General features: G+C 72.9%; 190 protein-coding genes, 2 pseudogenes and 6 riboswitches (1 of these 198 cut by a window edge). Of the genes and pseudogenes, 116 read left to right on the top strand and 76 right to left on the bottom strand.

Features of this window, described 5'->3' with window-relative positions; all coding sequences use genetic code 11:
• Window positions 1-277: the 3' portion of a nitroreductase/quinone reductase family protein gene (locus tag K7472_RS12300; protein WP_222977097.1), read on the top strand. Its footprint begins 206 nt before the window's first position; 277 of the gene's 483 nt are visible here — the last part of the coding sequence; the start codon falls outside the window, past its left edge; it ends in the stop codon at window positions 275-277.
• A 111-nt stretch (window positions 278-388) separates the two neighbouring features.
• Here the strand turns inward: K7472_RS12300 and K7472_RS12295 are convergent, their stop codons facing one another.
• A complete protein-coding gene (locus K7472_RS12295) occupies window positions 389-1,615 on the bottom strand; it encodes a geranylgeranyl reductase family protein (RefSeq protein WP_222977095.1) in 1,227 nt (408 codons plus the stop codon).
• 143 nt (window positions 1,616-1,758) lie between these two features.
• Between K7472_RS12295 and K7472_RS12290 the strand changes: the two genes are divergently transcribed.
• Complete coding sequence (locus tag K7472_RS12290; protein ID WP_222977094.1) at window positions 1,759-3,132, top strand: dipeptidase; 1,374 nt, start codon at window positions 1,759-1,761, stop codon at window positions 3,130-3,132.
• Between the two features lie 112 nt (window positions 3,133-3,244).
• Here the strand turns inward: K7472_RS12290 and K7472_RS12285 are convergent, their stop codons facing one another.
• Window positions 3,245-4,297 carry an NUDIX hydrolase gene (locus tag K7472_RS12285; protein ID WP_222977093.1) on the bottom strand — a complete coding sequence of 351 codons (1,053 nt, stop codon included), beginning with the start codon at window positions 4,295-4,297 and terminating at the stop codon, window positions 3,245-3,247.
• Between the two features lie 202 nt (window positions 4,298-4,499).
• Window positions 4,500-5,492, bottom strand: a complete 993-nt coding sequence (locus tag K7472_RS12280) for an ROK family protein (protein ID WP_222977092.1) — start codon at window positions 5,490-5,492, stop codon at window positions 4,500-4,502.
• A 430-nt stretch (window positions 5,493-5,922) separates the two neighbouring features.
• Here K7472_RS12280 and K7472_RS12275 point away from each other — a divergent pair, with 430 nt between their 5' ends.
• On the top strand, window positions 5,923-6,912 hold the full coding sequence (locus K7472_RS12275) for a LacI family DNA-binding transcriptional regulator (protein ID WP_222977091.1): 990 nt from the start codon (window positions 5,923-5,925) through the stop codon (window positions 6,910-6,912).
• Between the two features lie 66 nt (window positions 6,913-6,978).
• Here K7472_RS12275 and K7472_RS12270 read toward each other — a convergent pair whose 3' ends face one another.
• The 5 genes from K7472_RS12270 to K7472_RS12250 form a co-directional block, all read right to left on the bottom strand.
• Window positions 6,979-8,232, bottom strand: coding sequence for a DUF6986 family protein (locus tag K7472_RS12270; protein ID WP_222977090.1), 1,254 nt, complete (start codon window positions 8,230-8,232; stop codon window positions 6,979-6,981).
• Window positions 8,233-8,410: 178 nt separating this feature from the next.
• A complete protein-coding gene (locus tag K7472_RS12265; protein ID WP_222977089.1) occupies window positions 8,411-9,373 on the bottom strand; it encodes an electron transfer flavoprotein subunit alpha/FixB family protein in 963 nt (320 codons plus the stop codon).
• Between the two features lie 42 nt (window positions 9,374-9,415).
• Window positions 9,416-10,201 (bottom strand): electron transfer flavoprotein subunit beta/FixA family protein, encoded by a 786-nt coding sequence (locus K7472_RS12260; RefSeq protein WP_222977087.1) that lies wholly within the window; start codon window positions 10,199-10,201, stop codon window positions 9,416-9,418.
• Between the two features lie 190 nt (window positions 10,202-10,391).
• A complete protein-coding gene (locus K7472_RS12255; RefSeq protein WP_222977085.1) occupies window positions 10,392-10,910 on the bottom strand; it encodes a flavin reductase family protein in 519 nt (172 codons plus the stop codon).
• A 267-nt stretch (window positions 10,911-11,177) separates the two neighbouring features.
• The gene (locus K7472_RS12250; RefSeq protein WP_222977216.1) at window positions 11,178-11,600 is read right to left on the bottom strand and encodes a TlpA family protein disulfide reductase; all 423 of its coding nucleotides are present in this window, start codon (window positions 11,598-11,600) and stop codon (window positions 11,178-11,180) included.
• Window positions 11,601-11,700: 100 nt separating this feature from the next.
• Between K7472_RS12250 and K7472_RS12245 the strand changes: the two genes are divergently transcribed.
• Both K7472_RS12245 and K7472_RS12240 read left to right on the top strand, forming a co-directional pair.
• The gene (locus K7472_RS12245) at window positions 11,701-12,150 is read left to right on the top strand and encodes a DUF4395 domain-containing protein (RefSeq protein WP_222977083.1); all 450 of its coding nucleotides are present in this window, start codon (window positions 11,701-11,703) and stop codon (window positions 12,148-12,150) included.
• Window positions 12,151-12,347: 197 nt separating this feature from the next.
• A complete protein-coding gene (locus K7472_RS12240) occupies window positions 12,348-13,073 on the top strand; it encodes a lysophospholipid acyltransferase family protein (RefSeq protein ID WP_222977082.1) in 726 nt (241 codons plus the stop codon).
• Window positions 13,074-13,151: 78 nt separating this feature from the next.
• Here the strand turns inward: K7472_RS12240 and K7472_RS12235 are convergent, their stop codons facing one another.
• The 3 genes from K7472_RS12235 to K7472_RS12225 are packed head-to-tail and all read right to left on the bottom strand — an operon-like array spanning window position 13,152 to window position 16,404.
• Window positions 13,152-14,246 carry a threonine aldolase family protein gene (locus K7472_RS12235; protein WP_222977081.1) on the bottom strand — a complete coding sequence of 365 codons (1,095 nt, stop codon included), beginning with the start codon at window positions 14,244-14,246 and terminating at the stop codon, window positions 13,152-13,154.
• On the bottom strand, window positions 14,225-14,983 hold the full coding sequence (locus K7472_RS12230) for an SDR family NAD(P)-dependent oxidoreductase (RefSeq protein WP_222977214.1): 759 nt from the start codon (window positions 14,981-14,983) through the stop codon (window positions 14,225-14,227). Before K7472_RS12230 ends, K7472_RS12235 begins: the two co-directional genes overlap by 22 nt.
• Window positions 14,984-15,006: 23 nt before the next feature.
• The gene (locus tag K7472_RS12225) at window positions 15,007-16,404 is read right to left on the bottom strand and encodes a DUF6421 family protein (protein WP_222977080.1); all 1,398 of its coding nucleotides are present in this window, start codon (window positions 16,402-16,404) and stop codon (window positions 15,007-15,009) included.
• Window positions 16,405-16,619: 215 nt separating this feature from the next.
• On the opposite strand from K7472_RS12225, the gene K7472_RS12220 reads away from it, so the two are divergent.
• Complete coding sequence (locus K7472_RS12220; protein ID WP_222977079.1) at window positions 16,620-17,306, top strand: glycerophosphodiester phosphodiesterase; 687 nt, start codon at window positions 16,620-16,622, stop codon at window positions 17,304-17,306.
• A gap of 36 nt (window positions 17,307-17,342) precedes the next feature.
• On the opposite strand, the gene K7472_RS12215 is transcribed toward K7472_RS12220, so the two are convergent.
• Window positions 17,343-17,879, bottom strand: a complete 537-nt coding sequence (locus K7472_RS12215) for a GNAT family N-acetyltransferase (RefSeq protein WP_222977078.1) — start codon at window positions 17,877-17,879, stop codon at window positions 17,343-17,345.
• 212 nt (window positions 17,880-18,091) lie between these two features.
• On the opposite strand from K7472_RS12215, the gene K7472_RS12210 reads away from it, so the two are divergent.
• On the top strand, window positions 18,092-18,517 hold the full coding sequence (locus K7472_RS12210) for a CBS domain-containing protein (RefSeq protein ID WP_222977077.1): 426 nt from the start codon (window positions 18,092-18,094) through the stop codon (window positions 18,515-18,517).
• A 55-nt stretch (window positions 18,518-18,572) separates the two neighbouring features.
• Complete coding sequence (locus K7472_RS12205; RefSeq protein ID WP_222977076.1) at window positions 18,573-18,959, top strand: VOC family protein; 387 nt, start codon at window positions 18,573-18,575, stop codon at window positions 18,957-18,959.
• A gap of 35 nt (window positions 18,960-18,994) precedes the next feature.
• Here K7472_RS12205 and K7472_RS12200 read toward each other — a convergent pair whose 3' ends face one another.
• Window positions 18,995-20,449 (bottom strand): aminotransferase-like domain-containing protein, encoded by a 1,455-nt coding sequence (locus K7472_RS12200; RefSeq protein WP_222977075.1) that lies wholly within the window; start codon window positions 20,447-20,449, stop codon window positions 18,995-18,997.
• On the opposite strand from K7472_RS12200, the gene K7472_RS12195 reads away from it, so the two are divergent.
• The 3 genes from K7472_RS12195 to K7472_RS12185 all read left to right on the top strand — a co-directional run bounded on the left by K7472_RS12195 (window position 20,448) and on the right by K7472_RS12185 (window position 23,269).
• Window positions 20,448-21,335 (top strand): DMT family transporter, encoded by an 888-nt coding sequence (locus K7472_RS12195; protein ID WP_222977074.1) that lies wholly within the window; start codon window positions 20,448-20,450, stop codon window positions 21,333-21,335. The genes K7472_RS12200 and K7472_RS12195 overlap by 2 nt on opposite strands.
• A 176-nt stretch (window positions 21,336-21,511) precedes the next feature.
• Window positions 21,512-22,165 carry a DUF5134 domain-containing protein gene (locus K7472_RS12190; protein WP_222977073.1) on the top strand — a complete coding sequence of 218 codons (654 nt, stop codon included), beginning with the start codon at window positions 21,512-21,514 and terminating at the stop codon, window positions 22,163-22,165.
• Window positions 22,166-22,333: 168 nt separating this feature from the next.
• Window positions 22,334-23,269 (top strand): M56 family metallopeptidase, encoded by a 936-nt coding sequence (locus K7472_RS12185; RefSeq protein WP_222977072.1) that lies wholly within the window; start codon window positions 22,334-22,336, stop codon window positions 23,267-23,269.
• A gap of 270 nt (window positions 23,270-23,539) precedes the next feature.
• Here the strand turns inward: K7472_RS12185 and K7472_RS12180 are convergent, their stop codons facing one another.
• The 3 genes from K7472_RS12180 to K7472_RS12170 form a co-directional block, all read right to left on the bottom strand.
• Window positions 23,540-24,160 carry an MBL fold metallo-hydrolase gene (locus K7472_RS12180; RefSeq protein WP_222977071.1) on the bottom strand — a complete coding sequence of 207 codons (621 nt, stop codon included), beginning with the start codon at window positions 24,158-24,160 and terminating at the stop codon, window positions 23,540-23,542.
• Window positions 24,157-25,242: an S-(hydroxymethyl)mycothiol dehydrogenase gene (locus tag K7472_RS12175; protein WP_222977070.1), complete on the bottom strand. Its 1,086-nt coding sequence runs from the start codon at window positions 25,240-25,242 to the stop codon at window positions 24,157-24,159. The genes K7472_RS12180 and K7472_RS12175 overlap by 4 nt, the downstream gene beginning before the upstream one ends.
• A gap of 137 nt (window positions 25,243-25,379) precedes the next feature.
• A complete protein-coding gene (locus K7472_RS12170) occupies window positions 25,380-26,402 on the bottom strand; it encodes a hypothetical protein (protein ID WP_222977068.1) in 1,023 nt (340 codons plus the stop codon).
• Window positions 26,403-26,823: 421 nt separating this feature from the next.
• On the opposite strand from K7472_RS12170, the gene K7472_RS12165 reads away from it, so the two are divergent.
• The 5 genes from K7472_RS12165 to K7472_RS12145 all read left to right on the top strand — a co-directional run bounded on the left by K7472_RS12165 (window position 26,824) and on the right by K7472_RS12145 (window position 31,273).
• Window positions 26,824-27,438 carry a TetR/AcrR family transcriptional regulator gene (locus K7472_RS12165; protein WP_222977067.1) on the top strand — a complete coding sequence of 205 codons (615 nt, stop codon included), beginning with the start codon at window positions 26,824-26,826 and terminating at the stop codon, window positions 27,436-27,438.
• 90 nt (window positions 27,439-27,528) lie between these two features.
• Entirely contained in the window at window positions 27,529-28,206 is a 678-nt protein-coding gene (locus K7472_RS12160) for a uracil-DNA glycosylase (protein WP_222977065.1), read from the top strand.
• Window positions 28,207-28,233: 27 nt separating this feature from the next.
• A complete protein-coding gene (locus K7472_RS12155; RefSeq protein WP_222977063.1) occupies window positions 28,234-29,241 on the top strand; it encodes an LURP-one-related family protein in 1,008 nt (335 codons plus the stop codon).
• Entirely contained in the window at window positions 29,238-30,233 is a 996-nt protein-coding gene (locus K7472_RS12150) for an N-acetylglucosamine kinase (protein ID WP_222977213.1), read from the top strand. Before K7472_RS12155 ends, K7472_RS12150 begins: the two co-directional genes overlap by 4 nt.
• A 137-nt stretch (window positions 30,234-30,370) precedes the next feature.
• The gene (locus K7472_RS12145) at window positions 30,371-31,273 is read left to right on the top strand and encodes a sirohydrochlorin chelatase (RefSeq protein ID WP_222977061.1); all 903 of its coding nucleotides are present in this window, start codon (window positions 30,371-30,373) and stop codon (window positions 31,271-31,273) included.
• 100 nt (window positions 31,274-31,373) lie between these two features.
• On the opposite strand, the gene K7472_RS12140 is transcribed toward K7472_RS12145, so the two are convergent.
• Both K7472_RS12140 and K7472_RS12135 read right to left on the bottom strand, forming a co-directional pair.
• Window positions 31,374-32,429 carry a lactonase family protein gene (locus K7472_RS12140; RefSeq protein ID WP_222977060.1) on the bottom strand — a complete coding sequence of 352 codons (1,056 nt, stop codon included), beginning with the start codon at window positions 32,427-32,429 and terminating at the stop codon, window positions 31,374-31,376.
• A 117-nt stretch (window positions 32,430-32,546) separates the two neighbouring features.
• On the bottom strand, window positions 32,547-34,043 hold the full coding sequence (locus K7472_RS12135; RefSeq protein ID WP_222977059.1) for an FUSC family protein: 1,497 nt from the start codon (window positions 34,041-34,043) through the stop codon (window positions 32,547-32,549).
• A 280-nt stretch (window positions 34,044-34,323) separates the two neighbouring features.
• Between K7472_RS12135 and K7472_RS12130 the strand changes: the two genes are divergently transcribed.
• The 18 genes from K7472_RS12130 to K7472_RS12050 all read left to right on the top strand — a co-directional run bounded on the left by K7472_RS12130 (window position 34,324) and on the right by K7472_RS12050 (window position 56,647).
• On the top strand, window positions 34,324-34,842 hold the full coding sequence (locus tag K7472_RS12130) for an Lrp/AsnC family transcriptional regulator (protein ID WP_222977058.1): 519 nt from the start codon (window positions 34,324-34,326) through the stop codon (window positions 34,840-34,842).
• A 33-nt stretch (window positions 34,843-34,875) separates the two neighbouring features.
• Window positions 34,876-34,959, top strand: coding sequence for a putative leader peptide (locus K7472_RS33685; protein WP_359642858.1), 84 nt, complete (start codon window positions 34,876-34,878; stop codon window positions 34,957-34,959).
• A gap of 105 nt (window positions 34,960-35,064) precedes the next feature.
• Entirely contained in the window at window positions 35,065-35,946 is an 882-nt protein-coding gene (locus tag K7472_RS12125) for an ABC transporter permease (RefSeq protein WP_222977057.1), read from the top strand.
• Complete coding sequence (locus tag K7472_RS12120) at window positions 35,919-36,713, top strand: ABC transporter ATP-binding protein (protein WP_222977056.1); 795 nt, start codon at window positions 35,919-35,921, stop codon at window positions 36,711-36,713. Before K7472_RS12125 ends, K7472_RS12120 begins: the two co-directional genes overlap by 28 nt.
• Before the next feature lie 93 nt (window positions 36,714-36,806).
• Entirely contained in the window at window positions 36,807-37,844 is a 1,038-nt protein-coding gene (locus tag K7472_RS12115) for an ABC transporter substrate-binding protein (protein WP_222977054.1), read from the top strand.
• A gap of 44 nt (window positions 37,845-37,888) precedes the next feature.
• Window positions 37,889-39,058, top strand: a complete 1,170-nt coding sequence (locus K7472_RS12110; RefSeq protein WP_222977052.1) for an LLM class flavin-dependent oxidoreductase — start codon at window positions 37,889-37,891, stop codon at window positions 39,056-39,058.
• Window positions 39,059-39,127: 69 nt separating this feature from the next.
• Window positions 39,128-40,240, top strand: a complete 1,113-nt coding sequence (locus tag K7472_RS12105) for an NAD(P)-binding domain-containing protein (protein ID WP_308013878.1) — start codon at window positions 39,128-39,130, stop codon at window positions 40,238-40,240.
• A 422-nt stretch (window positions 40,241-40,662) separates the two neighbouring features.
• On the top strand, window positions 40,663-41,964 hold the full coding sequence (locus K7472_RS12100; protein ID WP_222977050.1) for a cytochrome P450 family protein: 1,302 nt from the start codon (window positions 40,663-40,665) through the stop codon (window positions 41,962-41,964).
• A 57-nt stretch (window positions 41,965-42,021) separates the two neighbouring features.
• On the top strand, window positions 42,022-42,801 hold the full coding sequence (locus tag K7472_RS12095; protein ID WP_222977048.1) for a (Fe-S)-binding protein: 780 nt from the start codon (window positions 42,022-42,024) through the stop codon (window positions 42,799-42,801).
• Window positions 42,798-44,285: a lactate utilization protein B gene (locus K7472_RS12090; RefSeq protein WP_222977046.1), complete on the top strand. Its 1,488-nt coding sequence runs from the start codon at window positions 42,798-42,800 to the stop codon at window positions 44,283-44,285. The genes K7472_RS12095 and K7472_RS12090 overlap by 4 nt, the downstream gene beginning before the upstream one ends.
• Window positions 44,282-44,938: a LutC/YkgG family protein gene (locus K7472_RS12085; protein ID WP_222977044.1), complete on the top strand. Its 657-nt coding sequence runs from the start codon at window positions 44,282-44,284 to the stop codon at window positions 44,936-44,938. The genes K7472_RS12090 and K7472_RS12085 overlap by 4 nt, the downstream gene beginning before the upstream one ends.
• A 1,052-nt stretch (window positions 44,939-45,990) precedes the next feature.
• Window positions 45,991-47,868 (top strand): ABC transporter substrate-binding protein, encoded by a 1,878-nt coding sequence (locus K7472_RS12080; RefSeq protein ID WP_222977042.1) that lies wholly within the window; start codon window positions 45,991-45,993, stop codon window positions 47,866-47,868.
• A gap of 93 nt (window positions 47,869-47,961) precedes the next feature.
• Window positions 47,962-48,909, top strand: a complete 948-nt coding sequence (locus tag K7472_RS12075; RefSeq protein WP_222977040.1) for an ABC transporter permease — start codon at window positions 47,962-47,964, stop codon at window positions 48,907-48,909.
• Window positions 48,910-49,042: 133 nt separating this feature from the next.
• Complete coding sequence (locus tag K7472_RS12070; RefSeq protein WP_222977209.1) at window positions 49,043-49,900, top strand: ABC transporter permease; 858 nt, start codon at window positions 49,043-49,045, stop codon at window positions 49,898-49,900.
• A 33-nt stretch (window positions 49,901-49,933) separates the two neighbouring features.
• Window positions 49,934-52,048, top strand: coding sequence for an ABC transporter ATP-binding protein (locus K7472_RS12065; RefSeq protein WP_222977038.1), 2,115 nt, complete (start codon window positions 49,934-49,936; stop codon window positions 52,046-52,048).
• Window positions 52,049-52,355: 307 nt separating this feature from the next.
• Window positions 52,356-54,551, top strand: coding sequence for a discoidin domain-containing protein (locus K7472_RS12060; RefSeq protein WP_222977207.1), 2,196 nt, complete (start codon window positions 52,356-52,358; stop codon window positions 54,549-54,551).
• Window positions 54,552-54,627: 76 nt separating this feature from the next.
• The gene (locus K7472_RS12055) at window positions 54,628-55,683 is read left to right on the top strand and encodes a LacI family DNA-binding transcriptional regulator (RefSeq protein ID WP_222977037.1); all 1,056 of its coding nucleotides are present in this window, start codon (window positions 54,628-54,630) and stop codon (window positions 55,681-55,683) included.
• 121 nt (window positions 55,684-55,804) lie between these two features.
• On the top strand, window positions 55,805-56,647 hold the full coding sequence (locus K7472_RS12050) for an SAM-dependent methyltransferase (RefSeq protein WP_222977036.1): 843 nt from the start codon (window positions 55,805-55,807) through the stop codon (window positions 56,645-56,647).
• Window positions 56,648-56,753: 106 nt separating this feature from the next.
• On the opposite strand, the gene K7472_RS12045 is transcribed toward K7472_RS12050, so the two are convergent.
• Window positions 56,754-57,278, bottom strand: a complete 525-nt coding sequence (locus tag K7472_RS12045) for an ATP-binding protein (RefSeq protein WP_222977035.1) — start codon at window positions 57,276-57,278, stop codon at window positions 56,754-56,756.
• A gap of 251 nt (window positions 57,279-57,529) precedes the next feature.
• On the opposite strand from K7472_RS12045, the gene K7472_RS12040 reads away from it, so the two are divergent.
• The 5 genes from K7472_RS12040 (at window position 57,530) to K7472_RS12020 (ending at window position 62,313) form a co-directional block, all read left to right on the top strand.
• Complete coding sequence (locus tag K7472_RS12040) at window positions 57,530-57,778, top strand: DUF397 domain-containing protein (RefSeq protein WP_222977034.1); 249 nt, start codon at window positions 57,530-57,532, stop codon at window positions 57,776-57,778.
• Between the two features lie 108 nt (window positions 57,779-57,886).
• Window positions 57,887-58,798, top strand: a complete 912-nt coding sequence (locus K7472_RS12035) for a Sco1979 family transcriptional regulator (protein WP_222977033.1) — start codon at window positions 57,887-57,889, stop codon at window positions 58,796-58,798.
• 185 nt (window positions 58,799-58,983) lie between these two features.
• A complete protein-coding gene (locus K7472_RS12030) occupies window positions 58,984-59,739 on the top strand; it encodes a L,D-transpeptidase family protein (protein ID WP_222977032.1) in 756 nt (251 codons plus the stop codon).
• Window positions 59,740-59,895: 156 nt separating this feature from the next.
• A complete protein-coding gene (locus K7472_RS12025; RefSeq protein ID WP_222977029.1) occupies window positions 59,896-60,810 on the top strand; it encodes an MBL fold metallo-hydrolase in 915 nt (304 codons plus the stop codon).
• 207 nt (window positions 60,811-61,017) lie between these two features.
• Window positions 61,018-62,313 (top strand): glycoside hydrolase family 3 N-terminal domain-containing protein, encoded by a 1,296-nt coding sequence (locus K7472_RS12020; RefSeq protein ID WP_308013876.1) that lies wholly within the window; start codon window positions 61,018-61,020, stop codon window positions 62,311-62,313.
• 36 nt (window positions 62,314-62,349) lie between these two features.
• Here K7472_RS12020 and K7472_RS12015 read toward each other — a convergent pair whose 3' ends face one another.
• Window positions 62,350-63,324, bottom strand: coding sequence for a GlxA family transcriptional regulator (locus tag K7472_RS12015; protein ID WP_222977027.1), 975 nt, complete (start codon window positions 63,322-63,324; stop codon window positions 62,350-62,352).
• An 86-nt stretch (window positions 63,325-63,410) separates the two neighbouring features.
• On the opposite strand from K7472_RS12015, the gene K7472_RS12010 reads away from it, so the two are divergent.
• Window positions 63,411-64,100: a universal stress protein gene (locus K7472_RS12010; protein ID WP_222977025.1), complete on the top strand. Its 690-nt coding sequence runs from the start codon at window positions 63,411-63,413 to the stop codon at window positions 64,098-64,100.
• A gap of 39 nt (window positions 64,101-64,139) precedes the next feature.
• Window positions 64,140-64,601, top strand: coding sequence for a nucleoside deaminase (locus tag K7472_RS12005; RefSeq protein ID WP_222977024.1), 462 nt, complete (start codon window positions 64,140-64,142; stop codon window positions 64,599-64,601).
• Window positions 64,602-64,691: 90 nt separating this feature from the next.
• Here the strand turns inward: K7472_RS12005 and lpdA are convergent, their stop codons facing one another.
• Window positions 64,692-66,092, bottom strand: a complete 1,401-nt coding sequence (lpdA, locus tag K7472_RS12000; RefSeq protein ID WP_222977023.1) for a dihydrolipoyl dehydrogenase — start codon at window positions 66,090-66,092, stop codon at window positions 64,692-64,694.
• 117 nt (window positions 66,093-66,209) lie between these two features.
• Here lpdA and K7472_RS11995 point away from each other — a divergent pair, with 117 nt between their 5' ends.
• A complete protein-coding gene (locus tag K7472_RS11995; RefSeq protein WP_222977022.1) occupies window positions 66,210-67,322 on the top strand; it encodes an XdhC family protein in 1,113 nt (370 codons plus the stop codon).
• A 53-nt stretch (window positions 67,323-67,375) separates the two neighbouring features.
• Here K7472_RS11995 and K7472_RS11990 read toward each other — a convergent pair whose 3' ends face one another.
• Window positions 67,376-68,809: an amidase gene (locus tag K7472_RS11990; protein WP_222977021.1), complete on the bottom strand. Its 1,434-nt coding sequence runs from the start codon at window positions 68,807-68,809 to the stop codon at window positions 67,376-67,378.
• A gap of 317 nt (window positions 68,810-69,126) precedes the next feature.
• Here K7472_RS11990 and K7472_RS11985 point away from each other — a divergent pair, with 317 nt between their 5' ends.
• Window positions 69,127-70,281, top strand: a complete 1,155-nt coding sequence (locus K7472_RS11985) for a glycoside hydrolase family 3 N-terminal domain-containing protein (RefSeq protein ID WP_222977020.1) — start codon at window positions 69,127-69,129, stop codon at window positions 70,279-70,281.
• A gap of 59 nt (window positions 70,282-70,340) precedes the next feature.
• Here the strand turns inward: K7472_RS11985 and K7472_RS11980 are convergent, their stop codons facing one another.
• On the bottom strand, window positions 70,341-70,979 hold the full coding sequence (locus K7472_RS11980; RefSeq protein WP_222977019.1) for a cyclase: 639 nt from the start codon (window positions 70,977-70,979) through the stop codon (window positions 70,341-70,343).
• 165 nt (window positions 70,980-71,144) lie between these two features.
• Window positions 71,145-72,743 carry an APC family permease gene (locus tag K7472_RS11975; protein WP_222977018.1) on the bottom strand — a complete coding sequence of 533 codons (1,599 nt, stop codon included), beginning with the start codon at window positions 72,741-72,743 and terminating at the stop codon, window positions 71,145-71,147.
• 437 nt (window positions 72,744-73,180) lie between these two features.
• Between K7472_RS11975 and K7472_RS11970 the strand changes: the two genes are divergently transcribed.
• Both K7472_RS11970 and K7472_RS11965 read left to right on the top strand, forming a co-directional pair.
• Window positions 73,181-73,546, top strand: a complete 366-nt coding sequence (locus tag K7472_RS11970; protein WP_222977017.1) for a bifunctional 3-phenylpropionate/cinnamic acid dioxygenase ferredoxin subunit — start codon at window positions 73,181-73,183, stop codon at window positions 73,544-73,546.
• An 11-nt stretch (window positions 73,547-73,557) separates the two neighbouring features.
• On the top strand, window positions 73,558-74,685 hold the full coding sequence (locus tag K7472_RS11965; RefSeq protein ID WP_222977016.1) for an aromatic ring-hydroxylating oxygenase subunit alpha: 1,128 nt from the start codon (window positions 73,558-73,560) through the stop codon (window positions 74,683-74,685).
• 68 nt (window positions 74,686-74,753) lie between these two features.
• On the opposite strand, the gene K7472_RS11960 is transcribed toward K7472_RS11965, so the two are convergent.
• Window positions 74,754-75,551, bottom strand: a complete 798-nt coding sequence (locus K7472_RS11960) for an IclR family transcriptional regulator (RefSeq protein ID WP_222977015.1) — start codon at window positions 75,549-75,551, stop codon at window positions 74,754-74,756.
• A 119-nt stretch (window positions 75,552-75,670) separates the two neighbouring features.
• Here K7472_RS11960 and betA point away from each other — a divergent pair, with 119 nt between their 5' ends.
• From betA to K7472_RS11935, 5 genes and pseudogenes are all read left to right on the top strand, one after another.
• Entirely contained in the window at window positions 75,671-77,350 is a 1,680-nt protein-coding gene (gene betA, locus K7472_RS11955) for a choline dehydrogenase (protein WP_222977014.1), read from the top strand.
• A gap of 79 nt (window positions 77,351-77,429) precedes the next feature.
• Window positions 77,430-79,910 carry a GcvT family protein gene (locus tag K7472_RS11950; RefSeq protein WP_222977013.1) on the top strand — a complete coding sequence of 827 codons (2,481 nt, stop codon included), beginning with the start codon at window positions 77,430-77,432 and terminating at the stop codon, window positions 79,908-79,910.
• A complete protein-coding gene (locus K7472_RS11945) occupies window positions 79,907-81,145 on the top strand; it encodes a sarcosine oxidase subunit beta family protein (protein ID WP_222977011.1) in 1,239 nt (412 codons plus the stop codon). The genes K7472_RS11950 and K7472_RS11945 overlap by 4 nt, the downstream gene beginning before the upstream one ends.
• Before the next feature lie 14 nt (window positions 81,146-81,159).
• Window positions 81,160-84,305 (top strand): annotated as a pseudogene (locus tag K7472_RS11940) (sarcosine oxidase subunit delta family protein).
• On the top strand, window positions 84,295-84,921 hold the full coding sequence (locus K7472_RS11935) for a sarcosine oxidase subunit gamma (protein WP_222977009.1): 627 nt from the start codon (window positions 84,295-84,297) through the stop codon (window positions 84,919-84,921). The pseudogene K7472_RS11940 and the gene K7472_RS11935 overlap by 11 nt, the downstream one beginning before the upstream one ends.
• Here the strand turns inward: K7472_RS11935 and K7472_RS11930 are convergent.
• On the bottom strand, window positions 84,910-86,268 hold the full coding sequence (locus K7472_RS11930) for a chloride channel protein (RefSeq protein ID WP_222977008.1): 1,359 nt from the start codon (window positions 86,266-86,268) through the stop codon (window positions 84,910-84,912). The genes K7472_RS11935 and K7472_RS11930 overlap by 12 nt on opposite strands.
• A gap of 408 nt (window positions 86,269-86,676) precedes the next feature.
• Here K7472_RS11930 and K7472_RS11925 point away from each other — a divergent pair, with 408 nt between their 5' ends.
• Window positions 86,677-87,405: an ABC transporter ATP-binding protein gene (locus tag K7472_RS11925; RefSeq protein ID WP_222977007.1), complete on the top strand. Its 729-nt coding sequence runs from the start codon at window positions 86,677-86,679 to the stop codon at window positions 87,403-87,405.
• Window positions 87,402-89,102 carry a hypothetical protein gene (locus K7472_RS11920; protein ID WP_252395471.1) on the top strand — a complete coding sequence of 567 codons (1,701 nt, stop codon included), beginning with the start codon at window positions 87,402-87,404 and terminating at the stop codon, window positions 89,100-89,102. The genes K7472_RS11925 and K7472_RS11920 overlap by 4 nt, the downstream gene beginning before the upstream one ends.
• A 63-nt stretch (window positions 89,103-89,165) precedes the next feature.
• On the opposite strand, the gene K7472_RS11915 is transcribed toward K7472_RS11920, so the two are convergent.
• From K7472_RS11915 to K7472_RS11905, 3 genes are all read right to left on the bottom strand, one after another.
• A complete protein-coding gene (locus K7472_RS11915; RefSeq protein ID WP_222977201.1) occupies window positions 89,166-90,617 on the bottom strand; it encodes an amino acid permease in 1,452 nt (483 codons plus the stop codon).
• 206 nt (window positions 90,618-90,823) lie between these two features.
• Entirely contained in the window at window positions 90,824-91,780 is a 957-nt protein-coding gene (locus tag K7472_RS11910; protein WP_222977006.1) for a hypothetical protein, read from the bottom strand.
• Window positions 91,781-92,140: 360 nt separating this feature from the next.
• On the bottom strand, window positions 92,141-94,261 hold the full coding sequence (locus K7472_RS11905) for an N-acetylmuramoyl-L-alanine amidase (protein WP_308013875.1): 2,121 nt from the start codon (window positions 94,259-94,261) through the stop codon (window positions 92,141-92,143).
• 209 nt (window positions 94,262-94,470) lie between these two features.
• Here K7472_RS11905 and K7472_RS11900 point away from each other — a divergent pair, with 209 nt between their 5' ends.
• The 3 genes from K7472_RS11900 to K7472_RS11890 all read left to right on the top strand — a co-directional run bounded on the left by K7472_RS11900 (window position 94,471) and on the right by K7472_RS11890 (window position 99,262).
• Window positions 94,471-95,940 carry an aldehyde dehydrogenase family protein gene (locus tag K7472_RS11900; RefSeq protein ID WP_222977005.1) on the top strand — a complete coding sequence of 490 codons (1,470 nt, stop codon included), beginning with the start codon at window positions 94,471-94,473 and terminating at the stop codon, window positions 95,938-95,940.
• 141 nt (window positions 95,941-96,081) lie between these two features.
• Entirely contained in the window at window positions 96,082-97,656 is a 1,575-nt protein-coding gene (locus K7472_RS11895; RefSeq protein WP_222977004.1) for an APC family permease, read from the top strand.
• Between the two features lie 52 nt (window positions 97,657-97,708).
• Entirely contained in the window at window positions 97,709-99,262 is a 1,554-nt protein-coding gene (locus tag K7472_RS11890) for a GMC family oxidoreductase (protein WP_222977003.1), read from the top strand.
• A 104-nt stretch (window positions 99,263-99,366) separates the two neighbouring features.
• Here K7472_RS11890 and glpK read toward each other — a convergent pair whose 3' ends face one another.
• Together glpK and K7472_RS11880 are read right to left on the bottom strand one after the other, a co-directional pair.
• The gene (glpK, locus tag K7472_RS11885; protein WP_222977002.1) at window positions 99,367-100,884 is read right to left on the bottom strand and encodes a glycerol kinase GlpK; all 1,518 of its coding nucleotides are present in this window, start codon (window positions 100,882-100,884) and stop codon (window positions 99,367-99,369) included.
• A 164-nt stretch (window positions 100,885-101,048) separates the two neighbouring features.
• Window positions 101,049-101,354, bottom strand: coding sequence for a 4a-hydroxytetrahydrobiopterin dehydratase (locus K7472_RS11880; RefSeq protein WP_222977000.1), 306 nt, complete (start codon window positions 101,352-101,354; stop codon window positions 101,049-101,051).
• 161 nt (window positions 101,355-101,515) lie between these two features.
• Between K7472_RS11880 and K7472_RS11875 the strand changes: the two genes are divergently transcribed.
• On the top strand, window positions 101,516-102,103 hold the full coding sequence (locus K7472_RS11875) for a flavodoxin family protein (protein WP_222976998.1): 588 nt from the start codon (window positions 101,516-101,518) through the stop codon (window positions 102,101-102,103).
• Window positions 102,104-102,179: 76 nt separating this feature from the next.
• Here K7472_RS11875 and K7472_RS11870 read toward each other — a convergent pair whose 3' ends face one another.
• Window positions 102,180-102,503, bottom strand: coding sequence for a DUF6479 family protein (locus K7472_RS11870; RefSeq protein WP_222976997.1), 324 nt, complete (start codon window positions 102,501-102,503; stop codon window positions 102,180-102,182).
• A gap of 186 nt (window positions 102,504-102,689) precedes the next feature.
• On the opposite strand from K7472_RS11870, the gene K7472_RS11865 reads away from it, so the two are divergent.
• On the top strand, window positions 102,690-103,277 hold the full coding sequence (locus K7472_RS11865; protein WP_222976995.1) for a hemerythrin domain-containing protein: 588 nt from the start codon (window positions 102,690-102,692) through the stop codon (window positions 103,275-103,277).
• Window positions 103,278-103,376: 99 nt separating this feature from the next.
• Here K7472_RS11865 and K7472_RS11860 read toward each other — a convergent pair whose 3' ends face one another.
• The 5 genes from K7472_RS11860 to K7472_RS11840 all read right to left on the bottom strand — a co-directional run bounded on the left by K7472_RS11860 (window position 103,377) and on the right by K7472_RS11840 (window position 109,803).
• Window positions 103,377-104,171, bottom strand: coding sequence for a hypothetical protein (locus K7472_RS11860; RefSeq protein ID WP_222976993.1), 795 nt, complete (start codon window positions 104,169-104,171; stop codon window positions 103,377-103,379).
• Window positions 104,171-105,448 carry a VWA domain-containing protein gene (locus K7472_RS11855; protein ID WP_222976991.1) on the bottom strand — a complete coding sequence of 426 codons (1,278 nt, stop codon included), beginning with the start codon at window positions 105,446-105,448 and terminating at the stop codon, window positions 104,171-104,173. Before K7472_RS11855 ends, K7472_RS11860 begins: the two co-directional genes overlap by 1 nt.
• Window positions 105,449-105,554: 106 nt before the next feature.
• Window positions 105,555-108,344 (bottom strand): SpoIIE family protein phosphatase, encoded by a 2,790-nt coding sequence (locus tag K7472_RS11850; protein WP_222976989.1) that lies wholly within the window; start codon window positions 108,342-108,344, stop codon window positions 105,555-105,557.
• Window positions 108,345-108,497: 153 nt separating this feature from the next.
• Window positions 108,498-109,286: a GNAT family N-acetyltransferase gene (locus K7472_RS11845; protein ID WP_222976987.1), complete on the bottom strand. Its 789-nt coding sequence runs from the start codon at window positions 109,284-109,286 to the stop codon at window positions 108,498-108,500.
• 130 nt (window positions 109,287-109,416) lie between these two features.
• Entirely contained in the window at window positions 109,417-109,803 is a 387-nt protein-coding gene (locus tag K7472_RS11840) for a RidA family protein (RefSeq protein WP_222976985.1), read from the bottom strand.
• A gap of 87 nt (window positions 109,804-109,890) precedes the next feature.
• Between K7472_RS11840 and K7472_RS11835 the strand changes: the two genes are divergently transcribed.
• Window positions 109,891-110,433, top strand: a complete 543-nt coding sequence (locus K7472_RS11835) for a MarR family winged helix-turn-helix transcriptional regulator (RefSeq protein ID WP_222976983.1) — start codon at window positions 109,891-109,893, stop codon at window positions 110,431-110,433.
• 68 nt (window positions 110,434-110,501) lie between these two features.
• Here K7472_RS11835 and K7472_RS11830 read toward each other — a convergent pair whose 3' ends face one another.
• The 8 genes from K7472_RS11830 to K7472_RS11795 all read right to left on the bottom strand — a co-directional run bounded on the left by K7472_RS11830 (window position 110,502) and on the right by K7472_RS11795 (window position 118,376).
• Window positions 110,502-112,391 (bottom strand): chloride channel protein, encoded by a 1,890-nt coding sequence (locus K7472_RS11830; protein ID WP_252395470.1) that lies wholly within the window; start codon window positions 112,389-112,391, stop codon window positions 110,502-110,504.
• A 157-nt stretch (window positions 112,392-112,548) separates the two neighbouring features.
• Window positions 112,549-112,923, bottom strand: coding sequence for a hypothetical protein (locus tag K7472_RS11825; RefSeq protein WP_222977199.1), 375 nt, complete (start codon window positions 112,921-112,923; stop codon window positions 112,549-112,551).
• A 97-nt stretch (window positions 112,924-113,020) separates the two neighbouring features.
• Entirely contained in the window at window positions 113,021-113,467 is a 447-nt protein-coding gene (locus tag K7472_RS11820) for a roadblock/LC7 domain-containing protein (RefSeq protein ID WP_308013874.1), read from the bottom strand.
• A gap of 5 nt (window positions 113,468-113,472) precedes the next feature.
• The gene (locus K7472_RS11815; RefSeq protein ID WP_222976979.1) at window positions 113,473-113,868 is read right to left on the bottom strand and encodes a hypothetical protein; all 396 of its coding nucleotides are present in this window, start codon (window positions 113,866-113,868) and stop codon (window positions 113,473-113,475) included.
• Window positions 113,869-114,161: 293 nt separating this feature from the next.
• The gene (gene proP, locus K7472_RS11810; RefSeq protein ID WP_222977198.1) at window positions 114,162-115,688 is read right to left on the bottom strand and encodes a glycine betaine/L-proline transporter ProP; all 1,527 of its coding nucleotides are present in this window, start codon (window positions 115,686-115,688) and stop codon (window positions 114,162-114,164) included.
• 185 nt (window positions 115,689-115,873) lie between these two features.
• Complete coding sequence (locus tag K7472_RS11805; RefSeq protein WP_308013873.1) at window positions 115,874-116,278, bottom strand: hypothetical protein; 405 nt, start codon at window positions 116,276-116,278, stop codon at window positions 115,874-115,876.
• A 46-nt stretch (window positions 116,279-116,324) separates the two neighbouring features.
• On the bottom strand, window positions 116,325-116,975 hold the full coding sequence (locus K7472_RS11800; RefSeq protein ID WP_222976977.1) for a TetR/AcrR family transcriptional regulator: 651 nt from the start codon (window positions 116,973-116,975) through the stop codon (window positions 116,325-116,327).
• Window positions 116,976-117,503: 528 nt separating this feature from the next.
• On the bottom strand, window positions 117,504-118,376 hold the full coding sequence (locus tag K7472_RS11795; protein ID WP_222976976.1) for a hypothetical protein: 873 nt from the start codon (window positions 118,374-118,376) through the stop codon (window positions 117,504-117,506).
• Between the two features lie 233 nt (window positions 118,377-118,609).
• Here K7472_RS11795 and K7472_RS11790 point away from each other — a divergent pair, with 233 nt between their 5' ends.
• A complete protein-coding gene (locus tag K7472_RS11790) occupies window positions 118,610-119,590 on the top strand; it encodes a DUF2382 domain-containing protein (protein ID WP_222976975.1) in 981 nt (326 codons plus the stop codon).
• Between the two features lie 318 nt (window positions 119,591-119,908).
• A complete protein-coding gene (locus K7472_RS11785; protein ID WP_222976974.1) occupies window positions 119,909-122,287 on the top strand; it encodes an ATP-binding SpoIIE family protein phosphatase in 2,379 nt (792 codons plus the stop codon).
• Between the two features lie 36 nt (window positions 122,288-122,323).
• Here K7472_RS11785 and K7472_RS11780 read toward each other — a convergent pair whose 3' ends face one another.
• On the bottom strand, window positions 122,324-122,854 hold the full coding sequence (locus K7472_RS11780; protein ID WP_308013872.1) for a MarR family winged helix-turn-helix transcriptional regulator: 531 nt from the start codon (window positions 122,852-122,854) through the stop codon (window positions 122,324-122,326).
• A gap of 93 nt (window positions 122,855-122,947) precedes the next feature.
• Between K7472_RS11780 and K7472_RS11775 the strand changes: the two genes are divergently transcribed.
• Entirely contained in the window at window positions 122,948-124,534 is a 1,587-nt protein-coding gene (locus K7472_RS11775; protein WP_222976973.1) for an FAD-dependent monooxygenase, read from the top strand.
• Here K7472_RS11775 and K7472_RS32615 read toward each other — a convergent pair.
• Entirely contained in the window at window positions 124,512-126,062 is a 1,551-nt protein-coding gene (locus tag K7472_RS32615) for a serine/threonine-protein kinase (RefSeq protein ID WP_252395469.1), read from the bottom strand. The genes K7472_RS11775 and K7472_RS32615 overlap by 23 nt on opposite strands.
• 109 nt (window positions 126,063-126,171) lie before the next feature.
• Entirely contained in the window at window positions 126,172-126,930 is a 759-nt protein-coding gene (locus tag K7472_RS11765; protein ID WP_222976972.1) for a thioesterase II family protein, read from the bottom strand.
• 234 nt (window positions 126,931-127,164) lie between these two features.
• On the opposite strand from K7472_RS11765, the gene K7472_RS32610 reads away from it, so the two are divergent.
• The 3 genes from K7472_RS32610 (at window position 127,165) to K7472_RS11755 (ending at window position 131,081) form a co-directional block, all read left to right on the top strand.
• Window positions 127,165-127,677, top strand: coding sequence for a hypothetical protein (locus K7472_RS32610; protein ID WP_252395468.1), 513 nt, complete (start codon window positions 127,165-127,167; stop codon window positions 127,675-127,677).
• Window positions 127,678-127,719: 42 nt separating this feature from the next.
• Window positions 127,720-129,273 (top strand): tetratricopeptide repeat protein, encoded by a 1,554-nt coding sequence (locus K7472_RS33435; protein ID WP_308013871.1) that lies wholly within the window; start codon window positions 127,720-127,722, stop codon window positions 129,271-129,273.
• Between the two features lie 95 nt (window positions 129,274-129,368).
• Window positions 129,369-131,081, top strand: a complete 1,713-nt coding sequence (locus K7472_RS11755) for a hypothetical protein (RefSeq protein WP_222976971.1) — start codon at window positions 129,369-129,371, stop codon at window positions 131,079-131,081.
• Between the two features lie 119 nt (window positions 131,082-131,200).
• On the opposite strand, the gene K7472_RS11750 is transcribed toward K7472_RS11755, so the two are convergent.
• Window positions 131,201-132,496 (bottom strand): alpha/beta hydrolase, encoded by a 1,296-nt coding sequence (locus K7472_RS11750; RefSeq protein ID WP_252395467.1) that lies wholly within the window; start codon window positions 132,494-132,496, stop codon window positions 131,201-131,203.
• A 376-nt stretch (window positions 132,497-132,872) separates the two neighbouring features.
• On the opposite strand from K7472_RS11750, the gene K7472_RS33430 reads away from it, so the two are divergent.
• The 10 genes from K7472_RS33430 (at window position 132,873) to K7472_RS11700 (ending at window position 144,788) form a co-directional block, all read left to right on the top strand.
• On the top strand, window positions 132,873-134,471 hold the full coding sequence (locus K7472_RS33430) for a MutS-related protein (protein ID WP_222976969.1): 1,599 nt from the start codon (window positions 132,873-132,875) through the stop codon (window positions 134,469-134,471).
• Window positions 134,468-135,973, top strand: coding sequence for a MutS-related protein (locus K7472_RS11740; RefSeq protein WP_222976967.1), 1,506 nt, complete (start codon window positions 134,468-134,470; stop codon window positions 135,971-135,973). The genes K7472_RS33430 and K7472_RS11740 overlap by 4 nt, the downstream gene beginning before the upstream one ends.
• A 93-nt stretch (window positions 135,974-136,066) precedes the next feature.
• A riboswitch (Fluoride riboswitch) is annotated at window positions 136,067-136,132 on the top strand.
• A 142-nt stretch (window positions 136,133-136,274) separates the two neighbouring features.
• The gene (locus tag K7472_RS11735; RefSeq protein ID WP_222977194.1) at window positions 136,275-137,225 is read left to right on the top strand and encodes a respiratory chain complex I subunit 1 family protein; all 951 of its coding nucleotides are present in this window, start codon (window positions 136,275-136,277) and stop codon (window positions 137,223-137,225) included.
• Window positions 137,226-137,233: 8 nt separating this feature from the next.
• On the top strand, window positions 137,234-137,890 hold the full coding sequence (locus K7472_RS11730; protein ID WP_308013870.1) for a hydrogenase: 657 nt from the start codon (window positions 137,234-137,236) through the stop codon (window positions 137,888-137,890).
• 5 nt (window positions 137,891-137,895) lie between these two features.
• Window positions 137,896-139,383 carry a proton-conducting transporter transmembrane domain-containing protein gene (locus tag K7472_RS11725; RefSeq protein WP_222977193.1) on the top strand — a complete coding sequence of 496 codons (1,488 nt, stop codon included), beginning with the start codon at window positions 137,896-137,898 and terminating at the stop codon, window positions 139,381-139,383.
• Window positions 139,380-140,876: a hydrogenase large subunit gene (locus K7472_RS11720; protein WP_222976964.1), complete on the top strand. Its 1,497-nt coding sequence runs from the start codon at window positions 139,380-139,382 to the stop codon at window positions 140,874-140,876. Before K7472_RS11725 ends, K7472_RS11720 begins: the two co-directional genes overlap by 4 nt.
• A gap of 22 nt (window positions 140,877-140,898) precedes the next feature.
• The gene (locus K7472_RS11715; protein ID WP_222976962.1) at window positions 140,899-141,750 is read left to right on the top strand and encodes an NADH-quinone oxidoreductase subunit B family protein; all 852 of its coding nucleotides are present in this window, start codon (window positions 140,899-140,901) and stop codon (window positions 141,748-141,750) included.
• Window positions 141,747-143,822 (top strand): proton-conducting transporter transmembrane domain-containing protein, encoded by a 2,076-nt coding sequence (locus K7472_RS11710; RefSeq protein WP_222976960.1) that lies wholly within the window; start codon window positions 141,747-141,749, stop codon window positions 143,820-143,822. Before K7472_RS11715 ends, K7472_RS11710 begins: the two co-directional genes overlap by 4 nt.
• Window positions 143,823-143,873: 51 nt before the next feature.
• Complete coding sequence (locus K7472_RS11705; RefSeq protein WP_222976958.1) at window positions 143,874-144,461, top strand: phosphatase PAP2 family protein; 588 nt, start codon at window positions 143,874-143,876, stop codon at window positions 144,459-144,461.
• An 81-nt stretch (window positions 144,462-144,542) separates the two neighbouring features.
• Window positions 144,543-144,788 carry a hypothetical protein gene (locus tag K7472_RS11700; RefSeq protein ID WP_222976956.1) on the top strand — a complete coding sequence of 82 codons (246 nt, stop codon included), beginning with the start codon at window positions 144,543-144,545 and terminating at the stop codon, window positions 144,786-144,788.
• A 17-nt stretch (window positions 144,789-144,805) separates the two neighbouring features.
• Here K7472_RS11700 and K7472_RS11695 read toward each other — a convergent pair whose 3' ends face one another.
• Window positions 144,806-145,336, bottom strand: coding sequence for an NUDIX hydrolase (locus tag K7472_RS11695; protein WP_222976954.1), 531 nt, complete (start codon window positions 145,334-145,336; stop codon window positions 144,806-144,808).
• A 48-nt stretch (window positions 145,337-145,384) separates the two neighbouring features.
• Window positions 145,385-145,447: riboswitch (Fluoride riboswitch) on the bottom strand.
• A 101-nt stretch (window positions 145,448-145,548) separates the two neighbouring features.
• Here K7472_RS11695 and K7472_RS11690 point away from each other — a divergent pair.
• Together K7472_RS11690 and K7472_RS11685 are read left to right on the top strand one after the other, a co-directional pair.
• On the top strand, window positions 145,549-145,833 hold the full coding sequence (locus tag K7472_RS11690) for a DUF211 domain-containing protein (protein ID WP_222976952.1): 285 nt from the start codon (window positions 145,549-145,551) through the stop codon (window positions 145,831-145,833).
• Window positions 145,830-146,378: a hypothetical protein gene (locus K7472_RS11685; protein ID WP_252395466.1), complete on the top strand. Its 549-nt coding sequence runs from the start codon at window positions 145,830-145,832 to the stop codon at window positions 146,376-146,378. Before K7472_RS11690 ends, K7472_RS11685 begins: the two co-directional genes overlap by 4 nt.
• A gap of 45 nt (window positions 146,379-146,423) precedes the next feature.
• Here K7472_RS11685 and K7472_RS11680 read toward each other — a convergent pair whose 3' ends face one another.
• Window positions 146,424-146,627 (bottom strand): DUF2180 family protein, encoded by a 204-nt coding sequence (locus tag K7472_RS11680; protein ID WP_222976950.1) that lies wholly within the window; start codon window positions 146,625-146,627, stop codon window positions 146,424-146,426.
• Between the two features lie 172 nt (window positions 146,628-146,799).
• Window positions 146,800-146,875: riboswitch (Fluoride riboswitch) on the bottom strand.
• Between the two features lie 358 nt (window positions 146,876-147,233).
• On the opposite strand from K7472_RS11680, the gene eno reads away from it, so the two are divergent.
• The gene (gene eno / locus K7472_RS11675; RefSeq protein ID WP_222976948.1) at window positions 147,234-148,502 is read left to right on the top strand and encodes a phosphopyruvate hydratase; all 1,269 of its coding nucleotides are present in this window, start codon (window positions 147,234-147,236) and stop codon (window positions 148,500-148,502) included.
• A gap of 188 nt (window positions 148,503-148,690) precedes the next feature.
• Window positions 148,691-149,479: a hypothetical protein gene (locus K7472_RS11670; protein WP_222976946.1), complete on the top strand. Its 789-nt coding sequence runs from the start codon at window positions 148,691-148,693 to the stop codon at window positions 149,477-149,479.
• 51 nt (window positions 149,480-149,530) lie between these two features.
• Here K7472_RS11670 and K7472_RS11665 read toward each other — a convergent pair whose 3' ends face one another.
• The 5 genes from K7472_RS11665 to K7472_RS11645 all read right to left on the bottom strand — a co-directional run bounded on the left by K7472_RS11665 (window position 149,531) and on the right by K7472_RS11645 (window position 155,360).
• The gene (locus K7472_RS11665) at window positions 149,531-149,920 is read right to left on the bottom strand and encodes a hypothetical protein (protein WP_222976944.1); all 390 of its coding nucleotides are present in this window, start codon (window positions 149,918-149,920) and stop codon (window positions 149,531-149,533) included.
• An 18-nt stretch (window positions 149,921-149,938) separates the two neighbouring features.
• Window positions 149,939-151,606 carry an energy-dependent translational throttle protein EttA gene (ettA, locus tag K7472_RS11660; protein ID WP_222976942.1) on the bottom strand — a complete coding sequence of 556 codons (1,668 nt, stop codon included), beginning with the start codon at window positions 151,604-151,606 and terminating at the stop codon, window positions 149,939-149,941.
• A 59-nt stretch (window positions 151,607-151,665) separates the two neighbouring features.
• Window positions 151,666-151,749: riboswitch (Fluoride riboswitch) on the bottom strand.
• Between the two features lie 38 nt (window positions 151,750-151,787).
• Entirely contained in the window at window positions 151,788-152,921 is a 1,134-nt protein-coding gene (locus K7472_RS11655) for a bifunctional 2-methylcitrate synthase/citrate synthase (RefSeq protein ID WP_222976940.1), read from the bottom strand.
• Between the two features lie 19 nt (window positions 152,922-152,940).
• Window positions 152,941-153,846 carry a methylisocitrate lyase gene (prpB, locus tag K7472_RS11650; protein WP_222976939.1) on the bottom strand — a complete coding sequence of 302 codons (906 nt, stop codon included), beginning with the start codon at window positions 153,844-153,846 and terminating at the stop codon, window positions 152,941-152,943.
• Window positions 153,846-155,360 carry an MmgE/PrpD family protein gene (locus K7472_RS11645; protein WP_222976937.1) on the bottom strand — a complete coding sequence of 505 codons (1,515 nt, stop codon included), beginning with the start codon at window positions 155,358-155,360 and terminating at the stop codon, window positions 153,846-153,848. The genes prpB and K7472_RS11645 overlap by 1 nt, the downstream gene beginning before the upstream one ends.
• A 219-nt stretch (window positions 155,361-155,579) precedes the next feature.
• Between K7472_RS11645 and K7472_RS11640 the strand changes: the two genes are divergently transcribed.
• Window positions 155,580-157,031 (top strand): short-chain fatty acyl-CoA regulator family protein, encoded by a 1,452-nt coding sequence (locus tag K7472_RS11640; protein ID WP_222976935.1) that lies wholly within the window; start codon window positions 155,580-155,582, stop codon window positions 157,029-157,031.
• Between the two features lie 47 nt (window positions 157,032-157,078).
• Here the strand turns inward: K7472_RS11640 and mmsB are convergent, their stop codons facing one another.
• The 5 genes from mmsB to K7472_RS11615 form a co-directional block, all read right to left on the bottom strand.
• Window positions 157,079-158,002, bottom strand: a complete 924-nt coding sequence (gene mmsB / locus K7472_RS11635; RefSeq protein ID WP_222977191.1) for a 3-hydroxyisobutyrate dehydrogenase — start codon at window positions 158,000-158,002, stop codon at window positions 157,079-157,081.
• Window positions 158,003-158,106: 104 nt separating this feature from the next.
• Window positions 158,107-159,180 (bottom strand): enoyl-CoA hydratase/isomerase family protein, encoded by a 1,074-nt coding sequence (locus K7472_RS11630; RefSeq protein WP_222976933.1) that lies wholly within the window; start codon window positions 159,178-159,180, stop codon window positions 158,107-158,109.
• Window positions 159,177-160,319, bottom strand: a complete 1,143-nt coding sequence (locus K7472_RS11625; protein WP_222976931.1) for an acyl-CoA dehydrogenase family protein — start codon at window positions 160,317-160,319, stop codon at window positions 159,177-159,179. Before K7472_RS11625 ends, K7472_RS11630 begins: the two co-directional genes overlap by 4 nt.
• 6 nt (window positions 160,320-160,325) lie before the next feature.
• A complete protein-coding gene (locus tag K7472_RS11620; protein WP_222976929.1) occupies window positions 160,326-161,825 on the bottom strand; it encodes a CoA-acylating methylmalonate-semialdehyde dehydrogenase in 1,500 nt (499 codons plus the stop codon).
• A 229-nt stretch (window positions 161,826-162,054) separates the two neighbouring features.
• Window positions 162,055-162,261, bottom strand: a riboswitch (cobalamin riboswitch).
• A gap of 36 nt (window positions 162,262-162,297) precedes the next feature.
• Window positions 162,298-163,716 (bottom strand): short-chain fatty acyl-CoA regulator family protein, encoded by a 1,419-nt coding sequence (locus tag K7472_RS11615; protein WP_222976927.1) that lies wholly within the window; start codon window positions 163,714-163,716, stop codon window positions 162,298-162,300.
• 405 nt (window positions 163,717-164,121) lie between these two features.
• Between K7472_RS11615 and aceA the strand changes: the two genes are divergently transcribed.
• The 4 genes from aceA (at window position 164,122) to metE (ending at window position 170,929) form a co-directional block, all read left to right on the top strand.
• Entirely contained in the window at window positions 164,122-165,405 is a 1,284-nt protein-coding gene (gene aceA, locus K7472_RS11610; protein ID WP_222976926.1) for an isocitrate lyase, read from the top strand.
• Between the two features lie 131 nt (window positions 165,406-165,536).
• The gene (aceB, locus tag K7472_RS11605) at window positions 165,537-167,144 is read left to right on the top strand and encodes a malate synthase A (RefSeq protein WP_222976924.1); all 1,608 of its coding nucleotides are present in this window, start codon (window positions 165,537-165,539) and stop codon (window positions 167,142-167,144) included.
• Window positions 167,141-168,010: a 3-hydroxybutyryl-CoA dehydrogenase gene (locus K7472_RS11600; RefSeq protein ID WP_222976923.1), complete on the top strand. Its 870-nt coding sequence runs from the start codon at window positions 167,141-167,143 to the stop codon at window positions 168,008-168,010. Before aceB ends, K7472_RS11600 begins: the two co-directional genes overlap by 4 nt.
• Window positions 168,011-168,215: 205 nt before the next feature.
• Window positions 168,216-168,442, top strand: a riboswitch (cobalamin riboswitch).
• A gap of 168 nt (window positions 168,443-168,610) precedes the next feature.
• On the top strand, window positions 168,611-170,929 hold the full coding sequence (gene metE, locus K7472_RS11595; RefSeq protein ID WP_222976922.1) for a 5-methyltetrahydropteroyltriglutamate--homocysteine S-methyltransferase: 2,319 nt from the start codon (window positions 168,611-168,613) through the stop codon (window positions 170,927-170,929).
• Window positions 170,930-170,974: 45 nt separating this feature from the next.
• On the opposite strand, the gene K7472_RS11590 is transcribed toward metE, so the two are convergent.
• Window positions 170,975-171,667, bottom strand: a complete 693-nt coding sequence (locus K7472_RS11590) for a hypothetical protein (RefSeq protein WP_222976921.1) — start codon at window positions 171,665-171,667, stop codon at window positions 170,975-170,977.
• A gap of 137 nt (window positions 171,668-171,804) precedes the next feature.
• Here K7472_RS11590 and K7472_RS11585 point away from each other — a divergent pair, with 137 nt between their 5' ends.
• The 22 genes from K7472_RS11585 to K7472_RS11480 all read left to right on the top strand — a co-directional run bounded on the left by K7472_RS11585 (window position 171,805) and on the right by K7472_RS11480 (window position 201,631).
• The gene (locus K7472_RS11585) at window positions 171,805-172,458 is read left to right on the top strand and encodes a DUF3592 domain-containing protein (protein WP_222976920.1); all 654 of its coding nucleotides are present in this window, start codon (window positions 171,805-171,807) and stop codon (window positions 172,456-172,458) included.
• 300 nt (window positions 172,459-172,758) lie between these two features.
• Window positions 172,759-173,643: an alkaline phosphatase family protein gene (locus tag K7472_RS11580; RefSeq protein ID WP_222976919.1), complete on the top strand. Its 885-nt coding sequence runs from the start codon at window positions 172,759-172,761 to the stop codon at window positions 173,641-173,643.
• A gap of 75 nt (window positions 173,644-173,718) precedes the next feature.
• Window positions 173,719-174,948, top strand: a complete 1,230-nt coding sequence (locus tag K7472_RS11575) for an EfeM/EfeO family lipoprotein (RefSeq protein ID WP_222976918.1) — start codon at window positions 173,719-173,721, stop codon at window positions 174,946-174,948.
• On the top strand, window positions 174,945-176,171 hold the full coding sequence (gene efeB, locus K7472_RS11570) for an iron uptake transporter deferrochelatase/peroxidase subunit (protein ID WP_222976916.1): 1,227 nt from the start codon (window positions 174,945-174,947) through the stop codon (window positions 176,169-176,171). The genes K7472_RS11575 and efeB overlap by 4 nt, the downstream gene beginning before the upstream one ends.
• Before the next feature lie 468 nt (window positions 176,172-176,639).
• The gene (locus tag K7472_RS11565; RefSeq protein ID WP_222976914.1) at window positions 176,640-177,857 is read left to right on the top strand and encodes a cytochrome P450; all 1,218 of its coding nucleotides are present in this window, start codon (window positions 176,640-176,642) and stop codon (window positions 177,855-177,857) included.
• 137 nt (window positions 177,858-177,994) lie between these two features.
• Window positions 177,995-179,125: an acyl-CoA dehydrogenase family protein gene (locus tag K7472_RS11560; RefSeq protein WP_222976913.1), complete on the top strand. Its 1,131-nt coding sequence runs from the start codon at window positions 177,995-177,997 to the stop codon at window positions 179,123-179,125.
• A 52-nt stretch (window positions 179,126-179,177) separates the two neighbouring features.
• Window positions 179,178-180,548 carry a GNAT family N-acetyltransferase gene (locus K7472_RS11555; RefSeq protein WP_308013869.1) on the top strand — a complete coding sequence of 457 codons (1,371 nt, stop codon included), beginning with the start codon at window positions 179,178-179,180 and terminating at the stop codon, window positions 180,546-180,548.
• Window positions 180,549-180,552: 4 nt separating this feature from the next.
• A complete protein-coding gene (locus K7472_RS11550; RefSeq protein ID WP_222976912.1) occupies window positions 180,553-181,026 on the top strand; it encodes a type II toxin-antitoxin system RatA family toxin in 474 nt (157 codons plus the stop codon).
• Entirely contained in the window at window positions 181,023-182,387 is a 1,365-nt protein-coding gene (locus K7472_RS11545) for an aspartate aminotransferase family protein (RefSeq protein ID WP_308013868.1), read from the top strand. The genes K7472_RS11550 and K7472_RS11545 overlap by 4 nt, the downstream gene beginning before the upstream one ends.
• A gap of 25 nt (window positions 182,388-182,412) precedes the next feature.
• Window positions 182,413-182,679 (top strand): acyl carrier protein, encoded by a 267-nt coding sequence (locus tag K7472_RS11540; protein WP_222976911.1) that lies wholly within the window; start codon window positions 182,413-182,415, stop codon window positions 182,677-182,679.
• The gene (locus K7472_RS11535) at window positions 182,676-183,923 is read left to right on the top strand and encodes a beta-ketoacyl-[acyl-carrier-protein] synthase family protein (protein ID WP_222976910.1); all 1,248 of its coding nucleotides are present in this window, start codon (window positions 182,676-182,678) and stop codon (window positions 183,921-183,923) included. Before K7472_RS11540 ends, K7472_RS11535 begins: the two co-directional genes overlap by 4 nt.
• A 58-nt stretch (window positions 183,924-183,981) precedes the next feature.
• Window positions 183,982-185,019: an SDR family oxidoreductase gene (locus K7472_RS11530; protein ID WP_222976909.1), complete on the top strand. Its 1,038-nt coding sequence runs from the start codon at window positions 183,982-183,984 to the stop codon at window positions 185,017-185,019.
• A gap of 148 nt (window positions 185,020-185,167) precedes the next feature.
• Window positions 185,168-185,791, top strand: coding sequence for an RraA family protein (locus tag K7472_RS11525; RefSeq protein WP_222976907.1), 624 nt, complete (start codon window positions 185,168-185,170; stop codon window positions 185,789-185,791).
• 695 nt (window positions 185,792-186,486) lie between these two features.
• A complete protein-coding gene (locus tag K7472_RS11520; protein ID WP_222976905.1) occupies window positions 186,487-187,566 on the top strand; it encodes a ParB/RepB/Spo0J family partition protein in 1,080 nt (359 codons plus the stop codon).
• Window positions 187,567-188,150: 584 nt separating this feature from the next.
• Window positions 188,151-189,971: a non-ribosomal peptide synthetase gene (locus tag K7472_RS11515; RefSeq protein ID WP_222976904.1), complete on the top strand. Its 1,821-nt coding sequence runs from the start codon at window positions 188,151-188,153 to the stop codon at window positions 189,969-189,971.
• 54 nt (window positions 189,972-190,025) lie between these two features.
• On the top strand, window positions 190,026-194,675 hold the full coding sequence (locus tag K7472_RS11510) for a non-ribosomal peptide synthetase (protein WP_222976903.1): 4,650 nt from the start codon (window positions 190,026-190,028) through the stop codon (window positions 194,673-194,675).
• A 63-nt stretch (window positions 194,676-194,738) separates the two neighbouring features.
• Window positions 194,739-195,998, top strand: a complete 1,260-nt coding sequence (locus K7472_RS11505; protein WP_222976902.1) for a 3-deoxy-7-phosphoheptulonate synthase — start codon at window positions 194,739-194,741, stop codon at window positions 195,996-195,998.
• A complete protein-coding gene (locus tag K7472_RS11500; protein ID WP_308013867.1) occupies window positions 195,995-196,786 on the top strand; it encodes an SDR family NAD(P)-dependent oxidoreductase in 792 nt (263 codons plus the stop codon). Before K7472_RS11505 ends, K7472_RS11500 begins: the two co-directional genes overlap by 4 nt.
• Window positions 196,783-197,472, top strand: coding sequence for an isochorismatase family protein (locus K7472_RS11495; RefSeq protein WP_222976901.1), 690 nt, complete (start codon window positions 196,783-196,785; stop codon window positions 197,470-197,472). Before K7472_RS11500 ends, K7472_RS11495 begins: the two co-directional genes overlap by 4 nt.
• Window positions 197,469-199,469: an anthranilate synthase family protein gene (locus K7472_RS11490; protein WP_222976900.1), complete on the top strand. Its 2,001-nt coding sequence runs from the start codon at window positions 197,469-197,471 to the stop codon at window positions 199,467-199,469. The genes K7472_RS11495 and K7472_RS11490 overlap by 4 nt, the downstream gene beginning before the upstream one ends.
• Window positions 199,456-200,037 carry a flavin reductase family protein gene (locus K7472_RS11485; protein ID WP_222976899.1) on the top strand — a complete coding sequence of 194 codons (582 nt, stop codon included), beginning with the start codon at window positions 199,456-199,458 and terminating at the stop codon, window positions 200,035-200,037. Before K7472_RS11490 ends, K7472_RS11485 begins: the two co-directional genes overlap by 14 nt.
• 43 nt (window positions 200,038-200,080) lie before the next feature.
• A complete protein-coding gene (locus K7472_RS11480) occupies window positions 200,081-201,631 on the top strand; it encodes a 4-hydroxyphenylacetate 3-hydroxylase family protein (protein WP_222976897.1) in 1,551 nt (516 codons plus the stop codon).
• 92 nt (window positions 201,632-201,723) lie between these two features.
• Here the strand turns inward: K7472_RS11480 and K7472_RS11475 are convergent, their stop codons facing one another.
• A complete protein-coding gene (locus K7472_RS11475) occupies window positions 201,724-202,389 on the bottom strand; it encodes an O-methyltransferase (RefSeq protein ID WP_222976895.1) in 666 nt (221 codons plus the stop codon).
• Between the two features lie 218 nt (window positions 202,390-202,607).
• On the opposite strand from K7472_RS11475, the gene K7472_RS11470 reads away from it, so the two are divergent.
• The 7 genes from K7472_RS11470 to K7472_RS11440 all read left to right on the top strand — a co-directional run bounded on the left by K7472_RS11470 (window position 202,608) and on the right by K7472_RS11440 (window position 211,365).
• A complete protein-coding gene (locus tag K7472_RS11470) occupies window positions 202,608-203,111 on the top strand; it encodes a VOC family protein (protein ID WP_308013866.1) in 504 nt (167 codons plus the stop codon).
• Window positions 203,108-204,052, top strand: coding sequence for a 3-methyl-L-tyrosine peroxygenase-related protein (locus K7472_RS11465; RefSeq protein ID WP_222976894.1), 945 nt, complete (start codon window positions 203,108-203,110; stop codon window positions 204,050-204,052). Before K7472_RS11470 ends, K7472_RS11465 begins: the two co-directional genes overlap by 4 nt.
• A gap of 2 nt (window positions 204,053-204,054) precedes the next feature.
• Window positions 204,055-205,008: an LLM class flavin-dependent oxidoreductase gene (locus tag K7472_RS11460; RefSeq protein WP_222977183.1), complete on the top strand. Its 954-nt coding sequence runs from the start codon at window positions 204,055-204,057 to the stop codon at window positions 205,006-205,008.
• A complete protein-coding gene (locus K7472_RS11455; RefSeq protein WP_222976893.1) occupies window positions 205,001-205,861 on the top strand; it encodes a PhzF family phenazine biosynthesis protein in 861 nt (286 codons plus the stop codon). The genes K7472_RS11460 and K7472_RS11455 overlap by 8 nt, the downstream gene beginning before the upstream one ends.
• 63 nt (window positions 205,862-205,924) lie before the next feature.
• Window positions 205,925-207,715 carry a gamma-glutamyltransferase family protein gene (locus K7472_RS11450; RefSeq protein WP_222976892.1) on the top strand — a complete coding sequence of 597 codons (1,791 nt, stop codon included), beginning with the start codon at window positions 205,925-205,927 and terminating at the stop codon, window positions 207,713-207,715.
• A gap of 86 nt (window positions 207,716-207,801) precedes the next feature.
• Entirely contained in the window at window positions 207,802-210,093 is a 2,292-nt protein-coding gene (locus tag K7472_RS11445) for an ATP-binding cassette domain-containing protein (protein WP_222976891.1), read from the top strand.
• 96 nt (window positions 210,094-210,189) lie between these two features.
• Window positions 210,190-211,365 carry an LLM class flavin-dependent oxidoreductase gene (locus tag K7472_RS11440; RefSeq protein WP_222976890.1) on the top strand — a complete coding sequence of 392 codons (1,176 nt, stop codon included), beginning with the start codon at window positions 210,190-210,192 and terminating at the stop codon, window positions 211,363-211,365.
• Between the two features lie 160 nt (window positions 211,366-211,525).
• Here the strand turns inward: K7472_RS11440 and K7472_RS11435 are convergent, their stop codons facing one another.
• On the bottom strand, window positions 211,526-212,008 hold the full coding sequence (locus K7472_RS11435) for a MarR family winged helix-turn-helix transcriptional regulator (protein ID WP_222976889.1): 483 nt from the start codon (window positions 212,006-212,008) through the stop codon (window positions 211,526-211,528).
• 272 nt (window positions 212,009-212,280) lie between these two features.
• Between K7472_RS11435 and K7472_RS11430 the strand changes: the two genes are divergently transcribed.
• Window positions 212,281-213,723 (top strand): flavin monoamine oxidase family protein, encoded by a 1,443-nt coding sequence (locus K7472_RS11430; RefSeq protein ID WP_222976888.1) that lies wholly within the window; start codon window positions 212,281-212,283, stop codon window positions 213,721-213,723.
• A 113-nt stretch (window positions 213,724-213,836) separates the two neighbouring features.
• On the opposite strand, the gene K7472_RS11425 is transcribed toward K7472_RS11430, so the two are convergent.
• From K7472_RS11425 to K7472_RS11390, 8 genes are all read right to left on the bottom strand, one after another.
• Window positions 213,837-215,144: a cation:proton antiporter gene (locus K7472_RS11425; protein ID WP_222976886.1), complete on the bottom strand. Its 1,308-nt coding sequence runs from the start codon at window positions 215,142-215,144 to the stop codon at window positions 213,837-213,839.
• Entirely contained in the window at window positions 215,141-216,610 is a 1,470-nt protein-coding gene (locus K7472_RS11420) for a cytochrome P450 (RefSeq protein ID WP_222976884.1), read from the bottom strand. Before K7472_RS11420 ends, K7472_RS11425 begins: the two co-directional genes overlap by 4 nt.
• A complete protein-coding gene (locus K7472_RS11415) occupies window positions 216,607-217,692 on the bottom strand; it encodes an alpha-hydroxy acid oxidase (protein WP_222977182.1) in 1,086 nt (361 codons plus the stop codon). The genes K7472_RS11420 and K7472_RS11415 overlap by 4 nt, the downstream gene beginning before the upstream one ends.
• Before the next feature lie 44 nt (window positions 217,693-217,736).
• A complete protein-coding gene (locus tag K7472_RS11410) occupies window positions 217,737-219,341 on the bottom strand; it encodes an NAD(P)-binding domain-containing protein (protein ID WP_222977181.1) in 1,605 nt (534 codons plus the stop codon).
• A 150-nt stretch (window positions 219,342-219,491) separates the two neighbouring features.
• Window positions 219,492-220,799, bottom strand: a complete 1,308-nt coding sequence (locus K7472_RS33425) for a sensor histidine kinase (RefSeq protein ID WP_308013865.1) — start codon at window positions 220,797-220,799, stop codon at window positions 219,492-219,494.
• On the bottom strand, window positions 220,796-221,461 hold the full coding sequence (locus tag K7472_RS11400; protein WP_222976882.1) for a response regulator transcription factor: 666 nt from the start codon (window positions 221,459-221,461) through the stop codon (window positions 220,796-220,798). The genes K7472_RS33425 and K7472_RS11400 overlap by 4 nt, the downstream gene beginning before the upstream one ends.
• Before the next feature lie 77 nt (window positions 221,462-221,538).
• Complete coding sequence (locus K7472_RS11395; RefSeq protein WP_252395465.1) at window positions 221,539-222,183, bottom strand: lytic transglycosylase domain-containing protein; 645 nt, start codon at window positions 222,181-222,183, stop codon at window positions 221,539-221,541.
• A 28-nt stretch (window positions 222,184-222,211) separates the two neighbouring features.
• The gene (locus tag K7472_RS11390; RefSeq protein WP_222976880.1) at window positions 222,212-223,141 is read right to left on the bottom strand and encodes a LysR family transcriptional regulator; all 930 of its coding nucleotides are present in this window, start codon (window positions 223,139-223,141) and stop codon (window positions 222,212-222,214) included.
• A 138-nt stretch (window positions 223,142-223,279) separates the two neighbouring features.
• Here K7472_RS11390 and K7472_RS11385 point away from each other — a divergent pair, with 138 nt between their 5' ends.
• From K7472_RS11385 to K7472_RS11375, 3 genes are all read left to right on the top strand, one after another.
• Window positions 223,280-224,377, top strand: a complete 1,098-nt coding sequence (locus K7472_RS11385) for an FAD-dependent monooxygenase (RefSeq protein WP_222976878.1) — start codon at window positions 223,280-223,282, stop codon at window positions 224,375-224,377.
• Between the two features lie 143 nt (window positions 224,378-224,520).
• Window positions 224,521-224,988: a MarR family winged helix-turn-helix transcriptional regulator gene (locus K7472_RS11380; RefSeq protein WP_222976876.1), complete on the top strand. Its 468-nt coding sequence runs from the start codon at window positions 224,521-224,523 to the stop codon at window positions 224,986-224,988.
• A gap of 181 nt (window positions 224,989-225,169) precedes the next feature.
• Window positions 225,170-226,375 (top strand): MFS transporter, encoded by a 1,206-nt coding sequence (locus K7472_RS11375; RefSeq protein ID WP_222976874.1) that lies wholly within the window; start codon window positions 225,170-225,172, stop codon window positions 226,373-226,375.
• A 33-nt stretch (window positions 226,376-226,408) separates the two neighbouring features.
• Here the strand turns inward: K7472_RS11375 and K7472_RS11370 are convergent, their stop codons facing one another.
• From K7472_RS11370 to K7472_RS11355, 4 genes and pseudogenes are all read right to left on the bottom strand, one after another.
• A complete protein-coding gene (locus K7472_RS11370) occupies window positions 226,409-227,137 on the bottom strand; it encodes a DsbA family oxidoreductase (RefSeq protein ID WP_222976872.1) in 729 nt (242 codons plus the stop codon).
• A gap of 114 nt (window positions 227,138-227,251) precedes the next feature.
• A complete protein-coding gene (locus K7472_RS11365) occupies window positions 227,252-229,180 on the bottom strand; it encodes an ArnT family glycosyltransferase (RefSeq protein ID WP_222976870.1) in 1,929 nt (642 codons plus the stop codon).
• Between the two features lie 62 nt (window positions 229,181-229,242).
• Window positions 229,243-230,292, bottom strand: coding sequence for an NlpC/P60 family protein (locus K7472_RS11360; RefSeq protein WP_222976868.1), 1,050 nt, complete (start codon window positions 230,290-230,292; stop codon window positions 229,243-229,245).
• 44 nt (window positions 230,293-230,336) lie between these two features.
• Window positions 230,337-230,471: pseudogene (locus K7472_RS11355) on the bottom strand (poly-gamma-glutamate biosynthesis protein PgsC/CapC); the annotation flags it as partial.
• Window positions 230,472-230,686: the final 215 nt, after the last annotated feature.

The raw sequence follows: 230,686 nt of genomic DNA, 5'->3' as shown, positions 1-230,686 counted from the left end.
GCGCTACCTCGTCGCGCCCCGGGGCCACGTCCAGTGGACGCACAACATGAGAGCCGCGGGCGGCGGCGAGCTGTGGCTCGGCCGCTCGGCGGAGCGCTTCACGGCGGTCGAGGTCCCCGACGACGACAAGCCCGCGGTGCTGCGTGCCTACCTCAAGCGCTGGAAAGCCGAAGTGGGGATGTTCTTCGACGGCGTCGGCCCGGACTCCACCGACGAACAGCTGCGCGAGATCGCCCCGAAGCACCCCATATTCGAGATCACCCGGGCGGATGGCTGAGACGGCGACGGTTGACGCCCGCGCCCTGATCGGCCGCGAGCCCGCCCGGCCGCCGCGCGAAGCCGCGACCGGGCCGCGAAGCCGGGGCCCCGCCGAACGGGACCCGTTGCGTCAGGAGCTGCTCACCCCGGACAGCGCCCGACCGGCCACCGGGTGGTCGCGCACGAGCTCGCCCAGCGTCGTCGAGCCCCGGGTGATCTTCACGAACGCGTTCCACGCGGGGCGGAACGAGGTCAGCACCGCGTGCAGCAGCCCGGGCCGCCGTTCGAACAGCGCCAGCATCTTGCGCCCGACCGCCATCTCCACGCCCAGGCCCGCCTTGACCGCGAACGCGTAGTTGAGCGCCTGGCGCCGCGCGTCCACCGCGTCCTGCGCCTCGGCGATCCGCACCGCCCACTCCCCCGCCATCCGGCCGGAGCGCAGCGCGTACGAGATGCCCTCCCGGGTCCACGGCTCCAGCAGACCCGCAGCGTCCCCGCAGACCAGGACCCGGCCACGGGACAGGGGCGAGTCCTCGGCACGGCAGCGGGTCAAGTGACCGGAGGAGACACTCGGTTCGAACCCGGCCAGGCCGAGCCGTGCGGTGAAGTCCTCGAAGTAACGCTTGGTCGCGGCGCCCTGGCCGCGTGCCGAGATGACACCGACCGTGAGGGAGTCGCCCTTGGGGAAGACCCACCCGTAACTGCCGGGCAGCGGGCCCCAGTCGATCAGCACCCGCCCCGCCCAGTCCTCGGCGACCGAGGGCGGCACCGGGATCTCCGCCTCGAGACCGAGGTCCACCTGGTCGAGCTTGACGCCGACGTGCGCCCCGATCCTGCTGGCGCTGCCGTCCGCCCCGACGACCGCGCGGGCCAGCACCGTCTCGCCGGACGCCAGCACGACGGCGACCGTGCGCCGGTCGGGGACGGCCGGGCCGTGCTGCTCGACGCGGGAGACGGTGGCGCCGGTGCGCACCTCGGCGCCGGCCAGCTTGGCCGCCTCGACCAGGCCCGCGTCGAACTCCGGGCGGTTGATCAGGCCGAAGAGCATGCGCCGGGAGCGGCGGGTGCGCGACAGCTTGCCGTTGAGGCTGAAGGTCACGGCGTGCACGCGGTCGCGCAGCGGAAGCTCGAACCCCTCGGGCAGGGCGTCCCGGGACGGACCGATGATGCCGCCGCCGCAGGTCTTGTAGCGGGGCAACTCGGCCTTCTCCAGGAGCAGGACGCGTCGGCCGGCGGTGGCCGCCGCGTGCGCGGCACTGGCCCCCGCGGGCCCCGCGCCGACCACGACGACGTCCCAGACCGCCGTGTCCGCGCTCTCCTCAGGCCCGCCGCTGCGCGCCGCGTTGTCGCTGCTCACGTGTGTTTTCGCTCCCGCTCGTCCATGAGGCCTTCACCGCATCCTATGGCGGAGCCCGGCGGTGATTCGCTGTGGGACCATCGGCAGCACGTCCCGCGCGGACGAAACACCCGTACGACCCGTCGCACCCACAAGGAGCGTCCATGTCACAGGAGCCACTTCTCGCGCTCACCGAAGCCGTCGCCGGTCTGATGCCCCGTGCCAGGACCGAGTTGGCGGAGCTGGTCTCGTACCGCTCGGTGGCCGACCCCCGGCAGTTCCCGCGCGAGGAGTGTGAGAAGGCGGCCCGCTGGGTGGCCGACGCGTTGCGGGCCGAGGGCTTCGAGGACGTGGCGCTGCTGGACACCCCGGACGGCACCCAGTCCGTCTACGGCTACCTGCCCGGGCCCGAGGGCGCGCCGACCGTGCTGCTGTACGCGCACTACGACGTGCAGCCGCCGCTGGACGAGGCGGCCTGGGTGTCCGCGCCGTTCGAGCTGACCGAGCGGGAGGGCCGCTGGTACGGCCGGGGTGCTGCGGACTGCAAGGGCGGGGTGCTGATGCACCTGACCGCGCTGCGCGCGCTGCGGGCCAACGGTGGCGTGCCGGTGTCGGTGAAGGTGATCGCCGAGGGCTCGGAGGAGCAGGGCACCAGCGGCCTGGAACAGTACGCGGAGCAGCACCCGCGGCTGCTGGCGGCGGACGCGATCGTGATCGGTGACACCGGCAACTTCCGGGTCGGGTTGCCGACGGTGACGGCGACGCTGCGCGGGATGACGCTGGTCGAGGTGGCCGTGGACACGCTGGAGGGCAATCTGCACTCCGGGCAGTTCGGCGGCGCCGCTCCGGACGCGCTGGCGGCGCTGATCCGGATACTCGACTCGTTGCGCGACGAGTCGGGCGCGACCACGGTGGACGGCCTCGCGGGCGACGCGACGTGGGAGGGGCTCCAGTACGAGGAGGGGCTGTTCCGCGCGGACGCCAAGGTGCTCGACGGGGTCGGTCTGGTGGGCGGCGGGACCGTCGCGGACCGGATCTGGGCGCGGCCCGCGGTGACGGTGCTGGGCATCGACTGCCCGCCGGTGGTCGGCGCCACGCCGTCGGTGCAGGCGGGCGCCAAGGCGCTGGTGAGCCTGCGGGTGCCGCCGGGCGTGGACGCCGAGCAGGCGCAGAAGGCGCTCGCCGCGCACCTGGAGGCGGCGGCGCCGTGGGGTGCGCGGGTGGAGGTGACGCCGCGCGGGAAGGGCCAGCCGTTCCGCGCGGACACCACCAGCCCCGCCTACGCCGCGATGGCGCGTGCGCTGCGGGACGCCTACGACGGCCAGGAGATGCAGATCGCCGGGCAGGGTGGCTCGATCCCGCTGTGCAACACCCTGGCCTCGCTCTACCCGGAGGCGGAGATCCTGCTGATCGGTCTGAGCGAGCCGGAGGCGCAGATCCACGCGGTCAACGAGAGCGTGTCGCCGGAGGAGTTGCGGCGGCTGTCGATCGCGGAGGCGCTGTTCCTGCTCAACTACGCGGCAGACAAGCAGAACTGACGTTAGGTCAGGCGACAGCGCGGCACCCCGGGCTCCGGGGTGCCGCACAGCCGCCGCACACGGCCGCCGCACCCAGCCGCCGCGCGCGGGGGGCACGCGGCGGCGTGGGCGGCTAATCGCGGGCCGGGACCGGTTCGCCCGCCTCCAGGTTGACCGGACAGCCCTCGGTGCGGGCGCGCAGCGCCCAGTGCAGGCGGGCGTAGCGCTCCGGGGGGAGGAGGGTCGCCGCCTCCTGTTCGGTCACGAAGCGGCAGGCGCGCAGTTCGGCGGCGGGCAGCAGGAGGCGGTCGGCCTCGGCCGCGGACAGCCGTCCGCCGTCGAACAGGAGCCGCAGCCCGCCGAAGCGCGGGCGCCGGGGCGGTTCCCAGTCGAGCACGAGCAGCCGCAGGGGGCGGCCCGCGGCGAGGACGATGCCGAGTTCCTCGGCGACCTCGCGCACCGCGGCGCTGCTCGGGGGTTCGCCGGGCTCCACTATGCCGCCGGGGAACTCCCAGCCCGGCTTGTAGGTGGGATCGACCAGAAGGACGCGGTCCCGCTCGTCGAAGAAGAGCACGCCGGCCGCGAGGGTCGCGCCGGTCGGCTCCGGGGTCTGCACGATCCCGCAGGAGCCGGAGCCGTCCCGCAGCGCCGCGGCGACCAGTTCGGCCACCTCGCGCGGTGTGCGGGAGCCGGTGTCGATGACGTGGGCGTCCCGGGTCAGCCAGGAGAGCGCCGAGGCATAGCTGCCGACCGGGTCCGGGCGCCAGTCGCCCACGGGACCGTCGTGGTCGGTGTCCGGCGCGAGGTCCGCGCGGCCTTGCGCGACCCGCGTACGCAGGATCGTTTCATCAGCGTGCAGCAGGACATGCCGCACCGGGATGCCCCGGGCGGCCAGCGCGCCGAAGATCTCGTCGCGGTACTCCTGCCGCAGCAGCGTCAGCGGCACCAGCAGCGGCCCCGGCGTCTCCATCAGCAGCGCGGCGGCGGTGTCCACCACCAAGCGGCGCCAGGACGGCAGGTCCTGCTGGTCGCCGACCTCGGCGAGCCGTTTGTCCGGGAGCATCGACCGCAGCCCCTGGCCGACGATCTCCGGGTCGTACAGGGTGCTTCCGGGTATCAGGTCGAGCAGTTCACGCGCGGCGCTCGTCTTGCCCGCGCCGCACGGGCCGTTCAGCCAGACGATCACGGTGCCCCCTCCTCCGTTGCCCCCGTTCGACCCATTGTCTGTGCCCGGGGCGCATGGGAGCGCAAACGCCCGCGGGACCCGGGAGGGCACGCCTCGGCCAGTCCACTACGCGCCTCTGGCATAGGCCGACGCGCCCCCGCGCGCGCCCCGTCCCGGACTCCGGCGTGCCCTCCACAGGCCGCCGCGCCCCGGCACGCGCCCGTCAGCCCCGCGCCCGCAGCACCCCGCCGAACGCCGCCGCGGCCGCGCCCACCAGGCCCGCGTCCGTGCCGAGTTGGGCGGGCAGCACGCGTACGCCGGAGGCGAAGGAGAGCGTGGCGTACGCGCGCAGATGGTCGCGGAGCGGGGCGAACAGCACCTCGCCCGCGCCCGCCACTCCCCCGCCGATCACCGCGACCTCGATCTCGACCAGAGTCGCCGCCGCCGCGATGCCCGCCGCCAGGGCCTGCGCGGCGCGGGCGAAGGACGCCGCGGCCACCGGGTCACCGGCTCGCGCCGCCGCGGCCACCGCCTCCGCCGTCGGCTCCTGGCCGGCCTGCGGACGCCAGCCGTTCTCCAGGGCGCGGCGGGCGATGTTGGGTCCGCTGGCCAGCCGTTCGACGCAGCCGCGCGCGCCGCACGGGCAGAGCGGGCCGTCCAGGTCCACGCTGATGTGGCCGATGTGGCCCGCGTTGCCGGTCGGCCCGGGGTGCAGGGCGCCGTTCAGCACGAAGCCGCCGCCGACGCCGGTGGAGACCACCATGCACAGCGCGTTGTCGTACCCCCGTGCCGCGCCCTGCCAGTGCTCGGCGGCGGCGATCGCCACGCCATCGCCCGTCAGGGTGACCGGCAGCGGCCCCGTCACCTCGCGCACCCGCTCGACCAACGGGAAGCCGCGCCACCCGGGGACGTTCACCGGGCTGACGGTGCCGTGGGAGGCGTCGACCGGCCCGGCGCTGCCGATCCCGACCGCGGTCACCCGGACCCAGGCGGGGTCGGCGGTCAGCTCGCCCAGCACCTCGGCGACGGCCGCCATCACCGTCGCGCCGTCCTGCGCCGCCGGGGTCGGCCGCAGCGACCTGGCCAGCAGCCGTCCCTCGCCGTCGACCAGCGCTCCGGCGATCTTCGTGCCGCCGATGTCCAGTGCCGCGACCAGCCTGCCGCCCGAGGGGGCCTCGGCGGTCGCCGGTCGCACTGCGGCGCCTTCGCTCTGCATCGGTTCGGTGTCTCCCTCGTGGCGGCGGTCGGTCGGCGGTCCGGCGTGCTCGTCTACAGCGGTGCGGAATGTTCGCTTGCGGCGGTGCGGAGTGCTCGCTTGCGGCGGTGCGGCGTGTTCCCTTGTAGCGATTACGTGAGGCCCTTTGCAGCGGTTCCGTTTACGGCGGTTCCGTGGGGTCTTTCGCAGCGGTTCGGCAGGGTTCGTGCGGGATTCGCGCCAGGGCGCGGGCCTCACTCCTCACCTGTTCGTTGGGCAGCGGAGAGCCGAGAGTAGTGTTCCCCTTTGTTGACAACGTTGTCCAGCCCCTAGGCTCACGTTGTCCTGCGACGACAGGCGCCGCACCCGACGACAGGATCACCCGCCCGTGCCCGATTTTCCCGCCGACTCGCGTCCGACACCGCCCGTACGTTACGGCAGCCGCCCGACGATGAAGGACGTCGCCGCCCGGGCGGGCGTCGGGCTCAAGACCGTCTCCCGCGTCGTCAACGGCGAGCCCGGGGTGACGCTGGAGACCGAGTCGCGGGTGCGCGCCGCCATCGAGGCGCTGGGCTTCCGGCGCAACGACAGCGCGCGGGTGCTGCGCAAGGGCCGCACCGCCAGCATCGGGCTGGTCCTCGAAGACCTCGCCGACCCCTTCTACTCCCCGCTCAGCCGGGCCGTGGAAGAGGTCGCGCGGGCCAACGGCAGTCTGCTGTTCGCCGGTTCGAGCGCCGAGGTTCCCGAACGTGAGCAGGAGCTGGCGCTCGCGCTGTGCGCCCGGCGGGTGGACGGCCTGGTCATCGTTCCGGCCAGTGAGGACCACCGCTACCTGGAGCCGGAGATCGCGGCGGGCGTCGCGACCGTCTTCGTGGACCGCCCGGCCGGCCGGATCGACGTGGACACCGTGCTCACCGACAACGCGGGCGGGGCGCGCGACGCGGTGGCCCACCTGATCGCCCACGGTCATCGCGCCATCGGCTTCATCGGCGACACCGAGGGCATCTACACCGCCGACGAGCGGGTGCGCGGCTACCACGAGGCGATGGCGTCGGCCGGGCTGCCGGTGGACGAGGGCTGGGTGTCGATGGGCCCGACCTCACCGGAGCGGGTGCGCTCCGAGCTGGACCGGATGCTGTCCGGGCCCGCGCCGGTCACCGCGGTCTTCTCCGGCAACAACCGGGTGACCGTCACCGCCGTCCGGGTGCTGGCGGATCGCCCCGACCCGGTCGCGCTGGTCGGGTTCGACGACTTCGAACTGGCCGACCTGCTGCGCCCCGGCGTCACCGTCATAGCCCAGGACCCGGTCCGGCTGGGCCGTACGGCGGCGGAACTGCTCTTCCGCCGCCTGGACGGCATCGCGGAACCGCCGCGCCGGGTGGAACTGCCGGGGCGCCTGGTCGCGCGCGGCTCCGGCGAGATACCCCCGCCGTCGGCCTGACCCACGTACAACCCCCGCCTCGGCGGGCGGCACCCGGACGGCTCCCGTCTGACGGACGCGGACGGGTTACCCGCGTCCGGCCAGCCGTTCCAGCCCCGCGCGGTCCAGTCCGGTCCCCCGTCCGACCTCCGCCGCGTCCAGCGCGCCGCAGTCCAGCCCGCGCAGCAGGTAGCCGCTGAGCGCCTTGGCGGTGGCGGGCTCGTCCATCACGTCGCCGCCCGCGCGGCCCACGTAGGCGGCGAGCCGCGCCGCCGCCGCGTCCAGCCCCTCGCAGTAGAAGGCGTAGACGGCCGCGTACCGGGTGGGCAGGTGGCCGGGGTGCATGTCCCAGCCCTGGTAGTAGGCGCGGGCCAGCGAGCGCCGGACCAGGCCGTGGTGGAGCCGCCAGGCCTCGTGCACCCGCTCGGCCGGGCCGACCGGCAGCACGTTCGTCGAGCCGTCCGACAGCCGCACGCCGGTCCCGGCCGCCGCGACCTGCATGACCGCCTTGGCGTGGTCGGCCGCCGGGTGGTCCATGGACTGGTAGGCGGCGCTCACCCCGCAGGACGCGCTGTAGTCGAACGTGCCGTAGTGCAGTCCGGTGGCGCGGCCCTCGGCGGCGTCGATCAGCCGGGCCACGGTCGCCCGGCCGTCCGCGCCCAGGATGGCCTGGGTGGTCTCGATCTGGATCTCGAACCCGATGCGGCCCGGCGTCAGCCCGAAGGACTTCTCGAACTCCTCCAGCAGCCGCACGTACGCGGTGACCTGCTGCGGGTACGTCACCTTCGGCAGCGTCAGCACCAGCCCGTCGGGCAGTCCGCCGGAGCGGTGCAGCGCGGTGAGGAAGAGGTCCAGGGTGCGGATGCCGCGGTCCCGGACGGCCGCCTCCATGCACTTGGTCCTGATGCCGATGTACGGGGGCGCGCTGCCGTCGGCGACCGCGGCGGCGATCAGCTCGGCGGCGCGCAGCACGGCCTCGTCCTCCTCGGCGTCGGCCCGTACCCCGTAGCCGTCCTCGAAGTCGACGCGCAGGTCCTCCACCGGTTCGCGTTCCAGCTTGGCGCGAACACGGTCGTGCACCGGCCCGGCCAGGTCCTGCGGCAGGCCGAGCAACGCGGCCAGCGCCGCGGCGTCGGGGGCGTGGGCGTCGAGGGCGGCGAGCGCCCGGTCGCCCCAGGAGCGCACCGTGTCGGCGGCGAAGGCGTCGCCGGGGACGTAGACGGTGTGCACGGGCTGCCGGGTGCCGGGGTCGCCGGGGTAGCGGCGGGCGAGTTCCGCGTCGACGTCCGCCAGCGAGGCGCCGACGTCCCCACGTACCGCGTCCGACAGCGATGTACGCATCTGCACTCTCCCCAGCCCGAACGCCGAAGGCGCCGGTGCGACCGGCACCCGCGCGACAACTTCAACAAACCGTTGAAGTGACGCTAGCCGCGGGCCGAGCACCAGGTCAACACCCCGGGTACGCGAACGGCCCCGGTACGCGCGGGGCGTACGGGGCCGTTCGGGTGCGGCGGGGGGATCAGCCCTTGCGGGCCTTGACCTCCTCGGTCAGCTGCGGGACGACCTGGAACAGGTCGCCCACGACGCCGTAGTCGACCAGGTCGAAGATCGGCGCCTCGGGGTCCTTGTTGACGGCCACGATGGTCTTCGAGGTCTGCATGCCGGCCCGGTGCTGGATGGCGCCGGAGATGCCGTTGGCGACGTACAGCTGCGGGGAGACCGACTTGCCGGTCTGGCCCACCTGGTTGCTGTGCGGGTACCAGCCGGCGTCCACCGCGGCGCGCGAGGCTCCGACGGCCGCGCCGAGCGAGTCGGCCAGCTCCTCGATGACGTGGAAGTTCTCCGCGCCGTTGACGCCGCGGCCACCGGAGACCACGATCGCGGCCTCGGTCAGCTCCGGGCGGCCGGAGGACTCGCGCGGGGTGCGCGATACGATCTTGGTGCCCTTGGCGGCGTCGCCGAAGGTCACCGACAGCGCCTCGACCGCACCCGCGGCCGGGGCGGCCTCCACCGGGGCCGAGTTGGGCTTGACGGTGATGACCGGTGTGCCCTTGGAGACCCGCGACTTGGTGGTGAACGCGGCGGCGAACACGGACTGCGTGGCGACCGGGCCGTCGGCGCCGGCCTCGATGTCCACCGCGTCGGTGATGATGCCGGAGCCGATGCGCACCGCGAGGCGGGCGGCGATCTCCTTGCCCTCGGCGGAGGACGGCACGAGCACGGCGGCCGGGGAGACGGCCTCGTACGCGGCCTGCAGCGCGTCCACCTTCGGTACCACCAGGTACTCGGCGAACTCCGGCGCGTCGGCGGTCAGCACCTTGACGGCGCCGTGCTCGGCGAGCGTGGCGGCGGTGTCGGCGGCGCCGTTGCCCAGCGCGACGGCGACCGGCTCGCCGACGCGGCGGGCCAGGGTCAGCAGTTCGAGGGTCGGCTTGCGGACGGCACCGTCCACGTGGTCGACATAGACGAGGACTTCAGCCATGGGAACGTTCTCCTACGGAATGGTGTGCGGGGGGCGGTGCGATCAGATGAACTTCTGGCTGACCAGGAACTCAGCCAGCTGCTTGCCGCCCTCGCCCTCGTCCTTCACGATCGTGCCGGCGGTGCGCTCCGGACGCTTGGCCGCGTCCTCGACCTTGGTCCAGGCGCCGCCGAGGCCGACCTCGTCCGCGTCGATGCCCAGGTCGGACAGGTCCAGCGACTCGACCGGCTTCTTCTTCGCCGCCATGATGCCCTTGAACGACGGGTAGCGGGCCTCGCCCGACTGGTCGGTCACCGAGACCACGGCCGGCAACTGCGCCTGGAGCTGCTCGCTGGCGGCGTCGCCGTCGCGGCGGCCGGTCACGGTGCCGTCCGCCACCGCCACCTCGGACAGCAGTGTCACCTGCGGGACGCCGAGCCGCTCGGCCAGGATGGCGGGCAGGACACCCATCGTGCCGTCGGTGGACGCCATGCCGCACAGCACCAGGTCGTACCCGACGTGCTCGACGGCCTTGGCCAGCACCAGCGAGGTGCCCACGACGTCGGTGCCGTGCAGGTCGTCGTCCTCGACGTGCACGCCCTTGTCGGCGCCCATCGACAGCGCCTTGCGCAGCGCGTCCTTGGCGTCCTCGGGGCCGACGGTGAGCACCGTGATCTCGGCGTCGTCGGCGGCGTCGGCGATCTGCAGGGCCTGCTCGACCGCGTACTCGTCCAGCTCCGACAGCAGGCCGTCCACGGCGTCGCGGTCAGTGGTCAGGTCCTCGGCGAAGTGCCGGTCGCCGGTGGCGTCGGGCACGTACTTCACACAGACAACGATCCTCAAGCTCACGCCTGCTCTCCTACCTACTGCTCGACTCGTCAACTGCCATGTGTAGGCAGCATAGGCGCCTGCACGGTGCCGGATCCGTCCGGAGCGCCACGGCGCCCCGACTGAATGTTACTCGTCAGTACACTCGTCTCGTTCCCGCACCGCAAGCGCGGAAACTGTGACCTTGCCGACGTCCGGCGGGTGGGGCGGGTCAGTGCCGCAGCGCGGTGAAACGGCCCTGGTGGTACAGCAGGGGGCGGCCGGGTCCCGCCGGGTCGCCCGCGACCGCCTGGGCGACGACTATCCGGTGGTCGCCCGCCGGGACCCGGGCGACCACCCGGCACACCAGCCACGCGGACACCCCGTCCAGCAGCGGCACGCCGTGCGGCCCGGAGCGCCAGGAGGTGGCCTCGCCGAACCGGTCGGCGCCGCTGCGCGCGAAGGTGCCCGCCAGGTCCTCCTGGTGCTCGCCGAGCACGTGCACGCCGACGTGTTCCGCCGCGGCCACGACGGGCCAGCTGGAGGAGGAGACGCTGATGCCGAACGACAGCAGCGGCGGCTCGACGGCGACGGAGGTGAGCGAGGTCGCGGTGAAGCCGACCGGCCGGGCGCCCGCCGCGGTGACCACGGCGACGCCCGCGGCGTGGCGGCGGAAGACCGAGCGGAAGACGTCGGGGTCCAGGCCCGTGCCGTCGCCGAGGGCTGCGTCGAGGTCGGGCGAGGCGGTCATGGAATCGCGTGGTCCTTCTGCGGTGGTCGAACCGGGAACGGGGGGCACCGGGGCTGAGCGGTCGTCAGGAGTGGTCAACGGCTCGGACGGCGTGCGCTCGCCGGGCGCCCGGGACCGGCATCGGCCCGACGGCCCGCCGGCGGAGAAGATCCCTCGACATAACGTCAGACTGACGATTCGGGTCGCGCCACGTCAAGGCGGTCCGGCCTTTTGGGACCGGGGTCACGCCCGGCACACCCTGGATCGGGGTCACGCCCCGCACCCCGGTCAGGCGCCGACCGCCGTGCCCAGCGCGGCGATCACGTCGGCCTTGCGCGGCTGGCCCGCGGCGCGCCGCACGACCGCGCCCGACGCGTCGAGCACCAGCACGGTGGGCGTCTTGAGGATCCCCACCCTCCGTACGAGCTCCAACTCCCGCTCGGCGTCGACCTCGACGTGCGTGACGCCGTCCACCATCGCCGCCACCTCGGCCAGCGTCCTGCGAGTCGCCCGGCACGGCGCGCAGAACGCGCTGGAGAACTGCACCAGCGTCGCCCGCTCGCCCAGCGGTCCGCCGACCTCGTCGGCCGTCAGCCGCGCCGCAGCGGTGTCCTTGCCCCGCACCCGCATCCTTCCCTCCCGCCGCCGGTGGACCAGGCCGAACACGCCCGCACCCGCGAGCACCGCCAGGCACACCACCAGTCCGGTCATCCGAGCCTCCGGGTCGATCCGTCCCACGCGTTGCAGCGTTCACGAGACCGCAATGATTCCCCAGGTCCGAACGGCCGCGACGCGAGGAATCATGGGTGCCATGAGTACGCAGGCTACGCAGCGCGCCGCCTCGCGCCGCATCGGGGCCGTGGACGTGCGCGGGCCGAGGTTCGGCGCGGCGGTCACGAGCGTGGTGCTGGCGGTGGTGCTGATCACGGGCAGCGCCTGGCTGCTCGCCGCCCAGACGCTGGTCTTCGCCCTCGGCGCGGCGCTGGGGGTGGCCCGTTCGCCGTACGGGCGGCTCTTCCAGGCCGTGGTGCGGCCCCGGCTCGGTCCGGTGGAGCGCACGGAGGACCCGGCGCCGCCGCGCTTCGCGCAGACGGTGGGGCTGGTCTTCGCCGCGATCGGGCTCGTCGGGTACGTCGCCGGACCGCTGTGGCTGGGGATGGCGGCGACCGGGCTGGCGCTGGCGGCGGCCTTCCTCAACGCGGCGTTCGGGTACTGCCTGGGCTGCGAGACGTACGTGCTGCTGCTGCGCGCGACCCGGTGACGCGGTCACTGCGAGCGGGGGCGGGATGCGGGAACGGGCGCGGCGACGTGACGAGAATCTCGCGCGTGCCCGGGCACCGGAGGTGACAAGCGGCGCGTTGTCAGGGGACCATCTCGCGACGGCCGAGGCTACGGGGACGTAACTTCCGGCCGTGCCCCCGGCTCACGCCGTCCCCGAACCAGAAGGTGTCCCCCGACGTGGCAGAACTCGTGTACCCGCCGGTCATCGGCTTCGCCCGCACCATGTTCCAGGTGCAGGGCCTGCGCTTCGACATCGCGGGCACCGAGCACGTGCCCCGTGAGGGCGGCGCGGTGCTGGTCAGCAATCACATCAGCTACCTGGACTTCGTCTTCGCCGGTCTGGCCGCCCGCCCGGCGAAGCGGCTGGTGCGGTTCATGGCCAAGGAGTCGGTCTTCCGGCACAAGGTCTCCGGTCCGCTGATGCGGGCGATGAAGCACATCCCGGTGGACCGCGCCCAGGGCGTGCACGCGTACGACAACGCGCTGCGGGCGCTGCGCGCCGGCGAGGTCGTCGGGGTCTTCCCCGAGGCGACCATCTCGCGCTCGTTCACGCTCAAGGCCTTCAAGTCCGGCGCGGCGCGGCTGGCGCAGGAGGCGGGCGTGCCACTGCTGCCGATGGCGTTGTGGGGCACGCAGCGGATGTGGACCAAGGGTCACCCGCGCCGCCTGGGCCGCCACCGCTTCCCGGTCACGCTGCGCGTCGGCGCGCCGCTGGCCCCGGAGCCGCAGGAGCAGGTGGAGAGCCTGACCGACCGGCTGCGCTGCCGGGTCCAGGAGTTGCTGGAGGCCGCGCAGAACGCCTATCCGGTGCGTCCGTCGGGCGAGCGGGACACCTGGTGGCTCCCGGCCCACCTCGGCGGCACCGCCCCGACCCCGCAGGAGGCGGCGGCGCTGGACGCCTGACGGCCGACGATCCACGCGGAAGGGCCGGGCGACTGCGAGTCGCCCGGCCCTTCCGCGTGAGTCGTGAATACGGCGTGCTCAGCGCGTCGCCATCTCCTCCGCGACGGCGGCGGCGAAGGCGTCCACGTCGGCCTCGGTGGTGTCGAAGCAGCACATCCACCGCACCTCCCCGGTCGCCTCGTCCCACACGTAGAAGCGGTAGCGCTTCTGGAGCCGTTCGGTCACCTCGCGCGGCAGGACGGCGAAGACCTGGTTGGCCTGGACCGGCCGGACCACGGTGACGCCCTCGATGCCGCGCACCGCCTCGGCGAGCCGCGTCGCCATGGCGTTGGCGTGCCGGGCCGAGCGCAGCCACAGGTCCCCGGCGAGGAGCGCCTCGAACTGCACGCTGACGAAGCGCATCTTCGAGGCCAGCTGCATCGACAGCTTGCGCAGGTGCTTCATCGCGCGGACCCGTTCGGGGTCGAGTACGACCACGCACTCACCGAAGACCAGTCCGTTCTTCGTACCGCCGAAGCTGAGGATGTCCACGCCCGCGTCGGTGGTGAACGCGGAGAGCGGCAGGTCCAGCGTGGCGGCCGCGTTGGCGAGGCGGGCGCCGTCCAGGTGGACGGCCATGCCGTGCTCGTGGGCGCGGTCGGACAGCGCCCGGATCTCCTCGGGCGTGTAGCAGGTGCCCAGTTCCGTGGTCTGGGCGATCGAGACGACCTGCGGCTGGGCGCGGTGCTCGTCGTCGAAGCCCCAGGCCTCGGAGTCCAGCAGCTCGGGGGTGAGCTTGCCGTCCGGCGTCGGCACGGTGAGCAGCTTCAGGCCGCCCACGCGCTCCGGCGCGCCGCACTCGTCCACGTTGATGTGCGCCGACTTCGCGCACACCACCGCGCCCCAGCGCTCGGTGACCGCCTGGAGGGCGACGACGTTGGCGCCGGTGCCGTTGAAGACCGGGAACGCCTCGGCGCGCGGGCCGAGATGGCGGCGGACGACCTCCTGAAGGTGCGCGGTGTAGTCGTCCTCGCCGTACGCGATCTGGTGGCCGCCGTTGGCGACGGCGAGCGCGGCCAGCACCTCGGGGTGCGCGCCGGCGTAGTTGTCGCTGGCGAACCCGCGGTACTCCGGGTCGTGGTGGCGTACGGCGTCGGTGGCGGGGTGCTGGGTCACGGGCGGGGCGTCAGCCACAGGCGGTTTCCGTTCACTTCCTGAGCGGGCCGGTCCCACACGTCCGCGATGGCCTGGGCCAGGTCGGCGACGTCGGTGAATCCGGCGAACTTGGCGTTGGGCTTCTGGGCGCGCATCTCGTCGTGCACCAGGGCCTTGATGACGAGGACGCAGGCCGCGGCGGACGGGCCCTGCTCGCCGCCCGCCTTGCGGAAGGAGTCGGCGAGCGCCAGGGTCCAGGTCTCGGCGGCGGCCTTCGCGGCGGCGTAGGCGGCGTTGCCCGCGGTCGGCTTGGTCGCGCCGGACTGGCTGATCAGCACGTACCGCCCGCGGGGGCTGCGCAGCAGCGCGTCGTGGAAGGCCAGCGAGGTGTGCTGGACGGTGCGGATCAGCAGGTCGTTGAGGAACGTCCAGTCACCCAGGTCGGTGTCGGTGAACGTGGCCGCGCCGCGCCAGCCGCCCACCAGGTGGACCAGGCCGTCGACGTGGCCGAACTGCTTCTCGGTGCGGGCCGCCCATTCGCGGGCCGCCTCCGGGTCCAGCAGGTCGACGATGTCGCCGGTGATGTCGGCGCCGCCGGCCGCGTAACGGGCCGCGTCCACCGATTCGGCCAGCCGCTCGGGCTGCGCGTCGGCGGCCACCACGTGGGCCCCCGCCTCGGCCAGACGGCGCAGGGTCGCCCTGCCCGCCGGGCCGCCCGCTCCGGCCACCGCGATGACCGAGCCCTGGAGCGATCCCGCAGCGCCTGCGTCCGTCATGGCCTTCGCCTCCTCGTCGTGGGTCACGCGGCCTCCTGCCCGGCGCCGGTGGCGGTGATGCCCTTGGTGGAGGCGATCACGTTACGCAGCTTCTTGGCGAGGGCCTCGTAGAACATGCTGAGCGGAAACTCGTCGGCCAGCACGTCGTCGACGAGCTTGCGCGGCGCCAGGGTCAGGTCGAGCGCGTCCGGACCCTTGGCCCAGCGCGAGCCCGGGTGCGGCGAGAGGTAGGTGGAGACCAGGTCGTACGCGGCGAACCAGTGGTTGAGCTTGGGCCGGTCGATGCCGTCCCGGTAGAGCTTCTCGATCTCGGCGCACAGCTGGTTGGTGACCTCGGTGGCCCGGGGCCAGTCGATGCGCAGGGTGTTGTCGGTCCAGCGCACGGCATCGTGCTTGTGCAGGTAGGCGAAGAGCAGCTGCCCGCCCAGGCCGTCGTAGTTGCGGACCCGGTCACCGGTGACGGGGAAGCGGAAGAGGCGGTCGAAGAGGATCGCGTACTGCACGTTGCGGCCCTGCTCGTAGCCGTCGGCCTCCAGCTTGACGGCCTCCTTGAAGGCGGTCAGGTCGCAGCGCAGCTCTTCCAGGCCGTACATCCAGAACGGCGCGCGCTGCTTGATCATGAAGGGGTCGAACGGCAGGTCGCCGTGGCTGTGGGTGCGGTCGTGGATCATGTCCCACAGCACGAAGGTCTGCTGCGCCAGTTCCTGGTCGGCGACGAGCCGGGCGGCGTCCTCGGGCAGGTCGAGGCCGAGGGTGTCGACGGCGGCCTGGGTGACCTTGCGGAAGCGGGCGGCCTCGCGGTCGCAGAAGATGCCACCCCAGGTGAATCGTTCCGGCACCTCGCGGACGGCCACGGTCTCCGGGAAGAGGACGGCGGAGTTGGTGTCGTAGCCGGTGGTGAAGTCCTGGAAGGTGATCGGCACGAACATCGGGTTGTCGTACCGAGTGCGCTCCAGTTCGGACAGCCACTCCGGCCAGACCACGCGCAGCGCGACGGCTTCCAGGTTGCGGTCCGGGTTGCCGTTCTGGGTGTACATCGCGAAGACGACCAGGTGTTCCAGGCCGTCGCGGCGGTCGGAGGCGGGCTGGAAGGCCAGCAGCGAGTCCAGGAAGTCCGGCACGCCGTAGCCGTCCTCGGCCCAGCGGCGCAGGTCGGCGACGAGGGCGCGGTGGTACTCCGCGTCGTGCGGGACCAGCGGGGACAGCTCCTCGACCGAGGCGATGACACGCTCCAGCTCGGCGTCGACGTCCGCCTTGCCGGGCGCGCCTTCGGCGGCGAAGTCGATCGAGCCGTCCTTGGACTGCCACGGGCGGATCGTCTCGACCGCCGCCTTGAGCACGCCCCAGGCCGGGCGGCTCACTATGCCCTCGGGCCCTCCGGCGGCCTCGCCAGTCGCCACGGACAGAAGTTTTTCCCTCATTGCCCCTCCTCCACCGGAGAACCTTGCGTTAAGACACCGTATTCAGGCCACCTTCTCCCGCACAAGAGACGTTACGAACATTTATCCGGCACAGCCGGGCTCGTACCGACGTTTTTCCTGTGCGAGGACCGAGGGGCGAAGGTTTCTTTGACCGTACGGGTCCCCGCAACCGCCCGTTCCATGCCCGTCAACAGACGGCCCACTAGGCTGCTCCGGTGACTTTCTTCACCATCGGCCACCGCGGCGTCATGGCCGCCGAGCCGGAGAACACCCTGCGTTCCTTCCTGCGTGCGGAGCGCGAGGGGCTGGACGGCATCGAGCTCGACCTGCACCTGAGCAAGGACGGCGCGCTCGTCGTCATGCACGACGAGACCGTGGACCGCACCACCGACGGCCGCGGCGCCGTCGCCGACCTCACCCTGGACGAGCTGCGCACGCTCGACGCGGGGCTGGGCGAGCGGGTCCCGGTCTTCGAGGAGGTGCTCGACGCGGTCGGGCCCGGCCTGCCGATCCAGGCCGAGATCAAGGACGTGGCGGCCGCGCGGGTGCTGGCCGGGGTGCTGCGCGAGCGCGACCTGCTGGAGCGGGTGTCGGTGCTCTCCTTCCACGACGAGGCCCTGCGCGAGGTCCACGAGCTGCTGCCGGACGCCACCACCGTGCTCGTCGGTGAGGCGACCGGCCCCGACCTCCCGGACCGCGCGAAGGCGGTCGGCGCGCGGCTGGTCAGCCTGGAGCTGGAGGAACTGAACCTGCGCACCGTCGAGCGCTGCCGACAGGCAGGCATCGACGTGATGGCCTGGACCGTCAACACCGACCAGGACCTGGCACTGGCCCGGGCACTCGGCCTGGTCGGCTGGGTGACGGACGCCCCGGACACCAAGCGGCGGGCGGCGCGGGCCTGAGTGCGCCGCTGAGCGCCCGGGACCGCTCCCGGGCGCTCAGCCCAGCTTCTTGACCAGCAGCTCGAACTCCAGGTCGTCGCGCTGCGGCACCCCGACGCGCTCGTCCCCGTACGGGAACGGCGTCATGTGCCCGGTGCGCCGGTAGCCGCGGCGCTCGTACCAGGCGATGAGGTCCCCGCGGGCCGAGATGACCGTCATCTGCATCTCGCCCGCGCGCCACTCGTCGCGCGCGAAGCGCTCCGCCTCGGCCAGCACCTGCTTGCCCAGGCCGCCGCCCTGCCGCTGCGGGCGCACCGCGAACATCCCGAAGTAGGCGTGGCCCTCGCGCCGTTCCAGCTGGCAGCAGGCGGTCACTTCGCCGCCGCGCTCGACCACGACCATGCGGCTGCCCTCGCGGCGGATGACGGCCAGGACGCCTTCGGGATCGGTGCGCCTGCCTTTCAGCAGGTCCGCCTCCGTCGTCCAGCCGCCCCGGCTGGACTCTCCCCGGTACGCCGACTCGATGAGCGCCACGAGCGCGGGCACGTCGGCCTCGGTGGCCGTACGGAAGACGGGCTGGGCGGTGGCGCTCATGACGGCGGGGTCCTCTCGTGCCTGACCGGGGCGATCCGGCCGGATCATGTCCTGATCCCGTCTTGCCGATCGCGCCCGGTGGTGGTTGCCGGGCATCGAGCGTATGCCTCGCGCGGGCGGCGGCACGAGACCGGTCCGCCGCCGGTAGCGGCCGTACGGTGCCCGGCGGACGATGGGAGGAACGGCACCGGCGAGGGACACGGAGGTGTGCCATGACCACGGCGCGGGACATCATGCATCCGGGCGCGGCCTGGATTCCCGAAGGGGTGATGCTGGACCGGGCGGCGCAGTTGATGCGCGACCTGGGCGTCGGCGCGCTCCCGATCAGCGACGAGAACGAGCGCCTGTGCGGCATCCTCACCGACCGCGACATCGTCGTCGGCTGCGTGGCGACCGGACGCGATCCGTCCAGGGTCACCGCGGGCGAGCTGGCGCAGGGCACACCCCGCTGGATCGACGCGGACGCCGACGTGGACGAGGTGCTGCGGGAGATGGAGAGCCACCGCATCCGCCGGCTCCCGGTGATCGAGAACAAGCGCCTGGTCGGCATGATCAGCGAGGCGGACCTCGCCCAGCACCTGTCGGAGGAGCAGATCGGCGCCTGGGCGGAGCGCATCTACGCGGGTTCACCGGCGTAGATGCGCCGGTCACGCGTGGTCGCGCACCGGTCGCACCCCGCGTATCGTCCGGCGCATGGTCAACGTACTGAGCAGCAGGACGCTTCTGCGGCCCACCGACCTGGAGCGCTCCCGCGCCTTCTACCGGGACGATCTGGGGCTCGCGATCTTCCGGGAGTTCGGCGAGGGACCGCAGCGCGGCACGGTCTTCTTCCTCGGCGGCGGATACCTGGAGGTCTCCGGCCGGTCGGACACGCCGCCCGCGCCAGGGATGTCGCTGTGGCTCCAGGTGCCGGACATCGAGGCGGCGCACGAACAGCTGCGCGGACGCGGGGTGAAGGTGGTCCGCGAACCGCGGCGTGAGCCCTGGGGGTTGATCGAGATGTGGATCGAGGACCCGGACGCGGTGCGCATCTGCGTCGTCGAGGTGCCCGAGGACCACCCGATGCGCTACCGGCCTTGATAACTACCGTTCTGCTAGATCTTCTTGACGTGCCGTCAGCTCTGCCCGACCCCCGCCTCCGCGCAGGCGGCCGCCAACCGTCGTACGCCCTCGGCGAGTTCGTCGGCGCCCGAGGTGTCCGCGAAGCTCACGCGGACGTACGGCGCGGGGGCCTCGGCGGCGAAGTACGGGCGGCCCGGGGCGACGGCGACCCCGGCCCGCAGCGCGGCGGCGGCGAGCGCGGTCTCGTCGGTCCCGTCGGGCAGCCGCAGCCACAACTGGTAGCCACCGTGCGGTACTTGAGCCGGAACGAGGTGCGGCAGGTCGCGGTGGAGTGCGGTGAGCAGCGCGTCCCTTCGTTCCCTCAGGCCTGTGGCCACCGCACGCAGATGACGCGGCCAGGCAGGAGCACCGACGAGTTCGAGGGCGGCCTCCTGGAGCGGGCGGGGCACGAAGAAGCTGTCGACCACCTGGATCGCGCGCAGCCGTTCCAGCACCGGGCCCCTGGCGATCAGCGCGCCCACCCGCAGGCTCGGCGAGGTCGGCTTGGTCAGTGACGTGAGATGGACGACGGTGCCGTCGGGGTCGTCGGCGACCAGCGGGGGCGGAAGCGGACCGCCGTGGCCCAGGCGCCGCGCGAAGTCGTCCTCGACCACGAACGCCCCGGCGGCGCGGGCGATGTCCAGCACCTGACGGCGCCGCTCGGTGGAGAGCACGGCACCGGTGGGGTTCTGGAACAGCGGCTGACAGAAGAACACCCGCGCACCGGTCGCCGCGAAGGCGTCCGCGAGCAGGTCGGGCCGCACGCCGTCCGCGTCGAGCGGCACCGGCACGGGACGCAGTCCGGCCGCGCGGGCGACGGCGAGCGCGCCGGGGTACGTCGGCGACTCCACCAGCAGGGGCGAGCCGGGGGCGGCCAGGGCGCGCAACGCGGTGGTGAGCGCCGCCTGGCCGCCCGCCGTGATCAGGACCTGCGCCGCCGTCACCCCGCCCGCCTCGCGCGCGAACCACGACCGCAGCGCCGTCAGCCCCTCCAGCGGCGGCCGTTCCCACGCCCCGGGCCGCCGGGCGGCACGGGCCAGCGCGGCGGCCAGGGCCTGCTCCGGCTGGAGGGCCGGATGCAGATAGCCCGCGTTGAACGCGATGACGCCGGGCGCGGGGACGGCGAGCGTGGCGGTCACCCCGGAGGCGTCCACCACACGGGGCGCGGCGTCCCCGGCCGGGTCGGCGCTCAGCGCGATCTGCTGCCACGAGGTGTCGGCGGCGCGGGCACCTGCGGGCGGCTCCACGGGGCGGGCGGCGTACGTGCCGGCGCCGGGACGGGTGACGACCAGGCCCTCGGCAGCCAGCGCGGCCAGCGCGCGGGAAACGGTGACCGGGCTGACCCCGAACCGTTCGACGAGCACCCGGCTCGACGGCAGCTTCTCCCCCGGCGAGTAGCGCTTCAGTTGCTCGCGCAGTGCCTCCGCGACGGATGCGGAGCTACTGGCGGCACTGCTACCGTTGTTCATGACAGCACAGAATAGCGCTATCGCCCGACCGTCGATAGCGGTCGGCGGGACCGTGCTCGCCGCGCTGGGCGTGGCGATCTTCTCCCTCACCTTCCCGGCCACCGACTGGTCGCTGACCGGCTTCGGCCCGTGGACCACGGTGACCCTGCGGGCACTGCTCGCCACCGCGCTGGCCGGCGGCTTCCTGCTGGCCGGAAGGGCGCCGGTGCCCGAACGGCGACTGTGGCCCGCGCTGGCCGTGGTCGCGCTGGGAGTGATCATCGGATTTCCGCTGCTGACGACGCTGGCGCTGCGCACCACACAGACCTCGCACGCGGCCGTGGTGGTGGGCGCCCTGCCGCTCGCCACGGCCGCCGTGGGTTCGGCCGTCGCCCGCACCCGGCACTCGGCCGCCTTCTGGGCCACCGCGCTGGCGGGCACCGCCGCCGTGGTCGCGTTCACGCTGGCGCAGAGCCACGGCAGTCCGTCGCGGGGCGACGTGCTGCTGTTCGCCTCGCTCGGGGTGTGCGCGGCCGGGTACGTGGCGGGCGGCAGGCTGGCCGCCTCGATGCCCGGCTGGCAGGTGATCGGCTGGGCGCTGGTCGGCTCGCTGCCGGTCACGCTGCCCGCCGCCGTCGTGGCGTTGACGGTCGAACCCGTGCGGCTCGGCGGACAGGCGCTGGTGGGGCTGGGATATCTGGCGGCGGTCTCGCAGTTCGGCGGGATGGTGGTGTGGTACCGCGGCATGGCCACGATCGGGATCGCCCGCGCCAGCCAGCTCCAACTCGCCCAGCCACTACTGACGTTGGTGTGGTCCGCGCTGCTGCTGGGCGAACACCTCAGCCCCGCGACCGCGTTGACCGCCTTGGCCGTGCTGGTCTGCGTGGCGGTCACACAGAAGGCCTGAACGCAGTTGGCTTGAGCGCAGGAGAGCTGAACGCAGGGGACCTGAACGCAGGGGACCTGAGCGCAGAAGGCCTCAGCACAGAGGGCCTGAACACCTCCCGTACTCCCGTGCACCAGATTGTGCGCCCCCCACGACGGGAAACCTGGGGACGGGGTGGGTTCGACGAGGGAGGGGTCATGGGCGGTCCGCCGCTGGTCGGCTGGCTCGTGGTACTGCTCGGCGCGGCCACCGGGATCTCCTGTCTGCTGCGGTCCCGGCGGGTGTGCGCGTTGACGCCGGGCGAGCGCAGGGTGGCCAGGGCGGAGGGGATCAAGGGGCTCGGCATGGCGCTGATGGCGGTCCCCGCCTCGGCGCTGGACCAGCGGCCGTGGGGGCCGCCGCTGTTCACGGCGGTCTTCGGCGGCATGACGCTGTGGTCGCTGTCGCTGCTGATACGCGAGCACCATCCGGCCCACCACGTCCACCTGGCGGTCGGCTCGGCGGCGATGGTCTACATGGCGGTGGCCATGGGGCTGACGCCCTCCGGGGCGGGGATGACCTCCATGGGAGACATGGGGGGCATGGCCGACGGGTCGATCGGGGTGCCGTTCCTCACGGGCCTGCTGCTGGTCTACTTCGGGCTCTACGCGGTGTGGGCGGCGTTGCGCATGCTGCCCGCCGTGGGGGCGGAACCGGTCGGGTCGGGCGCGGTGGGCGCGGGCGCGTCGGCGGGTGTGGGCGCGGGTGTGGCGAGCGGTGTGCCGGGGGCGGTGCTGCGCGCGCCGGAACTGGCGGCCGCCTGCCGGGTGTCGCTGGGCATCGGCATGTTCGCGATGCTGCTGACGATGTGACCGGCGCGCGACGGATGCGGGCGGCGTGCGCGGGGCGCGAGGGCGCGAGTGGCGGAGGGCGTGCGCGGGGGCGTGGGGTGCGGAATTCGTCGCGGGGGCGTGAGGCGTGCGTCACTTCGGCGGGAGGCCCGGGCCCGCGCGCCGGGTACGCCCCTTAATGTGAGCGCCATGACGGTCCCGTTCGTGCTGCTGATGCTCGGCGCACTGACGGCCGCCCTGGCGCCCCGCCTGCTGGTCCGCGCGCAGTGGCCGGACCGCGAACCGGTGCTGGCGCTGTGGGTGTGGCAGTGCGTGGTCGCCGCCGTGCTGCTGTGCTGCGTGACCGCGCTGGCCCTGTGCGCCTCGGCCGCGTCCAGTGCCGTGCGCTGGCACGTCTTCGCCTTCGCGCCGCGCGGCGTGGTCGCCGCCTACGGGCTGCCCGCCTACGGTCCCTGGGCCGGCGCGCTCGCCGGGCTGCTGGCGTGCGGCGGCGCCTGGACGGCGGCGATGCTCACCCGTGAGGTGCGCGGTGCCCGGGCGCAGCGGCGCAGGCGGCGGGCGGAACTGCTGGCCAGGTCGCCCCGACTGCCCGGTGAGCCGGACCTGTCGTACGAACGGCTGGCCGTGCTGGAGAGCGATCGCGCCGACGCGTGGTGGCTGGCGGGGGCGCGGCCCCGGCTGGTGATCACCACGGCGGCGTTGCGGCGGCTCAAGGGCAGGCAGCTGGACGCCGTGCTCGCGCACGAGTTGGGACACGCCAGGGCCCGGCACGACTGGCTGCTGGCCTGCGCGCACGGGCTGGCGGCGGGCTTCCCGCAGGTGCCGGTGTTCGACGGCTTCCGTCAACAGGTGCACCGGCTGGTCGAGTTGGCGGCCGACGACGTGGCGTCGCGCAGGTTCGGGCGGATGACGACGGCGCTGGCGCTGGTCGGACTCAACGAGGACCGAGGGGTGTTCGGCCCCTGCTCCACGCCCGCCATGGTGCCGGGCCGGGTCGACCGCCTGCTGGCCCCCGGCCCCCGGCTGACCAGGGCACGCCGTCTCCAGCTGACGGCGGTGGCACTGCTCCTGCCGGTGGTCCCCCTGCTGGTCGCCTTCGGCCCGGGCATCGGCGCGCTGTCGTAGGCCGTGACGCCCAGCGGCTGTCCCAGGACGTAGCGAGGCCCTGCGGACGGGGGGATGCCGCAGGGCCTCACCGTGTATGACGTACGGGCCGGACGGTAGGTTCCCGGAATTGCGAAACCGCCTGAACAATTTTCGAATCCCGTCCGGAACCCGGAACCGGAAGCGGAAACCGAAGCCGCCCGGTGCGCCGCGCCGCGTGCGGTCGTCGTACGGGAACGCCCGCCCCGGCATGGTGCCGGGGCGGGCGGACGCCGACGGGTCCGGGCCGCCTCACACTCCCCTGGCGCGCTCGGCGCCGATGGTGGTGTCCTCGCCGTGGCCGGTGTGGACCACGGTCTCGTCGGGCAGCGCGAAGAGCCGCTCGCGGATGGAGGCGACGATCGTGCCGTGGTCGCTGAAGGAGCGACCGGTGGCGCCGGGGCCGCCGTGGAAGAGGGTGTCGCCGGTGAACAGCACGCCCGCCTCCTCGTCGTGGAAGCACACCGCGCCGGGCGTGTGCCCCGGCGTGTGCAGCACCCGCAGCCGGCTCCCGCCCACCTCGACGACGTCGCCGTCCGCCAGGTCCGCGTCCCACGCGACGCCGGGGTGGGTCAGCTCCCACACCGGCCGGTCCGCCGGGTGCAGGTGGATCGGCGCGCCGGTGCGGGACCGCAGCGCGGGCGCGACCCGGACGTGGTCGTCGTGGGCGTGGGTGCACAGGATCGCCTTCAGCCTGCGCTCCCCCACCACGTGGGCGATCGCGTCGGCGTCATGCGGGGCGTCGATCACCACGCACTCGGTGTCGTCGCCGACCACCCAGATGTTGTTGTCGACGTCGAACGTCTCGCCGTCCAGGCTGAACGTGCCGGAGACGACGGCGTGGTCGACGCGGGCGGGTCCGGCCGCGTTCACAGGACCACCACCGAACGCAGCACGTCACCCTCGCGCATCCGGTCGAACGCGGCCTCGATGTCGTCCAGTCCGATGCGCTCGGAGACGAACGCGTCCAGGTCCAGCCGCCCTTGCCGGTACAGGTCGATGAGCATCGGGAAGTCACGCGAGGGCAGGCAGTCGCCGTACCAGCTGGACTTGAGCGCGCCGCCGCGGCCGAAGACGTCGATCAGCGGGATGTCCGGCAGCTTCATGTCCGGCGTGGGCACGCCGACCAGGACGACCGTGCCGGCCAGATCCCGGGCGTAGAAGGCCTGTTGATACGTCTCGGGGCGGCCGACCGCGTCGATCACCACGTCCGCGCCGAAGCCGCCGGTGAGCCGCCGGATCTCCTCGACCGGGTCGGTCTCGCGGCTGTTGACGGTGTGGGTGGCGCCCATCTTCTCGGCCAGCCGCAGCTTGCGGTCGTCCAGGTCGACGGCGATGACCCGGCTCGCCCCGGCCAGCGCCGACCCGGCGATCGCCGCGTTGCCCACGCCGCCGCAGCCGATGACCGCCACGGACTTGCCACGGCCGACCGCGCCGGTGTTGATCGCCGCGCCGATCCCGGCCATCACCCCGCAGCCGAGCAGCCCGGCCGCCGCCGGGGACGCCTGCGGGTCCACCTTGGTGCACTGGCCCGCGTGCACGAGGGTCTTCTCCGCGAACGCGCCGATGCCCAGCGCGGGCGTCAGCTCGGTGCCGTCCTCGAGCGTCATCTTCCGCGCCGCGTTGTGGGTGTCGAAGCAGTACCACGACTCGCCGCGCTCACAGGCACGGCAACGGCCGCAAACCGCACGCCAGTTGAGGATCACGAAGTCGCCGGGCGCCACGGTGTCCACGCCCTCGCCCACCGACTCCACGACGCCCGCGGCCTCGTGGCCGAGCAGGAAGGGGAACTCGTCGTTGATGCCGCCCTCGCGGTAGTGCAGGTCGGTGTGGCAGACGCCGCACGCCTGCACCTTCACCACCGCCTCGCCGGGCCCCGGGTCGGGCACGTTGATCGTCTCGATGGACACGGGCGCGTTCTTCGCCTTGGCCACCACGGCACGCACCTGCTGCATCGCGGCACTCCTGTCGTTCGTCGTGTGGCGGAAGGGCCCTGGCGAGCCGTACCGCCGCTGAGGTGACCGGTGTTCCACGCCGGTCGTCCGCGACTCTCGCACACCCCGGGCCGGCCGGACCCTCGTCCTCGGCCTGTTCAGGTGTCGAATCCGACGTGGACGTGGTCGTGGTGGGTGTTGTCGGAGAAGAACTGGTTGACGGTCGCGCCGCCGCTCAGCTGGATCGGCCCGCCGACGTTGTACGAACCGGCCGTCGCGGCCGCCCGCATGAAGCCCTCGATGAGGGAACGCGGCGTGGCGGGGTCGACCACGGCCCGGCCGTTGATCCGCCACACGTCGAACGCCCGGCCCTTGGGGTGGTCGCTGGGCCGGTCGGTGCCGAAGACGTCGATCGGGTGTCCGGAGCGCACCACGCTGATGTCGATCCGGTACGTGCCGGCCAGCGTGAGCATGCCCTTCAACGCGCTGACGTGGACGTTGCCGCTGAGCACGTCGGCGTGGGCGGCGGGCGGCAGTCGGATGGCGCGGTCCGCCAGGACCCGGTGGGCCTCGTCGGGGAGCGTCGCGGCGGGCGGGCCCGGGTCGGCCGGGTGCAGCGCGGTCACCTTCCACCGGGGGGACGCGGCGCTCAGCCGTACGTCGACGGTCGTGCCGCCCGCGTGCACGGGACCGTTCCCGTCGCGGGTCCACTGGTCGCAGACCACCAGCACGCTGGCCGAATCGGTGAGGATGCCGCCGTACTGGGCGAAGACGACCTGGAGCGCGGCGGAATCCGCGTCCGGCAGCAGCGGCCCGGCCTGCCCGGCCAGTGAACCCGGCACACCCTGCGCGGTGGCCCGGGCGCTCGCCTTCGCCTGGCCCCCGCCGCCGGGCGGCCAGGCGCCGAGCGCCTCGATGAGCTGCGCCGCGCGCAGCTTGACCTGCGGGTCGATGTCGGCGCGGCTGGGCTGCCAGGGAGTGGTGTGCGGGAGGGCGCCCGGGGCGGAACCGGTCGCGGTCGGCACGGTGGACGACGGCGCGCGGCTCGTGGACGAGGCGGCCGTGGGCGAGGCGGAGCCCCCGCCGCCGGAGCATCCGGCCGCGCCCAGCAGGACGCCCGCGGCGCCCAGCAGGACGGCGCGGCGGTCGGGACCGGTGCGGCCATCGGGCGTGCCGGGCATCGTGACGCTCCTCGGTGCGGTACGTTCCGCCGCCGCCCAGTCTGCTCCTCGCCGCCCCACGCGGCACCCGGAGACAGGACCCGCCCCGACCCGGCCGCCCACGACCCGCCCCGGACCGGTCTGCGGTCTGCGGTCTGCGGTCTGCGGAACGATCCGGCGCGCACGACGACGTACCCGATGCGCCCGGACGCCGACGGCCTCATCGCGCTCATCGCGGACGTGATTCCGGCACCGTGAGCACGAGGCGATCCGCCCGCTCACGTCCGGCCGCGTCGCCGTCCTCCCGCCCACGACGGCGGTGCCGGACGATCCCCCGCGTCGCCCGGCACCGTGCCGCGCCCCCTGGGCCCCATGCCGACACGGCCATGGGGTGCTGCGCTGAGTATATTGGCTCAGAGCCAGTCAACGCAGGAGTTACAGCATGTCCCCGCGAAGCGCATCGGTCAATGAAGAATTGCGGCGCCGTTCCCGCGAGCGGCTGCTGCAGGCGACGGTAGAACTGGTCGGCGAGCGCGGCTACGAGGCCACGACCTTGGCGGACATCGCCGACCGGGCCGGTGCGGCGCGTGGGCTGGTGTCGTACTACTTCCCCGGAAAACGTCCTCTCGTGCAGTCGGCGGTGCACCGCCTGATGCACATGACGCTCTCCGAGGCGCTGGAGCGGGAGCCGGTCACCACCGACGGACGCGAGCGGATGGCCCGGGCGATCGACGCGGTCCTCGGGCTGACCCGCAGCCACACCACCCTGATGCGCATGCATATGGCGGGCATCCTCCAGGCCGAGGGCTTCATCCAGTGCCCGGAGCAGCAGCGGCTGGCGTTCCTGCTGGAGGACACCGTCACGCGCTACGGCTCCGAGCAGCCGGAGCACGACTACCGGCTGCTGCGCGCGCTGCTGATGGGCGCGGTCGTCGCCCTGCTGCTGCCGGGCGCGCCGATGCCGCTGGGCAGCCTGCGCGCCGAACTGTTCCAACGGTACGGGCTGGAGTGGGAGTTGGGGACTCCGCCGCAGGACGAGGAGCCCGCGCCGCGCTGAGGCGGGCGGCACCGCACCGGGGGCGCGCGATGTCCGGAAGGAGCGGGACGATTGCCGGGACGGACCGCTGAGCCAGTAGAGTGACCGGCCGTGGCTGCACGACCTTTGAGCGAGATCGTAGAGACCGGCTGGGCGAAGGCGCTGGAACCGGTCGCCGACCGGATCGCCGCGATGGGCGACTTCCTGCGGACCGAGATCGCCGCCGGACGCACCTATCTGCCGTCCGGCGCGAACGTGCTGCGCGCGTTCCAGCAGCCGTTCGACGAGGTGCGGGTGCTGATCGTCGGACAGGACCCGTATCCGACGCCGGGGCACGCGGTGGGGCTCAGCTTCTCGGTCGCCCCCGAGGTGCGCCCGTTGCCCGGCAGTCTGATCAACATCTTCCGCGAGTACGGCACCGACCTCGGCCATCCGGCCCCGTCCAACGGGGATCTGACGCCGTGGACGCGCAACGGCGTGCTGCTGCTCAACAGGGCGCTGACGACCGCCCCTCGCAAGCCCGCCGCGCACCGCGGCAAGGGCTGGGAGGAGGTGACCGAGCAGGCCATCCGCGCGCTGGCCGCCCGGGGCACCCCGCTGGTGTCGGTCCTGTGGGGCCGTGACGCGCGCAATCTGCGGCCGCTGCTCGGCGCGTTGCCCGCGATCGAGTCGGCGCACCCCTCGCCGATGTCCGCGGACCGGGGGTTCTTCGGCTCCCGTCCGTTCAGCCGGGCCAACGAGATGCTGGTGGCGCAGGGTGCGGCGCCGGTGGACTGGCGACTGCCCTGACCGGGACCGCGCGATAGTCTGCCGCGCGTGACCACGCATTCGAATATCCCCGCCGGCTGGTACGCGGATCCGCACGGCACGCCCGAACTGCTGCGCTGGTGGGACGGTTCGCAGTGGACCGACCACACGCACGCGGGCACCCAGCCCGGCGCGCGGCAGGCGACGGCGCAGGCGCAGGCCCCGCAGCCGTCGATCCCGCAGCAGCCGCAGGCCCCGCAGGCGGCGCCCCAGCAGCCGCAACAGGCCTTCCCCCAGCAGGCTTTCCCTCAACAGGCCCAGGCACCTCAGCAGGGTTACCCGCAGCAGGCGTACGCGCCGCAGGGCGGCGTTCCCCAGGAGAAGGAGAACCCCTGGGAGCTGAACGTCGACTCGGCGCACGACCCGAACCGCATCCAGCGTCAGGTCCAGCAGCAGGCGGGCGTCGGCCCGGTGCAGGGCGGCGGCGGCACGCTGTTCACCGAACCGGTCCTCGTGGTCAACCAGAAGGCGAAGCTCATCGAGGTGAGCAACGAGTACAGCGTCTTCGACCAGTCCGGCCGTCAGCTCGGCGCGGTCGTCGAGGTCGGCCAGAGCACGGCCAAGAAGGTCGTGCGTTTCCTGTCCAGTTACGACCAGTTCATGACGCACAAGCTGGAGGTGCGCGACGCCTTCGGCCAGCCGGTGCTGATGCTGACCCGCCCGGCGAAGTTCATCAAGTCCAAGGTGCTGGTGCAGCGTCCGGACGGCACCCAGCTCGGCGAGATCGTCCAGCAGAACGCGATCGGCAAGATCAACTTCGGTTTCCTGGTGAACGGCCAGCAGATCGGCGCCATCAAGGCGGAGAACTGGCGGGCCTGGAACTTCGCGATCGTCGACCACACCGACACCGAGATCGCCCGGATCACCAAGACGTGGGAGGGCTTCGCCAAGGCCGTCTTCACCACGGCCGACAACTACGTCCTCCAGGTCCACCGGCCGTTGGCCGACCCGCTGCTGAGCATGGTGGTCGCCTCCGCGCTGACCGTGGACACCGCGCTCAAGCAGGACAGCCGCTGACCGGGCGGCCGGGCCCGGCTTCCGGCTGGGTCCTCGGCGTCGACTCCGGTGGCTCGGGCCTGCGGTGCGCGCTGGCGCGCGCGGACGGCGCGGCCCCGGTGCTCGAACGCGCCGGTGCGCGTCCGGTGCCCACCGGCCCCCGTGGCATCGACGCCGCCGCGTTCCTCGCCGAACTGCTGCCTCTCGTGGGCGGGTTGACGGCTGAGGCGGGTGCGGGCGAGGTGGTCGCCGCCTGCGTCGGCGCGGCGGGGATGGCGTCGCTCGGTGACGAGTTGCGCGAACGGCTGCCGGAGGCGTTGCGTTCGGCGATCGGGACGCGGCGACTGGCGCTGGCGGCGGACGCGGTGACCGCGTACGCGGGCGCGCTCGGGATGCGCCCGGGCGCCGTGGTCGCGGCCGGCACCGGCCTGATCGCGCTGGGCACCGCGCTGGACGGGACCGGCTGGCGGCGCGCCGACGGCTGGGGGCATCTGCTCGGCGACTGCGGGGGCGGCGCGTGGATCGGGCGGGCCGGGCTGGAGTCGGCGTTGCGCGCGTACGACGGCAGGCCAGGCGGTTCGGCACTGCTGCTGGCGTGCCTGGAAGCGGAGTTCGGACCGGCGTCCCACATGCCGGGACAGCTGTATCCGAGGAGTGACCGGCCCGCGGTGCTGGCGTCCTTCGCCCCCCGCGTCGCCGAGTGCGCGGGGCGGGGCGATCCGGTCGCGACGGGGATCCTGCGGGAGGCGGCCCGGCACATCGTGGAGGCGGCCGCCGCCGTGCGCCCGGCGGACGGTGACGTGGCGCTGACCGGTGGGCTGACCCGGATCGGCGCACCACTGCTAGCGCCGGTCCGCGAGCTGGCCGCCCAACTGCTGCCCGACGTGCGGCTGGTGACCGCGCGGGCCGGTCCGCTCCAGGGCGCGCTGCGGATCGCCGCGACCCTCGCCGAGGGGGGCCCGGCGCTTCCGGAAGACCCCGCGCTGCTGACGGTGCACCGCGCGCGGGCGTGACCGGCTCCCGCGCCCGCGCCGGGTGTTTACGCAGATGAGAGGCTACGGTCGATAAAACCGGATACACCGGGACGCTACGGTCGGGCGCCGCACCCGAGGGAGCGCCCGGCCCCGGGGAACCGTTAGCATGCGAGGCCATGAGCTCAGCCACTGGCCCCGCACCTGGCCTGCCCGTACGCATGCCGCGCCCCCGACAGCCCGGACGGCACCGGCGTCCCGAGCCGCTGGCCGCCCCGCAGGGCGCGCCCGCGCTCGTGCTGGCGATACCCGGCACCCCCACGGCCGCGACGCGTTCGCTGGTCGACGAGGTCATCAGCATCGCGCGGTCCGAACTGTCCGGTCTGGACGCCCGGGTCGGATACCTGGACGCCGCCGGCGGTGTCGAGGGGCTGGACGCACGGGACTTCCCCGCGCTCACCGACGTGCTGGCCGCCTCGGCCACCGTGGAGCGCGAGGGGCAGGGCCCGGTGGCGGTCGTCGTGCCGCTGCTGGTCGGGCCCGAGGCGGCGGTGCTCGACCGGATCGGCCAGTCGATCGCGGACAGCGGCGTCAAGGCCGAGGTGACCGACGTACTGGGCCCGCACCCGCTGCTCGCCGAGGCGCTGCACGTGCGGCTGTCCGAGGTGGGGCTCGCGCGCGCCGACCGGGCGCGGCTGTTCACCGTGGCGACGGCGGCGGACGGCATCGTCATGGCCACCGTGGGCGGCGAGGAGGCCGTGCAGGCCGCGGGCGTGACGGGACTGCTGCTCGCCGCCCGCCTCGCGGTGCCGGTGCTGGCGGCCGGGCTGGACGTGGACGGTGCCGTGGCGGCGACCGCCGACCAGCTGCGCGCCGCCGGGTCGCAGCGGCTGGCGCTGGCGCCGTGCGTCATCGGTCCCGAGCTGCCCGAGGGCCTGCTCGCCGCCGTCGCCGAGCAGGCGGGCGTCGCCACCGCGGAGCCGCTGGGCGCGTACCCGGCGGTCGGCAAGCTGGTGCTGTCGAAGTACGCGGCGCTGCTGGGCATCACGACGCAGCAGCCGCTGGGCGCGCCGCAGCACTGACCCGCCCGGGTACGAAGGTCCGAAGGGCCGCCGCACGCCACCGCATCGTGGCCTGCGGCGGCCCTTCGGCGTGCTGCCGCCTTCGACGCCGCGCGGCCCCTCAGGCGAAGGTCACGCAGGAGGCCGCCGGGGCGGGCAACGAACCCGCGCGGCGCGGGATCCCGGTGGCCGCGTCGATCGCGAACCAGGTGACGTCACCGGAGCGCTCGTTGGCCGCGTACAGGTGGCGGCCGGTCGGGCCGAGGGCCAGGTCGCGCGGCCAGCGGCCACCGCACGACACCGTGTCCGTCAACTCCAGCTGATCGCCGTCCCCGTCAAGGGTGAAAACCGCGATGCTGTCGTGGCCCCGGTTGGCGATCCACAGGAAACGGCCGTCGGGAGAGACGACGGCCTCGGACGGATAGTTGGCCTCGCCCCCGGCGTTCCCGGGCACGGTGGCCGCCGCACCCGAGATCGTGAGCGTCCCGGTGTCCGCGTCCCAGGCCAGCGCCGTCACGGTGGACGCCAACTCGCCCACCAGGTAGGCGCGGTGGCCGCGCGGGTGGAAGGTGAGATGCCTCGGACCGGTGCCGGGCGGCAGGTCCAGGGTGCGGTGGACGGTGAGCCGTCCCGTCGCGGGGTCCAGCGCGTACACGTGGACGGCGTCGGTGCCCAGGTCGACGGTGAGCACCCACCGCCCGCCCGGGTCGGGCAGCACGGCGTGCGCGTGCGGACCCTCCTGGCGGTCGGGGTCGGGGCCCGCGCCCTCGTGCCGCAGGACGTGCCGGGGCGCTCCGGGCGCGGCCTGCGGCAGTGGGAGCACGCTGACGCTCCCGGAGCCGTAGTTGGCGGTGAGCAGATGACCGTCGGCCACGCACAGGTGGGTCGGCGAGGCGCCGCCGACCGGGACCGGCGTGCCGACGGGCTCGGGCGCGTCCGGGTCGCGCAGGGTGAACGCGGCGGCGGCGCCGTCCGGTTCGCGCTCGCTGACCGCGTAGAGCGTCGCGCGGTCGGGCGACAGCGTGAGGTACGAGGGGTCCGGCACGGCGTCGGTGGCGTGCGTCGCGGTGAGCGCGCCGGTCACCGGATCGACGCGGGCCGCGACGACTCCGCGCCCTCCCGCCGAGGTGAACGATCCGATGTACGCCCTGAGTGTGCCCGTCGCGCTCTCGCTCACCGCGGCTCCCGTCCCCTTCGCGCTCGCGTGGTCCCGTACGGCAGACGCTAGTACGGGCCGCTCGGCGCGGGCGCTCCGGGGCGGGCGGGCCGCCGGTGTGCGCTCACGCTCGGGCCGCTAGGCGGCGACAGGCGCGCGTTCGTCGGCGCGCAGCGGGGCGTGCAGGGCGGTCAGGCTGCGTTCGAGGGCGTGCAGGTGGCCGAGCGCCGGGTCGCCGAGCGGCTCGTGCGCCGGGTCCACGCCGTGCCGCGCGACCTCGCCGTGCGCGTGCGGGGTGACGAGGTGGGCGATGGCCTCCTCGACGCGGGCGCAGGCGGCGCGCAGCCGCTCGTGGTGCCCCGGGTGGGCGCCGTGCGCCGGGCCGGTGTGCTCCGCGACCACCGCCGCGAGGCCGCGTACCTGCCCGGCGCAGTCGTCGAGCAGCTCCAGCACCTGCCGCGCGCGTTCCTTGCGGGCGCGCAGCGGGCTGAGCGGATGGACCAGCGGGGCGACCGCGAGCCGGACCCGGCCCAGCAGCAGGTCGAGCCGGGCGATGTGCGGCTCCAGCGGCGTGCGGGCGCCGACCGCGGCCGTGGCGTCCCGCACCGCGTGCAGCGCGTGGCGGATCCAGGCGTCGGTGGCCGCGTGCGTGGTGACCGGCAGTACCAGCGCCACCGCGAGCGCCGCGCCGAGCGCCCCCGTCAGCGTCTCCTCGACCCGCAGCACCAGCAGCGCCGGGGTCAGCACCCCCATCAGCCCGTACAGCAGTCCGGCCAGCAGCGTCACGCAGAACATCATCCAGCTGTACGAGACCGGCGCGGCGTAGAAGACGCCGAAGACGCAAGCCGCCAGCAGCACGACGGTCGGCACCGGCGCGCCGCCCACCGGCAGCGCCACGGCGAGCCCGGCCACCATGCCGAGCACCGTGCCGAGGAAGCGGCGGAAGCCGCGCACCAGCGTCTCGCCCCGGGAGGCGGTGTTGACGAAGATCCACCAGGCGGCGGCGACCGCCCAGTACCAGCGGGCGCCGGAGACCAGTTCGCCGACGCCCAGCGCGAACGCGGCGGCGGCCAGGGCCTGGAAGGCCTGCCGGGTGGTGGGCCTGCGCAGCCCGCCGGGCTCGTCGTGGGCGACGGCGGGCGACAGCGGCGACCTCCGCTCGTAGCACCAGAAGCCGAAGCGCACCACGGCGGCGCAGGCGAGCCCCAGGCTCAGCGCGGCGAACAGTTCCGGAAGCTGTCCGGCCTGCGCCTTCACGAACTGCGCCGTGAAGAACATCATGAACGCGAAGACGCCGAGCGCGTGCCCGCGCGGCCCCCACCGGCGGGCGTAGACACCGGCGAAGACCACGGCCAGGAAGGCCGCGTCCCGGGCGGGCGGGTACGGGTCGAGGACCGCGGCGAGCGCGAGCACGGGGTAGCCGACGACGGGGAGCAGCGCGGTGGTGACCGCCTGCCTGCCGACGCCCGGGTCGGCGACGGTGAAGAGCGCGAGCAGCGCGGCCAGCCCGCCCGCCACCACGGCGGTCAGCGGCAGTCCGCCGAGCAGGTCGGCGGCGCAGGCCAGGCCGATGCCGGCGACGGCGCGCAGTCCGGCCCGCAGCCGGGCGCGCCCCGGGTCGGGCGCGACGAACATCCTCTTCAACGGTGGGTTCCCCCGGGATCACGAGCGGTGTGCGGACAGGTGGGACGGGCGCGTCCCGGAGGCGGCCGGTGGGGGGCGGTCGCGCGGGTACGCCTGGGGCGCCGCGGGGCGCGGGCGGCTCCGCCGCCGTCCCGACCGTCGGCCCTGCGCAACGCCATCGATGCCCCCAGGAAAGCATCCGCTGGGTCAGCGGCTCAAGCGACCGACGATCCACTGGGCCATTGGTACAGTCGAACCGGGTTCCCATCGACCGCGAGGAGGCCGCTGGCCCATGGCTGTGGACGTGCTGGACGCCAGGATCCTGCGACTGCTGCTGGAGCAGCCGCGCACCAGCGTGCGGGAGTACGCCCGCATCCTCGGCGTGGCCCGCGGCACCCTCCAGGCCCGGCTCGACCGGCTGGAACGTGACGGCGTGATCACCGGGTACGGGCCGCGGCTGTCACCCGCCGCGCTGGGCCACCCGGTGCTGGCCTTCGTCCACATCGAGGTCACCCAGGGCCACCTGGACGACGTCGGTGAACGGCTCGCGGCGGTGCCGGAGATCATCGAGGCGTTCTCCGTCACCGGCGGCGGCGACCTGCTGACCCGGGTCGCGGCGCGCGACAACACCCATCTGGAAGACGTGATCCAGCTGATCATCCGGATGCCGGGCGTGGTCCGCACGCGCACGGAGGTCGTCCTGCGCGAACGCGTGCGATCGCGGATGCTGCCGCTGGTCGGCTCGGTCGCGGCGAACGCGGCGGCATCCACGGGCCAAGACGCGATGTCCGCCTGGCGAGACGCCCATTGACCTGGGTGAGCGCGCGTCGCTACGTTCTGGCGCATGTCGCGTTCAGCCCTTCTCACCACGCGCGGGCACATCGACCTGCTGCGGGTGGCCTCCTCCGCGTGTCGCCGCGGCCGCTGACGCCTTCTTCGCTCTTTTCCCCTCTCGCGGCCCGTCGCCGCTGAGCTCCGTGCCCGCGTATACGCCGGCGCGCGCACCCCCTTGCCCTCCGTCAGGAGTCCCTTCATGAGCGCCGGCACAGCGCTGCCCACGCCACACTCCGAACCCTCCGACATATCCCCTATATCGCCCGACCGCGGGGCGATCGATCTGGAACCCGTGGTCTCCGTCGCCACCAGGCGGCGTTCCGTCCCCCGCTGGCTGCGGCGCATCACCGGTCCGTTGCTGCTGCTCGTGCTGTGGGGGGTCCTCAGCGCCACCGGCGTCCTGGGGTCCGACATCCTCGCGTCGCCCGCCACCATCGCCCGGACCGCCTGGGACCTGACCTCGGACGGCACGCTGCCCTCCGCCATGGCGGTGTCGCTGCGCCGCGTCGCCGTCGGCCTGGTCTTCGGCACGGTGATCGGGACCGCGCTCGGGCTGCTGTCGGGGCTGTCCCGGCTGGGTGAGGACCTGATCGACGCCACCGTGCAGATGCTGCGGGCGGTGCCGTTCGTCGGGATGATCCCGCTGTTCATCATCTGGCTGGGCATCGGCGAGACGCCCAAGATCACCCTGATCGCGCTCGGTGTCGCCTTCCACCTCTACCTCAACGTCTACGCCGGGATACGCGGTGTGGACGAGCAGTTGATCGAGGCGGGCACCTCGTTGGGACTGTCCCGCTGGGGCCTGATCCGCCATGTCCTGCTGCCCGGGGCACTGCCGGGCGCGATGACCGGACTGCGGTACGCCCTCGCCACCGCCTGGCTGGCGCTGGTCTTCGGCGAGACCGTCAACGCCGACAACGGCATCGGCTTCCTGATGGACCAGGCGCGGGAGTTCTTCCGCACCGACGTCATCGTGGTCTGCCTGGTCGTCTACGCCTTCCTCGGCCTGCTCGCCGACCTGATCGTCCGTCTCCTCGAAAGGCTGCTGCTGCAATGGCGACCGACATTCACGGGAAAGTGACATCTCGTCACCAACGCGCCGAGCCGGTGGAGTCGGCCGATCCGGGTGCGGTCGTCCGGGTCGAGGGGCTGACGCGGCGCTTCGGCGACCGACCGGTGCTGGACGAGCTGCGCCTGGAGATCGCGCCGGGCGAGTTCGTCGCGTTGCTCGGCCGCAGCGGCTGCGGCAAGAGCACCCTGCTGCGGGTGCTGGCCGGACTGGACCGGGAGATCGACGGCACCGTCCTGGTGCCGCGCCGCCGCGCGGTGGCGTTCCAGGCGCCGAGGCTGATGCCGTGGAAGCGGGTGTGGCGCAACGTGCTGCTCGGCCTGCCCGGCCGCCCCGACCGTGACGCGGCGGTGGCCGCCCTGGCGGAGGTCTCCCTGGAGCACCGCGCCGACGCCTGGCCCAAGACGCTCTCCGGCGGCGAGGCCCAACGCGCCTCGCTGGCCAGGGCGTTGGTCCGCGAGCCCGATCTGCTGCTGCTCGACGAACCGTTCGGCGCCCTCGACGCGCTCACCCGGCTCAACGCGCAACGGCAGGTCGCCGAGGTCTGGCGGCGGCGCGGCTGCGCGGTGCTGCTGGTCACCCACGACGTGGAGGAGGCGCTGCTGCTCGCCGACCGGGTGCTGGTGATGCGCGATGGTGTCATCGCCCACCAGGCACCGGTGGACCTGCCGCGTCCGCGTGACGTGGCGGACCCGGAGTTCACCTGGCTGCGTACCGCACTGCTCGACCGGCTGGACGTGAAGACCGCGACGCCGGCCACGGACGACCGCGCCGCCTGACCTCACCTCCCGCGTGCCGCTCACGCCCCCACACCCGCGCGACACCCCTCACGCACCGCACTCACCCGTACCCGTAGAGAGACGGAACTCCCCATGAAATCCCGTGTCGTTGGCGCCCTGCTCCTCCCCCTCGCCGTGCTGGCCGCCGCGTGCGGCGGGAACTCCGCGGCCGACAATTCCCTGACCGGCTCCGGCGGTCGCACCGACGGATCCGGCAGCGTCACGCTCGACGTCGGTGACCAGAAGGGCGGTTCGCAGGCCGTACTGGACGCGGCCGGCGAACTGAAAGACCTGCACTACAAGATCAAGTGGTCCACCTTCACCTCCGGGCCACCGCTGCTGGAGGCGGTCAACGCCAAGGCGGTGGACCTCGGCGGCGTCGGCAACACCCCGCCGGTGTTCGCGGCGGCGTCGCACTCGAAGATCTCCGTGGTGGCCGCCTCCCACACCTCCTCCGCGGGCGACGCGATCGTGGTGCCGCAGGGCTCGCCGCTGAAGTCGCTGAAGGACCTGAAGGGCAAGTCGGTCGCCGTCGCGCAGGGCAGCTCGTCGAACTACACGCTGGTGGCCGCGCTGCGTTCGGCGGGCCTGTCCCCGTCCGACGTGACGTTCGACTACCTGCAACCCGCCGACGCACTTGCCGCGTTCACCCAGCACAAGGTGGACGCCTGGGCGATCTGGGACCCGTACACCTCCCAGGTCGTCGCCGACGAGCACGCCCGCGTCCTGGCGACCGGACAGGGCATCGCCAACGGGCTCAGCTTCGAAGTGGCTTCGCCCTCCGCACTGGCCGACAAGGCGAAGGCCGCAGCGATCGCCGACTACCTCCAGCGACTGCGCAAGGCGCAGTCGTGGGCGGACGAGCACCCCGAGCAGTGGGCGAAGGCATGGGCCGAGGACACCGGCCTGTCCTACCCGGTCGCCCTCGACGCGGTGCGCCGCTCCCAGGGCACCACGGTGACGGTCGCCGTGGACCAGGCCGCCGTCGCCTCCGAGCAGCGCATCGCCGACACCTTCAGCCAGTTGAAGCTGATCCCGGGCACCGTGGACTTCTCCAAGTTCGTGGACACCCGGTACAACACCGGCCTTCCGCCGTCCACCACGCCGCCGCGCGCCGCCTCCGGATCCTGACCGCCGAGCCCCCGCCCCGGACGACCGAATCGAGACCTGCGCACATGTCCGTACACCTGCACTGGTTCCTGCCCACCGGCGGCGACGGCCGCACCCTGGTGGACCGGCACGCCTACACCGACAACGGCACCGGCCGCCCCCGGCCCGCCCTGCCCGCCGGGGTGCGCGCCCCGGACGTCGAGTACCTCGCCCAGATCGCCAAGGCGGCGGAACGACTCGGCTTCGAGGCGGTGCTGACGCCCACCGGCACCTGGTGCGAGGACGCCTGGCTGACGACGGTGGCCCTCTCCCAGCACACCGAACGCCTGAAGTTCCTGGTCGCGTTCCGGCCGGGCGTGATCTCACCGGTGCTCGCCGCGCAGATGGCGTCCACCTATCAACGCCTCACCCGCGGGCGGCTGTTGCTCAACGTGGTGACCGGCGGCGACTCCGTGGAGCAGCGGCGCTTCGGCGACCACCTCGACCACGACCAGCGCTACGCCCGCACCGACGAGTTCCTGCGGATCGTCCGGGGAGTGTGGCAGGGCGGGCCGTTCGACTTCCACGGCGAGCACTACCAGGTGGACGGCGGGCTGACCGCGCTGCCGCCCGACCCGCTTCCCGAGATCTTCTTCGGCGGATCCTCGGCGGCCGCGGGACCGGTCGCCGCCCGCAACGCGGACGTCTACCTGACCTGGGGCGAGCCGCCCGAGCAGGTCCGGCGCAAGATCACCTGGATCCGGGAGCTGGCCGAACGCGAAGGGCGCGATGTGCGCTTCGGCATCCGGCTGCACGTCATCTCCCGGGACTCCGCCCGCGACGCCTGGGCCGCGGCGGACCGGCTGCTCGACGACCTCGACGACGCCACGGTGGCCGCCGCGCAGCAGGCGCTCGGCCGCAGCGAGTCGGTGGGCCAGCAGCGGATGCTGGCGCTGCACGGCGGTTCCCGCGACCAGCTGGAGATCGCGCCGAACCTGTGGGCGGGAGTGGGTCTGGTGCGCGGCGGTGCGGGGACGGCGCTGGTGGGCAGCCACACGGAGGTCGCCGACCGGATCGAGGAGTACCACGCGCTGGGCGTCGACCACTTCGTCCTGTCCGGCTACCCGCACCTGGAGGAGGCGTACTGGTTCGGCGAGGGCGTCACGCCCGAGCTGGCCTCCCGCGGGCTGACCGGCCCCGCCGCCGACGCGGCACCGCGGGTCCCGGCACCGCTGCTGGTGGCGAGCGGGCGCTGAAGCGGCCGGGGCCTTCGGAGTGGGGGCGTCCTCGGGAAGGGTTGGAGGGAGCCCCGCGTTCGTACAATCGTGAACTACTTCGCTGTGACGAGTGAGGCCGCCGAGGTCGACGTGGTGGTCGCGGGAGCGGGGCAGGCCGGGCTGTCGGCGGCCTACTTCCTGCGGCGTGCCGGGCTGCGTCCCGGCTCCGGCTTCGTCGTCCTGGACCACTCCCCCGGCCCCGGCGGCGCCTGGCAGTACCGCTGGCCGACGCTGACCTACGGCAAGGCGCACCGCGTCCACGACCTGCCGGGGATGCGACTGGAGGACGGCGACGCCGCCCGCCCCGCCGCCGAGGTGGTCTCCCGGTACTTCGCGGCGTACGAGGACGCCTTCGACCTGCGGGTGCGGCGGCCGGTGGACGTCTGCGCGGTACGCGAGGCGGAACCGGGCGCACCCGGCGGCAGGCTCCTGGTCGAGACGGACGCGGGGGCCTGGTCCACGCGGGTCCTGATCAACGCGACGGGCACCTGGGACCGTCCCTTCTGGCCGCACTACCCGGGCCAGGAGACGTTCCGCGGGCGGCAGTTGCACACCGCGCGGTACCGCGGGCCCCAGGAGTTCGCGGGACGGCGGGTCGTCGTCGTGGGCGGCGGCGCGTCCGGCACCCAGCACCTGATGGAACTGGCCGGTGTCGCGGCCTCGACCACCTGGGTCACCCGCAGGCCGCCGGTCTTCGTGCCCGGCCCCTTCGACGCCGACCGCGGGCGGTCCGCCGTAGCGCGGGTGGAGGAGCGGGTGGCACGGGGGCTGCCGCCGGCCAGCGTGGTCAGCGCGACCGGCCTGCCGCTCACCCCGCAGATCGAAGCGGCACGGGCGTCCGGGGTGCTGGAGCGGTTGCCGATGTTCGACCGCGTCACGCCCGAGGGGGTGGAGTGGGACGACGGACGGCGGGTCGAGGCCGACGTGATCCTGTGGGCCACCGGCTTCCGCGCCGCACTCGACCACCTCGCGCCGCTGCGGCTGCGCGAGCCGGGCGGGGGTGTGCGGATGGAGGGCACGCGGGTGGCGAAGGATCCGCGGATCCATCTGATCGGCTATGGGGGTTCTGCCAGCACGATCGGGGCGAACCGGGCTGGGCGGGAGGCGGTTCGGGAGATCACGGCGTTGCTCGCGGAGCCCGGGGTCGGCTCGGCGGCCTGAGGCCGGAGTGTTACTTCTGCGCCGCTTCGCGGCTTGAGGGGGCGGAGGCGGGGTGCCCACGGTGCTGCGCACCTGCCTTCGATACCCGGTCGCTGCGCGCCCGCAGGGCAGTATGGGTTGGCGGATTAGTTGTCTCGCCGTTGTCTCCGACAAGTACCTAGCGGTGACAACTCGTTGCCGGAGACAAGGGTGAAGCAACTAATCCGCCAACCACCCTCGCCCTCGGACCCCGTAAGCCGGGCCCGGGCGCGAAGCGACCGGGTGTCGAAGGCAGGTGCGCAGCACCGATGGCCCCCCGCCTCCGCCCCCTCAAGCCGCGCAGCGGCGCAGAAGTAACACTCCGCATCCGAGGCCCGGCCCACCACGCCCAGCAGGCCGGTTCTCGTCTTGACCCCCGCCCCGCCCCCTGATGCGGTGCAGACATGGACAGCGCGTGGACCGACACCCCGGCAGCCTGCCCCGTCGCGCACGGTGGAGATCCCGCGCCTCCGGCCTCGTACCGGCTCGACCCTCTCGGGCGCGACCGGCACGGTGAGAACGAGCGGCTGCGCGCGATCGGGCCTCTGGTCGCCGTGGAACTGCCGGGCGGCGTGCGGGCCTGGGCGGTCACCCGGTACCGCACGCTCCAGACCGTGCTGACCGATCCGCGGGTCTCCAAGGACATCCGGCACTGGGCCGCCTGGAACCGTGGTGAAGTACCGGGCGAGTGGCCGCTGACCGCCATCGTCGCGGTGCGGGCGATGACCACCGCGGACGGCGCCGGCCACCGCAGGCTGCGCGGTCTGGTGTCGCAGGCGTTCACCCCGCGCAGGATCGAGGCCCTGCGACCGAGGATCGTCTCTCTCGCACACGACCTGCTGGACCGGATGGCCCAACTGCCGCCCGAACCGGTCGACTTGCGGGAGGTCTTCGCGTACCCGCTGCCGCTGGACGTGATCTGCGAGCTGATCGGACTCCCCGCCTCCCTGCGCCACCGGCTGCACGCCCTCACGCACGCCCTCGTCCGCGTTTCGGACACCCCCGAGAGCGCGGCGGCCCGCCGGGAGGGACTCGACCGGATGCTGGGCGAGTTGATCGCGTTGCGGCGGCGCGAGCCGGGCGACGACCTGACCAGCGCGCTCATCGCGGCCCGCGCCGCCGACCCCGATGGGCACGGCGACGGTGAACGCCTCAGCGAGCAGGAGCTGTTCGGCACCGTGCTGCTGATGTTCATCGCGGGCCACGAGACGATGCTGAACCTGATCACCAACACCGTCCGCGCGCTGTTCGCCCATCCCGCGGCGCGCGCGTCCGCCATGCGCGGTGAACTGCCGTGGAGCGCGGTGGTCGAGGAGACGTTGCGCTGGGACTCGCCGGTGGCCCACTTCCCGTTGCGCTACGCCACCGAGGACCTGGAGATCGACGGGGTGACGCTGCGCCAGGGCGACGCGATCCTCGCCTCGTACATGGCGGCGGGCCGCGATCCGGCGGAGTACGGCGAGCGCGCCGCGCGCTTCGATCCGGCCGCGGCGGCGCCGCGGCACCTCTCGCTCGGGCACGGTCCGCACTTCTGCCTGGGCGCGCCGCTGGCCAGGCTGCAGGCCGAGATCGCGCTCGCCGCGCTCTTCGAGCGGTTCCCGGCGCTGACCCCCGCCGTGCCGCTCGCGGACCTGACGCCGATGCCCACGGTGGTCACCAACAGCACGGAACGGCTGCCGGTGCTGCTGGGCGAGCCCGCTGTGTGACGGGCGGCGCGTGGGGCAGGATGAGGCGGACGGACAGGTCCGACCGGCGGAGGCGGCGTGCGCGTAGCGCTCTTCATCACCTGCGTCAACGACGCGCTCTTCCCCGGCACCGGCCGGGCCACGGTGACCCTGCTGGAACGGCTCGGCGTCCAGGTGGACTTCCCCGCGGGCCAGTCCTGCTGCGGCCAGATCCAGTACAACACCGGGTACCGGCACGAGACCGAGCCGCTGCTGCGCCGTTTCGCACGAGTGTTCGCGCCCTACGAGTACGTGGTCACGCCGTCGGGATCGTGTGCCGCGATGGTGCGGGAGAACTATCCGCGCCTCGGTGAGCGCGCCGTAGCCGAGGGGCGCGGCGGCGAACTGGCGGAGCTGGCGGCCGAGGCGGTGCCGAAGGTCCGTGAGCTGACGGAGTTCCTGGTGGACGTGCTCGGGGTGACGGACGTCGGCGCGTACTTCCCGCACTCGGTGGCCTACCACCCCACCTGCCACTCCCTGCGCGTGCTGCGGGTGGGCGACCGCCCGCTGCGGCTGCTGCGGGCCGTCGAGGGCCTGGAACTGCGGGAGTTGGCGGGGGCGCAGGAGTGCTGCGGGTTCGGCGGGACGTTCGCGGTCAAGAACGCGGCCGTCTCCTCCGCGATGGGCGCCGACAAGGTCGCGGACGCGGTGGCGACCGGCGCCGAGGTGCTGTGCGCCGCGGACAACTCCTGCCTCACCCACATCGGCGGCACCATCGCTCGCACCGGCCGCGGCCCGCGGGTGATGCACCTGGCGGAGATCCTGGCGCGCACCGAGGCCGACGCGCCGTCGCGGACGGCGGAAGGGTTCCGGCGATGAGCCGCACCGACCTGGGCATGCCCGCCTTCCCCCGGGCCGCCGAGCGCGCGACCCGCGACCAGCGGCTGCGCGGCAACCTGCGGCACGCCACCCACACGATCCGCGCCAAGCGCGCCACCGCCGTCGCCGAACTCGACGACTGGCAGCGCCTGCGCGCGGCGGGCGCGGCCGTCAAGAACCGCACCCTGCGCCACCTCGACCACTACCTCCTCCAGGCGGAGGCCGCCGTCACCGAGGCCGGCGGGACCGTCCACTGGGCGGCCGACGCCGCCGAGGCCAACCGGATCGTCGCCGGCCTGGTCAAGCGGACCGGTGAGCGCGAGGTGGTCAAGGTCAAGTCGATGGCCACCCAGGAGACGGGGCTCAACGCCGCGCTGGAGGCCGAGGGCATCCGGGCGTACGAGACCGATCTGGCCGAGCTGATCGTGCAGTTGGGCCACGACCGCCCCTCGCACATCCTGGTCCCGGCGATCCATCGCAACCGCGGCGAGATCCGCGACATCTTCCGCCGCGAGATGGCCGCCTGGGGCCGCCCCGCGCCCGAGGCGCTCGGCGACGACCCCGCGGAACTGGCCGAGGCGGCGCGGCTGCACCTGCGCGAGAAGTTCCTGCGCGCCAAGGTGGGCGTCAGCGGCGCCAACTTCCTCGTCGCGGAGACCGGGACGCTGGTGGTGCTGGAGTCCGAGGGCAACGGCCGGATGTGCCTGACCCTGCCGGACACCCTGATCTCGGTCGTCGGCATCGAGAAGATCGTGCCGACCTGGCGCGACCTGGAGGTCTTCCTCCAGTTGCTGCCGCGCTCCTCGACCGCCGAGCGGATGAACCCGTACACCACGACCTGGACCGGCACCACGGACGGCGACGGGCCGCGCGCCTTCCACCTGGTGCTGCTCGACAACGGCCGCACCGACGCGCTCGCGGACACCGTGGGACGGCAGGCGCTGCGCTGTATCCGCTGCTCGGCCTGCCTCAACGTCTGCCCGGTCTACGAACGGGCGGGCGGCCACGCGTACGGCTCGGCGTACCCGGGGCCGATCGGCGCGATCCTCACTCCCCAACTGCGCGGCGTGACGGACCCGTTGGACGCCTCGCTGCCGTACGCGTCCTCGTTGTGCGGGGCCTGCTACGAGGTCTGTCCGGTCGCCATCGACATCCCGGAGGTCCTGGTGCACCTGCGGGAACGCGTCGTCGAGGGCGGGCGGGTGACCCGGCACGGGGCCCGCGTCACCATCAAGCCGGCCAAGGGCCACGCCGCCGAACGGGCCGCGATGCGGGCCGCCCGCTGGACGTTCGATCATCCGCGGGCCCTGCGCGCCGGGGAACGGCTGGCCTCGCGCACCCGGCGCCTGCATCCGTCGCGGCTGCGGGTGCTGCCAGGGCCGGCGAGGGCGTGGAGCGACAGCCGTGACCTGCCCGCCGTGCCTCCGGAGCCGTTCCGCGACTGGTGGGCCCGTCACCGTGCGGCGAAAGGGGAGCGGGAATGAGCGGCGGCCGTGACGTCGTGCTGGGGCGGATCCGCCGGGCGCTGGCCGACGTGCCCGCGGCGGAGCGCCCCGAGGACGTGGCCGTGCCGCGCGACTACCGGACCACGCACACCGACGACGACCCGGCGCGCGCGCTGGACCTGCTCGCCGCCCGCCTCGCCGACTACCGGGCCCGGGTGCACCGCTGCGGCGAGCAGGAGATCCCGCGGCGGGTCGCCGAGTTGCTGGCCGAACGGGGGTCGCGTGCGGTGGTCGTGCCCGGGGGTCTGCCGTCCGCGTGGCTGTCGCGGGCCGAGGGCGTGGAGGTGGTCACCGACGACCCCGGGCTGACGCACGCCCGACTGGACGGCGTGCGAAGTGTGGTCACCGGGTGCGCGCTCGCCATCGCGGAGACCGGCACCCTGGTGCTCGACGCCTCACCCGACCAGGGCAGCCGACGCATCAGTCTCATCCCCGACCACCACGTCTGCGTGGTGCGGGCGCCCGCGCAAGTGGTCGCCTCGGTGCCGCTGGCGCTGCCACGGCTCGATCCGGCGCGCCCGCTGACCTGGATCTCCGGCCCCTCCGCCACCAGCGACATCGAGCTGGACCGCGTCGAGGGCGTCCACGGGCCGCGGGTGCTCGACGTGATCATCGCCACGACGGACGGCTGACCGGGCCGCCCGCGCCGGACGGATCCGCTCACCGCCCGTGCACCTGTAGGGCCGTACCGTTCCCGGCCGACGGGCCCCGCACGGACGCACGCGAACGGCCCCGCGCGCGGCCCCCGAACACCCTTCGTGGCAGGGCGGGATGCGGGCCGGAGCGCAGCCCATCGCACAGTGCTCCCCGGCGTCCGGCGTTTCGCAGAACCTCCACACAGCCGTGTCCATCCGCGCACTTACGGTCAACTTGACGGCAGGTCGGACATCTCGCTCACAGCTGCTTATCGGCACCCTTTGGGATCCCGTTCCCGGCATGCCACGGACAACCGGGCGTCGGGTTTGTTCCGCCGATATTCACGGAGTGGCCAGGAACGCCCGGTTGACGACGCCCCTCGCGACGCGACTCCGGGGCCCACCCTCCCGACCTGCGGAAAGGTCGCCGGGCCCGAGCTCCGCCGCCCGTGCGCGAAATACACCGGAAACAGTCCCGGGAATTCCCTGACGAATTCCGCCGGACCGTCCGCCGAATTACCGGCGCATGGACAGTGCGTACGTGACGCCGGAGGACACCCGTCAACAGACAGCGGCATTACCGTCGGCAACAGCCACGTTGGAATGAATGGTCACACCTTTGCGAATGCCGACGTTCCGGCGGTGGTACACCGGCAGCGGGGAGGAGCGGACGGGCGGTCGGCCCAGCGCACGGAGCCCACCAGCGCAGACCAGCCCGGCCACAGGCCCGTCGGCGGCGACGGGAGGGGGGACGGGGTGCGCTTATGCGGGGCATCGCAAAGGCATGTCACCACTGTCCGTGGTGGCACAAATCGGACAATCGATCGACGGCGGCCTCGACATAAGGAACGAGCGTTACCAATCTTTAATCAATCACGTGTCGACACAACACGCTCAGCTCAGCAGGATGAAGCGCCAAGCCGTTCGAACCAAATCATTTTCGCGAGGCCGCCCTCATCGGGCGGGAACGACGACGGGTCCCCCTCCGGTGACCCACGCGTACCAGCGGCTGTCACCAGACGAGTGTCACGTTCGGAAGTGGGGAGCAGATGAGCAGGAATCAGCGGGCCATCGGGGGGATCGCGCTACTCGCGGCAAGCGCCCTGGCGCTCACGGCGTGCAGTGGCTCGTCGAGCCACAAGAAGATCGGCGTCGGCAGCGACTACGCGTACGGCACCGTCCCGGCCGCCTCCTCCAGCGTGAAGCCCGGCGGGACCCTCAACATCGCCGAGGACGTCGGCGCCGACCCGAACTGGATCTTCCCGGTCGTCCCGGGCGCGAACTACTCGGTCTACACCGCGTTGCAGTTCGAGAACCTCAGCTGGCCGCAGCTGTACGCGCAGACCAAGGGCGCGGACCCGGAGATCGACTACTCGCACTCCCTGACCGCCGCCGCGCCGACCGTCTCCAACGGCGGCAAGACCTTCACCATCAAGCTCAACGGCCAGTACACCTGGCCCGACGGCAGCAAGGTCTCCGCCAACGACGTGCTGTTCTTCTACTACCTGCTCAAGGCGGCGGTGAAGGAGAGCCCGGCCAACGGCTTCAACTACGTGCCGGGCCAGTTCCCCGACAACGTCACCTCCGCCTCGGCGGTGGACGACCAGACGGTCCAGTTCACCTTCGACAAGGCGTACAACCCGCAGTGGGTGCTCAACTCCGAGCTGGTGCAGCTGACCCCGATCCCGGCGAAGGCCTGGGCGAAGTCCTCGGACAACGGCTCGACGCTGGACTTCACCAAGCCGGACAACGCCAAGGCGATCTACGACTACCTGTCCAAGGAGTCGAAGAACCTCAGCACCTACGCCAGCAACCCGCTGTGGCAGGTCACGGACGGCGCCTACAAGCTCAAGTCGTACAACACCTCGACCGGCGCCGCGTCCTTCACCGCCAACCCGAAGTACACCGGTGAGGGCAAGACCAACATCCAGACCGTCAACATGCTGTCGTACACCTCGCCCACGGCGGAGTTCAACGACCTGCTGAGCGGCAAGCTGGACTTCGGCTACGTCAAGTCGGACAACTGGCCGCAGCTGGGCCGGCTCCAGTCCAAGAACTACGTGACGTTCGGTGAGCCGAGCTTCGGCTTCCACTACATCTACTTCAACTTCAAGGACGGGTCGAACAACTTCGACAAGGCGATAAGCCAGCTCTACGTCCGCCAGGCGTTCGCCCACCTCCAGGACGAGCAGGGCGAGATCAAGGGCGCCTTCGACGGTCTGGGCGTCCCGCAGTACGGTCCGGTGGGCGTCGCGCCCAAGAGCCCGTTCGCCCCGGCCAACGCGCTGACCAACCCGTACCCGTATTCGATCGACACCGCCAAGAAGCTGCTGAGCGACCACGGCTGGAAGGTCGTGCCCAACGGCACCACCACCTGCCAGAACCCGGGCACAGGTGCCACCCAGTGCGGCGCGGGCATCACCAAGGGCCAGTCGCTGAACTTCGTGCTGTACTACGCCAGCGGCGTGAAGTCCGAAGAGCAGATGATCACGGCCTTCGCCTCGCAGCTGAAGCAGGTCGGCATCAACGCCAACATCAAGACCGACACGTTCAACAACGTCATCCAGAACGAGAACGTGCAATCCAGCCCGAAGAACGACAACAACTGGGGCATGGCCGCGTTCGGCGGTGAGACCGAGGGCGACTACCCGACCAACGGCATCCTCTTCGGCACCGGCGCCTCGCAGAACCAGGGCGGCTTCGCCGACCCGCAGATCGACAAGCTCTCCAACGACTCGATCATGTCGAGCGACCCGCAGGCGCTCCAGAAGGAGCTGGCGGCGGAGACCAACGACCTGCCGGCCATCTTCCAGCCGTCCGAGGAGTACATCTACGCCTGGAACCCGAAGCTGTCGGGCGCCAAGGACTCCTTCGCCGCGGCGACGCAGTTCTACCTCTACCCGCAGGACTGGTACTTCACCAAGTAACCCGTCAGGGCGCCGGAGCGGTGCGCAACGCACCGCTCCGGCGCCCGTCCCCATCCCCCCGCCCCGCTTCCACAGCACGAGGAGATCCCGGACATGACGGGCTATCTCATCCGACGCCTGGGCACGGCCATCATCGTGGTCCTCGGCATCATCCTGGTGACGTTCCTGATGCTGCACATCGTCGCCCCGTCGCCCGCACAGACCGTCCTGGGCCCGAAGGCCACCCCGGCCGCCATCAGCGCCTGGAACCACACCAACGGTTTCGACCGCCCGTGGTACTCCCAGTTCGGCACCTACCTGAACAACCTGCTGCACGGCAACCTCGGTTGGTCGTACAAGCTCAACCAGACCGTCGACTCGCTCTTCAAGGAGAAGGCCCCGCTCAGCGGCTTCCTCTCGCTGACGTCGCTGGTCGTCGCGATCGCCGTCGCCCTGCCGCTGGGCATCTTCCAGGCGGTCAAGCGCAACAGCTTCGGCGACGTCTCCGCCACCACGCTGGCGTTCGTCTTCTACTCGATGCCGGTCTTCCTGGTGGCGCTGCTGCTGATCCAGGTCTTCGCGCTCTCCCTCGGCTGGGTGGACGCCAACGTCCCACAGGACCAGTCGCTGTCGGGGGCGCTCGCGCACTTCAAGGACCTGATCCTGCCGATCGTGGCACTGGCCACCACGGCGGTCGCCTCCTACTCGCGCTATCAGCGCTCCTCCTCCCTGGACGTGCTGGCGCAGGACTACATCAAGGTCGCCCGGGCCAAGGGCCTCTCCGAGCGCCTGGTCTTCTCCCGGCACCTGGTGCGCAACGCGTCGCTGCCGATGATCACCCTCATCGGCCTGTCCCTGCCGGTGCTGATCGGCGGCAACGTGCTGATCGAGTACGCGTTCAACATCAACGGCCTCGGCCTGATGTTCGTCAACGCGCTCAGCAACGACGACTACAACGTCCTGATGGCCTACACCCTGATCACCGCGATCCTCACGGTGATCGGCAACCTGGTCGCCGACGTGTGTCTGACGCTGTCCGACCCGCGCATCAAGCTGGTGTGACCATGGACGACCTGCTGTTCGACAGCCCTGCCCCGCAGTCCGCTCCGGGAGCGACGGAGGAGACCGAGTGACCACGATCGTTCCGCCCCCGGCACCCGCCGACCCCGGGGCCACCTCCACCGACGCGGGCGACATCGCCGTCGAGATCCAGACCGGCTGGAAGCTGACACTGCGTGAGTTCGCCCGCAACAAGCTGGCGCTGCTCGGCGTGGGCATCCTGGTGTTCTTCGTGCTGTTCTGCTTCGTCGGCCCGTTCGTCTACCACACCAACCAGGTGGCGACGAACCTGCTCAACACCGACCAGCCTCCGGGCAACGGTCCGCTGGGCACCGACTCCAACGGCTTCGACGTGCTCGGCCGCCTGATGCTCGGCGGCCAGACCTCGCTGGAGATCGGTCTGCTCGCCGCCGTCATCGCCACCGTCATCGGCACCCTGTGGGGCGCGGTGGCGGGTCTGCTGGGCGGCCTGGTGGACGCGGCCATGATGCGCGTCGTCGACATCCTGCTGTCGCTGCCGTTCCTGCTGGTGGTGCTGATCGTCGCGCACCGCTACGGCTCCAACGTGTGGAACCTGTCGCTGATCCTCGGTGTGTTCTCCTGGCTGGTCCCGGCCCGTCTGGTCCGCGGTGAGGTGCTCACCCTGCGGGTGCGCGACTTCGTCTCCGCGGCCCGGGTGATGGGGGGCAGCCGCACCCGGCTGATCTTCCGTCACCTCATCCCGAACGCCATGGGCACGGTGATCGTCAACATCACCTTCCAGATCGCCGACGCCATCCTCGCCCTCGCCGCCCTCGGCTTCCTCAACTTCGGCGTGCACTACCCGCACACCGACTGGGGTTCGCAGATCGCCGACGCGGCCGACAACCTGTCCAACGGCTACTGGTGGCTGGTCTTCCCGGTCGGTATCGCCCTCGTGCTGGTCGTGATGGCGTTCAACCTGATCGGCGACGGACTGCGCGACGCCGTCGACGTACGACTGCGCAAGCGCTGACGGGAGCGGACAGTGACGGAAACGAGGAACACCATGGCTCCGCTTCTCGAGGTCGAGAACCTCACCACGCACATCCAGCTGTCCCGCTCGGTGGTGCGCCCGGTCGAGAACGTCTCCTTCCACCTCAAGGCGGGTGAGACGCTCGGCCTGGTCGGCGAGTCCGGCTGCGGCAAGTCGATGACCGGCCTGTCCCTGATGGGTCTGCTGCCGCCGGGCGGCCGGGTGCTGGAGGAGTCCTCCATCCGGCTCGCCGGGCGCGAGCTGGTCGGGCTGCCCGACAGCGAATGGCGCGGCATCCGCGGCAACGAGATCGCGATGGTCTTCCAGGACCCGATGTCCTCGCTCGACCCCACCAAGACCATCGGCTACCAGGTGGCCGAGCCGGTGCGGCTGCACCGCGGGGCGAGCAAGGCCGAGGCGATGGAACGGGCCGCCGAGGTGCTGGCCCTGGTGGGCCTGCCGCGGCCCAAGGAGCGGCTGAGCGACTACCCGCACCAGCTCTCCGGCGGTCTGCGGCAGCGCGTGATGATCGCGATGGCGCTGGCCTGCGAGCCCAAGGTGCTGATCGCCGACGAGCCGACGACCGCGCTGGACGTGACCATCCAGGCGCAGATCCTCACACTGCTCGCGGACCTCAAGGACCGCCTGGGCATGTCGATGATCCTCATCACCCACGACATGGGTGTGGTCGCCGGGCACGCCGACCGCATCAACGTGATGTACGCGGGCCGGATCGCCGAGACGACCACCACCGACCGGCTGTTCGCCGGCATGCGGCACCCCTACACCCAGGGTCTGCTGGCCTCCATCCCGCGGCTGGCGCAGGACAACACCCAGCGGCTCTACACCATTCCGGGTCTGCCGCCGGACCTGTCCGACCCCCCGGCCGGCTGCCGGTTCGCGGCGCGCTGCACGCACGCCACCGACCGCTGCCGCACCGAGGAGCCGGAGCTGACCGGTTCCGAGGACTCGCACCGGTTCGCCTGCTGGCACCCGGTCGACGGGGCGCTGCCGCCCGCCACGGTGTCGGTGGAGAAGTCCGCTCCCGCGGAGGGGGCGGGAGCGGACGAGGCGCCGGCGAACCGGCCGCTGCTCGAAGTGGTCGACCTCGTCAAGGAGTTCCCCGTCGGGGGCGGGCTGCGACGCGGCAAGGTGAGCGTCAAGGCGGTCTCGGGGGTGTCGCTGTCACTCGGCGCCGGGCAGACCTTCGGCCTGGTCGGCGAGTCCGGCTGCGGCAAGACCACGCTGGGCCGGATGATCGTCGGCCTGGACAAGCCGGACAGCGGGCGGGTGACGCTGGAGGGCACCCAGATCGACGCGCTGCACGGCCGGGAGTTGCGCCGCCACCGCCGCGACCTGCAGATGATGTTCCAGGACCCGTACTCCTCGCTGGACCCGCGCATGCGCGTCGGGGCCATCCTGCGCGAGCCGTTGCAGATCCAGGGCATCGGCACCGCCAAGGAGCAGACCGACCGGGTCAAGGAGCTGCTCGGCGAGGTCGGCCTGCCGACCAGCGCGCTGGAGCGGTTCCCGCACGAGTTCTCCGGCGGCCAACGGCAGCGCATCGGGCTGGCCCGGGCGCTCACCCTCAACCCGAAGGTGATCGTCGCCGACGAGCCGGTCTCCGCGCTGGACGTCTCCATCCGCGCGCAGGTCCTCAACCTGATGAAGCGCCTCCAGGCCTCACACGGGATGTCGTACGTGGTCATCTCGCACGACCTCGCGGTGGTGAAGTACCTGGCCGACCGCATCGGTGTGATGTACCTGGGCAAGATGGTCGAGGTCGGCTCCGGCCAGGACATCTACGAGCGGGCCGCGCACCCGTACACCGCCGGTCTGCTGGAGGCCATCCCGATCCCGGAGCCGGAGGTGGAGCGCGGCAAGCGTGGTGGCGGCATCAAGGGCGAGCTGCCCTCGCCGCTGGCCCCGCCGTCCGGTTGCCGGTTCCGTACCCGGTGCCCGTTCGCGCAGGACAAGTGCGCCGAGGAGGAGCCGCTGCCGCGGCTGTTCGGTGACGGGCACGTCGCGGCCTGCCACTTCCCGTTGCAGACCCCGGTGGAGCGCTCCGCGCACTCTTCCGACGCCACCGGTGGTGCCCCGGGCACCTCGACCGGCAAGGCGGAGGGGGAGGCCACCGCCGCGGTCTGACGGGACCCCGCACGCGGTGGGGTGGCGGTACGCCGGGTACCGCCACCCCACCGCCCCATGGGCGACGGGCATCATCAAGGGTTGACGGCTCCTCGGGCGTCAACCCTTCAGTTTTTGTAGGTATGTTGACGCGGCGTCAGTCCGCGATACGTGGATTGCCACGGTACGTCCCCATGTCGGCGCGGCCACGCGCACGCGGTCGTGTCCCATGCCTTGACACCTTCGAAGCGGCGTCGCGACACTCCCGGGAGAGCGCTCTCTGACGGCAATACCCCCACCCCTCCTCCGGCAGGAGATGTGCATGCCCATGAGAACCGGCCGCGCCCTGACGCGGCGTCAACTCCCCTGGCTGCGCGGCGGTCCGCTCGCGCTGTGGGCCGTGCTCCTGGTGGTCGCCGCCGCGCTGGTCGCCCCCGCCGTGCCCGCGCGGGCCGCGGACTCGCTGCTGTCGCAGGGCAGGACCGCCACCGCCTCGTCCACCGAGAGCGCGGCGTTCCCGGCCTCCGACGCGGTGGACGGCGACACCGGCACCCGCTGGTCCAGCGCCTTCAGCGATCCGCAGTGGCTGGAGGTCGACCTGGGCTCGACCGCCACCGTGGACCGCGTGGTCCTCAACTGGGAGACCGCGTACGCCAAGGCCTTCCAGATCCAGACCTCCGCCGACGGCACCCAATGGACCACCGTCTACTCGACGACCTCCGGCACCGGCGGCACCCAGACGCTGAACGTCAGCGGCACCGGCCGCTACGTACGGATGTACGGCACCCAGCGGGCCACCCAATGGGGCTACTCGCTCTGGGAGTTCCAGGTCTACGGCACCCCGGGCGGCAACGGCGGCAGCACTCCCCCGCCGACCTCCGACACCCCGGACTTCGGGCCCAACGTCAAGATCTTCGACCCGTCGATGTCCGCCTCCAGCATCCAGTCGACGCTGGACTCGGTCTTCGCCACCCAGCAGTCCAACCAGTTCGGCACCGAGCGCGACGCGCTGCTGTTCAAGCCCGGCACGTACTCCGTGCAGGCCAACATCGGCTTCAACACCCAGATCGCCGGCCTCGGCCTGTCCCCGGACGACACGCAGATCAACGGCTACGTCACCTCCGACGCGGGCTGGAACAACGGCAACGCCACCCAGAACTTCTGGCGCGAGGCGGAGAACCTGTCCATCACCCCGCCCAGCGGCACCGATACCTGGGCGGTCTCGCAGGGCGCCTCGCTGCGCCGGGTGGACGTGCACGGCGAACTGAAGCTGGACCCGAGCGGTGACGGCTGGTCCTCCGGCGGCTTCCTGTCGGACTCCCGGATCAGCGGCCAGGTCTTCTCCGGCTCCCAGCAGCAGTGGATGACCCGCAACACCGACTTCGGCAGCTGGAGCAACGGGGTCTGGAACCAGGTCTTCGTCGGCGACCCGAACGCGCCCGCGACCAGCTTCCCCAACCCCACGTACACCACCGTCGCGCAGACCCCGTACTCGCGCGAGAAGCCGTTCCTGTACGTGGACGGCTCGGGCGACTACCACGTCTACGTGCCGTCCCTCCAGCAGAACACCACCGGCCCCACCTGGACGAGCGGCACCACCCCCGGCACTTCGCTGCCGATGCACGACTTCTACGTGACCCAGCCGGGCGACAGCGCCGAGACCATGAACGCCGCGCTCGCCGCCGGTGACGACCTGCTGATCACACCCGGCGTCTACCACCTCGACCAGACCCTCCAGGTCACCCACCCCGACCAGATCGTGCTGGGCCTCGGCCTGGCCACCCTGGTCCCGGACAACGGCGTCACCGCCATCAGCACCGCCGACGTGGACGGCGCCCAGATCGACGACCTGCTCATCGAGGCGGGCACGACCGACTCGGCGCAGCTGGTGCAGATGGGCACGCCCGGCTCGACGGTGAGCCACGCCTCCGACCCGCAGTCGATCGAGGACGTGTACGTGCGCATCGGCGGCGACGGCGTCGGCAAGGCCACCGACAGCCTCGTGGTGAACGCCGACAACACCATCGGCGACAACCTGTGGCTGTGGCGGGCCGACCACGGTTCCGGCGTCGGCTGGACCAGCAACACCGCCGACACCGGCCTGATCGTCAACGGCGCGGACGTGACGATGTACGGGCTGGCCGTGGAGCACTACCAGAAGACCGAGGTGCTCTGGAACGGCAACGGCGGCCGCACCTACTTCTTCCAGAACGAGAACCCCTACGACCCGCCGGACCAGGCGTCCTGGATGAACGGCTCCACGGACGGCTACCCCGCCTACGAGGTGGCTCCCGGGGTGACCAGCCACCAGGCGTGGGGCGTCGGCAGCTACTGCTACTTCGACGTCAACCCGGCAGTGGTCAACGACCACGCCTTCCAGGCGCCGGACGTGACCGGAGTCAGCTTCCACGACCTGCTGACCGTCTCGCTCGGCGGCGTCGGGACGATCAGCCACGTCATCAACTCGACCGGCGCGGCGGCAAATTCCACCACCAACAACGTCTACCTCACCAACTACCCGTAAACCCTGGCCCGTTCGCTCGCGTCAAGGTGGCCGCGCCCCCCTCCCGTCGGGGCGCGGCCACGGATATAAAGGCCCGATGAGCAGCAACGCGACGCCTCCGTCCCGGCCCGCCACGCTGGAGGACGTCGCCCGCGTGGCCGGGGTGTCGCGGGCGACGGTCTCCCGGGTGATCAACGGTGCCGCCTCCGTGGATCCCGCGCTGCGCCGCGCCGTGGAACAGGCCGTCGACGCCACCCGTTACGTGCCCAACCGGGCCGCCCGCTCCCTGGTGACCCGACGCACCGACTCCGTGGCGCTGGTGGTCTCCGAGCGCCGCGACCTCACCGTCTCCAGCCCGTTCGTGGGCCGGATGTTCAGCGATCCGCACTTCGGCAGGGTGGTCAGCGGGCTGCTGGAGGTGCTGCGGCCTGCCGGGGTGCAGCTGATGCTGATGCTCGCCGACGACGACGCCTCCTGCGACCGGCTCGTCGGCTACCTGCGGCAAGGGCACGTGGACGGCGTGGTGCTGATCTCGCAGCACGCTGCGGACCCGCTGCCCGAACTGCTCGCCGCGTCCGCCCTGCCCGCGGTGCTGGCCGGGCGCCCGGCGCGGCCGGACCTGCCCATCGGCTCGGTGGACGTCGACCAGGCGGCCGGCGCCGCGCTCGCCGCCGACCACCTGATGGCCCGGGGTTGTCGCCGGATCGGCACGATCACCGGGCCGCTGGACATGCCCTCGGGACGGCACCGGCTCGACGGGTTCACCGCGGCGGCGGCCCGGCACGGACGGGGCGACGTGGTGACCGTCGAGGGCGACTTCACCCAGCACGGCGGCGCGACGGCGATGACCGCGCTGCTTCAGCGGCGGCCCGACCTGGACGGGGTGTTCGTCGCCTCGGACCTGATGGCGCTCGGGGCGCTGCCGGTGCTGCACCGGCGCGGGCGGTCGGTGCCGGACGACGTCGCGGTGGTCGGCTTCGACGACAGCAGCGCGGCGCTCGCCTGCGAACCGCAGCTGACGACGGTCCGGCAGCCGGTGGAGGAGATGGCCGCCGAGATGGCCCGTTCACTGCTGGCCCGGATCAACGATCCCCAACAGCCCGCGCTGTCACGGGTGTTCGACCCGGAACTGGTGGTCAGGCGCTCGGCCTGACGTCTGTGGACCGGGTGCGTGTGTGGGCCGGGTGAACGACGGATCCGCGCGGCGGCGGGAGGGCTAGGCTGGCTGGCGGGTTGACAACCGTGTCGGCCCCGCGCGGGAGGGAGCACGGGTGATGGCGGAGGCCGCCGACTGGATGAAGGCGAACCCGAGGCCGCCGGTGGACCTGCACACCGACAGGCCGCACGCGGCGCGGGTGTACGACGTGCTGCTGGGCGGCAAGACCAACTACCCGGCCGACCGCGCGGCGGCCGAGGAGACCGTGGCGGCGCTGCCCAACGCGGTGCCCACGGCACGCCAGAACAGGGCGTTCATGCACCGGGCGGTGCGCTGGCTGGCCGGTGAGGCGGGCGTCCGGCAGTTCCTCGACATCGGCACCGGCATCCCCACCTCGCCCAACCTGCACGAGGTGGTCCAGGAGATCGCGCCGGCCTCGCGCGTCGTCTACGCCGACAACGACCCCATCGTGCTGACGCATTCGCGTGCCCTGCACACCTCCCACCGCGACGGCGCGACGGCGTACATCCACGGTGATCTGGGTGATCCGGCCGGCATCCTGGAGGACCCGGAGCTCAACGCGACCCTCGACCTGAAGCAGCCGACGGCGCTGACGCTCTTCGCCGTGCTGCACTGGCTGCCGAAGGAGCGCGACCCGCACGCGATCGTCCGCGAGATCATGGACGCGCTGCCCTCGGGGAGCTATCTGGCGCTCAGTCATGTGACCGCGGACTTCGAGCCGGAGGCGCTGCGGCAGGTGTCGGACAACTTCGAGTCCAAGGGATCGCACGTCAACAGCCGTACGAAGGCGGAGATACTGCGGTTCTTCGACGGCCTGGAGCTGGTCGAGCCGGGTGTCGAGGTGGTGCACCGGTGGCGTCCTGACCCGGTGAACATCGGGGCGGACAGCCTGTCCCCCACCGACATCCCGCTGTACGCGGGCGTGGCCCGCAAGCCCTGACCGCCTGCCCTCGCGCCTTGGCCCGCCGCCCCGCGCGGCGGGCGACTCGCTTTTCCAGAAGGCGTGTTGGCCGTCGGCACAAGGCCTGCCGGCCGACGGCCGAGCGTCAGACGTTGCCGGAGACGACCGCCCAGACGGCCTTGCCGACGACGTCCGGCTCGGTCCAGCCCCAGGAGTCGCTGAGGCAGTCGACGACGCGCAGCCCACGGCCGCTCGTCGCCAGGTCGTCCGGCGCCCGCAGACAGGGCGTCTCGGGGCTGGGATCGGAGACCGCGCACAGCACGGTGTCCCCCCTGCGCAGCAGCCCGAGCCAGATCGGGTGCGGCGACAGCGGCCGCTCGCCGCAGCCGGTCAGTCCGTGGCGCAGGGCGTTGCCCAGCAGTTCGGATCCGACCACCGCCGCGTCGTCACAGAGCGCGGCCATGCCCCAGCCGTCCAGCGTGGAGCGGATGAACTCCCGTGCTCCGGGGACGGCTTGGGGTTCGCCCTCCAGGGCGCAGGCGGCGAATCCCGAGGCGCCGCGGCCTTCGTCGCCGGAGGTGAACGCCCCCTCGGCCGCCGCCGCGAGCCAGTGCTTGCGGGATCCGTCCCCGGCGGAGTGTGCTGGTGAGCCGACCGGATGTGTAGTCATCACGCTCTCCGCGGAGCCTCTCGACAGTCGTCACGAAGGTCTTCCTGCCCGCCCTACTATTCCCGCGCGACGCTGGCGCTGCAAGCACATCTGCAATTACAGTCACGGGTAAGCACACCAGTAAGTGCATCGGTAAGTGCAGTGGCAAACACATCCGTAAGCACAGATGCACGTGCAGGCGAAGTTGACTGCTTTGGCAGGTCACTTGCCCAGGTGACCCTGTGTCAGCGAGGACGAAGGAGCGGGCTGGAATGCGGCAGATCGACAACGGCGTGCGGTCCACGCTCATCGAGGGCGTGGTGTGGAAGAAGAGCGCCCGCAGCAACCCCGGTGGCAACTGCGTCGAGGTGGCCGCGCTCCCCCAGGGCGGTTTCGCGGTGCGCAACTCCCGCCACCCGGAGGGCCCGGCGCTCGTCTACACCCACGCCGAGATCGAGGCGTTCATCGGCGGTGCCAAGGACGGCGACTTCGACGCGCTGATCGGCGACGGCGGGCGGTAGCCGCCGCGCGGGCGGCGGCCGGGGCGGCTCGTTCCCCACGCACGGCTGTACCAACCGGCCACGTGGATGCGAGACTTGGTGTTCGCCCCGTCACCCAGGAGAGTCGTCATGACCGCCATGATGCGGCCGAGCAGCAGCGAACCGCCGATACGGCGCTACTTGGAGCACCCTCGCGGTGGCCCGACCGTCCTGCGCATCGTGCTGGGAACCCAACTGCGCAAGCTGCGCATCCAGAAGGGCATCACCCGCGAGCAGGCCGGCGAGGCGATCCGCGGTTCGCACGCGAAGATCAGCCGCCTCGAACTCGGCCGCGTCGGCTGCAAGGAGCGCGACATCGCCGACCTGCTCACCCTCTACGGTGTCCACGACGCCGACGAGCGCGGGCAGTACCTCGAACTCGCCCGGCAGGCCGGGATGCCCGGCTGGTGGCAGCAGTACGGCGACGTGCTGGAGCAGTGGTTCGACACGCTGATCGGCCTCGAGGAGGCCGCCTCCCTGATCCGCACCTACGAAGTCCAGTTCGTCCCCGGCCTGTTGCAGACCGAGGACTACGCGCGCGCGGTCACCAGGCTGGGGTACCGCCACGCGTCGCAGCGCGAGATAGAACGCCGCGTGGAGCTGCGCATGAAGCGCCAGCAGTTGCTCAAGGCCTCCGACGCGCCGAGGCTGTGGGCGGTCGTGGACGAGGCGGCGCTGCGCAGGCCGCTGGGCGGGCGCGAGGTGATGCGCGGTCAGCTGGAGCACCTGCTGCGGATCACCGAGCTGCCGAACGTCACCGTGCAGGTGGCTCCGTTCGACATCGGCGGCCTGGCGGCGGCGGGCGGCCCGATCACCATCCTGCGCTTCCAGGAGCCCGACCTGCCGGACGTGGTCTACCTCGAACAGCTGACCAGTGCCCTGTACCTGGAGAAGCTGGACGACGTCGACAACTACATGTCGGTGATGGACCGGCTGTCCGCGGAGGCCGAACAGCCCAAGGACACCGCGGAATTCCTGAGGCGGCTGCTCGCCGAGGCGTAGGCGGCGCGACACGCCGGTGCGCGGGCAGCGGGAAGGACCGCGGCGTGTAGGCCACTTCAGCGGCGTGGCCGAGATCGCTCGTGGGAAGCGGGGGGCGCGGGTGCGCGCCCTTTAAGCTGTGCGACGAGGCGGGCGACCGGATCCGCCCGCTCCGGACCCCGAGGCTTTCGAAAGGCCCCCACGCAATGCCCGCGCGCCGCACTCCGCTGACCTCAGCCGCCCTCGCCCTGCTCGCCGTGGGGGCACTCGCCGGATGCGGAGGGCACGGCGACGGCACCGCCGCCGACGGCAAGCCCCCGACCGCGGCCGCCAACGTCTCGCCGGACGGCGGCCACGCGCAGGCGGAGCGGCTGCCGCAGCGGCTGCCCGGAGTCGGCCCGCGCACCACGGCCCACATCCCGGCCGACGCCCAGCAGGTCGTGCTGGTCACTGGCCACGACGAGCACTCCCCGCACTCCACCGCCGTCCTCTACCAGCGCACCGCCGACGGCTGGCAGGCCGGCGCGTCCTGGCCCGCGCACAACGCGCTGGACGGCTGGACCACCGACCACTACGAGGGTGACCTGCACTCCCCGGAGGGCGTGTTCACCCTCACCGACGCGGGCGGGCTGCTCGCCAACCCGGGCACCAAGCTGCCCTACACCCACTCGTACGGGTTCACCGCGACCGGCGCGGGCTTCGAGGGCGAGCCGCTGGCCGGCGCGTTCAACTACGTCGTCGCCATCAACTACAACCACGTCCCCGGCACCTCCCCGCTCAGCACCGAGCGGCCGATGGGCGCCTCGCGCGGCGGTGGCATCTGGATCCACGTCGACCACGGCGGGCCCACGCACGGCTGCGTGAGCCTGACGCAGGATCACATGAAGGAACTGCTGCGGGCCCTGGACCCGGCCCGTCACCCGGTGATCGTCATGGGTGACGTGAGCTGGCTGGCGCAGTAGTCCGCGGCCGACGCGTGACGGGCGGTACGTGACAGGGGCCGCCGCACGGCACGTGGCAGGGCTTGCCCGACGGCACGAGGCGGGGTCGCCCGGTGGGGCGTGAGGAGCGCGCGGCTACACTCGCGCCGCCCGTTCCCTCGCGTCCCGGAAGGCCTCATGACCGAGCAGCCCGCCGCCCCGTCCGCCCCCCGCATGGTCGCCGTCGCCGACGGCGTGCACGCGTACATCCAGCCGGACGGCGGCTGGTACCTCAACAACGCCGTGCTGATCGACGGTCCCGACGCGGCGATATCGATCGACAGCGCCGCCACCGAGGCGCGCACCGCCGCCTACCAGGACGAGATCGCCCGGGTCACCGACCGGCCGGTGCGCACGGTCGTCGCCACCCACCACCACGGCGACCACACCCACGGCAACCACCTGTTCAGCGGTGCCACGATCGTCTCGCACCCCTACTGCCGGGACCGGGTGCTGCGCGAGGACTACCACGCCGTGCTGCCGATGTTCGCCGGTCCCGAGTGGGGCGACATCCGGGCTGCGGGCCCCGCGGTGACCTTCGCCGAGCGGCTCGAGCTGTGGAGCGGCGAGCGCCGGGTCGAGCTGCGCCACCCCGGCCGGGCCGCGCACACCCACGGGGACGTGTACGCCTGGCTGCCCGACGACCGCCTGCTCATCAGCGGTGATCTGATCTTCAACGGCGGCACCCCGATGCTCGCCGAGGGCTCCCCGACCGGGCTGCTGCGGACCCTGGAGGAGATCGGCGAGCTGGCGCCGCGGCTGATCGTGCCCGGCCACGGCGAGCCCTGCGGCCTGGAGGCGGTCGAGGCGACCACCGACTACCTGCGCTGGATCCTCGGCGTGGCACGCGACGCCCACGCGGAGGGCCTCTCGCCGCTCGACGCCGCCCGTTCGATCGACGCGGGGCGGTTCTCGGGGCTGCGCGAGCCGGAGCGCCTGGTGATGAACCTGCACTCCTGCTACGCGGAGTTCGAGGGCACGGCGGTCGACATGGGGCAGCTGGCCGCGGACACCTTCGCGATCGTCGGAGGCCCGATCCCGAGCTGCGCCTGACCCGGCCGCAGGGCGTGCCGGGGAGCCTTCCGGACCGCGTGCCGAGGGGTGTGCCGGGGGCGGCGGCCGGGTGGCGGGGCGTTAGGCCTTTCGGCACCCGATCCGGGTCGCGGCCGCGCGTCGCCGTGTGCGGGGCGTGGTGTCCTGTGTTTCGCTGAGAGAGCCCGTACCTACTGTCCTATCTTTCGACAAGGTGGCTGGTTCTCCGTGTCAGGTCGCGCTCGTGCCAGGAATCTGCGTCTGGCCGCCCTTCCGCTCGGTGTCGCGCTGGCGGTGGCGGGCTGTGGCAGCTCCTCCTCCCCCTCGTCCCACCCGTCCGGCGCCGCGAGCGTCCCGCACACCTCCGGCAGTCCCGCTCCCGGCACCACGAGCGGGGCGCCCTCCGGCACGCGTTCGACGACAGCCGCCGCGAGCACCTCGTCCGGGTCGCCCAGCCACTCCGCGCAGGCTTCGGCCTGCGTCAACAACGTCTACGCGGCGATGTCGGACAAGCAGCGGGTGGGCCAGCTGTTCATGGCCCCGGTGACCGCGACCGGCATGACCACGGCCGAGCAGAACGCGATCAGCGACAACGACGCGGGCTCGGTGATCCTCACCGGGCGCTCGTCGGCGGGCGTGCAGTCGACCAAGTCGCTCACCGGGCGCGTCCAGGCGGCGGCGCCCACGGTCGGCGGGAAGAAGGTGGGGCTGCTGGTCTCCGCCGACCAGGAGGGCGGCCAGGTGCAGGTGCTGAACGGGCCCGGGTTCTCCGTGATCCCGTCGGCCATGGCACAGGGCGGATGGCCCACGTCCAAGCTCCAGACCAGCGCCGGGACCTGGGCCTCGCAACTGCGCTCCGCGGGCGTCGACCTGGACCTCGCGCCGGTGGTCGACGTGGTGCCGCCCCGCCTGCAGAACACCAACGCGCCCATCGGCATGCTGATGCGCAACTACGGCACCGACGCCTCCACCGTCGCCCGGCAGAGCAGCGCGTTCGTGCGCGGCATGGAGCAGGCCGGGGAGCTCACCACCCTCAAGCACTTCCCCAGCCTCGGCCAGGCCAGCGGCAACACCGACGTGACCGCGGGCGTCACCGACACCGCCACCCAGCGCACCGGCGACTACCTGACCACGTACGAGAGCGGCATCAAGGCGGGCGCGCAGTTCATCATGGCGGCGCTCGCGGTCTACCAGCGCATCGACCCCACCCAGCAGGGCGCCTTCTCCTCGACCGTGCTGACCGGGATGATCCGCGACGAGCTGAAGTTCAACGGCGTCATCATCTCCGACGACCTCGGCAACGCGGCGCAGGTGCGGGCGGTGCCGACCGGGGACCGCGCGGTGCGTTTCATCGCCGCGGGCGGCAACCTCGTGCTGACGGTGAACCCGGCGACGGTCGCGCCGATGACGAGCGCGGTGCTGGACAAGATGGGCGGCGACGCGACGTTCCGCTCGCAGGTCGAGCAGAGCGTCAAGCGGGTGCTGACGGCGAAGGAGCAGGCGGGCGCGCTCAGTTGCTCGTGACCGGCGGGTACGGCAGGCGTCCCGCCCGGACGCGGCTCAGGCCGCCGGTGTCCTGACGGCCGGGCGGGACGCGAAGGTCCTGCGGTAGTCGGTCGGGGTGACGCCGACGACGCGGCGGAAGTGGTGCCGCAGCAGCGCGGCGGTGCCGAATCCGCAGTCGCGGGCGATCTCGTCGACGCCGAGCGGCGTCTCCTCCAGCAAGCGCCGTGCGTGCAGCACGCGTTGGGCGGTCAGCCAGCGGTGCGGCGTGGTGCCGGTCTCGGCGGCGAAGCGGCGGGCGAAGGTGCGCTGCGACATCCTGGCCCGGCGGGCGAGGGTGGCCACGGTGTGGTCGGTGGCGAGCGACCGCAGCATCCACGCCAGCACCGGTTCCAGGCTGTCGGCCGTGCACTCGGGGACCGCCGGGGTCACGAACTGCCGCTGTCCGCCGTCGCGTTGGGGAGGCACGACCATCCGCCGGGCGACCGCGGTGGCCGGGCCCGAGCCCAGCTCGCGGCGGACCAGGTGCAGGCAGGCGTCGATCCCGGCGGCGGTGCCGGCGCTGGTGATGAGGGTGCCGTCGTCGACGAACAGCACGTCGGGGTCGACCTCGGCGGCGGGGAAGCGGCGGGCCAGCTCGTCGGTGTGCATCCAGTGGGTGGTGCAGCGGCGGCCGTCCAGCAGTCCGGCGGCGCCCAGCACGAAGGCACCGCTGCACACCGACAGCACCGTCGCGCCTCTTCCCGCGGCCGTGCGCAGCGCGTCGAGCACCGCGGGCGGGTAGTCGCCGCGTATGCGGGCGGCGGGCACGGCCACCAGGTCGGCGCCGTCGAGGGCGTCGAGTCCGTGGGTGGGGACGATGCCGACGCCCACCTCGGTGGTCAGGGGTTCGCCGGGGCGCTCGCCGCAGACGCGGAACTCCATCGGCGGCACGCCGTCCATGGTCCGGTCGATGCCGAACACCTCGCACACCACGCCGAACTCGAAGGGGGCGGTGCCGTCGACCAGGACGGCCGCGATGGTCCTGAGCATGCGTCCAGGGTAGGTGGCAGGATCTTGTGCCACAAGGACAAAGGCGCCACTGTTGGCAGGATCTGCCGGTGACAAGACTTCATGCCATGACCACCGCACTGATGACCCACCTCCTCACCGCCGTCCTGGTGCTGACCGGCCTCGCGGGCGGCGCGCTGCTGCTCCTCGCGGTCCGTGGCCGACGCGGTCACCGGCCGACGGCACCCGGTGCCGTGCGCGCCCTCCCGGCCCGCAGGGTCGCGCTGGACGGCGTCGACGCCGGTCGGCCGCGGGTCGTGGTCGGGGTGACCGGATCGCCCGCCGGCCTCGCTGCCCTGCGGCACGCGGCCGCCCTGGCCGCCGGGACCGGCCGCGTCGTCGTCCCGGTGCTCGCCTGGGCCCCGCCCGAGGGCGAACAGGCCTACCGCCGCGCCCCCTGCCCGCCGCTGGCCAGGGGCTGGGAGCGGGCCGCCTCGGCACGTCTGACGGACGCCCTGGAGACCGTCTTCGGCGGCGCCCCGGCGGGCCTGCGGGTCGAGCCGCTGGTGCTGCGGGCCCCGGCCGCCGAGGCCCTGTGCGCGGTCGCCGACCGGCAGGGCGACGTCGTCGTGGTCGGCGACGGCACCGGCCGCCGCCTCGCCCGGGCGCTGCGCGGGACGGTACGGCGCGCGGTGCTGGCGAAGGCCCGCTGCCCGGTCGTGACGGTGCCCGCGCTGCCGGTGCCCCGCTCCGCCCTGCGCGCCCTGCGCCACGCCGACCCGTCCGACTTCCGGCTCGGCACCGGCCGGGCCGCCTGAAGCCCGGTCGGCCCGGGCGCGGGGCCCTACCGTGGGCGGATGGACGAGACGACGGCACACGGCGACCCCCGCGCGATGCTCGCGGTGGCGTTGCGGGAGGCGCGAGCCGGGCTGGCCGAGGGCGGCATCCCCATCGGGGCCGCCCTGTTCGGCGCGGGCGGGCGGCTGCTGGGCAGCGGGCGCAACCGCAGGGTGCAGGACGACGACCCGGCCACCCATGCCGAGACCGCCGCGTTCCGTGCGGCCGGGCGGATGCGGCGCTACGCGGACACCACGATGGTCACCACCCTGTCGCCGTGCTGGTACTGCTCAGGTCTGGTACGGCAGTTCGGCATCGGTCACGTGGTGATCGGGGAGGCCGTCACCTTCCGAGGCGGCCACGACTGGCTGGCCGGGCTCGGGGTGCGGGTGACGGTGCTGGACGACGCGGAGTGCGTGGCGATGATGCGGGAGTTCGTCGCCGCGCGGCCCGACCTGTGGTGCGAGGACATCGGGGAGTGAACGGACCCGGGGTCCCGGGGCGGGAGAGGCTGAACGGGCCCGGGGCCCGGGCGAGTTCACTCCCCCGGGCCCCGGATCCGCTGCCGTCCGTCACATGTTGATCATGTGCCCGGCGAGTCCGTGGATCGCCTCCTTGACCGCCTCGCCCAGCGTCGGGTGGGCGTGCACGTTGCGGGCCACCTCGTGGACCGTCAGGTCCCACTGCTGGGCCAGCGTCAACTCCGGCAGCAGCTCGGTGACTTCGGGACCGATCAGGTGGGCGCCGAGCAGCTCGCCGTGCGTGCCGTCGCTGAGGATCTTCACGAACCCGGCCGGGTCGCCGAGACCGTGCGCCTTGCCGTTGGCGGTGAACGGGAACTTCTGCACCTTGACGTCGAAGCCGCGTTCACGTGCCTGCGCCTCGGTGAAGCCGAAGCTGGCGATCTGCGGCTGGCAGTAGGTGGCGCGCGGGATCATCACGTAGTCCAGTTCCATCGTCTCCGCGTCGGCGATGGTCTCGGCGGCGATGACGCCCATGGACTCGGCGGCGTGCGCCAGCATCAGCTTGGCGGTCACGTCACCGATGGCGTAGATGTGCGGCACGCTGGTGCGGCAGCGGCCGTCCACGTCGATGGCGCCGCGTTCGGTCAGCCGTACGCCGGTGTTCTCCAGGCCGTAGCCGGTGACCCTGGGCTGGAAGCCGATCGCCTGGAGCACCTTGTCGGCCTCCAGCGTCTGGCGCTGGCCGCCGGTGGAGACGTGCACCTTGACCTGGTCGCCGGAGTCGTCGATGGCCTCGACGCGGGTGGAGGTCAGGACGTTGACGCCGAGCTTGCGGTAGCGCTTGGCGAGTTCGGCGGAGACCTCCTCGTCCTCCAGCGGCACCACCCGGTCCAGGAACTCCACCAGCGTGACCTGGACGCCGTAGTTGTGCAGCACGTACGCGAACTCGACGCCGATCGCGCCGGCGCCCGCGATGACGATGCTGCGCGGCAGGGTGTCGCTGAGGATCTGCTCCTCGTAGGTGACCACGCGCTCGCTGAGCGAGGTGCCGGGCAGCAGCTTGGTGGTGGCACCGGCGGCGATGACGCAGTTGTCGAAGGTCAGGGTCTCGGTGGAGCCGTCGGCGGTGCTCACCGAGAGGGTGTTGGCGTCGGTGAAGGTGCCCCGGCCGGTGTACTCGGTGATCTTGTTCTTCTTCATCAGGTAGTGCACGCCCTTGACCCGGCCGTCCGCCACCCTGCGGCTGCGCGCGAACGCCTCGCCGTAGTCGAAGCTCACCCGGCCCTCGACCCGGATGCCGAAGGTCTTCGCATCCTGGGTGAACAGATGGGCGAGTTCCGCGTTGCGCAGCAGCGCCTTCGAGGGGATGCACCCCACGTTGAGGCACACACCGCCCCAGTACCGCTCCTCGACCACGGCCACGGAGAGCCCCAGCTGGGCGCTGCGCACCGCGGCGGTGTACCCGCCGGGGCCGGCGCCAAGGACGACGACGTCGAAGTGTCCACTCATGCGTGCCACGATAGGACGGCGGCGGGGCCCGCGCAGGGTCCGGCCGCCGTCCTGTCCGTCACAGCCGGGCCGGGCCGCCGGAGTGCGGGGCCGCCGGGGGTGCGGGACGATGCGGCCATGCGTGAGATCCTCGCCGGGCTGAGCCGTTGGTACGCGGCCGGGGAGCCGTTCGGCCTGGCCACCGTGGTCGCGGTGAGCCGCAGCGCGCCGCGCGGGCCGGGGGCGGCGATGGCGGTCGGGCCGGACGACGAGGTGCTGGGCAGCGTCTCCGGGGGCTGCGTCGAGGGTGCCGTCCTGGAGCTGGCCAAGGAGGTCGTGGCGGACGGCAGGGCACGTCCTGCCACCTTCGGTTACAGCGACGACGACGCGTTCGCGGCCGGGCTGACCTGCGGGGGCGAGATCACCGTGCTGGTGCGTCCGGTCACCCGGGCGACCGATCCGGCCTTCGCCGAGGTCGCCGCGTCGGTGCGGGACGGCGGGCCGGTGGCGCTGGCCACGGTGACCGAGGGCCCGGCGCCGGTCGGCGCGACACTGGCCGTCTGGCCCGACGCGACGTCAGGAAGCTTGGGCAGCAAGGGACTTGACGTCGCCGTGACCGCGGACGCGCGCGGCGCGCTGGCCGGTGGCGCGACCGGGCTGCGGCACTACGGGCCGGGCGGCGAGCGCCGCGAGGACGACGTGACGGTCTTCGTCCAGTCCTTCGCGCCGCCACCGAGGATGCTGGTGTTCGGGGCGATCGACTACGCGGCGGCGGTGGCCGCGATCGGCGGGTTCCTCGGCTACCGGGTCACCGTCTGCGACGCCCGCCCGCCCTTCGCGACCGCGAGCCGCTTCCCGCCGGGCGTCGAGGTGGTGGTCGACTGGCCGCACCGCTTCCTGCGCGGCACCGACGTCGACCCGGCCACGGTCATCTGCGTGCTGACCCACGACCCGAAGTTCGACGTGCCGCTGCTGGAGGTGGCGTTGCGCACCGAGGCCGGGTACGTGGGCGTGATGGGCAGCAGGCGCACCCACGACGAGCGGACCGCGTTGCTGCGCGAGGCCGGGCTGACCGATGCCGAACTCGCCCGGCTGCGCTCGCCCATCGGCCTCGACCTGGGCGGCAGGACCCCGCAGGAGGTGGCGGTGTCCATCGCCGCGGAGATCGTCTCGACCCGCTGGGGTGGCAGCGGCGCCCCGCTGAGCCGGGTGCCGGGCGCGGTCCACCCGCCGCACGAACGTCAGGCGTGACGGGCCCGGACGCGCGCCCGGGCCCGTCACGCCCTCGCCTCACCGCATCCGCCTCACCAGATCTCCGGCCGCCGTCCCGCCCACGGCCGGGCGGCCTCCAGCTGGGCGGACAGGGACAGCAGCGTCGCCTCGTCCCCGTACCGGCCACCGAACATCACGCCGATCGGCAGACCGCCGGCCGTCCAGTGCAGCGGCACGTTGACCGCGGGCTGCCCGGTGGCGTTGTAGAGCGGGGTGAACGGCGTGAAGCGGGCGATCGCCGCGAACTCGGCCTCCGGGTCGGCCTCGTCGCGCAGTCCGCCGACGAGGGCCGGCGGCTGGGCGAGCGTCGGCGTGAGGATCACGTCGTACGTGCTCAGCAGCGCGTCCGCGACGAGTTGCCCGAGCGCGCGGAACGCGTACAGGGCGGAGGCGAGGCCGGGCCCGGAGACCTTGGCGCCGCCCGCGCGCAGGTGCCGGGTGACCGGCATCAGCAGGTCCTCCTGCTCGGGCGCGATCGGGTAGACGGTGGACATCACCTCCCAGACGGTGGTGAAGGCGTCCTTGATGCCGTCGTCCACCGGGAGCTGGATCTCCTCGACCTGGTGTCCCAGCTCCCGCAGCAACCCCGCCGCGTCCTCGTAGGCGGCGCGGCAGTCCGGGTGCAGCGGCACCCCGGGCACCGGCGGGTCGGGCAGGCCGACCACCCGCAGCGTTCCCGGCTCGCGGGCGGCGTAGGAGACGAAGCTCTCGCCGGGCGGCAGGGACGGGGCCGCGTAGGGGGCGCCCGGCATGGGTCCGGCCATCACGTCGAGCAGCGCGGCGGCGTCGGCCACCGTGCGGGCGATCGGGCCCGAGGTGCTCAGGCCGCTGACGTCGTGCTGCACCGGGCCCGAACTGACGCGTCCGCGGCTGGGCTTGAGGCCGAACAGGCCGCAGACGGAGGACGGGATGCGGATCGATCCGCCGCCGTCGCTGCCGTGCGCGACGGGGGCGAGCCCGGCGGCGACGGCTGCGCCCGCCCCGCCGCTGGAGCCGCCCGCCGAGCGCTCCAGGTCCCACGGGGTGCGGGCGGGCGGGGCGAGGCGGTTCTCGGTATAGCAGGGCAGGCCGAACTCGGGGGTGTTGGTCTTGCCGAGCATTACGGTGCCCGCCTGCCGCAGCCGGGTCACCACGTGGTCGTCCACGTCCGGCACGTGGTCGGCGTACGCGGCCGAGCCGAGCGTGCAGCGCACTCCGGCCACGAAGTTGAGGTCCTTGACCGGCACCGGAACGCCGTGCAGCGGCGGCAGTTCGCGCCCCTCGCGGCGGGCGGCGAGCGCCTCGGCCTCGGCGTCGGCCGCCTGCTTGCGGGCGATCTCGGGTGTGACGGTGATGAACGCGCCGACCGTGTCGCCGAGCCGCTCGATGCGGTCGAGGTAGTGGTCGGTGAGTTCCACCGGCGAGAGCGTGCCGGTCCTGATCGCCTCCGCCTGCTCGCGTGCGGTCAGATCGTGCGGTTCAGCCATGGCCATCCTCGTCGTCCACTGGGGTCGCCCGCAGGCCGGGATGAGCGCGATCCTCGCACTACTCGGCGGTAGCCACCAGCCCCGGCATCGCGTCGGCCGCCCGGTGGAGCGCCGGGGCGCCGGTTTCTGTGGCCGGAAGTTTCCTTCAGCGCGGCGCGTCGTCGCACGTCGCCGTACCGTCGCCGTACCGCCGAAGGAGTAGACCAACGGCGGCGGCCGAAGCCCTTTCCCGGCATCCGGGTACGGACGTACGGTCACCGCGCCTGCCATGTCACGGACATCGCGAACCTCGGAGCACTGCCGGGAAGGGGCCCTTCATGGACGCACCTCGCACGTCCTCCCTGCGCCGTCGTACTCTGCTCGCCGCGGCCGGTGCCGCCGTGGCCACCGCGTCGGCCGCCACCGGCGCGCAACGCGCCGACGCGCAGCCGCGCCACCGCCACCACCCCGCCCACCACCGGCCCGACTTGACGAGCCGTCAGCAAGCGGGCCAGCGCGTCGTCTACTCGTATCCCGGCCTGACGCCGCCCGCCGCGCTGTTGGACGCCATCGCGGCCGGAGAGGTGGCAGGCGTCATCTTCTTCGGCGAGAACATCTCCTCCGACAGCCAGATCACCTCCGTCATCGGCCAGTTGAACAAGGCGAACGCCTCCAGCCCGGTCAAGCTTCCGCTGCTGCTGATGACCGATCAGGAGGGCGGCGAGGTACGGCGGTTGCCGGGTGCGCCGGTGTCGTCGGAGAAGCAGATCGGCGCGGCGGGCGACCCGGCGGGCGCGGCGTCCACCGCGGGCACCCAGGCCGGCCAGAACCTCGCGGGCGTCGGGATGAACGTCAACCTGGCGCCGGTGCTGGACGTCTACCGCACGGCCGGGAACTTCATCGACGAGTACCAGCGCTCCTACAGCATGGACCCGGCCGTGGTCTCCTCCTGCGGGCACGCGTTCATCGAGGCCCAGCAGAAGACCGGGGTCGCGGCGACCGCCAAGCACTTCCCCGGCCTCGGGGCGGCGGCCACGGCGCAGAACACCGACGAGGGCCCGGTCACCCTCACCCAGAGCCTGTCCGAGCTGCGGTCGGTGGACGAGGCGCCGTACACGGCGGCGGTGTGCGCAGGGGTGAAGCTGGTGATGTGTTCCTGGGCGGTCTACACCGCGCTGGATTCCGGCCATCCGGCGGGCCTGTCGTCCGTCGTGGTCCAGCGGGAGCTGCGGCAGCGCCTGGGCTTCACCGGCGTCACCATCACCGACGCGCTGGAGGCGGGCGCCATCGACCCGTCGTACGACACCGGGACCCGGGCGGTCCTCGCGGCGAGCGCGGGGATGGATCTGCTGCTGTGTTCGGCGCGGGACGCCTCGCAGGGCGCCGACGCGGTGAGCGCTCTCGAATCGGCCCTGGAATCAGGGCAGTTGCCGTCCGCCGCCTTCGGCGCGGCCGTCCAGCGGGTCACGGCGCTGCGCGGCTGGGTGGGCTAGCGGGCGCACCGCGGTTCCGTGGGCCCGGCGCGGCAGGGCGTGCCGGGCCCACGGGTGGTTCAGTCGACGGCGGTCGTGGTGAGGGCGGGGCTGGCGGGGGCGTAGCAGGCGGTGGGGACGTTGACCTTGAAGAAGCTGACGCTGACACTCGCGTTGAAGGTCAGGCCCGGGTTCGCGTAGCCGCTGCCCGCTATGGCGGTCGTGACGCTGCCGCCCGAGGCGCCCGCGGTCAGGTCGAGGGTGAGGGTCGGCAGGGTGAAGGTGGCGCCGCCCGAGACCGGTCCCGGCACGGTCACCACGACGTTCCCGCCCTGCACGGCGACGGACGCGCCGGAGCCCGCGCCGGAGCCGCCGGACAGCGACTCGCCGGTGAGGGCGGCACCGGAGGGCACCGGGACGGACAGCTTGATGCCGCTGATGCTGGAGACGGTGTAGCCGCTGACCGAGGTCGGCACGGTGAGCGCGCCGGGGGCGAGGGTGACGGTGAAGGCGCTGCCCGCGGCCACGGTGGCCGGTGCGGTGCCGTTGACGCCCGCGTCGAGGCTGAAGGTCTGGGCGCCACCGATCGGCGGGGTGGCCTGGCAGGAGAAGCCGACGGGGGTGTCGGCGGCGAGGGCGGGGCCCGCGGCGAGGCCGGCCGCCGCGAGTGCGGCGGCGCCGACGAGGGAGAACCGGGCAAGGACGGATCCGGGTCGCATGCTTGCTCCTCGTGTCCCGTGGGGGTGTGCCGCGCCGTCGGGCGCGGCAGGACGACCACAGGATGCGGCGCTTTACCGGAGGTAACAAGAGGCGTGCGAAGTCTTCGTCGAGGTGGTGCGGACGGCATCCCGGATGCCGTCCGCCCGACACCTCCTGGTCACCCGTCAGGCCTCGGGGACCACCAGTTCCTCCGCCACGGGCTCGGCCGGCGGCGCGGCGGCCGGTTCCTTGTGACGGTGCGTCAGGTACAGCCCGGCGCCGACCGCCACGATCACGGCGACGAAGACCACCGCGCCCCACTGGAAGTACCAGTGGTCGTTGCCGTAGACGGCGGCACGCGGCCAGGCGAGGTTGACGGTCATCGCGGCGCCGTACAGCACGGCGAAGGCGTTCACCGGCAGGCCCCAGCGGCCCAGGTTGAAGTACGGGCCGTGGTCGGGCCGCGGCCACTGGCCGCGCAGCCTGCGCAGCAGCATGGGAACGGTCACCATCAGGTAGGGGATGTAGAACAGGATGATGGCGACCGAGGTCAGGATGTAGAAGACGCGCTGGTTGCCGATGTTGACCAGCAGCAGCGCGATGGTCAGCACACCGGTGAGCACCGCGGGGACCACCGGCGTCTTCGACTTCGGCGAGACCCGTGCGATCGACGCGCCGAACGGCAGCCGCCCGTCGCGCGCCATCGCGAACAGCAGCCGGATCGCGGCCGTCTGCACCGCCAGGCAGCACACCGTGATGGCGATCGCCGAGCACACCAGGAAGACGTTGCCGAGCCCGTTGCCGAGGGTCGACTTGATCAGGTAGGGCATGCCGAGGGTGCCCAGCTGCTTGGCGTTGATGTCGCCCACCGCCATCATGCCGACGAGCATCAGCAGCCCGCCGGCGAGGAACGCGGCGGTCAGCGCGCGCAGGATGGCACGCGGCGCGTGGCGGCGCGGCTCCCTGGTCTCCTCGGCGAGCGATCCGGCTGTGTCGAAGCCGTAGAAGACGTAGGCGCTCATGATGGACGCCACCAGGAACGCGCCGAGATATCCCATCGACTGCCCGGAGCCCGTGCCCGCGGTGTGCATCACGACCTGCGGGCCGCGGTGGATGTGGATGGCCAGCATGACGATCAGCAGGGTGACGCCGATCAACTCCACGGCCACACCGACGTTGTTGATCTTCGCCATCAGCCGGACGCCGATGATGTTGACGAGCGTGGTGAACACCACGAGGCCGAGGGCGAGCAGGATGGCGTTCTTCGCGCCGTTCGGCGTGGACGTCAGTCCCGCGTCCGCCGAGCCGCCGACGATCTGGAAGGCGAGCGAGACCTGCGGAAGGATGATCTGGTACGCGACGGCCACGGCCGCGGCGGTCACCACCGCGCCGATGGTCATGACCCAGCCCGCCATCCACGACGTGGCCGGGCGGGCGATGTGCTTGGACCACTGGTAGACACCGCCGGCCAGCGGGAACTGGCCGGCCACCTCGGCGAAGCACAGCGCCACCGCGCCCTGCCCGATGAAGACCAGCGGCCAGGACCAGATGAACGCGGGCCCGCCGGACCCGAATCCGAATCCGAAGAGCTGGAAGACGCCGGTCATGATCGAGATGTAGCTGAATCCGGCGGCGAAGCTGGAGAAGGAGCCGAGCGAGCGTTCCAGCTCCTGGCGGTAACCGAAGCGGGCGAGGTCGTCGCTGTCGCCGCCCGGCGGTCCTTGGGTCTGCGCCGACGAAGGCGCGTCCGGTCTCGGGGTCGCCGGGTTCGCGGGTTGGCTCATGGGTCGCTCCAGGGCGGAAGGGGGCAGCTACGGGATGGCACGCGTCGGCCGGGGACGACCGCGACGTCCGGGTCCGTACCGCTTCCTCCTCCGTTGCGCATGGCGGAACGATTCCCTGTCGCGCAACCGAATCCGACCAGCATGGGGATCCCTCTTCAGGACGTCAAGGGTCCTTCCGGGAATCACCGGGGTGCGCGCCGCCCCGGCTGCTACCCACCTCGCGCGGACTAAACCCGGGATTGCGGTGGGGTCGCTCGCGATGTCGCGCACGGTGGGTGCGGCCCCGGCGACCAGGGCGGGCGGGGCGGGGTGCCGAGGCGGCGGCGCGGACGTGCGCTCGCGGCCTGTTCTCGTGTCTTGACGCCGTTCCGGACCGCCCCCACACTGGCCCGAGTTGCGGATCCCGCACTTCGTTTCACTATACGCACCGAGGTGTCATGATGATTCCCGTGTGCCGTCTCGCGGATCTGCCGCGAGGCGAGGCCTTCCGGCTGGAGACCGACCCCCCGGTCGCGGTGTTCCACACCGAGGACGGCGAGTTGTTCGCCGTCGACGACACCTGCACCCACCAGGATGCGGCGCTGTCCGACGGCTGGGTGGAGGGGCGGGAGGTCGAATGCCCGCTGCACGCCTCGAAGTTCGACCTGTGCACCGGCGCCGTCAGCACCCCGCCCGCCCGGCTGCCGGTCCGTACCCACCACGTGGTGATCGAAGGCGACGCGGTGTACGTGGTGTTGTCCGACGCGCCGCCGAACCTGCCGCCGTGCGCGCTGCGCCGACCGGTGCTCGGTGAGGCCACGTGACGGAGCCCGCCGTGACGCGGAGCGCGTTGCCCGGGAGCCTGATCGCGACCTTGCCGGGCGGCCACTACACCTCCGCCGAGGTCTTCGCCGCGGAACAGCGCGGGATCTTCGAGGCGATGTGGTTCTGCGCGGTGCGCGCGGCGGACCTGGCCACGCCCGGCGCGTACCGCACGGTCACCGTGGGCCGCGAGTCGGTGCTGCTGGCCAGGGGCCGCGACGGGCGGGTGCGGGCGTTCCTCAACGTGTGCCGGCACCGCGGCGCGCGGTTGTGCACGGAAGAGTCGGGCGAGGTCAGGCGGGCGTTCCAGTGTCCGTACCACGCCTGGACCTACGACCTCACCGGCAGGCTGACCGCCGCGCCCAACCTGACGCGGATGCCGGACGTCGACCGGACGACGTTCGGGCTCGCGGCCGTCGCGGTGCGCGAGTGGCTGGGGTACGTGTGGGTGTGCCTGGCCGACGAGCCGCCCTCGTTCGAGGAACAGGTGGTCGGCGAGGTGGTGGCACGGCTCGGGGACACCGAGTCCATCGAGCGGTACGCGGTCGAGGGCCTGGCGGTGGGCAGGCGGATCACCTACGACGTGCGGGCCAACTGGAAGCTCGTGGTCGAGAACTTCATGGAGTGCTACCACTGCGCCACCATCCACCCCGAACTCACCGACGTGCTGCCGGAGTTCGCGGACGGGTACGCCGCGCAGTACTACGTGGGCCACGGCGCCGAGTTCGGCGCGGCGGTCGAGGGCTTCACGGTGGACGGCTCGGAGGGCCTGGAACGCATTCCCACGGTGGCGCCGCACCAGGACCGCCGCTACTACGCCATCACCATCAAGCCGCAGGTCTTCGTCAACCTGGTGCCGGACCACGTGATCGTGCACCGGATGTTCCCGCTCGCGCCGGACCGCACGGTGATCGAGTGCGACTGGCTCTACCTGCCGGAGGTGGTCGCCGCGGGCCGGGACCTGAGCCGCTCGGTGGAGCTGTTCGACCGCGTCAACCGGCAGGACTTCGCCGCCTGCGAGCGCTGCCAGCCGGGGATGTCGTCACGGCTGTACGCGGCGGGCGGTGTGCTGGTGCCCAGCGAGCACCACATCGGCGCCTTCCACACGTGGGTGCGCGGCCGTCTGGGCGGCGGGGAATGACGGCGGGCCGCCGTGCGGAGCCGGTGCTCCCCGCACCGCGGCGTCCCGCCTCGGCCACGGCGTGCGGTTCAGCCCAGCCAGCCGAGCCGGTGGCTGATCTCCCGCGCCCCGTCCAGCAGGACCGGCACGAGCCCGCGCATGCGGTCCTCGGAGAAGCGGTAGCCGGGGCCGGAGGCGCTGACGGCGGCGACCACCGCGCCGTCCCGCGCCCGCACGGGCGCGGCCATCGCGTTCAGTCCGACCTCGAACTCCTCGTGGGTGGTGGAGTATCCGCGCTCGCGGACCCCGGCCAGTTCCTTGTCCAGCGTGCCGCGGGAGGTGACGGTGGCGGGGGTGAAGCGTTCGAGACCGGCCTCGGTCAGCAGCCGGGCGCGTTCTTCGGCGGACAGTTGCGCGAGCAGGACCTTGCCGCTGGAGGTGGCGTGCAGCGGGGTGAGCTGGCCGACCCAGTTGTGCGCGGTGACCGCTCCGGGGCCGCGCACCTGGTGGAGGTTGATGGCATATGTCCCCTCCAGCACCGCGACGTTGACGGTCTCGCCGAGGTCCTCCGCGAGGCGCTCGCAGACCCGGCGGCTGACCTGGGTGATGTCGATGCGGTCGGTGACCGCACCGGCGAGGCGGACGATGCCGAATCCCAGACGGTACTTGCCACGCTCGCCCGCCTGTTCGACGAGGTCGCGGGCCTCCAGGGCGGCCAGCAGCCGGAACGCGGTGGACTTGTGCACGTCGATCTGCGCGGCCACCTCGCTCACCCCGGCCTCGCCGCGCCGGGCGAGGATCTCCAGGACGCTGACGGCGCGGTCCACGGACTGGACCCCCGCGGTGCTCTGCCTCGCGGATTCGGCGGCTCCGGTGTGGTTGCTCATGACGCAACTATACGCATGCGTGGCCCAGTTGTTGCGTTGCTCGCAACGCAGTGCGCATCACGGCACCCGCAGAAGGCACACCGCCCATCGCCCACCGCACGAGGGAGACGAGACAGCACATGACGCTCCAGACGACCTACGACTTCGTCATCGTCGGTGGCGGTTCGGCCGGCAGCGCGCTGGCGAACCGGCTCTCCGCGGAGCCGGGCAACCGCGTCCTGGTGCTGGAGGCGGGCCGCTCCGACTTCCCGTGGGACGTCTTCATCCACATGCCCGCGGCGCTCACCTTTCCCATCGGCAGCCGTTTCTACGACTGGGGCTACGCGTCGGAGCCCGAGCCGCACATGGGCGGGCGGCGCATCCACCACGCGCGCGGCAAGGTGCTGGGCGGCTCCAGCAGCATCAACGGCATGATCTTCCAGCGCGGCAATCCCATGGACTACGAGCGCTGGGCCGCCGACCCGGGCATGAAGGCGTGGGACTACGCGCACTGCCTGCCGTACTTCAAGCGCATGGAGAACTGCCTCGCCGCCGACCGGGACGACCCGTTCCGCGGCCGGTCGGGGCCGCTGGTGCTGGAGCGCGGGCCCGCGACCAACCCGCTCTTCCCCGCGTTCCTGGACGCCGTCCAGCAGGCGGGCTACCCGCTCACCGACGACGTCAACGGCTACCGCCAGGAGGGCTTCGCCGCCTTCGACCGCAACGTGCACCGCGGCCGCAGGCTCTCGGCAGCCCGCGCCTACCTGCATCCGGTGATGGGCAGGCCCCATCTGGAGGTGCGCACCCGGACTCTGGTGACCCGGGTGCTGTTCGAGGGGAAGCGGGCCACCGGTGTGGAGTTCCGGCAGGGGCGCGGTCCGGTGCGGCGGGTGCGCGCGGGCGAGGTGATCCTGTGCGGCGGCGCGATCAACTCCCCCCAGCTGCTCCAGCTTTCCGGCGTGGGCAACGCGGCCGACCTGAGCGCGCTGGGCATCGAGGTGGTGCGCGACCTGCCGGGTGTCGGTGCCAACCTCCAGGACCACCTGGAGGTGTACGTGCAGCACGCGTGCAGGCAGCCGGTCTCCGTGCAGCCGTACCTGAAGTGGCGGTACCGGCCCTGGGTGGGATTCCAGTGGCTCTTCCTGCGCCGGGGCCCGGGTGCCACCAACCACTTCGAGGCGGGCGGCTTCGCCCGTGGCAACGACGACGTGGCCTACCCGAACCTGATGTTCCACTTCCTGCCGATCGCGGTGCGCTACGACGGTTCGGCTCCGGCCGGAGGCCACGGCTACCAGGTGCACATCGGGCCGATGTACTCCGACGCGCGCGGCAGTGTGCGGCTCAGGAGCCGTGATCCGCGGGTCAAGCCCGCACTGCGCTTCAACTACCTCTCCACCGAGCAGGACCGGCGCGAATGGGTGGAGGCGATCCGCACCGCCCGCCACATCCTGGGGCAGCCCGCGCTCGACCCGTACAACGGCGGCGAGATCTCGCCGGGACCGGGCGTGGAGAGCGACGAGGCGATCCTGGACTGGGTGCGCCGGGAGGGCGAGACCGCGCTGCACCCCTCGTGCACCTGCCGGATGGGCACCGACGACATGGCGGTCGTGGACCCGGACACCCTGCGGGTGCACGGTCTCGACGGCCTGCGTGTGGTCGACGCCTCGGTCATGCCGTACATCACCAACGGCAACATCTACGCGCCGGTGATGATGACCGCGGAGAAGGCCGCCGACCTCATCCTGGGCGCCGAGCCGCTGCCTCCGGTGGAGGAACCCTACTACCGCCGCCCGGACGCCACCGAAGCAGAACGAACTTGACGCCAGCTCAATTGCGCTGAAAAGCAGGCCGGTTGAAGCGAGACACCGCAGAGGAACACCGGAAGGCGAGGGAGTGGCGATGGCTGGTCCGCGAGTGGTCATCATCGGGGCGGGGGTGGTCGGCGCGGCGGTGGCCGACGAGGCCTCCGCGCGCGGCTGGAGCGACGTCACGGTCGTGGACCAGGGCCCGCTGCCGGCCACCGGCGGCTCGTCGTCGCACGCGCCCGGCCTGGTCTTCCAGACCAACCCCTCCAGGACGATGACGGGGATGGCCCGGGACACGGTGGCGAAGTTCGGCTCGCTGGACGTCGACGGCCGGCCCTGCTTCCTGCCGGTCGGCGGTCTGGAGGTGGCCACGAGTCCCGAGCGCCTGGCCGAACTGCACCGTCGGCACGGCTGGTTGACGGCGTGGGGCGTCGAGGGCCGGGTGGTCGGGCCCGAGGAGTGCGTGGCGCTGCATCCGCTGCTGGACCGCCAACGGGTGCTCGGCGGGCTGCACGTGCCCAGTGACGGCCTGGCCGACGCCGTGCTCGCGGTGGAGGCGCAGATCCGGGCGGCCCGCTCGCGTGGGGTGCGCTTCCTTCCCGGTCACGAGGTGCTGGACGTGCGCACCGCGAACGGCCGCGTCACGGGCGTCGTCACCGACCGGGGCGAGATCCCGGCGGACGTCGTGGTGTGCTGCGCGGGCATCTGGGGTCCGCGTGTCGCGCGCATGGTGGGCATGGAGCTGCCGTTGGTCCCGCTCGCCCACCAGCTGGCGTGGACCGGGCCGGTGCCCGCGCTCGCCGGGCAGGCCGACGAGGCGGTCCGGCCCATCCTGCGCCACCAGGACGCCGATCTGTACGTCCGGGACCGCTTCGACCGCCTGGGCATCGGCAGTTACGGCCACCGTCCGATGCCGGTCTCCCCCGACGCCATCGCCTCCGTCGCGGACGCCGAGGTCATGCCGTCGGTGCTGCGCTTCACCGAGGGCGACTTCGCCGAGGCATGGGCCGAGACCCGCGCGCTGCTGCCCGCGACCCGGGAGGCGAAGGTCGAGGAGGGAATCAACGGGCTGTTCTCGTTCACCCCGGACGGCATGCCGCTACTGGGCGAGTCGTGCGACGTGCGGGGCTTCTGGGTGGCCGAGGCGGTCTGGGTCACGCACTCGGCGGGCGTCGGCCGGGCGATGGCCGAGTGGCTGGTGGACGGCCACTGCTCCTCGTACGACCTGCACGAGTGCGACGTCAACCGCTTCGAGGAACACCAGCTCTCACCGCACTACGTCACGGCTCGCGGCTGCCGCAACTTCGCCGAGGTCTACGACATCATCCACCCCCTGCAACCGGCGGGCGAGCCACGGCCGTTGCGCACCAGCCCGTTCCATCCCCGGCAGGAGGCGCTGGACGCGGTCTTCCTGGAGGCGTCCGGCTGGGAGCGCCCGCAGTGGTACGAGTCCAACGCGCGTCTGCTGGCGGGGCGTTCGGTGCCCACGCCGAACGAGTGGGCGGCACGGTACTGGTCACCGGTGGTCGGCGCCGAGGCGCTGGTGACCCGGGAGACGGTGGCGCTGTACGACATGTCGTCGCTCAAGCGGATCGAGGTGACCGGCCGGGGCGCCGTGGGATACCTGGAACGGCTGACCACCGGCGTCATGGACAAGTCGGTGGGATCGGTCACGTACACCCTGATGCTGGACGAGGACGCGGGCATCCGCGGCGACATCACGGTGGCCCGGCTCGGACCCGACCGCTTCCAGGTCGGCGCGGGCGGCAACCTGGACCTGGACTGGCTGCGCGGGCACCTGCCGGACGACGGTTCCGTGGTGCTGCGTGACGTCACCGCCGGGACGTGCTGCGTGGGGCTGTGGGGACCGAGGGCGCTTCAGGTGCTGGCGCCGCTGGCCGACCGGGACTTCTCCGACACGGCGCTGCGCTACTTCCGTACGCAGCCCGCGTACGTCGGCCCGGTGCCGGTCACCGCGATGCGGCTCAGTTACGTGGGAGAGCTGGGGTGGGAGCTGTACACCACGGCCGACCTGGGCCTGAGGCTGTGGGACACGCTGTACGAGGCGGTCGTGGCGCACGGTGGGATCGCGGCCGGGCGCGGCGCGTTCAACAGCCTGCGTCTGGAGAAGGGGTACCGGGCCTTCGGCACCGACATGACCTTCGAGCACGACCCGTACGAGGCGGGGCTCGGGTTCGCGGTCCGTGCGGGCAAGACCGGCTTCGTCGGCCAGGCCGCGCTGGAACGGCGGCGCGAGCGGGTGCGCCGCCGCCTGACCTGCCTGACCGTGGAGGACCCGGTGTCGGTGGTGATGGGCAAGGAGCCGGTCCTCGACGGACCGCGTCCCGTGGGATACGTCACCAGCGCCGCCTTCGGCCACACCATCGGCACGGGCATCGCGTACGCCTGGCTGCCGGCAGAACTTGCCGTTCCTGGGCGCGAGTTGACGATCCGCTACTTCGACCGTGACGTGCCCGCCCGGGTCGCCGAGGAGCCGCTGTTCGACCCGTCGATGATCCGTATGCGCGGCACGCCCGCCCCGGGCGACGTCACGCCGCCGGTGGTGACGCGGTGAGCGCGGGCACCCGGCCGCCCGGCGCGGACCTGCCCGAGCACCCCGACCACCTGTGGCGCGAGCCCGACCCCAAGCGCTCCTACGACGTGGTGATCGTCGGCGGCGGCGGGCACGGCCTGGCCACCGCGCACTACCTCGCCCGAGCACACGGCATCACCAATGTCGCCGTGCTGGAACGCGGCTGGCTCGCGGGCGGCAACATGGCGCGCAACACCACCATCATCCGCTCCAACTACCTGTGGGACGAGAGCGCCGCCGTGTACGAGTTCGCCCTGAAGCTGTGGGAGGGCCTGGAGGCGGAACTCGACTACCCGCTGCTGTTCTCGCAGCGCGGCGTGCTCAACCTCGCGCACAGCCTCCAGGACGTGCGCGACAGCGTGCGCCGGGTGGAGGCCAACCGGCTGGGCGGGATCGATGCCGAGTGGCTGGACGCCGACGGGGTCCGCGAGGTGTGCCCGATCGTCGACATCTCGCCCGCCGCCCGCTACCCCGTGCTGGGCGGCACGTACCAGCCGCGCGCGGGCATCGCCAAGCACGACCACGTGGCGTGGGCCCTGGCCCGCTCGGCGGACGCGGCCGGGGTCGACCTGATCCAGGGCTGCGAGGTCACCGGCATCGACGTGCGCGGCGGCCGGGTGACCGGCGTGCGCACCACGCGCGGGTCGATCGCGGCCGGTCGGGTGGCGCTGTGCGCGGCCGGGCACACCTCGGTCCTCGCCGCCATGGCGGGCTTCGAACTGCCCTTGCAGAGCCACCCGTTGCAGGCCCTCGTCTCCGAGCTGCTGGAGCCGGTCCACCCCACCGTGGTGATGTCCAACGCCGTGCACGTCTACGTCAGCCAGGCGCACAAGGGCGAGCTGGTGATGGGCGCGGGCATCGACGCGTACACCGCGTACACCCAGCGCGGCGCGTTCCACGTCGTCGAACGGCAGATGGCCGCCGCGCTGGAGCTGTTCCCGGTCTTCGCCCGGGCCCACGTGCTGCGCACCTGGGGAGGGATCGTGGACGTCACACCGGACGCCTCGCCCATAGTCGGCCGCAGCCCGGTGGCGGGCCTCTACCTCAACTGCGGCTGGGGAACGGGCGGTTTCAAGGCCACACCGGGCGCGGGCGCGATCCTGGCGCACACCGTCGCGCACGACGAACCCCATCCGCTCGCCCGGCCCTTCTCCCTCGACCGATTCACCACCGGCGCGCTCGTGGACGAGCACGGCGCCGCCGCCGTGGCCCACTGAGGAGCGTGACCCCGATGCTGCTCATCCCCTGCCCCTGGTGCGGCCCGCGCGACGAGGCCGAGTTCACGTACGGCGGCCAGGCACACGTGCCCTACCCGCGGGACCCGGCGGCGCTGACCGACGAGGAGTGGGCGCGCTACCTGTTCTTCCGCGACAACCCGAAGGGGCCGCACGCGGAGCGGTGGTGTCACACGATCTCCTGCCGCCGCTGGTTCAACGTCGTCCGGGACACCGCGACCAACGAGGTCCTCGCCGCCTACCGCATCGGCGAAGCCGGGCCGGTGATCTCCTGATGCCCCGTCAACTTCCTTCTAGCGCACATCCGTTCCGGTTGCCGACCGGTGGGCGTATCGACCGCTCACGCACCCTGACCTTCCGCTTCGACGGCGTCGCGTACACCGGCCACCCCGGCGACACGCTCGCCTCCGCGCTCCTGGCGTGCGGTGTGCGGCAGGTGGCGACGAGCATCAAGCTCGGGCGTGCGCGCGGGGTGTTCGGCGTCGGCAGTGAGGAGCCGAACGCGCTGGTGCGGATCGAGGCGCCGTACGCCGAGGCGATGGTCACGGCGACCACGGTCGAGCTGTGCGAGGGCCTGGTGGCGTTCGGCCTGCCGGGGCGCGGCCGCCTGCCCGACGGGCCCGATCCGGCGCGTTACGACGCGGTATACGCGCACTGCGACGTGCTGGTGGTCGGTGCGGGCCCGGCGGGACTGGCCGCGGCACTGGCCGCCGCGCGCACCGGGGCCCGGGTCGTACTCGCCGACGAGAACGGGGAGTTGGGCGGCAGCCTACTAGGCCGGGGCGCGGCGGACGACTGGGGGGCGCGGGCACGGGATGAGCTGGCCGGGTTCCCGCAGACGCGGGTGCTGCGGCGCACGACGGTCTTCGGCTACTACGACGACAACTACCTGCTCGCGCTGGAGCGCCGCACCGCGCACCTGGGCGCCGCCGCCCCCGCGCACGTCTCGCGCGAACGCGTCTGGCGGATCAGGGCGGGCCGGGTGGTCCTGGCCACCGGCGCGCACGAACGCCCGATCGCCTTCGCGGACAACGACCGCCCGGGCGTGATGCTCGCCTCGGCCGCGCGGGCGTACGTCCACCGCTTCGGGGTCGCTCCGGGACGGCGGGCGGTGGTGTTCACCGCGTGCGACAGCGGCTATCCGGCCGCCCTCGACCTCGCGGCGGCCGGGACCGAGGTCGCCGCGATCGTGGACGCCCGCCCGCAGGCGGGCCTCTGGGCGCAACGGGCACGCGACGCGGGCCTGCCGGTACGTGCCGGGCACGCGGTCACCGGGACGTCGGGCGACCCGTGCCTGACGTCGGTGGCGGTACGGGAGCTGCGCGACGGCGAACCCACCGGCCCCGTAGCGGTGGTGGACGCCGACACGCTGCTCGTCTCCGGGGGCTGGAATCCCACGGTGCACCTGTTCAGCCAGGCGGGCGGCACGTTGCGCCACGACCCGGCGCGGGTGGCGTTCGTGCCCCGGGAGTGCCGTCAGGCGGTCGAGGTCGTGGGCTCCGCGGCGGGCGCGTTCACACTCGCCGAGTGCGTGGCGGACGGAGCCCGCGCCGGGGCCCGTGCCGCCAACAGGGAGGCCACAGAAGCCGACTTGGGTCACGTCCTCGCCCCTCCGCCCGACCCCGACGACATCGGTGGCGGCGCTCCCCCGGTGCCGCTGTGGCTGGTCCCCGGTCCCGACGAGCCGCGCACGCACTTCGTCGACCTGCAACGCGACGTCACCGTGGCCGACCTGAGGCGGGCGACCGGCGCGGGACTGAGCGGCGTCGAGCACCTCAAGCGCTACACGACCGCGGGCACCGCGCACGACCAGGGCAGAACCTCCGGCGTCCTGACCACCGGCGTGGCCGCGCACCTGCTGGGCGTGGAGGTGTCCGCGCTGGGCACGACCACGTACCGGCCGCCGTACACGCCGGTCCCCTTCGCCGCGCTCGCCGGGCGGGACCGGGGCGCGCTGCACGACCCGGTACGGGTGACCGCGCTGCACGACCAACACCTGGCGCGCGATGCCGTGTTCGAGAACGTCGGCCAGTGGAAGCGGCCCTGGTACTACCCGCTGGCCGGGGAGGACATGGCGGCGGCCGTCGCGCGCGAGTGCCGGGCGGCGCGGGAGGGCGTGGCGTTCATGGACGCCTCCACCCTGGGGAAGATCGATGTCCAGGGGGCGGACGCCGGGGTGTTCCTCGACCGGCTCTACACCAACATGATCAGCACCCTGAAGCCGGGCAGGATCCGGTACGGGGTGATGTGCCGTGCCGACGGCATGGTCCTCGACGACGGCACGGTGCTGCGGACAGCCGACGACCGCTTCCTGGTCACGACCACCACGGGCAACGCGGCGGCCGTGCTGGACTGGATGGAGGAGTGGCTTCAGACGGAGTGGCCGCAGCTGCGGGTGCACTGCGCCTCGGTCACCGAGCAGTGGGCCACCGTCGCCCTGGTCGGCCCGCGCTCACGCGACGTCCTGTCGGCCCTCGCGCCCCAACTCCCTTCTTCTTCGGACGACTTCCCCTTCATGGCGTGGCGCGACACCCGGGTGGCGGGCGTGGCCGCGCGGGTGTGCCGGATCAGCTTCTCCGGCGAGCTGGCCTACGAGATCAACGTCCCACCGTGGTACGCGCCGCACGTGTGGGAGGCGATCGCGCGGGCCGGCGCACCGTACGGGATCACCCCGTACGGCACCGAGACGATGCACGTGCTGCGCGCGGAGAAGGGGTATCCGGTCGTCGGACAGGACACCGACGGCACGGTGACGCCGCAGGACCTGGGGCTCGGCTGGGCGGTCTCCGCGAAGAAGCGGGACTTCGTGGGCAAGCGTTCGCACGCCCGCGCCGACACCGCGCGCCCGGACCGCAAGCAGTTGGTGGCGCTGCTGCCGGACGACCGGCACACCCTGCTGCCGGAGGGTGGGCAGGTGGTCGCCGACGCCCCGCTGCCCGCGCCCCCGGTGCCGATGCTCGGGCACATCACGTCCAGTTACCGCAGCACCGCGCTCGGCCGCACCTTCGCGCTGGCCCTGGTGCGCGGCGGACGCGAACGCGTCGGGCAGCGCATATACGTGCCGGTGGGATCCGTCCTCGTACCGGTGACGGTCGCGGAACCCGTCCTCTACGACCCGGAAGGGGCCCGCCGTGACGGCTGACACCGAGCAACCCCTCGCACCCGTCAGCCCGCTGGTGAGGTACGCGGGGCGCTTCGCGGCCGTGACCCGGGCCTCGGGCGGTGCGGTGCGACTGGCGGAACTGCCACTTCTGGCCCAGCTGTCGGTGCGGCTGGACGCCAAGGGACCGGCGGCCGAGGCGGTCCGGTTCGCGCTCGGCCTGGCGCTTCCGGTGGAGCCCGACACCGTGGCGTTCTCCGATGAGTTGGCGGCGTTGTGGCTCGGGCCCGACGAGTGGCTGGTCGTCGGACGGCCCGGCTCGGCCGCGGGGCTGGAGGAGCGCCTGCGGGCCGCCGTCGCCGGGGAGCACGCGGCGGTGACCGACGTCTCCGGGCAGCGCACCACCGTACTGGTCGGCGGGGCCCGTGCCCGCGACCTGCTGGCGCACGGCTGCCCGCTGGACCTGCATCCGCGGGCGTTCGGCCCGGGCCGCTGCGCGCAGACCACGCTGGCGCGGGCAGGCGTGCTGCTCGCGGGACGCGACGAACACCGGCCCGGATACTGGCTGTTGACGCGATCGTCGTTCGCCGGGTACGTGGCCGACTGGCTGCTGGACGCGGCGACGGAATACGTCGCTGACGCGACGTCAATTACGTGAGGTCGCCTGCCGCGTCGGCGGGCTCGCGGTCTCCTGGCGCAGGCGCAGGCGGGTGGAGAGCACGTAGGAGACCACCACCGCGACGATCACCAGCGGCATCACGGTCAGTCCCGGCTTGCCCAGCAGCAGCGTGGCCAGCAGCACCGAGGTCATCGGCAGCCCCAGCATCGCCACGCACATCGCGCCGATGCCCATGGCGAAGCCCGCGGTGACCGGCAGCCCGCCCGCGTGCGACAGCGCGGTCCCGCCGACCGCGCCGACGAACATCGCGGGGAAGATCGGGCCACCGCGGAAGGCGCTCAGCGACACCCCGTACGCCAGCGCCTTGCAGACCAGCAGGAGCACCAGCGCCCCGACGGTGTACCCAGCGCGGTGCTCCAGCAGCGGGTCGAGGGAGTTCTGGCCGGAGTACAGGACGTCGGAGACGGTGTGGCCGGTGCCCTGCGCGTAGGCGACCGTCAGTCCGGCCACGGCCAGGCCCGCCAGCACGCTGAGCGGCAGCCTGCGGCGCGCCACGTGCGGGCGGATCATCAGCGCCACCCACCGCACCCCGGCCCCCGCCAGCGCCGCGCCCAGGCCGATGACCAGGGCCCAGCCGAACTGCGCGGCGTCCGGGGTGCGCGCGGACGGCACGTGGTGCAGGGCGAGGGAGTAGGTGCCCAGGCCCGTCCAGGAGCCGAGACCGGTGAAGATCAACGCGCCGATCCCGGCCGCCAGCAGTCCGGGCACCAGGACCACGCCCAGCATCGTGCCGCCGAGCCCCGACGCCTCCATGAGCAGGAACGCGCCGAGCAGCGGCGAGCCCAGCAGCGCGCTGACCGCGGCGAAGCTGCCCGCCCCGGTGATCACCCGGGTCGCCTGGTCCGGCAGGTCGCGGCCGGTCAGCCGCACCGCGCCCAGGGCCAGCCCGCCGCCCAGCGCGATCAGCGGGGCCTCGGGGCCCAGCACCACGCCCAGCGCCAGCGAGGCGATCGCGGCGATCACGATGCCGGGCAGGTCGGAGACCGCCGAGACCCCCTTGGTCGACATCCCGTCGGCCGGCTCGTGTCCTCCGGTGCCGGGCAGGTAGCGCAGGGTCAGCGCGACCAGGGCGCCGCTCAGCGCCAGCGCGGGCACCGGCCACCACACCGGTGTGCCGTGGAAGCCGAGGCCGCGCGGCAGGTCGTGGAAGACGAGGTCCTGGAGTTCGTGCACCAGGGCGAGGAATCCGTAGGCGGCAGCCGAGACCGGCACGCCGACGACGGCGGCCACCAGCAGCACGACGAGATAGCCGCGGGTGCGCACCGAGTCCCGCGGATCGGGCGCGGCTCGGGGCGGCGGCGCGCCGTCCGGTGCGGGCTGCGACATCTGCCGTGCCTCCTCGCCGGGTGAGCGCGAGGCGCCGTCCGGCGGGCGGACACCGGTCCGCCGCGGGGAGCCTCCCGGCCACCGTGACACGGCCCGCGCCCGGGCGCCGTCACGGAAGGGCCGATCGTGTGATGCCCGGCCGGCGCGCCCGTACGTCCGCGCCGACCACGGGCAGCCGCTGGCCCGCACAATGCCGTCGACCACGAGCAACCGACGACCGCACGGTGCCGACGACCGCGGGCAGCCGACGACCGCACGCCGCCGCCGACCGCGGGCAGCAGGTGTAGCACGGTGCCGCGGGCAGCCGGTGACCGCCCGCGTCCGCCGACCGTGGACAATGGCCGGGCCGCCCCAGGGGGACCACGGGGGCGGCCCCTTCCGCCCGTGGTCTGACGAGGAGCCCGGCCCATGCCCGAGGACGCACCGCTACTACGGCTGACCGGCGTCAGCCGGACCTACGCGCGGCGCGAGGTGCTGCACCGGATCGACCTCGACCTGTCGGCGGGCGAGTGCGTGGCGCTGCTCGGCCACAACGGCTCGGGCAAGTCCACCCTGCTGCGGATCGCCGCGGGCCGCGACACCCCGACCACCGGCACGGTGACCTTCGACGGTCTGCCGATGGACGAGAACGACCCGCGGGTGCGGGCCCGGGTCGCGGTGGTCGGCGACACCGCCGCCTGCTACCCGGACCTGACGGTCCGCGAGCACCTGCAACTCGTCGCCGTCGCGCACGGCGTGGACGAGGCGGAGGACTGGATCGACCACGTCCTCGCCGACCGGCTGCTGTCCGAGCACGCCCGGTCGCTGCCCGCTGCCCTGTCCTCCGGGCAGTTGCAGTCGCTGCTGCTGGCCACCGCGCTGGTGCGGCCGCGTGACCTGTTGCTGCTCGACGAGCCCGAGCAGCGTCTCGACCCGGACGCGCGCAGGCGGCTGGCCGAACTGATCGCGGCCGAGACCGAGGGCGGGGTCGGCGTGCTGCTGGTCACCCACCACGCGGAGCTGGCGCGTTCGGTGGCCGACCGGGTGCTGGTGCTGCGCGACGGCGCGCTCATCGCGGACGGCACCCCCGACGAGGTGCTGACCGGCGGCGCCGACGGGGTGACCTGGCTCGGCGGGGACGCGGAGGGCGGCCGGTGAGCGGCGATCCGGTGAGCGGGGCCGCAGGGGCGGCGGACGCCGACGAGGCGGACGGTCACGCCGCCGCCTGGTCGGCGGAGGACGACTGGACCGATGAGGCGCTGCGGCTGCTGCGCGACCTGCGCGCGCCGCACCGCCGCAAGCGCGCGGGCCAGGTCGCGTACGTCCTCTACTGCGTCCTGCTGCTGCTCGTGGTGTGGGGCGCGCTGCCGAGCCTGGGGCTGTTCCTCCAGGCGTCGATGGGCGCCGACTACACCGGGTACGGCTCCGGGCTGCTGGCCGCGCTGCCGTCCGGGGCGTGCGCGCTGGGCGTGGGATGCCTGCTGCTGGGCGCGCGCGACGCGTTGTGGCGCGGCCCGGTGGTGCCGCCCCGGGAGAGCGTGGACTGGCTGCTGGCCCAGCCGGTGCGGGTCGGGCGGGTGCTGCGGCCGTGGCTGTGGATCACCTCGTCGGTCTCGGCGGCGGCGGGTGTGCTGGCGGCGGCGATCGGGATGGTCGCCCTGGGCCTGACCTGCCGGGTCGGGCTGCCCGCCGCCTTCGGGTGGTGCCTGGTGGGGGCGGTGGGGCTGCCGTTGCTGGCCGTCGCGCTGGGCATGGCCGTCGAGCACGGTCCCCGGGTGGCGGCCTGGACGCGCAGGCTGACGCCGTACGCGACGGTGGTGTTCCTGGCGCTCGTGGCGCAGTGCGGGCTGGCGGTCGGCGGGCACCGGGTGGGCTGGCTGGAGCGGATCGAACTGTGGTCGGGGCCGTGGGGCTGGGCCGGGCTCGCGGCGCTGTCGCCGACGCGGGCGGCGGTGCCGGGCGGGCCGGTCGCGGCCGGGCTGCTGGTCGTCGTGGTCGCCGCCGCGGTCACCGCGGCCCGCCGGGCGGCCGGCACGCTGCCGCTGGCGACGGTACGGCAGCGCTCCCGCACCGCCACCGGTGTGATGACCGCACTGCTCACCGTGGAACTGCGCACCGCGCGCCAGGTGGCCTCCGGTGCGGCGGGCGGCGGACGCCCGGCCCGCTTCCGGCTGCCCGCCCCGCGCCGGGCGTGGCTCGCGGTGCCGTGGCGGGACGCGCTGGCGCTGCTGCGCACCCCGGGCCGCCTGGGCCGCGCGCTCGTGCACGCCGCGCTCGCCACCCTCGCCGCGGTCGTGGCGGCCGGGGCACACGGCGGGACGGCGGTGGCCGCGACGGCGGTCGCGCTGGCCTTCGCCTACGGCGCGGTCGCCCAGGTGCTGGAGCCCGCGCGGCTGGAGACCGACGACACCCGGCGCGGCTCCTGGTCGCCGTACCCGTACCGCTGGCTGATGCTGCGGCACGCGATCCTGCCGGGGGCGCTGGCCCTGCTGGGGGCGTGCGCGGTGTGCGGGGTGACGTTGTGGCTGGGGGCGGGGGCGCGGGCCTTCCTCGCCCCGGCGGCGGTGCCGCCGCTGGTCGCGGCCGGGCTGGTCAACGCCTGCCGGGGGGCGACCAAGCAGCACCTGCTGCTGTCGCCCGCGCAGTCCCCCACCGGCAGCATGGGCCCCGTGCTGTTCCTGCTGTGGTACGCGGCCGGGTCGCTGACGGCGATTGTCGCGATGGTCCTGCCCTTCACCCTCGCCCTGCGCCACGGCACCGCGGGCTCGGTGGTGACCGCGGCGGTGATGGCCGCGGTCCTGGCGGCCGCGCTGCTGCGCTGGACGGTGGACCGGGCGAAGTCGCTGACCGCGTAGGACGCGAAGGCGGCCGGTGCGCGATGCGCACCGGCCGCCTGGGACAAGCGAGTTGACGCTACGTCAGATCAGGTCCATCGCCGCGACCTCGTCCGGCGTGCCGTAGCTCACCGGGCCCTTGAAGCGCCTGCGGGCGGTAGCGAACCACCAGACGGTGGCGATGACCAGGACCGCGCCGAGCGCCACGGGGGCGTAGTTGAAGGACTTCGCGGTGATCGGCGAGGCCTGCGGCAGCATGAACAGCACGCTGCTCAGCACGATCCACACCACCGCGACAGCCGCCACCGGCTTGCCGTAGCGGCCCAGGTTCCACGGGCCGGGCTGGAAGGTCTCCAGCCGCAACCGCAGGAAGATCGGCACCGCGTAGGCGAGGAAGAGACCGACGACGTTCACGCTCACCACGGCGTAGAAGGCGGTGTCGGACCACCAGCCGGGCACCACCAGGATCAGGGAGCACACGGCGGCGAGCCAGACCGCCTTGACGGGGGTGCGGGTGCGGGGTGAGACGGTGTGCCACCAGCGGGAGCCGGGCATCGCGCCGTCCCGCGAGAACGCGAAGATCTGGCGGGTGTTGCTGGTCATGTTGGCGAGGCCGCAGAAGAGCATGGCGCCGATGACGATGAGCAGCAGCAGCTTGGCCGTGCCGTTGCCGAGCGCGTCGATGAGGATGCGCACCGGCGGGGCGGCGGCGGACGCCTCGCCCGCGTAGTCGCGGACGGCGTAGACCAGGGCGAGCATGAGGACCAGCCCGGTCAGCGCCGAGTAGCCGATGGCACGCATGATGCCCTTGGGCGCGTTGACGGTGGCCTGGACAGTCTCCTCCGACATGTGGAAGCTGCCGTCGAAGCCGGTGAACGTCCAGCTGGTCACCAGCAGACCCAGCATCCCGGCGTACAGGCTGGAGGAGAAGCCGGTGTTGTTGGCGAAGTGGCCGACGAACGAGACCGGTTGGTGGTGCGAGGGTACGGCGATCAGGCACACCACGATCACCACCATGCCGACCAGCAGCCACCACACGGAGATCCGGTTGAGCAGGGCGACCAGCTGCACGGTGTAGGTGTTCGCCAGCGCCTGGAGCAGCAGGATCACGGCGGTGATCAGCACACTGCGCTGCGTCGTGACGTGGTAGTGCGGCCACTGCATCGCGATGAAGGCCTGGATGAAGGTGGCGGCGGCGAAGTCGGTGGCCGCCGTGCCGCCCACCTGCCCGACGAAGTTGAGCCAGCCGGTGTACCACGACCAGGCCCCGCGGTGCCGTTTGGCCAGCTTGCCCGCGGAGAAGTACAGCGCACCGCTGGTCGGGTACGCGGAGGCTATCTCGCCCATCGCGGCGCCGACGAACAACACCATCACGGCCACGCCGATCCAGCCGAAGACCAGGATGCGCGGGCCTCCGGCGTTCATCCCCAGGCCGAAGGAGGAGAAGATGCCGGAGATGATGTTGATGATGGTGAACGAGATGGCGAAATTGTCGAACGCGCGGAATCTGCGCGTGAGTTTCCGCGGGTAGCCCATCGCGTGCAGCGTCTCGTCGTCGTCCAGCGTGGCCGGCGGGGCGTGCCGCCCGGCTTTCGGACGGGAAACGCGGGATGGGGAGATGCGCTCGGACACAACCGCGAACCTTTCTGGGGGGACGGACGGTTACCGGCGTCGCCACGGACATCACCGGGGTGAAAGCACGGGCGGATGAAGGGGATTGCAGGGGAAATCGGGGGTCGGCGTCACGTCCCGGCCGGGACCGGCAGTCCGCAGGAGCGCCTCGCCTTCGTCAACTGCTCGTCCGGAGCGCCGAACACACTCCACGGCATGCGCGAGGCGTACGGTCCCATGGCCGTGAAGACCTCGCGGGCCTCCAGTTCGCGCCGCGCCATGAACAGCGCGTGCGCCAGATAGGCCAGGTCGAGCACCGGGGTGAAGCGGTAACCGCCCACCGTGGGGAGCCAGTTGTGGTAGATCGCCATCGCGGTGGACCGCCACTGGCTCTGTTCCCAGGTCCGGTCGGCCAGGGGGACGGCGGAGTTGTACTCCTCGACCAGGGCCACCAGCGGGAGTAAGCGCAGGGCCGAGGTGGCCGGGGCGCGGTGGCTGAGGAAGGACGCGACGTCCCACCGGGCGCTGGCCGATCCGCCGTAGCGGGTGAAGAAGAAGGACAGGAAGCGGTGGTGAGCCTCGCGGTGCCAGGGGTCGAGCCGCAGGATGCGGGCGAACAGGTACCACGGTCCCGGCGGTCCGGTCAGCAGTCCCTGCGGCGCGGGGTCGGCGGGCCGGGTGAGCCGGGCCAGGGCGAGCTGGGCGACCCAGGGCGTCGGGTCCTGCGGCCACAGGGCGGCGGCGCGTTCGCACGCGGTCTCCGCTATCCGGGTCAGCGCCGGGGCCCGGTGATCGCCCGCGTCGGCCATCCGCAGGGCGCGCAGCATCGCCACCCGCGCCCACAACAGGGCTGATTCAGCGCTGGGTTCCTCGGCCAGCCAGCGCTCGGCGAGGTCGGAGTCGGCGGCCTCGGAGGCGAGCACGAGCGAGCGGTGGGCCCGCAGGTCGAAGTCGTCCCGGGCGTCCAGCAGCACCTGTTGTGCGCTGAAGTACCGTCCCGCCCGCACATCCGTGCAGGCCCGGGCCAACTGGCCGTCGTCGGCCGCCGGATGCCAGACGTACTGCCCCTCGAACGAGCCAGCGGCCATGTCCCCCCTCCCGACGACACCGATCACACGCGAACGCACACGAAGTCGCCATGGAACGCAGTGGATCGACTCCACTGATCACCCGGCGGTCAGGCACACCCTACTCATCTTCATCTCATGGTGAAACCAGTCGCCCGGTATATCTGATTGCACATCATTTCCGACAGTGGGCCTTGAAGTCACCCGCGGTTGTCCGTACGGGCAATCCCAGGGCAGCGGCCGGTGGTTCTTCAAGGCTTCACCGGGCGGTCACAAAGGTGAAGACATGGTTCTGGCATATGCCATGAGAATGCGCGGATGCTACGAACACGCGTGCGGGTGGCGCGGCATCCCGGATGCCGCGCCACCCGCACGCCTTCTTCAGCGCCGACGCACCGTCACGTCGGCCGCGTTCAGCAGGGCGAGCCGATGGTCGTACTGCACGGTGTAGTAGCACTCCGAGCCGTTCACGACGGTGTCGGGCGGGCTGGTGAAGAAGTCGTCCGATCGCGAGGGCACCGGCGAGGCCACGTAGGCCTGTCCGGCCGGCACCGCGTACATGCTCAACGGCGCCTGGGTGGACGGCTTGAGGCCTTCCGGGTACTCGGACGGCTGCGGATAGGCCTCGCCGTAGACCGGCGCGGGCGCCGACGACGTCTTCGGGGTCACCAGGACGGCATCGGGTGCCGGTGTGGTGTCCTCGCCGCGCGGGTTGTCGAACCACAGCTCGGCGCCGCTGTACCAGATCGCCGTCCAGTCGCCCTGCCGGGCGGCCACCACGAACTGCTGGCCCTCGGTGACCGTGTCACCCCAGTCGTCGATGTGGTCGGTGCCGGCCGCGGCGCCCGGGTGCAGCGCGGGGTCGGCGTACAGCGGCGCGGTCGGGCTGGGCGCGGTGCGCAGGTACAGGAAGTCCGACGGCTGGGTCTGCGAGGTGCACGGCGGCTCGGCGGCCTGATGCTTGCCGCCCTTCGTCGGGTGCGTGCCGCTGGTGGGCTGTTTCCGGCCGCCCTTCGGAGGCGTGCTCGGGGTGGGCCGGTCCTTGCCGCCCTTCGGCCGGACCTCGCCGGTGGGCTGGCCGCAGACCTCGACGGTCTGGAAGTTGTGCGCGAAGTCGGGGGTGATGGTGACGGCGGTGCCGACCGGACCGACGCCCGAGCCGCCCTCGGGAACGGGCACGCCCAGCAGTCGCATGAAGTGCGTCCAGTCCCAGTACGGGCCCGGGTCCCAGTGCATCCCGGCGACGCCCGCGGACTGCGGTCCCGGCACGTTCTCGTGGCCGATGACGTGCTGCCGGTCCAGCGGGATGCCGTAGCGGGCGGCGAGGTACTTCACCAGTTCGGCGGTGGCGCGGTACTGCGCCTCGGTGTACCAGGTGGCGCCGGAGGCGGCGAAGCCCTCGTGCTCGATGCCGACCGAGTGCATGTTGAACCAGTAGTTCCCCGCGTGGAACGCGAGGTCGGCGTCCGGCACCATCTGCGTGACCGCGCCGTCCGATGAGCGCATCACGTAGTTGGCGGCGACCCCGCCCGCCGGGTCCTGGAAGGCGGCGATGGCCTGCTCATAGGTGCTCTCGGTGTCGTGGATGACGATGTAGCGGATGGCCAGCCCGTCCTTCGGGCGGTTCGCCTGCTGGTAGCCCTCGGGGGCGGCCGGGACGACCGAGCAGTGCATGGCGGCCGGGCAGTCCGCCGCCGTGTCCTTCGGCGCGGTGGCGCGCAGCCCGGGGACGTCGCGCCGGTGCGGCACGAGCCGGGGCTCGGCGGTCAGCCGCACCCGCTGGCCGTCCTGCGTGGTGCGCTGCGCGCCGGAGGCCATCACCGCGTAGACCGCGTCGGCGAAGTCGCGCGCGCCCTGCTCGTCGCCCGCCTGGCTGTAGCGCGCCACGGCGCCGTACCAGTCGGCCGGATCGGCCGGGGCGGAGCCGGTCAGCGCCTTCTGGTACGAGGCGAGCAGCGCGGCGCCGCCGCGGATGTTGGCCGCCGTGCCGTCGCGCAGGGCGGCCGGGGTCGCGTGGACCAGCCGGGCGGCGGCGTCCAGGGTGTGCAGGGCCGGGGCGGAGACCATGGCGGCGGTGTCCGCGCGTCCGGCGGCGCCCGCGCCGGAGCCGGTGACCATGGCGGCGGTGGCGTCGGTGAGGTCCATCGGGCCGTACCCCGCGCCGGTGTTGTACTGGCCCGCGTGGCCGTCCCAGCGGGACTCCTGGTACGAGACGGCGAGCAGCACCGGCAGCGGTACGTGGAACGCGCGGCTCGCCGCGGCGAAGTCACCCTGAAGGGCGGAGGAGCCGCCGATGCCTGCGGGGTGCGCGGGGTGCGCGGGCGCGGCGTGGGCGGTGGCCGGGCCCGCGATCAGGCCGCCGCCGACCAGCGCGAGGCCGGCGAGGGCGGCCAGGACGGCGCGGCGGGCGGCGGGTCCGGCGTGGGCGGCGGGTCCGGCGTGGGCGGCGGGTCCGGCGCGGCGCGGGGTGGAGGGACCCGGTCGGTGAGAGGCGATGCGCACGTGTACCCCCTGCTTGCGGTCGATTCGGTCGGCTGATCGGTCGTCAGGTGGGGCTCGGACGCGCCCGGCTCGTCGGTTCCGCGCGCGCCGGACGACGGATCGTGTTACGTGTTGTACATCACAAAAGGCGTGACGTGGACCTATCCGGGCAGGTGCTGGCGCGCCGGTGCCGACTCCGGGGCCGGATGCTCGCTCGACGGAGGTACGACATGCCCGATCTGTTCATCGGCGGCGAGTGGACCGCCGCCCTGGACGGGCGGACCCGAAAGATCCACTGCCCCGCCGACGGCACCCTGGTCGCCGAGGTGGACGAGGCGGGTCCGAAGGACGCCGCGGCGGCTGTCGCGGCGGCCCGGGAGGCGTTCGACCACGGGCCGTGGCCGCGGGCCACCCCCGCCGAGCGCGCGGCCCTGCTGCTGCGGGTGGCCGACCTGCTGGTGCGCGACAAGGACGCGCTGGCCCGCGCGGAGTCGCTGGACACCGGCAAGCGACTGGTGGAGTCCGAGTACGACATGGACGACATCGCCAACTGCTTCCGCTACTTCGGCAACCTGGTGGGTGCCGGTGGCGCGGAACGCGTGGTGGAGACCGGCGACGCGGCGATCGACAGCCGGGTGGTCCACGAGCCGGTCGGCGTGTGCACGCTGATCACCCCGTGGAACTACCCGTTGCTCCAGACGGCGTGGAAGGTCGCCCCGGCGATCGGCGCGGGCAACGCCTTCGTCCTCAAGCCCAGCGAGCTGACCCCGCACACCGCGATCATGCTGATGCGGCTGCTGAAGGAGGCGGGCCTGCCGGACGGCGTGGCCAACCTGGTACTGGGCACCGGCGCGGAGGCCGGAGCGCCGCTGACCGAGGACCCCCGGGTGGACATGGTGTCGTTCACCGGCGGGCTCGCGACCGGGCGACGCATCATGGCCGCCGCCGCGCCCACGGTGAAGAAGATCGCCCTGGAACTGGGCGGCAAGAACCCCAACATCGTCTTCGCCGACGCGGACTTCGACACCGCGATCGACTACGCCCTGATGGCGGTCTTCCTGCACTCCGGGCAGGTCTGCTCGGCCGGCGCACGGCTGCTGGTGGAGGACTCGCTGCACGACCGCTTCGTCGACGAGGTGGTGGCGCGCGCCTCCCGGATCCGGATGGGCGGCCCGTTCGACCCGCAGGCCAGGACCGGTCCGCTGATCTCGGCGGCGCACCGCGAGAAGGTCGAGGCCTACGTGGCGGCCGGGGTCGCCGAGGGCGCGGTGCTGCGGCTGGGCGGCGCCCGCCCGGACGACCCGGCGCTCGCGGACGGCTTCTACTACCCGCCGACCGTGTTGGACGAGTGCACCGCCGGGATGTCGGTGGTGGCGCAGGAGTCGTTCGGGCCGGTGCTGACCGTGGAGCGCTTCCAGGACGAGCAGGAGGCGGTGGCGCTGGCCAACGCCACCGAGTACGGCCTGGCGGGCGCGGTGTGGACCACCGACGAGGGGCGGGCCCGGCGCGTGGCGGCGGCGCTGCGGGCGGGCACCGTGTGGATCAACGACTTCCACCCGTACGTGCCGCAGGCCGAGTGGGGCGGGATGAAGCAGTCCGGCGTGGGCCGCGAACTGGGCCCCTCGGGCCTGCACGAGTACACCGAGGCCAAGCACGTGTGGCGCAACACCGGCCCGCAGCCGCAGCGCTGGTTCGAATGAGACGCCGCGCCTCACCGGCACCGGCCCGAGCCCGCTCCCCGCGAGCGGGCTCGTCGCCTGCGTGATCCGCCCCGGCCGTCCAGCGGCCGCCGCACCCCGCACCACCCCGCACCACCCCGCACCACCCCAGGAGAAACGTTTATGCCGTCCCAACCTCCGACCGACCCGGAGCCCGGCGCCACCGACGCGTCCGACGACGACGCGCTCACCGAGCTGGGCTACAAGCCGGAGCTGAAGCGCACCCTGGGCAACTTCCACACCTTCGCCGCGGGCATCAGCTACATCTCGATCCTCACCGGCACCTTCCAGCTCTTCTACTTCGGCGTCAGCTTCGGCGGGCCGGCCTACTGGTGGTCGTGGCCGATGGTGTTCATCGGCCAGCTGATGGTGGCGCTGTGCTTCTGCGAGCTGGCCGCCCGCTACCCGGTGGCCGGTTCGGTCTACAACTGGTCCAAGCGGATGGGCGGACCGCACGTCGGCTGGCTGGCGGGCTGGATGATGACGGTGGCGACCATGGTGTCGCTGGCCGCGGTCGCGCTCGCGTACCAGCTGACGCTGCCGCAGATCTCCAGCGTCTTCCAGATCGTCGGCAACGGCACCGGCAAGTACGACGCGGCCGCCAACGCCGTGCTGCTGGGCACGATCCTGATCGTCTTCACCACCCTGGTCAACGCGTTCGGCGTCAAGCTCATGGCGACCATCAACTCCGGCGGTGTGTTCATCGAACTGGTCGCCGCCGTCGTGCTGGTCGTCCTGCTCGCCGCCCACATCACCCGCGGTCCCAGCGCGATCGTGCAGACCCACGGGCTCGGCAGCGGCCAGAGCCTCGGCTACCTGGGCGCGTTCCTGACCGCGTCGCTGGCGTCCGCGTACGTGATGTACGGCTTCGACACCGCCTCGTCGCTGGGCGAGGAGTCCAAGGACCCGGCGCGCAACGCCCCGCGGGCCATCCTGCGCGCGCTGGTCGCCTCGTTCGTCCTGGGCGGACTGATCCTGCTGTTCGCCCTGCTGGCCACGCCGAACCTCAGCTCCCCTCAGCTCGCCGCGCACGGGTTGCAGTACGTGGTGAAGGCGACGCTCGGCTCGACCATGGGCCAGGTGATCCTGTGGTGCGTGGTCATCGCCATCACGGTGTGCGCGCTGTCGGTGCAGACCGCGGGGTTGCGGCTGGCGTTCGCCATGGCACGCGACAACAACCTGCCCGGCGGCACCCATCTGGCCCGCGTCAGCCCCCGGTTCAAGACGCCGGTGCTGGCGACCTGCCTGATCGGCCTGGTGGCGATCGCCATCCTGGTGGTCAACATCAAGCAGCCGCAGATCTTCTCGGTCGTCACCAGCATCGCCATCGTCATGATCTACGTGGCCTACCTGCTGGTCACGCTGCCGATGCTGGTGCAGCGGCTGCGCGGCGGCTGGACCCCGGCGCCGGGGCGCTTCTCGCTGGGCCGCTTCGGGCTGCCGGTCAACGTGCTGGCGGTGCTGTGGGGCACCGCGATGACGGTGAACCTGCTGTGGCCGAGGGCGTCCGTCTACAACGCCACCGGCCCGCAGCACTGGTACCTGCGCTGGGGCGGCGTGCTGTTCGTGGGCATCGTCGCCGCCGGGGGCTTCGCCTACTACTGGTTCGTGCAGCGCAAGCACACCGGTGTCCTGGCCGAACACGCCCTGGGCGACGGCCCGTTCGGCGAACCCGACGCGGCGCACGGCGCGCCCTGACCCACCCCGCGATCCGTGGGACGACGACCGACTGCTACAGGAGGAAAGTGACGTGGAGGAGTTCGACTACGTGGTGGTCGGCGGAGGCACGGCGGGCAACGTGGTGGCCGCGCGGCTGAGCGAGGACCCGGGCGTGACCGTCTGCGTGCTGGAGGCCGGGCCCAGCGACGTGGGCGACGACAACGTGCTGCGGCTGGACCGCTGGTTGGGCCTGCTGGAGTCCGGATACGACTGGGACTACCCGGTCGAGCCGCAGGCGAGCGGCAACAGCTTCATGCGGCACGCCCGCGCCCGGGTGCTGGGCGGCTGCTCGTCGCACAACTCGTGCATCGCGTTCTGGGCGCCGCGCGAGGACCTCGACGGCTGGGCGGCGGAAGGCTGTACGGGGTGGGGCGCGGACGAGACGTACCCGCTCTACCAGCGTCTGGAGACCAACGACGCGCCCGGTGACCACCACGGCCGCTCGGGCCCGGTGAAACTGCGCACCATCGAGCCCAAGGACCCGTGCGGCGCGGCGCTGCTGGAGGCGTGCGAGCAGCAGGGCATTCCCACGACCGCGTTCAACACCGGCCGCACGGTGGTCAACGGCGCGGGCTGGTTCCAGATCAACTCCGACGAGAACAACATCCGGCAGTCGTCCTCGGTCGCCTACCTCCATCCGATCCTGGGCAAGCGGCCCAACCTGGAGGTGCGCACCGGGCTGCGCGCCCGGCGGCTGCTGATCGACGAGGAGCGGCGCTGCACCGGCGTGGAGTACCTGGACCCGGACCTGGTACACACCCGGTCGGTACGGGCCCGTCGCGAGGTGATCGTCTCCTGCGGCGCGATCGACACCCCGAAGCTGCTGATGCTCTCCGGCATCGGCCCGGCCGACCACCTGCGGGAGGTCGGCGTGGACGTCGTGCTGGACGCGCCCGGGGTCGGGCAGAATCTCCAGGACCACCCGGAGGGCGTCATCATGTGGGACGCCAAGCGGCCGATGGTGACCAGCTCCAACCAGTGGTGGGAGATCGGCCTGTTCACCACGACCCGCCCGGGCCTCGACCGGCCCGACCTGATGTTCCACTACGGCTCGATGCCGTTCGACATGAACACCTACCGGCGCGGCTATCCGACGAGCGAGAACGCGTTCTGCCTGACCCCCAACGTCACGCACGCGCGCTCGCGCGGCACGGTGCGGCTGCGCACCCGCGACTTCCGCGACAAGCCCCGGGTCGACCCGCGGTACTTCACCGACGAGGAGGACATGCGGGTCATGACGTACGGGCTGCGGCTGGCACGCCAGATCGCGGCGCGGCCGGCGCTCGCGGAGTGGGCCGGGGCGGAGCTGGCGCCCGGCCCGGACGTGACGACCGACGACGAGCTGCGGGACTACATCGTCACGACGCACAACACCGTCTACCACCCGGCGTGCACCGTGAAGATGGGCCCGGACAGCGACCCGAACGCCCCGCTCGACCCCCGCCTGCGGGTGCGCGGCGTGCGCGGCCTGCGCGTCGCGGACGGCTCGGCCATGCCGGAACTGGTCACCGTCAACCCGTGCATCACCACGATGATGATCGGCGAGAAGTGCGCCGACATGATCAAGGAGGACGCCCGGGCCTGACCCGGCGCTCCACATCCCGGAGAAGTGGCGGGGCGACGGTCTCCCGAACGACGGGGGCGGGGCGGCGATCGCCGCCCCGCCACCGTCGTTCGGGAGACCGTCGTTCAGGAGACGTCCACCCAGTCCAGGGTGCGCTGGACGGCCTTCTTCCAGCCCGCGTAGCCCTCTTCGCGTTGCTCCTCGGTCCACTGCGGTTCCCAGCGCCTGGACTCGTGCCAGTGCTCGGCCAGTTCCTCCTTGGTGCGCCAGAAGCCCACCGCGAGGCCGGCCGCGTAGGCGGCGCCGAGTGCGGTGGTCTCGGCGACGACCGGGCGGCTGACGGGGACGCCGAGGATGTCGGCCTGGGTCTGCATGCACAGGTCGTTGGCGGTGACGCCGCCGTCGACACGCAGCACGTCGAGGTGGACACCGGAGTCCTGTGCCATCGCCTCGACGACGTCGCGGGTCTGGTAGCAGATGGACTCCAACGTGGCGCGCGCCAGGTGGCCGTTGGTGTGATAGCGGGCCAGGCCGACGATGGCGCCGCGCGCGTCGGAGCGCCAGTACGGCGCGAACAGGCCGGAGAACGCGGGGACGAAGTAGATGCCGCCGCTGTCGTCCACGGTACGGGCGAGCGTCTCGCTCTCGGCGGCGTCCCGGATGGTGCGCATCTGGTCGCGCAGCCACTGCACGGCCGAGCCGGTGACCGCGATCGATCCTTCGAGCGCGTAGACGGCCGGTTCGTCACCGAAGCGGTAGCAGACGGTGGTGATCAGGCCCTGCTCCGAACGCACCGGCTCCGTCGCGGTGTTGAGCAGCAGGAAGTTGCCGGTGCCGTAGGTGTTCTTCGCCTGGCCGCGCGCGAAGCAGACCTGGCCCACGGTGGCGGCCTGCTGGTCGCCGAGCACACCGGTGATGGGAACCGGGGTGTTGAGCGGGCGGCTGGTACGGGAGGTGCCGAACGCGTCGGGGTGGGACGAGGAGTTGATCTTCGGCAGCATGGCGCGCGGGATGCCGAACAGGCCGAGGAGTTCGTCGTCCCAGTCGAGGGTCTCCAGGTCCATCAGCATGGTGCGGCTGGCGTTGGTGACGTCGGTGGCGTGGATGCCGCCGTTGGGGCCGCCGGTGAGGTTCCACAGCACCCACGAGTCCGTGGTGCCGAACAGCGCGTTGCCGTCCTCGGCGGCCTTGCGCAGGCCGTCGACGTTCTCCAGCATCCACTGGAGCTTGCCGCCGGAGAAGTAGGTGGCGGGCGGCAGGCCCGCGCGACGCCGGATCAGGTCGCCGTGCCCGGCCCGCTCCAGAGCGGAGACGATGCGGTCGGTGCGGGTGTCCTGCCACACGATGGCGTTGTGGTACGGCTGCCCGGTGCGCGGATCCCACACCACCGTGGTCTCGCGCTGGTTGGTGATGCCGATGGCGGCCAGGTCGGAGGCGGAGATGCCGGCGGAGCGCACCGCGTTCTGGATGGCGACGTTGGTGCGTTCCCAGATCTCCACCGGATCGTGCTCCACCCATCCCGGGCGCGGCAGGATCTGGTCGTGTTCGAGTTGGTGCTTGGCCACCTCGTTGCCATCGTGGTCGAAGATCATGAAGCGACTGCTGGTGGTGCCTTGGTCCACCGCGCCGACGAAGTCCGCCATGGCTCGCTGCCTCCCTGGGGGCGAGAGGCGGGCGACGGTGCGCCGCCCGTCTGCCTTGCAACGGCTCACCCCGCCGCCCGGCGGCCTGGTATGTCACCCACGACGGAGCCACCACCATCATCGTCCGGGCCACCGGGGTTGGCCACCCGGCCGGGGACCAGGCGTCAGTCGTGGCCCCTGGCCAGGGTGCCCGCGGCGGTCTCGATGCGCTGCGCCAGTTCCACGTCGGCGTCGGACAGCCCGCCCTCGCTGCTCAGGGTGAAGTGCAGGGTCCGGCCCCGGATGTCGATGTCGGGGTGGTGGTCGAGCTTCTGCGCCTCGACCACGATCTTCTGCACGATGTGGACCGCCGTGGGGAAGTCGTAGGCGTCGATGGTGCGGCGCAGCGTGCCGCCCTCGCGCCGCCAGTCCACGAGGTCGTAGTGGGACATCCTCTTGTCGACCTCATCGTCGTCGAGCAGCCTGGTCACGTTGCCACCTGCCAATCGCAGTCCGCCGCGCTCCGCAGCTTTTCGCAGTCATTGTCCGCCGCGCGCGGTCTTCGCGCGCGGGGTGGCGGGCACCCGGGTGAGCGTCCTGACCGGGCCCCGACCCCTCGTGATGTCCATGGTTTCCCGGGTACCCGCCGGGCATGCGTGCCGTCGTCATCAACTGCACCCTCAAGGCGACGCCCCAGGTCTCGGCCACCGAGGCGCTGGCCGACGTGGTCGCCGACTGCTTGCGCGAACGCGACGTCGAGGTGTCGGCGTTCCGGGCGGCCGACCTCAGCCTGCCGCCGGGCACGGCCACCGACATGGGCGGCAGCGACGCCTGGCCCGGGGTGCACGACCTGCTGACCGGCGCCCGCGTCCTCGTGGTGGCGTCGCCGGCCCGTCTGGGTCGTGCCTCGTCGCTGGCCTGGCGGGTGCTGGAGCGCATGTCGGCGATGCGCGCCGAGACCGGCGAGGACGGCCGCCCGGTGGCGTACGACAAGGTCGCGGGGGTCGTGGCCACCGGTCAGGAGGACGGCGTCCGGCACGTCGTGAGCGGGATCGGCGGCGCGCTGGCCGACATCGGGTACACGATCCCGGGCCACGCCTGGGTGCACGCGCCCGGTGACCCCCGTGCGGCGTCCAGGGACCGGCCCAGGGCGCACCGGGCCGCCGCGACGATGGCGGCCAACCTCGTCACCACCGCACGGGCGCTGGAGGCCGATCCACTGGAGCGACCGTCTTCGTGAGGCGGGGGCGATCCCGGGGGCGCGACGGCGACCGCGACCGCCCTCAGCGGTCGCGGTCGCCGTCGCGGAGCCCGGCTCAGGCGTGGTCGCGGAACTCGTGCGGGCGGCGCCGGTGGCCGCGGGACACCTCGGGCGGCGGCTGCGGCGGGTCCTGCGGTCCGTGCGGCAGGGAGTCCTGGTGCCCGGGGCCGTGGTCCGGCGGCGTCTGCTCGCCGTACTCCTGCCTGGTGTGCCAGGCGCCTGCCCTGAGCTGGGGTTCCTTCGGCACCGGGGGCTCGCGGCGGCGCAGACCCAGCACCACCGCTCCGATGAGGATGATGACCGCGAGAATCCCGAAGACCAGCATCGGCCAGATGCCGTCCAGGTCCTGCGTGGCGAGGTTCACGCTGAGTGCCTTCATGCCGAGCGTTTACCCGGCCCGGTGCGGATGATTCGGACATCCCCCGGGCGGCTCAGCGGGCGGGCCTCCGACCGGTTTGCGGGGGCCCGTCACGGGTCAGACGGTAGTACGGACAGGCGCGTGCGGGGCGCCGCGCTCGGCTCGGCGGCGGTCCGACACCGCCGATGACGGAAGGCTTGGGGTGTCATGAACCACGCGACCGAAGACCGCGCACCGGCCGACCGGCTTCCGGACGACGACGTGATCGCGATCCTGCTGGAGCAGCACGCACGGGTGCGGGACCTGTTCGGCGCCGTGCTGGGCGCCGAGGACGAGACGGACAAGCGGCGGCTCTTCCACGAGCTGCGCGCGACGCTCGCGGTGCACGAGGCGGGCGAGGAGATGGTGTTGCGTCGCGCCTCCTGCAAGTACGTGGGATCCGACGTGACGGAGGCCCGCAACGAGGAGGAGGAACACATCACCAGGGCGCTGGCGGACCTGGAGGTGTTCGACGTCTCCCGGCTGGAGTTCGACCCGGCGCTGCGGCGGCTGGAGCAGATGGTGACGCACCACAACACGATGGAGGAACGCGAGGAGTTCCCCCAGGTGCTCGAAGGGTGCTCGCCGGAGCAACGGCGTCACATGGGGCACCGGCTGCGGACGGTGGAGAAGTTCGCGCCGACCCGCCCGCACCCCGGGGTGGTCGGCTCGGCCAGTTCCCAGTGGATGATCGGCCCGTTCGCGTCGCTGCTGGACCGGGTGAAGGACGCGATGGAGGGCGTCGGCCACCGGTGACCCGAGAGGGATCACCGGCAGCGGGCACCGGCGGACCTGGAGGCCGCCGGTGCCCGCGCGTGCGTGACGGGGCACCGGGACCGCGTCACCACGACGCCGCTACACCTCGCGCGGTATCCCCCGCGGCCTGCCGCGGCCCCGGGTGAGCGCGTAGCCGCCGATCCCGGCCAGGGCGGCGAGGGCGGCGCCGCCCGCGCTCCACAGCCAGCGGGCCGACCACCAGGTCGACGACCAGCCGCCGGACGGCACCACGGAGGCCGACTCCCGCGGCACCAGCGGGGTCACCGACCCGTCGGCCGCGGCCGAGCCGCCCGCGTCGGACGCGGTGGCCTCGACGGCCGCCTGGACGGGCAGGCCCAGGTCGGTCTGGGCGATGTCGGTCGCGGTGAGCCGGAGGTAGTACGCGCCGCGCAGCGGGTCGTTCGACCAGGTGTCGGCGTACGACGTCACGGTGCGCAGGGTGCACGACAGCTCGACGCTGGTGGCGCCGGGGTCGGCCTGCCGGGAGGCCATGCCGTAGCGGCAGGGCTGGTGGCGGCGCAGCCCGTCGTAGACGTCGATCTGCCAGGTGGACGCGGCGTGGGTGACCGAGGTCGAGGGGAAGGTGACGGTGGCCTTGACGGTGATGTCCTGGCCGGTGTCGCCGGGGAAGGCCCAGTACAGGTAGTCGCCGGTGGAGGCGTCGGCGGTGGCGCGTTCGCCCTGCTGGACGGCGGTGGCGGTACGGAAGTCGGTCCCGGCCTCGGTGGGCGGTCCGGCGCTCGCGCTCGCGGACGGGCTCGGGCTCGGGCTGTCGTCGGCGAGCGCCGGGGCGGCCGGGGCCAGGCCGAACAGCGCCGCCGTCAGCAGCGCGGCACCGGTCCTGGCGATCGGGGTCAGTCGTGCGGCACGCATCAGTTGGTCCTCCAGATCGCGACGCGCCAGCGGGAGAGCCAGCCCCACAGGACGCCGGCCACGAATCCGGTCAGGGTGAGCAGGCCGAGCAGCCACCAGCCGTCGCCCAGCCCGAAGGAGGCGACGTCGGAGGCCCGGTGCGGGGAGGCGACCAGGCCGATGGACAGCTCGACGGGCAGGCCCGGGGTGGTCTTGACGGACGGCGGGGCGGCGAAGGAGTTGCCGACCTCGACGCACACCGTCTCGGCGGGCGCCGGGTCGTCGCCGGAGCCGGAGCCGGCCTTCGGCTTGGGGTAGCGCAGCCCGGCGGAGATCATGTCGGTGCGGCCGCTGCCGGCTTCCGCGTCGCGGACGATCTCCCGCCCGTGCGTGGTGACCGCCCGCAGCAGCACCCCGTAGTCGGGGTCGACCGCCCGGTCGTCGGAGACGCTCACCGCGGCGCGCAGTTCCTGGCCGGGGTCGACGTCGACCTTGTACCAGCGGTTCTCGGAGAACGTCTCGCGGTCGCTGTAGAGGCCGGGCCGCACGGTGGGCGCGTCGGCGCAGTCGGGACCGCCCTGCACCGGCACCGGGTTGACCGTGGTGTCGGTGTCCCGTTGCACCAACTGCTGCACCCGGTTGGTCAGTTGCTGGCGGTGCTGCACGGTGGTGTACGTGCCGCCGGTCGCCTCGGCGATGCAGCTGAGCTGGTCGCGGGTGGTGGCGTCGGGGATCAGGCCGAGGGTGTCGATGGTCATGCCGACGCCCTGCGCCGCGATCTGCCGGGCGATCTCGCAGGGGTTGGTGGGCCCGCAGGTGTCCTCGCCGTCGGTGATCAGGACGATGCGGTGGCTGCCGGTGCCGCCCTTGAGGTCCTTGGCGGCGGCCAGCAGGGCGGGGCCGATGGGGGTCCAGCCGGTCGGGTTGAGCGTGGCGACCGCGGCCTTGGCCTGGTCCCGGTCGAGCGGGCCGACCGGGTAGAGCTGGGCGGTGTCGCGGCAGCCGACCTGGCGGTCGTCGCCGGGGTAGTTGGCGCCGAGGGTGCGGATGCCGAGCTGGGTGTCGGCCGGCGTGGAGTCCAGCACCTCGTCGAACGCCTGCTTGGCCGCGGACATCCGCGACTGGCCGTCGATGTCCTTGGTGCTCATCGAACCGCTGACGTCCAGGACGAGTTCGACCTTGGGAGCCGCCTGGGGATCGGGTGCGTCGGCGGAGGCCGACGCGGGCAGCGCGCCGCAGGTCGCGACGGTGAGCAGGGCGGTGCCCAGCCAAGCCGCCAACCGCTTTCTTGTGATCATCGCCGGATGTTATTGAAGGTCCGGTGATCTGCCCAAATCCCGTCCGTGAAGCACCGGTTGGAGCCGGAGCGGCGGGCGTTCTTCGGAGGCGCCACGCGCCCGGCGGTCAGAACTCCCAGGAGGGTTCGAGCTGTTGCTCGGTCCAGATGACCTTGCCGTCCGGGGTGTAGCGCGTCCCCCAGCGTTCGGCGAACTGCGCGACGAGGAACAGTCCGCGCCCGCCCTCGTCGGTGCTCGCCGCGTACCGCAGGTGCGGGGCGGTACTGCTGGTGTCGGAGACCTCGCAGGTCAATCTGCGGTCGCGCAGCAGCCGCACCCGGATGGGCCCGGTGGCGTAGCGGATGGCGTTGGTGATCAGTTCGCTGAGGATCAGTTCGGTGGTGAACGCCAGGTCGCCCAGGCCCCATTCCTCCAGCTTGCGGGTGACGTCGGCGCGTACCGTGGCGACCGCGGCCGGGTCGGACGGCACCTCCCAGTCCGCGATCTGGTCGGGCCTGAGCACCCGGGTGCGGGCCACCAGCAGGGCGATGTCGTCGCGCTGGTGGGCGGGCAGCAGCGAGCCGAGCACGGCGGAGCAGGTCTCGTCGGGGGTGCGCTCCCCCTCGGCCAGCACCCCGCGCAGCCGTTCCAGGCCCACGTCGATGTCCTCGTCGCGCTCCTCGACCAGGCCGTCGGTGTAGAAGACCAGGCGGCTGCCCTCCTCCAGGAGGATCTCCGTGGTCTCGAACGGCAGCACGGCGAGGCCCAGGGGCGGCCCCGCGGGCACCTCGGCGAACTCCACCCGTCCGTCCGGGTGGACGACGGCGGGCGGCGGGTGGCCGGCCCGGGCGATGACGCAGCGCCTGCTCGCCGGGTCGTACGTGGCGTACAGGCAGGTGGCGCCGGTGATCGCCGACTCGTCCCCGGCGGCCGGGGTCTCCTGGTCGATGCGGTTGACCAATTCGTCCAGGTGGCCGAGGAGTTCGTCGGGCGGCACGTCGAGGGAGGAGAAGTTGTGCACCGCGGTGCGCAGCCGTCCCATGGTGGCCGCGGCGTGCAGCCCGTGGCCGACCACGTCGCCGACCACCAGCGCCACCCGTGAGCCGGGCAGCGGGATGACGTCGAACCAGTCGCCGCCGACCCCGGCCTGCGCGGGCAGGTAGCGGTAGGCGACCTCCAGGGCGTTCTGCTCGGGCAGGCCGCGCGGCAGCAGGCTGTGCTGGAGGGTGACCGCCATCGCGTGCTCGCGGGTGTAGCGGCGGGCGTTGTCGACGCACAACGCGGCGTGCGCCACCAGTTCCTCGGCCAGCGACCGGTCGTCGTCCTCGAACGGGTCGGGCTGCTCGCAACGCCAGAAGTTGGCCACCCCCAGCACCGCGCCGCGCGCCCGCAGCGGCACCGCGATCAGCGAGTGGATGCCGTAGTCGATGACGCGCCGGGTGCGTTCGACGTCCTGCGCCTGCCAGTCGGGGGCCGCGTCGAGCGACGGCTCCAGCTCTGCCCGCCCGGTCCTGAGGCTGTTGGCCTGCGGGGTGCTCGGGGCGAACGTGATGGTCTGGCCGACCGGGTAGAGCGGAGCGTCGTCGCGGATGCCGCCGGAGGCCACCCGGCGCAGCTGCATCGCCTCGCCCGGGGTGGGCTCCTCGCCCAGCAGGACGCCCTCGGCGAGGTCGACGGTGACGAAGTCGGCGAAGCTCGGGGTGGCCACCCGGGTCAGCTCCTCGGCGGTGCGGCGCACGTCCAGGGTGGTGCCGATGGCCCTGCTGGCGTCGTGCAGCAGCCGCAGCCGCCCGCGGGCCTGGTCCGCCTTGCCGCTGAGCGCCCGCAGCTCGGTGGAGTCGCGCAGGGTGGCCACGGTGCCGGGCGGGCCGCCGTCGCGGTCGGTGGAGCGGATGTTGGTGGCCAGCAGCCGGGGGCCGGCGCTGAAGACCTCGTCGGTGACGGCCGAGCCGGACCGCAGCAGCCGGGCCAGCTGCTCGGGCAGGCCCAGCTCGTCCAGCGGTCGGCCCTCCACGTCGGGCGGCAGGTCCAGCAGGCGGCGCGCCTCGTCGTTGGCGAGCAGCACCCTGCCGTCCTCGCCGACGATCAGGACGCCCTCGCGGACGGAGTGCAGCACCGCGTCGTGGTGTTCGTACATCCGGGTCATCTCGGCCGGGCCCAGGCCGTGGGTCTGGCGGCGCAGCCTGCGGCTGACCAGGGCGGTGCCCGCGGTGGACAGGCCGAGCGCCAGGATCGCGCCGCTGAGCAGGATGGGCAGCTGCCGGTCGGTGACGTTGCTGATCTTGCTGATGGTGATGCCCGCGGAGACCAGGCCGACGACCTTGCCCTTGGCGTCGAAGACGGGGACGACCGCCTGCACGAGGCGGCCGATGGTGCCGTTGATGGTCTGGGTGACGGGGTGACCGGCCAGCGGCTGGGAGATGTCGCCGACGAACTTCTTGCCGATCCTGTTGCGGATCGGGTGGGTGTAGCGAATGCCCTGGGTGTTGGTGACGACGACGAAGTCCACCCCGGTGGTGGCCCGCACCTCCTGGGCCTTCGGCTGGAGGATCGCGGTCGGGTCCTTGGCGGCGAGCGCGGCCACCATGCCCGGCGAGTTGGCGAAGGTCTGGGCGACGGCGAGCGAGCGGTTGCGGGCCTCCTGGGTGCTGTCGTGGTGCGACTGCGCGACGAGTTCGCCCACCGCGGCGGCGATGAGCAGCAGCACGATGACCACTTGGAGCACGAAGACCTGGCCGGCCAGGCTGCGGACACTCAGTCCCAGCCACCGGCGCCGCTCGGCGTCCGGCCGCTGGTCCCGGCGCTCGCGTGCGTCCTGGCTGCCGGCTCGACTCGGGTGATCAGGCCGACCCCGTGGGCGCCGATCAGTGGCACGGCGGGCCGACGGAGCCCAGGACCGGCCCCGGAAACGGGGCATACGCCATGTCTACACTGCCCGACCGCGACAGGCCAACGCAGGAGGTGGGAGGTCGCCGGGCCGGACCCCGTCCACTGTGCGTTCCCTGTGCGGCGGCCGGGGTCCGTACGGCGTCGTGCGGACGGGCCCGGCGGGCGGGGCCGTCCGGGTGACTCAGCCGACCCGCTCGCGGGGTCCCTCGGGCAGGCCGGACGCCGCGCCGGTGTCCCGTCCGGGCCGCGCGGGCGACGCGTCCCGCGCCCAGCTCACCGTCTCCGCGTCCGGCACCTGTGCCCCGCGGAACATCGTCGTGCGCCGCAGGCCGAATCCCAGCGTCTCGTACAGCCGGATCGCCCCGGTGTTCTCGGACGCGGCGTGCAGGAACGCCCGGTCCCCGCGCTCGCGCACGACCGCGGTCACGGCCCGGATCAGGCGGGCGGCCAGGCCCTGACCGCGGTACGCCGGGTCGGTGCACACGGCACTGATCTCCGTCCAGCCGGGCGGCCGCATCCGCTCCCCCGCCATCGCCACCAGCACGCCGCCGCGCCGGATGCCGAGGTACGTGCCGAGTCCGGCGGTGCGGGGCAGGAAGGGGCCCGGGCGGGTGCGCTCCACCAGGTCCAGCATCTCCGGCACGTCCGCGGGCCCGAGCAGGACCGCCTCCGGATCGGGCCCGGCGGCCACCCGCTCGTCGACGAGCTGCACGCACGGGGCGGCGAACGTCTCCGGCCAGTCCGGCGGCGTGGGGGTGTCCACCGCGGCCAGCACGACCGTCCCGCCCGCCCCGGCCAGCGCGGCGGCGTCCGCCCAGTCCGCCGCGTCCGGGTCGTCCGGCAGCGCGACGAACGGGCAGACGTCTGCCGGATACCGCAGCACCCTGCCGCGCCGCTCGGCGAGGTGCGCGTGCGGGCCGGTCAGGGCGGAGCGCGCCGGGTTGTCCAGCGGGTGCCGGGGGTCGGTCATCTGATACTCCAAGAACTGCGCGGTACGGGTGCGGTGGTGGCGGGGAATCCGGGTTTCTACACAGGGCAGCCGCGTGATGCAACAACGCGATGTCCGGGCCTGCGGGACGCTGCCTCGGCTCGCTCCAGGATCATGAGGTCACCGCGAGCGCGTCGATCTCGACCCGGAACGCGGGGTGGACCAGCCCGGCGACCCGTACCAGGGAGCAGGCCGGAAGCCGCTCGGGGTCGAGGAACTCGTCACGCGCGGCGCGGAACGCGGGCAGGTCCGCCAGGTCGGTCAGGAAGACCGTCAGCTTGATCACGTCGGCGAGCGACGCCCCCGCGGCGTCCAGTGCGGTGCGCAGGTTGACGAAGACCTGCCGGACCTGCGCCGCCGCGTCGTCCTCGCCGACCACCTGGCCGTCCGCGTCCATCGGCACCTGGCCGGAGACCGCGACGAGCGTGCCGGCCGCGGCCACGACGTGGCTGTAGCCGTTCACCGGGGGCATGCCGTCAGGACGGGTGACGTGCCGCATGCGTTCTCTCCTCACCTTCCCGGTGCCCGGGGCCCCTTGGCCTCCGGGTTCGCCGGGACGCGCGTTCGAAAGCGGTATAACAGCCTCATGGTGCGACAGGCGAATCGCGGTACCCCGGCGTCCCAGGAACCGCCGCCGGAACCGCTGGACGACGCGGCGGTGGAGGAGGTCGGCGAGGTCGTGATGGCGGCCTCGCGGCTCTTCGTGGCGATCTCCGCCCGTTCGCTGGCCGCGATCGACACGACGCTGACCCTGCCCCAGCTGCGGACGCTCGTCGTCCTGGACGGAGAGGGCCCGGTCAAGCTGGCCGCGCTCGCCGCCGCGCTGGACGTCAACCCGTCGACGGCGATGCGCATGGTGGACAAGCTGGCTGCCCACGCCCTGGTGGACCGCCAGGTCAATCCGGGCAACCGCCGTGAGGTCGTGCTGCGCCTGACGCCCGAGGGCGCCGGACTGGTGGAACGGGTGATGGACCACCGGCGCCGGGAGATCCGCGCGATCGTCTCCCGTCTGCCCGCCGACCAGCGCACCGGTCTGATCCGCTCCCTGCGGGCGCTGGCGGGGGCGGCCGACGAGGCGCTGATGGGCCCGGAGCCGGGACCGGCGGAGCGGACGGCCCGGAGCATCTGAGGCGAGCGCACCGTCGGTCCCGGCTGCGGGCCGCGAACGCCGGGGTCCGGCGGTGGGCCCGGGCCCTGTCAGACGTCGGCGGCCTCGCGGCGGGCCGGTTCCGGCGCGGGGCGGGCACCGGAGCCGTCGACGACGGTGGACCGGCCGGAGCCCTGCCGGGGCAGCAGACGCTGGCGGTGGACCTCCTCGGTCAGGTCGTGCCGCCGCGCGTACAGCAGGTGCCGCAGCGCGACCGTGCCGACGACCCGACCGCCGGGGCCGTGGCCGACGACCGGGGCCTCGGTGACACCGTGCTCGGCGAAGAGGTACGCGGCGCGCCGCAGGGTGTCGTCGGGGCGCAGCACGACCGTGGCCGGGCGGCTCACCTCCCGCACGGTCGTCGCCGGGCCCGTAACGGACGCCTTCGCGGAGGCGTCGAGCAGCCTGCGGCGGGTGACGACGGCGAGCGGCGCGTCCTCGTCGCCGAGGTCCACCGGGAAGAGCCGCCGCCCGTCGCGTCCCGCGTCGCCGCAACGCAGGGTGGCCGTGAGCGCGGTGTCCAGGCTGTCGTCGGCGTGCAGCACGGTGTCGTCGCGGTCCATGACCTCCTCGACGAAGAAGGTCTCCAGCGGGTCGGTGGAGTACTCGCGGGTCAGGTGCAGTCCGCGCCGGGCGATCTTCTCGGTGAGCACCGACCGCTTGAGCAGCAGCGCGGAGAGGGCGTACGCGGCCGTCGAGGAGACCAGCAGGGGCAGCGCGGCCCCCCAGGCGTGCGTCAGCTCCAGGGTGAAGATCACACCGGTCAGCGGCGAGCGCATCACGCCGCCGACCACCGCGGCGAGCCCCGTCATCGCCCAGAAGCCGGGGATGACGTGGGGGAAGACCAGTCCCTCGGCGGCGCCCACCGCGCCGCCGATCATGAAGACCGGCGCCAGTACGCCGCCGGAGGTGCCGGAGCCCAGCGACAGCGCCCAGATCAGCGTCTTGACGACCAGGATGCCGATGATCAGGGAGACGGTCGCCCGCCCGGTCAGCAGCTGGTCGATGACGTCGTAGCCGACGCCGAGCGCCCTGGGTTCGACCAGACCGCCCAGGCCGATGATCGCGCCGCCGATCGCGGGCCACCACATCCAGTGGAACGGGAGCCGGGCGAAGCCGTCCTCGGCGCGGTAGACCAGCCAGGTCGCCGCGACGGCCAGCGCGCCGCCGAGCACCCCGGCCACCACGCACAACGCGGTGTCGCCCGCCGTCACCTTCAGCCCGGCCGTGGCGACCGGGAAGATCGGGGCGGTGCCCAGCAGGAAACCGCGGCAGACCGTGCTGACCGCCACCGCGCCGACGACCGGTACGAAGCTGCGCGGCCGCCATTCGAACAGCAGCAGCTCCACGGCGAGCAGCACTGCCGCGATCGGGGAGTTGAAGGTGGCGGCCATGCCTGCGGCGGCGCCCGAGACCAGCAGGGTCTTGCGTTCGTCGGCGGACAGCCGCATGTGCTGCGCGAGGATGGAGCCGATGGCGCCGCCGGTCATGATGATCGGTCCCTCGGCGCCGAAGGGGCCGCCGGTGCCGATGCTGATGGCGGCGGAGACCGGCTTGAGGAAGGCCACCCGGGGCGCGACCCGGCTGCCGCCGGTCAGGATGGCCTCGATCGCCTCGGGCATGCCGTGGCCACGGATCTTCTCCGAGCCGTAGCGCGCCATCAGGCCGATGACCAGGCCCCCGGCGACGGGCGCGCCGAGCACCAGCCACCAGGGGTGGTGCGCCCGGCCGGGGGCCACCAGCGAGGTGGCGAAGCGCTGGTAGAAGACGAAGTTGGTGACCAGCCCGATCAGCCGCAGCAGAGCCAGGGCCGCCACGGCACCGGCGCCGCCGACCAGCAGCGCCCAGCCGGTGATCAACAGCATCCTCGGCCGCACGGTGAAGTCGCCCAGGTGGGCCGCGCGGTGCCGGGTCGTGGGGTCCACGGGTATTGCATCCATGATGCAAGTATTGCAGAGGGCAATATTTAATCCAGTGGGCGTCCACCTGGCGGGACGTCCGCCGGTCCGGGGTGCCGACCCCCGAAGCGCGTCTCCCGGCGCCGAGGTGCGCCGGGAGACACAGAGGCACGCCGGAGGACACGGCGATGACGCCGCGTCAGATCTCCAGGTCGCCCTCGATGGACCGCAGTTGGTGGCGCGCCATGGCGAGGTTGGCCCGCGTCTTGTCCAGCGCCAGGTAGAGGAAGAGCCCCTTGCTGCCGCGCGCCTTCATCAGCCGGATCAGGTGGTACTGGGTGTCGAGGCTGATCAGGATGTCCTCGATCTCGTCCTTGAGGCCCAGCATCTCCATGGTGCGCACCTTGGCGCGCACCACGTCGGTGTTCCCGGCCGCGGCGACGGTCAGGTCCAGGTCCTTGCCGCCGCCCACCGTGCCGAGCGCCATGCCGCTCGTGTAGTCGACCAGCGCGACCCCGAGGGATCCCTCGATGCCGGTCATCGCTTCCTTCAGGGCTGCCTCGACGTTGGCCATGTCGTTCACGGGTCCTTTCTGGCACACGTCACCGCCGCGCGGCGGTGGACGGTGCGGGGTGATGGGATTGATGAGCGAGGGAGAGAACGCGTACCGACTACCGCTGCCGGTACGGGAGTCGGAGGGGCGCGGGGGTGTCCCGTGTGGCGACGTCGACCAGCCGTCCGATGCGGCCGCTCGCCGCCCGCGACTCCAGGTGCAGCCGCCCGACGTTGATGCGGGCCTGCGCCAGCACCGTCAGGACGGCCGCCGAGCCCGCCCGGTAGCAGGCGACGTAGCCGTCCTCGCCGTGCACCAGCAGTTCGCGCAGGGCGCCGTGGCCCGCGTCGTCGGACATCCGCACGGCGACGCCCATGGCCGCGGCGGTCAGCGCCGCGGTGCCGTCGGCGTCACCGGTGGCGAGGTCGCGGGCCAGCACCAGGCCGTCGGAGGCGGCCACCACGGACCCGGTCAGCGACGGGACCCGGGCCCGCAGCCTGCGCAGCTCCTCCCCCAGCGCCGCCTCGACCACCGGCAGCCCGCGTTCCGGCCGTGCGCGCAGCACGCGTCTCACACCAGCACCAGCCGTTCGGCCAGCGACCGCATGCGCAGGCGGGCCAGCGCGAGGTTGCCCTCGTCGCGGTCCAGCCACAGGTAGGCCACGACGCAGGTGTCCAGTGGCGATTCGACGAACCGCAGCAGGTGGTAGCCGTTGGTGGTGGTGACCACCACGTCCTCCACCGCGACGTCGGCGTCCGCGCCCGCCGCGGCCGGGGCGGTGAACACGTGGTGTTCGCCGGCCAGCCGGGCGAGTTCAGCCGTCTCGACCGCGGTGATCTCGTGGTCGCCGCCCGGCGACTCGCCCACCGCGCCGATGGGCAGACCACTGATCCAGTCCACCAGCGCGGCACCGCGCGCCCCCGGCAGCAGCATCGCCTCCAGCAGGCACTCGTCGATTCCGGGCACACGTCTCCCTCCGTGTTTGGCACACCTGACCGGGCGGGGCCCGGTGGTGCCGAGTGACGAAGAGGTTACGCAACGTGCCGTCGCAGGAGGGCAGTTCGCCGGATTCCGGGTGCGGGGCGGGCGCGGGTGGCTATGCTCTTGGCCTTTTGCCCGGGCATATGCACCGAGGCGCCGCGCGGGCGGTGCGGCCACCGTACGACCTGGGGCGCGGCCTCCATCGGCCGCCCGGGGCAGGCGATCTGAGCCGCTCGTCCCGTACGACGGCGCGGGTACGGCGGTGGGCGTAGGGCGGGTCAGTGCTCGGAGCGGTCGCGGGTGCGCGGATGGCGCACCCGGATCCACACGTCGCGGGCCCGCCGCCCGGCTGCCACGCGGCTGCGGGCGACCAGCTTGCGGGCCTGCTCGGGGCTCTCGACCATCGGCCCCGATCCCATCAGCGGCTTGCCCGCCGTCTCGCGCAGCAGCAGCGCCGAGACCAGGCCGACCGCGCCCGCGCCCATCAGGTAGTACGCCGGGACCATCCGGTCGCCGGTGGCGTCCACCAGCGCGGAGGCGACCAGCGGCGTGGTGCCGCCGAAGAGCGAGACGGAGACGTTGAAGGAGATCGACAGGGCGCCGTAGCGGATGCGGGTCGGGAAGAGCGCGGGCAGGGTCGCCGCCGAGGTGCCCGCGAAGCAGACCAGCAGCAGGCCCAGGATCAGGCAGCCGATCGCCGGGTAGAGGATGCCGTTCAGCCGGATCAGCGCGAACGAGGGCACGGCCAGCGCGATCATCGCGACGCTGCCGAACAGGAAGACGGGCCTGCGGCCCCAGCGGTCCGAGGAGCGGCCGACCGTGGTGATGGTCAGCGCCACCACGACCATGGTGCCCAGCACGAGCAGCTGGGCGGTGGTGTCGTTCTGCCCGAGGGTGGAGGTCATGTAGGTCGGCAGGTAGGAGGTCACCATGTAGTTGGTGACGTTGTAGAGCAGCACCAGTCCCATGCAGATCAGCACGGCCTGCCAGTGCTCGGTGAAGATCTCCTTCAGGCGTCCGCGGCCGGACTGCCGGGCCTCCTCGACCGGGTCGGTGCCGTCCTCCTGGGAGCGCAGCGCCTCGGCCTCGGCGTGCGCCTGCTCGGCCTCCCGCTGGAAGGCGGGGGTCTCCTCCAGCCGCAGCCGCAGGTACAGCCCGATGATGCCGATCGGTCCGGCCACGAAGAACGGGATGCGCCAGCCGTAGTGCGTCATCCCGTCGGTGCCGAGCGCCGCCGTCAGGCCGGTGACCAGGCCGGAACCGAGGGAGTAGCCGATGAAGGTGCCGAAGTCCAGCCAGCTGCCGAGGAATCCGCGCCGGGTGTCGGGCGCGTACTCCGCGATGTACGTGGTGGCACCCGCGTACTCGCCGCCGGTGGAGAAGCCCTGCACCAGGCGGCACACCAGCAGGAGGATCGGCGCCGCGAAGCCGATCGAGGCGTAGGAGGGCAGGAAGCCGACCGCGAAGGTGGAGACCGCCATCATGATCATGGTGGCCGCCAGCACCCGCTGCCGTCCGATGCGGTCGCCCAGCGGCCCGAACACCAGCCCGCCCAGCGGCCGCACCAGGAAGGCGGCGGCGAAGGTGGCGAAGGTGGAGACCACCTGGGCGCCGGGCGAGCTGGAGGGGAAGAAGACCTTGCCGAGGGTGGTGGCGACGTAGGCGTAGACGCCGAAGTCGAACCACTCCATGGTGTTGCCCATGGCGGCGGCCGAGATGGCGCGGCGCACCGCCGGCCGGTCGGTGACGGTGACGTCCTCCAGGCTCAGCGACCGCTTGCGGCGGCGCAGCAGGATGCGCAGCATGCGGTCGGTCGCCGGGTGGCCGCCGTGGCCGGTGGTGGGCCTGCGCGGTGGCGGTGTGGGGCCAGTAGTGCTCATGTCATCCCGTCGACGGCTGGGGTGTGGAGCGGGACAGCCCGCCCATCATCCCCTCAGCGGAGGCGATCGTTCCGCTCATCCGCTGGCGTGCCGCCAGGCCGGTGCTCCCCTCAGACGGACCCGTTCACCCAGGCGGTCATCAGCCGCCGCCATTCCTCGCGCGCCTCGTCGTACTCGCGCTCCGCGTCCCGGTCGGCCCAGGGCAGGCCGCTGTCCACGTAGGCGTCGACGTCGGGCGTGGTGGGGTCCTCACGCATCCGGCGGCGATGGTCGGCCTGGAGCAGCTGGTCCTGACGCGTCCGCAGCTCGGCGAGGGCGGACGAGCGGCGTTCGATCTCCTGGTAGACGTCGTCCTCCAGGTCGTCCAGCGGCCACTCGCGCGGGCCCCGGTGGCCGTGGCCCTCCAGCATGATGCGCACGTGGGTGCGCAGCTCGTCGTCGGTCAGCGCGTCCAGCCCGGTCGAGTCGTCCTCGGGCGCGTGGATCGCTTCGTGTCCCAGTCCCTGTTCCGTCACGTCTGCTCTCCTGCCCAGCAGGTGGCCGGGTCAGTCCGACGGAACGTCACCGCGACGGGGGCTCGCGCGGGATGCCGACGAGCATGTTCACCAGCGCGGCGGCGATCTCGTCGAGCGTGGCGTCCACGTACCCGGCGGACCAGTCGTGCACCAGGCCGTTGACCGCGCCGACGAAGGCGGTGGTGGCCACCCGGTAGGCGCGCGAGGCGGCCTCGTCGCCGCCGCCGGCCGCCATCAGTTCGGCGTGGATGAGTTCCGCCCAGCGGGTCCTGCGCTCCATCCTGCGGCGTTCCATCCCCGGGCTGACGCCGACCACCTCGACGAACGCGAGCCGCACCCGGCGCGGGTCGTCGGTGACCGAGGCCGCGTACGCGCGGAACGCGGCGGTCGCCCGGCGTCCGATGTCCTGGCCCGCGGTACGGGTCAGGGCCTCGACGGCGGCCTGTTCCGCGAGGTCGTTGACCCGGGCGTGCAGGACCGCAAGGACCTCTTCGAGGTTGTGGAACTCCTGGTAGAACTGCCGGGTCGACAGCCCGGCGGTCTCGCACAGCGCGCTGACGGAGGCCGCGCGGAATCCGGGACCGCCGCCGAACAACTGCAGTCCCGCCTCCAGCAGCCGTTCCCGCCGTTCCGCGCGCCGTTCGGCGGCCGGCTTGCCCGCGTAGCGGCGGCGCGGCTGGTTGGCGACTTCGGTCACCGGCGTTCTCCTTCGGACCGCGTTCGAACCTTCGCCTTCGAACCACTGTCCGCCGATTCTGCCCGGGTCCCGCCGCGACGGCGTGGGCGCGTCCGCCCTACCCCGGGGTAACGCGATCCGGTTCCCGCGCGGTGACGCCCCGGTGGGCGGTGGGGGCCGGCGAATCGTCGCCGCCGTCCGGGGCGTGGAACGGCGGGAGCGGCCCGGCCGGTTCCGCGATCCCCGCCCGCGAGACCGCCCACGCGCGCGTCCCCGGCCCCCGCACCGTCCCCGGCATGGGCGGCGCCACCGCCCCGCGCACCGTCCCCGCCGCGGGGGGCGGCGCCACCGCGGCCCCCTCGCACCGTTCGTCGTCCACCACGTCCTGTTAACGCCGCCTCCCCTGCCGCGGGGTGCGGCCGCACCCCGCCTCAGCTGCCGGAACATGCGTGCGCGGGCGCCCCCGGGAGGGGGCGGGTGCGGGAGCCCCGGGCCCCGGCGTCCTCCCCGCCCCCGGTGACGGCGGGCCGCGCCGCGCCGCGGCGGACGTCATCCCTGCGACCACAGCTCCTGGTGTGGAATGGTCGAGTACGCGCCGGGCGTGCCGCCCGCCCACGCGGTCAGGACGCCGTCCCAGCCCTGCGGAGCCGCCGGGTGGGCCGGATAGGGGTGCCACTCTCTTGGCTGCATCGTTTCTTCAGACGAGATCCACGCGGTGCCCGTCCCGACGGGGAACGTGGGTTCGGGCTCGGTGACCGGGGCCGCGCCGGAGCGCCGGTGCCGCCCCGACCGGCCGCCCTCCCCCGGCGGCGGTGCCAGCAGCCCGTGGGCGAACAGGTGCTGGACGCGCTTGACGATGTGCGTGAGGTCCATGCCGAACTGCGCGGAGAGCGTCTCCAGGTCCACCTCCGCGTTCCAGCTGTTGATCAGCACGGTGTCGAGCACCGGCGTCCACACCGCCCCCTGCGCGATCTGGTCCGCGTCCACCGGGAACGGGTCGGCCGGCCCCGCCGCCGGGGCCTGCGCGGTCCAGTCGGCGGACGCCGCGGACGCGGGCCCCGACGCCGACGTCGACGCCGCACCCGGCGCCTGGGCCGGTGGCTGAGCAGCCGACGGTGGTGGCGCAGGCACGTCGGTGGCCGGGCCGGCGGCTCCCGGAGGCGGCGCGGGGGCGGCGGCGAGCAGTTCCTCGGCGACGGCGCGGGCGTTGTCCTTGCCCACGGTGCGCCGGGCCACCCTCACCTCGCGCTCCGCCAGCCCGAGCATGTCCGCGACGGCTCCGTCACTGCCCACCGAGATCGAGAAGGCGGCGAGCAGCCGGACCCGGTCCGCCTGCGCCTCGTCCAGCAGCCCCTGGGCATCTCTGACGTGCTCGTCGCTGCGACAAAAAGCCTCCGCCAGAACGTTGTTGCGGTTCCACATCTCCCTTGGCTCCATTGCCTGTTCAACTGCGAAAAGGTGCACCGGATACGCCACTCGGGGCATATGACACCCGATCGTTCTAAACCACACACAAATTCTCTTATGCCTGGAGCGCGAAACAACTTATGGGCCATTAGCACGAATAACGTCATATATGACTTGTTTGGTGTGATTACGGACGGCTACCCACGAGAGTGATGGGCCTCGGCCTGACGGACGACAAGGAGGACCGCATGATCACCCAGAAGCAGATCCCCGCGGTACTGGGCCATCCCGTCTACGACAGCGAGGGAAGCAAGATAGGCAGCGCCGGGCACGTGTTCCTCGACGACGCCACCGGCCGCCCGGAGTGGGTGAGCGTGAAGACGGGGCTGTTCGGCTCCAGCGAGTCGTTCGTCCCGATCAAGGACGCCAACCTGGTCGGCGACCACCTGGAGGTCCCCTTCGACAAGAGCCAGGTCAAGGACGCGCCCAAGGTCGACATCGACAACGGCGGTCACCTGTCCGCGGGCGAGGAACGCCAGCTGTACGAGTACTACGGCCTGTCCGACGGCAACGGCAGGCACCGCGCGCGCGGCGGAGGCGCCCCGGACGCCGCGCGTACGTCGGACACCATGGGCACGGCGGGCGCCGCGGGGGCGGCCGGCGCCGCCGGAGCGATGGGCGCCGGACGCGAGCGCGCGAGCGCCGCGGACGCCGACGCGACCGGCCGCACCCCGACCCGCGAGTGGCAGTCCGGCGGCACCGCGGACGAGCGCGGCCGGGCGGCCGACATGCCGCGGCGGGGCGCCACCGGCGGGATCGACGAGGAGCGGGCGATGACCCGTTCCGAGGAACGGCTGCACGTCAACGTCGAGCGCCGTGAGACGGGCCGGGCCAAGCTGCACCGCTACGTGGTGACCGAGGAGGTCCAGGAGACCGTGCCGCTGCGGCACGAGGAGGTCCGGGTGGTCCGCGAGCCGATCACCGAGACCGGCCGCCGCGAGGCGATGTCGGACGCCCAGTTCAGCGAGGCCGACCAGGAGGTCGTGCTGCACGAGGAGCGCGCCGTGGTCGAGAAGGAGACCGTGCCGGTGGAGCGGGTGCGGCTGGCCACGGAGGAGCAGATCGAGGAGAAGACGGTGCGCGGCCAGGTCCGCAAGGAGCGCATCGACGCCGAACTCCCCGACAAGGACCGGGGTACCGAGCCGGGCCGCGGGACGGGGCGCCGCTGACCGACGACGGGACGGTCGGCGGCAGCGGGCCCGGCGGCTCGGGCACCGCGCCGCGCGGGGCGTCCCGGCCGGTCGCGTTCCTCCGTGACCGGCCGGGCCGCCGCCTTTCCACCGCCGGACGCCGCCCTTTCACCGCCCGGGGCGCCGCCCTTCGCGGCCCGCCGCGCACGGCCGTCGGCCGCGGCACGGCGGCGGCCGGCGGGCCCGCCCTCGTCCCGCGTGCCGTGCGGGCCCTTTGGCGGACCTCGCCGGGAACCGCCATGCTGGGAAGGGCCGGCGCGACCGTGCCGGTACGGCGGTCCGGTCCAGGGGAGCGTCATGAATGCACCGCCCGAGGCCCCCGGCCTCGTTCCCGGCGCCCACGCAGCCGACGACGTCGTCGCGGTGGTCGTGGACCGTTCGGGCACGGTGCGCGACTGGTCCGGCGGCGCCGAGCGGCTGCTGGGCTACCCGGCCGGTGAGGCCCGTGGCCGTTCGCTGCGCCGCCTGCTGTCCCCCGAACGCGTCCGGGCGCACACCTACGCGGGACCGGTCCGCACGGTGCGCCACCGGGCCGGGCACCGGATCGACCTGGCGGTGCGCCTGCTGCCGCTGGGAGGCGGGCAGGGCGCGGTCGTGCTCGGGGTCCCGGCGGGCGCCGAGGCGACCCGGGCGATGCACGAGGCGGTGGGCCGGGGACTGTTCGACCAGGAGCGGATGGCCGTCGCCGTCTACGACGCCGGGCTGCGGCCGGTCGGCGCGAACCGGACCGCCGAGCCCGGTGACGGCAGCGGTCCGGCCGCCGCGCTGCGCCTTGACGACCTGCAGCCGGTCGAGGAGGGCCAGGGCACCGGCGTCGAGACGATCCGCGACGTGCTCGCCACCGGCGCCGCGGTCACCGGGACCGACCGGATGCTGCGGGACGCGGGCTCGCCGGACCGCGACCGCATCATCGCGCTCACCTCCGCCCGGCTCGGCACCGCGACGGACCCCACCGGCGTGCTGGCCGTCACCGTGGACATCAGTGACGGCTACGAGATCTGGCGCCACCTGGAGATCGTCCACGAGGCGTCCAAACGGCTCGGCGGATCGCTGGACATCGACCGCACGGCGCAGGAACTGGTCGGACTGCTGGTCCCGGTGCTCGGCGACATGGCCTCGGTGGAGATCCCGGACGACGTGCTGCGCGGCGGCGAACCGCCCCGCTACACCGGCGGCCACCCGGAGAACGTCATGAGGCGCATCGCGGTACGCCACGCGCACGGCCCCTGGCCGTCGAGGATGGTGCAGCCGGGATCGTGGCTGCCGCCGATACCGGAGCGGCCGGAGATGGCCGGCACGGCGTGCGGCCGCACGGTGATGACGGCCACCCGCCGCGACGCAGAACAGCTGCTCGGCCACGACCCGCAGCTGATGGAACTGATGCTCCCCGACGACATGCGTGCCTCCCTCGGCGCGCCGCTGTTCGCCCGCGGGATGGTGCTGGGGTACGTGACCGTGCACCGCACCCTGGACACCAGACCGTTCACCGCCGCCGACGCCCGGCTGCTGCGGGAGATCGCCACCCGGGCCGCGCTCGGCGTGGACAACGCCCGCCGCTTCACCCGCGAGCACCAGGTCTCGGTGCACCTCCAGCGCAGCCTGCTGCCGCAGGGCTCGACCGACAGCGCGGCCGCGCAGACCGCCGGTGTCTACCGTCCGGCCAGCGGCACCGCGAGCGTGGGCGGCGACTGGTTCGACGCGATCCCGCTGTCCTCCCAGCGGATCGCCCTGGTCGTCGGCGACGTGGTCGGCCACGGCCTTCAGGCGACCGCCACGATGGCCCGGCTGCGCACCGCCGTGCAGACGCTCGCCGACCTGGACCTGCCGCCGGACGACCTGCTGGTGCGGCTGGACGACGTGGTGCAGCGGATCGCCGAGGAGTCGCCGTCCTCGCACCCGATCGGTGCGACCTGCCTGTACGGGGTGTACGACCCGGTGACCCGGCGCTGCCAGTTCGCCGCCGCCGGGCACCCCGCGCCGCTCGTCGTGCGCCCCGACGGCACGGTGCGGCGGGTGGAGGTGGTGCCGGGGCCGCCGCTGGGCGTGGGCGGCCTGCCGTTCGAGGCGGTGGAACTGGAGCTGGAGCCCGGCAGCGTGCTGGCCCTGCACAGCGACGGGCTGACCCAGCTCGACGACTACGCCCGCGCGGGCGACGAGGACGTGCTCGCCAAGCAACTGGCCGCCGTCTGCCGCCCCGACCGGGACCTGTACGACGTCGGCCGGGAGATCGTGGACGCGGACCGTGGCCCGGCGCCGGTCGACGACGTGACGCTGCTGCTGGCCCGGGTCCGGGAGATCCCGGCGGACGACACCGCGGCGTGGCGGCTGCCGTCCGATCCGGCGGCGGTGGCCGACGCGCGGCGCGAGGTGCTGCGGCAACTGGACGACTGGGGGCTGGCGGAGCTCGCGTTCACCACCGAACTGATCGTCAGCGAGCTGGTCACCAACGCCATCCGGTACGCCGGTGAGGCCGTCGGGCTGCGGCTGATCCGTGGCCAGAGCCTGATCTGCGAGGTGAGCGACACCAGCAACAGCCAGCCCCGGCTGCGTCGTGCCCGCACCACGGACGAGGGGGGACGCGGGCTGTTCCTGGTCGCCAACCTCACCAGCCGGTGGGGCAGCCGTTACGGGACGAGCGGCAAGACGATCTGGACCGAGCAGCCCATCGACACCTGAGGCGGCATCGGGGAAGGCGTCATCGGGGGTCCCGGGTCAGCCGTGGTCGGAGGCCTCGCCGTCCGGGCCCTCCAACTCCAGCAGCAGCGTGCGCAGTTCGTCGTTGAGGGTGCGCTGGCGGTCCGGGGGGAGAGTGGACAGCAGCCGGGTCTCGGTGTCGGTCTTCGTGGCGAACACCCGCTCCGCGCGCTCGCGTCCCTCGGCGGTGAGCGCGACCAGCACCGAGCGGCGGTCGCCCGGGTGCAGGGTGCGGGTCAGCCAGCCCTTGGCCTCCAGCCGCCCCACACGGTTGGTGACCGCGCCGGAGGTGAGCTGGAGGTGGCCGGTCAGCTCGCCGGCGGTGAGCCGGTGGCCGGGGGCGCGGCGCAGGCAGGCCAGCAGCTCCAATTCCCACAACTCGATTCCGTGCGGCGCCAGTTCGCGCCGCATCTCGGTCTCCAGGCGGTGCGCGACCCGGCGCAGCCGGTAGGCCAGCGCCTTGGCCTGGAGTTGCGCGTCGGTGTGCAGACCGGTCATGACCTCGGTGAGCCGGTCGACGTAGTCGGCGGCGGGCTGCTGCTGTGACACGAACCACTCCAGGGTGACGGGGAGGCGGACTACCGGACTGTCTCAACGTTCATTATCTTAACGTCAAAAGAACTGAGGGAAGGACTGCGTCCCATGACATCGTTAGGCGAACAGCACGGCAACACAGGCGAGTTGGCGGTCGCGATCGCCGGTGGCGGTCCGGTCGGACTGGCCGTCGCCGCCTTCCTCGACGCGGCGGGCGTGCCGGTCGAGGTCTTCGAGCGCGCGACCGTGCCGAGCGAGCACTCCAAGGCCACCGTGATGCACCCGCGCACCCTGGAGACCCTGGAGGTGCTGACGACGCCGAGCGGCGGGCGGTTCTCCGAGGAACTGCTGGCGCGGGGGCGCACGGCCTCGCGGACCCACTTCGCCCTGCTGCCGAGCCTGCTGGACTACGCGGGTCTCGACACCCCTTATCCGTTCGTGCTGTTGATCCCGCAGGCACGCACCGAACGGCTGCTGGAGGCGCACCTGCGCGAGCGCGGGGTGCCGGTGCGCCGCGGGTGCGAGGTCACCGGGTTCGAGCAGCACGAGGACGGGGTGCGGGTACGGCTCGGCGACGGGACCGTGCGCGAGGTGGCACACCTGGTGGGCGCCGACGGCGCGCACAGCGTGGTGCGGCGGCTGGCGGAGGTGGACTTCCCCGGCTCTCCTCCCTCGGCCCTGGGCTTCGGCGCCGACGTGGAACTGGACCGGCCGCCGGAGGGGATCAGCCATCAGTGGTTCGCCGCGACCGGCTCGGTCAGCGTCATACCGCTGCCGGACGGCGGCTACCGGGTCTTCGGCACCGAGGCGGCCGACACCCGGCTGGACCCGGAGACGATCAGGGAACGGCGCGCGCAGCCGTTGACGCCGGAGGGGCTGCGGGCGGCGATGCGGCGCGTCGTGGGCCACGACTTCGGCCTGCGGTCGGTGAGTTGGCTGACCCGGTCCACCGACGTCACGCGGCACGCGTCCCGCTACCGGGTGGGCCGGGTGCATCTGGCGGGCGACGCCGCGCACGTCCACCTCCCGGCCGGCGGGCAGGGCCTCAACGTCGGCCTCCAGGACGCCGCCAACCTCGCCTGGAAGCTGGCCGCCGAGATCCGGGGCTGGGCGACGCCCGCGCTGACCCACGGCGAGCTGGGCTACGAGCACGAACGCCGCCGGGTGGCCGAGCGCCTGGCCGCCAACACCCTGGCGCAGGGCGCCCTGATGCACGACTTCTCCCCCTCCGGCGCGGCGCTGCGGGAGCTGTTCGCGGACCTGATCGCCCGGGGCGGCGACACCGCGCGCGAACTCACCGGCTGGTTGTCCGGCCTGGGCCTGGACTACCCGCAGCCCGACGGCGCGCACCCGCTGGCCGGTACCCGCGCGCCGGACCTCGCGCTGCGGCCGGTGCCCGGCGGCGGACCGGGCGGGAGCGGGGACGACCGGCTGCTGCGGGCGTTGCGGGTCGACCGCTTCCTGCTCGCGGACTTCACGCCGGACGGCGCGTTCGCGGACCTGGCCTGCGAGCGCGTCGCGGTGCGGCGGGCGCTGCCGCGCGAGGGGGCATGGGCGTCTGCGGGCGCGGCGCTGGTGCGGCCGGACGGCTACGTGGCGCACGCGACGGCGGCCGCGGACCCGGGCGCGATGGCGGAGGCGCTCGGCAAGTGGGTGGCGACGGCCGAGTCGGTCAGCCGTCCGACAGCGGTGTGATGTCGGCGCCGGTGATGACACCGCCGCGCACGGTGTAGGTGCCCGCGAAGTACTCGTGGCTGCCGTCCGTCTGCTCGGCGTCGAGCTGGACGGTGACCTGGTCGCCGTCCACCGACTCGACGTCCACCGAGTCGGTGGCGGTCTCCGCGAACCCGGAGACGAACGAGTCGTACGAGCCGTCCTGGATGTTGTCCCCGCCCAGCTCCCACGCGTCCTGGTAGTCACCGGAGTTGATGGCCGTGTAGTAGGCCTGCACCACCTCGTCCGGCGCGGCGGCGGCCTGCGTGGGCGCGGGCGGGGTGGCCGCGGGTGGCTGGACGGGCGCGGACGGGAGGCTCGACGGGACGGCGGGGGCCGGGGTGCTCGGGACGACGGTGCCGCCGGTCCCCGGGCGCACCTCGGCGCGGACGGCGTGGTGGTGCGACGCCCCGAGCAGCACGGCCGCCGCGACGCCGCCGCCCAGCAGCGCGGCGGCCACGGCGGTCGCGCCGACCAGCAGTCCGGTCCGTCCGCGGCGCGGCGGCTCGTGGGCGCCCGGGTAGGCGATCGGGACGGTGGACGGCGGGCGGGCCGGTGCGACTTGCGTCGGCTGGTGCGCGAAGCCGTGCCCGGCCAGCGGGGGCTGCGGGGTGACGACCTCGGTGGGCGGGTGGACGGGGGTGACGCCGCGCGGTGGGCGGCCGTTCGCCACGTCCTCCAGCATGCGCTGCGTCCGTTCCGCGGTAGGCCGTTGGTCGGGGTCCTTGCGCAGCAGCGCTTCGAGGACCGGCGCGAGCGCTCCGGCGTCACGCGCGGGCGGCAGCGGCTCGGAGACGAGGGCGTGCAGGGTGCCCATCGTCGAGGTGCGACGGAACGGTGAGCGTCCTTCGACGGCCGCGTAGAGGGTGGCGCCCAGCGACCACAGGTCGGAGGCGGGGCCGGGGCGGTGACCCGTGGCGCGCTCCGGGGCGAGGTAGTCGGGCGATCCCACGATGTCACCGCTGCGGGTCAGTCCGCCCTGGAGGCCGTCGACCACGGCGATGCCGAAGTCGGTCAGCACGGTCCTGCCGCCGCGCTCCAGCAGCACGTTGGCGGGTTTGACGTCCCGGTGCAGCACGCCCGCCCGGTGCGCGCTGCGCAAGGTGGCGACCAGGTCGGCGCCGACGCGGGCGGCGTCGCGGGGCAGCAGGGTGCCCTCGGTGGCGAGCACCTCCTCCAGGGAGCGCCCGTCGACCAGTTCCATGACGATCCAGGGGCGGCCGTCCTCCTCCAGGACGTCGTGCACGGTGACGACGCCGGGGTGGCTGATACGGGCCGCCGCCCTGGCCTCCTGCCGCAACCGCACGTGCAGCACGGCCAGTTGCTCATCGGCGAGGGCGCCGACGGTGATCTCCTTGACGGCGACCTCGCGCTCCAGCGTCCGGTCCTCGGCACGCCAGACGGTGCCCATGCCGCCGCTGCCAAGACACTCCCCCAGCGCGTACCGGCCCGCGAGCAGGCGTGTCCCGTCGTCCTCGGCCGCCCCGTCGCGCGGCGCGTCGTCGCTCATCCCGAGCCTCCCCCCGTACCGTGTCCCCGGCTCAGGGCGCCCAGTATCCCGGGCGGTCACCCTGTGCGCAGCGTTACGCGACAGTAAGTGGCGTTCCGGGCAGGGGATTTCAGGGCTGGGGCAGCAGCCGCGCCACGTCGTCCAGCAACGCGTCCTCGTGGTCGCGCAGGTAGAAGTGGCCGCCGGGGAAGAGGCGCTTGCGCAACGGCGAGCCGCTGACGTCGGCCCAGGTGTCCAGTTCGTCGACCGGGCAGGCCGGGTCGGCGTCGCCGCCGAACGCCGCGACCGGGGCGCGCAGCACGGCCGGGACGGCGGCGGGCTGGTAGGCGTCCAGCAGCCGGTAGTCGGCGCGCAGCGGCGGCATCAGCACGTCGCGCAGTTCGGGGTGGTCGTAGACGGCGGCCTCCGGCCCGGCCAGGCGCCGTACGTTCTCCAGGAGCGAGGCGTCGTCGAGTCCGGGCAGCCGCGCGGTGGCGTACGCGCGGTGCGGTGCGCCGCGCCCGGAGACCAGCAGCCGGGCCACGTCGGCTCCCTCGCGCTCCAGCCGTACCGCGACCTCGTAGGCGACGGCCGAGCCCATGCTGTGGCCGAACAGCACGAGCGGCAGCCCCAGATGGGGTTTGAGGGCGATCGCCAGCGCGTCGGCCAGCTCGTCCATCGACGCGGCGCACGGCTCGTGGAAGCGGTTCTGCCGGCCGGGATACTGCACGGCCAGCGTCTCGACGTGACGCGGCAGCCGCTGCGGCCAGCCGACGTAGGCGGCGGCGGTCCCGCCCGCGTGCGGGCAGCACACGAGCCGCACGGCCGGGGACTCGGCCGGATGCCGGTGGAACCACGGATCGGAGGTGTCCGCCCGCTTGGCCCTCATACCGCCGCCCCCATCCCCGGTCCCCACTTCCGTCACGCCGTGGCCTCGTCGGCCGACGTCTCGTCGGCACAACACATCGTACGGGTCCGCGTGTTGTCCCGGCTCGCGGAGCGGCTCGCCACCGGGCCGCCCAACACGCCACCTTGTTGGCGTCTCTCCGTCGCGGGCAGGCCATACGCTGGTCCCCGAAGTGGAGCCGGCCGGGGCACCGGTCACGGCGGGAGGGGGACCGGGGTGGACGGGCAGAGCGGACCGGACGGTCGGCATGCGACGCGCAACAGTCTGGACGGTCACGCCTCGGTGCACGGCACCGTGCTCCAGGCCGAGCGCATCGAAGGACTGACGATCCATCAGGCAGAGGACCACCGTCCCCCGCCGCCACGCCAGTTGCCCTCGCGGATCGGCACGTTCGTCAACCGCAAGCGCGAACTCGACCGGCTCACAAGGGCGTTGACCTTCGCCAACCTGGTGACGGTCTCCGGGATGGGCGGTGTCGGCAAGACCCGGCTGATCGCCGAGTGGGCGGACGCGGTGGCGGACCGTTTCCCGGACGGGCAGTTGTACGCCAACCTGGAGGACGGGCGGCGGGACGGAGTCGTGGACGTCGGCGCCGTGCTGGGTGACTTCCTCGCCGCCCTCGGGGTGCACGCGGCTTTCCTGCCCGCCACGGTCTCCGGCCGGTCGGCGCTGTTCCGCACGGTGACGAGGGGGCTGCGGCTGCTCGTGGTGGTCGACAACGTCCGGTAAGCCCCCGAGGTCCGCCCGCTGATCCCCGGCGGCGGTCACCTCGTGGTGTGCAGCCGTCGCAGGCTGCCCTCCCTGTTGCTGGACGGCGCGGCCGAGGTCGTCGTCGAGCCCCTGGACGAGACGGCCGGTGTGCAACTGGTGCGCTGCTGGCTGGAGAACGCGGAGCAGCGGCAGGCGGTCGAGTTGTGGAGGTTCTGCGGCGGGCTGCCGCTGGCCATGCGCGCCGCAGGCACCCAGGTGCTGGAGCGGCCCCACCTGTCGCTCGACGACGTCGTGCGCACGCTGGGCGACGAGGCCGGATGGCTGGGCCGCGGCGGCGGGCACGACACCGTGGGGGTCGTGTTCGACCAGGTGGTGGCGGGGTTCTCGGAACCGGCGAGGGAGTTGTACCGGGTGCTGGGCTGTTTCCCCGGCACGTCCTTCACCGCCGCCGCGGTCGGCGCCGCCGGGGCGCGGGGGTTCGACGCGGGCCTCGGTGAACTGCTGACGTCGAATCTCGCCGCGCCGCACGAGCGCAGCGTCCCGAGCGACGACGCGGAGGCGGACGCTCTGCCGCGCAGGTTCCGGCTGCACGACGTCGTACGCGCCCACGCCCGCGCGTACGCCACGGCGGGCGAGCCGCAAGAGCGCGGGGACGCCACGTCGCGCCTCTTCGTCGTCTTCTACCTGAACGCCGCCGGGCACGCCGACCGGCTGGTGCTGGGCGACCGGATGCGGCTGCAACCGCCGCCGGACGGCGTCAGCCCGTTCACCAGCGGCGGGCAGGCGCTCGACTGGCTGGACGCCGAACGCGACAACCTGCTGGCGGTCATGCGGCTGGCCCACGCACGCGGATGGCACGACGCCGTGTGGCGGCTGTGCGAGTCGCTGTGGGCGCTCTACCACAGTCGCAAGCACTACGGCGACTGGATCGAGGCGCACCGGCTGGGCGTCGCCGCCGCCCAGTGGGAGGCCCGCACGGACGCCGAGATCCGCATGCGCAACCAACTCGCCCGCGCGTACTACGAGTTGGGCGACTACGACGAGGCGCACGCCGAACTGGACCGGGCGCAGGAGCTGCTGGGCGTGGTCGCCGACCCCCGGCTGCACGGCGTGATCTGGGAGACCCGGGGCCTGCTGTGCCGCGCGCGCGACGACCACGAGGCGGCCGTCGGACTCTTCACCCGGGCGCTGCGGGCCAACGAGGGCGACCGCCACGGCGTCGCCGTGCAGAGCTACAACGTGGCCCAGGCGCTGGTGGCCGCCGGACGGCCCCGGCAGGCGCTGGAAGTGCTGGACGCGGCGCTGGACGGGGCCCCGGCCGGCGACGCGATGCGGATGCGGGTCGCGCTGGTGCGCGCCCGGGCGCACCAGGCGATGGGCCACCCGGACCAGGCGGTGACCTGCGCGGTGGACGCCGCGGTGCGGGCCCACGCGCGCAAGCAGTACGCCAAGCTCGACGAGGCGCTCGCGCTCACCGGAGCCCTGGCCGGGGACGTGCGCGACGAACGGCTGCGGGACGCCTGCCTGGCCAAGACCGAGGAGCTGCGGCGCAGCATGGGCGTGGCGGGCCCGGATCCGGCCGCCCCCGTCGCGCCCGGCGGGGGCGGCTCGTGAGTACCATCTCGGGGGCCTCCTCCGGGGCCGGGACGCCGGATGCGTACGAGCGGCCCGCCGGCCCGGAGCGTCACCGTACTCACCGGAGAGTTGGCGTGGTCCTGCTGTCGCGCGGTGCCAGGCGGCGTGCCACCGCGGAGCGGTGGGACACCTGGCGGCCGAAGGCCCGGGTGCTGGGCGTGGTGCGCACGCTGACCTCGGCGACCCGGCTGCTCGACGTGCTCACCCTGCTGCGCCCCGAGGACGACGTCGAGGTCACGTACACCGTCAATCCCGGTTCGGCCTTCGCCGCCGGGCTCGACGAGTACCTGACGGCGGTCGGCGCGCGGGTGCTGCCGTGGCGGGAGGCGGTGCGGCAGCGCTTCGACCTCGCCGTCGCGTGCACGGTGAACGCCTCGATGCACCGGCTGCGCGCGCCGTTGATGGTGCTGCCGCACGGCGCGGGCTACAACCGCCTGGTGCGCGAGACCACCGGGGACGCGGTCTCCCCGGCCGGGCTGTCGCGGCGTGAACTGACCCGCTTCGGCAAGGTGGTTCCCGCGGTGATCGGCGTCTCCCACGAGGAGCAGGTCCAGCGGCTGGCGAGCGTCTGCCCGCGGGCGGTGCCGCGCGCGGTGGTGGTCGGCGACTGGTGCTTCGACCGGATCACGGCGAGCGTGCCGCGCCGCGACGAGTACCGCCGGTCGCTCGGCCTGCGCGGCGACCGCAAGCTGGTGGTGCTGCACTCCACCTGGGGTGAGCACTCGCTGATCGGCAGCCGCCCCGATCTGCCGCTGCGGCTGGTGACCGCGCTGCCGGTGGACGAGTACGCGGTGGCCGCGGTGCTGCACCCGAACGTCTGGGCGCGGGTGGGCGAGCTGGGGGTGCGCGGCCGGCTGGCCGACGCGCTGGACGCGGGGCTGATGCTCGTTCCCGCGCAGGAGGGGTGGCGGGCCGCCACGATCGCCTGTGACGTGGTCATCGGCGACCACGGCAGCACCACCTTCTACGCGTCCTCGGCGGACCGCGTGACGCTGCTGGCCGCGACCGGGCTCGCGGAGCTGGACCCGGTCTCCCCCGCCGCCCGGTTCGCCCTTCGGACGCCCCGGCTCGACCCGGACGGCGACCTGTTCGAGCAGGTGCGGCAGGGCATCGAGCACCACAAGCCGGACAGCGCGCGGGAGATCACCGAGGCACAGCTCGGCGCGCCCGGCAGGGCGGGCGAGATCCTGCGGCGGAACATCTACGGTTTCCTGGCGCACCGCGGCGTCACCGTGCCGGACGCCCCGCCGCGACCGCGCCCCGTGCCCGCGCCGTGGCCGGTGCGGCAGGCGGTTCCGGTCGCCTACGACGTGACGGGACTTCGGCTCGACGACGGGACGGTCGGTGTGCGACGCAGGCCTGTGGCCCCGGAACCGCCGGACGAACCGCGCGGCTTCCTCGCCGTCACCGACCTCGACACCCATCCGCGCCGTGCCCACTCGGCGGAGGTGGTGGCGCGCACGGTCGTGGACGCCGAACTGCCGCCGGCGGAGTGGCTGGAGCGCAAGGCGGCCCAACTGCCCGGCGTCGACGTGCTGGTGGCCGCCCTCGGCCCCGACCGCTGCCTGCTGCGGCTGCGTGACGGGACGCTGCTGGAGGCGCGGGCGGCGCAGGCCCTGGGTGCCGCTCACCGGGTCCTGGACCCGGTGCTGTTGGGCTGCGCGGTCCACCTGCGCAGGCTCGCCGACCCGGCGGCGCGGGCGGCCTCGTACCTGACGGGCGAGGGGCTGCGGGTGCGCACCGGGGAACGGGTGCTGCCGGTGGACTTCACCGAGGGCCCCGCGTAGTCCGGCGCGACGGCCGCGAGGAGAGACGGGGCGAGGAGAGTCGGGGGCGAACGGAAGAGGGCCGGTCCCGTGATCCGGGAACCGGCCCCGCGGTGCCGCCTGACGCGGGTACCGCCACGTCACTTCACGAAGCTGATCTCCGGGTACGACGAGGAGGTGGCGCTCAGCAGGCTGCTCTTCTTCTTCAGCAGCTCCTGGTCGAAGTAGGCGGCCAGGTAGGTGCGTTCGACCTGGATCGCGCGGTCGGGCGCGATCGTGCCGAGGGTCTGCTGCACCTGGGACTGCGACAGGCCGAGCTGGTTCGCCGCCTGCGGCAGCAGCACCTCGTTGTCGCTGAAGGTCAGGTGCGCCGAGCCGGCCATCTTCAGGTCGTAGCGCACGCCCTTCAGGTGGGACCAGAAGGTGGCCCAGCTGGAGTCGTCGTTGCGGTTGTGCGTCGCGGAGCTGAAGAGCATGAACGGACGGCTGAGGTTCTCGGAGGTCGCCGAACCGTAGAAGGTGCCGTCCAGGTCGGCGCCCGCGTCGATGCGGGAGTCGGCCTGCATGGACGTGGCCACGGCGGCCCCGCCCAGCGACCAGCCGAACATGCCGATCTTGGTCATGTCGACGTCGCGCAGCAGCCCGGTGGGCAGCTTGGCGCCGTCGACGTCCGGATTCTTGCCGTTCGCGATCTGGCCCAGTTCGTTGTTGACGAACTTGACGTCGGCCGCGCGCACCGCGAGCGTGTCGGAGGAGTGGGCGTTGGACGGCATGGTGTCCGTCTCCAGCCGGCCGCCGGGGAACTCGACCTCGTTGGCGTCGTGGGTGTGGTCCACGGCGACGACCAGGTAGCCGCGGCTGGCCAGGTCCTCGACGAGGGCGGTGCCCATGGCGCGGTCCGAGTGCAGACCGGTGGAGTACAGCAGCACCGGCAGCTTGCCCGCCTTGGTGTCCACCGGGGCCAGGACGTGTCCGGCGGTGGTGGGCAGGGTCAGCGAACCGGCCCGCACGCCGAGACCGGCCAGGTAGTGCGCGGCGGTCAGCGACGGCATCCACGGGGCCAGCGAGTGGCCGGTGGTGCTGTCCGTCGGGTACCACAGCGAGACCATCAGCTCCCGGGTCTGGTGACCGGGGACGTAGGGGTCCGTGCGCGAGGTGTCCTTCAGGTGCAGGCTGACCGTTCCGACCTTGTACGGGCCGGTGGGCGCGGGCATCGACACCGTGGTGGCGCCGCGGGCCGCGTGGGTGGCCGCCTTCCCCCCGGTGGGGGTGGCGTCCATGTTGACCAGGCCTCCGTGGTTGTCGGCGCCGGGCTTGGTGCTGGCGTCGGCCGGAGCGATCCCGGCCCCCATGACTGCGGCCACCAGACCCGCGGCACCGGCGACCCGGGCGAGTCTGCGGCCGCGGTGTCTTATGCGCAGGCGTGACATGGGCATAGGCCCCCTTATTTTTCAAACGATCGCGCCATGAACCGGCGATCGACTGCCGCACACCGTACCGGTGAATCCTCATAACGTCCCCAAGACCCCCACGTAGTCTCTCAGTTCTGTACATCCGCCCAGGTGGGAGGCGTGCTCAAGGCCGCTTTCCCGGCCCGTGAACGCGCCGCCCCCTCCCCGCGTAAAGGAGACCGACCGGCCCCGCGCGGGCCGTCCCCGGGCATGCCCGGGCGGCGGACTGGCGGGAGGGCGTGTCGCGGGGGCACCATGGGAGCGGGTGATGAGGCTCGCCCTTGCCCGCACGTCGTCGTGCTGATGGCCTCTGGTCGCGGTGGTGTGTCCTGCCATGACGTCGTGCCGGAGGTGGGCCGAGGTGTCGTCACCCAGTGTTCTGTTCGCCGATCCGCGGGACGCGGCGGCCGTGGCGGACGGCGTGGCGGAGCCCGCCTGCTTCGCCGACCTCAACCTCGACCAGGTCGTCGCGGCGCTCACCGCCGGGCGCGAGGAGTACGACCTGGCGCCCTTCTTCCGCCACCGGCTGCGCACCGTGGACGCCGTCGCCCATCGGCACGAGGTCTTCCGCGACCTGGAGGACCACGCCGTCGCCGCGGGCGTGGACGCCTTCGCGCGACGGATGCGTGACGTGCGGCGCCGGGTGCGCCGGGCCGGCGAACTGCGTCATCCGCACCAGCGCGACAGCTGGTTCCTGACCGCCGTCGAGGAGTACGGCACGGCCGTGCGCGGGCTGGTGCGGGTCCTGGACGGCGCGCGCCCGCGCTCGGCCGGGCTGCGGGCGGTCCACGAGCACGTCACCGGGTACGCCAGGTCCGGCGCCTTCACGGGTCTGCTGCGCGACGCCGAGGACGTCGGGCGGGGACTGGCGTCGGTGCGCTACTGCCTGACCATCACGGGCGGGCGGGTGAAGGTGAGTCGCTACGAGGGCGAGGCGGACTACGGCGAGCGGGTGCTGGCCGCGTTCGAGAAGTTCAAGCAGACCGAGGGCGAGGGCCATCTCGTCGGATTCGGCGACCACGTGGCCATGAACCACGTCGAGGAAGCCGTCCTGGACCGCGTGGCGCTGCTCTTCCCCGAGGTCTTCGACGCGCTGGAGGCGTTCGCCGGGCGGCACGCGGCGTTCCTGGACGAGGAGGTGGCGAGGTTCGACCGGGAGGTCCAGTTCTACGTCGCCTGGCGGGAGTTCACCGGGCGGATCGCGGCCTCAGGGCTCTCGTTCTGCTACCCGGAGGTCTCGGACCGGTCCAAACGGATCGGCGGACGCGAGGTGTTCGACCTGGCGCTCGCCGACAAACTGGTGGAATCCGGTACACGCGTCGTCCCCAACGACTTCCACCTGGAGGGGCCTGAGCGGGTGCTGGTGGTGAGCGGGCCCAACCAGGGCGGCAAGACCACGTTCGCCCGGACCTTCGGCCAGTTGCACCACCTGGCGGCCCTCGGCTGTCCGGTGCCCGGCACCGGGGCCCGGCTCTTCCTGTGCGACCGGGTCTTCACCCACTTCGAACGCGGCGAGAACCTGCGGGACCTGAGCGGCAAGCTCCAGGACGACCTGGTGCGGGTGCGCGACATCCTGGACCACGCCACCGCCGACAGCGTCATCGTGATGAACGAGGTCTTCACCTCCACCACGTTGCGCGACGCGGTCGTCCTGGGCACCCGGGTGCTGGAGCGGATCATCGCGCTGGACGCGCTGTGCGTGTGCGTCACGTTCGTCGACGAGCTGGCGTCACTGAGCGGGTCCACGGTGAGCATGGTCAGCACCGTGGTGCCCGACGACCCCGCCACCCGCACCTTCCGTGTCGTGCGCAGGCCCGCGGACGGCCTGTCGTACGCCCTGGCGATCGCCGACAAGTACGGCCTGACGTACGAGCGGCTGGTGGCCCGGATCGCCGGCCGGGCCGGGGTGGCCGGCACCGGTGACGACGACGAGCGGACCGAGGAGGGGGTCGCGTCATGAAGGCGTTCCTGCTGCACCGGGACCGGGACGTCGACTGGGCGGCGGACCCGCCGCCCGAGACCCCGGACACCGTGCGCGACCTCGGTCTGGACACGCTGCTGGAGGCGATGTCGGACGACGACGCCTTCCTGCGCGACGTGGCCCTGCGGGTGCTGACCCGCCCGCTCACGGGCCCGCAGGAGATCGTCTACCGGCAGCGGGTGCTGCGCGACTGCGTGGAACACACCGATACCGCGGTCGAGTTGTACAACCTCGCGGTGGAGACGATCGCCGCGGAACACCACATCTGGCCCAGCTTCCTGCGCACGCCGGAGTCCGTGCTGAGCCGTTCGGTGACCGCGATGGAGATGTTCACCGGGGCGCTGCGCAAGCTGCGGGCGATCCGCGACGCGCACGCCGAGGAGTTCCGCTCGCCGGGCATGACGGCGTTCTTCCGCATGCTGGAGGCCGAACTCGACGACGCCTGGTTCGAGACCGTCGACTCGCATCTGCGGCAACTGCGCTTCAAGTCGGGCGTGATGGTCAGCGCCACGCTGGGACGCGGCTGCGTGGGCACCGGCTACGTGCTGCGCGAGCCCCACCCCGGCCCCGGCTGGCGGGACCGCATCACCCGCAACGTCAGCCCGTCCTACACCTACCGGCTCCCCGACCGCGACGAGACCGGCGCCCGGGCGCTGTCCGAACTGCGGGACCGCGGTGTCGACCTGGCGGCCGACGCGCTGGCCCGCTCCTGCGACCACATCCTGAGCTTCTTCACCATGCTCCGCCGCGAACTCGGCTTCTACGTCGCGTGCGTGAAGGCGTACGAGAAGCTGACCGGCAAGGGCGAGCCGGTGTGCTTCCCCGAGCCGCTGCCGCCCGGCCGCCCGGTGACCGTCTGCCGCGGACTGTACGACCCGTGCCTGAGCCTGCGCCGCGAGGGACGCGTGGTGGGCAACGACATCGACGCCGCGGACGCCGACGGTGTCGGCCTGGTGGTCGTCACCGGTGCCAACGAGGGCGGCAAGTCGACCTTCCTGCGCGCTGTCGGACTGGCCCAACTGATGGCGCAGGCGGGCATGTTCGTGGCCGCCGGGGCGTTCCGCGCCGACGTGCGCACGGCCGTGTTCACGCACTGCCGGCGCGAGGAGGACGCGGAGATGGTCAGCGGCAAGTTCGACGAGGAGCTGGCCCGGATGGCGGCCGTCGCGGACCGGATCACCCCGGGCGGCATGGTGCTGTTCAACGAGTCGTTCGCGGCCACCAACGAGCGCGAGGGGTCGCAGGTCGCGCGGCAGATCGTCCGCGCGCTGCTGGACTGCGGCGTCAAGGTGGTGCTGGTGACGCACCTGTACGACCTGGCACACGGCCTGCGGGAACGCCACGCCGACGACGCGTTGTTCCTGCGCGCGGAGCGCCGCGAGGACGGCACCCGCACCTTCCGGCTGACCCCGGGGGTGCCGCGGCCGACCAGCCACGGCGAGGACCTGTACGCGAGGGTCTTCGGCGTTCCGGCCCCGTAGGTCCCTCGATGCCGGGCGGGGTGCCCCGCCCACCGTGGCGCGTCACCCATGTGGCGGCCCGGCCTTGCGGTGGCGCCGAGCGCGGGCCCACACTGGGAGTCCGGCGATGGGGCTCGCCACAACCGCGGCGCGGGTGCCGCTGATGGCCTCTACCACTGACCACCCGACGGCCGATCACGGCTGTCCCGGCAGTTGGCGGAGGCGAGATGACGGAGGTGGCCCCGGTCCACCAGGCAGGCCCCGTCGGGAACGGCGGGGCGCCCCGGCAGCGTACGGCCCCGGGAGGCACCTGGTGAGCGGGATGCCGGTCGCCGCCGTGCAGGCGCTCCAGCCGCTGACCGTGCTGGTCGCCGCGCCGGGCGTCTCGGGGTTCATCGCGACCGCGGAGGCCCGGATGCAGGGCAGGCGCGGGCCGCGGGTGCTCCAGCCGTACTACGACCTGGCCAAGCTGTTCCGCAAGGAGTCGCTGGCGCCGGTGGGCGCGAGTGCGGTGTTCCTGGCGGCGCCGGTGCTGGCGATGGTGTGCTACCTGACGGTGCCTCTGCTGATCCCGGTGCTCACCAGTTACGGTCTGCCGCTCGGCTACATGGGTGACATCCTCGGCGGCGGCATCATCCTGTCGCTGGCCTCGTTCGCGGTGGCGGTCGGGGCGGCCGAGACCGGCTCGCCGTACGCCCAGTTGGGGTCGAGCCGGTCCAAGACGTTCGCGGCCATCACCGAACCGGTCATGCTCTTCGTGGTGTTCGCGGTCGCGCTGGTGACCGGCACCGACCTGCCGTACGCGATGGCCGCGACCGTGCGGTCCGGGGCGGACCAGATCCTGCGTCCGTCCCATCTGCTGGCCGCCGCCGCGCTGTTCCTGGTGATCCTCTACGAGACCGGCCGCATCCCGGTCGAGGCGCACCGCTCGACCAACGAGTTCGGCATGATCGAGGAGGCCCGCTCCTTCGAGTACTCCGGTCCCTACTTCGCGCTGCTGACGTGGGGTTCGGCGATGAAGCAGCTGATCCTCTACACCATCCTGATCAACGTCTTCCTCGCGCCCTGGGGCCTGTCGTCCACCCGGGACGCCTCCGACGTGGTGCTGGCCGTCGTGCTGCTGGTGGCCAAGGCGCTGGTGATCGGGCTGGTGGTGGCGGTGATCGACAATTCCTTCGCCAAGCTGCGGCTGTTCAAGATCACCGAGTTCGTGGCGGCGGCGTTCCTGCTCGCCGTGCTGGCGGTGTTCACCCTCTACCTGGGAGGTGGCTGATGCGGCCGGTGCCGAGCATCTACGCCGGGACCACCAACGCCATCGCGGTCCTGGTGCTGCTGACCGAGTTCGCGATGCTGCGCACGGCGCTGCTGCGCAGTCAGGTGCGGCTGTACGCGGTGCAGTCGCTGCTGGTCTCCGCGCTGGCCGTGGTGGTCGCCGCGGTGCGGGACGTGCCGGAGCTGTACGCGCTGGCCGCGCTGTCGCTGGCGCTGAAGGTGGTCGTGGTGCCGTGGCTGGTGCTGCGGCTGCTGCGGGACGCCGACGCGGAGATCGCGGGCAGCGGCACGCTGAGCGTCGCCAGTGAGGTGCTGGTCGCCCTCCTGGTGGGCGGCCTGGGGTTCTTCGCGGTGGACCAGCTGCACGTCAGCAGCCGGGTCCTGCCCACGACCGCGCTGGGCCTGGCGGTGGCGGTGGTCGGGGTGTCGTTCGTGCTGATGATCGTGCGCTCCGACGTGGTGTCGCAGGCGGTGGGGTTCTTCTCGCTGGAGAACGGGGTGTCGCTGGCCTCGCTGGTGGTGGCGGCCGGTCTGCCGCTCATCCTCGAAGTGGCCTTCCTGTTCGACCTGTTGGTGGCGGTGGTGGTGTTCGGCTTTCTGATGCGGGTGCACCACTCGCGCACCGCGACCTTGTCCACCGCCGCGCTGACCAGGCTGCGGGGGTGAGCGGGATGGGTGACCTGCTGATCGTGCTGGCGGTGCTGCCGTTCGCCGCCGTCGTGCTGAGCGCGGTGGCGCCGCCCGCGGTCGGCCGGGCCTGCACGGTGGCCTCCGGTGTGGTCTCGCTGGGCTGCGCGATCGCCCTGGTGCCGTCGGCGGCGCACGGCGGGCTGAAGGTGGGATTCCTGCGACTGGACGCGCTGGCCGGGGTGTTCGTGCTGGCGGCGGCGTTCGTCTACGCGGTCACCTCCGTGTACGCCGTGGGGTATCTGCGCGAGGACGAGGGCGAGGAGGGCTTCACGCGCTACGCCCGCCGCTTCCACGCGGGCCTGAACCTGTTCGCCTGGTCGATGATGTGCGCCTGCCTGGTCGACGGGCTGGCGCTGCTGTGGATCGGGGTGGAGATCACCACCGTGGTCTCCGCGCTGCTGGTGGCGATCGACGCGACCGAGGACGCCTCGGAGGCGGCGTGGAAGTACGTGCTGCTGGCCTCGGTGGGCCTGGGCATCGCGCTGCTGGGCACCATCGTCATGTACTACGCGGGCTCGACGGTGTTCGGCGGCGCGTACGACCTGTCGATCACCAAGCTGCTCCAGGCGGGTGGACGGCTCCCGCACACCCCCGTACGGCTGGCGTTCGTGCTGGCGGTCGTGGGATTCGGCACCAAGGCGGGGCTGGTGCCGATGCACACCTGGCTGCCGGACGCGCACGCCGAGGCACCGACCCCGGTCTCCGCGATGCTGTCCGGTTCGCTGCTGGCGGTGAGCTTCTACGCGGTGCTGCGCTACTTCCAGGTGGCGCGCGCGGCGGTCGGCCCGGTCTTCCCCCAGCGCGTCCTGCTCGCCTTCGGCGTCGCCTCGCTGCTGCTGGCCGCGCTGTACGTGCTCGACCAGCACGACGTCAAACGGCTGCTGGCGTACTCGTCGGTGGAGCACATGGGCATCCTGGCGGTCGCCGTGGGATTCGGCGCTCCGCTCGCCTCCGCGGGCGCGCTGCTGCACGTGCTGGCGCACGCCGCCGCCAAGAGCAACGCGTTCATGGGCGCGGGCGTGCTGGCGCGCACCTACCGCACCAAGGAGATCTCCCGCATCCGGGGCGCGATGGAGCGGCTGCCGGTGAGCGCGCCGCTGTTCCTGGTGGCGGTCTTCGCGCTGGCCGCGCTGCCGCCGTTCGGCATCTTCCGCAGCGAGTTCCAGATCGTCGCGGGCGGTCTGGGCTCCACGCGCGGCGGCTGGGCCGCGGTGCTGGTGGCGTTGGTGACACTGGCGTTCCTGGGGCTGGCGACCGCGGCCACCCGGATGGTGGTCGTGCCGTCCGGGCGCCCGCGGTTGCGGTCGCTGGGCGCGGCGGCGATCCCGGTGCGCGAACCGTCCTGGTGGATGATCACGCCGGTCCTGGTGGGGCTCGCGGCGCTGGTGCTGCTGGGCGTGCATCCCCCGGCGGACCTGACCGCGCTGCTGGGGCGGGGCGCGGCCGAGCTGGGAGGCGGGGGCCGATGAGCGCGGAGCCGGTGACCGGGGCCGCCACGGCCGAGACGCTGCGGGACGAGGTGGCGGCCCGGGTGCGCGACGGACAGCGCTTCGCCGGGCTGTCCGCCGGCCTGACACCGGACGGGGTGGACCTGACGGCGCTGCTGGCGCACGACGGCACCGTGGAGCCGCTGGACGTCCGACTGCCGCCGATGGCCACGCGGTTCGCGTCGCTGACGCCGCTGGTGCCGGCCGCGTTCTGGTACGAGCGGGCGATCCGCGACCTGTTCGGCCTGGAGCCGTACGGGCATCCGCGCCCCGATCCGCTGCTGCTGCCGCTGGAGGACCCGTCGGCGCCGCTGCCCCGGCCCGGCAAGCCGGGGATGCCCGACGACCTGCCTCCGGACGAGTTCGCGCTGCCGCGCGTGGTGACCGGGCCCGGCCTGTTCACCATTCCCCACGGGCCGGTGCGCTCCGGTGTGTTCGAGTCGGTGGAGTACCTGGTGGAGACGCCGGGCGAGGACATCCCCCGGCTCCAGATCCGGCTGTTCGGCAAACATCGCGGGATCGAGAAGCGTTTCGAGGGCATGACCCCGTACGACGCCGTGCTGCTGGCCGAACGCGTCGAGGGCATCGCCTCGGTGGCGCACGCGCTGGCGTTCGCGCACGCGGTGGAGCGCCTGGCCGGGGCGGCGGTGCCCCGGCCCGCGGCGCTGGTGCGCGTGCTGCACGCCGAGCTCGAACGCGTCGCCAACCACCTGGACGTGGCGCTGAAGCTGTCGGACGCGGCGGGGCTCGCGGTCGCCACCGCACGGTTCGGCACGCACAAGGAACGCGTGCTGCGGCTGGTCGGCGCGCTGTGCGGCAGCCGTTTCGGGCGCGGTGTGGTGGTGCCCGGCGGGGTCACCGCGATGCCACGCCTGGCGCCCATCGAGATCCTGGACCGGCTGGACCGGCTCCAGGCGGCGGTCGAGGGAGACGCGCGGGCGCTGATGGCGACGCCGTCGTTCCTGGACCGGCTGCGCGGCACCGGGCGGCTGGACGGCGCGCTCGCCCGTTCGCACGGGGCGCTGGGCCCGGTGGGCAGGGCGTCCGGGTTCCACGCCGACGCCCGCGTGGAGCGCCCCTACGACGCCTATCCGCACCTCGCCATGACACCGCTGCCGCCGCGTGCGGCGGGCGACGCGATGGACCGGCTCAAAGTGCGCTGGGACGAGGTCGGGCAGTCCTTCCACCTGATCCGCCAAGTCGTCCAGGAACTACGGGAGTCGCCGGGTGACGGGACGTGCGCCGCGCCGGTGCACGTGGAGGACGGGCGGGCGCTGGGCTGGGCGGAGGCACCGCAGGGCGAGGTGCTGTATCTGCTCCGGGTGCGTCAGGGCCGCGTCACCCGGTGCGATCCGCGTTCCGCCTCGTTCCACAACCTGGTGCTGCTGCACGAGGTGTTCAACGGGGACATCCTGACCGACTTCCCCTTCATCGAGGCGAGCTTCGGCCTGTCCGTGGCGGGAGCGGCGCGATGACCGGGCCACGGAGGTGACGGGCATGCCATGGGTGCTGCGCGGGCTGCGCGAGGGGGTGGTCACCACCCGCTATCCGGCGCGCCCCGATCCCGAGGCCGACGCCTGGCCCGGCGGGATCGACGTCGTGGAACGGGAGTCGACCGCCTCGGACGGCGAGCCGGAGAACGTCTGCCCCACCGCCGCGATCTCGCGCGGCGACGACGGGCGGCTGCGGCTGGACCGGGGCCGGTGCGTGCTGTGCGGGCGGTGCGTACAGGCGAGGCCGGACCTGTTCTCCGTCCACCGGGGCACCGAGACGGCCCGGCTGTCCCGCCGGACGCTGGTGGTGCCGGAAAGCCCCGATGATGACGACGAGGAGTTGGGGCGGCTGCGCGAAGATCTGGGGCGCCGGGTGCGGGCGTTGCGCCGCTCGGTGCACATCCGCCACGTGGACGCGGGCTCCGACGGCAGCGACGAGTGGGAGGTCCTGGCGCTCGGCAATCCCGTCTACGACATCCACCGCCTCGGGATCTTCTTCACCGCCAGCCCCCGCCACGCCGACGTCCTCCTGGTCACCGGCGCGGGATCACTGGGCATGGCGGAACCGCTGGCCCGCACGAGGGAGGCGATGCCCCAGCCCACCGTGGTGATCGCGGCCGGCACGGACGCCATCAGCGGCGGCCTGGTCTCGCCCTCGTACGCGACCGCCGACGGCGTGGGACGGATGCTGCCGGTGGACGTGTGGGTGCCGGGTTCCCCGCCGAGCCCGTTCAGCCTGCTGCACGGCATCCTGCTCGCCCTCGGGCGGATCGGCGAGGGAGACCGTCGCGGGCGGACCGACGAGGCGGACCGTCGCGGGCGGACCGGTGGCGGCAGGCAGGAGGGACGGGCATGACGACGCTGCTCCTGGCCTGCTGGGGACTGCTGGCGTTCGCCGCGGTGACCGACCTCGCCGCGATGCTGCCCACCGGACGGTTCACCGGGGCGTGGCACGCCCGCTTCTCGTTGCTGTGCTGCGCGGTGGCGTGCGGCGGCATGGTGGTCGTCGGGGCCGCCGCGATGGCCGGTCACCAGGCGGGCACCGGTTCGCTGTTCGCGGTGCCGGGCGACGACGGGGTGGGCACCGACAAGCTGTCCGGGCTCTTCCTCGTCATCACCTTCGGCACCGCCGCGCCCGCCACCTGGTGCGCCGCCGACCCCCTGCGCCCGCTGGGCCGCACCCGGCGCGGACTCGCCGCGGTGCTGGCTCTGTTGCTCGGCGCGGCGGCCCTGATCCTCACCGCGCGCGGCGCGTTCGGCTTCCTGTTCGGCTGGGAACTGCTGGGCTTCGCGTTCTACCTGCTGGCCGGGTTCGACCGGCTGCGCCCGGGCCGGGCGGCGGCGAGCCTGCTGACCGCCGGGTTCAGCAAGGCGAGCGGCGCGCTACTGCTGCTCGGGCTGCTGCTGCTCGCCGTGCGGGCGCACGCGCTGTCGCTCGACGGGCTCGCCGCCGCCCCGCACGGCGCGGCCCGTACCACCGCGTACGTGCTGCTGATCGCGGGGTTCGCGGTGAAGGCGGGGCTGGCGCCGGTGCAGGTGTGGCTGCCGACCGGGTACGCCTCGGCGCCCGGTCCGGCGCGCGCGGTCATGGCGGGCGCCGCGGTCAACGTCGGCTTCTACGGCCTGTGGCGCACCCTGCGCCTGCTCGGCGCGCCGCCGCACTGGCTCGCCGTGCTCCTGCTGCTGACCGGTGCGGCGAGCGCGCTGCTGGGCATCGCGCACGCCGCCGTGCAGGACCGGCTGTCGCGGGTGGTGGCGTACTCCTCGGTGGAGAACGCGGGGCTGATCGTCACCGGCTACTCGGTGGCGCTGATCGGCACCACGATGCGGGAACCGCGGCTGGTGGCGGTCGGGCTGCTCGCCGCCACCCTCCAGGTGATCACCCACGCGCTCGCCAAGACCCTGCTGTTCACCACGGCGCACCGGCTCGGGCACGCCTTCGGGACCGACCGGCTGGACCAACTGCGCGGCACCGGGCGGGCGTTGCCGCGCAGCGGCACCGGCTTCGCCATCGGCTGCCTGACCCTGGCCGGGTTGCCGCTCACCTGCGGGTTCACTTCCGAGTGGATGCTGCTGGAGTCCCTGATGCAGCAGTTCAGGGTGGGCTCGCTGGGTGAGCGGCTGGCGATGGCGGCGGCCGGTGCGCTGGTGGCGCTGACGGTGGGATTCGCCGGAGTGGCGTTCGTGCGGCTGGTCGGACTGACCGCGCTCGGCTCGCCCCCGCGGCAACCGCTGCCGGGGGCGGCCGACGCGGGGGTCGCGGCGAGCGGTGGGATCGTCGCGCTCGCGCTGGCCTGCCTGGGCCTGTGCGCGGTCGCGCCGTTGGAGGTACGGGCCGTGGCCACCGGGATCGCGCCGATCGTGCCCGCGTCGGTGGTGCGGGGGGCGCTCGGCGGGCCCTGGGTGCTGGGGCCGGTCTTCCCCACGTTCTCGGTGCTGTCGCCGTCGTGGCTGTGGATCGCCATGCCGGTGCTGTTCGTCGCCGTCCTCGCGGCCCTGACCGGGCTCAGCCGGGGCCGTTCGCTACGGGTGCGCCGGGTGCCGGCCTGGCGTTCCGCCACCGGTGGCGTGGAGGGCGACGCCTGGTACACCTCGCACGGCTACGCCAACCCCACCCGGCGGGTGCTGGCCGGGGTGCTGATGACCAGGGCACAGGTGCGCACGCTCGAAGGAGAGGAGGCGGCGCGCGCGGACGCGCGGGAGGCGGGCGCGCCGGTCGCGGACCAGATGGCCGCCGGGGCGCGTTACGAGTACAGCTCCGACGTCGTCGAGATCGTCGAGACCTACCTCTACCGGCCGTTGCTGCGGCCCCTGCGGATCGCGGTGGCCGCCGCCCGGCGGCTTCAGTCGGGACGCCTCGACGCCTACCTGACCTACATGCTCGTCGTGCTGATCGCCGTGGTGGCGCTGGTGACCGCGCTCGCCTGACCCCACGTGGTCCGCCCCGATCGGCGCGCCCCGGCCCGAAAGGAGCCCCTGATGGAATCCGGACCCTTCCGCCGCGTCCTCGCGGGCGTGAACGGGCCGCGGGACGTCGACCGGTGGCTGCTGGAGCGCCTCGGCGCGTCGGAGCGCGGCCGGGACGTGCCGTACGCGCGTCTCGTGACCCGGCTCGGCTCCCGCCCGGTGGCCTACGGGCTCACGTCCGTCGCCGCGCTCGCCGTGCTGCGGCGGGGCCGTGGCCCGCTCGCCGCCCTCGGACCCCTTGCCGCGCTCGGCTGCGCGGACCTCGGGCGGGAGGTGCTGTGCGCCGTCGTACGCCGTGAACGGCCAGACGCGGCACGGCGGTTGGCGGCCTGCGACGGCTGGAGCTTCCCGTCCCGGCACGCCACGCTCGCCGCCTTCGCCCCGGCCGTGGCGGCCGACGCGCTCTTCCCCGCGCACCGGGCCGCCACCAGGAACGCGGCCGTGGTGTACGCGCTGGCGGTGGGTGTCAGCCGGGTCAGGCTGCGGGTGCACTGGCCCGGCGACGTCGCCGCCGGATGGGTCTACGGCGCCCTGGGGGCTGCCGTCGCACGGCATCACCCCTTCGGCGGCTTCCGGACCGGCCGATCCGGCCTATCCTGAACGGGCGATACGGCGGAGGGGCTCGCCGTCGTCCGCGGCCACCCGCCGCCAACGGTCCCTACCTCAAAGGTAGGAGGACCCATGCCCCGATCCACTTCCCGCCCGCCGCGGGAGCGCCTGAGGCGGTTCACGACGCACGCCGCGACGTTCGCCGTGTGCGTCGTCGGCGGTGGGGTGCTGGCCTGGGTGGTGGCCCTGGCGTGGCCGCTGCCGTTCGACGTGCTGCTGGCGCTCGCGGTCTTCCTCGGCGTCTTCTCGTGGGTGTTCGTGACCGCGGCGGCCGCGCGGCGACCGGCCGACGACGACCAGCCCCCGCCCGGCTCGTGAGGCGGGCCGCCCCGGGGTCAGTGGTGGCTCGCGTCGTCCGACTCCCCCAGGTCCAGAGCCATCTCCCAGGGGTGCGACCCGCTGTCCACCACGGCCGCCGTGGCGTCCCGCCGCGCGTGCACGGCGCCCAGCAGCCGGGCCAGCGGGGCCGGGTGCAGCCGCAGGCCCGGGAGGTCGGCCAGCGGCACGAACGCGGGGGCGAGGCCGGGGCTGCGCCGGGTCAGCGGCTCGTCGGCCTCCGCGGCGTCCCGGTCGTCGTGCGCCTGACCGTCATCGTCCTCGTGCGCCAGGAAGACCACGTCCACCACACGGTGGGTCAGCTGCTCGCCGTCGGCCTCCAGGACCAGCACGCAGCCCTCGGCCCGGCGTCGCAGGCCGGTCTCCTCGGCGAGTTCGCGTTCCGCGCAGTGCGCGAGGGACTCGCCGGCCTCGGGGTATCCGCCGGGAAGCACCCAGTCGTCCCGCCGGTCGCGCCGGACCAGCAGGACCCGGTCGTCGCGGAAGACGACGGCGCTGGCCCGCAGTTCGACGGGGATCTCCGCGCCCATGGCCACCTCCAGGTGTCGGGCGGCCGTCGCGGGGCGACGGCCCTCGGACCGGACCCAGAGGCCATCAGCGTCCCGGACGCGGTTGCGGCGAGCCTCATCGCCGTGCTCACTCACCATGGCAGCACGCCGGGCGCGCGGTGGCAAGCGACGGACGGCATGGTGGAGGCCATGGCGAAGGGGTCCGCGGACGCGGTCCACGGAGAGGAGGAGCGATGCCCATCCGACGTGTGGTGCTGGACGTCGACAAAGCCATCGACGAACCCGACCTGATCCACCTCGCGCGGATGATCGAACGTTCGCCGGGCGTGCGCGCGGTGAACATCTCCGTCACGGAGATCGACATCGAGACCGTCGGCACGGATGTCACGGTGGAGGGTGACGACATCGACGTCGACGCCCTGATGCACGCCATCGAGCACACCGGCGCGGTCGTGCACAGCATCGACCAGGTGGTGGCGGGCGACTACACCGTCGAGGCCAAGCGCCGGCAGCGATGAGCCGGGACGCGGTGCGGCACGTCGTGGGCCGCACCCGGCTGCCGCTGGTGCTGGGCCTGACCGACGGACTCCTCAACGCGCTCACGCTGGCGGCCGGTTCGCTGATCGGCAGCGGGGCGGCCCTGGGGTTCTGGCTCGCGGCCCGGGTGGGATGCGTGGGACTGGTCACGGCGGCGTTCTCGGTCTTCGTCTCGGACCACGCCGAGCGCCGGGCCCATCTGGCGCGCGCCTCACGGGAGTTGAACCTCACCTCCCGGGGTCATCTGGCGACCACCCGGCTCGGGCGGCTGGCCTTGCGGCGGTCGCTGCTGGCCATGGCGGTGGCGTGTCTGGCGAGCTTCGTCGGTTCGACGGTGCCGTTGCTGGTGGGCGCGGCGCTGCCGGGCCTGTCGTGGATGGTGGTGGTGCTCGCCGTGCTCGCCCTCGCGGGGCTAGGGGCCGCGCTGGGACGGGCGATGGCGAGCAGTCCCGCGCGGTGGGCGGCGGGCATGGGATGCGGCGGGGTGGCCGTCACGTGGATCGGCGTGTGGCTGCACATCACTTGACGACCCGTCACATACGGGCGGCGGCCACCCCTTGGCCGCTCGGCGTCAGGTGCGTTCGGCCGCGCGGCAGGTCGCGCAGGTGGCCCGGCGGGCCGTTCCGGACAGCGTCGCCACGCCGGTGCCGGTGACGCGGTGCGGGTGTTCGGCCGTCACGCGCACGTGGTCGAGGCAAACGCCGGAACCGCAGCGGCTGCACACCGCCACCGCCGGGGCCACGGTCCCGTCGAGCACGCAGTCGTAGCAGTTCATCGGCCGGCCTCCGTCCCGGAGCGGTCGGCGGTCGGCACTGGCACCGGTACCGGTGCGGGGCGGGCGGTCAGCGCGCACCGCGCTGCGAGCGCTCCGGCGAGAAGGGTGAGGGACAGGACGAGCTGGGACGGTTCCACGGGCACCTCCGACGTGCGCCGACCGGCAGGGGCGAACACTGTCAGGAGCCATCAGCCCGCGGGGGCGGTTCGGGTTCGAGCACCCAGGTGGGGTCCATCACCTGGGGAGAGTGAAACAGCGTCCCCGCCGGGAGGTCAAGACGCCGGAGCCCACAGGTCCACCGCACCGCCGGTGGCGTCCGGGCGGCAGGTCGGTGCTTTGCTCCGGCGCGGGTTCCGCTTAGCCTGGACGGTGTCGTACGGCGGAGGGGCTCGCCGTCATCCGTGGCCGTCCGGCCGCCAACGGTCCCTACCTCACCAGGTAGGAGAACCATGCCCCGATTTCCCGAACACCGCTCCGGGCCCCGCGCCCGCCGTCCGCCGCCACCGTCGCCGGGCGCCGTCGCGTGCCCCGCCGCCGTGTGTTCCGTCGCCCCGCGTGCCCGTCGTACGCGCCGCGTCCCCGACCGTTTCGCGAGAGAAGGCCACCGTGTCCCTGCACATCACCGTCCTGCGTGCGACCGAGATCCTCGACTCCCGGGCCCGTCCCACGTTGTCCGTCACCGTCGGGCTGGCCGGCGGTGTGGTGGCGCACGCGGGCGTGCCGTCGGGCGCGTCGACCGGCTCCGCCGAGGCGGTGGAACTGCGCGACGGGGACACCTCGCGCTACGGCGGTCAGGGCGTGCGCAAGGCCGTGGCCCACGTCAACGGTGAGATCGCGGACGCCCTGCGCGGCCGCGACTTCGCCGACCAGGCCGAACTCGACGGGGCGCTGATCGAGTTGGACGGCACGGGCAACAAGTCCCGGCTCGGCGCCAACGCCGTCATCGGGGTGTCGATGGCGGTCGCCCGCGCCGCCGCGCAGAGCGAGGGCGTCCCGCTGTGGCAGCACCTGACCCCCGGTGGTGTGGCACCACGGCTGCCGGTGCCGCACTTCAACGTGCTCAACGGCGGGGTGCACGCGCCGAATCCGCTGGACTTCCAGGAGTTCATGATCGCGCCGATCGGGGCGCCCGACATGGCCGAGGCGGTGCGCGCGGGTGCCGAGGTGTACGGCGCACTGCGGCGCAGGCTCGCCGACGGGCGGCACAGCACCGGACTCGGCGACGAGGGCGGCTTCGCACCGTACTTCACCGAACCGGAGGAGGCCCTGGAGGTCATCGTGGCCGCGATCGGCGACGCGGGTTACACCGCGGGGCGGGACGGCGTGGCCATCGCACTGGATCCGGCCGCCAGCGAGTTCCGCCGGCCGGACGGCACGTACCGGGTCAACGGCAAGCCCGTGACCTCGGAGGAACTGATCCAGCGGTACCGGCGGATCGTCGAGGACTTCCCCGTGTGGAGCCTGGAGGACGGGCTCGGCGAGGACGACCACGGCGGCTGGGTGCGGCTGACCGCCGAACTCGGCGACCGGGTGCAGCTGGTGGGGGACGACAACTTCGTCACCAATCCCACGATCATCGCGCAGGCGGTGCGCGACGGCATCGCCAACGCGTCGCTCGTCAAGCTCAACCAGATCGGCACCGTCACCGAGACGCTGCGCGCGCTCGCGCTGTGCCGGGAGTCCGGCTACGGGGCGATGATCTCGCACCGGTCGGGCGAGACGGAGGACTCCTTCATCGCCGACCTCGCGGTGGGATCGGGATGCGGCCAGCTCAAGTCCGGCGCGCCCGCGCGCGGCGAGCGGGTCGCCAAGTACAACCGGCTGCTGGAGATCGCCGCCCGCCACCCGGAACTCCCCTACGGACTCGACCGCTGACGCCGGAGGCGATCGGCGCCGATGGGATCGGCCCAGGGGATCGGCCCGGAGGATCGATCGCGTCGCGTCACACCATCCGTTGCCATCCGGTGTGACGCGCGTGCCGCAGGGGTATCCCGACAGTGAGGGCCACGTCGTCACCGCGGCCGGTGCGACCGGTCGCCGGTGCGAGGGGCAGGAGGTCTTCCGTGCGCATACGAGACGCCCGCACCGGCGGGCTCCGTGACATCCGCCGCCCGCGGGGCGGGCTGCTGCGGGTGTGCGTGCACACGTCGGCCACCGGGAGCCCGCGCGACCAGGGTGATCTGCGCGCGCTCCTGATCGCGGACGTGCTGGCGCGCACCGTGGAGCTCGACGGGCTCCAGGTGGTGTCCGCCTGGGCCTCGGGGGACGCCTCCGAGGGTCACGACCGCGAGCTGGCCCGGGCGGGCGCCCGCGCGGGCGTCCACCCGGCGACGGTGCGCACCGAGCGGTCCGGCGTGCGGTACGCGCTGGGCGGACCGGTCGACGTGCACGTGGTCGCGGCGGCGGCCGATCCGCCGGTGGACGACGACGGGGTGCGCGTCGCGGTGGCCCCCGCGCCGGCCTGGCCGCTCCCGGAAGCCCCGGGCACCACCGCCGACGACGACGGGGAGGCCGACGATCTCCTGGCCGTGCGTCTGGCGCTGCTCGGCACGCCCTACGACCGGACCGCCGACCTCACCCCGGCCGCCCTGGGCGCCGCGGCGACGGAGCTGGCCGGCTGGCGGGAGCGCGTGGCGCACTGGGCGCGGGCGACGTCGCAGCCCGTGCACGCGGTCAGCGCCAAGGAGGTGGCGTCCGCCTTCCACGACGACCTCGACAGCCGGGCCGCGCTCGCCGCGCTGCGGCGCCTGGCGGCGGATCCCGAGGTGGCGGACGGCGCGAAGTTCGAGACGTTCGTCCTCGCCGACCGGTGGCTGGGCCTGGAGCTGCCGCGCGACATCGGCAGGGCGTGAGCGACATCGGCGGGGCGTGAGCCCAGCGCCCCTCACCCCGCTCGGCGGCCCTCACCCCTCTCGCACGCCCTGTTCCGTGGCGCCGTCGAGGCAGCGCACGCGGCGGGCGAGGTGCGGCACTCCCGCGGCGCGGGCCAGGGCCCGGGCGGCGGCGCGCAGCGTGCGGTACGAGCCGATGGCGTGGGCGGTGGGCGCCCCGGTCGCGATCCACCGCGCGGTCGTGCCCTCGCGGTGCAGCCGGGCGCGGCCGAGCAGCACGCCGTCGTACGCGACCACCTGGATGACGGGGTGTTCGGGGAAGAGCGGGGCGCAGGCGAGACCGGGCCGGGCGCGCAGCCGGATCAGCGCGCGGTCCTGGCACAGGTGCCACTTGGCGTTGATCAGGGTCAACTGGGCTTCGTGGACGACGGCTCGACCGGCGTCGCGGTCGGTTGCGGACACGGTTGCCTCCCCCGCCGGTCAGTCGCGGGCCAGGCGGCGGTGGGTGCCCGGCAGCGGGCGGGCCGCCTCGGGGCCCAGGCGTTCGGCCTTGTTGGCCTCGTAGTCGGCGAAGTTGCCCTCGAACCAGAACCACTTCGCGCCGCCCTCCCAGGCCAGGATGTGCGTGGCGACACGGTCGAGGAACCAGCGGTCGTGTGCGGTGACGACGGCGCAGCCGGAGAAGTCGAGCAACGCACCCTCCAGCGACGCCAGGGTCTCCACGTCGAGGTCGTTGGTCGGCTCGTCCAGCAGCAGCAGGTTGCCGCCCTGCTTCAGGGTCAGCGCGAGGTTCAGCCGGTTGCGTTCGCCGCCGGACATCACACCGACCGGTTTCTGCTGGTCGGGGCCCTTGAAGCCGAACGTGGCCAGGTAGGCGCGCGAGGGCATCTCGACGGGCCCGAGCCGGATGTGGTCCTGGCCGCCGGAGACCGCTTCCCACACCGTCCGGTCGCCGTCCAGGCCCGCGCGGCCCTGGTCCACGTAGGAGATGCGCACGGTCTCGCCGAGCCGCAGGGTGCCGGAGTCGGGCCGTTCCTCCCCCGCGATCATCCGGAACAGGGTCGTCTTGCCGACCCCGTTGGGGCCCAGCACGCCGACGATGCCACCGCGCGGCAGGGTGAAGCCGAGGTCCTCCATCAGCAGCCGGTCGCCGTAGCCCTTGGTGACGTGGTCGGCCTCCAGGACCAGGCTGCCGAGGCGGGGCGGCGGCGGGATCTGGATCTCCTCGAAGTCGACCTCGCGCCTGCCACTGTCCTCGGCGGCCAGGTCCTCGTAGCGCTGGAGCCGGGCGCGGGAGCGGGTGCGGCGGCCCTTGGTGCCGGACCTGACCCATTCGAGTTCCTCGGCGAGCCGCTTGCGGCGCCTGGCGTCCTTGCGGCCCTCGACCTTCAGGCGGGCCGCCTTGGTCTCCAGGTACGTCGAGTAGTTGCCCTCGTACGGGTAGGCGTGGCCGCGGTCGATCTCCAGGATCCACTGGGCGACGTTGTCGAGGAAGTAGCGGTCGTGGGTGACGGCGACGACGGTGCCCGGGTAGTCGGCGAGGTGGGTCTCCAGCCAGGCGACGGACTCGGCGTCGAGGTGGTTGGTGGGCTCGTCCAGCAGCAGCAGGTCGGGCTGGGCGAGCAGCACCTCGCACAGCGCGACGCGGCGCCGCTCGCCGCCGGACAGCCCTCTTACGGGGGTGTCCGGCGGCGGGCAGCGCAGGGCTTCCATGGCCTGCGCGAGCCGGGAGTCCAGTTCCCACGCGTCGGCGTGGTCCAGCGTCTCCTGGAGCGAGCCCAGCTCGTCCAGGAGGTCCTGCATCCGCGTTCCCTCGGCGTCGGCGAGTTCGGTGGTGACCTCCTCGTAGCGGCGCAGCTCGGCGCGCAGGCCCGCGACGGCCTGTTCCACGTTGCCGCGCACGGTCATGGTGTCGTCGAGCCGCGGTTCCTGTTCGAGGACGCCGACGGAGGTCCCGGGGGCCGCGAAGGCGTCGCCCGCGGTGGGGCGTTCCAGGCCCGCCATGATGCGCAGGAGGGTGGACTTGCCCATGCCGTTGGGGCCGACGACGCCGATCCTGGCGCCGGGCAGGAAGGCGAGGGTGACGTCGTCCAGGACCACCTTGTCGCCGTGGGCCATGCGGGCCCCGCGCATCGTGTACACGTACATGGCGTGCCTCTCCCCGGGTGGGCGGCGCCACGGGCACACACGTCTCCCGCGGCGTTCGTTCATCCGTAGAGGCCATCAGCACGTGCGGGCCGGACGGTGGCCGCGCGGTGCGGTCGAGGGCGAGCCTCATCGCCCACGGCCCATTGTGCGCCCTCGCCCCCGCCGGGGCCAGGCGTGCGCGTCAGCCGACCGGGACGGAGCGCTGGGCGGGGCCGTTGTAGACGCCGAGGGGGCGGATGAGCGCGTTGTGGGCGAGTTGTTCGGTGATGTGCGCGGTCCAGCCGGTGATGCGGCTCATCACGAAGATGGGGGTGAAGGCGGGGATGTCGAATCCCATCAGGTGGTAGGCGAGACCGGCCGGGTAGTCCAGGTTGGGGTGGATGCCCTTGCGGCTGATCATCGCGTGCCGCAGCGCCGCGTGCAGGGTGGCGAGCCGGGTGACGTCGGGGTCCCCGGCGCGGGCGATCAGCCGCTCGGTGGCCGCCTGCATGATCGGGACGCGGGAGTCGCCGTGCTGGTAGACGCGGTGGCCGAATCCCATGATCTTGCGTTTGGCGGCGAACGCCTCGTCGAGCCAGGCGTCGACACCGCGCGGGTCGCCGATCTCGTTGAGCATGCGCATCACGGCCTCGTTGGCGCCGCCGTGCAGCGGGCCCTTGAGCGCGCCGATGGCCGCGGTGACCGCGCTGTAGAGGTCGGAGAGGGTGGAGGTGACGACGCGGGCGGTGAACGTGGAGGCGTTGAAGCTGTGTTCGGCGTAGAGGATGAGCGAGATCTCGAAGCAGCGCACGACCTCGGGGTCGGGCACCGAGCCGAAGCACATGTGGAAGAAGTTCTCCGCGAGGCCGAGCGAGTCGTCCGGCGCGATGGGGTCGAGGCCGTGCCTGCGGCGGTGGTCGGCGGCGACCACGACGGGCAGTTTCGCCAGCAGGGCAAGGGATTTGGCGCGGTTGGCGGCTGGGCTGCCGTCGTCCTCGACCGGGTCCTCGGCGCCGAAGAAGCTGACGGCGGTGCGCAGCACGTCCATCGGGTGGCAGGTCTCGGGCAGCCGGGTCAGCACGTCGGTGGTGGTGCGGTCCAGCGGGCGCAGGGCGCGTTCGCGGGCGGCGAAGTCCACCAGCTGGTCGTGGTCGGGCAGTTCGCCGTACCACAGGAGGTGGGCGACTTCCTCGAAGGAGCGGTGCGCGGCCAGGTCCTGGACCGGGTAGCCGCGGTACGTCAGGGAGTTGGTCTCCTCGATGACCGTGGAGATGGCGGTGGTGTCGACGACGACACCGGCCAGGCCGCGGTGGATCTCGGGGGTTTCGGTGGTCATGGGATCCTCCGTGCGAAGGTCAGTCGCCGGGCGGCAGGCGGAAGTCGAAGACGTCGGAGTCGAAGGCGGAGTACGCCTGGTAGTCGAGGAGTTCGTAGAGCCGGGAGCGGGTCTGCATGCGCGGCAGCAGCGGACTCTGGGTGCCCTCGGCGGCGATCGTGCGCAGGCCGTCCTCCACGGCGCCCATCGCCAGGCGCAGCAGGGTGACGGGGTAGAGGGCGATGTTGTAGCCGAGGTTCTCCAGGGTGGCGGCGTCCAGCAGCGGGCCCTTGCCGAACTCGGTGAGGTTGGCCAGCAGCGGCACGTCCACCGCCGCGCGGAACGCCTCGAACTCGCCCTCGTCGGCGAGTGCTTCGGGAAAGATCGCGTCGGCGCCCGCGTCCACGTAGGCCTTGGCGCGGTCGATGGCGGCGGGCAGTCCCTCGACGGAACGGGCGTCGGTGCGGGCCATCAGCAGGAAGTCCGGGTCGCGGCGCGCGTCGACGGCCGCGCGCAGCCTGCGGGTCATCTCCTCGCGGCCGACGACCTGCTTGCCGTCGAGGTGGCCGCAGCGCTTGGGGTTGACCTGGTCCTCCAGGTGCAACCCGGCGAGCCCCGCGTCCTCCATCAGCTGCACGGTGCGGGCGGCGTTCATCGGCTCGCCGAAGCCGGTGTCGGCGTCGATGATCGCGGGCAGGTCGGTGGCCCGGGTGGTCTGCTGGGCGCGGGCGGCGATCTCGGTGGAGGTGGTCAGGCCGATGTCGGGCAGGCCGAGGTCGGCGGCGAGCACGGCGCCGGAGAGGTAGACCGCGTCGAAGCCGGTGTCCTGGATCAGGCGCGCGGACAGCGGGTTGATCGCGCCGGGCACGCGCAGCAGACGCCCGGAGGCGAGCTTCTCGCGCAGGTCGCGGCGGCGTTCGGCGGCGGTGGTGCGGGTGTGCAGCATCAGAACAGGCCCTTCGGGAGCCGGGCGTCACAGGCGGCGACGGCGCCGGTGTCCACGGCCGGGAAGAGCGTGTCGAGCCCCGTGCTCTCCAGTACGGCGAGCCGGTCCGCCGCGTCGAGGAACGCGTCCTGCGCGTCCGGCGTCACGATCCCCTCGGCCAGGGTGCGGAACTTCGCGGTGTAGCCGGCCCGGTCGAAGGGACGGGCACCGGCGGGGTGGGCGTCGGCGACGGCGAGTTCGTCCTCGATGACCGTGCCGTCCTCCAGAGTGATCACCGCACGCCCGCCGAACGCCCGCCGCGACGGGTCGGGGTCGTGGTAGCGGCGCGTCCACTCCGGGTCCTCGGCCGTGCTGATCTTGCGCCACAGCGCGACCGTCTCGGGCCGCCGGGCGCGCTCGGGGGCGTAGGAGCGCTCGTGGTGCCAGGTGCCGTCCTCCAGGGCGACGGCGAGGATGTACGGCACGGAGTGGTCCAGGGTCTCGCGGCTGGCCTCGGGGTCGTACTTCTGCGGATCGTTCGCACCGGAGCCGATGACGTTGTGGGTGTGGTGGCTGGTGTGCAGCACGATGTCCCGCACGCCTTCCAGCGGCCCGGTCTTCTCCCGCAGCCGCCGCGCGAGGTCGATGACGGCCTGCGCCTGGTACTCGGCGGAGTGCTCCTTGGTGTAGGTCTCCAGGATCGCGCGGCGCGGCTCGCCCGGCTCCGGGAGCGTGACGGTGTACGAGGCGTCGGGGCCGTCCAGCATCCAGGCCAGGAAGCCGTCCTCGCCCTCGTAGATCGGCGACGGCGAGCCCTCGCCGCGCATCGCCCGGTCGACCGCCTCGATCGCCGCCTTGCCCGCGAAGGCCGGGGCGAACGCCTTCCAGCTGGAGATCTCGCCCTTGCGGGACTGCCGGGTCGCGGTGGTGGTGTGCACGGTCTGCTGGACGGCCTGGTAGACGGTCTCGGTGTCGAGCCCGAGCAGGGTGCCGAGGCCGCAGGCGGTGGCGGCACCGAGGTGGGCGACGTGGTCGATGCGGTGCGCGTGCAGGCAGATGCCCTTGACCAGCGCCACGTGCACCTCGTACGCGGCGACGATGCCGCGCAGCAGGTCGGCGCCGGAGCGGCCGGTGTGCTGGGCGACGGCGAGCAGCGGCGGGATGTTGTCGCCGGGGTGGGAGTAGTCGGCGGCCAGGAACGTGTCGTGGAAGTCCAGCTCCCGCACGGCCGTGCCGTTCGCCCAGGCGGCCCACTCGGGCGAGACACGGGCGCCGGTGCCGAAGACCGAGGCGCCGGACGTGCCGGGCGCGGCCGGGTGGGCGACGGCCTGGGCGCGGGCGACGGCGACCGGGCGGCGCGGCAGCGAGGCGGTGGCCACGGCGGCGTTGTCGATCACCCGGTTGACGGCCATGGCGGCGGCCCGCGGATCGACGTCGTGGGTGCCGGTGGCGACGGTGGCCAGCTTCCAGGCGAGCTGTTCCTCGCGCGGCAGGCGGTCGGCGCTGCGGCGCACGCGTACCTGGTGGTCGATCACGGGGCTCCTCGGGGGCTCGGTGCGGATGCCGTACGCATCTCAGCCTGCCCCGCGCCCGGCACCCGGGCGAGCGCTCCACGCTGCGAATTGTGTCCATCACCGGCTTGCGAAACAGCGAATCCTGCGAAATGAGCGGATGGTATGTTCGCAAGCAGTCCGCACCACGTGAACCGTGCGGACCGGTGACGCGGGGGCGGCCACGGAAGGAGCGCGACGGCGATGGGACGGCCTGCCGGACGCAAGATCTACGCCCACGCCAAGCTGCGCAGGCTCCGCCGCGAGCGGGGCATGAACCAGGTGGAGCTGGCCCGCGCGCTCGCCATCTCCACCAGTTACCTCAACCAGATCGAGCACAGCCAGCGCCCGCTGACCGCGCCGGTGCTGCTGCGCATCGCCGAGGTCCTCGGGGTCGATCCGGAGTTCTTCTCCGAGGCCGAGGAAGAACGGCTCACCACCGATCTGCGCACGGCGCTGGGCGACGAGGCGTGCGGCGCGGACGTGCCGGCCGAGGACGTCGCGGACGTGGCCCGCGACCACCCGGAGGTGGCCCGCGCGCTGGTGGCGCTGCACCGCCGCTACCGGGACGCCGCCGAGCGGGCCGCCGCGCTGGCGGAGCCGGACGACGCCACGGCGCTGCCACCGCTGGAACCCCACGACGAGGTGCGCGACTTCTTCTACGCCCACCACAACCACTTCGCCGCGCTGGACGAGGCGGCCGAGCGGGCGGCGGACCGGCTGGGCCTGGGTTCCGGCGCCGCCGGGCGCGCGGCGGAGGCGATCGCCGGTCATCTGGCGGCCCGGCACGGTGTGAAGACCGTACGGGCGGCGGCCGGGCGGTCGGCGGACGCGCGCAGGTTCGACGCGGCGCACGGCCTGCTGTTCCTGTCGGCGTGGCTGAACGACGCGCAGCGCGCCTTCCAACTCGCCACGCAGCTCGCCTTGTTGGAGCACGGGCCGCTGCTGGACACCCTGGTGGACGCGGCACGGCCGTCCTCGCCGCAGGCGGAGGGGCTGGCCCGGATCGGTCTGGCGAACTACTTCGCGGGCGCACTGCTGATGCCGTACACCGCGTTCCACACCGCCGCCGAGGAACTGCGCTACGACATCGAGCTGTTGCAGGCCCGCTTCGGGGTGGGATTCGAGACGGTGTGCCACCGGTTGAGCACGTTGCAGCGCACCGGGCGGCGCGGCGTGCCGTTCTCGTTCCTGCGGGTGGACCGGGCGGGCAACATCTCCAAGCGGCAGTCCGCCACCGACTTCCACTTCTCCCGGCTGGGCGGCACCTGCCCGCTGTGGACGGTGTACGAGGCGTTCTCCGCGCCGGGGCGGGTGCTGACGCAGGTGGCCGAGATGCCGGACGGCAAGCGGTACTTCTGGGTGGCGCGCACGGTCGCCAAGGGCGGCTTCGGACACCACGCGCCGCGCGCGGAGTTCGCGGTGGCCCTCGGCTGCGAACTGCGCCACGCCACGCGGCTGGTGTACGCCGAGGGCGTGGCGCTGGACGACCCGCTCGCGGCCACGCCGATCGGGCTGGGCTGCCGGATCTGCGAGCGCCGCGACTGCGCCCAACGGGCGCGCCCGCCGGCCGCCGGACGGCTCGCCGTCGACCCCGACCGGCGCACCCACGTGCCCTACCCGGTGGAGGCGGACCCGCGGGGGCCGGTGGGGTGAGCGTCAGCGGTGGGTGCGGCGCGGCGGACGCCCGCCGGTGAACGCGGTCATGCCTCCCCGGCCTCCCCGGCCTCCCCGGCCTCCCCGGCCTCTCCGGCCGTTCCGCCGCCTTCCGGTGCGGTGCGCTGCCGGATGGCGCGCACGATGCCGCTGAAGTCCTCGGCTGCGCCCGCTCCCCCGGCGAACGCGGCGTACGACTCGGCTGCGCGCAGGCCGAGTTCGGCGTCGACGCCGCCCGCGCGGGCGGCGTTGGCGGCCAGGCCCAGGTCCTTGGCCATCAGCGGGGCGGCGAAGCCGGGCCGGTAGTCGCGGTTGGCGGGGCTGGCCGGGACCGGGCCGGGGACCGGGCAGTTGACGCTCAGCGCCCAGCACTGACCGGAGGCGGTGGACGCCACGTCGAACAGCGCCTGGTGGGACAGGCCCAGGCTCTCGCCGAGCACGAACGCCTCGCTGACGGCGATCATCGTGACGCCGAGGATCATGTTGTTGCAGATCTTCGCCGCCTGTCCGGCACCGGCGCCGCCGCAGTGCACGGCCTTCTTCCCCATCACCGACAGCAGCGGTCCCGCCTCGGCGAACTCGGCCTGTCCGCCGCCCACCATGAAGGTGAGGGTGCCGGCCTCGGCGCCGACGACACCGCCGGAGACCGGCGCGTCCAGGGCCCGGTGACCGGCCTGGACGACGGCCTCGTGGGCGGCCCGGGCGTCGGCGACGTCGATGGTCGAGCAGTCGACGAACAGCGTGCCGGGCCGGGCGGCGGCCAGCAGTCCCTGCTCGCGGTAGAGGCCGAGGACGTGGCGTCCGGCGGGCAGCATGGTGATCACCACGTCCGCTCCGGCGACCGCCTCGGCGGCGGATCCCACCGCCTTCACCCCCGCGTCCCGGGCGGCGGCGAGCGCCTCGGGCACGAGGTCGTAACCGGCCACCTGGTGACCGGCCTTGACGAGGTTGGCGGCCATGGGACCGCCCATGTGACCGAGGCCGACGAACCCGATGACGCCGCGGACGCCGTCGCCACCGCTGGCCCCATCGCCGCTGCTGACGCCGTCGCCGCTGTTGGCACTGCTGGGACTGCTCACCAGGGAACCTCCTGTGTGGAGCCGGCGCCGGGCAGGTCGAGCTCCCGGTCGCCGAGCGGTGTGAACCAGCGGGCCACGTCCGCCTCGCCGACCTCCGCGAAGGTGGGCGGCGTCCAGCGCGGGGCGCGGTCCTTGTCGATCACCTGGGCGCGGATGCCCTCGACCAGGTCGGGCGAGGAGAGTGCGGCGCACGAGACCCGGTACTCCTGGCGCAGCACCTCCTCCAGCGGGCCGAGCGACCGCGCCCGGCGCAGCGCGGCCAGCGTCACCTTGACCGCGGTGGGCGACTTGGCGAGCAGCGTGCGTGCCGCCTCCTTGGCCGGCACCTCCCCCGCCGCCAGCAGCCGCTCCACGATCTCCTCGGCGGTGTCGGCCGCGTAGCAGCGGTCGATCCACCGGCGTTGCGCGTCGAGTTCACCGGGCGGCGCTGCGCTCACGTGCCGCGCGAGCGCCTCCCGTACGGGGGCGTGCGCGAGGTCGGCGAGGAAGCGGGGCAGGGCGGCGGACGGCACGAAGTGGTCGGCCAGGCCGCACCGTTGGGCGTCGTGGGCGCCGACGGGCGTGCCGGTGAGGGCGAGATGGGTGCCCAGCTCGCCCGGCGCCAGGGCCAGCAGGTAGGTGCCGCCGACGTCGGGCACGAAGCCGATGCCGGTCTCCGGCATGGCGATCCTGGAGCGTTCGGTCACCACGCGGACCGAGCCGTGGGCCGAGACGCCCACGCCGCCGCCCATCACGATGCCGTCCATGACCGCCACGTACGGCTTGGGGTAGCGGGCGACGCGGGCGTTGAGCCGGTACTCGTCGCGCCAGAAGTCCGCCGAGGCGGTGCCGCCGGAGCGCGCGTCGGCGTGGATGGCGCGGATGTCGCCGCCCGCGCACAGCCCGCGCTCTCCCTCGCCCGTGATGACGACCGTCTCGACGGCGTCGTCCTCCTCCCACCGTGTCAGGGCCTCGTCGATGCGGTGCACCATGTCGTGGGTGAGGGCGTTGAGCGCCTTCGGCCGGTTGAGCGTGAGGTACCCGGCGCGGCCCTCGGTGCGAGTGAGGACCGGCGCGTCGTCGGGCGTCACCGCGCGGCTCCGATCAGGTCGCGGGCCACGATCAGGCGCATGATCTCGTTGGTCCCTTCCAGGATCCGGTGGACCCGCAGGTCGCGGACGATCTTCTCGATGCCGTACTCGGCCAGGTAGCCGTAGCCGCCGTGCAGTTGGAGCGCCTCGTCGGCGACCCGGTAGCCGGTGTCGGTGGCGAACCGCTTGGCCATCGCGCACAGTTCCCGTGCCTGCGGGTCGCCCAGGTCCAGCGCCTCGGCCGCCTGCCGCACCAGCGCGCGGGCGGCGGCGAGTTCGGTGGCCATGTCGGCGAGCCGGAACTGGAGTGCCTGCGACTTCAGCAGCGGCGCGCCGAACGCCTCGCGGTCGGCGAGGTACTCCACGCTGCGGTGCAGGGCGGCGCGGGCACCGCCGAGGGAGCAGGCGGCGATCCCGAGGCGGCCGCCGTTGAGGCCGTTCATGGCGATGCGGAAGCCGTCGCCCTCCGCGCCGAGGCGGCGGTCGGCGGGCAGCCGGACGCCGTCCAGCACGACCTGGCGGGTGGGCTGCGCGTTCCAGCCCATCTTCTTCTCGTTGGGGCCGAACGAGACGCCCGGGTCGTCGCGGTCGACGACGAACGCCGAGATGCCGTCGGGCCCTTCGGCGCCGGTGCGGGCCATGACGACGTACAGCTGCGAGGCGCCCGCTCCGGAGATGAACTGCTTGACGCCGTTGAGCACGTAGGTGTCGCCGACGCGTTCCGCGCGGGTGGCGAGGGCCGCCGCGTCGGAGCCCGCGCCGGGTTCGGTCAGGCAGTAGCTGCCCAGGGTGTCCATCGCGCACAACCCCGGCAGCCAGCGGGCCCGCTGGGCGTCGTCGCCGTAGCGGTCGATCATCCAGCCGACCATGTTGTGGATCGACAGGTAGCCGGCGATCGAGGGGTCGCCGGTGGCCAGCACCTCGAAGATCACCACGCCGTCGGTGCGGGTGAGGCCGGAGCCGCCCGCGTCCTCGCGGACGTACACCCCGCCGAGCCCGAGCCCGGCCGCCTCGCGCAGGACGTCCAGGGGGAAGTGCTTGTCCTGGTCCCAGGCGACCGCGTGCGGGGCGATGCGGTCCTGGGTGAAGTCCAGTGTGGCTTCCGCCAGGGCGAGTTGGTCCTTGGTCAGTGTGCTCATCGCTGCTCAGCCCATCGTGGGGATGGTGAAGCTCGCGCCTTCCTTCACCCCGGAGGGCCAGCGCGAGGTGACGGTCTTGGTGCGGGTGTAGAAGCGCACGGAGTCGGGGCCGTGCTGGTTCAGGTCGCCGAATCCTGAGCGCTTCCAGCCGCCGAAGGTGTGGTACGCCACGGGCACCGGGATGGGCACGTTGACGCCGACCATGCCGGTGTCGACGCGGCGGGTGAAGTCGCGGGCGGTGTCGCCGTCGCGGGTGAAGATGGCGACGCCGTTGCCGTACGGGTGTTCCGAGGGCAGCCGAAGCGCCTCCTCGTAGTCGGCGGCGCGCACCACGGACAGCACCGGCCCGAAGATCTCCTCCTGGTAGATCCGCATGGCGGGGGTGACGCGGTCGAAGAGCGAGGCGCCCGCGAAGAAGCCGTCCTCGTGCCCGGGGAGGGTGAAGTCGCGTCCGTCCACGACGAGTTCGGCCCCCTCCTCGACGCCGAGGTCGACGTAGGAGCGCACCCGCTCCAGCGCGTCGCGGCTGACCAGCGGGCCGAAGTCGGAGGCCGGGTCGTCGGAGCGGCCGATGCGCAGGGCGGCGACGCGCTCCTTGAGGCGGGCCACCAGCGCGTCGGCGGTCTCCTCGCCCACGGGGACGGCCACCGAGATCGCCATGCAGCGCTCACCGGCCGAGCCGTAGCCCGCGCCGATCAGCGCGTCGACGGCCTGGTCGAGGTCGGCGTCCGGCATGACGATCATGTGGTTCTTGGCACCGCCGAAGCACTGCGCCCGCTTGCCGTGCGCGGCGGCGGTGGCGTAGATGTGCGCGGCGATCGGGGTGGAGCCGACGAAGCCGAGAGCCTCGACGCGCGGGTCCTCCAGCAGGGTGTCGACGGCTTCCTTGCCGCCGTTGACGACGTTGAGCACACCCGCCGGGAGGCCCGCCTCCAGGAAGAGTTCGGCGAGCCGCAGCGGTACCGAGGGGTCGCGCTCGGACGGCTTGAGGATGAAGGCGTTGCCGCAGGCCAACGCGGGGGCGGCCTTCCACAGCGGGATCATCGCGGGGAAGTTGAACGGGGTGATGCCCGCGACCACACCGATCGGGCGGCGCAGCGAGTGCACGTCGATGCCGGTGCCCGCGGCGTCGGTGAACTCACCCTTGAGCAGGTGCGGGATGCCCGCCGCGAACTCCACGACGTCCAGGCCGCGTTGGATGTCACCGTGGGCGTCCTCGATGGTCTTGCCGTGCTCGCTCGACAGCAGCCGGGCCAGGGAGTCCCGCTCGCCGTCGACGAGTTGCAGGAAGCGCAGCAGGACCCGGGCGCGGCGCTGCGGGTTCCACTCCCCCCACGCGCGCTGCGCCTCGGCGGCGTCGGCGATCGCCGCCTCGGTCTCGGCGCGGTCGGCCAGCGGGACGCGGGCGGTCACCTCACCGGTGTTCGGGTCGTACACGTCGCCGAAGGCGCCCGATGTTCCCGGGGTCTGCTTTCCGGCGATGAAGTGGGTCAGTTCACGGACCATGGAAACCTGCTCTCGTCAGTGCGATTCAGGTGCGATCCGGGGATGGCAGGGTCGGCCGGCGCAGCGCGCGAGGGTGTGCGCGACCGCTCGGCGGACCGTTCAGAAGGACGCGATGGCGCGGGAGCGGCCGGGGCGGGGGGACGTGCGTCCTCCCGGCCGGACCGGGGCCGGATCACCAGGGTCGTGGAGACGTACCGGTGCCATGCGTGTCTGCTCCATCCTCGTGGACAACACGGAACACCCCGCGACCGGTATCCTGACTCCCGGATCAGCGCCCGTCCTCCCGCCTTCCCGACGGCAGACTTCCTCCGTCAGTGGCGTGTCGTACAGCGAGGACGCGCTCCCCGGTCACAGTGGCGGGACCGTGCCGGATTCACACCGGCTTCCCTGCACCGCGGGCCTTGCCCACGAACATATAGTTGGACGTCCTAGTAAGTCCAGGACCAACTTCCGCCGTTCTCGTTCCCGCAGGTCAGCGCTGCCGCCCCGGTCGCTCCGCCACCGGGTAGGGCACGAAGGTCGTGCTGTTCTCGTCGATGGCCAGCGACCGGTCCAGCGGCGGCACCGCGCGCTGCGGGCAGTCCAGGCGTTCGCAGATGCGGCAGCCCATGCCGATCGGCGTGGCGGCGGAGACGTTGTCCAGGTCCAGGCCGTCGGAGTAGACCAGCCGGGAGGCGTGCCGCACCTCGCAGCCGAGACCGATGGCGAAGGTCTTGCCCGGCTCGCCCCAGCCGCCGCGGTGCCGGGTGACGGTCCGCGCGGTCCACAGGTACCGCTGCCCGTCCGGCATCGCGGCGATCTGCACGTGGATGCGGCCGGGGGCGGCGAACGCCTCGTAGACGTTCCACAGCGGGCAGGTGCCGCCGGCCCGGGAGAAGTGGAAGCCGGTGGCCGACTGGCGCTTGGAGAGGTTGCCCGCCCGGTCCACCCGCACGAAGGAGAACGGCACGCCGCGCAGCCGGGGCCGTTGCAGCGTGCTCAGCCGGTGGCAGACCGTCTCGTAGCCGAGGCCGAAGCGGTCGGTGAGGCGCTCGATGTCGTAGCGCAGTTCCTCGGCGGCGGCGTGGAAGGCGCGGTAGGGCAGCACCAGCGCGGCGGCGAAGTAGTTGGCGATGCCGATGCGCGCCAACGACCAGGTGGCGGAGCCGTGTTCGTGGTCCTCGGAGGCGAGCGCGGACAGTTCCTCGTCGTACTCCAGCAGGGCGAGCTGGGTCGCCATGCGGAACGCCTGCTGGCCGGGGCGCAGGCGGTTGGACAGGTGGAGGACGCGGGCGTGGCCGTCGTAGTGGTGCAGGCGGTCGGTGGTGTCGGCCGCCAGGCGCACGCCGTGCCGGTCGGTGAGGCGTGCGCTCAGGGCGCGCAGCACCTCGCCGGGCCTGATGCCGATCGCGGCGGCCAGGTCCTCGGCGGCCAGGTCGGCCTCGTGCAGGTAGTTCTGCCTGCGGTAGAAGAACTCGCGGATCTCCTCGTGCGGTGACCACGGCAGGGTCGGGCCGCCGGTGCCGCGGTTGTCGGAGGTACGGGCGACCTGCTCGGTCAGCGCCTGCTTGCGGCGGCTCAGGTCGATCAGGACGGCGGCGACCGTGGGCAGGCGGGAGGCGAGTTCGGCCAGCTCCGAGGGGGCGACGCGGTCGGCGGCGACCTCGTCGGCCAGCGCCTCGCGCAGGTCGGCCAGGACGCGGTTGGTGTCGCGTTCGGAGAAGAAGCCCGGGTCCACGCCGAACGCCTCGGTGAGCCGCAGCAGTACCGGCACGGTCAGCGGCCGGGAGTCGTGCTCCATCTGGTTGAGGTAGCTGGGCGAGATCGCCAGGACGCGGGCCAGCTCCGCCTGGCTGAGCCGCCGTTCCTCGCGCAGCCTGCGCAGCCGGGCGCCGGCGTAGGTCTTGGCCATCGTGTCCTCCCTCCCGGGGCTCCGCCCGGTCCCCCTCCGGGGGTCGTGTGCGGTCACCTTAGCCGCCGCGAGGACCGGTCAGGGCTTCGCAACCTTGGCAATCGGCGAGCGGAAGATTCGCAGAAGTTGGCATCGAGTCACTCTTGATGGCACTCAGTGCCACTGCGACAGTCGTAGTGCGGCCGCCGGAACCCCGGCGAAGCGACCGGACACCGGGCGCGATTCATGCCCTGACGTCGTCAGACACCGGATCGTCCAGGCCGTCCGCCGGGCCCGCCGCATCCACGTCGCGTACCACCGCAACGGGCCCGGCGGGCCGCACCCGCTAGGCACCCGGTGCCTAGCGGTTCCTTTCACACCATTGGCACGAACGCATCCCGGCACGAAGCGAACTCAGGAGTGGTCATGACCCAGGCAGGCAGGACGACGGCCGACGAGCTGGCCCGGCGGTGGGCGACCGATCCGCGCTGGAAGGGCGTCGAGCGCACCTACACCGCCGCCGACGTCGTTCGGCTGTCCGGCAGCGTCCGTGAGGAGCACACCCTCGCCCGGCGCAGCGCCGAGCGGCTGTGGCGCCTGCTGCACGACGAGGACTACATCCACGCCCTCGGCGCGCTCACCGGCGGCCAGGCCGTCCAGCAGGTGCGCGCCGGGCTGAAGGCCATCTACCTGTCCGGCTGGCAGGTCGCCGCCGACGCCAACCTGTCCGGCCACACCTACCCCGACCAGAGCCTGTACCCGGCCAACTCGGTGCCGCAGGTGGTCCGGCGGATCAACAACGCGCTGCTGCGCGCCGACCAGATCGCCACCTCCGAGGGCGGCACCGACACCACCGAGTGGCTGGCGCCGATCGTCGCCGACGCGGAGGCCGGCTTCGGCGGTCCGCTCAACGCGTTCGAGCTGACCAAGGCGATGATCGCGGCCGGCGCCGCGGGCATCCACTACGAGGACCAGCTCGCCTCCGAGAAGAAGTGCGGCCACCTCGGTGGCAAGGTCCTGGTCCCGACCGGCCAGCACATCCGCACCCTGAACGCGGCCCGCCTGGCCGCCGACATCGCCGACGTGCCGACCCTGATCGTGGCCCGCACCGACGCGCTCGCCGCCAACCTGCTCACCAGCGACGTGGACGAGCGCGACGCCCGCTTCTGCACCGGCGACCGCACCGCCGAGGGCTTCTACCGGGTGGAGAACGGCATGGCGCCGGTCATCGCCCGCGGCCTCGCCTACGCGCCCTACGCGGACCTGCTGTGGGTGGAGACCGGCACCCCGGACCTCGCCCAGGCCCGCGAGTTCGCCGAGGCGATCCACGCCGAGCACCCCGACCAGATGCTGGCGTACAACTGCTCGCCGTCGTTCAACTGGAAGGCCGCGCTGGACGACGACCAGATCGCCAAGTTCCAGCGGGAGCTGGGCGCGATGGGATACCGCTTCCAGTTCATCACGCTGGCCGGTTTCCACTCCCTCAACCACGCCATGTTCGACCTGGCGCGCGGCTACGCCGACCACGGCATGACCGCCTATGTCGACCTGCAGGAGCGGGAGTTCGCCGCGCAGGCCGAGGGCTTCACCGCCGTCAAGCACCAGCGCGAGGTGGGCACCGGGTACTTCGACCTGGTCTCGACCGCGGTCAACCCGGCCTCCTCCACCACCGCGCTCAGCGGTTCCACCGAGGAAGAGCAGTTCCACTGAGCCGCACCTGACCCCGGTCCACCGAGCCGTCCCTGATCCCGGTGCCGCCGCGCGCCTCGTCCCCGCGCGGCGGCACCGCGCCGCCACACCCCCTGCGGGTCCGCCTCCCGCACACCGACAGGAGCCATGCCATGGCGCAGATCGCAGCACCGATCCGGGTGGAGGTCGCCGGCGAGCCCGGGGACCGGTTCGAGGAGATCCTCACCCCCGCCGCCCTGGACTTCATCGCCCGTCTCGACGCGGCCTTCGAGGGCCGCCGCCGCGACCTGCTCACCGAACGCCGCCGCCGCGCGCAGCGGCTGCGCTCCGGCGAACCGCTCGACTTCTCCCTCGCCACCCGCGCGGTGCGCGAGGACCCGCACTGGCGGGTCGCGCCGCCCGCGCCCGGGCTGGCCGACCGCCGGGTGGAGATCACCGGGCCGCCGGAGCGGCGCATGACGGTCAACGCCCTCAACTCCGGTGCCCGGGTGTGGATGGCGGACTTCGAGGACGCCACGTCGCCGACCTGGCACAACATCGTCTCCGGCCAGCTGAACCTGCGGGATGCGATCGAGCGCCGCATCGACTTCACCACGGCCGACGGCAAGGCCTACCGGCTGTGCGACGACCCGGCCACCATCGTGGTCAGGCCGCGCGGCTGGCACCTGACCGAGGAGCACCTGCGGATCGACGGGCGTCCGGTCTCCGCGTCGCTCGTCGACTTCGGCCTGTACTTCTTCCACTGCGCCCAGCGGCAGATCGACGCCGGCCGCGGCCCGTACTTCTACCTGCCGAAGCTGGAGAACCACTACGAGGCCCGGCTGTGGAACGACGTGTTCGTGCTCGCCCAGGACCTGATGGACATCCCGCGCGGCACCGTCCGGGCCACCGTGCTGATCGAGACGATCACCGCCGCGTTCGAGATGGAGGAGATCCTCCACGAACTGCGCGAGCACAGCGCGGGGCTCAACGCGGGCCGCTGGGACTACCTGTTCAGCCTGATCAAGAACTTCTCCCACCGCCCCGACTTCGTGCTGCCCGACCGGGCCCGGGTCACCATGACCGCGCCGTTCCTGCGCGCGTACACCGAACTGCTGGTGCGCACCTGCCACCGGCGCGGCGCGCACGCCATCGGCGGCATGGCCGCGCACGTTCCCAGCCGGGACCCGCGTGCCAACGAGGCGGCGTTCGCGAAGGTGCGGCTGGACAAGGAGCGCGAGGCGGAGGCGGGCTTCGACGGCTCGTGGGTCGCCCACCCGGGCCTGGTGCCGCTGTGCCGTGAGGTCTTCGACGGCGTGCTGGGCGACGCCCCGCACCAGATCGCCAGGCTCCGCGACGACGTGCACGTCACCGCGGCCGACCTGCTCGCGGTGCGCGGGGTCGCCGGACCGCCCACGCCGGAGGGGGTGCGCGCGGACGTCGCCGTGGCGCTGCGGTACTTCGACGCGTGGCTGCGCGGCAGCGGCGCCGTCGCGTTGTACGGGCTGATGGAGGACGCCGCGACGGCGGAGATCGCCCGCACCCAGCTGTGGCAGTGGCTGCGGCACGGCGCCGTGGACCTCGCGACGATGACCGCGATGCTGGACGCGGAGTGCGCGGCGCTGGAACGCGAGCGGCCGGACGCGCTGGTGACCGAGGCCCGCGACATCCTCGAACGCACCGCGCTGAGGCGGGAGTTGCCCGCCTTCTTCACCACCGACGCCTACACCCGTCACCTCGTCGCCGACCGGCTCGCCGCCCATGCGGCGGTGCGCCCGTGAGCGCCGTGCCGCGCCGCGTCGGCGTGGTCGGCGGCGGGCAGATGGGCGCGGGGATCGCGGAGGTCTGCGCCCGCGCGGGACTGGACACGGTGGTGTGCGAGGCGAACGCCGCCGCGACCTCGGCGGCCCGCGAGCGGATCGCCCGCTCCCTCGACCAGGCGGTGGCCCGGGGCAAGGCGGACGCCGGGGAACGGGACGCGGCGCTGGCCCGGCTGGCCTTCACCGCGGACCTGGACGACCTGGCCGACCGGGAGCTGGTGGTCGAGGCGGTCGTGGAGGACGCCGAGGTCAAGACCGAGGTCTTCCGCAGGCTCGACAAGATCGTGCGGGATCCGGACGCGATCCTGGCCACCAACACCTCGGCGATCCCGGTGATGCGCCTGGGCATGGCCACCGGCCGTGCCGACCACGTCGTGGGGCTGCACTTCTTCAACCCGGTGCCGGTGCTGCCGCTGGTCGAGATCGTCACCTCGCTGCACACCGGCGCGGACACCCTGGCCCGGGTCGAGGAGTTCGCCACCGGGGTGCTGGGCAAGACGGCGATCCGCTCCCAGGACCGCGCGGGCTTCGTCGTCAACGCGCTGCTCATCCCGTACCTCCTGGCGGCGATCCGGATGGCCGAGTCGGGATTCGCCACGGCATCGGACGTGGACGCGGGGATGGAGCTGGGCTGCGCGCACCCGATGGGACCGCTGAAACTGGCCGACCTGATCGGTCTCGACACCGTCGCGTCGATCGCGGACTCGCTGTACGCGGAGTTCAAGGAGCCGTCCTACGCCCCGCCGCCGCTGCTGTCGCGGATGGTGGAGGCGGGGCTGCTGGGCCGCAAGACGGGGCGAGGGTTCCACACCTACTCCCGGGGTTGAGGGACCCCGGGCCCGGCCGGGCGGAAGCGGACCCGGCCCACGCGGGCGGGGCGTGCGGCGGACGGTCGGTCCGCGGCACGCCCCGCGTCGCGTTCCCGGAAGGCGTGGCCACGCCTTCGTGACGACACGCCCTCGTGGCCGACACGCCGTCTCACCTCGCCGTCCGCGATGTGGGCGGTCCTGTCCCTCCCCTCGTTCGCCCTCTAGGCTGGCCGGTGCAGCTGGTTCGCCCCGTCCGCCAGGCGGTGGCGTCGCAAGAGGGAACCCGGTGGGAATCCGGGACTGCCCCGCAGCGGTGAGCGGGAACGACCGCCGTCATACGCACTGGATCCGGGCCGCGGATCCGGGAAGCGACGGCCAGTAGGTGTCCGCCGGGACCATCCGGCAGGCGTGCCCGTGAGTCCGAAGACCTGCCCGTTGCCCGCGTGCGACCGATCGCGCGCGGATGTCCCGGAAGACCTTCGAGGGCGGGTCGGGAGCGTCACCGCACGACACGCGCGCGTCGCCACGCGACCGGCGCGGCGCCGTCGGCCTGTCGTCCCCTTCGCGCCCCGCGGGCCCCTTCCGTGACCGCACGAGTCACGCTCGCGAAGGAGAGTCATGACAGCGAAGCCCGCAGCCGCGGCAGCACGGGCCACCGTGTACGGCTACCCCCGTCAGGGGCCCGACCGGGAACTGAAGAAGGCCGTCGAGGGCTACTGGAAGGGCAAGGTCACCGCCGACGCGCTGGCCACCACCGCCCGTGAACTGCGCCGGTCCAACTGGCGCGCCCTGGCCGACGCCGGTGTCCACGAGGTGCCGACCGGCGACTTCTCGTACTACGACCACGTGCTGGACACCAGCGTGATGGTCGGTGCCGTCCCGGAACGCCACCGCGCGGCGGTCGCCGCGGACACCCTCGACGGGTACTTCGCGATGGCCCGCGGCACCCAGGAGGTGGCGCCGCTGGAGATGACCAAGTGGTTCGACACCAACTACCACTACCTCGTGCCGGAGTTGGGCCCGGACACCGTCTTCACCGCGGACTCCGCCAAGCAGGTCGCCGAGCTGTCCGAGGCGGTCGCGCTGAGGCTGGCCGCCCGCCCGGTGCTGCTCGGCCCGGTCACCTACCTGCTGCTGTCCAAGCCCGCGCCGGACGCCGACCCGGGCTTCGAACCGCTGACGCTGCTGGACCGGCTGCTGCCGGTGTACGCGGAGGTACTGGCGGACCTGCGGGCCGCGGGCGCCGAGTGGGTACAGCTGGACGAGCCCGCGCTGGTGCAGGACCGCACCCCCGCCGAGCTGAACGCGGCGACCCGCGCCTACCGTGAGCTGGGCGCGCTCACCGACCGGCCGAAGCTGCTGGTCGCCTCGTACTTCGACCGCCTGGGCGACGCGCTGCCGGTGCTGGCGAAGGCACCGGTGGAGGGGCTGGCGCTGGACTTCACCGACGCGGCGGCGGGCAACCTCGACGCGCTCGCGGCGGCCGGCGGACTGCCCGGCAAGCGGCTGGTCGCCGGCGTGGTCAACGGCCGCAACATCTGGATCAACGACCTGACCCGCTCGCTGTCCACCCTCGGCACCCTGCTGGGCCTGGCCGACCGGGTCGACGTATCCGCCTCCTGCTCGTTGCTGCACGTTCCGCTGGACGCGGCGGCGGAACGCGACATCGACCCGCAGATCGTGCGCTGGCTGGCGTTCGCCAAGCAGAAGACCGCCGAGATCGTCACGCTCGCCAAGGGCCTGTCGCAGGGCACCGACGCGATCGCGGCCGAACTCGCCGCCAACCGGGCCGACCTGGCCTCGCGCGCCGGTTCCGCGATCATCCGCGACCCGGCGGTGCGCGAGCGGGCCGCCGCGGTGACCGACGCGGACGCCCGCCGTTCCCAGCCGTACCCGGACCGGGCTGCTGCCCAACGCTCCCACCTGCGGCTGCCGTTGCTGCCCACCACCACGATCGGCTCGTTCCCGCAGACGTCCGAACTGCGCGCGGCCCGGGCCGGGTTGCGGGCCGGACGGCTCGACACCGCGGGGTACGAGGAGCGGGTGCGCTCCGAGATCCGCGAGGTGATCGGCTTCCAGGAGAAGACCGGTCTCGACGTCCTCGTGCACGGCGAGGCCGAACGCAACGACATGGTGCAGTACTTCGCCGAACAGCTCACCGGCTACCTCGCCACGCAGCACGGCTGGGTGCAGTCGTACGGCACCCGCTACGTGCGTCCGCCGATCCTGGCGGGCGACATCTCGCGGCCGGAGCCGATGACGGTGCGCTGGACCACGTACGCGCAGTCGCTCACCGACCGGCCGGTCAAGGGCATGCTGACCGGTCCCGTGACGATGCTGGCCTGGTCGTTCGTCCGTGACGACCAGCCGCTGGGCGAGACCGCCCGGCAGGTGGCGCTGGCGCTGCGCGACGAGGTGAACGACCTGGAGGCGGCGGGGACTTCGGTCATCCAGGTCGACGAGCCCGCGCTGCGCGAGACGCTGCCGCTGCGCGCGGCCGACCGCCCGGCGTACCTGGCGTGGGCCACCGAGGCGTTCCGGCTCAGCACGAGCGGCGTGCGTCCCGAGACCCAGATCCACACGCACATGTGCTACGCGGAGTTCGGCGACATCGTGCAGGCCATCGACGACCTCGACGCGGACGTCATCAGCCTGGAGGCGGCCCGCTCCCACATGCAGGTCGCGCGGGAACTGGCCGCCCACGGCTACCCGCGCGAGGCGGGCCCCGGCGTCTACGACATCCACTCGCCGCGCGTGCCGAGCGCCGAGGAGGCCGCGACGCTGCTGCGCGCGGGCCTGGAGGCGATTCCGGCCGAGCGTCTGTGGGTCAACCCGGACTGCGGCCTGAAGACCCGCGGCTGGCCGGAGACCAGGTCCTCCCTGGAGAACCTGGTGACCGCGGCCCGCACGGTCCGCACGGAGCTGTCGGCCTCTTGAGGTACTGACGCACTGACGTCTTGACCTTCTGACGCACCGACGCCGTCAGGGGCGACGGCGGCGCTCCCCCGCCGCCGTCGCCCGCGTACCCGGCACGGCCACCGTCGAGGTCACCCGTACCAGGCAGGGCCCGGGCGGCGTGGAGCCGAATCCGAAGCGCACCGGGGGGACCACGGGCCGCAGCGCCCCCAGGTCCACGCCGTCGAACGTGGTGCGGGCCGCGGTGATCGGCAGCAGGTCGCGCGCCGCGTACCACTCGCGTCTCCCGCCGCCCGCGCCGCCGTACGTGCGCACCCCCGCCAGCAGCCGCGCGGGGACGTCCAGCAGGGCGCACCACGACGGCCGGACGGCGAGCGCGCCGGGCACCGCCCGCAGCAGCGTCCCGAGCGTCCCCCGGCGCCCGGTGGCGAACCGCAGGTCCAGCGGCCCCGCCGTCACCGACCAGCCCCCGCCGGGTCCGCCCCGCACGGCGACCGGGACCACCCGCACCTCGTCGAACGTGTAGGTGTCGGCGACGAACCGCGCGACCGCCGTCGTGGGCGCCAGCAACGTCCGTGTGCCGTCCGCGCGTTCGACCATGACGTCGGTGAACGCGCCGAACGGCGAGCGCGTCCAGTGGCCGACGACGACCCGCGTGCCGGACGCCGTGCCGACCCCGGCGATCCAGCCGTCGAAGCGCAGGCGTTCACGCCCTGCGGACGACCGCCTGCGCGCCCGGCGCGCGAGTGACTGCCTCATTGCGGGCGCCTTCCCGGCACGGCGCCCGGTGCAACCCGGGGGCTCGGAGCGTCACCTGAGCGGCCGTAAGCGACGCTGAAAGGGGGGTTCAGCGGATCGCGCTGGTGCGCGGTGGTGGTGGTTGGGACCTTGGCGGCATGAACACGACGCGGCGCATCGGCGCCCTGCCCTCACGGCCGTACGGCACGGCCCGTTCCCTGGCGGCGACGGTCAGCGGCGGTGCGAGGGCGGCCGGCAACGCCGCCACCGGACTGGTGCTCGCCGGTACCGCGCTGGCCGCCTGGACCCGCTGGGGTACCGCGCCGTGGCGGGACGGGTGGGTCCTCGCGGTGGGCGCGGCCGCGGCCGGCATCGTCTGCGGGGTGCTGCGTCTGGCGCTGGGCGGCCGGGACGGCGACGCGCGGCCCCGGACGATGGCGGCGGCCGTGCTGGTGTGGGTGTTCGCCGCGTGCTTCGCGTTCTCGATGAGTGCCTGGTTCCACGAACTCGGTCTCGACCGCCGGGCCACCGCGCGGGTGTCCGCGACGGTGACGGGGTGCCGCGACCGGTACGACGCCGGGACGCAGTGCGACTACCACTGGTGGCTGGACGGGCGCGAGCACACCTCCCGGGACACCGCGTCCCGCCCCTGGCCCGACGGCCACCGGGTCACCGTGCGCGTCGACCCGGCCCGGCCGGACGACCCGGCCGTGGTCGGGCGCGGGTACTGGGCGCTGTGGATCGGCGCCGCGGTCGGCGCCACGGGGACGCCCTTCGCGCTGATCCTCCTGTGGATCGCCGAGGTGACGTGAGGCGGGCGCGGCCCGGGCTCCGAGCGAGCGCCGTCCTCCTGGCGCCGGGGCGGACGCGTTCCTCCTGGCGCCGGGGCGAGCGCGTTCCTCCTGGCGCCGGAGCCGGCGCGTTCCTCCGCCCGGTGTTCACCCGCGCGCCGCCGACTTGTCCTGTGCACGCCATCGTTGGGGCGCAGGATGCCGAACGCCCGCTTCCGCGCGCTCGCGTGGGCGGCACGCACCGCGCACCGCCGCGGGCCGCACGACCGGCCCGCCCTGTACGGCCCGTCCCGTCCGCCCCCCGCCCGTTGGAGGCCTCCCATGCGCCCCAGGCCGCGCTTCACCGTGCCGTTCGCCGTCGCCGCCGCGACCGGCGCCGTCCTCGCCGCGACGCTCGCCCCGCACGGCGCCGCCGCCTCGGCCACCCCCGCCAAGGCGGCTGCAGACGCCATCCCCACCCCGTCGCACGTCGTCGTGGTGATGGAGGAGAACCACTCCTACTCCGACATCATCGGCAACACCTCGCAGGCCCCGTACTTCAACTCCCTCGCCTCGCAAGGCGCGTTGCTCACCTCGTCGTTCGCGGTGACGCACCCGAGCGAGCCCAACTACATGGCGCTGTTCAGCGGCAGCACCTACGACCTGACCGCCGACAGCTGCCCGGTGAATGAGGGTTCGGACGCCAACCTCGGCTCCGAACTCCTCGCCTCGGGGCGGACGTTCAAGGGGTACTCGGAGGGCCTGCCGAAGACCGGCTCGACCAGCTGCACGTCGGGCTCCTACGCGCGCAAGCACTCCCCGTGGATCAACTTCAGCAACGTTCCCGCCTCCGACTCGGTCCCGTTCTCGTCCTTCCCCACCGACTACTCCACGCTGCCCACGCTCTCGTTCGTCATCCCGAACCTCGACGACGACATGCACGACGGCACCATCAACCAGGCCGACACCTGGCTGAACAAGAACCTCTCCGCGTACGCGACCTGGGCGAAGGCCAACAACAGCCTGCTGATCGTCACGTGGGACGAGGACGACTACACCGAGAACAACCAGATCCCCACGATCATCGTCGGCGACCACGTCAAGACGGGCCACTACAGCGAGGACGTCGACCACTACGACCTGCTCGCCACGCTGGAGCAGCTGTACGGTCTCGAGCCGGTCGGCCAGAGCGCCGACGCGACCCCGATCACCGACATCTGGGACTAGGCACCCCTGCCCCTCTCTCCCCCGCTCGTCACGCCCGAGTCCCCGTCCGCCGAACCCGAGAGGACCCGCCTCGCCATGCCCTCCCCCGTCGCCACGCACGTCCCGGCTCCCGACCGTGAGAGCGGCCGGAAGCCGTGGTCGTGGCGGCGGGCCGGGGCGGGGGTGGCGGCGCTCGTCGTGGCCGCCGTCTGCGCGGGGTCGGCGGCCGGGGCGGGGGCCGGCACGGCGGTGCCCGGCGGCGCGTTCGGGGTGGACGCCACGCGGTGCGGTGCGCCGGGCGGCCGTCTGCCCGCCGGGCGGCTGGCGTTCACGGTGACCGACCGCGCGACGCCGTACGCCACGGTCTACCTCACCTCGCCGGACGGCGCCGAGGTCTACGCCGAGATCCCGTGGATCGCTCCGGGGCATACGGTCGCCCTCAACACCGCGCTGAGTGCCGGGAGTTATGCCTTCCGCTGTGTCTTCTCCGACGGAACGGTACGCACCTCGCGTCCCCTGGCCGTCGCCGGGCGCACGGACGACGCGGTGGCCGGGTACCGCCCGGTCCCGGACCTGGCCATGACCGCTCCGGTCAACGCCTACCGTGCCTGGGTCGCCGCCGCGCTGCCCGGCCTGCTGACCGCCGCCCGCGCCCTGGACTCCGCCGTGGCGCACGGCGACCTGGCCGCGGCGAGGTCCCGCTGGCTGACCGCCCACCTCGCCTACGAGCGGCTGGGCGCCGCGTACACCGCCTTCGGCGACTTCGACGACGCCATCGACGGGCGGGCCGACGGGCTGCCGCAAGGCGTCGACTCGCCCGACTGGACCGGCTTCCACCGGATCGAGTACGACCTGTGGCACGGGCACTCGGCCGCCGACCTGCGCCCGCTGACCACCCGGCTGGTCTCCGACGTCGCCGGGCTGATCCGGGACTTCCCCAGCGAGGACGTCGACCCGGGCGACCTGCCGCTGCGCTCCCACGAGATCCTGGAGAACGCGATGCAGTTCCAGCTCACCGGGGCCGCCGACTACGGCAGCGGCACCACGCTGGCCACCCTCGACGCGAACCTCGACGGCACCCGTGAGGTGCTGGGCGTCCTCACCCCGCTGCTGCGCCCCCGGGACCCACGGCTGGCGTCCTCGCTGACGCGTGAGGTGTCGGCGGTGCAGGCCCAGGTGCGGTCCTGCCGCTCCGCGAACGGGACGTGGATTCCGGTGCGTCAATTGACTGCTACTCAGTTTCGTTCTCTGGAAGGAGACTTGGGCGGGCTGCTGGAGCAACTGGCCGAGGTTCCCGGGCTGCTGGCGCCGAGGACGTCCGCGTGACGGCCGCGCCAGGGCGGCGTGCCTTCCTGCGCGGTGCCACGGCGAGCGCGGCGACCGCGGCGGCCGTCGCCACCGGCGCGCTCGCCGCCGCTCCCCCGTCCGCAGCCGCCTCGGGTCGCCGCTTCCCCTGCGAAGGGCCCCACCAGGCCGGGATCACCACGCAACAGCAGGCCGCGGCCACCTTCGCCGCGTTCGACGTGATCGCGTCCGACCGGGCCGGGCTGACCGCGTTGTTCCGGACGCTGACCGACCGGGTGCGGGCGCTCACCGCGGGCGGCCCGGTGCCCGCCACCGACCTGGTCTCGCCGCCCGCCGACAGCGGCCTGCTCGGAGGCGTGCTGCCGGGCGACGGGCTGACGGTGACCGTCGGCGTCGGCGCGTCGCTGTTCGACGAACGCTTCGGGCTGGCCGCGCGCAAGCCCGCCGGGCTGACCACCATGCCGGTCTTCCCCGACGACCACGTCGCCGGGTCGACCGAACTGCACGGCGACATCTCGCTCCAGATCTGCGCCGACTCCCGTGACACGGTGATGCACGCGCTGCGCGACATCGCCAAGCACACCCGGGGAGCCATGCAGCCGGTGTGGAAGGCGGACGGCTTCCTGCCCGCGCCCAGGCCGGACGGCGCCCCGCGCAACCAGCTCGGCTTCAAGGACGGCACCTCGCAGCCCGCCGTGGCCGATCCCCGGGTGGCGGACGCGCTGATCTGGACCGGGGACGCCGGGACGGGCGCGACCGCGTGGGCGCGGGGCGGCTCGTACCAGGTGATCCGGATCATCCGGATGCTCGTGGAGTTCTGGGACCGGGTCTCGCTCCAGGAGCAGGAGACCATGATCGGGCGACGCCGCGACTCCGGCGCCCCGCTCGACGGCACCCGCGAGTCCGATCCGCCGGACTTCGCGGCCGACCCGCGCGGGCTGGTCACCCCGCTCGACTCCCACATCCGGCTGGCCAACCCGCGCACCGCGGCCACCGCGGCCCAGCGCATCCTGCGTCGCGGCTACTCCTACGACCGGGGCCTCGACGCGGTCGGCGACCTGGACGTGGGCCTGGTCTTCTGCTGCTACCAGCAGGACGTGCGGCGGCAGTTCGAGGCCGTTCAGCACCGGCTGGCCGGCGAGCCGCTGGTGGACTACGTCCAGCCCACCGGCGGCGGCTATTTCCTCGCCCTGCCCGGCTTCGGCCCGGGCGCCGACCACCTGGCGGCGGGCCTGCTGGCCTGAACGGGCGGCGGCGCGCCTCCCGGCCCGGGAAAGGCCGCCGGATTGCACCGCGACATCCGCGTACCCACCGCCCGGATAATCACCACCAAAGAAAAGCCAAAAAGCATCTCACTGACGGGTCATCAAATTCCCTTACGATGATCCGCCGAACGCGACACAAGTACGCGATCACGCGCCCCTCATGAGCGCCCTTACCGCATCCGCACACGGCGCGAAAGGGCGCCTTTCCGGCCCCGGTGAATGCGCCGGTCGTTTTCCGGCCAGGCGGGGATCAATATTGGCCTCACCCTTTCTTCGCAGGCCCCGTACTGCGCGAACGGTAGATACTTGAACGGACGTCGCTCCGAGCAATCGCCCCTCGTCTCCTCCATCCGTGACACCCAGCACGTTCGCCTGACGGCACGTCAATTCCCGTGACGGCACGTCATACGGACTTGGCACGCCCCTACGGCGGAAGGGCCTGCACCAGTGGATCCAGAAACGCTTCTCTTCTCGATGTTCACCCCGGAGGGCAAGGAGAACCCGCACCCCGCGCTGGCCGGGCTCCGTGCGGTGGCGCCCGTTTACCGCAACGAGGCGCTGGACACCTATTTCCTCACCCGGTTCGACGACTGCCAGGCCGTCCTGACCGATCCCGGCTTCCGCACGCCCGATCTGGAGTGGTGCGAGCGGGAGATGCCGGACTGGCGCGAGCACGCGGGGGCGGAGTTCTTCTACTCCTCGATGCTGCGGGCCAACGGCGACGACCACGCCCGTATCCGGCGGCTGGTCGGCGGCGCGTTCAGCGCGCGGCGGGTCGCCGCCCTGGGCGGTCCGGTGGAGGAGACCGTCTCGGAGCTGCTGGACCGGTTCGCGGACGCCACCGGCGACGGCGGCCACGCCGACTTCCAGGAACTCGTCGGCTACCCGCTGCCGGTGGCCGTGGTCGGCGACCTCATCGGCGTGCCGCGCCCCGACCAGGAGCGGTTCCGCGGCTACGGGCAGGACGCCGGCCGGCTGCTGGAGCCGGTGCGGACCGACGAGGACTTCAAACGCGCCGACCACGCCGTGGAGTCGCTGCGCGAGTACTTCGCCGAACTGCTGGAGCGCCGCCGCGCCGAGCCCGCCGACGACCTGGCGACCGCGCTGCTCCAGGTGCGCGACGCCGACGACGGGCGGCTGACGCAGCGGGAGTTGGTGGACAACCTGCTGCTGGTCTTCGTCGCCGGGTTCGAGACCACGACGAGCCTGCTGGGCCTGACCGTCCACGCGTTGCTGTCGCATCCGGACCAGCTCGCCCTGGTCCGCGACGATCCCGCGCTGGCCCGGGACGCCGTGGAGGAGTCGCTGCGCTGGGACACCCCGGTCCGCATGACCGAACGCATCGCGTCCCGCCCGGCCCGGATCGGCGGCGTGGACATCCCCGAGGGCGCCAACGTCACCACGGTGCTCGCCGCCGCCAACCGCGACCCGGCCCGCCATCCGGGCCCCGACCCCTTCCTGGTGCGCCGCCCCGACGTGCGGGTGCTCAGCTTCAGCGCGGGCGCGCACTTCTGCTTGGGCGCGGCACTGGCCCGGATGGAGGGCGCGACGGCGATCCGGGGACTGCTGACGCGTTTCCCGGGGCTGCACGAGGCGGAGCCGCCGGTGCGCCGCGACAGCATCAGCCTGCGCGCGTTCGACCGTCTCGCCCTCGCCATCCGGTAGCCGGCGCGCGTGGGGCCTTCGGCAACTCCCCGTTGCGTGAGCCCTGTTGAGCGTCCGGCGCCGCGTCAGGCGTGTCGTCCTGCGTGTCGTCCCGCGTGAACTCCAGCGTGAATTCCTGCGTGAGAGAGGCATCGTCCGTGAACTTCCTGCACGTCGAGCGCGCGACCATGGACAAGCTCGTGCCCGGCCTCGACCAGGCCCTGGCCGACCGTCCGCTGGAGGAACTGGAACGCGCGCCCAGCCCGGCGATCGCCGCGTTCCGTGAGGCGGGCGGCCCCGGCCTGCTCGTGCCCGAGGAGAACGCGGGCGCCGGGGCGAGCCCGTTGCAGGCGGTACGGGTGCAACGGGCGGTCGGCGCGCGCTGCCCTTCGCTCGCGGTGGCGACCACCATGCACCACTTCTCGGTGGCCGGACTGGTCGAGTCGGCGAAGGCCGGGACCGGCCTGGAGGGGCTGCTGCTGGAAGCCATCGCGAAGAACCGCATGCTGCTGGCGTCCGGCTTCGCCGAGGGCAACACCGGCCAGAACATCCTGCGTCCGCACATCACCGCCCAGCGGCGTGGCGACCGCGTGGTGCTCAACGGCAGCAAGAAGCCGTGCAGCCTGTCGCGCTCCATGGACCTGCTGACCGCGTCCGTGGTGCTCGCCGACGAGGACGGCACCGACCGGCTCGCGGTCGCCATCGTCCCGGCGAAGACCCCGGGCGTCTCGGTGCGGCCGTTCTGGAGCACACCCGTCCTCGCGGGCGCGGAGAGCGACGAGGTGGTGCTGACCGACGTCGAACTCGACCCGCAGATGGTGGTGACGACCGAGGTCACCGCCGACGCCGTGCCGGACTCGCTCAACGTCGCCGGGTTCCTGTGGTTCGAACTCCTGCTGACCGCCGGGTACATCGGGATCGCCAGCGCGCTGGTCGAACGGGTGCTGGAGCGCACCGGCGGCCCCGGGGACGATCCGGCGCGGTTCATGGTGGACGTGGACGCGGCGATGCTCGCGGTGGAGGCGGTCGCCCGGGCGATGGACGACAGCGCGTGGGACGACACGCTGCTGGTGGGCGCGCTGACCGCGCGGTACGCGGCGCAGGACGCCATCACCCGGACCACCAGGGCGTGTGTCGAGGCGCTGGGCGGGATGGCGTTCATCGGCTCGCCGGACGGCGCGTACCTCGCCTCGGCCGCCGCGGGACTGGCCTTCCATCCGCCGTCCCGCTCCCGCATGGGCGCGCCGCTGCGCGAGTACCTCGACGGCGCCCGGCTGCGCATCGGGTGAGGGGGCGCGCGATGGCGGACAGGACGCGACGACGAGGCGGGCGGAGGATTCGGTGACGGAACGCGAGGGCACCGCGATACGGGCGGGCGACGCCTCCGGGCCCGCTGGTGAAGGACCTGGCGGCGAGGGGTCCGGCGGTACGGGCACGGACTTCGGCGGCGCGGGGGCGTACCGCGTCGAGGTGGTGCGCGGTGTCGACGCGCTCCCGGCGGCCGTGTGGGAGGCGCTGGCGCCCCCGGACGACCCGATGTGGTCGCGCGGGCTGTTCGCCTCGATGGAACGCGGCGCGATCGGCCCAGAGGGCTACGCGTACCTGGTGGCCCGGCGCGGTGCGGACGTCGTGGCGGTGCTGCCGTTGTGCCTCTTCCGCGACCTGCGGCTGGACGACGTCGTGGGGCCGAAGGAGCGGCGGCTGCTGGCTCCGGTGCGGAAGGTGTGTCCGCGACTGCTGCGCATTCCCATGCTGTTGTGCGGCAACCTGCTTGGGCAGGGCCATCTGCTGAGCGCCGGGGCGCCGCCGCGCGAGGTGGTGCGGCTGATGGTGGACGCGGTGCTGCGCTTCGCCCGGAGCGAACGGCTGGGAACGGTGGTGTTCAAGGACTTCGCGCCCGCCGAACTCGCGCCGCTGCGGGGAGAGTTGTCGCGTGCCGGGTTCTTCTTCGTGCCGAGCATGCCGGACACCCAACTGGCCCTCGGTCACGGCTCGTTCGAGGAGTACGTGACGTCGCTGCCCGCGAAGCCGCGCCGCAACCTGAGGTCCAAGGCGCGCAAGTTCGAGGCGCGCGACGATCTGCGCGTGGAGGTCGTGGACGACTTCGCCGCGCTGCTGCCGCAGGTCTTCGACCTGTACCGGCAGGTCATGGACCGCGCGGACCAGACGCTCGACTCCCTCGATCCCACGTTCCTGGCCGCCGTCGAGGCGAGCGGACAGCCGCGCCGCCGTCTGGTCGCGTGCTTCCAGGGCGACCGGCTGGTGGCGTTCCTGCTGTGCCTGTTCTCCGGCAAGGGCGCCACCGGAGCGCGCATCGGCCTGGACTACCGCCTCGCGCACGACGCCCGGCTCTACCACGTCGTGCACTACGCGGCGATCCGGCTGGCGCTGGAGTCGGGATGCGCGCACATCCGTTTCGCGCAGACCGCGTACACGCCGAAGGTCGAGTTCGGCTGCGACCTGGTACCGCAGGTCTACGCCGTCACCCACGTCCGGCCGGCGGCACGGGCGGTGCTGCGCAGGGTGCTGCCCGCCGCGTTGTCCGCCGCCCTCGCGGAGACCCTCGGCCCGCACGCGGCGCTGCTGGACGACGCCCCGGCCTCCGACGGCCGCCCCGCCTCCCCCGCGGACCACCGTCACGACCGGCCCACTTCCCCAGCGGACCACCGCCACGACCGGCCCGCCTCCGCCACAGACGACGAAGGAGTCTGATCCCATGCCACGAGTGGACGTGGAACTGAGCATCGCCGCCCCGGTCGACGAGGCGTGGGCCGCGGTGGTCGACGTGCGGTCGTACCCGGACTGCATGGACAACGTGGAGTCCGTGGACCTGGTCGACCAGGCCGACGACCGACATCGCACGACCTCCTGGTCGGTGCGCCTGAAGGGGTCGGTGCTGCGCTGGACCGAGGCGGAGGTCATCGATCCGGACGCCCGCCGGTTCGACTTCCGCCAAGTCGCCGGTGATCTCGGCGAGTTCACCGGTCATTGGGCGGTCGTTCCGGGGCCGGCCGGAGGCAGTACCGTCTCGCTGCACGTCGACTTCGACATCGGCATCCCGTTGCTGGCCGAGATGCTGGACGGGGTGGCCGCCGACGCCCTGCGGGAGAACGCGGCGCAGATGCTGACCGCGCTGGACCGGCGTCTGGCGGCGGCGAGAGTACGCCCGGAACCGGGAGCGGTGCGGTGAGCGGCCCGCTGGGCGCGCGGGAGGACGGCGGGCGGGTGATCCCGGTGGACGGCGTGCCCGATCCGGGGCCGGTCTCCGCCGAGCGGGCCTTCGACCTGATCCGCCGTCACTTCTCGCCCAAGCTGGCCCTGACCGGGACGTTCGCCGGGCACGGCGCCGTCGAGGCGTCGGCCGAGGGCTGCCGGGTGACGCTCTCCGACGGACGCGAGGCGCTGGACTTCGGCAGTTACGCGGTCACCCTGCTCGGCCACCGCCACCCCGCCGTGGTGGAGGCCGTGCGCGCCGCGCTGGACACCATGCCCACGTCCACCCGCAGTCTGTCCAACCCGGTGACGGCACGGGCCGCCGCCTGCCTTTCCGGGTACTTCGGCGACGCGCTGCCGAAGGTGTACTTCGGGCTGAACGGCGCCGACGCCGTGGAGGTGGCGGTCAAGCTGGCGCGGCTGGCCACCGGGCGCGGCGGGATCGTCGCCGTGCGCGGGGGTTTCCACGGCAAGTCGCTGGGGGCGTTGGCGCTCACCCACAGTCCGTTGTTCCGGGCCGGGTTGAGCGGTGTGACGGTGGACGTCACGCACGTCGATCCGGACGATCCGGACGCGGTGGCGAAGGCGGCGGCCGAACGGTCCCTGGCCGCCGTGGTCTTCGAACCCGTGCAGGGTGAGAACGGTGCCGTCGCGTTGCCCACCGAGACGTTGCGCCAGTGGTGCGAGGACGCCCACCGGCACGGCGCGTTCGTGATCGCGGACGAGATCCAGTGCGGGCTGCGGCGCTGCGGACCAAGGTCGGTGGCGCTGGCGGAGGGGCTGCCGGTCGACGCGGTGCTCGTGGGAAAACCGCTGGGCGGCGGTGTGGTGCCGCTGTCGGCGGTGGTGTGTTCCGAGCGGTTGTACGCGCCGCTGGCGGCCGATCCGTTCCTGCACTCGGCGACGTTCGGCGGACAGCCGCTCGGCTGCGCGGCGCTGCCCGCGGCGCTCGCCGCCATCGAACAACTCGCCCCGCACGGGGACCGGTTGGCCTCACTGCTCGACACGGGCCTTGCCGGGCTGCGCGAGCGGCATCCGCGTGTCGTGGCATCCGTCCGGGGCCGGGGCCTGCTGCGCGGCGTCGACCTGGTATCGCGCCCCGCCGCCGGGACCGCCGTGGTCGAACTCGCCGACGCGGGACTGCTGGTGTCGCCCTGCCTGAGCAGTCCCACCACCATCCGCCTGCTGCCCTCGCTGGCCTGCGCGGAGGCGGACGTCGGGCAGGCGATCGGCATCCTCGACGCCGCGCTGACCGCGGCGGAGCGCACCCTGCCCGCCCCCGCCAAGCGCACCGAGCCCGTCCGGCCGGTCCCGCCCGCCGGGCACCCCGCGAGCTGAAGCACGTACCGGAGGAAGAACGCACATGTCCACCCCCACCCGTACCCGTGACGAGATCGCCCACACCGTCAGGACCGCCGTCGCCGACGTCATCGGCACCGAGCCGGAGGAGATCGGCGACGACGTGAGCCTGGTCGCCGACTACGGCGTCGACAGCCTCGAACTCATGGACATCGGGGCGCGCTTGGAGAAGGCGCTCGACGTGCACATCGAGGTCCGCGACCTCACCCTCGCCGAAACGGTCGGCCACGCGGTCGACCTGCTGGAAGAGCGCCTGAGGGAGCGGTCGTGACCGCACGGGACACCGCACGGAGGATCCGCGTCGCCATCACCGGCATCGGGGTGAAGTGCCCGGCCGGCACGACGCTGGCCGAGGCCCACGGGACGGTGCTCGCGGCGAAGTCCACCGCCTCCGTCGTGGGACACCTGGTGGAGGCGGACCTGCCCGTCCCGTTCGCCTGTCTGGTGCCGCCGTTCGACGAGGAGGCGTACGTCACCCGGCGGGAGGCACGGCAGATCGACCGGGCCACCACGCTCGCGCTGTGCGCCGCGGCCGACGCGGTGTCCGAGGCCGCGCTGCCCGCCGACCTGTCGCGGGACCGGGTGGGCGTGCAGATCGGCACCGGCATCGGCGGACTGCCCAGCATGGAGAAGGCGGCCCTGGACCACGGCGACCGGCCGATCGACATGCCCGTGCACACCGTCCCGCGTTCCATGTCCAACGCGCCCGCCTCCCGCATCGCGATGCGTTACGGCTTCCGGGGCCCGTGCTCCACGTACTCCACCGCCTGCGCCAGCGGCACCACGGCGATCGGTGAGGCGGCCCGCAGGATCAGGACGGGCGAGCTGGACGCGGCCGTGGCGGGCGGGGTGGACGCCGCGGTGACCAAGGTGATCATGGGTGGCTTCGCCCGCATGCGCGCGTTGTCCACCCGCACCGACGCGCCCCACCTGGCCAGCCGCCCGTTCGACGCGGAACGGGACGGCTTCGTGATGGGCGAGGGCGCCGCCATGGTGGTGCTGGAGCCGTGGGACGTGGCGGTGGCGCGCGGGGCGCGAGTGTACGGCGAGGTGAGCGGGTTCGCGGAGAACTGCGACGCGTTCCACATCGTGGCACCGCACGAGGACGGCACGGTGGCGGCCGCGTGCATGCGCCGCGCCATCGCCGACGCGGGGCTGCGGCCCGCCGACATCGTCCACGTCAACGCGCACGGCACCTCGACACTGCTCAACGACCGCGCGGAGGCGATCGCCGTCGACCGCTGCTTCGCGGGGTCCCCTCCGCCGCTGACCGCCGTCAAGGGCGTCACCGGCCATCTCATCGGCGGCTCGGGCGCGGTGGAGGCGGTGCTGGCGCTGGCGTGCGCGAGCGCGGGCGCGGTGCCGCCGGTCGCCAACACCACGAAGAGCCCCGAAGCCCATCTGGTCGACCTGGTGACCGGCGCACCGCGACCGGTGCCGGTGGGCCCCGTGCTGTCCAACTCCTTCGGTTTCGGCGGCCACAACGCGTGCCTGGTGCTGACGCCGCCGAACTGATCGGCACGCGGCCCCTCTTGACCGTTTCCCCTCCCACCAACCCAACGGAACGGATCCCATGCGCATCCTTGTCACCGGTGCCACCGGCGTCGTCGGGACCGAGGTGGTGGCCGCTCTCGGCGGCGCGGCGGACGGCAGGCAGCTGTCGGTCACGCGCACCGCGCGGCGCGCCCCGGACGCCTCCGTGGTGAGCTGGACCATCGGCGAACATCCCGTGCCCGCCGCGCTGGACGGCCACTGGGACGTCATCGTGCACACCGCGGCTTCCACCCGCTGGACGCTCAGCCGCGAGGAGGCGTTCGCGTCGAACGTCGAACCGCTGCGCGCGGTACTGGAGTTGGCGGACTCCGGCACCCACCTGGTGCACGTCTCGACGGCGTATGTGGGCGGCATGCGCAATCCGGAGGACCTGCGGGGTGCCGAGTTCGAGGGGTATCGCAACGGCTACGAGTGGTCGAAGGCGCGGTGCGAGGAGGTGGTCCGGGCGGAGCATCCGGGACCGCTCACCATGGTGCGGCCGCCGTTGATCGTGGGGCGGCGCGGCGACGGCGGGATCGCGCGCTTCTCGGGCCCGTACACCCTGCTGCACGCGCTGGCGTCGGGCCTGGCGGCGGTCGTGGTGGGCGATCCGGACGGCTACGCGGAGATCAGCCCGGTCGACGAGGTCGCGGCGGCCGTGGTGGACGCGACGCTCGGCGATCCTCCGCCGCGGCCCCGCACGGAGGTCGTGGCGGGCGGCGCGGGCAGCCTGCGTCTGGGTGAGCTGCTGGACGTGACGTGCGGGACGCTCAACGAGTTCCGCGCGGCGCACGGCGCCGACCCGATCGCGCGGCCCCCGATCGTGGCCACCGACAGCTGGACCCGCTTCTTCCTGCCACTGGCGGAACGCTATCTGTCCCCGTTCCAGCACGAGGCGGTCAAACTGCTGGCGATGTTCCAGAGTTACACGAGCATGAGCAGCCCGTTCGAGCCGACCCGCACGGTCAAGGACCCGGCCGCGGCCATGGCCGACGCGGTCCGCCACTGGGCCGCCCGCAAGCCCCGCCTCGCCCTGGCCCGCCCCGAACCGTGGACGATGGTGGCCCGGGGGAAGTGACCCCGGCGGCCCGGCCGCGCGACGACGACGGCGACGACGGTTGTAGGGTCGCCTCCTGGTGGGCCGGTTGATCGCTTCGCACCGGCCCGCACCGTCGGGGCAACGGGCCGCCGGACGGTATGGGTGAGCGACTGGCGAGAGGAATCCGATGAACGGCGTCAGCTCCTACCAGGACGTCCCGACCACCACTCTCGCCGACATCCTGGGGCGCGCCCAGGTGATGGACATCGGCATCCGCCCGCTGTGGACCCCGATGCCACGGCTCGCGGGGCCCGCGTACACCGTGCGGTGCGAGCCGGGCGACAACCTCATGCTGCACGCGGCGATCTACCGCGCCGGGCCCGGCTCGGTGATCGTCGTCGAGTCCGGTGACCTGGACTACGCGCTCGCCGGTGGCAACGTGTGCGCCGTCGCGCAGCGCCGCGGGGTCGCGGGCTTCTTGGTCGACGGGCTGATCCGCGACCTGGCGGAGGCGCGTGAGGCGGCGTTCCCGGTCCTCGGGCGCGGTGTGATCCCGATCCCGGGGACCAAGAAGGCCATCGGGGCCCTGGGCGAACCGGCGCGCTGCGGCGGCGTCGTGGTGCACCCCGGCGACATCGTGGTCGCCGACGAGGAGGGCGTCGTCGTCACACCCGCCGCCAGGAAGGACGAGGTGTTCCGGGCGGCACGCGCGCAGTTGGAGAAGGAGGCCGGGGAGACGCTCGACGAGTGGGAGGCACGGCATCGCGCCCGCATCGAGAAGGCCCTCGCCGACCACGGCTTCACCGGCTGAACGACGTCACCGGCCGGCCCTCTGTGAAGTGCGCCACCCTCACCCCGTTGCGCGCCCTCCCCCAACCGGCCTGTCGCTCACCCGACTTCGCGCAACGCGGACCGGTCCGATCGGCGCGTCCCACGCCCCTCCCGCACGGGTGAACTCCGACGTCACCGCGCGGCCCCCACGGTCCGCCGGCCCGGTGCCGTCGTATCGGAGGCCCGGGCGTGAGCCGGTCTTCGTCACACCGTCGACCGTGGCGGAGAGTACGGGTACGCGCACCCTCCGACGCCGCGCTCGTCCGCACTCGTCCTCGACGCCCACAAACAGGCCGATTCCCCTGTATTGATCGGAACTTGACGGGTAGTCAACGCGTTGGGAAGACGTGAAGGGGCTCTTACGGCACCCGGACCGTGGCGGGGAAACGGAGAGGCGGCGAGACCATGGACGCAGCCCTCGGGGCGGCGGGTTCCGCGCCGTCCCGCCGTCGGCGTACCCCTGCTCGCGGCCCCCGCCGACGCGGCAACGGCGCCGGAAGGACGGCAATCGTTAAGCGTCCTTCCAGAGCCTGTGAACAGCCTGTACAGTGTCCGCCACTCCGACTGCCGGAGTTTTTCCGAAAGTTTCACTCCTCCGACAGTCGAGCGCCACGTCCCGCACAGCGGAATTCCCTATTCCAGAGATTTCTTCGATCCGGACAGGGAGGCTTTATGATGGGCGAAGCCGTGAGCCAAACAGATTGTATAACGGTCAGCAGCGACTCGGAAACCGTTCCCCTCGCCGCCTTGTTACCCGGCGATTCTCCCAGACTCTCGGGTGAGGACAGAGAACGCATACTGCTCCTCGCCGATTCACCGGAGCCGTTCACCCCCATCGTCGTCCACCGGCAGACCATGCGGGTCATCGACGGCATGCATCGCCTCAGAGCCACCGCCCTGCGCGGCGAGAGCGCGATCGCGGTCCGGTACTTCGAGGGCACGGAGCACGACGCGTTCGTGCTCGCCGTGCGTCTCAACGCGACGCACGGACTGCCGTTGTCACGCGGTGACCGCGCGGCCGCGGCGACCCGCATCCTCACCACGCATCCGCAGTGGTCGGACCGGGCCATCGCGGCGGCCACCGGGCTGGCGACGAAGACGGTCGCCCGTATCCGCCGCCGTTCAACCGGGGAGGTTCCCCAGTCGAACGCCCGGATCGGCCGCGACGGCCGGGTGCGCCCGGTCGATCCGACCGAGGGCAGAAGACGCGCGGTCAGCGTGATCGCCGCTCACCCGGACGCCTCCTTGCGCCAGATCTCCCGCGAGGCGGGCATCTCCCTGGGCACCGCGCGTGACGTGCGCAAACGCCTCGACAGCAATCAGGATCCGGTGCCGCAGCGCCGTCGCGCGCACCACGCCGGGGCCGCACCGCGCCCGACGGGCCCCGAGTCCCCGCTCGTCACCCGCCGTTCAACAGCGGTCCTGGACCGTGAGGTGGGCACCGCGGCCGGGGCGCGTGAGCGGGCGAGGGCCGGACGGGCGACGCGACCGTTCGGGCCGGGGCGGCCGACCGGCATCCCCGCCTCGACGCTGGAGAAGCTGCGCAGGGACCCGTCACTGCGTCACAGCGAGGTGGGGCGCGTGCTGTTGCGCCTCCTCGACACCAACTGCGCCGGCGCCACCGAGCTGGACCGGGCGGCGGCCAGTGTCCCCACCCACTGCGCCGAGGCCATCGCCGAGGCGGCCCGCGCGTGCGCGGACGTCTGGAGCGACTTCGCCACGCAGATAGAGGCGCGCAGCGACGCGCCGGAGTGACCCGGCCCGTCCGGCGGCGACGTCGGCGTGCCCCGGTCTCCGTCCCCGCACCGGGGGCGGAGACCTCCGTCGGCGCATCGGCCGCACTACGGCCTTCACACTCTGCGACCAACCGGTTTCCATCCGGAAATCTTTGCCTCTCCGTCACGTCGCCGCGGATTCAGGGGCGATGACGACTCCTCATGAGTCACCAGGTGGCCGCCGGGCAGCCCGTCAGCCTTCTCCGGGGCGCCGATCCCGCGCCCGGGCGAGCCGGACGGCCGCACGACCGTGATCGCGCCGCACACCGCACCACCAGGCCGAATGACGTGCCCGGGCCCGCACTTCACCGCCCCCGCACGTCATTCCTCGCACTCGAACCCCTGACATCCACGTCACCCACCGAAGCAGGCATAAGCGGCACCCCCCGTTCATATTCATCTGCTTGACAGCTCTTTTTTTGGATGCCCATGATGATTTCTGTTCGGAAATCATCAGGTGATGCCAGGGCGCCTCTGCCGGGGCGCGGGCACTGATTCCGCTTCTTACACCAACGGGGGACAGCGTTCGCCGTCCTTCGTGCGGGTCGATGGAGGGCGCCTCGCATGTCCGCAGATCAAGCGCTGGAACCGCTCGGATCGCTGCCCACGCTGTTCGAGCGGACCGTCTCACGGCACGGCGGCCGCACCGCCCTCGTCGTCGACGCGCCACCGCAGGGCGCGCCGCGGCCCCGCGTGGGGTCGTCGCTGACGTATGCCCGGCTCAACTCCCTCGCGAACCAGGCCGCCAGACAACTGCGGAGCCACGGCGTGGAGCGGGGCACCGCCGTCGGTCTCCACCTCGACCGGTCGGCCGAGCTGTACGTGGTCATGCTCGGCGTCCTCAAGGCGGGCGGTCACGTCGTGCCGCTCAACCCCGCGCATCCGCGCCGCATGCTCGATCACATCGTCACCGAGGCCCGCGTCCGCCTCGTCGTGCATCAGCAGGAAGAAGCCGACCCGCCCCGATGGTCCGGCGCGGAGGACCTCACGGCGGACGAACTGCTCGTACAGGCAAGCCGGTTGGCGGACGGCGACCTCGCCCCCGTGGCATCCCCCGAGGACACCGCCTTCGTGCTGTACACCTCCGGTTCCACCGGCAGGCCGAAGGGAACGCGGATCGCGCACCGGGGACTCGCCCGGCTCGCCCTGCCCGTACCGGGCCTGGCACTGACCGAGGAGGACTGCCTGCTGCAACAGGCGGCGCCCTCCTTCGCCGCCTCGATGAACGAGGTCTGGCTGACGTTCCTGAACGGCGCCAAGCTGGCCGTCCTGCCGCCCGGGCTCCCGTCGCTGAGCGTCGTGCGCCGGATCGTCGAGGAGCAGGGCGTCACCCTACTGAGCCTGCCGTGCGGGCTGTTCAACCTCCTGGTCGACAACGAGCCGGCCGCGCTGGCGAAGCTGCGTGCGGTGTTCGTCAGCGGCGACTTCCCCTCGCCGCGGCATCTGCGGCGCGCGGCCCGCGAGCCGTCGGTGCGGATCTTCAACGGCTACGGTTGCACGGAGAACTCCGCGATCTCGGCGCTCTTCCCCGTCGATCCCGACGCCCTCACCGACTCCGACCCCGTGCCGGTGGGAAAGCCGCTGCCGCTGGTGGGCATGGCGGTGGTGGACGAGCGGCTGACCGCCTGCCCGCCCGGGGACCCCGGTGAACTCGTCGTCTCCGGCGCGGGACTCGCCCTGGGGTACGTGGACGCCGCGCTCGGCGAGGGCCGGTTCGTCACGTCGCCGGAGACCGGGGAGACGGTGTACCGGACCGGGGACCGCGCGTACGTGACCGCCGACGGCGACATCGTGGTGACCGGCCGCGGCGACGGCCAGGTCAAGGTGCGCGGCTACCGGGTGGAGACCGGGGCGGTGGAACTGGCGCTCAGGGCCGTCGAGTCGATCGACCAGGCCGTGGTCAAACCGTTCCGCGACGCCGACGGCGAGGCGCGGCTCGTCGCCTTCTGTACGACACGCGACGGCGAGGCGCTCGACGCCATGGCTCTGAGCACGGCGCTCATGGCCGAACTGCCGGACTACATGGTCCCGTCGACGTACCACCACCTCGACCGGATGCCCACCACCGTCAACGGCAAGACCGACCGGTCCGCGCTCACCGAGCCGGACGACGTCCAGGAAAGGAAGCGTGCGAATCCCATGGCGAACCCGTTGGAAGGCGTGGTCCTGCAGGTCTGGAGGGACATCATCGGTGACCCGGAGGTGGCGGTCGACGACCCCTTCCTCGGCCACGGCGGCAACTCACTGCACTTCGTGCAACTCGCCTCGACCCTGGAGAAGGTCCTGGCGGTCAAGGTGACCGCCGAGGAGATCTTCCGCAACGGGGACGTGCGCAAACTCGCCGCGCACATCGAGGAGAAGCGCGCCTCGGGCCTGCCCCGCTGACCCGTCGCTCACCGCCGCATCCCGCTCACTCAGACATCCGGAAGGCGCGACTTGATGGACACCATCCTGGAGGGTGTGGTCCTGCGGATCTGGCAGGACGTCACGGGTGACGCCGACACCACGGTGTCCGACCCCTTCACCGGGCACACCTCCTCCTCGCCCGAACTCGTCCGGTTCGCGGACACACTGCGGGCCGTGTTCGCCCTCGACGTGACACCGCACGACGTGCTGCGCCACGGCGACGTGCGCGGGGTCGCGGCGTTCGTCGAACGGGAGCGGGAGCGGCAGGCACCCGAGGCGGACGCGGCGGGCGAGCACGGCCAGCCGGAAGCTGGGCACGGGGACGCGGCGGACGAGCCCGGCCACCCGGAGGGCGAGGTCTCCCTGCCCGCCTCCCCCGGGCAGGCCGGCATCTGGTTCCTCGACCAGTTCTCCGCCAAGCCGTCGGCGTACGACGCGCCGTTCGTCGTGCGGTTCAACGGTCCGGTGGACACCGAACTGCTGCGGCAGAGCCTGCGGATGGTGGTGCTGCGGCACGAGGCCCTGCGCACGGCCTTCGCCGTCGAGGACGGCGTGGTGCGTCAACTCGTCGACGACACGGCGCGATTCGACTTCTCGGTGCGGGACAGCCGGGACGACGAGGCGTTGCGGGAGCTGGTGCGCGAGGTGACGGAGACCTCGTTCGACCTGGCGCGTGGACCACTGCTGCGGGTCTGCTGCGTACGCCACCACGACGGCACCACCCACGTGGTGTGCAACGTGCACCACATCGTCTTCGACGCGGCCTCGGCGGGCGTCTTCCTCACCGACTGGCTGGGCGCCTACCAGGAGGCGGCCACCGGCAGGGCGCCGGAGCCGGTGCCGGAGCCCGCGCAGTACCGGGAGTTCGTCCGGCGGCAGCGCACGGCGGTCACGCCCGCCGTCCTGGAGGAGCACCTCGCCTACTGGGAGGATCGGTTGCGCGGCCCGCTGCCCCTGCTGGACCTGCCGCTCGACCGCCCCCGCCCGGCCGTCCAGTCCCACGACGGCGAGGTGCTGCGCTTCGCCGTTCCCACGGACCTGGGGAGGCGGCTCGTGGCACGGGCGGCGCGGGAGGGCGTCACCCCGTTCATGCTGCTGATGGCCGCGTACGCCGTCTTCCTGCGCAAGTACGCGCGGCAGGACGACATCTGCGTGGGCACACCGGTCTCGCTGCGGGACTCGGCCGAGAGCCTTCATGCCATCGGCTACTACGTCACCATGGTCGCCACCCGCCACCAGGTGGACGACGATATGACCGGCAGGGAGCTGCTGCGGCAGGTCGCGACGGAGGTCACCGGGGCGCTGGCGCACCGGGACGCGCCGTTCGACAAGGTGGTGGAGCGCCTGGACCCGCCGCGCAGCCAGAGCTGTTCGCCCCTGTTCCAGACGACGTTCGTGATGCCGAGTTCCGGCCTCGGGTCCGTCGAGGGGCTCGGGCTCGACATCGACGTGGACCTGTACCCGAGCCAGAGCGCCAAGTACGACCTGACGCTGCTCGTGGAGCAGGACGGCACGGGGCTGCACGGTATTTTCGAGTTCGACACCGCGTTGTTCGACCGGGACACCGTGCGGGCGATGAGCCGGCACTTCCTCCACGTGCTCGACGCGCTGGTGGAGCGCCCCGGCGCCCCGGTCGGGGACATCGGGCTGCTGGACGGGGACGAACGCCGCCGGATGCTGGAGTGGTGTGACCGCACGGCCGAGACGCGGGCCGACCGGACGGTCGCCGAGCTGTTCGAGGCGCAGGCGGCCCGTACCCCGGACGCCACGGCGCTGGAGTTCGACGGCGACATACTGACGTACCGTCAACTCAACGCCCGCGCCAACCGGATGGCTCACGCGCTCGTCGCACGCGGCGCCGGACCCGGGCACCGCGTCGCCCTCCATCTCGACCGGTCCACCGACCAGATCGCCGCACTGCTGGGCGTGCTCAAGTCCGGCGCCTCGTACGTGCCGCTCGACCCCCACTACCCGGCCGACCGCGTCGCCTTCATGCTCGGCGACGCCGACGTGCGGCTCGTGGTGACCGACGACGACGCGCCGCATCTGCCGTCCGGCGTCGAGCGGTTCGTGGTGGGCCGCGACGTGCCGCCAGGTCAGAACGGCGTGGACGGCCCCGACGCCGCCGACGAACGCGACCTGGGCCCCCGCAAGTCCACCGGCGACGAGATCTACGTCATCTACACCTCGGGCTCCACCGGCCGGCCGAAGGGTGTCGTGGTGAACGACGTCACCATCGCCAACCTCGTCGCCGCCCAGGCCGCGCTGTCCCCGTGCGGCGCGTGGACGCGGACGTCGCAGTACATGTCGCTGTCGTTCGACGTCTCGCTGATGGAGATCTTCGGCACCCTGTGCGCGGGCGGGACGCTCGTGCTGGTGCCGGAGGAACTGCGCACCGATCTGGACCTGTTGGCGGACTTCGTGGCCCGGGAGCGCATCGGCCGGATGTACCTGCCGTACATCGCGGTGCACCAGCTCGCGGCGGTCACCGCCGGATCGGACCGGGTCTTCGACGAGCTGGTCGAGGTGGCCTCGGTGGGCGAACAGCTCGTGGTCACACCGCAGATCCGCGAGTTCTTCGCCCGTCACACCGGCGCCCGGCTGCTCAACATGTACGGCCCCTCGGAGACGCATCTCGCCACGTCCCACGAGCTGTCCCGGCGCCCGCAGGACTGGCCGGACGCCCCGCCCATCGGTGCCGGTGTCCCCGGCCTGAAGCTGCTCTGCCTCGACGAGCGGATGAACCTCGTGCCCGAGGGCGTCCCCGGCGAGCTGTACATCGGCGGCGACGTGATCTCCCCCGGCTACCACAACCGCCCGCAGGAGACCGAGGAGCGCTACCTCGCCGACCCCTTCGACCCGTCGGGCCGCGGCAGGCTGTACCGGACCGGCGACCTGGTGCGCGTCACGCGGGACCGGGAGTTCGAGTACCTCGGCAGGACGGACGGCCAGATCAAGATCCGCGGGTACCGTGTCGAACCGGCCGAGGTCGAGTCGGCGCTCACCTCCCTGGAGCCGGTCACCGCGTCGGCCGTGGTGCCCGTCGCCTACGGGCCCGGCGACACCCGGCTGGTGGGATTCGTGGTGTCCGGCGAGCCGCTGGACGTCGCCACCGTGCGGCGTGCCCTCGGCGGCGGCCTGCCGGACTACATGCTCCCGTCCGCGCTGGTGCGTCTCGACCGCATGCCCACCACCCCGAGCGGCAAGATCGACCGCAAGGCGCTCCCGGCGCTGTTCACCGCGGACGAGCCGTCCCCTGCCGGGCGCGAACCGGCGACACCGCGCGAGCGGGAGATCGCCCGCGAGTGGGCGGACGTCCTCAAGACCGGTCAAGTCGGTGCGGACGACGACTTCTTCGCGCTCGGCGGGCACTCCATCCTCGCGACCGCGCTCACCTACCGGCTGCGGCAGGTGTACGGCGTCGAGGTGCCGATGCGGGCGCTCTTCGAGGACCCCACGGTCTCCGGGATGGCCGTCAGGATCGACCGGCTGCTGGAGGGCGACGACGCCACCGCGCTGTCCGTCCCCGATCTGGCGTCCGACGCGGTCCTGCCCGATCACATCAGGCCGCCGGACCGCATGGCGCCGCCGGACGTCCGCGAGGTCCTGCTGACCGGCGCGACCGGCTTCCTCGGCGCCTACTTGCTGCGGGAGTTGCTGACCGCCACGACGTGCCACGTGCACTGCCTCGTACGCGCCGCCGACCAGGACGCCGCGTGGGAACGGCTGCGGGACACCGCGACGGCGTACGGCTTCGCGGACGCGCTGACCCCGCGACGGGTGACGGCCCTCCCCGGTGACGTGGCCCGCGCCCGGTTCGGTCTGGCCGCCGACGACTACGACGCGCTGGCGGCCCGCGTCGGCACCGTGCACCACGCGGCGGCGCGCATCAACTTCGTCGCCCCCTACGCCTCGGTGAAGCCGGACAACGTGGACGGCGTGCTCAACGTCCTGGAGTTCGCGTCGCGCCGCCGGGTCAAGGCCGTGCACCACATGTCGACCCTGGCCGTGTTCTCCCCCGCCGGGCACCCCGGTGTCATCACGGAGGACAGCGTGCCGCGCGAGCACGAGACGCTGAGCATCGGCTACACCCAGAGCAAGTGGGTCGCCGAACGCCTCGCGCTGACCGCCGCGGAGCGCGGACTGCCGGTCACCGTCCACCGCATCGGCCGCATCAGCGCCGACAGCGCCACCGGTGCCTGCCAGACCGAGGACTTCCTGTGGCGGCAGATCAAGAGCTTCATCCAACTGGGCCGTGCCCCCGAACCCAAGGGCGCCACCAGCGAGTTGCTGCCGGTGGACTTCGTGGCGAAGGCGGTCGTCGCCCTCTCCCTCGATCCCACGACCACCGGCGGGGTGCGGCACCTGTTCCACCCGGACGGCGTGCCCTTCGACGTGATCCACACCGCGATCCGGGACAGTGGACACCCGTTGCTCGACGTGGCCGCCGACGAGTGGGTGCGCGCCCTGGAGGACGCGTCGCTCACCGGCGGGGACAACGCCCTGGCCGCCGCCGTGCCGTTGCTGCGCGAAGGCGCGCTCGAACTCGGCGACAACGTGTACGACAACGCGCGCACGACGGCGCTGCTGGAGCGCGCCGGGCTGCGCTACCCGGAGATCACAGCCGGCTACTTCCGGTCGATGATCTCGTACTTCCAGTCCACCGGTGAGCTGAGCGGCTGAACGACGGCCGTCGCACCGCCGCCCTCACCCGGCTCGGAACACCCCCTACGGCAAAGGCTCGTCATGGAATCATTCCGTCATCTCCCCGCCGCCGGTGCTGCCGTCCTGGACGCCACCGAGCGGCCGGCCGCGCAACAGCCGCAGTGGCCCGACCCCGTTCAGCTGGACGCGGCGCGGGAGGAGGTGCGCGCCGGGCCCGCCCTCGTCGGCTGGGACGGTGTGCGGCGCCTCGGTGACCTGCTGGCCCGCGCCGCGACCGGGAACTTCTGCGTCCTCCAGGCGGGGGACTGCGCGGAGGACCCGGCCGAGTGCGGCGCGGACGACGTGGAACGCAAGGTGGAGATGCTCGACGTCCTCGCCGACATCATGCGCGTGGGATCGGGGCGCCCGGTGCTCACCGTGGGCCGCATGGCCGGGCAGTTCGCCAAGCCCCGCTCCAACCGCTACGAGGAGCACCACGGCCGCACCCTGCCGGTGTACCGCGGCACGATGGTCAACAGCCCCGAGCCGTACGCCGCTGCGCGGGTGCCCGACCCCCGGCGTCTGGTGCGCTGCCGGGACCTGGCTCTGGGCGTGCTGTCCGCGGTCGACGAGCTCGGGCGCGGGGACCGGGCCGCGGACACCGAGCGGATCTGGACGAGTCACGAGGCGCTGGTCCTCGACTACGAGGTGCCGCTGGTGCGGCCCACCGGGGACGGCGGCCACTACCTGGCGTCGACGCACTGGCCGTGGATCGGCGAGCGCACCCGTCAACCGGACGGCGCGCACGTGCGGTTGCTGGCCTCGTTGCGCAACCCGATCGCCTGCAAGGTGAGTTCGGACGCCTCGGTGGACGACGTGCTGCGGCTGTGCGAGGTGCTCGACCCCGACCGCACGCCGGGCCGTCTCACGTTCACCGCGCGATTCGGCGCGCGCCGGGTCGAACGGCTGGAGCCGTTGGTGCGTGCCGTGCGCGAAGCCGGGTATCCGGTGTTGTGGATGTGCGATCCCATGCACGGCAACACCACGCGCGGCGCGGGCGGTCTGAAGGTCCGCAGGCTCGACGAGATCATGAACGAGATACGGCTGTTCGTCTCCGTCGTCGCGGCGGGCGGCGGGGTGTGCGCCGGGCTGCACATCGAGACCTCGCCCAACGCCATCTGCGAGTGCGACGGCGCGGGCATCGTGCCCGGCCAGGGCGGCGCCTACCAGACCCTGTGCGATCCGCGGCTCAACCTGATGCAGGCCGTCGCCGCCTGCGCGCACTGGCAGCCGAGGACGGCAGCGACGAGGACAGCGAAGGAGGACCGACGGTGGGACAGCAAACTCGACACGATGGGGTGACGCTCATCACCGGGGCGGCCGGTGGCATGGGCGCCGCCGTCGCCGCCCGACTGGCCGCCCGGGGCGACCGGGTGGCCCTGCTCGACCGCGACCCCAGGGGGCTCGAACCGGTCGCCAAGGCACTCGGCCACGACGAACCGCCGGAGCCCGGCCGCACCACACCGGACGGCGCCTGCTCGGTGCACGTCGCCGACGTCGCCTCGCGCGAGGAGGTGGAGGAGGCGGTCCGCGCGGTCGAGGAGCACCAGGGGCCGGTGACCGCACTGGTCAACGCGGCCGGCGTGCTGCACACCGGCGACCTGACGGACTACGACGACGAGGCGTGGCACCACACCCTCGCGGTGAACACCACCGGTGTCTTCGTCGTCAGCACCGCCGCGGCCCGCCGCATGCGGGAGCGACGCTCCGGCGCCATCGTCACCATCGCCTCGAACGCGGCGCGGGTGCCCCGGGCGCACATGGGCGCGTACGCCGCGTCGAAGGCGGCCTCGCAGAGCCTCACGCTCACCCTGGGCCTCGAACTCGGCCCGCTGGGGATCCGTTGCAACGTCGTGGCGCCCGGCTCCACCGACACCCCGATGCTGCGGTCGATGTGGTCCGGCGAACAGGACCGTGCCGCCACCCTCGAAGGCGATCCGGCGGCGTTCCGGGTCGGCATACCGCTGGGCAAGGTGGCGGTGCCCGACGACATCGCGCACACCGTGGCGTTCCTGCTGTCGCCGGAGGCGAACCACATCACCCTCGCGACGGTCGCCGTGGACGGTGGCGCGGCGCTGGGTGCGGCATGACCGCGACCACCGCCCCGCAGGGAATCTCCGTGCGGTCCTACGCCATGCCCACGCCGTCCCTGCTGCCCGGCAGCCGGGCGCAGTGGCGGGTCTCCCCCGACCGGGCCGCCCTGCTCGTCCACGACATGCAGCGCTACTTCCTGGACTTCTACGACCACACCGCCGACCCCTACCGCTCCCTGCTGGCCAACGCCACCGCGCTCAGGGCCGCCGCGGCCCGCCACCGGATGCCGGTGTTCTACACCGCGCAGCCCGGCGCGATGGCCCCGGGCGACCGCGGGCTGCTGGCGGACGTGTGGGGCCCCGGCATGGACGCCACACCCGAACAGCGCGCCATCACCGAGGAGTTGGCGCCGTCGGCCGACGACACCGTGCTGACGAAGTGGCGCTACAGCGCGTTCTTCCGCAGCGACCTGCTCGACCGGCTGCGCGCCGCGGGCCGCGACCAGCTGGTGATCTGCGGGGTGTACGCGCACGTGGGCTGCCTCGCCACCGCCGTCGAGGCGTTCACCCACGACATCGAGGTGTTCCTCGTCGGCGACGCGGTGGCCGACTTCGGCCCCGACGAGCACCACATCGCCCTGTGGCAGGCCGCGCGCACCTGCGCCGTCGTCCCGCCGGCCCGCGCGGTGCTGGAGGCCCTGGAGGACGAGCCGGACGCCCTGGAGGAGGGAGGAACGCCATGACCACCGCGCCGTACCTGCCGCCCCCGGGCACGCCCTACGCCCTGCTGCACCGGCCGGGCAGCGGTGACGCCGACCGGGTCGAGGTGCTGACGGGCCCGATGCGCGAGGCCGACGGCCTGGAGCGGGTGACGCTGGAGGGCGACGGTCGCGAACGCCTCGTGCTGATGCCGTACCGCCAGATCGCCGAACGCGGCTACGCCTGCCCGGACGACGGCGAACCGCTGCTGGTGATGGACGTCGCCGAGCACACGACGATCCCGCTCGCCACGCTGCTGGAGGACCTGCCCGGCGAGCCGCCCGCGATCGGCGCCCTGGACTTCGACCGCGACGACGACGCGTACGCGCGGACCGTCGAGCGGATCGTGCGGGACGAGATCGGCACCGGCGAGGGCGCCAACTTCGTGCTGGCGCGCAGCCTGCGGGCCCGCCTGGACGGATTCGGCGACGACGCGGCTCGCGCGGTGCTGCGCAGGCTGCTGACCGGCGAGACGGGCACGTACTGGACCTTCCTGGTGCACACCGGCGACCGCTACCTGATCGGCAGCACCCCGGAACAGCACGTGCGCGTCGACGGCGACACCGTGCGGATGAATCCCATCAGCGGCACCTACCGCTACGCGGGGCAGGGCCCCGACGAGGACGGGCTGCTGGCGTTCCTGAAGGACCCCAAGGAAGCCGACGAGCTGTACATGGTGGTCGACGAGGAACTGAAGATGATGGCCGCGCTGTGCCACGACGACGTGCGGGTCACCGGGCCCGCGCTGCGCCGCATGTCCCGCGTCGCGCACACCGAGTACGTGCTGCGGGGCCGCTCCCGCCGTCCGCTCTCCGACATCCTGAGCACCACGATGTTCGCCCCGACGGTGACGGGCAGCCCGCTGGAGAACGCCTGCCGGGTCATCGCCCGCTACGAGCCCGGCGGACGCGGCTACTACAGCGGCGTCATCGCGCTGGCCTCCACCGACGAGCACGGCGAACGCGCCCTCGACTCCGCCATCCTGATCAGGACCGCGGAGATCTCCACCGACGGCACCATGCGGCTGGCGGCCGGGGCGACCGTGGTGCGCGACTCCCGGCCGGAGGCGGAGACCGACGAGACCTCGGCCAAGGCGGCGTCCCTGCTGGGCCAGTTCACCGGCGCGCGAAGGGACGACCGCAAGGCCACCGGACGCGCTCCGGCCACGGCCGAATCCGCGTCCGTGCGAAGGGAGTTGAGCGAACGCAACGTGGGCGTCTCGTCGTTCTGGCTCGGATCCCGCGAGGAGCGCCACCGCGGCGACGCCGGCACCTCGCGCTCGGTCCTGATCGTGGACGGCGAGGACGCCTTCACCGCCATGCTGGGCTACCAGTTGCGGGCCCTGGGCAACCGGGTGTCGGTCGTCCCCTGGCGGGACGCCGCCCGACTGGCCCGGCCGGACGCGGAGATCGGGCACGACCTGGTGTTGCTCGGCCCCGGGCCGGGCGATCCCACCGATCCGCGCGGGGAGAAGATCACCCGGCTGCGGGAGACCGCCCGCGCGCTGCTCGCCCGCCCCGGACTGCCCGTGGCCGCCGTCTGCCTCGGGCACCAGTTGGTGTGCCACCTGCTCGGCCTGCCGATCGTCCGGCTGCCCCGGCCCAACCAGGGCCGCAGGCGCCGGGTCTCGCTGCACGGCCGGTGGTACGAGGCGGGCTTCTACAACAGCTACACCGCCGCCACGCCGCGGGACGCCGTCGCGGACCCGGTCTTCGGCCGGGGCCCGGTGCGTGTCGCGCACGGCACCGGTGAGGAGGTGATCGGTCTGACCGGCCGGGGCCTGGCCACGCTCCAGTTCCACCCCGAGTCCTTCCTGACCGACGACGGACCCGGCATCCTGCGCGGCCTGCTCGACGACGCGCTGTCCACGGCCGACGGCACACGACACCGGCACCGAACGGACGAGGGCACGAAGCAGAACACGGACGAGAACACGGACGACGACACGTTCGAGGAAGAGTTCGCTCATGGCAACCGCTAGCACCACACGCACCGCGGACGACGCCGCGCGGGAGGTGGTCGCCCCGCGCGCCCTGCGTACGTTCCTGGGGAACTTCGCCACCGGTGTGACGGTGGTGACCTACCGGCGGGGCGACTTCCTCAACGGCGCCACCGTCAACTCCTTCACCTCGGTCTCGCTCGACCCGCCACTCGTGCTGGTCGCCCTCGACCGCCGCACCCGCAGCGCCGACCACCTGGGCAGCGGCCCGTACACCATCAACATCCTGGCCGACGGCCAGCGGGACCTGGCGACACACTTCGCCGGATCGACGACCCCGGCCACGGTGCCGTGGATCGACGAGGACACCGAGGCACCGCGGCTCGCCGGCGGCGTGGGGCACCTGCGCTGCGAGCCGTGGCGCACCTACGACGGCGGCGACCACCTGCTGGTCGTCGGAAGGGTGGGGGAGTTCGAGGCCCGCCGGGGCAGGCCGCTGCTGTTCTTCCGCGGCGCGTTCCCCCGCCTCGCCGGACAGCCGGGCGACACCGCCTGGGCCTGGTCGCTCGACGACCCCACGAGCGGGCCGCAGTTCACCGCCCTCGACTGACGGAAACCCACGGAAGGCCAGAGGAACCCAAGGAAAGGCAGACATGACAGCCGAGCAGCTCGAACCCGGTACCGGGCAGCAGCGCACCCCGGTCCGCAGGCCCTACACCGGCGACGAGTACCTGGAGAGCATCCGCGACGGCCGGGAGATCTGGGCGTACGGCGAGCGGGTGGACGACGTCACCAAGCACGCCGCGTTCCGCAACACCGCGCGCATGACGGCCCGCCTGTACGACGCCTTGCACGACCCGGAGCACGCCCCGGTGCTCACCACGCCGACCGACACCGGCAACGGCGGCTTCACCCACCGCTTCTTCCGGGCCCCGCGCTCCGCCGAGGACCTGGTCGGCGACCGGGACGCCATCGCGGCCTGGGCCAGGATGAGTTACGGGTGGCTCGGCCGCAGCCCCGACTACAAGGCGGGCTTCCTCGCCACCCTCGGCATCGACCCGGAGACCTACGGGGACTACGCGGACAACGCCCGCCGCTGGTACACCGAGGCGCAGGAGCGGGTCAGCTTCTGGAACCACGCCATCATCAACCCCCCGGTCGACCGCGGCAAGGCGCCCGACGAGGTGGGCGACGTGTTCGTGCACGTCGAGCGGGAACGCGACGACGGCCTGATCGTCAGCGGCGCGAAGGTCGTCGCCACGGGGTCGGCCCTCACCCACTACAACTTCCTGGCGCACTACGGACTGCCCGTGCGCAAGCGGGAGTTCGCGCTGGTGTGCACGCTGCCGATGGACGCGCCGGGCGTGAAGCTGATCTGCCGGCCGTCGTACTCCATGACGGCCGACCGGGTCGGCAGCCCCTTCGACTACCCGCTCTCCAGCCGGATGGACGAGAACGACGCGATCTTCGTCCTGGACAAGGTGAAGGTGCCGTGGGAGAACGTGTTCGTCTACGGCGACCAGGCGAAGGCGGCGACGTTCCTGTCGGCGTCGGGGTTCATGCACCGCTCGACGTTCCACGGCGTCACCCGGCTCGCGGTGAAACTGGACTTCCTGGCCGGACTGCTGCTCAAGGGCGTCGAGATGACCGGCACCAAGGACTTCCGTGGCATCCAGACCCGGGTGGGCGAGGTCCTGGCGTGGCGCAACCTCTTCTGGGGGCTGAGCGACGCCATGGCGCACAACCCGCACGCCTGGCGGAACGGCGCGGTGATGCCGAACCTCGACTACGGCATGGCGTACCGCTGGTTCATGACGCTGGGCTATCCGCGGGTCCGCGAGATCATCCACCAGGACCTCGGCAGTGCCCTGATCTACCTCAACTCGCACGCCAAGGACTTCCAGCAGCCCGAACTGCGCCCGTATCTCGACCGGTACGTGCGCGGCTCGTCCGGCGCCGACGCGGTGGAACGGGTCAAGCTGATGAAACTGATCTGGGATTCCGTCGGAACGGAGTTCGCGGGTCGGCACGAGCTGTACGAGCGGAACTACTCGGGGAACCACGAGAACGTCCGCACGGAATTGCTGGTGGCGCAGCAGGCGTCCGGTCTCGTCGACCAGTACAAGGGATTCGCGGAGGAATGCATGGCGGAATACGACCTGGACGGCTGGCGGGCGCCCGACCTGATCGATCCCGATGCCTGAACGCGGCGGCGCCGCCCGTGCGAGCGGAGCCTTACGCGAAAGGGCGGTCGCGGACACCGCACCCGGTGTCCGCGACCGCCCCGGCGGCCGGTTCAGCCCGTCACGAGCACGTAGGTGAACCCGTCGTGGCCGCGTACGCCCACCGTCTGAATCGTCGTCGCGCTCACCCTCGGTTCCGCCGCGACCATCTCGTGGAACCGGCGCACGCCCTGCACGGCCGGGTTGGGGCTGGTCGCGTCGGTCACCGCGCCCTCCAGCACCACGTTGTCCACGATGATCACGGTGCCGGGCCGGGAGAGCTTCAGGGCCCAGGTGAAGTAGTCGGGGATGCCGGCCTTGTCGGCGTCGACGAAGACCAGGTCGAACGGCCCGAGCCCCTCGGCCTCCAGGGCGGGCAGCGTCTCCAGCGCCTTGCCGGTCCTCAGGTCGACGCGGTCGGCCACCCCGGCGGCCTCGATGCGGGCCCAGGCCTTCTTGGCGAAGTCCTCCTCGCGTTCGCAGGTCACCAGGAGCCCGTCCGGCGGCAGCGCCCGCGCCAGCCATATCGTGCTGTACCCGCCGAACGTCCCGATCTCCAGGATCCTGCGGGCCTTGTTGGTCAGCGCCAGCAGATGCAGGAATTTGCCCTGGCCCGGCGACACGGCGATCTCCGGCAGCCCGGCCTCACGACTGGCTCCCGCGGCGTTCCGCAGCGCCTCGTCCTGGTCCACCAGAAGGCCGTTCGCGTAGGTGTCGATGGCCGCCCACTGCTCTTCCATCGTGCTCCTCCCTTTGATCCGCTCCGGTGTTCAAAGGGTCTACCGCACCGGACCGCCGGTACGCAATAAGAAGCCTGAACCCCCCTTGATTAACGAATGGAAATCACCGTAGTCTCGACACGAACCCCCAACTCCCGCCCTTCGCAAGAGCGTTTGCACGGCACGTGAAATCCGGCAGGTGAATTCCTCCCGGCGATCCGACGAACGAGAGGACGAAAGTGCGGAACACCATCACCCGTGAGGCCTCGCCGGGCGCGCCGCCCGAGCCCGCCTTCCGCTTCCACCACGTCGGCGTCCAGACGTCCGACCTGGACAACTCGCTCGGCTGGTACCGGGAGTTCTTCGGCGCCGAGCAGAACTGGTCGCTGGAGAAGTTCTCCGACCTCACCGTCAGCCGCCTGCCCGGCATCACCCGCCTCGTCGAACTGGCCGCCGGCGACCTGCGCTTCCACGTCTTCGAGCGCCCCGACGACACTCCGCAGTCTCCGGTCGCCGAGGTGCCGCAGTTCCAGCACCTGTGCCTGGCCACGAAGTCCCGTGCGGAGATGGAGGAGTGGCGCGACCGCTGGACGCGGCTGTACGAGTCGGGCCGGTACACGTTCGTGCGCGACGAGGGTCCGACGGAGGTCGTGGAGGACGAGGACGGCGTGCTGAGCCTCTACGTCCTGGACGTCAACGGCCTGGAGTACGAGTTCACCTATCTTCCGGAAGGTGTGGCATGACCACCGTCACCGGCGCCCTCCTGACCGAACTGCCGGACCACCAGCGCTGGGACTTCGGCGACTTCCCCTACGGCCTCGAACCCCTCACCCTGCCGGAGCCCGGCACTCTTGAGGGGGCGGACCCTGGTGCGATCGCCGCCGAGTTCGGCCTCGCCTGCCGCCACATCGCGTCCATCGCCGCGGGCGACGGCCTCGCGGAGCCGGTCCAGCCCGCCGACTCCTCCGACCGGGTCTACTGGTTTCGCTGGATAACAGGCCATCAGATCACGTTCATCATATGGCAGTTGCTCTCCCGCGAGTTGGCGGACCTGCCCGAGGACGGCCCGGCGAGGGACGCCGCGCTGGCCACCATGACGCGGTACGTGCGCGGTTACTGCGCGATGCTGCTCTACACCGGCTCGATGCCGCGCGGCGTGTACCACGACGTCATCCGGCCCAGCATGTTCCTCCAGCATCCGGGGTTCAGCGGCACCTGGGCGCCCGACCACCGGCCGGTGCAGTCGCTGTTCCGCGGCAGGAAGCTCGACTGCGTGCGCGAGTGCGCCGAGCTCGGCGGGGCCGTGCGTGTCTACCAGATCATCCACTCGGGCATCGCCGCGCGCATGGTGCCCAGCGGCCGGTCCCTGCTCCAGGATGCCTCGGTGCCCAGCGGGGTGCAGCATCCGGACGTGCTGGGCGTGGTCTACGACAACTACTTCATGACGCTGCGCTCGCGCCCCTCGTCCCGGGACGTCGTGGCACAGCTCCTGCGGCGCCTGACCGCCATCGCCCTGGACGTCAAGGACAACGGGCTCTACCCGGACGGGCGGGAGGCGGAGGGCGAACTACCGGAGGAGCTGCTGCGCCCCGAAGTGGTGTCCCACGAACGCGAGTTCCTGGACATCGTCTCGGACGTGGCCCGGGAGGCGACGGGCTCCGCGTCGGTGCGGGCGGGCGGGTGACGATGCGTCACGGGATCGTCATCCTGCCGGAGGACCGGTGGCGGGACGCCGCGCGTCGCTGGAGTCTGGCGGAGGAGTACGGCTTCGACCACGCCTGGACGTACGACCACCTGATGTGGCGGTGGCTGCGCGAGGAGACGTGGTTCGGGTGCGTGCCGACGCTGACCGCCGCCGCGACGGTCACCTCGCGCATCGCGCTGGGCACCCTCGTCGCCACCCCCGGCTTCCGCCACCCGGTGGCCCTGGCCAAGGACCTGATGGCGTTGGACGACGTCTCGGGCGGCCGGATCGTGTGCGGCATGGGATCCGGCGCCGGTGGCTACGACGAACGGGCGCTCGGTGGGCAGGAGTTGACGCCGGGCGAGCGGGTCGGCCGCTTCGCGGAGTTCCTGGAGCTGACCGACCTGCTGCTCCGGCAGCCGGAGACCACGTACCACGGCCTGCACTACACGGCCGAGGCCGTGCACATGCGGCCGGGGTGCGTGCGGCGGCCCAGGATGCCGCTGGCGGTGGCGGCCACCGGTCCGCGGGCGATGCGGCTCGCGGCCCGGTTCGCCGACACCTGGATCACGGCCGGTCCGCCGGGACGCTTCGAGGCCGCACGTTACGACCAGGCGCTGCCCGACCTCAGGAAGCAGGCCGACGCGCTGGAGAAGGCGTGCGCCGCGACCGGCCGCGATCCGGCGACCCTGGACCGGCTGCTGGTGACCGGCGCGGCGGTCGGCGGCGTGCTCGACTCCGTCGAGGCGTACCGGGACGCCACCGGGCGCTTCGCGGAGCTGGGCTTCACCGACGTGGTGGTGCACTGGCCGCGCCCGTCGTTCCCGTACGAGGGGCGGCAGGAGGTGCTGGAGGAGATCGCGCGGGACGTGCTGGCACCGGGCCGCGCGGACGCGGCCCGCGTCGAGAGGCCCGGAGCCGGGAACGCGTCCACCGTGGGAGGTTCTGATGTCTGACATCGAGATCGTGAGCATGTTCGCCGACGGACCCGGCTCCGGCGGGCTCCTGGGCGTCGCACCCGAAGCGTCCGACCTGACGGATGATCGAATGCAGGCGCTGGCACGGGAGACCGGCACGCTGGAGACGGTGTTCGTCCTGCCGCCCACCGACCCCTCGGCCGACTACCGCGTCCGCGTGTTCACCCCGCAGGCGGAGTCACCGTTCGGCGGGCATCCGAGCCTCGGCACCGCGGTCACGCTGGCCCGCCTCGGTGTGATCCCTTCCGGTCCCGTGGTCCAGCAGTGCGGGGAGAGGCTGCTGTCCCTCACCGTCGACGAACACCACGGCACCATCGCCGCCCGCGGCCCCCTGGAGACGTCCGACGTCGATCCGGCCCCTCTGCTGGCCGGTGCGGGGCTCGCGCGCTCCGCGCTGGCCGACGGCGGATCCGGCAGCGCGGGCCGGGCGGGCTTCGGTCCCCATTTCCACTTCCTCCCGGTGCACCCCGAGGCGCTGGGCGAGGCCGCACCCCACCCGGACGTCCTGCTCGGCGCGGGCTTCAAGGACGTCTTCCTGCTGCACTGGGACCCGGAGCAACTCCGGGCGGACGCACGGATGTTCGCGCCCGGGTACGGCATCCCCGAGGATCCCGCCTGCTCGTCCGCCGCGCTCGCCCTCGGACTGTGGCTGCTGCACAACGGGCTGCTGCCGGCGGAGCCCGCGACGCACCGGTTCCAGGTGAGGCAGGGCGTGGGAACGGACCGCCAGGCGCTGCTGACCTGCACGCTCACCACGTACGACGACGGCGATCCCACGGCCACGGTATCCGGCGAGGTCGTCCCCGAGCCCGACGCGGCGTTCTCCCGCTGACCCGCCAACACGACTCCGCCTCACCGACCCGCCGCTCCCCCGCCGACCCGAGGAAGGGAACCCATGCTCAGCCGACCCGAACTGCGCGGCACCCGAGGCGCCGTCGCCGCCACCCACTGGCTCGCCGCGGCGGCCGGTATGGACATGCTGTCGCAGGGAGGCAACGCCTTCGACGCGGCCGTCGCCGCCGCCTTCGTCACCCAGGTCGTCGAACCCCACCTCAACGGCCCGGCCGGTGACGTGCCGATCCTGGCGTACGACGCCCGCACCGCGCGGGTGGACGTGATCTGCGGCCAGGGGCCGATGCCACGGGCGGCCACCGTGGACGCGTTCCGCGATCGTGGTCTCGACGCGATACCGGGCTCCGGCCTGCTGGCCGCCTGCGTGCCGGGCGCCTTCGGGGCCTGGATGCGGCTGCTGCGGGACCACGGGCGGATGACCCCGGCGCAGGTGCTGGCGCCGGCCATCGGTTACGCCGAGAAGGGCTACCCGGTCCTGCCGAAGGCCGCCGAGATGATCGACGTGCTGGCGCCGCTGTTCCGCGAGGAGTGGACCGAGTCCGGGCGTGCCTACCTGCGCGGCGGCCGGGCTCCGGCGGCCGGGACCCGGCTGGACAACCCCGATCTGGCCAGGACCTTCCGGTTGCTGGTGGAGGAGTCCGAGGCGGCCGGTGGTGACCGTGAGCGGCGGATCGACGCCGCGGTGACCGCGTTCCACGAGGGCTTCGTGGCCGAGGCGATCGACAAGTTCGCCACCGGCACCCCGATGCTGGACGCCACCGGTCAGCACAACGCGGGTCTGCTGACCGGCGAGGACATGGCGTCGTGGCGGGCGACGGTGGAGCGTCCGGTGGTGGGCGAGTACCGCGGCCACACGGTGCACAAGTGCGGGCCGTGGTCGCAGGGTCCGGTCTTCCTCCAGCAACTCGCCCTGCTGGAGGGGTTCGAGCTGTCCGGCATGCGTCCGGGTGGCGCCGACCACCTGCACACGGTCGTGGAGTGCGCGAAGCTGGCGTTCGCCGACCGCGAGGCATGGTACGGCGACCCGGACCACACGGACGTACCGCTGGAGGCCCTCCTCGGCGCGGAGTACGCGGACGGGCGGCGGGCGCTGGTGGGCGAGCGGGCGGCGATGGAGCTGCGGCCGGGTTCGCCGCACGGGCGGGTGCCCGTGATGCCGCCGGTGTCGGAGCCGGCAGGGGCCGAAGGCCCGGAGTGGATGCGGCAGTTGGGCGACGGCATCCCGGCGATCGTACGGCTCACCCAGGCCAAGGGCGACACCTGCTGTGTCAGCGCCACGGACAGCGAGGGCAACATGGTGGTCGCCACGCCCAGCGGCGGCTGGCTCAAGAGTTCTCCCGTCGTGCCGGGTCTCGGCTTCCCGCTGGGCACCCGGGGGCAGATGGCGAACCTTGTCCCCGACCACCCCAACGCCGTCGCGCCGGGCAAGCGCCCGCGCACCACGTTGTCCCCGACCCTCGTGCTGCGTGACGGCGAACCGTACATGGCGTTCGGCACGCCCGGCGGCGACCAGCAGGACCAGTGGACCCTCAACTTCTTCCTGCGGCACGTGGACTTCCGGGCGGGTGCGCAGGAGGCGGTGGAGGCACCCGCGTTCCACACCGACGCGGTGCCCTCGTCCTTCACCCCGCACGTCGCCACCCCCGGCAGCGTCGTCGTGGAGAAGGGCTGCCCGGACGAGGTGGTGGAGGAGCTGCGCCGTCGCGGCCACGTCGTGCGGATCGCCCCGGCGCACTCGCTGGGGAAGGTCTGCGCCACCGGCCACACCGGCGACGGCCTGGTCTTCGGCGCCGCGAGTCCGCGTGGCGAACAGGCGTACGCGGTGGCTCGCTGAACCGCCGGATGTTAACTTGGTTTCCAAGAGGAAACCATAGTGCGTGAGGCGAGCGGACGGCCGTCCCCGGCGGGAGGATCGATTTCATGGCGGGCCAGCGCAGGCGGCGCTCCGAAGACTGCATCATTATCAGGGGCGCCCGCGAGAACAATCTCAGGAACGTCTCGCTCAGCATCCCCAAAGGAGAGCTGACGGTCTTCACCGGGGTGTCCGGTTCCGGGAAGTCGTCGGTCGTCTTCGGGACCGTCGCGGTCGAGTCGCAGCGCCAGCTGAACGAGACGTACAGCTGGTTCATCCGCAACCGCCTGCCGAAGTACGAGCGCCCGGACGCCGCGGTGATCAAGAACCTGTCCACCGCGATCGTGGTGGACCAGCGCCCCATCGGCGGCAACTCGCGTTCCACGGTCGGCACGATGACCGAGGTCAACCCGGCGCTGCGGGTGCTGTTCTCCCGCCACGGCGAGCCGTCGGCGGGTGAGTCGAGCGCCTACTCGTTCAACGACCCGCACGGGATGTGCCCGGAGTGCGAGGGGCTCGGCCGGGTCGCCCGGCTCGACCTCGACCGACTGCTGGACGAGGGGAAGTCGCTCAACGAGGGCGCGATCCGCTCGTCGCTGTTCGGCGTGGGCAGCTTCCAGTGGAAGCTGTACGCGCAGTCCGGCCTGTTCGACCCGGACAAACCGCTGCGGAAATTCAGCAAGAAGGACCGGGAACTCCTGCTGTACGGCGAGGGATTCAAGGTCGAGCGCCCCGGAAAGAAACTCACGTACTCCAACGAGTACGAGGGAATCGTCGTCCGTTTCAACCGCCGCTATCTCAAGAACGGTCTGGAAAGGCTCAAGGACAAGGAGCGTGAGCAGGTCGAGGAGGTCGTCAGCGCCGGGGTCTGCGACGTGTGCGGCGGTGCCCGCCTCAACGAGGCGGCCCGCAAGTCGACGATCGGCGGGAAGAACATCGCCGACGTCACCGCCATGGAGATCGGCGACCTCATTCCCGTACTGGAGGACATCGAGGCCCCGGCCGCCAAGCCGGTCGTGGACGCGGCGCTGTCCGTGCTGCGGCGGATCGAGTCGGTGGGCCTCGGCTACCTGAGCCTCGCCCGGGAGACCTCGACGCTCTCCGGCGGTGAGGGCCAGCGGCTGAAGATCGTCCGCCACCTCGGCAGCAGCCTCACCGACCTGACGTACATCTTCGACGAGCCCAGCGTCGGCCTGCACCCGCGCGACGTGCACCGGCTCAACGAACTCCTGCTCGCGCTGCGGGACAAGGGCAACACCGTGCTGGTCGTGGAGCACTCCCGCGACGTGATCGCCGTCGCCGACCACGTGGTCGACATGGGCCCGGGCGCTGGTACGCACGGCGGCGAAGTGGTCTTCGAGGGCACGGCGAAGCAGCTGCGCCGGGCGGACACCGTCACCGGGCGCCGGCTGAGCCGTGAGACAGGCCTCAAGGAGCGGGTGCGCACGCCGCGCGGCAAGCTCACCACGAAGCGCACCAGCCTGCACAACCTCAAGGACCTGTCGGTGGACATCCCCGAGGGCGTGCTGACCGTGGTGACCGGCGTCGCCGGATCGGGCAAGAGCTCGTTCGTCCACGGTGCGCTGGTCCCGCAGTTCCCCGACGCCATCGTCATCGACCAGGCCGCGATCGGCTCCTCCTACCGCTCGACGCCCGCGACGTACGTCAACATCATGGACACCGTGCGGAAGTTGTTCGCCAAGGCCACGCACAGCGAGCCGGGCATGTTCAGCTTCAACTCCGCGGGCGCCTGCCCGGCCTGCCAGGGCCGGGGCGAGATCCAGACGGACCTGGCCTACATGGAGCCGGTGACCACCGTCTGCGAGCGCTGCGGAGGCCGCCGCTACCGCGACGAGGTGCTGGACCTGCGCTTCCACGGCAAGAACATCGCGGAGACGCTCGCCCTCACCGTCGAAGAAGCCCTGGAGTTCTTCACGGAGGAGTCCGTGGTCCGCCGGCTCACCACGCTCAGCGACGTCGGCCTGTCCTACATCACGCTCGGCCAGCCGCTGTCCACCCTCTCGGGCGGCGAGTTGCAGCGCATCAAACTCGCCGACCGGCTGGACGAGTCGTCGGGGCTGTTCGTCTTCGACGAGCCCACCACGGGCCTGCACATGGCCGACGTCGACCGGCTGGTCGACCTGATCGACACCATCGTGGACAAGGGCAACACGGTCGTCGTGATCGAGCACGACCTCGACGTCGTCAAGCGGGCCGACTGGGTCATCGACATCGGCCCGAGCGCGGGGCGCGACGGCGGCCGCCTGATGTTCGAGGGCACGCCGCGCCAACTCACCCGCGCGAAGGACTCGTTCACCGCCACCTATCTCAAGAAGGACCTCGCCCGCGCGGAGAAGTAGCGGCCAGGGCCGGCCCGGCTCACGTTCCGCGTCAGCTCACGTCCCCGCAACGGTTCATCATCCGCAACGGTTCACGATCCGAAAGGACAGGACGGGATGCCCCAAGGCACGCTCAAGCCGCGTCTGGCCGACGACAGGATGCGGTTCGGACTGATGTGGCTCAGCTCCCCCACTCCCACCACCACGTCGAAGGAGGTGGCGGACCTCAACCCCGACCCGTTCGACGTCGACGCGCAGATGGACCTGGCGCGCCGCGTCGAGGACGCCGGTTTCGACTACGTCTTCTTCGCGGACGGCTACATACCCCACGGCGAGAACAGCTGGCGCATCGGCCACGCAGAACCCCACATGTCGGCACCGGTGTTCGCGCCGGTCGTCATGGCCGCGACCCGGCACATCGGCGTGGTCACCACCTTCCACACCCGCTACTTCCCACCGGCGGTCATCGCGCGCCTCGGCGCCAACCTCGACGTGCTCAGCGGTGGCCGCTGGGGCTGGAACATCGTGCCCGGCTGGAAGCCCGACGAGTTGGCGCTGCTGGGCATCACCGTGCCCGACAGCAGCCACGAGACCCGCTACGCCACGACCGCCGAGGCGGTGGAGGCGGTCAAGCGGCTGTGGGCCGCGCGGGGCGAACAGGTGGACTTCGAGGGCGAGTTCTTCCGCCTGCACGGCAAGATGATCAGCCCGCACCCGGTCCAGGACCCGCCGTGCCTGTTCAACGCGGGCGTCTCCCCGGTGGCGCAGGAACTGATCGCCGACACCTGCGACTTCGCGTTCACCCCGCTGCCGGACGACTACGCCAAGATGCGCGCCATGGTGGAGGGCCTCGCCGAACGCACGGAGCGGCACGGCCGCTCGCCGCTGGAGGTCAACATGGCCGGGGCCACCGGGATCGTCCTGGGCCGCTCCGACCGCGAGGCGCAGGAGAAGTACGACTGGGTGCGCGAGTCCCTGGACATGGACTGCGCCCGCGACATCGCCACCGAGCTGATGGGCGGCAGCGAGACCTACAAGGCCAACTACGAGGGCGAGTTCGACGACGTCGCCCGCACCCTGGGCATCGCCTGCGGCAGCAAGGTGCTGGTGGGATCGCCGTCCACGGTGGCGGAGCAGATCCTCGACATGCACCGCGAGACCGGCATCCGCGGCTTCATGTTCCTGCCGTCGCTGTACGCGGCGCAGGACATCGAGCTGATCGGCCAGGTCTTCCCCTACCTGGAGAAGGCGGACGTCTGGACGCCGCCCGCGGACCGCGGCTGGAGCTGGTAGGGCGCGCGTCGTGGCACGTCCTCAGGCGGGCGGTGGGCCCGCGGCTCCCGCGCGGGGCCGTGGACCCGCCGCCCCGGCGCGTCCGGGACCTCGCGGCCGGCGGATCTCCTCCCGGCGGCATGGTGACCGGCGGCCTGATGGCCGACAGGCCTCCTGCCGCTCACAGGTCGCGGACCGGAAACGGTTGAGGGGCGACGTTCAGGGCGTTCGCGACCTTGCCGCACAGTTCGACGAAAGCGGCCTGTTCCTCCGCGGACAGGGCGCCTTCGACGACCTTCGCGTTTTCCCTGCGCCCGCGGGCCGCGCGGGCCAGGAACTCGTGCCCGCGCATCGTGATCGAGGTGGTCTGCTCGCGTTTGTCCGCGCTCTGTGCGGACTGTTCCACGAGTTCCTGGTCCTTGAGAATGCGCAGCGCTTTCGACATGGTCTGCCGGGAGACGCCCAGGGACTCGCTGAGCAGCGAGGGGGTCATCGGGCCGCGCAGCCGCAGCAGTTCCAGGACGTCGTACTGCTGCCAGGTCACACGTTCGGGTGTGGCGCGCGTCCTGCGGGCGACCAGCGAACACGTCAGGTAGGCCAGGGTGTCCTCGATCTCCGCCCGCAGACCGGCCCGCGTGACGGACGACTCGCCGCTGGTTGTCATTCGTCTCACTCCTGGTCTGCTCGATATCACGGAACAGTGAATCGCAAGAAATATATCACGATTTACCGTCCGGACTGAACGGAGTCGGCGTTCCACAGGAAACCGTTGCCCCGAGCCCGACTCAGGGGAATTCCTTCCGCATTGCCCCACGTCATCACAGCACGGGTCAGATCTTGACGTAATTACGGCATCCGTGCAATGTGGTTTCCATCAGGAAATCACTGCTGCCCTTTTCCGGGGTGGCGATGCGGATCCGAGCGAGGAGACCGACCATGCGTGAGCCCACTCAGACCGAGGTGCGCCGCGCTCTCGACCAGGGGCTCGACGGACTCAGGACGCCCGGCAGGGTCGTGGTGGTGGGCGCGGGCCTGGCCGGTCTCGGCACCGCCTACGAACTGGCCCGCCTCGGCTGCGACGTCACGGTGCTCGAAGCCTCCACCCGGGCCGGCGGGCGCGCGTACACCGTGCGCGAGCCGTTCGCCGACGGTCTGTACGCGGAAGCCGGTGCCATGACGGTGACGCCGCACTGCCACTACGTGATGCACTACCTGAAGGAACTCGGTGTGGGCCTGGAGCCCTCCGACCTGCTCGACGCGGACTTCTCCTACTTCCTCGGCTCCCGCTTCGTGCGCCCCGAAGTCGCCGATCTCGCGGACAGCGGGCTGCCGTTGAGCGGCGAGGAGAAGGGCCTGGACATCGGCATGATGATGGAGCGCTACGTGCGCGCGCTCTGCCAGGAACTCCAGCCGGACCTGGGCACGCCGGAGTGGGAGGTCACCGACCGGCTCGCGCCGTACGACCGCCGCTCGGTCATAGAGGTGCTCAAGGAACGCGGCGCCTCGGACGCGGCCATCACCCTGCTGGAGCCGATGTTCCTGGAGATGCGCGGTGGCGACCTGGACACCGCGTCCGCGCTGTCGTGGCTGCGGCACGAGTCGAGTCCCCGCTCGCTCACCCTCGCCGACGACCGGTGGGCCAAGATCCGGGGCGGCACCGACCGCTTCCCCGCCGCGTTCGCCGACCGCCTGCGGGACCGCATCCACTACGCCAAGCCCGTCGTCCGCGTCACCCAGGACGACACGGCGGCCCGGGTGACGTTCGTCGACGGCGGCGGTTTCCACACGATGGAGGCCGACAGGGTGGTGCTGGCCGTGCCGTTCAGCGCGATGCGGCGGATCGACCTGTCGAACGCGGGCCTGTCGGCGGCCAAGCACGCGGCGATCCGGCAGTTGCGGTACGTGTCGATAGTGCGTGTCTACCTCCAGATGCGCGAGCGCTTCTGGACCTCGCCGCGCGCGAGCGTCTCGACCGACCTGCCAATCCGCTGGGTGCGCGACGCGACGCCCCAACTGCCGGGCCCGCGTGCCGTCCTGGAGTGTCTGATGTCGGGCTGGCGGGCGAAGGCGGTCACGGCGATGTCGCCGGACGAGCGGCTGCGCTTCACCCTGGAGCAGGTCGAGCGGATCTTCCCCGGCGCCAAGGACCACTTCGAGGTGGGCACGTCGGTGGCGTGGGATCGCGAGCCGTACATCGAAGGCGCGTACATCCTGCCGGAGGTGGGGCACACCGCCCTCATGCCCGACATAAGGCGCCCGGAGGGACGGGTGCACTTCGCGGGCGAGCACACCGCGTTCGAGCCGAACGGCGGCTCCATGACGTACGCGCTGGAATCCGCGGTCCGCGCGGTACTCGAACTCGGCTCATCGGAGGCATGACGATGCGTGCCCACGCGTTGATCCTGCGCGCCCCCGCGTTCCTGCGGCGGCGGGGCGGCCACGCCGGCACAGGCCGTGCCGCGGCCTCCCCGCCACCCGCCCGGGTGGCGTCGTCACCCGTGGAGCCCCGGTCCGACGCGGCCTTCTGGCTGGCCCTCGACGACGCGTGGCAGCGCCGCAGGGGGATGTGAGGCGGCCTCCATCGGAGATCGCCGGTCCAGCCAGGACAGCACCGGTGTCGTCATCAGCGTCGTCACCAGGGCCACCAGGACCAGAGCGGCGAACAACTGCCGGTTGACGATGCCGTCCTGGAGTCCCGCGTTGAGCGCGATCAGCTGCATCAGGCCGCGCGCGTTCATCAGCGTGCCGAGGCGCAGGGCGAGCGCGGGCGGTTCGCCGCGCAGCCTGGCCGCCGCCCAGCAGCCGCCGAACTTGCCCAGGACCGCCGCCGCGAGCGCCGCCGCCGCGAAGGCCAGCAGCGCCGGGTCGCCCAGCAGCCCGAAGCGGGTGTTGAGGCCGGAGTAGGCGAAGAACATCGGCAGGAACACCACCCTCGGCACGTGCGAGACGGTGCTCACGGTGCGTTCCGCGACCGGTCCCCGTGGCATCACGACGCCGACGCAGAACGCGCCGAACACCGCGTACAGCCCGATCTTGTCGGTGAACCAGGCGGCGGCGAACACCGTCACGACGACCAGCAGCAGCCTGCCCTCGTCCGGCAGCGACGGATGTGCCATCGCCCGCGCGAGCCCCCGCCGCACCACGGTGAAGACGAGCACGGCGAACACCACGCCGCCGCCCACCGCCTCGGCCACCGGCCAGGTCCTGCCGGTCGCGGCGCTCAGCACGGCCGCCAGCAGGCACCAGGCGACCACGTCGTCGAGCGCGCCGCTGGCCAGCGCCAGCGCTCCGTATCGGGTGCCGGACAGGCCGCGTTCCGTGATGATCCTGGCCAGCATGGGGAACGCGGTGATGGCGAGGGCGACGCCCACGAACGCGGCGCTCACCCCGAGCGAGACACCGGGGGCGAACACCGGGGCGTGCCCGTGGGCCAGCACGGTCACCCCCACGCCCAGTGCCAGCGGCAGCGTGACCCCGACCGCGGAGACGGCCGCCGCGGTGCCCGCCATCCGCTCGCCGAGCCGCCCGGCGAACTCGTGCCCGGCCTGGAACATGAAGGCGACCAGGCCGATCTGCCCGGCGACGTAGAGCAGCGGCATCAGGGCGGTGGGGAACACCGCGTGCTCGACGCGGGGTGCGAGCGCTCCGAGGACCGAGGGCCCGAGCAGCACGCCCGCGATCATCTCGCCCACCACGGGCGGCTGTCCGGTGCGCGAGACCGCCCAGGCGACGAGGCGGCAGACCAGCAGGACGACGATCGCGGCGGCGAGGAAGGCCGGCGCGAGGCTGGTGGCGCTCACCGGCCGCCCTCCCCCGTGACCGGGCACCGCGCGGCGGCGTCGTGTCCCGCCGTGGCAGGGCCGGGGGTGGTGACGCCGGACGCGACGGCGTCGAAGTACGTCCCGCACAGCCGTTGCCCGCGGGCGTCCGCCACCATCCAGCTACCGTAGGCGAGTTGGGCGAGGCTGCGGGTAACGTCCTCCCAGCGGTCACGCACGCGCATCGCCACGAGTCGAACCGCCGTCCCCTGGAGCCGGGTTGAGTTCTCCCGTGGGACGAGCAGGCAGGGCCCCCGGTTGGGCATCGAGCGGTCGTGGCGTGCGGAGGAGACCGGCTCGAACCTCTTCAGCACCTCCTCGACCGCCGTGCGCAACGTCATCGGTGCGATGCCACGGGCCGGGCAGGGCCGGTTGGCGGCCACACCGAACGGCACGTGGTGCAGGTCGGGCTGCCGGGGCCGCGCCCACCGGTCGGGGTCAAAGCGGTCGGCGTCCGGCACTCCGGTGCGGTGGTAGCGCGCGTAGTCGAAGAGCAGCACGGACCCGGCGGGCAGCTTCGTGACCGGCGTCGTGGCATGTGGATCGCCCGAATCGATGGTGATGGCGTCGGTGGTGATCCGGTGCGCGACGCCGAACAACGGGTAGTAGCGCAGCGTCTCCTCGATCACGTGGTCCAGATAGGCGCTGTCCGCCGGTTCGCGGCGCAGCCGTTCGCGGACCTCGGGCCGGGTGGCGATGGCGAGCAGGACGTGTGCGGTGGCCTCCGACATCTGGACGACGGCGGTGTTGAAGAACGTCCCCTGGAGGTAGCAGGCGCGTTCGTGGTCGGACAGGCCCTCGGGCAGTTCGAACGGGACGTCCCCGGCGCGGATGCGGCCGAGCAGGTAGCGGGTGAGCCGGTCGCGGCGGTCCATGTGCCGTACTCCGGTGCACTTCAGCGCGCTGACCACGTCGTCGGCGTTTCCCACGATCAGGTCGCGCACCTCGTCGGGGCACGGTTCGCGGAAGACCACTTCGTGGTAAGCGGCGGCCCACAGCGGCATCGCGAGGTCCCGCAGGCGCACCACGCGTGTGCCGCCGCCGGTGAGCGGTTCGAGGACGTCGTAGGCGCGGCGGCGCACGATCCGGTCCCATTCCTGACGGCGGACGGCGGTCAGCGCACGGCGGGTGGTGCGGGCCACCGCCTCGTAACGGGGCCCGGGTTCGAGGTGTTCCTGATGGACTTCCGGTCCGGGTGCCAGCCAGTACCAGAACAGGTCGGACAGCGCGGCGCCCCGGCTGCGCCCGTTGGCCGCGGGGTGTGCGTAGAGCCGCTCGAACGCGGCCGTACCCACCTCGGGTCCCGGCACCGGCACGCCCTCCTCGCCGTTGACCCGGGCGAAGATCCGCACCCGCAGACGCACGACGGCCGGGGGCAGCCAGTACGGCAGGGAGCCCAGGACGGCGACCGCGGCGGCGGCGCGGGCAGCCCGCGTGGCGGCGCTCACCGCGGACCCGCCGAAGCCGTGGCATTCCTGACCAGGGCGGGGGTCAGATCCGCGATGCCGGTGGCGCCGCACAGCGCCAGGGTGTGGTCGAGTTCGCGGCGCAGGATGTCCAGCACCCGCGTCACCCCGTTCTCGCCGTCGGCGGCCAGTCCCCACACCGCGGGCCGCCCGATGCCGACAGCGGTCGCGCCCAGCGCCAGCGCCTTGACGATGTCGGTGCCGCGCCGCACGCCGCCGTCAAGCAGCAGCGGCACGCGGCCGGCGACGGCAGCCGCGATCTCGGGCAGCAGGTCGATCGTGGCGGGCACGGTGTCGAGTTGACGCCCACCGTGGTTGGACAGCAGCAGCCCGTCCACACCGTGGTCGAGCGCGATCCTGGCGTCGTCCGGGTGCAGCACGCCCTTGAGCAGCAGCGGCAGGGACGTCGAGGCGCGCAGCCGGTCCAGGTCGTCCCAGTCCAGCGTCGGCGACATGGCGATCTGGCGGACGTGGCCCGGCTCGCCGTCCAGCAGGTCGCGCAGGTTCTCGCAGGCCAGCCCATCGGGCAGGTCGTGGAAGCCGTTGCGGGCGTTGCGGGTGTGGGCGCCGAGGACGGGCGAGTCGACGGTGACGACCAGCGCCGCGCACCCGGCCTCGGTGGCGCGGCGCACCAGGGCCTCGGTGACGCCGGGCGCGGGTTGCAGGTAGAGCTGGAACCACACGGCCGGGTCGCGGCCGGGCGCGGCGGCGCGCGCGGCCTCGACGACGTCGGCGACCGCCACGGTGCTCGCCATGCCGGTGATCATCACGACCCCGGCCCGTGCGGCGGCCCGCGCGGTCGCCACCTCGCCCTCCTTGTGGAACAGGCGGTGGAACGCGGTGGGCGACAACACCACTGGCAGGCTCGCCCGATGGCCGAACAGCGTGACGCCGCTCTCGCGTGAAGCGGCGCCGCGCAGCACCCTGGGCAGCAGCGCGATCCGGGCGAACGCGGCTTCGTTGGCGCGTACGGTCACCTCGTCGTCGGCGCCTCCGGCCACGTAGTCGTAGTGCACCGGGTCGAGCAGTTCGCGCGCGGCGCTCTCGAACTCCCGTAGATTCAACGGGACTTCGGGCGCGACGGAGGATTCCGGCGGTGTTCGCGTCGTCACCGCGCCTCCCGGGCGCCCGCCGGGTTGTCGCCGCCGACCGCGGGGGTGTCGCCGCCGCTCAGCGCGCGGGCGAAGAAGTCGGTGAGCGGGCGGACGTGGGCGTCCGGCCGGTCCCACTCGTTCTCCAGGTTCTCCGCCATGTGGTGTTCGCCCGCCGCGACACCCGCGCGGTAGTGGCGGATCACCGGGTGCAGGTACGCGGCGTCGTGCGCCGAGCCGGCCTCGTCCTGCGGGACCCGGCGCACGGAGATGTCGAACGGGTCGACCTTGTCGTGGTCCGGCCCGTATTCCAGCGTGACCAGGAACAGGTCCTCGTCCCTGCCGAAGGCCGCGTTGTCGTGCGCGTACGCCACCGGGACCTCCTCGTAGTGGCGTGCGGTGCCGTCGCCGACGACCAGCGCGTCACCGAGTTCGCCGAACATCTGCCACAGGGCCGAGGTGCGGTTGACCCGGGCCACGACGGCCGCCGCGAGCCCTTCCGGGGTGGCGGGCACGGTGTGCGAAGGCCAGGGCGTGCCCTCCCTGCGCTGTTCCAGAACGCGGTGCAACGCGCGGACCGCGTAGCGGAAGCCGTGGATGAAGCCGCTGGTGGACCGTTTGAAGTCGCGTTGCTGCATCAGGGTCCCGGCGAAGTACAGCCCGGGCACGTCAACGGACTCGTAGGCGGGCGTCAGTTGGGCGAAGCGGTCCTTGATGACCAGCTGGGGGCGGCACTCCTCGGAGAACACGGAGGCGTCGAAGCGGAATCCGGTGCACACCAGCACGCGGTCGTACCTCAGCTCCTTGACCACGTCGTCGGCGCGGGAGAACGCGAACCGCACGCGGTAGCCGTCGCCGTCGCGGGCGATGTCGAGCACGTCGCCGTCGAGGATCGCGTTCTGCGACTTGAGCTGGTAGGTGTCGAGGAAGTTGTTGTTGACCGCCCGCAGGTGGCCCACGAAGTGGCTCTGCCAGGCGAGGCGCAGCGAGTGGGGTCCCGCCACGTGGATGACGGCGGCGTGCGCGATGAGGTTGTCGGCGGTCTCCAGCGCGGAGTTGCCCTTGCCGAGGATCAGCACCCGCTGGTCGGTGAACCCTTCGGGATCGACCGGCATCGTGGCGTACTGCTCGGCCGTCTCGATGCCGGGGACGGTGGGAATGTACGGGCGGCTGACGCCGGTCGCCATCACCAGGCAGGGGGTGCGGTAGGTGCCGCCCTCGGAGTCGGTGGCGGTGAACGTGCCGTCGGCGTCCCTGCTCACGCGCTCGACGCGGGTGCCGTAGCGCACCGCGAGGTCGTGTTCCTTCGCCACGTCGCCGAGGTAGCGCACCATGTCGTCGGCGGCGGGGAAGTAGCGGTCGGTGTAGCGGGGGAAGGTGGGTCCCTCGTCGCCGATGAGCACCGAGTTCCAGTCCATGCGCAGGTTGAACTCGGGGTCGTCGCTGCCGGTGTGCGGCTTGTTGATCGATATCAGCGTGCGGTGCCGGGGGAAGGTGCGGAAGAACGTGCCGGGCGCTTCGCCCGCTTCGAGGATCAGGTGGTCGCGTCCCGCCTCCTTCAGGTGCAGTCCCATCTGCACCCCGGCGGGTCCCGCGCCGATCACGAGGTAGTCGTGGGTCACGTCGGATACGTCAGTCACGTCGGTCTCCGTCCACACGAACGATCTGAGGTAGAGCGCTGCACGGTGAAGACTGGTCGCCGGATCTCAGAACGTTCTCAGAAGCGGTCGGAAAACGGCACTACGGGACCGGTGACGGCCGCACGGCAGCCGTTACGACACGACGCGGTGCCCCGGGGCGCGGCGCCCGATCCTGAGGCGCACGGGTGCGGGCCGCAGCGCGGGCAGGGTGATGGTGAACGTCGCGCCGCCGCCGGGCTCGCTGTCGGCGGTGATGGTGCCGCGGTGGGCCGTCACCACCTCCCGGGCCAGCGCGAGCCCGAGTCCGTAGCCGTTGCCCTCGCTCCGGCCGTGGTCGCCGCGGGCGAAACGCTCGAAGAGCCGCTGCGCCGCCTCCGGTGGGAATCCGGTGCCGGTGTCGCGTACCGACAGCCGCACCGAGGCGTGGCCGTGCGCCGCGACGGCGACCACGACGCTTCCGCCGCGCGGGGTGTGCCGCAGGGCGTTGTCCAGCAGGGCCGTCAGCGCCCGCCGCAACGCGCACTCGGCACCGGCGACCAGGTGGGGTCCGGGTCCGATCGCCACGTCGAGCGACACGGCGCCCTGCGCTGCCCTGGCGTCCTCCTCCGCCACGGTCTGGGCGGCGAGTTCGGCGAGGTCCACCGTGCTCGGGCCGCCGGACTGCGCCGCGACGCGGGCGGAACGCAGGATGTCGTCGATGACGGCGCCGAGTTGACGGGTCCCCTGCGCCAACCGCGCTGCCTCGGCCGCGAGTTGCTCGGCCGCCTCGTCGCGTCCCGCGGTACGGGCGAGGAGCTGGGCGCGGGTGTGCAGCCGGGTGAGGGGGGCGCGCAGTTCGTGGCTGGCGTCGGTGACGAAACGGCGCTGCCTGCGCAGGGTCTCACCGAGCGGTGCCATCGCCCGGTGGGCCAGCGCGGCTCCGGCGACCACGGAGGCCGCGGCGCCCAGCAGTTCGGCGACCCCCAGGGCCATCAGCAGGCAGTCGCGGTCCTCGGCCTGGAACCGCTCGTCGTACACCGCCTGCACGACCGCACCGCCGCGGCGTTCGGTCAGCACCCGGTAGCGCGTTCCGTCGCGGGCCACGGTGACGGTCACGGGTGTGCCGTGCGCGGCGACGCGGTCGACGGCGGGGCGCCAGGGGAAGCCCGGCGGGGTCCCCGGGGAGGCGGTGGTCCGGCCGGCGCGTTCGACGATCAGCCAGGCGCAGCCCGGCGGGCTCGTCACCGAGTCGCGCCGGATGGCGTAGCGCAGATCGCGTTCCTCGGAGGCGTGCTGCATGGCCAGCATGGCGGCGTAGACAACGATGCCGATGAAGGCCATGACGACGGTCAGGACGACCGCGATGCGGATGCTGAAGGCGCGGCGGACGGCCGCGAGCGCCACCCGCTCGGGATCGGGGCGGGCCTGCTCGCGCGGGGCGCGTCCGGGCGACGGGATCACACCGAACCGATCCGGTAGCCGAGGCCGTGCACGGTGCGGATCACGCCGCGGCCGAGTTTGCGGCGCAGGTAGTACACGTAGGTGTCCACGATGGAGTCGGCCGTGGTGTCGGCGAAGACGCTGGCGCGCAGCCGCGCGCGGGGGAAGACGGTGCGCGGTGCGGCGGCCAGGGTGCGCAGCAGGTCGAACTCCCGCCCCGACAGGGGCACCGGCCCGCCGCGCGGCAGCAGCACCTCGCGGCGGCGCAGGTCGATGGCCGCCTCGCCGAGCGGTAGCGCCTCCGCCTGGTCCAGGTCGCGGCGGAGCAACGCCCGCATCCTGGCCAGTAGTTCGCCGACGTCGAAGGGCTTGACCAGGTAGTCGTCGGCGCCGCTGTCCAGCCCGAGCACGCGGTCGGCCGCTTCGCCGAAGGCGGTCAGCAGCAGCACCCGTGCGGTGACGCCCGCCCGCCGCAGCCGCCCCACCAGGTCAACGCCGTCGATCCCGGGCAACCCCCGGTCCACGACGAGCAGTTGGTGGCCGCGGCCGAGGCCGAGGTGCAGCCCTCGCTGGCCGTCGTGCGCCACCTCGACCACGTACCCCTCGTCGGTGAGGAGCGCGGACAGCATCCCGGCCGTCTCGCGATCGTCCTCGACCAGTAAGACCCGGACGTCATCCGCCATCGACCGCACTCCCTCGAATGCCGTGCAACGGCGTCATCATGCCACCCGACGCGCTCACGCGGAGGGTGAGTGGGCGGTCAGTCCCCGGCCGGCGCCTGCGCCCGCACCGCCGACTGCCGGTTCGCACGCAGGCGCCGCAGGTAGGAGCGGGCCATCGGCCCCGGCGGCACGCCCCGCGCGAAGGCGCGCATGTTGCGTTCCCCCGTGTTGTATCCGAGGGCGAGCAGTTCGTCGCGGGTGCAGCGGCGCGTGTGCCGCTCGGGGAGCCGCCGGTCGAGGTCGCTCAGGTGCAGGGCGACCACACGGATGGCGAACGCCGGGTCGTCGCGCAGGTCCTCCCAGCGGCCTTCCAACCCGTGGGCCCGCCGCACCTGTTCGAACGTCGCGCGGTGCATGTTGCCGACGCCGAAGGACGCGTGCGGCTTCCACCACTGCCACAGCCGCTCCAGCAGCGGATGGTGCGGCTTGTACGCCTCGTTGTGCAGCACGGCCATCACCAGCTCCGGCGACACCCCGGCCTCCCGCGCGCCGCACAGCACCTCGTGGGCGTAGTCGGCCGGGTCGTACGCGCCGGGGCGCAGCGGTGGCGTCGGCGCGGTGGTCCCCTCGCGTGACCCGGAACCGTGCCGCGCCGTCTCGCCCGTCCGCTCCCCCATGTCCTCCGCCTCTCCGGTCACCGCGTCCCCTACCGCGGCGGCGGTCCGCCGACGGCGGGACGTCATGGAGTGCGCGTGCCCCCGTGTCCCCCGCTCATTCCGCCTCGTCCGGCGACGTACCGGAAGGAGTGACGCGCCCCTCGCCGACGCCCGTCAGGGTCCGCGTGATCAGCTCGCGCATCCAGCCGTGCGCGGGGTCGCGGTCGTGGCGGGCGTGCCAGGCCAGGACGGCGGGGACGGCCGGGGTGGGCGCGGGCAGCGGGTACAGGCGCGACGCGGGCGGCAGAGCGGGCCCGGCCAGCGTCCTGGGGGCGACGGTGATCAGGTCGGCGGCCACGGTCATGGTGCGCAGCGCGAGGGCCAGCGTGGGCACGGTGAACGCCACACGCCTGCGCAGCCCCCGCCTGTCGAGCAGGTCGTCGATGCGGTCGTGGACGCGCCCGCGCCGGGAGACCACGATGTGCGGCAGGGCGGCGAACCCTTCCCAGGTGGACGGGTCGCGCGGCAGGTCGTGGTGTCCCGCGACGGCCAGGGTGTCGGTGAGCACGGTCGCGGAACGGGTCTCGGCGTGCGGTGGCGCGGTGTCCGTGATCTGGAAGTCGACGTGTCCGCGCCGCAGTTCGTCGACGGTGGTGACGGCTTCGCCCAGGAAGCGCAGCCGCACGCCGGGTGCCGTCGCGGTGAGTCGGGCCGCCAGCCGGGTCAACAGGGCGTCGGCGACGACGTCGTTGCACTGGAGGGTGAAGGTACGGTCCAGCGCGGCCGGGTCGATCCGTGTGGTCGGTGTGAGGACGGTCTGCGCCCTGGTGACGATCTGGTGGACCTCGTCGCGGATCCGCTCCGCGTACGGCGTGGGCAGCATCTCGCGGCCGGAACGGACCAGGATCGGGTCGCCGGTCGCCTTCCTGATCCGGCCGAGCGTGCGGCTCATGGCGGGCTGCGACAGGTGCAGCCGGTCGGCGGCGGCACCGACACCGCCCTCGTCGAGCAGGGCGTCCAGCGCGATCAGCAGGTTCAGATCCATATGCACGACGGTAATGCCACGCATCGAAAGCATGCATTTGAAGTTGTCTGCCGCTGCCCCTTCACTGGTTCTCGGCGCCGCTCGGCGCCCGGAGTGAGGTTTCGGCGCCGCCCGGCGCCGGAGCGAGGGGAGGCAGCGATGCGTACGGTGATCGCCGGAGGCGGCCTGGTCGGACTGACCACCGCGGCGGCTCTGCGACTGATCGGGCACGAGGTCACGGTGCTGGAGCAGGCGCCCCGGATGCGTGCGGCCGGGGCCGGGATCGGCCTGTGGCCCAACGCGCTGCGGGAGTTCGACCGCATCGGGGTCGGCGCGGACGTGCGGGGCATGGGCGAGGAGATCGACACCTGGTTCTTCGACCCGGCCGGCCACCCGGTCCGCGCGGACGGCTACGGCGCGGACGACCACCGTTTCCTGCTGGTGCCGCGCCCCCGGCTGAACGATCTGCTGGCCGACGCGGTCGGCCGCGACCACGTCCGGCTCGGCGCCCGTGCCACCGGCTTCACCGAGCACGACACCGAGGTCGTCGTCCACCTCGACCACGGTGAGGACCTGCGCACGGACCTGCTGATCGGCGCGGACGGTGTCCACTCCCGGATCCGCGCGCGGCTCGCCCCCGGCAGCGACGCCGCCGCGCACGTCGGCCACTTCGTGTGGCGCGCCATCGTGCCCTCCGGCGACGAACGCCCCGAGGGCAGCGTCCTCACGATCGGCCGCGAACGCACCCGCGGCGGTTACGCCCGGGTCGCCGAGGGGCGGACGATGTGGATGGTCAACCAGTTCGACGCGGGTCCGCTCGACGGCACGAAGCGGGACCGCGCGCTGCGCCGCGCCCGCCACCTGGCCGAGGCGGGCTGGCACGACGACCTGCTCCGCATGATCGCCGACACCCCCGAGGACGCCATCCTGGAGAACCAGGTCGTACTCGTCCCCGAACTGCCGCGCTGGACCACGGCCCGGGTCGCGCTGATCGGCGACGCCGCGCACGGCCTGTCCCCGCACATCGCGGCGGGCGGCACGCTGGGCATCGAGGACGTGGGCGTTCTGCGTACCGCCCTGGCCGAGGCCCCCGCCCTGCCCGAGGCACTCGCGCGCTACGAACGCGTCCGCATGACACGCTTCGACGGCGTGCGGAAGCACTCGGCGCGGGTCGAACGCGCCGAGGGCGCCGGGGACTTCGCGGCCCGGTACGCCGCGTTCAGCCACTGGATGCTGACGACGGCACCGGCGACGTGACGGCCGGGCTCGCGTGAACCCGAAGCGGGCGGTCCACCCTCGCGGTGACTACTTGCAGGCGCGGTATATTTCTTGAAGGCACACAGAGCGCGGACCGTGCGGACGTCAGCAACGGTCGCGGTCGCCATCCTGAAGGAGGGGCGATGACCACCACGGACACCACCGCGACCGGGCTGGCGCACGGCTGGTATGCCCTCTCCCTGCTGCACGGCCGGATCGAGGCGCACATCGAGCGCGCCCTGCAGAGCGGGCACGACCTGAGTGTGCGCGAGTACTCCCTGCTGGACGTCCTCAGCCACCAGCACAACGACGAGGGCGGCCACCTGCGGATGAACCAGGTGGCCGACGCGGTGGTGCTCAGCCAGAGCGCGACGACCCGGCTGGTCACGCGCCTGGAGGACCGCGGGCTGCTGTCGCGCTACCTGTGCGCGACCGACCGACGCGGCATCTACACCGACGTCACCGACGCGGGCCTGGCGCTGCTGGCCGAGGCCCGCCCGACGCACGACGCCGCGCTGCGCGAGGCGCTGGACCGGGCGAACGAGGACCCGCGACTGACGCCCCTGGTGGCAGCGGTCGAGAAGCTGGACGGCGGCCCGAAGGCGTCCTGAGCCGCAGGACGCGGGCGGGCCTCTGTCGGCGCGCCCGTCCCAGCACACCCTCACACCCGCCTCCCCACCCTCACACCCCCACCGCACCCACTCAATCGATGCGTTTGCAACTATCCCGCGCATGCAATTATTGTGGAAGCACGTTAGGCGCTCACTCAAGTACACCAGGAGGGTCGAGTCCATGCCTCTCGCGCTTCTCGCACTCGCCATCGGTGCCTTCGGCATCGGGACCACGGAATTCGTCGTCATGGGGTTGCTGCCGCAGGTGTCGGCCGACTTCCACGTCGGCATCCCCACCGCGGGCCTGCTGGTGACCGGCTACGCCCTCGGGGTGCTGTTCGGTGCGCCGCTGATGACGGCGGTCGGCACCAGGGTCCCGCGCAAGCGCATGCTGATGCTGCTGATGGGGTTGTTCGTGGCCGGCAACCTGATGTCCGCGCTGGCGCCGACCTTCGGGCTGATGCTCGTGGGGCGGATCGTCACCTCGCTCGCCCACGGCGCCTTCTTCGGCATCGGTTCCGTGGTCGCCGCCGATCTCGTCGCGCCGGAGAAGAAGGCCGGGGCGATCGCCACCATGTTCACCGGCCTGACCGTCGCCAACGTGGTGGGGGTGCCGTTGGGCACGTACATCGGTCAGGCCGCGGGCTGGCGCGTGACGTTCGTCGTCGTCGCCGCGCTCGGTGTGGTGGGTCTGCTCGGCATGGCGAAGCTGGTGCCGCCGCTCCCCCGCCCCGAGGGCGTGAGCCTGCGCCACGAGGTGCGTGCGTTGCGCAATCCGCAGGTGGTGCTCGCCATGGCGATGACGGTGCTCGGTTTCGGTGGGGTGTTCGCGGCCATCACGTACATCGCGCCGATGATGACCCGTGTCGCGGGCTTCTCGGAGGGCGCGGTGACGTGGCTGCTGGTGCTGTTCGGCGTGGGAATGGTGATCGGGAACCTCGTCGGCGGCCGGTTCGCGGACCGCGCGTTGATGCCGATGCTGTACACCACGCTGGGCGGACTGGCCGTGGTGCTCGCGGTGTTCACCGTGACCGCGCACAACGAGGTGCTTGCCGCGGTGACCGTGCTGCTGGTGGGGGCGTTGGGCTTCGCGACGGTGCCCCCGTTGCAGAAGCGGGTGCTCGACCAGGCGCACGGCGCCCCGACGTTGGCGTCCGCGGTGAACATCGGCGCGTTCAACCTGGGCAACGCGCTGTCCGCGTGGCTCGGCGGCATGGTGATCGCGGCGGGCTTCGGCTACACGTCCCCCGACTGGGTCGGCGCCGCCCTGGCCACCTCCGCGCTGGCCCTGGCCTTCTGCTCCGCCGGCCTGGAACGCCGGACGACCGCCAACGAGGCCGCTGCCGGGGCGAGTTCCCGGGCGGACGCGGCGCTGATCACCCGCTGAGGCGGGAGCTCGGGGCGGCCTCCGCGGGCCCCGTCAGGCGCCGATCTCCCGCTCCGGGACCGCGCAACCCTCCGGCCCGCAGGCTTCCGCGGTGGCCGGTGTGGTGATCGGGGTGAGCGGGGTGCGGGCGGACCAGGCCTGTTCCAGGGCCTGGGTGAAGACCTCGGGGGGCTGGGCGCCCGAGACGCCGTACGTGCGGTCGAGGACGAAGAACGGGACGCCGTTCGCGCCCAGTTCGGCCGCCTCGCGCTCGTCGGCCCGCACCTGCTCGGCGTACCGGGCCTGGTCCGCGAGGAGTTCGCGGACCTCGGTCTCGTCCAGGCCCGCCGCGACGGCCAGCTCGACGAGGCGCTCGTCGTCCGCGAAGACCGAGCGCGGGTCGGCGAAGTTGGCCCGGTACAGCAGCGCGAGCAGTTCCTCCTGCTTCCCGCGCTCCCGGGCCAGGTGCAGCAGGCGGTGCATGTCGAAGGTGTTGCCGTGGTCGCGGCCCTCGGTGAGGTAGTCCAGGCCCTCCCCCGCGGCCTGCGCACCGAGGTCCCGTTCGCCGGCCCGCGCCTGCTCCTCGGTCATCCCGTACTTCCTGGTGAGCATCGTCAGCACGGCGACGGTGTCGCCCTTGGCCCGGCCGGGGTCGAGCTCGAAGGAGCGGTGCACGACCTCGACCTCGTCGCGGTGCGGGAAGGCGTCGAGCGCCTTGTCGAAGCGCGCCTTGCCCACGTAGCACCAGGGGCAGGCGATGTCGCTCCAGATCTCGACGCGCATGGGTGGGACTCTCCAGTTCAACGGTTACGGGGTGCGGGGGCGGTAACACCGGGTGGGCGGTCCCTATTCCCCCGGCTGCCCGCGCGGGCCTTGGTCAGCGGGCCGGGCGGCAGTTCAGCGGGCCGGGCGGCAGTCGTACAGGCGGTAGTGGCCACCGGGCCGCAGGCCGTAGTCACGCGGTGGGACCGGCCGGCAGTGGGATCGCGCCCATCGGGTCGCAGAGGTGTCCGGGCGCAGTGTGGTCAGCATCGCGTAGCGCACCTGGCCGGTGGCGACCAGGCGGCTGAGACCGTTCGCGTCGGGGTACGGCGTGAGGCCGGTGAAGCCGCCCATGACCAGCATGGGATCGGGGGCGGCGCGCAGCAGCGGCTCCGCGGTGAGCGCCGCCTGCACGGCGACGAGGTACCGCTCCCCCGCGTGGTGCCGGGTGAGGTAGCCGAGGATCGCGCGGTCGCGCCGGGTGGGGTCGCCGAGCGCGAAGTGGGGAGTCACACCCTCGTGGTCACTGAGGTTCTGGTACGCCGCGCCCACCGGTCCGGCGACCGGTGCGGTGGGCGATCCGGCGTAGAGCGGATCGAGGGTGGCGGCGGACCACACCGCGGGGGCGAGCACGACGGCGGCGATCCCCGCGGCCAGGGCCCCGCCCACCGCGCGGGCGCTGGACGCGGGGCCGATCACCCGCAGGCCGAGCACCCCGCACAGCCCGAGCATCACCACGTCGGGCAGCACCCACGGCGCGAATCCCTGGTGCGGCGCGTCCAGCACCACCGCCCACACCGCGGTCAGGCCGAGCGCCCACGGCAGCGCCGTCGCACGGGGTCCGCCGCCGCGCACGTGTGCCGCGAACGCCACGATCCCCGCGCCACCGAGCGCCGCGAGCGCAGGGGCCAGCACCGCCGTGTAGTACTCGTGGTTGCCGCTGGAGTTGCTGAACACCACGACGTGCACGAGGAGCCAGCCGCCCCACAGCACGTACCCGGCGCGCGAGGCGTCGGTGCGCGGCCTGCCCCGCAGCCACCGGACCCCGGCGACCAGCGCGATCACGGCGAGCGGCAGGAACCAGGCGATCTGCGGGCCGACCGTGTGGTTGACCAGCATCGTCCAGCCGGTGTCGCCGGACGCACGGCTCATGTCGGTGCCGGGGACCGCGCCCAGGGCGTCGGGCCTGCCACCGAGACGGCTGAGGCCGTTGTAGCCGAAGACGAGGGAGAACGGGTTGTCGTTGCGCGTGCCGTCCAGATAGGGACGATTCCCGGCGGGCGTCAGCCACACCAGCAGCACCCAGGCGCAGGAGACGACGAGCGCGGTGACCCCCGCGACGAACGTGTGGCACAGCCGCCGCACCCGGCCACCGGGCGCGGCCCACAGGTACACCACGGCGAACACCGGCAGCACCAGCCACGCCTGGAGCATCTTCGCCTGGAACGCCAGCCCCACCCACACCCCGCACCGCAGCAACGGGAAGAGCCGCCCGGAGCGCACCGCCTTCATCGCCGCTCCGGCGGCCACGACCAGCAGCAGGATGAGCAGCGTGTCGGAGATGCTCGCGCGGTCGAGCACCGTGGTGGCCGGGGTGACGGTCAGCAGCAGCGCCGCGAGCAGCCCGGCGCGCGGTCCCGCCCACGCGGTCACGATCCGGTACAGGAGCCAGACGGTCGCCACGCCCTCGACGACCTGCGGCAGTGCGACCGCCCAGGTGTGCGGGCCGAACACCCGCACCGACAGCGCCTGCGGCCACAGTCCGCCGGGGATCTTGTCGACGGTGATCGAACCGCTGGGGTCGAGCCCGCCGTAGACGAACGACCGCCAACTGACCGCCATCGAGCGCACCGCCGCGCTGTAGTACGGGTGGATCGCCGCGTGCCCGATGCCCCAGCCGTACAGCACGGTGGCCAGCAGCAGGACGCCGAGCAACGCGGGCCGGTGCCAGGCGGGCACCGGCTCGGTGACCTCGCCGCCCGCCACCCGGTCGGCCGACGGGTGGGGGCGGCGGTGCGTGGGGGGTGCGGGGGCGGCGGCCGGACGGACGGAGGTGGTGGTCATGTCGTGGGCTCCCGTGGCTCGGAGGGGCGAGGCGCTCGGTCGGGCCCGGGGCGGCCCCGGGCTCACAATCTGCGGGCGGCTCTGAACCCCTGGGCGTAGAAGCTGTTTCCGTCGATCACCGACGGCCCGGCCACGTCGCCCATGGTCGGGCCGTCGGCGACGATCCGGCTGGAGTAGAACCGCCCGTGCCCGGCGTCGTCCTTGCCGAGGTAGAGACCGCAGTGGTCGACGAAGGACGGGTGCCCGGAGTCGATGGCGAAGAAGACGAGGTCGCCGGGTTGCAGCATCCCCGCGTCGGCGGGCGGACCGGACGTGGCGCGGGTGAGCAGCGCGCCGGGCCCGTAGGCCGCGATCGCGAAGGCGCGCCGGGGCAGGCCGGGACCGGGGCCGTTCGTCCCGTGCAGGGGCAGTCCGGTCCGGTAGCCCCACACCAGGCGCATGAAGCCCGAGCAGTCCACGTCCCCGTACCGCGAACGGTCCGGCTCGGCGGAACTGTCCGGGAACGTCCACGGGATGCCGAGGTAGTCGTAGAAGTCGGAGCCCTCCTGGCGCGCCTGCGCGGAGTCGCCCGGCTGACCCGGGGTGCGCGGCCCGTACGACGCGGCCCCCGCGTACCGCAGGCCCGAGGGGTCGTACTGGTCGGGCGCGCCATGTGCGTACTGGAACGCCACGGCGAGCACGTCCGCGCTGCGGTCGGTGAGCGCGTGGGGGAACCAGCGGGCGAACCACGCCGCGTTCTCGCTCTCCTGTGCCCAGGGTGCGGGCATCAGCCGCACCCACATGCCGTGGCGGACGGTGGCGGACGTGGTGTGGGGTTCGCTGAACGTCCGGGTGGGCCCGGCCATCAGGGCGGTGCGCGCGCCGTCCGTCAGCACCGCGAGGGTCTTGCCGTGGGAATCGCGGACCACCGTGCGGCCCGGGCCGGTCAGGCGTTGGAAGCGGTAGAGGCGGGACAGCGGCGGCGGGCCGTCGTGGCCCTTCCGGTCGCCGCCGCCCAGTTCCAGCAGGCACCCGCCGGCCACGGCGGCGGCCGCGACGCCCCCGGCGACGGTCAGGACGGCCCGGCGGCTCGGGCGGCCGCGGGGTGCGTCGGGGTGCGAAGGTGTCGGCATGGCTCTGTCACTCCACGGGTGTGCGATCGGTGGACGGTACGCGGTCAGCCCGACGGCATCGCGCCCAGCAGCAGACCGGCGGCCAAAACCACGTACGTGCCAAGGGTGACAGCCGTGGTGGCGACGGCGGTTGCCGCTATCGGCTGACGCACCAACCGGTAGGCCACCAGGCCGGGCATGGGGATCACTTCGATGGCCTCCCGGAGGCACGCTGACCGGCGAGCGCGGGGGCGGGTTCGGGTTCGGGTTCGGACGCGGCTTCGGGCGCGGCTTCGGGCGCGCGGGGCCGCGTCACGGTGAACTGCTCTCCCGTCGAAGGGCGTTCGCGTCGTACGGGATCGGGCGACGCAACGGACTCGCCGCCCGGCTCCTCATCCAGGGCCTCGTCCGGAGC

Origin of the sequence: Streptantibioticus parmotrematis, from assembly GCF_019890615.1 — a bacterium.
GTDB lineage: Bacteria > Actinomycetota > Actinomycetes > Streptomycetales > Streptomycetaceae > Streptantibioticus_D > Streptantibioticus_D parmotrematis.
Note: the sequence above shows the minus strand (reverse complement) of the source record. Positions and strands in the feature narration are given on the sequence as shown.

Bases quoted from the DNA above. Each gene is read 5' to 3' on its own strand.
- K7472_RS11975 (WP_222977018.1), bottom strand. From the start codon at position 72,743: ATGAGCCAACCCGCGAACCCGGCGACCCCGAGACCGGACGCGCCTTCG.
- K7472_RS11875 (WP_222976998.1), top strand. From the start codon at position 101,516: ATGCGTGCCGTCGTCATCAACTGCACCCTCAAGGCGACGCCCCAGGTC.
- K7472_RS11520 (WP_222976905.1), top strand. From the start codon at position 186,487: ATGGGCGAAGCCGTGAGCCAAACAGATTGTATAACGGTCAGCAGCGAC.
- K7472_RS11435 (WP_222976889.1), bottom strand. From the start codon at position 212,008: ATGACAACCAGCGGCGAGTCGTCCGTCACGCGGGCCGGTCTGCGGGCG.
- K7472_RS11390 (WP_222976880.1), bottom strand. From the start codon at position 223,141: ATGGATCTGAACCTGCTGATCGCGCTGGACGCCCTGCTCGACGAGGGC.
- K7472_RS11700 (WP_222976956.1), top strand. From the start codon at position 144,543: ATGCCCCGATCCACTTCCCGCCCGCCGCGGGAGCGCCTGAGGCGGTTC.
- lpdA (WP_222977023.1), bottom strand. From the start codon at position 66,092: ATGAGTGGACACTTCGACGTCGTCGTCCTTGGCGCCGGCCCCGGCGGG.
- K7472_RS12265 (WP_222977089.1), bottom strand. From the start codon at position 9,373: ATGGCTGAAGTCCTCGTCTATGTCGACCACGTGGACGGTGCCGTCCGC.
- K7472_RS12135 (WP_222977059.1), bottom strand. From the start codon at position 34,043: ATGTTCGTCGCGCCCGACCCGGGGCGCGCCCGGCTGCGGGCCGGACTG.
- K7472_RS11750 (WP_252395467.1), bottom strand. From the start codon at position 132,496: ATGCCCATGTCACGCCTGCGCATAAGACACCGCGGCCGCAGACTCGCC.
- K7472_RS11950 (WP_222977013.1), top strand. From the start codon at position 77,430: ATGGCTGGTCCGCGAGTGGTCATCATCGGGGCGGGGGTGGTCGGCGCG.
- K7472_RS12045 (WP_222977035.1), bottom strand. From the start codon at position 57,278: ATGACTACACATCCGGTCGGCTCACCAGCACACTCCGCCGGGGACGGA.
- K7472_RS11655 (WP_222976940.1), bottom strand. From the start codon at position 152,921: ATGACCACCGAAACCCCCGAGATCCACCGCGGCCTGGCCGGTGTCGTC.
- K7472_RS11990 (WP_222977021.1), bottom strand. From the start codon at position 68,809: ATGGCTGAACCGCACGATCTGACCGCACGCGAGCAGGCGGAGGCGATC.
- K7472_RS11550 (WP_222976912.1), top strand. From the start codon at position 180,553: ATGCCACGAGTGGACGTGGAACTGAGCATCGCCGCCCCGGTCGACGAG.
- K7472_RS12080 (WP_222977042.1), top strand. From the start codon at position 45,991: ATGAGCAGGAATCAGCGGGCCATCGGGGGGATCGCGCTACTCGCGGCA.
- K7472_RS12055 (WP_222977037.1), top strand. From the start codon at position 54,628: ATGAGCAGCAACGCGACGCCTCCGTCCCGGCCCGCCACGCTGGAGGAC.
- prpB (WP_222976939.1), bottom strand. From the start codon at position 153,846: ATGCTGCACACCCGCACCACCGCCGCCGAACGCCGCCGCGACCTGCGC.
- K7472_RS11680 (WP_222976950.1), bottom strand. From the start codon at position 146,627: ATGAACTGCTACGACTGCGTGCTCGACGGGACCGTGGCCCCGGCGGTG.
- K7472_RS11495 (WP_222976901.1), top strand. From the start codon at position 196,783: ATGACCGCGACCACCGCCCCGCAGGGAATCTCCGTGCGGTCCTACGCC.
- K7472_RS12085 (WP_222977044.1), top strand. From the start codon at position 44,282: ATGAGCGGCGGCCGTGACGTCGTGCTGGGGCGGATCCGCCGGGCGCTG.
- K7472_RS11695 (WP_222976954.1), bottom strand. From the start codon at position 145,336: ATGGGCGCGGAGATCCCCGTCGAACTGCGGGCCAGCGCCGTCGTCTTC.
- K7472_RS11720 (WP_222976964.1), top strand. From the start codon at position 139,380: ATGAGCGCGGAGCCGGTGACCGGGGCCGCCACGGCCGAGACGCTGCGG.
- K7472_RS11515 (WP_222976904.1), top strand. From the start codon at position 188,151: ATGTCCGCAGATCAAGCGCTGGAACCGCTCGGATCGCTGCCCACGCTG.
- K7472_RS11380 (WP_222976876.1), top strand. From the start codon at position 224,521: ATGACCACCACGGACACCACCGCGACCGGGCTGGCGCACGGCTGGTAT.
- K7472_RS11835 (WP_222976983.1), top strand. From the start codon at position 109,891: ATGGTGCGACAGGCGAATCGCGGTACCCCGGCGTCCCAGGAACCGCCG.
- K7472_RS11795 (WP_222976976.1), bottom strand. From the start codon at position 118,376: ATGTGGAACCGCAACAACGTTCTGGCGGAGGCTTTTTGTCGCAGCGAC.
- K7472_RS11825 (WP_222977199.1), bottom strand. From the start codon at position 112,923: ATGGCCAACGTCGAGGCAGCCCTGAAGGAAGCGATGACCGGCATCGAG.
- K7472_RS11585 (WP_222976920.1), top strand. From the start codon at position 171,805: ATGAACACGACGCGGCGCATCGGCGCCCTGCCCTCACGGCCGTACGGC.
- K7472_RS12200 (WP_222977075.1), bottom strand. From the start codon at position 20,449: ATGAACAACGGTAGCAGTGCCGCCAGTAGCTCCGCATCCGTCGCGGAG.
- K7472_RS11440 (WP_222976890.1), top strand. From the start codon at position 210,190: ATGCCCCAAGGCACGCTCAAGCCGCGTCTGGCCGACGACAGGATGCGG.
- K7472_RS11575 (WP_222976918.1), top strand. From the start codon at position 173,719: ATGCCCTCCCCCGTCGCCACGCACGTCCCGGCTCCCGACCGTGAGAGC.
- K7472_RS11400 (WP_222976882.1), bottom strand. From the start codon at position 221,461: ATGGCGGATGACGTCCGGGTCTTACTGGTCGAGGACGATCGCGAGACG.
- K7472_RS12145 (WP_222977061.1), top strand. From the start codon at position 30,371: ATGAGCTCAGCCACTGGCCCCGCACCTGGCCTGCCCGTACGCATGCCG.
- K7472_RS11765 (WP_222976972.1), bottom strand. From the start codon at position 126,930: ATGAGGGCCAAGCGGGCGGACACCTCCGATCCGTGGTTCCACCGGCAT.
- K7472_RS11790 (WP_222976975.1), top strand. From the start codon at position 118,610: ATGATCACCCAGAAGCAGATCCCCGCGGTACTGGGCCATCCCGTCTAC.
- K7472_RS11450 (WP_222976892.1), top strand. From the start codon at position 205,925: ATGCTCAGCCGACCCGAACTGCGCGGCACCCGAGGCGCCGTCGCCGCC.
- K7472_RS11870 (WP_222976997.1), bottom strand. From the start codon at position 102,503: ATGAAGGCACTCAGCGTGAACCTCGCCACGCAGGACCTGGACGGCATC.
- K7472_RS12175 (WP_222977070.1), bottom strand. From the start codon at position 25,242: ATGCAGCAGGTGCGTGCCGTGGTGGCCAAGGCGAAGAACGCGCCCGTG.
- K7472_RS11930 (WP_222977008.1), bottom strand. From the start codon at position 86,268: ATGTCGCAGCCCGCACCGGACGGCGCGCCGCCGCCCCGAGCCGCGCCC.
- K7472_RS12030 (WP_222977032.1), top strand. From the start codon at position 58,984: ATGCCCGCGCGCCGCACTCCGCTGACCTCAGCCGCCCTCGCCCTGCTC.
- K7472_RS11525 (WP_222976907.1), top strand. From the start codon at position 185,168: ATGAACGGCGTCAGCTCCTACCAGGACGTCCCGACCACCACTCTCGCC.
- aceB (WP_222976924.1), top strand. From the start codon at position 165,537: ATGGCGCAGATCGCAGCACCGATCCGGGTGGAGGTCGCCGGCGAGCCC.
- K7472_RS11910 (WP_222977006.1), bottom strand. From the start codon at position 91,780: ATGGCCGCTGGCTCGTTCGAGGGGCAGTACGTCTGGCATCCGGCGGCC.
- K7472_RS11775 (WP_222976973.1), top strand. From the start codon at position 122,948: ATGACATCGTTAGGCGAACAGCACGGCAACACAGGCGAGTTGGCGGTC.
- K7472_RS11480 (WP_222976897.1), top strand. From the start codon at position 200,081: ATGACAGCCGAGCAGCTCGAACCCGGTACCGGGCAGCAGCGCACCCCG.
- K7472_RS11855 (WP_222976991.1), bottom strand. From the start codon at position 105,448: ATGATCACAAGAAAGCGGTTGGCGGCTTGGCTGGGCACCGCCCTGCTC.
- K7472_RS12225 (WP_222977080.1), bottom strand. From the start codon at position 16,404: ATGAGGGAAAAACTTCTGTCCGTGGCGACTGGCGAGGCCGCCGGAGGG.
- K7472_RS11845 (WP_222976987.1), bottom strand. From the start codon at position 109,286: ATGACCGACCCCCGGCACCCGCTGGACAACCCGGCGCGCTCCGCCCTG.
- K7472_RS11360 (WP_222976868.1), bottom strand. From the start codon at position 230,292: ATGCCGACACCTTCGCACCCCGACGCACCCCGCGGCCGCCCGAGCCGC.
- K7472_RS11375 (WP_222976874.1), top strand. From the start codon at position 225,170: ATGCCTCTCGCGCTTCTCGCACTCGCCATCGGTGCCTTCGGCATCGGG.
- K7472_RS11620 (WP_222976929.1), bottom strand. From the start codon at position 161,825: ATGGTCCGTGAACTGACCCACTTCATCGCCGGAAAGCAGACCCCGGGA.
- K7472_RS11690 (WP_222976952.1), top strand. From the start codon at position 145,549: ATGCCCATCCGACGTGTGGTGCTGGACGTCGACAAAGCCATCGACGAA.
- K7472_RS11615 (WP_222976927.1), bottom strand. From the start codon at position 163,716: ATGGCCAAGACCTACGCCGGCGCCCGGCTGCGCAGGCTGCGCGAGGAA.
- K7472_RS32615 (WP_252395469.1), bottom strand. From the start codon at position 126,062: ATGAGCGACGACGCGCCGCGCGACGGGGCGGCCGAGGACGACGGGACA.
- K7472_RS11995 (WP_222977022.1), top strand. From the start codon at position 66,210: ATGCGTGAGATCCTCGCCGGGCTGAGCCGTTGGTACGCGGCCGGGGAG.
- K7472_RS11490 (WP_222976900.1), top strand. From the start codon at position 197,469: ATGACCACCGCGCCGTACCTGCCGCCCCCGGGCACGCCCTACGCCCTG.
- K7472_RS12245 (WP_222977083.1), top strand. From the start codon at position 11,701: ATGAGTACGCAGGCTACGCAGCGCGCCGCCTCGCGCCGCATCGGGGCC.
- K7472_RS11915 (WP_222977201.1), bottom strand. From the start codon at position 90,617: ATGGGCTACCCGCGGAAACTCACGCGCAGATTCCGCGCGTTCGACAAT.
- betA (WP_222977014.1), top strand. From the start codon at position 75,671: ATGACGCTCCAGACGACCTACGACTTCGTCATCGTCGGTGGCGGTTCG.
- K7472_RS11510 (WP_222976903.1), top strand. From the start codon at position 190,026: ATGGACACCATCCTGGAGGGTGTGGTCCTGCGGATCTGGCAGGACGTC.
- K7472_RS11715 (WP_222976962.1), top strand. From the start codon at position 140,899: ATGCCATGGGTGCTGCGCGGGCTGCGCGAGGGGGTGGTCACCACCCGC.
- K7472_RS12015 (WP_222977027.1), bottom strand. From the start codon at position 63,324: ATGCTCAGGACCATCGCGGCCGTCCTGGTCGACGGCACCGCCCCCTTC.
- K7472_RS12165 (WP_222977067.1), top strand. From the start codon at position 26,824: ATGTCCCCGCGAAGCGCATCGGTCAATGAAGAATTGCGGCGCCGTTCC.
- K7472_RS12290 (WP_222977094.1), top strand. From the start codon at position 1,759: ATGTCACAGGAGCCACTTCTCGCGCTCACCGAAGCCGTCGCCGGTCTG.
- K7472_RS12110 (WP_222977052.1), top strand. From the start codon at position 37,889: ATGTCCGTACACCTGCACTGGTTCCTGCCCACCGGCGGCGACGGCCGC.
- K7472_RS11590 (WP_222976921.1), bottom strand. From the start codon at position 171,667: ATGAGGCAGTCACTCGCGCGCCGGGCGCGCAGGCGGTCGTCCGCAGGG.
- K7472_RS11365 (WP_222976870.1), bottom strand. From the start codon at position 229,180: ATGACCACCACCTCCGTCCGTCCGGCCGCCGCCCCCGCACCCCCCACG.
- K7472_RS11395 (WP_252395465.1), bottom strand. From the start codon at position 222,183: ATGACGTCCCGCCGTCGGCGGACCGCCGCCGCGGTAGGGGACGCGGTG.
- K7472_RS12270 (WP_222977090.1), bottom strand. From the start codon at position 8,232: ATGCGTACATCGCTGTCGGACGCGGTACGTGGGGACGTCGGCGCCTCG.
- K7472_RS11640 (WP_222976935.1), top strand. From the start codon at position 155,580: ATGGGACGGCCTGCCGGACGCAAGATCTACGCCCACGCCAAGCTGCGC.
- K7472_RS12120 (WP_222977056.1), top strand. From the start codon at position 35,919: ATGGCGACCGACATTCACGGGAAAGTGACATCTCGTCACCAACGCGCC.
- K7472_RS11785 (WP_222976974.1), top strand. From the start codon at position 119,909: ATGAATGCACCGCCCGAGGCCCCCGGCCTCGTTCCCGGCGCCCACGCA.
- K7472_RS12075 (WP_222977040.1), top strand. From the start codon at position 47,962: ATGACGGGCTATCTCATCCGACGCCTGGGCACGGCCATCATCGTGGTC.
- K7472_RS11540 (WP_222976911.1), top strand. From the start codon at position 182,413: ATGTCCACCCCCACCCGTACCCGTGACGAGATCGCCCACACCGTCAGG.
- K7472_RS12060 (WP_222977207.1), top strand. From the start codon at position 52,356: ATGAGAACCGGCCGCGCCCTGACGCGGCGTCAACTCCCCTGGCTGCGC.
- ettA (WP_222976942.1), bottom strand. From the start codon at position 151,606: ATGTACGTGTACACGATGCGCGGGGCCCGCATGGCCCACGGCGACAAG.
- K7472_RS12230 (WP_222977214.1), bottom strand. From the start codon at position 14,983: ATGACGGACGCAGGCGCTGCGGGATCGCTCCAGGGCTCGGTCATCGCG.
- K7472_RS11685 (WP_252395466.1), top strand. From the start codon at position 145,830: ATGAGCCGGGACGCGGTGCGGCACGTCGTGGGCCGCACCCGGCTGCCG.
- K7472_RS11465 (WP_222976894.1), top strand. From the start codon at position 203,108: ATGACCACCGTCACCGGCGCCCTCCTGACCGAACTGCCGGACCACCAG.
- K7472_RS12275 (WP_222977091.1), top strand. From the start codon at position 5,923: ATGAAGGACGTCGCCGCCCGGGCGGGCGTCGGGCTCAAGACCGTCTCC.
- K7472_RS11970 (WP_222977017.1), top strand. From the start codon at position 73,181: ATGATGATTCCCGTGTGCCGTCTCGCGGATCTGCCGCGAGGCGAGGCC.
- aceA (WP_222976926.1), top strand. From the start codon at position 164,122: ATGACCCAGGCAGGCAGGACGACGGCCGACGAGCTGGCCCGGCGGTGG.
- K7472_RS11475 (WP_222976895.1), bottom strand. From the start codon at position 202,389: ATGGAAGAGCAGTGGGCGGCCATCGACACCTACGCGAACGGCCTTCTG.
- K7472_RS11735 (WP_222977194.1), top strand. From the start codon at position 136,275: ATGCCGGTCGCCGCCGTGCAGGCGCTCCAGCCGCTGACCGTGCTGGTC.
- K7472_RS12005 (WP_222977024.1), top strand. From the start codon at position 64,140: ATGGACGAGACGACGGCACACGGCGACCCCCGCGCGATGCTCGCGGTG.
- K7472_RS11625 (WP_222976931.1), bottom strand. From the start codon at position 160,319: ATGAGCACACTGACCAAGGACCAACTCGCCCTGGCGGAAGCCACACTG.
- K7472_RS11385 (WP_222976878.1), top strand. From the start codon at position 223,280: ATGCGTACGGTGATCGCCGGAGGCGGCCTGGTCGGACTGACCACCGCG.
- K7472_RS11455 (WP_222976893.1), top strand. From the start codon at position 205,001: ATGTCTGACATCGAGATCGTGAGCATGTTCGCCGACGGACCCGGCTCC.
- K7472_RS12130 (WP_222977058.1), top strand. From the start codon at position 34,324: ATGGCTGTGGACGTGCTGGACGCCAGGATCCTGCGACTGCTGCTGGAG.
- K7472_RS11830 (WP_252395470.1), bottom strand. From the start codon at position 112,391: ATGGATGCAATACCCGTGGACCCCACGACCCGGCACCGCGCGGCCCAC.
- K7472_RS11460 (WP_222977183.1), top strand. From the start codon at position 204,055: ATGCGTCACGGGATCGTCATCCTGCCGGAGGACCGGTGGCGGGACGCC.
- K7472_RS12125 (WP_222977057.1), top strand. From the start codon at position 35,065: ATGAGCGCCGGCACAGCGCTGCCCACGCCACACTCCGAACCCTCCGAC.
- K7472_RS12040 (WP_222977034.1), top strand. From the start codon at position 57,530: ATGCGGCAGATCGACAACGGCGTGCGGTCCACGCTCATCGAGGGCGTG.
- K7472_RS12250 (WP_222977216.1), bottom strand. From the start codon at position 11,600: ATGACCGGACTGGTGGTGTGCCTGGCGGTGCTCGCGGGTGCGGGCGTG.
- K7472_RS12210 (WP_222977077.1), top strand. From the start codon at position 18,092: ATGACCACGGCGCGGGACATCATGCATCCGGGCGCGGCCTGGATTCCC.
- K7472_RS12065 (WP_222977038.1), top strand. From the start codon at position 49,934: ATGGCTCCGCTTCTCGAGGTCGAGAACCTCACCACGCACATCCAGCTG.
- K7472_RS11960 (WP_222977015.1), bottom strand. From the start codon at position 75,551: ATGAGCAACCACACCGGAGCCGCCGAATCCGCGAGGCAGAGCACCGCG.
- K7472_RS12035 (WP_222977033.1), top strand. From the start codon at position 57,887: ATGACCGCCATGATGCGGCCGAGCAGCAGCGAACCGCCGATACGGCGC.
- K7472_RS11865 (WP_222976995.1), top strand. From the start codon at position 102,690: ATGAACCACGCGACCGAAGACCGCGCACCGGCCGACCGGCTTCCGGAC.
- K7472_RS12090 (WP_222977046.1), top strand. From the start codon at position 42,798: ATGAGCCGCACCGACCTGGGCATGCCCGCCTTCCCCCGGGCCGCCGAG.
- K7472_RS12100 (WP_222977050.1), top strand. From the start codon at position 40,663: ATGGACAGCGCGTGGACCGACACCCCGGCAGCCTGCCCCGTCGCGCAC.
- K7472_RS11850 (WP_222976989.1), bottom strand. From the start codon at position 108,344: ATGCCCCGTTTCCGGGGCCGGTCCTGGGCTCCGTCGGCCCGCCGTGCC.
- K7472_RS11895 (WP_222977004.1), top strand. From the start codon at position 96,082: ATGCCGTCCCAACCTCCGACCGACCCGGAGCCCGGCGCCACCGACGCG.
- K7472_RS11580 (WP_222976919.1), top strand. From the start codon at position 172,759: ATGCGCCCCAGGCCGCGCTTCACCGTGCCGTTCGCCGTCGCCGCCGCG.
- K7472_RS11505 (WP_222976902.1), top strand. From the start codon at position 194,739: ATGGAATCATTCCGTCATCTCCCCGCCGCCGGTGCTGCCGTCCTGGAC.
- K7472_RS11485 (WP_222976899.1), top strand. From the start codon at position 199,456: ATGGCAACCGCTAGCACCACACGCACCGCGGACGACGCCGCGCGGGAG.
- K7472_RS12205 (WP_222977076.1), top strand. From the start codon at position 18,573: ATGGTCAACGTACTGAGCAGCAGGACGCTTCTGCGGCCCACCGACCTG.
- K7472_RS12255 (WP_222977085.1), bottom strand. From the start codon at position 10,910: ATGACCGCCTCGCCCGACCTCGACGCAGCCCTCGGCGACGGCACGGGC.
- K7472_RS11430 (WP_222976888.1), top strand. From the start codon at position 212,281: ATGCGTGAGCCCACTCAGACCGAGGTGCGCCGCGCTCTCGACCAGGGG.
- K7472_RS33685 (WP_359642858.1), top strand. From the start codon at position 34,876: ATGTCGCGTTCAGCCCTTCTCACCACGCGCGGGCACATCGACCTGCTG.
- K7472_RS12190 (WP_222977073.1), top strand. From the start codon at position 21,512: ATGGGCGGTCCGCCGCTGGTCGGCTGGCTCGTGGTACTGCTCGGCGCG.
- K7472_RS11980 (WP_222977019.1), bottom strand. From the start codon at position 70,979: ATGCGACCCGGATCCGTCCTTGCCCGGTTCTCCCTCGTCGGCGCCGCC.
- K7472_RS12185 (WP_222977072.1), top strand. From the start codon at position 22,334: ATGACGGTCCCGTTCGTGCTGCTGATGCTCGGCGCACTGACGGCCGCC.
- K7472_RS11860 (WP_222976993.1), bottom strand. From the start codon at position 104,171: ATGCGTGCCGCACGACTGACCCCGATCGCCAGGACCGGTGCCGCGCTG.
- K7472_RS12280 (WP_222977092.1), bottom strand. From the start codon at position 5,492: ATGCAGAGCGAAGGCGCCGCAGTGCGACCGGCGACCGCCGAGGCCCCC.
- K7472_RS12195 (WP_222977074.1), top strand. From the start codon at position 20,448: ATGACAGCACAGAATAGCGCTATCGCCCGACCGTCGATAGCGGTCGGC.
- K7472_RS11985 (WP_222977020.1), top strand. From the start codon at position 69,127: ATGGACGCACCTCGCACGTCCTCCCTGCGCCGTCGTACTCTGCTCGCC.
- K7472_RS11925 (WP_222977007.1), top strand. From the start codon at position 86,677: ATGCCCGAGGACGCACCGCTACTACGGCTGACCGGCGTCAGCCGGACC.
- K7472_RS12010 (WP_222977025.1), top strand. From the start codon at position 63,411: ATGACCACCGCACTGATGACCCACCTCCTCACCGCCGTCCTGGTGCTG.
- K7472_RS11445 (WP_222976891.1), top strand. From the start codon at position 207,802: ATGGCGGGCCAGCGCAGGCGGCGCTCCGAAGACTGCATCATTATCAGG.
- K7472_RS11740 (WP_222976967.1), top strand. From the start codon at position 134,468: ATGAAGGCGTTCCTGCTGCACCGGGACCGGGACGTCGACTGGGCGGCG.
- K7472_RS12050 (WP_222977036.1), top strand. From the start codon at position 55,805: ATGGCGGAGGCCGCCGACTGGATGAAGGCGAACCCGAGGCCGCCGGTG.
- K7472_RS11725 (WP_222977193.1), top strand. From the start codon at position 137,896: ATGGGTGACCTGCTGATCGTGCTGGCGGTGCTGCCGTTCGCCGCCGTC.
- K7472_RS11705 (WP_222976958.1), top strand. From the start codon at position 143,874: ATGGAATCCGGACCCTTCCGCCGCGTCCTCGCGGGCGTGAACGGGCCG.
- K7472_RS12025 (WP_222977029.1), top strand. From the start codon at position 59,896: ATGACCGAGCAGCCCGCCGCCCCGTCCGCCCCCCGCATGGTCGCCGTC.
- mmsB (WP_222977191.1), bottom strand. From the start codon at position 158,002: ATGGGCGGTCCCATGGCCGCCAACCTCGTCAAGGCCGGTCACCAGGTG.
- K7472_RS12115 (WP_222977054.1), top strand. From the start codon at position 36,807: ATGAAATCCCGTGTCGTTGGCGCCCTGCTCCTCCCCCTCGCCGTGCTG.
- K7472_RS11710 (WP_222976960.1), top strand. From the start codon at position 141,747: ATGACGACGCTGCTCCTGGCCTGCTGGGGACTGCTGGCGTTCGCCGCG.
- K7472_RS12170 (WP_222977068.1), bottom strand. From the start codon at position 26,402: ATGCCCGGCACGCCCGATGGCCGCACCGGTCCCGACCGCCGCGCCGTC.
- K7472_RS11530 (WP_222976909.1), top strand. From the start codon at position 183,982: ATGCGCATCCTTGTCACCGGTGCCACCGGCGTCGTCGGGACCGAGGTG.
- K7472_RS11900 (WP_222977005.1), top strand. From the start codon at position 94,471: ATGCCCGATCTGTTCATCGGCGGCGAGTGGACCGCCGCCCTGGACGGG.
- K7472_RS11370 (WP_222976872.1), bottom strand. From the start codon at position 227,137: ATGCGCGTCGAGATCTGGAGCGACATCGCCTGCCCCTGGTGCTACGTG.
- K7472_RS11840 (WP_222976985.1), bottom strand. From the start codon at position 109,803: ATGCGGCACGTCACCCGTCCTGACGGCATGCCCCCGGTGAACGGCTAC.
- proP (WP_222977198.1), bottom strand. From the start codon at position 115,688: ATGCTGCGCATCCTGCTGCGCCGCCGCAAGCGGTCGCTGAGCCTGGAG.
- K7472_RS12215 (WP_222977078.1), bottom strand. From the start codon at position 17,879: ATGAGCGCCACCGCCCAGCCCGTCTTCCGTACGGCCACCGAGGCCGAC.
- glpK (WP_222977002.1), bottom strand. From the start codon at position 100,884: ATGGCGGACTTCGTCGGCGCGGTGGACCAAGGCACCACCAGCAGTCGC.
- metE (WP_222976922.1), top strand. From the start codon at position 168,611: ATGACAGCGAAGCCCGCAGCCGCGGCAGCACGGGCCACCGTGTACGGC.